The 230686-nt window shown below is 41.6% G+C and carries 196 protein-coding genes, 22 tRNA genes, 3 rRNA genes, 7 pseudogenes, 3 riboswitches and 2 other annotated features; of the genes and pseudogenes, 62 read left to right on the forward strand and 166 right to left on the reverse strand.

The genetic code is table 11. The features are described 5' to 3' along the window. Positions 1-4: 4 nt before the first annotated feature. Positions 5-112, forward strand: a pseudogene (locus tag ACQYAD_RS03280) (arsenic resistance protein); the annotation flags it as partial. 111 nt (positions 113-223) lie between these two features. On the opposite strand, the gene ACQYAD_RS03285 reads toward ACQYAD_RS03280, so the two are convergent. Continuing rightward, positions 224-682: a putative iron-sulfur cluster-binding metallochaperone gene (locus tag ACQYAD_RS03285; RefSeq protein ID WP_430235527.1), complete on the reverse strand. Its 459-nt coding sequence runs from the start codon at positions 680-682 to the stop codon at positions 224-226. Positions 683-725: 43 nt separating this feature from the next. Next, positions 726-1122 (reverse strand): annotated as a pseudogene (gene merR / locus ACQYAD_RS03290) (Hg(II)-responsive transcriptional regulator). Positions 1123-1313: 191 nt separating this feature from the next. Here merR and ACQYAD_RS03295 point away from each other — a divergent pair. Genes ACQYAD_RS03295 through ACQYAD_RS03305 form a run of 3 tightly spaced genes read left to right on the forward strand, consistent with a single transcriptional unit; the run spans position 1314 to position 2982 of the window. Further along, entirely contained in the window at positions 1314-1670 is a 357-nt protein-coding gene (locus ACQYAD_RS03295; protein WP_042354773.1) for an ArsR/SmtB family transcription factor, read from the forward strand. Positions 1671-1695: 25 nt separating this feature from the next. Further along, positions 1696-2703, forward strand: coding sequence for a permease (locus tag ACQYAD_RS03300; protein WP_031540531.1), 1008 nt, complete (start codon positions 1696-1698; stop codon positions 2701-2703). A 39-nt stretch (positions 2704-2742) separates the two neighbouring features. Further along, on the forward strand, positions 2743-2982 hold the full coding sequence (locus tag ACQYAD_RS03305) for a thioredoxin family protein (protein ID WP_311072218.1): 240 nt from the start codon (positions 2743-2745) through the stop codon (positions 2980-2982). A gap of 155 nt (positions 2983-3137) precedes the next feature. On the opposite strand, the gene ACQYAD_RS03310 is transcribed toward ACQYAD_RS03305, so the two are convergent. The 4 genes from ACQYAD_RS03310 to ACQYAD_RS03325 all read right to left on the reverse strand — a co-directional run bounded on the left by ACQYAD_RS03310 (position 3138) and on the right by ACQYAD_RS03325 (position 7438). Beyond that, positions 3138-3275: a hypothetical protein gene (locus ACQYAD_RS03310; protein WP_155986811.1), complete on the reverse strand. Its 138-nt coding sequence runs from the start codon at positions 3273-3275 to the stop codon at positions 3138-3140. A gap of 101 nt (positions 3276-3376) precedes the next feature. Then, a complete protein-coding gene (locus ACQYAD_RS03315; protein WP_031540529.1) occupies positions 3377-3745 on the reverse strand; it encodes a hypothetical protein in 369 nt (122 codons plus the stop codon). Between the two features lie 615 nt (positions 3746-4360). Further along, a complete protein-coding gene (locus tag ACQYAD_RS03320) occupies positions 4361-6865 on the reverse strand; it encodes a DUF927 domain-containing protein (protein ID WP_430235532.1) in 2505 nt (834 codons plus the stop codon). A gap of 300 nt (positions 6866-7165) precedes the next feature. Next, complete coding sequence (locus ACQYAD_RS03325; protein ID WP_031540527.1) at positions 7166-7438, reverse strand: hypothetical protein; 273 nt, start codon at positions 7436-7438, stop codon at positions 7166-7168. Positions 7439-7735: 297 nt separating this feature from the next. Between ACQYAD_RS03325 and ACQYAD_RS03330 the strand changes: the two genes are divergently transcribed. Together ACQYAD_RS03330 and ACQYAD_RS03335 are read left to right on the forward strand one after the other, a co-directional pair. After that, entirely contained in the window at positions 7736-8668 is a 933-nt protein-coding gene (locus ACQYAD_RS03330; RefSeq protein ID WP_065429129.1) for a hypothetical protein, read from the forward strand. Positions 8669-8749: 81 nt separating this feature from the next. Next, on the forward strand, positions 8750-9895 hold the full coding sequence (locus ACQYAD_RS03335) for a tyrosine-type recombinase/integrase (protein ID WP_031540525.1): 1146 nt from the start codon (positions 8750-8752) through the stop codon (positions 9893-9895). Between the two features lie 147 nt (positions 9896-10042). Here the strand turns inward: ACQYAD_RS03335 and ACQYAD_RS03340 are convergent, their stop codons facing one another. Next, positions 10043-10243: a hypothetical protein gene (locus tag ACQYAD_RS03340; protein WP_430235535.1), complete on the reverse strand. Its 201-nt coding sequence runs from the start codon at positions 10241-10243 to the stop codon at positions 10043-10045. Next, positions 10221-11993 carry a phosphomethylpyrimidine synthase ThiC gene (gene thiC / locus ACQYAD_RS03345; RefSeq protein WP_430235538.1) on the reverse strand — a complete coding sequence of 591 codons (1773 nt, stop codon included), beginning with the start codon at positions 11991-11993 and terminating at the stop codon, positions 10221-10223. Before thiC ends, ACQYAD_RS03340 begins: the two co-directional genes overlap by 23 nt. A gap of 158 nt (positions 11994-12151) precedes the next feature. Next, positions 12152-12266, reverse strand: a riboswitch (TPP riboswitch). 171 nt (positions 12267-12437) lie between these two features. Here thiC and ACQYAD_RS03350 point away from each other — a divergent pair. Continuing rightward, positions 12438-12620: an H-type small acid-soluble spore protein gene (locus tag ACQYAD_RS03350; RefSeq protein WP_430235540.1), complete on the forward strand. Its 183-nt coding sequence runs from the start codon at positions 12438-12440 to the stop codon at positions 12618-12620. Positions 12621-12715: 95 nt separating this feature from the next. Here ACQYAD_RS03350 and tyrS read toward each other — a convergent pair whose 3' ends face one another. Continuing rightward, positions 12716-13975, reverse strand: a complete 1260-nt coding sequence (tyrS, locus tag ACQYAD_RS03355; protein WP_430235542.1) for a tyrosine--tRNA ligase — start codon at positions 13973-13975, stop codon at positions 12716-12718. Positions 13976-14019: 44 nt separating this feature from the next. After that, positions 14020-14233 (reverse strand) — a binding site (T-box leader). A gap of 177 nt (positions 14234-14410) precedes the next feature. Between tyrS and ACQYAD_RS03360 the strand changes: the two are divergent. Continuing rightward, positions 14411-17121: pseudogene (locus ACQYAD_RS03360) on the forward strand (transglycosylase domain-containing protein). Positions 17122-17172: 51 nt separating this feature from the next. Here ACQYAD_RS03360 and acsA read toward each other — a convergent pair. Continuing rightward, entirely contained in the window at positions 17173-18891 is a 1719-nt protein-coding gene (acsA, locus tag ACQYAD_RS03365; RefSeq protein WP_430235544.1) for an acetate--CoA ligase, read from the reverse strand. A 217-nt stretch (positions 18892-19108) separates the two neighbouring features. Between acsA and ACQYAD_RS03370 the strand changes: the two genes are divergently transcribed. From ACQYAD_RS03370 to ACQYAD_RS03380, 3 genes are read left to right on the forward strand one after another with little or no spacing between them, the layout of a single operon-like run. Beyond that, entirely contained in the window at positions 19109-19741 is a 633-nt protein-coding gene (locus ACQYAD_RS03370) for a GNAT family N-acetyltransferase (RefSeq protein ID WP_430235546.1), read from the forward strand. 30 nt (positions 19742-19771) lie between these two features. After that, on the forward strand, positions 19772-20419 hold the full coding sequence (locus tag ACQYAD_RS03375; RefSeq protein ID WP_430235549.1) for an acetoin utilization AcuB family protein: 648 nt from the start codon (positions 19772-19774) through the stop codon (positions 20417-20419). Next, a complete protein-coding gene (locus ACQYAD_RS03380; RefSeq protein ID WP_430235551.1) occupies positions 20416-21594 on the forward strand; it encodes an acetoin utilization protein AcuC in 1179 nt (392 codons plus the stop codon). The genes ACQYAD_RS03375 and ACQYAD_RS03380 overlap by 4 nt, the downstream gene beginning before the upstream one ends. 103 nt (positions 21595-21697) lie before the next feature. Here ACQYAD_RS03380 and ccpA read toward each other — a convergent pair whose 3' ends face one another. After that, positions 21698-22696 (reverse strand): catabolite control protein A, encoded by a 999-nt coding sequence (gene ccpA / locus ACQYAD_RS03385; RefSeq protein ID WP_430235553.1) that lies wholly within the window; start codon positions 22694-22696, stop codon positions 21698-21700. Between the two features lie 320 nt (positions 22697-23016). After that, on the reverse strand, positions 23017-24093 hold the full coding sequence (locus tag ACQYAD_RS03390; protein WP_430235555.1) for a bifunctional 3-deoxy-7-phosphoheptulonate synthase/chorismate mutase: 1077 nt from the start codon (positions 24091-24093) through the stop codon (positions 23017-23019). Positions 24094-24344: 251 nt separating this feature from the next. On the opposite strand from ACQYAD_RS03390, the gene ACQYAD_RS03395 reads away from it, so the two are divergent. Further along, the gene (locus ACQYAD_RS03395) at positions 24345-26507 is read left to right on the forward strand and encodes a cell division protein FtsA (RefSeq protein ID WP_430235557.1); all 2163 of its coding nucleotides are present in this window, start codon (positions 24345-24347) and stop codon (positions 26505-26507) included. Between the two features lie 140 nt (positions 26508-26647). Here ACQYAD_RS03395 and ytxJ read toward each other — a convergent pair whose 3' ends face one another. The 10 genes from ytxJ to ACQYAD_RS03445 all read right to left on the reverse strand — a co-directional run bounded on the left by ytxJ (position 26648) and on the right by ACQYAD_RS03445 (position 35929). Next, positions 26648-26980, reverse strand: coding sequence for a bacillithiol system redox-active protein YtxJ (gene ytxJ / locus ACQYAD_RS03400; RefSeq protein ID WP_430235559.1), 333 nt, complete (start codon positions 26978-26980; stop codon positions 26648-26650). 85 nt (positions 26981-27065) lie between these two features. Next, positions 27066-27473 (reverse strand): YtxH domain-containing protein, encoded by a 408-nt coding sequence (locus ACQYAD_RS03405; protein ID WP_430235562.1) that lies wholly within the window; start codon positions 27471-27473, stop codon positions 27066-27068. A 23-nt stretch (positions 27474-27496) separates the two neighbouring features. After that, on the reverse strand, positions 27497-27970 hold the full coding sequence (locus ACQYAD_RS03410; RefSeq protein ID WP_430235565.1) for a DUF948 domain-containing protein: 474 nt from the start codon (positions 27968-27970) through the stop codon (positions 27497-27499). Positions 27971-28187: 217 nt separating this feature from the next. Continuing rightward, entirely contained in the window at positions 28188-29486 is a 1299-nt protein-coding gene (gene murC, locus ACQYAD_RS03415; protein WP_430235567.1) for a UDP-N-acetylmuramate--L-alanine ligase, read from the reverse strand. Between the two features lie 297 nt (positions 29487-29783). Beyond that, a complete protein-coding gene (locus ACQYAD_RS03420) occupies positions 29784-32063 on the reverse strand; it encodes a DNA translocase FtsK (RefSeq protein WP_430236092.1) in 2280 nt (759 codons plus the stop codon). Between the two features lie 290 nt (positions 32064-32353). After that, positions 32354-33145: a DUF1444 domain-containing protein gene (locus tag ACQYAD_RS03425; RefSeq protein WP_430236093.1), complete on the reverse strand. Its 792-nt coding sequence runs from the start codon at positions 33143-33145 to the stop codon at positions 32354-32356. Between the two features lie 75 nt (positions 33146-33220). Further along, a complete protein-coding gene (locus ACQYAD_RS03430) occupies positions 33221-33538 on the reverse strand; it encodes a thioredoxin family protein (protein ID WP_430235569.1) in 318 nt (105 codons plus the stop codon). Positions 33539-33625: 87 nt separating this feature from the next. Further along, positions 33626-34147, reverse strand: a complete 522-nt coding sequence (locus ACQYAD_RS03435) for a hypothetical protein (RefSeq protein WP_430235571.1) — start codon at positions 34145-34147, stop codon at positions 33626-33628. Positions 34148-34247: 100 nt separating this feature from the next. Further along, complete coding sequence (locus ACQYAD_RS03440; protein ID WP_430235573.1) at positions 34248-34772, reverse strand: DUF84 family protein; 525 nt, start codon at positions 34770-34772, stop codon at positions 34248-34250. Between the two features lie 89 nt (positions 34773-34861). Continuing rightward, positions 34862-35929, reverse strand: coding sequence for a M42 family metallopeptidase (locus ACQYAD_RS03445; protein WP_430235575.1), 1068 nt, complete (start codon positions 35927-35929; stop codon positions 34862-34864). Positions 35930-36182: 253 nt separating this feature from the next. Here ACQYAD_RS03445 and ACQYAD_RS03450 point away from each other — a divergent pair, with 253 nt between their 5' ends. Next, on the forward strand, positions 36183-36515 hold the full coding sequence (locus ACQYAD_RS03450; RefSeq protein ID WP_430235578.1) for a PepSY domain-containing protein: 333 nt from the start codon (positions 36183-36185) through the stop codon (positions 36513-36515). A 74-nt stretch (positions 36516-36589) separates the two neighbouring features. Here the strand turns inward: ACQYAD_RS03450 and ACQYAD_RS03455 are convergent, their stop codons facing one another. After that, the gene (locus ACQYAD_RS03455; RefSeq protein WP_430235581.1) at positions 36590-37435 is read right to left on the reverse strand and encodes a YtnP family quorum-quenching lactonase; all 846 of its coding nucleotides are present in this window, start codon (positions 37433-37435) and stop codon (positions 36590-36592) included. 98 nt (positions 37436-37533) lie between these two features. Next, complete coding sequence (gene trmB / locus ACQYAD_RS03460) at positions 37534-38172, reverse strand: tRNA (guanosine(46)-N7)-methyltransferase TrmB (protein ID WP_430235583.1); 639 nt, start codon at positions 38170-38172, stop codon at positions 37534-37536. 239 nt (positions 38173-38411) lie between these two features. Here trmB and ACQYAD_RS03465 point away from each other — a divergent pair, with 239 nt between their 5' ends. Continuing rightward, complete coding sequence (locus ACQYAD_RS03465) at positions 38412-38690, forward strand: YtzH-like family protein (RefSeq protein ID WP_430235585.1); 279 nt, start codon at positions 38412-38414, stop codon at positions 38688-38690. Here ACQYAD_RS03465 and ACQYAD_RS03470 read toward each other — a convergent pair. The 6 genes from ACQYAD_RS03470 to pepV form a co-directional block, all read right to left on the reverse strand. Beyond that, positions 38687-39460 (reverse strand): phosphotransferase, encoded by a 774-nt coding sequence (locus ACQYAD_RS03470; RefSeq protein WP_430235588.1) that lies wholly within the window; start codon positions 39458-39460, stop codon positions 38687-38689. The genes ACQYAD_RS03465 and ACQYAD_RS03470 overlap by 4 nt on opposite strands. Positions 39461-39692: 232 nt before the next feature. Further along, positions 39693-41828: a type I pullulanase gene (gene pulA, locus ACQYAD_RS03475; protein WP_430235591.1), complete on the reverse strand. Its 2136-nt coding sequence runs from the start codon at positions 41826-41828 to the stop codon at positions 39693-39695. A 140-nt stretch (positions 41829-41968) separates the two neighbouring features. Then, positions 41969-42934 (reverse strand): nuclease-related domain-containing protein, encoded by a 966-nt coding sequence (locus tag ACQYAD_RS03480; protein WP_430235593.1) that lies wholly within the window; start codon positions 42932-42934, stop codon positions 41969-41971. A gap of 37 nt (positions 42935-42971) precedes the next feature. Then, positions 42972-43532, reverse strand: a complete 561-nt coding sequence (gene thpR, locus ACQYAD_RS03485; RefSeq protein ID WP_430235596.1) for an RNA 2',3'-cyclic phosphodiesterase — start codon at positions 43530-43532, stop codon at positions 42972-42974. 110 nt (positions 43533-43642) lie between these two features. Beyond that, a complete protein-coding gene (gene dat / locus ACQYAD_RS03490; protein WP_430235599.1) occupies positions 43643-44515 on the reverse strand; it encodes a D-amino-acid transaminase in 873 nt (290 codons plus the stop codon). 76 nt (positions 44516-44591) lie between these two features. After that, complete coding sequence (gene pepV / locus ACQYAD_RS03495) at positions 44592-46007, reverse strand: dipeptidase PepV (RefSeq protein ID WP_430235602.1); 1416 nt, start codon at positions 46005-46007, stop codon at positions 44592-44594. Positions 46008-46735: 728 nt separating this feature from the next. Between pepV and ACQYAD_RS03500 the strand changes: the two genes are divergently transcribed. Then, the gene (locus ACQYAD_RS03500) at positions 46736-46957 is read left to right on the forward strand and encodes a DeoR family transcriptional regulator (protein WP_430235604.1); all 222 of its coding nucleotides are present in this window, start codon (positions 46736-46738) and stop codon (positions 46955-46957) included. Between the two features lie 1054 nt (positions 46958-48011). Here the strand turns inward: ACQYAD_RS03500 and ACQYAD_RS03505 are convergent. From ACQYAD_RS03505 to ACQYAD_RS03520, 4 genes are all read right to left on the reverse strand, one after another. Continuing rightward, positions 48012-48923 carry an NERD domain-containing protein gene (locus ACQYAD_RS03505; protein ID WP_430235607.1) on the reverse strand — a complete coding sequence of 304 codons (912 nt, stop codon included), beginning with the start codon at positions 48921-48923 and terminating at the stop codon, positions 48012-48014. 217 nt (positions 48924-49140) lie between these two features. Beyond that, positions 49141-50523, reverse strand: a complete 1383-nt coding sequence (locus tag ACQYAD_RS03510) for a chloride channel protein (protein WP_430235610.1) — start codon at positions 50521-50523, stop codon at positions 49141-49143. Positions 50524-50615: 92 nt separating this feature from the next. Continuing rightward, positions 50616-51062, reverse strand: a complete 447-nt coding sequence (locus ACQYAD_RS03515) for a DUF2935 domain-containing protein (protein WP_430236094.1) — start codon at positions 51060-51062, stop codon at positions 50616-50618. Positions 51063-51193: 131 nt separating this feature from the next. Then, a complete protein-coding gene (locus ACQYAD_RS03520) occupies positions 51194-52591 on the reverse strand; it encodes an amino acid permease (protein WP_430235612.1) in 1398 nt (465 codons plus the stop codon). A 420-nt stretch (positions 52592-53011) separates the two neighbouring features. Here ACQYAD_RS03520 and ACQYAD_RS03525 point away from each other — a divergent pair, with 420 nt between their 5' ends. Continuing rightward, complete coding sequence (locus ACQYAD_RS03525) at positions 53012-54250, forward strand: PucR family transcriptional regulator (RefSeq protein WP_430235615.1); 1239 nt, start codon at positions 53012-53014, stop codon at positions 54248-54250. Positions 54251-54380: 130 nt separating this feature from the next. Beyond that, positions 54381-55517, forward strand: coding sequence for an alanine dehydrogenase (gene ald / locus ACQYAD_RS03530; protein WP_430235617.1), 1137 nt, complete (start codon positions 54381-54383; stop codon positions 55515-55517). 255 nt (positions 55518-55772) lie between these two features. Here ald and speD read toward each other — a convergent pair whose 3' ends face one another. The 5 genes from speD to ACQYAD_RS03555 all read right to left on the reverse strand — a co-directional run bounded on the left by speD (position 55773) and on the right by ACQYAD_RS03555 (position 60498). Continuing rightward, positions 55773-56579 carry an adenosylmethionine decarboxylase gene (gene speD, locus ACQYAD_RS03535; protein WP_430235619.1) on the reverse strand — a complete coding sequence of 269 codons (807 nt, stop codon included), beginning with the start codon at positions 56577-56579 and terminating at the stop codon, positions 55773-55775. A 117-nt stretch (positions 56580-56696) separates the two neighbouring features. Further along, complete coding sequence (locus tag ACQYAD_RS03540; protein WP_430235622.1) at positions 56697-57371, reverse strand: Yip1 family protein; 675 nt, start codon at positions 57369-57371, stop codon at positions 56697-56699. A gap of 64 nt (positions 57372-57435) precedes the next feature. Continuing rightward, complete coding sequence (locus ACQYAD_RS03545) at positions 57436-58635, reverse strand: ABC transporter permease (protein WP_430235625.1); 1200 nt, start codon at positions 58633-58635, stop codon at positions 57436-57438. Beyond that, positions 58613-59314 carry an ABC transporter ATP-binding protein gene (locus tag ACQYAD_RS03550; RefSeq protein ID WP_430235628.1) on the reverse strand — a complete coding sequence of 234 codons (702 nt, stop codon included), beginning with the start codon at positions 59312-59314 and terminating at the stop codon, positions 58613-58615. The genes ACQYAD_RS03545 and ACQYAD_RS03550 overlap by 23 nt, the downstream gene beginning before the upstream one ends. Next, a complete protein-coding gene (locus tag ACQYAD_RS03555) occupies positions 59311-60498 on the reverse strand; it encodes an efflux RND transporter periplasmic adaptor subunit (protein WP_430235630.1) in 1188 nt (395 codons plus the stop codon). The genes ACQYAD_RS03550 and ACQYAD_RS03555 overlap by 4 nt, the downstream gene beginning before the upstream one ends. Before the next feature lie 262 nt (positions 60499-60760). Between ACQYAD_RS03555 and ACQYAD_RS03560 the strand changes: the two genes are divergently transcribed. Beyond that, positions 60761-62101: an amino acid permease gene (locus ACQYAD_RS03560; protein WP_430235632.1), complete on the forward strand. Its 1341-nt coding sequence runs from the start codon at positions 60761-60763 to the stop codon at positions 62099-62101. A gap of 63 nt (positions 62102-62164) precedes the next feature. Here the strand turns inward: ACQYAD_RS03560 and ACQYAD_RS03565 are convergent, their stop codons facing one another. From ACQYAD_RS03565 to ACQYAD_RS03575, 3 genes are all read right to left on the reverse strand, one after another. After that, positions 62165-62950, reverse strand: a complete 786-nt coding sequence (locus ACQYAD_RS03565; RefSeq protein ID WP_430235635.1) for a TerC family protein — start codon at positions 62948-62950, stop codon at positions 62165-62167. Positions 62951-63306: 356 nt separating this feature from the next. Continuing rightward, complete coding sequence (gene dcuS, locus ACQYAD_RS03570) at positions 63307-64932, reverse strand: DcuS/MalK family sensor histidine kinase (protein WP_430235638.1); 1626 nt, start codon at positions 64930-64932, stop codon at positions 63307-63309. A 58-nt stretch (positions 64933-64990) separates the two neighbouring features. After that, the gene (locus tag ACQYAD_RS03575) at positions 64991-65662 is read right to left on the reverse strand and encodes a response regulator (protein WP_430235640.1); all 672 of its coding nucleotides are present in this window, start codon (positions 65660-65662) and stop codon (positions 64991-64993) included. Between the two features lie 193 nt (positions 65663-65855). Here ACQYAD_RS03575 and ACQYAD_RS03580 point away from each other — a divergent pair, with 193 nt between their 5' ends. After that, positions 65856-67133 carry a dicarboxylate/amino acid:cation symporter gene (locus tag ACQYAD_RS03580; RefSeq protein WP_430235643.1) on the forward strand — a complete coding sequence of 426 codons (1278 nt, stop codon included), beginning with the start codon at positions 65856-65858 and terminating at the stop codon, positions 67131-67133. A gap of 241 nt (positions 67134-67374) precedes the next feature. On the opposite strand, the gene phnE (ACQYAD_RS03585) is transcribed toward ACQYAD_RS03580, so the two are convergent. The 4 genes from phnE (ACQYAD_RS03585) to ACQYAD_RS03600 all read right to left on the reverse strand — a co-directional run bounded on the left by phnE (ACQYAD_RS03585) (position 67375) and on the right by ACQYAD_RS03600 (position 70794). Next, the gene (phnE, locus tag ACQYAD_RS03585; protein ID WP_430235646.1) at positions 67375-68178 is read right to left on the reverse strand and encodes a phosphonate ABC transporter, permease protein PhnE; all 804 of its coding nucleotides are present in this window, start codon (positions 68176-68178) and stop codon (positions 67375-67377) included. Next, complete coding sequence (phnE, locus tag ACQYAD_RS03590; RefSeq protein ID WP_430235649.1) at positions 68175-68966, reverse strand: phosphonate ABC transporter, permease protein PhnE; 792 nt, start codon at positions 68964-68966, stop codon at positions 68175-68177. Before phnE (ACQYAD_RS03590) ends, phnE (ACQYAD_RS03585) begins: the two co-directional genes overlap by 4 nt. Next, positions 68966-69736, reverse strand: a complete 771-nt coding sequence (phnC, locus tag ACQYAD_RS03595; protein WP_430235651.1) for a phosphonate ABC transporter ATP-binding protein — start codon at positions 69734-69736, stop codon at positions 68966-68968. The genes phnE (ACQYAD_RS03590) and phnC overlap by 1 nt, the downstream gene beginning before the upstream one ends. 107 nt (positions 69737-69843) lie before the next feature. Next, entirely contained in the window at positions 69844-70794 is a 951-nt protein-coding gene (locus tag ACQYAD_RS03600) for a phosphate/phosphite/phosphonate ABC transporter substrate-binding protein (protein ID WP_430235654.1), read from the reverse strand. A gap of 172 nt (positions 70795-70966) precedes the next feature. Here ACQYAD_RS03600 and ACQYAD_RS03605 point away from each other — a divergent pair, with 172 nt between their 5' ends. Further along, entirely contained in the window at positions 70967-72538 is a 1572-nt protein-coding gene (locus tag ACQYAD_RS03605; RefSeq protein WP_430235656.1) for a bifunctional metallophosphatase/5'-nucleotidase, read from the forward strand. Between the two features lie 198 nt (positions 72539-72736). Continuing rightward, positions 72737-74923: a hypothetical protein gene (locus ACQYAD_RS03610; RefSeq protein ID WP_430236095.1), complete on the forward strand. Its 2187-nt coding sequence runs from the start codon at positions 72737-72739 to the stop codon at positions 74921-74923. 1049 nt (positions 74924-75972) lie between these two features. On the opposite strand, the gene ACQYAD_RS03615 is transcribed toward ACQYAD_RS03610, so the two are convergent. From ACQYAD_RS03615 to ACQYAD_RS03625, 3 genes are all read right to left on the reverse strand, one after another. Further along, complete coding sequence (locus tag ACQYAD_RS03615; RefSeq protein ID WP_430235659.1) at positions 75973-76503, reverse strand: chromate transporter; 531 nt, start codon at positions 76501-76503, stop codon at positions 75973-75975. Further along, positions 76500-77072, reverse strand: coding sequence for a chromate transporter (locus ACQYAD_RS03620; protein ID WP_430235661.1), 573 nt, complete (start codon positions 77070-77072; stop codon positions 76500-76502). Before ACQYAD_RS03620 ends, ACQYAD_RS03615 begins: the two co-directional genes overlap by 4 nt. 125 nt (positions 77073-77197) lie before the next feature. Beyond that, positions 77198-78808, reverse strand: a complete 1611-nt coding sequence (locus ACQYAD_RS03625; protein WP_430235664.1) for a gamma-glutamyltransferase family protein — start codon at positions 78806-78808, stop codon at positions 77198-77200. A 252-nt stretch (positions 78809-79060) separates the two neighbouring features. On the opposite strand from ACQYAD_RS03625, the gene ACQYAD_RS03630 reads away from it, so the two are divergent. Further along, on the forward strand, positions 79061-79510 hold the full coding sequence (locus ACQYAD_RS03630) for an Lrp/AsnC family transcriptional regulator (RefSeq protein WP_430235666.1): 450 nt from the start codon (positions 79061-79063) through the stop codon (positions 79508-79510). Positions 79511-79659: 149 nt separating this feature from the next. Here the strand turns inward: ACQYAD_RS03630 and ACQYAD_RS03635 are convergent, their stop codons facing one another. Both ACQYAD_RS03635 and ACQYAD_RS03640 read right to left on the reverse strand, forming a co-directional pair. Beyond that, positions 79660-80379 (reverse strand): pseudouridine synthase, encoded by a 720-nt coding sequence (locus ACQYAD_RS03635; RefSeq protein WP_430235669.1) that lies wholly within the window; start codon positions 80377-80379, stop codon positions 79660-79662. A gap of 24 nt (positions 80380-80403) precedes the next feature. Then, complete coding sequence (locus ACQYAD_RS03640; RefSeq protein ID WP_430235671.1) at positions 80404-82029, reverse strand: putative polysaccharide biosynthesis protein; 1626 nt, start codon at positions 82027-82029, stop codon at positions 80404-80406. 206 nt (positions 82030-82235) lie between these two features. Between ACQYAD_RS03640 and ACQYAD_RS03645 the strand changes: the two genes are divergently transcribed. Then, entirely contained in the window at positions 82236-83507 is a 1272-nt protein-coding gene (locus ACQYAD_RS03645) for an NAD(P)/FAD-dependent oxidoreductase (protein WP_430235673.1), read from the forward strand. Positions 83508-83515: 8 nt separating this feature from the next. On the opposite strand, the gene ACQYAD_RS03650 is transcribed toward ACQYAD_RS03645, so the two are convergent. Beyond that, the gene (locus ACQYAD_RS03650) at positions 83516-83701 is read right to left on the reverse strand and encodes a sporulation protein Cse60 (RefSeq protein ID WP_430235675.1); all 186 of its coding nucleotides are present in this window, start codon (positions 83699-83701) and stop codon (positions 83516-83518) included. A 149-nt stretch (positions 83702-83850) separates the two neighbouring features. Between ACQYAD_RS03650 and ACQYAD_RS03655 the strand changes: the two genes are divergently transcribed. After that, the gene (locus ACQYAD_RS03655) at positions 83851-84240 is read left to right on the forward strand and encodes a hypothetical protein (RefSeq protein ID WP_430235678.1); all 390 of its coding nucleotides are present in this window, start codon (positions 83851-83853) and stop codon (positions 84238-84240) included. Then, positions 84240-84713, forward strand: coding sequence for an FAD:protein FMN transferase (locus ACQYAD_RS03660; RefSeq protein WP_430235681.1), 474 nt, complete (start codon positions 84240-84242; stop codon positions 84711-84713). The genes ACQYAD_RS03655 and ACQYAD_RS03660 overlap by 1 nt, the downstream gene beginning before the upstream one ends. A 47-nt stretch (positions 84714-84760) precedes the next feature. On the opposite strand, the gene ACQYAD_RS03665 is transcribed toward ACQYAD_RS03660, so the two are convergent. The 5 genes from ACQYAD_RS03665 to ACQYAD_RS03685 all read right to left on the reverse strand — a co-directional run bounded on the left by ACQYAD_RS03665 (position 84761) and on the right by ACQYAD_RS03685 (position 89716). Continuing rightward, entirely contained in the window at positions 84761-85066 is a 306-nt protein-coding gene (locus ACQYAD_RS03665; protein WP_430235684.1) for a rhodanese-like domain-containing protein, read from the reverse strand. 54 nt (positions 85067-85120) lie between these two features. Further along, a complete protein-coding gene (gene leuS, locus ACQYAD_RS03670) occupies positions 85121-87538 on the reverse strand; it encodes a leucine--tRNA ligase (protein ID WP_430235688.1) in 2418 nt (805 codons plus the stop codon). A 60-nt stretch (positions 87539-87598) separates the two neighbouring features. Further along, positions 87599-87839: a binding site (T-box leader), on the reverse strand. Between the two features lie 73 nt (positions 87840-87912). Next, positions 87913-89088, reverse strand: coding sequence for an MDR family MFS transporter (locus ACQYAD_RS03675; RefSeq protein WP_430235691.1), 1176 nt, complete (start codon positions 89086-89088; stop codon positions 87913-87915). A gap of 170 nt (positions 89089-89258) precedes the next feature. Beyond that, positions 89259-89438, reverse strand: a complete 180-nt coding sequence (locus ACQYAD_RS03680; protein WP_430235695.1) for a glycogen biosynthesis protein GlgD — start codon at positions 89436-89438, stop codon at positions 89259-89261. Positions 89439-89452: 14 nt separating this feature from the next. Beyond that, positions 89453-89716: a YtzC family protein gene (locus ACQYAD_RS03685; protein ID WP_430235698.1), complete on the reverse strand. Its 264-nt coding sequence runs from the start codon at positions 89714-89716 to the stop codon at positions 89453-89455. Between the two features lie 193 nt (positions 89717-89909). Between ACQYAD_RS03685 and ACQYAD_RS03690 the strand changes: the two genes are divergently transcribed. After that, a complete protein-coding gene (locus tag ACQYAD_RS03690; protein WP_430235701.1) occupies positions 89910-90872 on the forward strand; it encodes a TIGR01212 family radical SAM protein in 963 nt (320 codons plus the stop codon). Beyond that, on the forward strand, positions 90869-91447 hold the full coding sequence (locus tag ACQYAD_RS03695; protein WP_430235704.1) for a tRNA (mnm(5)s(2)U34)-methyltransferase: 579 nt from the start codon (positions 90869-90871) through the stop codon (positions 91445-91447). Before ACQYAD_RS03690 ends, ACQYAD_RS03695 begins: the two co-directional genes overlap by 4 nt. A gap of 11 nt (positions 91448-91458) precedes the next feature. Here the strand turns inward: ACQYAD_RS03695 and ACQYAD_RS03700 are convergent, their stop codons facing one another. Then, positions 91459-92559: a tetraprenyl-beta-curcumene synthase family protein gene (locus ACQYAD_RS03700; protein ID WP_430235706.1), complete on the reverse strand. Its 1101-nt coding sequence runs from the start codon at positions 92557-92559 to the stop codon at positions 91459-91461. 12 nt (positions 92560-92571) lie between these two features. Next, the gene (locus ACQYAD_RS03705; protein WP_430235709.1) at positions 92572-93375 is read right to left on the reverse strand and encodes a lysophospholipase; all 804 of its coding nucleotides are present in this window, start codon (positions 93373-93375) and stop codon (positions 92572-92574) included. Between the two features lie 162 nt (positions 93376-93537). Between ACQYAD_RS03705 and ACQYAD_RS03710 the strand changes: the two genes are divergently transcribed. Together ACQYAD_RS03710 and ACQYAD_RS03715 are read left to right on the forward strand one after the other, a co-directional pair. After that, positions 93538-94068, forward strand: coding sequence for a gamma carbonic anhydrase (locus ACQYAD_RS03710; RefSeq protein ID WP_430235712.1), 531 nt, complete (start codon positions 93538-93540; stop codon positions 94066-94068). 44 nt (positions 94069-94112) lie between these two features. After that, positions 94113-94958: a C39 family peptidase gene (locus ACQYAD_RS03715; RefSeq protein ID WP_430235714.1), complete on the forward strand. Its 846-nt coding sequence runs from the start codon at positions 94113-94115 to the stop codon at positions 94956-94958. Positions 94959-95055: 97 nt separating this feature from the next. On the opposite strand, the gene asnB is transcribed toward ACQYAD_RS03715, so the two are convergent. Both asnB and metK read right to left on the reverse strand, forming a co-directional pair. Beyond that, on the reverse strand, positions 95056-96939 hold the full coding sequence (gene asnB / locus ACQYAD_RS03720; protein ID WP_430235716.1) for an asparagine synthase (glutamine-hydrolyzing): 1884 nt from the start codon (positions 96937-96939) through the stop codon (positions 95056-95058). A 238-nt stretch (positions 96940-97177) separates the two neighbouring features. Continuing rightward, complete coding sequence (metK, locus tag ACQYAD_RS03725; protein WP_430235718.1) at positions 97178-98377, reverse strand: methionine adenosyltransferase; 1200 nt, start codon at positions 98375-98377, stop codon at positions 97178-97180. A gap of 196 nt (positions 98378-98573) precedes the next feature. Continuing rightward, positions 98574-98708, reverse strand: a riboswitch (SAM riboswitch). A 255-nt stretch (positions 98709-98963) separates the two neighbouring features. Between metK and pckA the strand changes: the two genes are divergently transcribed. Beyond that, positions 98964-100550, forward strand: a complete 1587-nt coding sequence (pckA, locus tag ACQYAD_RS03730) for a phosphoenolpyruvate carboxykinase (ATP) (protein ID WP_430235721.1) — start codon at positions 98964-98966, stop codon at positions 100548-100550. A 117-nt stretch (positions 100551-100667) separates the two neighbouring features. On the opposite strand, the gene ACQYAD_RS03735 is transcribed toward pckA, so the two are convergent. Further along, the gene (locus ACQYAD_RS03735) at positions 100668-100910 is read right to left on the reverse strand and encodes a DUF2584 domain-containing protein (RefSeq protein WP_430235723.1); all 243 of its coding nucleotides are present in this window, start codon (positions 100908-100910) and stop codon (positions 100668-100670) included. Positions 100911-100949: 39 nt separating this feature from the next. Continuing rightward, positions 100950-101747 (reverse strand): alpha/beta hydrolase family protein, encoded by a 798-nt coding sequence (locus ACQYAD_RS03740; protein WP_430235726.1) that lies wholly within the window; start codon positions 101745-101747, stop codon positions 100950-100952. Between the two features lie 219 nt (positions 101748-101966). Between ACQYAD_RS03740 and ACQYAD_RS03745 the strand changes: the two genes are divergently transcribed. Genes ACQYAD_RS03745 through ACQYAD_RS03755 form a run of 3 tightly spaced genes read left to right on the forward strand, consistent with a single transcriptional unit; the run spans position 101967 to position 104571 of the window. Next, positions 101967-102986 carry an ABC transporter substrate-binding protein gene (locus ACQYAD_RS03745; RefSeq protein WP_430235729.1) on the forward strand — a complete coding sequence of 340 codons (1020 nt, stop codon included), beginning with the start codon at positions 101967-101969 and terminating at the stop codon, positions 102984-102986. A 21-nt stretch (positions 102987-103007) separates the two neighbouring features. Next, positions 103008-103784: an ABC transporter ATP-binding protein gene (locus ACQYAD_RS03750; RefSeq protein WP_430235731.1), complete on the forward strand. Its 777-nt coding sequence runs from the start codon at positions 103008-103010 to the stop codon at positions 103782-103784. Further along, the gene (locus tag ACQYAD_RS03755) at positions 103765-104571 is read left to right on the forward strand and encodes an ABC transporter permease (RefSeq protein WP_430235734.1); all 807 of its coding nucleotides are present in this window, start codon (positions 103765-103767) and stop codon (positions 104569-104571) included. Before ACQYAD_RS03750 ends, ACQYAD_RS03755 begins: the two co-directional genes overlap by 20 nt. A gap of 14 nt (positions 104572-104585) precedes the next feature. Here the strand turns inward: ACQYAD_RS03755 and ytkD are convergent, their stop codons facing one another. Continuing rightward, complete coding sequence (ytkD, locus tag ACQYAD_RS03760) at positions 104586-105056, reverse strand: RNA deprotection pyrophosphohydrolase (RefSeq protein WP_430235737.1); 471 nt, start codon at positions 105054-105056, stop codon at positions 104586-104588. A 1111-nt stretch (positions 105057-106167) separates the two neighbouring features. Here ytkD and ACQYAD_RS03765 point away from each other — a divergent pair. Beyond that, positions 106168-106425, forward strand: a complete 258-nt coding sequence (locus ACQYAD_RS03765) for a DUF6154 family protein (protein WP_430235740.1) — start codon at positions 106168-106170, stop codon at positions 106423-106425. A gap of 61 nt (positions 106426-106486) precedes the next feature. Here the strand turns inward: ACQYAD_RS03765 and ACQYAD_RS03770 are convergent, their stop codons facing one another. Next, the gene (locus ACQYAD_RS03770) at positions 106487-106927 is read right to left on the reverse strand and encodes a Dps family protein (protein WP_430235742.1); all 441 of its coding nucleotides are present in this window, start codon (positions 106925-106927) and stop codon (positions 106487-106489) included. 106 nt (positions 106928-107033) lie between these two features. Then, positions 107034-107507, reverse strand: a complete 474-nt coding sequence (locus ACQYAD_RS03775; RefSeq protein ID WP_430235744.1) for an S-ribosylhomocysteine lyase — start codon at positions 107505-107507, stop codon at positions 107034-107036. Between the two features lie 133 nt (positions 107508-107640). Between ACQYAD_RS03775 and yidD the strand changes: the two genes are divergently transcribed. Then, positions 107641-107880 carry a membrane protein insertion efficiency factor YidD gene (gene yidD / locus ACQYAD_RS03780; RefSeq protein WP_430235746.1) on the forward strand — a complete coding sequence of 80 codons (240 nt, stop codon included), beginning with the start codon at positions 107641-107643 and terminating at the stop codon, positions 107878-107880. Positions 107881-107898: 18 nt separating this feature from the next. On the opposite strand, the gene ACQYAD_RS03785 is transcribed toward yidD, so the two are convergent. Further along, entirely contained in the window at positions 107899-108498 is a 600-nt protein-coding gene (locus ACQYAD_RS03785; protein ID WP_430236096.1) for a beta-class carbonic anhydrase, read from the reverse strand. A gap of 240 nt (positions 108499-108738) precedes the next feature. Here ACQYAD_RS03785 and ACQYAD_RS03790 point away from each other — a divergent pair, with 240 nt between their 5' ends. Both ACQYAD_RS03790 and ACQYAD_RS03795 read left to right on the forward strand, forming a co-directional pair. Continuing rightward, positions 108739-110100 carry a cytochrome ubiquinol oxidase subunit I gene (locus tag ACQYAD_RS03790; protein ID WP_430235748.1) on the forward strand — a complete coding sequence of 454 codons (1362 nt, stop codon included), beginning with the start codon at positions 108739-108741 and terminating at the stop codon, positions 110098-110100. 56 nt (positions 110101-110156) lie between these two features. Continuing rightward, complete coding sequence (locus ACQYAD_RS03795) at positions 110157-111203, forward strand: cytochrome d ubiquinol oxidase subunit II (RefSeq protein WP_430235751.1); 1047 nt, start codon at positions 110157-110159, stop codon at positions 111201-111203. Positions 111204-111257: 54 nt separating this feature from the next. Here ACQYAD_RS03795 and menC read toward each other — a convergent pair whose 3' ends face one another. From menC to ACQYAD_RS03825, 6 genes are all read right to left on the reverse strand, one after another. After that, positions 111258-112364, reverse strand: a complete 1107-nt coding sequence (gene menC / locus ACQYAD_RS03800; protein ID WP_430235754.1) for an o-succinylbenzoate synthase — start codon at positions 112362-112364, stop codon at positions 111258-111260. After that, entirely contained in the window at positions 112361-113845 is a 1485-nt protein-coding gene (locus ACQYAD_RS03805; RefSeq protein ID WP_430235757.1) for an o-succinylbenzoate--CoA ligase, read from the reverse strand. Before ACQYAD_RS03805 ends, menC begins: the two co-directional genes overlap by 4 nt. Before the next feature lie 80 nt (positions 113846-113925). Continuing rightward, entirely contained in the window at positions 113926-114744 is an 819-nt protein-coding gene (gene menB, locus ACQYAD_RS03810; RefSeq protein ID WP_430235760.1) for a 1,4-dihydroxy-2-naphthoyl-CoA synthase, read from the reverse strand. Between the two features lie 34 nt (positions 114745-114778). After that, on the reverse strand, positions 114779-115591 hold the full coding sequence (menH, locus tag ACQYAD_RS03815; RefSeq protein WP_430235763.1) for a 2-succinyl-6-hydroxy-2,4-cyclohexadiene-1-carboxylate synthase: 813 nt from the start codon (positions 115589-115591) through the stop codon (positions 114779-114781). Continuing rightward, positions 115591-117342, reverse strand: coding sequence for a 2-succinyl-5-enolpyruvyl-6-hydroxy-3-cyclohexene-1-carboxylic-acid synthase (menD, locus tag ACQYAD_RS03820; protein ID WP_430235766.1), 1752 nt, complete (start codon positions 117340-117342; stop codon positions 115591-115593). The genes menH and menD overlap by 1 nt, the downstream gene beginning before the upstream one ends. A 1-nt stretch (position 117343) precedes the next feature. After that, a complete protein-coding gene (locus ACQYAD_RS03825) occupies positions 117344-118747 on the reverse strand; it encodes an isochorismate synthase (RefSeq protein WP_430235768.1) in 1404 nt (467 codons plus the stop codon). 326 nt (positions 118748-119073) lie between these two features. On the opposite strand from ACQYAD_RS03825, the gene ACQYAD_RS03830 reads away from it, so the two are divergent. Beyond that, positions 119074-120009 carry a 1,4-dihydroxy-2-naphthoate polyprenyltransferase gene (locus tag ACQYAD_RS03830; protein ID WP_430235770.1) on the forward strand — a complete coding sequence of 312 codons (936 nt, stop codon included), beginning with the start codon at positions 119074-119076 and terminating at the stop codon, positions 120007-120009. 170 nt (positions 120010-120179) lie between these two features. Here the strand turns inward: ACQYAD_RS03830 and ACQYAD_RS03835 are convergent, their stop codons facing one another. The 31 genes from ACQYAD_RS03835 to ACQYAD_RS03985 all read right to left on the reverse strand — a co-directional run bounded on the left by ACQYAD_RS03835 (position 120180) and on the right by ACQYAD_RS03985 (position 139304). Then, entirely contained in the window at positions 120180-122579 is a 2400-nt protein-coding gene (locus tag ACQYAD_RS03835; RefSeq protein ID WP_430235773.1) for a glycogen/starch/alpha-glucan phosphorylase, read from the reverse strand. After that, entirely contained in the window at positions 122569-124020 is a 1452-nt protein-coding gene (gene glgA, locus ACQYAD_RS03840) for a glycogen synthase GlgA (RefSeq protein ID WP_430235776.1), read from the reverse strand. Before glgA ends, ACQYAD_RS03835 begins: the two co-directional genes overlap by 11 nt. Next, on the reverse strand, positions 124017-125048 hold the full coding sequence (locus ACQYAD_RS03845) for a sugar phosphate nucleotidyltransferase (protein ID WP_430235779.1): 1032 nt from the start codon (positions 125046-125048) through the stop codon (positions 124017-124019). Before ACQYAD_RS03845 ends, glgA begins: the two co-directional genes overlap by 4 nt. Positions 125049-125133: 85 nt before the next feature. Then, positions 125134-126279: a glucose-1-phosphate adenylyltransferase gene (locus ACQYAD_RS03850; protein ID WP_430235782.1), complete on the reverse strand. Its 1146-nt coding sequence runs from the start codon at positions 126277-126279 to the stop codon at positions 125134-125136. Beyond that, entirely contained in the window at positions 126227-128167 is a 1941-nt protein-coding gene (gene glgB / locus ACQYAD_RS03855) for a 1,4-alpha-glucan branching protein GlgB (protein WP_430235784.1), read from the reverse strand. Before glgB ends, ACQYAD_RS03850 begins: the two co-directional genes overlap by 53 nt. A 1125-nt stretch (positions 128168-129292) precedes the next feature. After that, positions 129293-129364: transfer RNA gene (locus tag ACQYAD_RS03860), tRNA-Glu, on the reverse strand. A gap of 7 nt (positions 129365-129371) precedes the next feature. Then, positions 129372-129462: transfer RNA gene (locus ACQYAD_RS03865), tRNA-Ser, on the reverse strand. 3 nt (positions 129463-129465) lie between these two features. After that, positions 129466-129540: transfer RNA gene (locus tag ACQYAD_RS03870), tRNA-Asn, on the reverse strand. A 132-nt stretch (positions 129541-129672) separates the two neighbouring features. Then, a tRNA-Ile gene (locus ACQYAD_RS03875) sits at positions 129673-129749 on the reverse strand. A 4-nt stretch (positions 129750-129753) separates the two neighbouring features. After that, positions 129754-129827 (reverse strand) — tRNA-Gly (locus ACQYAD_RS03880). A gap of 13 nt (positions 129828-129840) precedes the next feature. Continuing rightward, positions 129841-129916: transfer RNA gene (locus ACQYAD_RS03885), tRNA-His, on the reverse strand. A 38-nt stretch (positions 129917-129954) separates the two neighbouring features. After that, positions 129955-130027 (reverse strand) — tRNA-Phe (locus ACQYAD_RS03890). A gap of 557 nt (positions 130028-130584) precedes the next feature. Beyond that, positions 130585-130661: transfer RNA gene (locus ACQYAD_RS03895), tRNA-Asp, on the reverse strand. A 3-nt stretch (positions 130662-130664) separates the two neighbouring features. Continuing rightward, a tRNA-Met gene (locus tag ACQYAD_RS03900) sits at positions 130665-130738 on the reverse strand. A gap of 306 nt (positions 130739-131044) precedes the next feature. After that, positions 131045-131137 (reverse strand) — tRNA-Ser (locus ACQYAD_RS03905). 17 nt (positions 131138-131154) lie between these two features. Continuing rightward, positions 131155-131231 (reverse strand) — tRNA-Ile (locus tag ACQYAD_RS03910). Between the two features lie 288 nt (positions 131232-131519). Further along, positions 131520-131596: transfer RNA gene (locus tag ACQYAD_RS03915), tRNA-Met, on the reverse strand. 25 nt (positions 131597-131621) lie between these two features. After that, positions 131622-131697 (reverse strand) — tRNA-Ala (locus tag ACQYAD_RS03920). Positions 131698-131710: 13 nt separating this feature from the next. Next, positions 131711-131787 (reverse strand) — tRNA-Pro (locus ACQYAD_RS03925). 7 nt (positions 131788-131794) lie between these two features. Further along, positions 131795-131868, reverse strand: a tRNA-Arg gene (locus ACQYAD_RS03930). Positions 131869-131875: 7 nt separating this feature from the next. Continuing rightward, positions 131876-131964 (reverse strand) — tRNA-Leu (locus ACQYAD_RS03935). Positions 131965-131969: 5 nt separating this feature from the next. Beyond that, positions 131970-132044, reverse strand: a tRNA-Gly gene (locus tag ACQYAD_RS03940). 9 nt (positions 132045-132053) lie between these two features. Beyond that, positions 132054-132138: transfer RNA gene (locus ACQYAD_RS03945), tRNA-Leu, on the reverse strand. Positions 132139-132152: 14 nt separating this feature from the next. Next, positions 132153-132228 (reverse strand) — tRNA-Lys (locus tag ACQYAD_RS03950). A 7-nt stretch (positions 132229-132235) separates the two neighbouring features. Beyond that, positions 132236-132311, reverse strand: a tRNA-Thr gene (locus tag ACQYAD_RS03955). A 15-nt stretch (positions 132312-132326) separates the two neighbouring features. Then, a tRNA-Val gene (locus tag ACQYAD_RS03960) sits at positions 132327-132402 on the reverse strand. 8 nt (positions 132403-132410) lie between these two features. Further along, a 5S ribosomal RNA gene (gene rrf / locus ACQYAD_RS03965) occupies positions 132411-132527 on the reverse strand. Positions 132528-132656: 129 nt separating this feature from the next. After that, positions 132657-135593 (reverse strand): 23S ribosomal RNA (locus tag ACQYAD_RS03970). Positions 135594-135809: 216 nt separating this feature from the next. Further along, positions 135810-137359, reverse strand: a 16S ribosomal RNA gene (locus ACQYAD_RS03975). The 16S, 23S and 5S rRNA genes sit together here with 14 tRNA genes alongside, the layout of an rRNA operon. A 524-nt stretch (positions 137360-137883) precedes the next feature. Then, positions 137884-138411, reverse strand: coding sequence for an N-acetyltransferase family protein (locus ACQYAD_RS03980; protein ID WP_430235787.1), 528 nt, complete (start codon positions 138409-138411; stop codon positions 137884-137886). After that, complete coding sequence (locus tag ACQYAD_RS03985; protein ID WP_430235790.1) at positions 138408-139304, reverse strand: DMT family transporter; 897 nt, start codon at positions 139302-139304, stop codon at positions 138408-138410. The genes ACQYAD_RS03980 and ACQYAD_RS03985 overlap by 4 nt, the downstream gene beginning before the upstream one ends. A gap of 106 nt (positions 139305-139410) precedes the next feature. On the opposite strand from ACQYAD_RS03985, the gene ACQYAD_RS03990 reads away from it, so the two are divergent. Both ACQYAD_RS03990 and ACQYAD_RS03995 read left to right on the forward strand, forming a co-directional pair. Beyond that, the gene (locus ACQYAD_RS03990) at positions 139411-140106 is read left to right on the forward strand and encodes an MgtC/SapB family protein (RefSeq protein WP_430235792.1); all 696 of its coding nucleotides are present in this window, start codon (positions 139411-139413) and stop codon (positions 140104-140106) included. A 73-nt stretch (positions 140107-140179) separates the two neighbouring features. After that, positions 140180-140252, forward strand: a tRNA-Ala gene (locus ACQYAD_RS03995). Positions 140253-140438: 186 nt separating this feature from the next. Here the strand turns inward: ACQYAD_RS03995 and ACQYAD_RS04000 are convergent. Further along, entirely contained in the window at positions 140439-140909 is a 471-nt protein-coding gene (locus tag ACQYAD_RS04000) for a GNAT family N-acetyltransferase (RefSeq protein ID WP_430236098.1), read from the reverse strand. Between the two features lie 292 nt (positions 140910-141201). Between ACQYAD_RS04000 and ACQYAD_RS04005 the strand changes: the two genes are divergently transcribed. Together ACQYAD_RS04005 and ACQYAD_RS04010 are read left to right on the forward strand one after the other, a co-directional pair. Continuing rightward, a complete protein-coding gene (locus tag ACQYAD_RS04005; protein WP_430235795.1) occupies positions 141202-141858 on the forward strand; it encodes a lysozyme family protein in 657 nt (218 codons plus the stop codon). Positions 141859-141926: 68 nt separating this feature from the next. Further along, positions 141927-142604: an NAD(P)H-dependent oxidoreductase gene (locus ACQYAD_RS04010; RefSeq protein ID WP_430235797.1), complete on the forward strand. Its 678-nt coding sequence runs from the start codon at positions 141927-141929 to the stop codon at positions 142602-142604. Between the two features lie 74 nt (positions 142605-142678). Here ACQYAD_RS04010 and ACQYAD_RS04015 read toward each other — a convergent pair whose 3' ends face one another. The 10 genes and pseudogenes from ACQYAD_RS04015 to gntK form a co-directional block, all read right to left on the reverse strand. Beyond that, positions 142679-143002, reverse strand: a complete 324-nt coding sequence (locus tag ACQYAD_RS04015; RefSeq protein ID WP_430236099.1) for a YdcF family protein — start codon at positions 143000-143002, stop codon at positions 142679-142681. Positions 143003-143061: 59 nt separating this feature from the next. Further along, positions 143062-143976, reverse strand: coding sequence for a tetratricopeptide repeat protein (locus tag ACQYAD_RS04020; RefSeq protein WP_430235799.1), 915 nt, complete (start codon positions 143974-143976; stop codon positions 143062-143064). Positions 143977-143979: 3 nt separating this feature from the next. Next, a complete protein-coding gene (locus ACQYAD_RS04025; RefSeq protein ID WP_430235801.1) occupies positions 143980-144705 on the reverse strand; it encodes a glycerophosphodiester phosphodiesterase in 726 nt (241 codons plus the stop codon). Continuing rightward, positions 144702-145532: an inositol monophosphatase family protein gene (locus ACQYAD_RS04030; RefSeq protein ID WP_430235804.1), complete on the reverse strand. Its 831-nt coding sequence runs from the start codon at positions 145530-145532 to the stop codon at positions 144702-144704. Before ACQYAD_RS04030 ends, ACQYAD_RS04025 begins: the two co-directional genes overlap by 4 nt. A gap of 14 nt (positions 145533-145546) precedes the next feature. Next, positions 145547-146647, reverse strand: a complete 1101-nt coding sequence (locus ACQYAD_RS04035) for an ABC transporter ATP-binding protein (RefSeq protein WP_430235806.1) — start codon at positions 146645-146647, stop codon at positions 145547-145549. Next, positions 146644-147543 carry a carbohydrate ABC transporter permease gene (locus ACQYAD_RS04040; protein ID WP_430235808.1) on the reverse strand — a complete coding sequence of 300 codons (900 nt, stop codon included), beginning with the start codon at positions 147541-147543 and terminating at the stop codon, positions 146644-146646. Before ACQYAD_RS04040 ends, ACQYAD_RS04035 begins: the two co-directional genes overlap by 4 nt. Positions 147544-147558: 15 nt before the next feature. Continuing rightward, positions 147559-148455: a carbohydrate ABC transporter permease gene (locus ACQYAD_RS04045; RefSeq protein WP_430235811.1), complete on the reverse strand. Its 897-nt coding sequence runs from the start codon at positions 148453-148455 to the stop codon at positions 147559-147561. A 61-nt stretch (positions 148456-148516) separates the two neighbouring features. Beyond that, the gene (locus ACQYAD_RS04050; protein ID WP_430235814.1) at positions 148517-149905 is read right to left on the reverse strand and encodes a sugar ABC transporter substrate-binding protein; all 1389 of its coding nucleotides are present in this window, start codon (positions 149903-149905) and stop codon (positions 148517-148519) included. Positions 149906-150163: 258 nt separating this feature from the next. Further along, on the reverse strand, positions 150164-151171 hold the full coding sequence (locus tag ACQYAD_RS04055) for a LacI family DNA-binding transcriptional regulator (RefSeq protein WP_430235816.1): 1008 nt from the start codon (positions 151169-151171) through the stop codon (positions 150164-150166). 200 nt (positions 151172-151371) lie between these two features. Next, a pseudogene (gntK, locus tag ACQYAD_RS04060) lies at positions 151372-152911 on the reverse strand (gluconokinase). Positions 152912-153106: 195 nt separating this feature from the next. Between gntK and ACQYAD_RS04065 the strand changes: the two are divergent. Then, entirely contained in the window at positions 153107-153946 is an 840-nt protein-coding gene (locus tag ACQYAD_RS04065) for a MurR/RpiR family transcriptional regulator (RefSeq protein WP_430235818.1), read from the forward strand. A 29-nt stretch (positions 153947-153975) separates the two neighbouring features. Here ACQYAD_RS04065 and ACQYAD_RS04070 read toward each other — a convergent pair whose 3' ends face one another. The 10 genes from ACQYAD_RS04070 to ACQYAD_RS04115 form a co-directional block, all read right to left on the reverse strand. Then, positions 153976-155295 carry a gluconate:H+ symporter gene (locus tag ACQYAD_RS04070; RefSeq protein WP_430235821.1) on the reverse strand — a complete coding sequence of 440 codons (1320 nt, stop codon included), beginning with the start codon at positions 155293-155295 and terminating at the stop codon, positions 153976-153978. Between the two features lie 376 nt (positions 155296-155671). Continuing rightward, the gene (locus ACQYAD_RS04075) at positions 155672-156322 is read right to left on the reverse strand and encodes an amino acid ABC transporter permease (RefSeq protein ID WP_430235823.1); all 651 of its coding nucleotides are present in this window, start codon (positions 156320-156322) and stop codon (positions 155672-155674) included. 13 nt (positions 156323-156335) lie between these two features. Next, positions 156336-156986 carry an amino acid ABC transporter permease gene (locus ACQYAD_RS04080; RefSeq protein WP_430235825.1) on the reverse strand — a complete coding sequence of 217 codons (651 nt, stop codon included), beginning with the start codon at positions 156984-156986 and terminating at the stop codon, positions 156336-156338. A gap of 65 nt (positions 156987-157051) precedes the next feature. Beyond that, entirely contained in the window at positions 157052-157864 is an 813-nt protein-coding gene (locus ACQYAD_RS04085; protein ID WP_430235828.1) for a glutamate ABC transporter substrate-binding protein, read from the reverse strand. A 67-nt stretch (positions 157865-157931) separates the two neighbouring features. Next, a complete protein-coding gene (locus ACQYAD_RS04090; RefSeq protein ID WP_430235831.1) occupies positions 157932-158660 on the reverse strand; it encodes an amino acid ABC transporter ATP-binding protein in 729 nt (242 codons plus the stop codon). A gap of 256 nt (positions 158661-158916) precedes the next feature. Next, on the reverse strand, positions 158917-159666 hold the full coding sequence (locus tag ACQYAD_RS04095; protein ID WP_430235833.1) for a glucose 1-dehydrogenase: 750 nt from the start codon (positions 159664-159666) through the stop codon (positions 158917-158919). 122 nt (positions 159667-159788) lie between these two features. Beyond that, on the reverse strand, positions 159789-160253 hold the full coding sequence (locus tag ACQYAD_RS04100; protein WP_430235835.1) for a CBS domain-containing protein: 465 nt from the start codon (positions 160251-160253) through the stop codon (positions 159789-159791). A gap of 97 nt (positions 160254-160350) precedes the next feature. Beyond that, positions 160351-160590 carry a hypothetical protein gene (locus ACQYAD_RS04105; protein ID WP_430235837.1) on the reverse strand — a complete coding sequence of 80 codons (240 nt, stop codon included), beginning with the start codon at positions 160588-160590 and terminating at the stop codon, positions 160351-160353. 10 nt (positions 160591-160600) lie between these two features. Beyond that, on the reverse strand, positions 160601-161275 hold the full coding sequence (locus ACQYAD_RS04110; RefSeq protein WP_430235839.1) for a response regulator transcription factor: 675 nt from the start codon (positions 161273-161275) through the stop codon (positions 160601-160603). Continuing rightward, entirely contained in the window at positions 161272-162681 is a 1410-nt protein-coding gene (locus tag ACQYAD_RS04115) for a sensor histidine kinase (RefSeq protein WP_430235841.1), read from the reverse strand. The genes ACQYAD_RS04110 and ACQYAD_RS04115 overlap by 4 nt, the downstream gene beginning before the upstream one ends. Positions 162682-163025: 344 nt before the next feature. Here ACQYAD_RS04115 and ACQYAD_RS04120 point away from each other — a divergent pair, with 344 nt between their 5' ends. Then, on the forward strand, positions 163026-163205 hold the full coding sequence (locus ACQYAD_RS04120; protein WP_430235843.1) for a DUF3896 family protein: 180 nt from the start codon (positions 163026-163028) through the stop codon (positions 163203-163205). Between the two features lie 157 nt (positions 163206-163362). Here ACQYAD_RS04120 and ACQYAD_RS04125 read toward each other — a convergent pair whose 3' ends face one another. From ACQYAD_RS04125 to ACQYAD_RS04140, 4 genes and pseudogenes are all read right to left on the reverse strand, one after another. Next, a complete protein-coding gene (locus ACQYAD_RS04125) occupies positions 163363-165777 on the reverse strand; it encodes a heavy metal translocating P-type ATPase (protein WP_430235846.1) in 2415 nt (804 codons plus the stop codon). Positions 165778-165877: 100 nt separating this feature from the next. Then, a complete protein-coding gene (gene copZ / locus ACQYAD_RS04130; protein WP_430235848.1) occupies positions 165878-166084 on the reverse strand; it encodes a copper chaperone CopZ in 207 nt (68 codons plus the stop codon). Between the two features lie 26 nt (positions 166085-166110). Further along, positions 166111-166449 (reverse strand): metal-sensitive transcriptional regulator, encoded by a 339-nt coding sequence (locus ACQYAD_RS04135; protein ID WP_430236100.1) that lies wholly within the window; start codon positions 166447-166449, stop codon positions 166111-166113. 309 nt (positions 166450-166758) lie between these two features. After that, positions 166759-166946, reverse strand: a pseudogene (locus ACQYAD_RS04140) (spore coat protein); the annotation flags it as partial. Positions 166947-167092: 146 nt separating this feature from the next. Here ACQYAD_RS04140 and ACQYAD_RS04145 point away from each other — a divergent pair. The 4 genes from ACQYAD_RS04145 (at position 167093) to ACQYAD_RS04160 (ending at position 169558) form a co-directional block, all read left to right on the forward strand. After that, on the forward strand, positions 167093-167299 hold the full coding sequence (locus ACQYAD_RS04145) for a hypothetical protein (RefSeq protein WP_430235851.1): 207 nt from the start codon (positions 167093-167095) through the stop codon (positions 167297-167299). Beyond that, positions 167296-167595, forward strand: a complete 300-nt coding sequence (locus tag ACQYAD_RS04150; protein WP_430235852.1) for a spore coat protein — start codon at positions 167296-167298, stop codon at positions 167593-167595. The genes ACQYAD_RS04145 and ACQYAD_RS04150 overlap by 4 nt, the downstream gene beginning before the upstream one ends. A 139-nt stretch (positions 167596-167734) precedes the next feature. After that, positions 167735-167812, forward strand: a riboswitch (glycine riboswitch). An 81-nt stretch (positions 167813-167893) separates the two neighbouring features. Continuing rightward, entirely contained in the window at positions 167894-168169 is a 276-nt protein-coding gene (locus ACQYAD_RS04155; protein ID WP_430235854.1) for an ACT domain-containing protein, read from the forward strand. A 27-nt stretch (positions 168170-168196) separates the two neighbouring features. Beyond that, on the forward strand, positions 168197-169558 hold the full coding sequence (locus ACQYAD_RS04160; RefSeq protein ID WP_430235856.1) for a PFL family protein: 1362 nt from the start codon (positions 168197-168199) through the stop codon (positions 169556-169558). 162 nt (positions 169559-169720) lie between these two features. Here ACQYAD_RS04160 and ACQYAD_RS04165 read toward each other — a convergent pair whose 3' ends face one another. The 5 genes from ACQYAD_RS04165 to ACQYAD_RS04185 form a co-directional block, all read right to left on the reverse strand. Continuing rightward, positions 169721-170161 carry a CoxG family protein gene (locus tag ACQYAD_RS04165; protein WP_430235858.1) on the reverse strand — a complete coding sequence of 147 codons (441 nt, stop codon included), beginning with the start codon at positions 170159-170161 and terminating at the stop codon, positions 169721-169723. Positions 170162-170254: 93 nt separating this feature from the next. Further along, on the reverse strand, positions 170255-171430 hold the full coding sequence (locus ACQYAD_RS04170) for an LL-diaminopimelate aminotransferase (RefSeq protein ID WP_430235860.1): 1176 nt from the start codon (positions 171428-171430) through the stop codon (positions 170255-170257). Between the two features lie 299 nt (positions 171431-171729). Further along, complete coding sequence (thrB, locus tag ACQYAD_RS04175) at positions 171730-172644, reverse strand: homoserine kinase (protein ID WP_430235861.1); 915 nt, start codon at positions 172642-172644, stop codon at positions 171730-171732. After that, positions 172641-173702: a threonine synthase gene (thrC, locus tag ACQYAD_RS04180; protein ID WP_430235863.1), complete on the reverse strand. Its 1062-nt coding sequence runs from the start codon at positions 173700-173702 to the stop codon at positions 172641-172643. The genes thrB and thrC overlap by 4 nt, the downstream gene beginning before the upstream one ends. After that, positions 173699-174994 carry a homoserine dehydrogenase gene (locus ACQYAD_RS04185; protein ID WP_430235865.1) on the reverse strand — a complete coding sequence of 432 codons (1296 nt, stop codon included), beginning with the start codon at positions 174992-174994 and terminating at the stop codon, positions 173699-173701. The genes thrC and ACQYAD_RS04185 overlap by 4 nt, the downstream gene beginning before the upstream one ends. A 662-nt stretch (positions 174995-175656) precedes the next feature. Between ACQYAD_RS04185 and ACQYAD_RS04190 the strand changes: the two genes are divergently transcribed. Further along, a complete protein-coding gene (locus ACQYAD_RS04190) occupies positions 175657-176814 on the forward strand; it encodes a pyridoxal-phosphate-dependent aminotransferase family protein (protein WP_430235867.1) in 1158 nt (385 codons plus the stop codon). Beyond that, positions 176807-178447: a phosphoglycerate dehydrogenase gene (gene serA / locus ACQYAD_RS04195; protein WP_430236101.1), complete on the forward strand. Its 1641-nt coding sequence runs from the start codon at positions 176807-176809 to the stop codon at positions 178445-178447. Before ACQYAD_RS04190 ends, serA begins: the two co-directional genes overlap by 8 nt. Positions 178448-178718: 271 nt before the next feature. Here serA and ACQYAD_RS04200 read toward each other — a convergent pair whose 3' ends face one another. Further along, on the reverse strand, positions 178719-179858 hold the full coding sequence (locus ACQYAD_RS04200) for an HAD family hydrolase (protein WP_430235869.1): 1140 nt from the start codon (positions 179856-179858) through the stop codon (positions 178719-178721). Between the two features lie 292 nt (positions 179859-180150). Beyond that, the gene (locus ACQYAD_RS04205; protein ID WP_430235871.1) at positions 180151-180750 is read right to left on the reverse strand and encodes a cell wall hydrolase; all 600 of its coding nucleotides are present in this window, start codon (positions 180748-180750) and stop codon (positions 180151-180153) included. Positions 180751-181025: 275 nt separating this feature from the next. Here ACQYAD_RS04205 and ACQYAD_RS04210 point away from each other — a divergent pair, with 275 nt between their 5' ends. Beyond that, a complete protein-coding gene (locus tag ACQYAD_RS04210) occupies positions 181026-182048 on the forward strand; it encodes a HoxN/HupN/NixA family nickel/cobalt transporter (RefSeq protein ID WP_430235873.1) in 1023 nt (340 codons plus the stop codon). Positions 182049-182140: 92 nt separating this feature from the next. Here the strand turns inward: ACQYAD_RS04210 and ACQYAD_RS04215 are convergent, their stop codons facing one another. The 3 genes from ACQYAD_RS04215 to ACQYAD_RS04225 are packed head-to-tail and all read right to left on the reverse strand — an operon-like array spanning position 182141 to position 184145. After that, on the reverse strand, positions 182141-182542 hold the full coding sequence (locus tag ACQYAD_RS04215) for a disulfide oxidoreductase (protein ID WP_430235875.1): 402 nt from the start codon (positions 182540-182542) through the stop codon (positions 182141-182143). Next, entirely contained in the window at positions 182535-183239 is a 705-nt protein-coding gene (locus ACQYAD_RS04220) for a DsbA family protein (protein WP_430235877.1), read from the reverse strand. Before ACQYAD_RS04220 ends, ACQYAD_RS04215 begins: the two co-directional genes overlap by 8 nt. Positions 183240-183251: 12 nt before the next feature. Beyond that, on the reverse strand, positions 183252-184145 hold the full coding sequence (locus ACQYAD_RS04225; protein WP_430235879.1) for a cation diffusion facilitator family transporter: 894 nt from the start codon (positions 184143-184145) through the stop codon (positions 183252-183254). Positions 184146-184302: 157 nt separating this feature from the next. On the opposite strand from ACQYAD_RS04225, the gene ACQYAD_RS04230 reads away from it, so the two are divergent. Further along, positions 184303-184440, forward strand: coding sequence for a hypothetical protein (locus ACQYAD_RS04230; RefSeq protein ID WP_430235880.1), 138 nt, complete (start codon positions 184303-184305; stop codon positions 184438-184440). Here ACQYAD_RS04230 and ACQYAD_RS04235 read toward each other — a convergent pair. Then, positions 184437-185198 carry a DODA-type extradiol aromatic ring-opening family dioxygenase gene (locus tag ACQYAD_RS04235; protein WP_430235882.1) on the reverse strand — a complete coding sequence of 254 codons (762 nt, stop codon included), beginning with the start codon at positions 185196-185198 and terminating at the stop codon, positions 184437-184439. The two genes, ACQYAD_RS04230 and ACQYAD_RS04235, sit on opposite strands and share 4 nt — an antisense overlap. A gap of 128 nt (positions 185199-185326) precedes the next feature. Between ACQYAD_RS04235 and ACQYAD_RS04240 the strand changes: the two genes are divergently transcribed. After that, a complete protein-coding gene (locus ACQYAD_RS04240; protein WP_430236103.1) occupies positions 185327-185647 on the forward strand; it encodes a winged helix-turn-helix transcriptional regulator in 321 nt (106 codons plus the stop codon). Between the two features lie 353 nt (positions 185648-186000). Here the strand turns inward: ACQYAD_RS04240 and ACQYAD_RS04245 are convergent, their stop codons facing one another. The 4 genes from ACQYAD_RS04245 to ACQYAD_RS04260 all read right to left on the reverse strand — a co-directional run bounded on the left by ACQYAD_RS04245 (position 186001) and on the right by ACQYAD_RS04260 (position 188280). After that, positions 186001-186360, reverse strand: a complete 360-nt coding sequence (locus ACQYAD_RS04245) for a PIN domain-containing protein (protein ID WP_430235884.1) — start codon at positions 186358-186360, stop codon at positions 186001-186003. Between the two features lie 20 nt (positions 186361-186380). Further along, the gene (locus ACQYAD_RS04250; RefSeq protein ID WP_430235886.1) at positions 186381-186686 is read right to left on the reverse strand and encodes an AbrB/MazE/SpoVT family DNA-binding domain-containing protein; all 306 of its coding nucleotides are present in this window, start codon (positions 186684-186686) and stop codon (positions 186381-186383) included. Between the two features lie 311 nt (positions 186687-186997). After that, the gene (gene clpP, locus ACQYAD_RS04255) at positions 186998-187597 is read right to left on the reverse strand and encodes an ATP-dependent Clp endopeptidase proteolytic subunit ClpP (protein ID WP_430235888.1); all 600 of its coding nucleotides are present in this window, start codon (positions 187595-187597) and stop codon (positions 186998-187000) included. An 11-nt stretch (positions 187598-187608) separates the two neighbouring features. Next, on the reverse strand, positions 187609-188280 hold the full coding sequence (locus ACQYAD_RS04260) for a sigma-70 family RNA polymerase sigma factor (protein WP_430235890.1): 672 nt from the start codon (positions 188278-188280) through the stop codon (positions 187609-187611). A 172-nt stretch (positions 188281-188452) separates the two neighbouring features. On the opposite strand from ACQYAD_RS04260, the gene ACQYAD_RS04265 reads away from it, so the two are divergent. Next, the gene (locus ACQYAD_RS04265; protein ID WP_430235892.1) at positions 188453-189508 is read left to right on the forward strand and encodes a lactonase family protein; all 1056 of its coding nucleotides are present in this window, start codon (positions 188453-188455) and stop codon (positions 189506-189508) included. 1107 nt (positions 189509-190615) lie between these two features. Here ACQYAD_RS04265 and ACQYAD_RS04270 read toward each other — a convergent pair. From ACQYAD_RS04270 to ACQYAD_RS04300, 7 genes are all read right to left on the reverse strand, one after another. Further along, a complete protein-coding gene (locus tag ACQYAD_RS04270; protein ID WP_430235894.1) occupies positions 190616-192397 on the reverse strand; it encodes an ABC transporter ATP-binding protein in 1782 nt (593 codons plus the stop codon). After that, complete coding sequence (locus tag ACQYAD_RS04275) at positions 192384-194153, reverse strand: ABC transporter ATP-binding protein (RefSeq protein ID WP_430235896.1); 1770 nt, start codon at positions 194151-194153, stop codon at positions 192384-192386. The genes ACQYAD_RS04270 and ACQYAD_RS04275 overlap by 14 nt, the downstream gene beginning before the upstream one ends. A 244-nt stretch (positions 194154-194397) precedes the next feature. Beyond that, positions 194398-196068, reverse strand: coding sequence for a glycoside hydrolase family 13 protein (locus tag ACQYAD_RS04280; protein ID WP_430235898.1), 1671 nt, complete (start codon positions 196066-196068; stop codon positions 194398-194400). Positions 196069-196131: 63 nt separating this feature from the next. Continuing rightward, positions 196132-197910 (reverse strand): alpha-glycosidase, encoded by a 1779-nt coding sequence (locus ACQYAD_RS04285; protein ID WP_430235900.1) that lies wholly within the window; start codon positions 197908-197910, stop codon positions 196132-196134. An 85-nt stretch (positions 197911-197995) separates the two neighbouring features. Further along, a complete protein-coding gene (locus tag ACQYAD_RS04290) occupies positions 197996-198844 on the reverse strand; it encodes a sugar ABC transporter permease (protein WP_430235902.1) in 849 nt (282 codons plus the stop codon). Beyond that, the gene (locus ACQYAD_RS04295) at positions 198844-199818 is read right to left on the reverse strand and encodes a carbohydrate ABC transporter permease (RefSeq protein ID WP_430235904.1); all 975 of its coding nucleotides are present in this window, start codon (positions 199816-199818) and stop codon (positions 198844-198846) included. Before ACQYAD_RS04295 ends, ACQYAD_RS04290 begins: the two co-directional genes overlap by 1 nt. A gap of 71 nt (positions 199819-199889) precedes the next feature. Next, positions 199890-201158 carry a maltose ABC transporter substrate-binding protein gene (locus tag ACQYAD_RS04300; RefSeq protein WP_430235906.1) on the reverse strand — a complete coding sequence of 423 codons (1269 nt, stop codon included), beginning with the start codon at positions 201156-201158 and terminating at the stop codon, positions 199890-199892. Positions 201159-201672: 514 nt separating this feature from the next. Between ACQYAD_RS04300 and ACQYAD_RS04305 the strand changes: the two genes are divergently transcribed. From ACQYAD_RS04305 to ACQYAD_RS04320, 4 genes and pseudogenes are all read left to right on the forward strand, one after another. Further along, positions 201673-202665, forward strand: a complete 993-nt coding sequence (locus ACQYAD_RS04305) for a LacI family DNA-binding transcriptional regulator (RefSeq protein ID WP_430235908.1) — start codon at positions 201673-201675, stop codon at positions 202663-202665. A 1523-nt stretch (positions 202666-204188) separates the two neighbouring features. Next, positions 204189-205049 (forward strand): annotated as a pseudogene (locus tag ACQYAD_RS04310) (alpha-amylase family glycosyl hydrolase); the annotation flags it as partial. Positions 205050-205724: 675 nt separating this feature from the next. After that, positions 205725-208562, forward strand: a pseudogene (pulA, locus tag ACQYAD_RS04315) (type I pullulanase); the annotation flags it as partial. Between the two features lie 381 nt (positions 208563-208943). Next, positions 208944-209471 (forward strand): LPXTG cell wall anchor domain-containing protein, encoded by a 528-nt coding sequence (locus tag ACQYAD_RS04320; RefSeq protein WP_430236104.1) that lies wholly within the window; start codon positions 208944-208946, stop codon positions 209469-209471. 139 nt (positions 209472-209610) lie between these two features. Here the strand turns inward: ACQYAD_RS04320 and ACQYAD_RS04325 are convergent, their stop codons facing one another. Together ACQYAD_RS04325 and ACQYAD_RS04330 are read right to left on the reverse strand one after the other, a co-directional pair. Continuing rightward, a complete protein-coding gene (locus ACQYAD_RS04325; protein ID WP_430235910.1) occupies positions 209611-209811 on the reverse strand; it encodes a cold-shock protein in 201 nt (66 codons plus the stop codon). A 251-nt stretch (positions 209812-210062) separates the two neighbouring features. Further along, on the reverse strand, positions 210063-210980 hold the full coding sequence (locus ACQYAD_RS04330) for a sigma 54-interacting transcriptional regulator (protein ID WP_430235912.1): 918 nt from the start codon (positions 210978-210980) through the stop codon (positions 210063-210065). A 218-nt stretch (positions 210981-211198) separates the two neighbouring features. Here ACQYAD_RS04330 and ACQYAD_RS04335 point away from each other — a divergent pair, with 218 nt between their 5' ends. Genes ACQYAD_RS04335 through ACQYAD_RS04345 form a run of 3 tightly spaced genes read left to right on the forward strand, consistent with a single transcriptional unit; the run spans position 211199 to position 214817 of the window. Continuing rightward, entirely contained in the window at positions 211199-212539 is a 1341-nt protein-coding gene (locus ACQYAD_RS04335) for a glutamine synthetase family protein (RefSeq protein ID WP_430235914.1), read from the forward strand. A gap of 17 nt (positions 212540-212556) precedes the next feature. Next, positions 212557-213456 carry an acetamidase/formamidase family protein gene (locus ACQYAD_RS04340; protein WP_430235916.1) on the forward strand — a complete coding sequence of 300 codons (900 nt, stop codon included), beginning with the start codon at positions 212557-212559 and terminating at the stop codon, positions 213454-213456. Positions 213457-213476: 20 nt separating this feature from the next. After that, the gene (locus tag ACQYAD_RS04345) at positions 213477-214817 is read left to right on the forward strand and encodes an APC family permease (protein ID WP_430235918.1); all 1341 of its coding nucleotides are present in this window, start codon (positions 213477-213479) and stop codon (positions 214815-214817) included. An 853-nt stretch (positions 214818-215670) separates the two neighbouring features. On the opposite strand, the gene ACQYAD_RS04350 is transcribed toward ACQYAD_RS04345, so the two are convergent. The 5 genes from ACQYAD_RS04350 to ACQYAD_RS04370 form a co-directional block, all read right to left on the reverse strand. Further along, positions 215671-215961: an MFS transporter gene (locus ACQYAD_RS04350; RefSeq protein WP_430235920.1), complete on the reverse strand. Its 291-nt coding sequence runs from the start codon at positions 215959-215961 to the stop codon at positions 215671-215673. Between the two features lie 483 nt (positions 215962-216444). Beyond that, entirely contained in the window at positions 216445-217839 is a 1395-nt protein-coding gene (locus ACQYAD_RS04355; RefSeq protein WP_430235922.1) for a sugar porter family MFS transporter, read from the reverse strand. A 289-nt stretch (positions 217840-218128) separates the two neighbouring features. After that, positions 218129-219553, reverse strand: a complete 1425-nt coding sequence (gene araA, locus ACQYAD_RS04360) for an L-arabinose isomerase (RefSeq protein ID WP_430235924.1) — start codon at positions 219551-219553, stop codon at positions 218129-218131. Positions 219554-219589: 36 nt separating this feature from the next. Further along, a complete protein-coding gene (locus ACQYAD_RS04365; RefSeq protein ID WP_430235926.1) occupies positions 219590-220285 on the reverse strand; it encodes an L-ribulose-5-phosphate 4-epimerase in 696 nt (231 codons plus the stop codon). A 22-nt stretch (positions 220286-220307) separates the two neighbouring features. After that, complete coding sequence (locus ACQYAD_RS04370) at positions 220308-221918, reverse strand: xylulokinase (RefSeq protein ID WP_430235928.1); 1611 nt, start codon at positions 221916-221918, stop codon at positions 220308-220310. Between the two features lie 356 nt (positions 221919-222274). Here ACQYAD_RS04370 and ACQYAD_RS04375 point away from each other — a divergent pair, with 356 nt between their 5' ends. After that, entirely contained in the window at positions 222275-223366 is a 1092-nt protein-coding gene (locus ACQYAD_RS04375) for a substrate-binding domain-containing protein (protein ID WP_430235930.1), read from the forward strand. 308 nt (positions 223367-223674) lie between these two features. On the opposite strand, the gene ACQYAD_RS04380 is transcribed toward ACQYAD_RS04375, so the two are convergent. The 8 genes from ACQYAD_RS04380 to ACQYAD_RS04415 all read right to left on the reverse strand — a co-directional run bounded on the left by ACQYAD_RS04380 (position 223675) and on the right by ACQYAD_RS04415 (position 230586). Next, complete coding sequence (locus ACQYAD_RS04380; protein WP_430235932.1) at positions 223675-223962, reverse strand: HAD-IA family hydrolase; 288 nt, start codon at positions 223960-223962, stop codon at positions 223675-223677. Positions 223963-224539: 577 nt separating this feature from the next. Further along, complete coding sequence (gene hxlB, locus ACQYAD_RS04385; protein ID WP_430235934.1) at positions 224540-225088, reverse strand: 6-phospho-3-hexuloisomerase; 549 nt, start codon at positions 225086-225088, stop codon at positions 224540-224542. After that, entirely contained in the window at positions 225070-225726 is a 657-nt protein-coding gene (gene hxlA, locus ACQYAD_RS04390; protein ID WP_430235936.1) for a 3-hexulose-6-phosphate synthase, read from the reverse strand. Before hxlA ends, hxlB begins: the two co-directional genes overlap by 19 nt. A gap of 83 nt (positions 225727-225809) precedes the next feature. Continuing rightward, the gene (locus ACQYAD_RS04395; protein ID WP_430235938.1) at positions 225810-226787 is read right to left on the reverse strand and encodes a LacI family DNA-binding transcriptional regulator; all 978 of its coding nucleotides are present in this window, start codon (positions 226785-226787) and stop codon (positions 225810-225812) included. Positions 226788-226878: 91 nt separating this feature from the next. Beyond that, complete coding sequence (locus ACQYAD_RS04400; RefSeq protein WP_430235940.1) at positions 226879-227514, reverse strand: bifunctional 4-hydroxy-2-oxoglutarate aldolase/2-dehydro-3-deoxy-phosphogluconate aldolase; 636 nt, start codon at positions 227512-227514, stop codon at positions 226879-226881. A 72-nt stretch (positions 227515-227586) separates the two neighbouring features. Beyond that, entirely contained in the window at positions 227587-228867 is a 1281-nt protein-coding gene (locus ACQYAD_RS04405) for an MFS transporter (RefSeq protein WP_430235942.1), read from the reverse strand. Between the two features lies 1 nt (position 228868). Further along, the gene (locus ACQYAD_RS04410) at positions 228869-229828 is read right to left on the reverse strand and encodes a sugar kinase (protein WP_430235944.1); all 960 of its coding nucleotides are present in this window, start codon (positions 229826-229828) and stop codon (positions 228869-228871) included. Further along, positions 229825-230586, reverse strand: coding sequence for a sugar phosphate isomerase/epimerase family protein (locus ACQYAD_RS04415; protein WP_430235946.1), 762 nt, complete (start codon positions 230584-230586; stop codon positions 229825-229827). Before ACQYAD_RS04415 ends, ACQYAD_RS04410 begins: the two co-directional genes overlap by 4 nt. Positions 230587-230686 lie beyond the last annotated feature (100 nt).

Below are 230686 nucleotides of genomic sequence, written 5' to 3' on the forward strand. Positions count from 1 at the left end.
ATAACCTTTAATTGCTTTAACACTCGTTATTGGTCCTCTGTTAGAGTTGCCTATTCTTGCTATTGTTACTCAGCTTTTACTATTTATTTCCAAAGATAAACAAACATCATAATCATAAAAGCACATATCATTTTAAATAGATGTGTGCTTTATGTTTTATTACTGCATCTTGTTTTATTTGTTGAAAACGAAAGCAGTGAAAATTTATATCTAGCTCTTTTTATTAAGATATGTTTTTGATATAGGTTGTAACATTTCCCAAACAACAACTACCTTGAGGATTATTCACATCACAACCACATCGGTTTTCCTTTATGTTCTCTCGAATATGTTCTACTGGTTTAGGAGTAAGGCCTTTTTCTACGTATTCCTTTATTTTCTCTTTTGTCCAATCAAAACAATAACAAATTGGTGTAGTTACTGAGGCATCTTTTTGATGAACGACCACCTTTATGTCAGATAAAAGGTACTCTTTATTATTCGTATCAAAATAGACTACATCACAATCTTTGGTTGAACAAAAATAGTGATTTTCTTTAGCATTTAATGTTTCTAATGCAGATGGTTTAAGCATTGATTTTAATGTTATCAACTTTACATTTTTAGATCTATTTTTACAAGATGGACACTTTACAACATTTTCATTTTTAATTTCTTTAGTGTTATTACAACAATCTGACATCATTCTCCCACCTTATTATGATACATATTTTGTGCTATCTTTTCTAATTCATCAAAGTTTCAATAATAGGACATTCATGTAGAGATTTTTCATCAGGACAACAATCTTTTAAATTAATTAGCATGTGTTCGATTCTTTTTAAATCCTTAATTTTCTTTTGAACTTCATCAATTTTATGAACAACAAAATCATACATGTCACGGCACATCGTTCTCGTCTTTATCAACAACTCCAAGTAGTTTATCGATCTCGGCTAAGGAAAAACCCAAATCTTGCATTCGTTTAATAAATTGTAGGCGATCAACAGCTTTGTGGAGATACATCCTATATCCAGCTTTTGTCCGATAAGGCTCTGGAAGGAGACCTAATCTTTCGTAATATCTTATAGTCTCTTTGTTAACACCACACTTTTCTGCTAGTCCACTAATACGATAATTCATTTCATTCACCTCAAATAAATTATAAACCCTGTACCATAGTACAGGGTCAAGGGAAGTTCTATTTACTATAGTATCGACCACTTCCAACTGCTATTTTTCAATAAACCTAATTATTGTTCACAAAAAGTTAATAATAAAAAACAACAAAACTATAAAACTAGTTTTATACTTATAGTAGGAGGTTGAAACATATGCATATGGAAATACCACTTTCAACAAAAACAACTGTAAAAGATAATCAAGAAACAAAAAACATTGTAAATCAATCTGAAGAAGAACTACCATTTTTAAAAGAAAATGATAAACGAATGGAAAAAGCAGAGTTTTTCAAAGCGTTGGGGGATGAGACGCGATTAAGAATTATTGGGATGTTAGCGATTGATGACTTATGTATGTGTGAAATAGTATCTGGTTTGGATATTCCAACCTCTACTGTTTCACATCATTTGAAACTCCTAGAAAGAGGAAATGTGATTAGGTCTCGGAAAGAAGGACGTTTCACCGTCTATCGTCTGCAAAGAGAAAAGGTTCTTCCTTATTTAAGGTAAGAACAATAGAAAGAAGGAAAATATTATGGAGATATTTTCGTGGCTGAATGACCAGCTTCTCAAAATGGAATGGCTTTCTGATCTAGTCAAATTGCTTGTGCAAAGAGTTTTTCAACTTCCTATTGAAGAAAGACTCGGAGGAAGTATACATTTTTTTATCTATGACACCATTAAAATTTTTATTTTAATGACTGTTTTAATCTTTTTCATATCCTATATCCAAAGTTATTTTCCACCTGAAAGGACAAAAAAACTTTTGGGCGGGATCAAAGGGATAAAAGGAAATATTCTCGGTGCATTACTTGGAACGATTACTCCCTTCTGTAGTTGTTCCAGTATACCCATCTTTATCGGTTTTACATCTGCAGGATTACCATTAGGTGTCACTTTTTCTTTTTTAATTTCTTCACCGATGGTAGACCTTGCTTCTTTTCTTTTATTAACGTCATTCTTCGGAGTGAAAATCGCTGCCATTTACGTAATTGTTGGTTTAATCCTTGCCGTAATTGGCGGTACACTTATTGATAAATTGAATTTAGGAAATCAGGTAGAATCCTTTGTAACATCAGGACACAGCAACATAGATGGACAAATAGAAGAGTTAACTTATAAGGACAGAATCAACTATTCTGTTGAACAGGTAAAGTCCATCTATAAAAAGGTTTGGTACGCCATTCTTATTGGTGTTGGAATTGGTGCATTGATTCATAATTGGATTCCACAATCGGTTATTGAAACAGTTATCGGAGAGAACAACCCATTTGCTGTTTTAATTGCAACCCTTGTTGGCATACCTATTTATGCTGATATTTTTGGAACTTTACCAATTGCAGAAGCTTTATTTGGAAAAGGTGTAGAAATAGGAACCATCCTTTCTTTTATGATGGCCGTTACAGCTTTATCCCTGCCTTCTCTAATTATGTTAAGTAAAGTAGTGAAGCCAAAATTATTAGCTACTTTTATCGCTATATGTGCTTTAGGAATTATTATTATTGGTTACACATTTAATTCGCTGGATTTCCTATTTTCATAGGGATTACCATATTTTTCACCATATTATATTGTTAAGGAGATGCTTAAATTGATTATTAAAGTATTAGGACCCGGTTGTGCAAATTGTAAAAGATTAGCAAACAATGTAGAAGTAGCAATTGAAGAACTTGGTATAGATGCTGCTATTGAAAAAGTAACAGATTTTAAGGAAATTGCAAAATATGGGGTTATGAGTACACCTGCACTCGTTGTTGACGAACAGTTAATAGTTTCAGGAAAAGTGCCTAAATCTGAGGAAATAAAAAAGTATCTACAATAGATTTAAATAAAAGGATCGGTTATTCGTAAAAATAAACAACCGATCCTTTTTTATCCTTCTAATGAGTAAATGGTCTGGGGGAGTAATTGTGATTCTGTAATGAGCTAAGCTTACACAAGGCATAATTAACCCCCTCTTATAATGAAATCCGTTAGTCAGACGTTATCATCTAATATTTCAATAACAAATTTTGTCTCAAGCTCTTCAACAACTTGCCAATCAGAAGCAGTTGTGTCTGGTCTGATTGGATCACATTCAGAACCAGTTCCAATTTTATCAACAATAACAATCATTTTAAAACAACTCCTTAATCATAAAGTTTTCAAAACGTGTCTCTAAATCTCGCTTACTTTTTATATAAAAAGCTTTATTAATATTCCTTGTTATAAAGTCATTATCGATACTTTCCTGCTCTAATACGTATAGCCTCAATACATACATCTACTAACTTTTCATCGTTCACAGCACAAATGATTTCCGCTACCGAAACCTTATAATCATTATAAAGAGACATTCCTAAATCAACCATTCTTATGGTTGAACCTGTCAACGCAGCAGCATTATGACCACGTTCATCGTCAAAAATATCAGCAAGGGGACCACAGCTTAGATCAATATTATCCTTACAAAAACATTTAAATACTTCGGGGTATGAAGCGATATAAATATTTGCTTCATACTCTAAATCTTTACCGTGGCTTAAAGCATATAATTGCATCAGCCATTTATAATTTTCTAAATGTTCATCGTTAGCAAAATACATATTATTCCCCTTCCTTTATTCAAAAATAAGATAACTACTACCGACAACAAAAATATCAATTCATTTCTTCTATATAAAAATGACTTTGCTACAATTCTATTAATTATCCACAAACTACCATTACACTTTCTCTGGGAATAATTAAAATTCACTATTGAGTACACAAAAGTACACAGTCATTTATTATTTTAGTATTATGAAACCCTTTTGTTACAGTCTTTCTTCGTCAAAGTACAGAAAGTACCCAGAGTACTCTAATTTAATTATCACTCTACTAAATAAAAAAATATTATTTTATTAGAACATTTTCCGGAGAATTACATGTACATTATTATTTAGAGTACTTTGAGTACTTTGAGTACCAATATGTTTAAATACTTTATTTATCAACATCTATTGCAGTACACAGAATCTAACTTTGTTGAATCATTTGCGTACTTTGGGTACTGCAAGGATTTTCAATTGTAAAATCAAACCCTAACTCCTTAATACAAGACGGATTCAAAACAACTGCAGTGAATTTATTATTACCATGCTTGATTTGTTTATAATCAACAACTTTTTCATTTCGTGTAAACTGTTGGGTATACCCTCTCTTTGCCCACTCACGCCTAATCATTTTTTCTTCATGCTAAGAAATTTCTTTAAGAAACTTGGCATCAAGCAAATCGTGTTGTGATGATAAACGGCCTTTATATCATTAGGTAGATTATCATAATAGATATCATTTCTTGTACTATCTAACTCATATAACATTTGTTCAAGTATCTCTTTAGGCTTATCCAGTGCATGATTTTCCTTTGCTATTTCATCAAAAAGGCAGACTAGTGTATTTAAATCTATATCAAAATTAAAACCTTTATTTAAAACTGAACCTGTAAAATGAACAGATGCATAGTATAGACTTAACCTTGTTAAAACTTCGTTATCCTTCGATTTTTTCATATATAATTCTTTGAATTTATAAAACTCGCGAATGAAAATGTTCCTTTTCTCCCGCCAATATTTTATAAATTCAACACCAATAGCCCCATGATTTTCGTTCATTGCCTTATATATATCCGAAAAAAATTGATGATCGACTTTAACAAACGGTTGATCTACAATTGAGATAATCCTTGCCGCCGCACCCCCCGCCTTTGCAGCGTAATCCGCTAAGGAAACTTCACCAGTACTTATCAAAATATTGTTCCAAGTCGCTTCTCTTTGTGATCCCTTTAGACTTCCTCTACCTTTAGAGCGACCACCGCTAAACATATAAATAACTGATTGTAATATTCGTTCATCAGCCTTTCGAGTATCGTCCATAAATAAAGGAAAACTATTTAAGAACCCAGCCTTACGCTCTATGGAAACTCTGGTTGCATTCCATTCGTTTATTAAGCTCTCACTGCCCCAAACACTTCTAGCAACCTGTAAGGATGTTGACTTCCCCTGTGAAGTTGGCCCGGATAGGTCTATAATAAAAGGACTTACTTCTAAATCGTGTAAAATAACTGATGCAAAAGAAGCCAAAACAATAAATAGCACTTTGGGGTACGCCTTAATTCGATCCAATACTTCATTTTTCCAAGTTTCTGGAGTCCCTTTTATTTCGAACCCTTCAAGTAACTGGCGTTCTCCAATGTCGTTAGGTACAATCTCCACACCACAAGACTCTAATGGATGAATAAAGTTATTCTTAATACGGCCTAACCTCTCAACCATATGGCAATGTTCCAACCCATTGAATGATAAATACTTATCAAAATAGTTAATCAAATCTTTGTAATTTATATCGTTTACAGAAAAACCTTTATCTGCTAATGTTAGTAGTTCTTTTCTAGTGGATAGAGTACTGGCCGGTACAATTTCATGTTTTTCTTGCCCCCGATTCATCCACGTTATCTCATAATGAACGCTGTTTCTTTCGATATTTGAAAACTCTTTTATTATCTTTGGAGCCATACGTGAAACTATTACCTCTTCTTCAACTTCCACCCCTTTTACTTTTCTGGTCACAGTCTTAAATAGCTTGTTACCAGCTATGAAATAAGGTAATGGGACCATTGTATTGGAAGAATGTGCATCAGCGATATTATTTTTCATTCCGATTGCGATAGGACTGTTAATGATATTAGAATATTTACAACCGTTACATACACCAAACTCTTCGTTAATTGAACTGCAGGTTCTTGGTTTCATTTTTGAGCGAATTTCTGTTATTTTTCGATTCGTTTCACTTTCTGTGTAACTTGGATGTCCCACACTCCATTCATGACAAATCTTTTCATAACTTTCACAATAAGCGCCGATTGAAAGTGCAGCCATCCATTCGGAATATGTAGCACTCTCTTTGTTATCTAAGTAAGATTGAATGAAATTACAACCTTCTATAATGGGTTTAACTTTTGCATCTGGCAGTTGAGGCTTTCTATCTTTTATCCCATGATTGTTATTTGAAGGGTTTTTTATTTCCAATTCTTCGATTGCATTGCGCAATTCCATTAATGAATAGCGGTGATCAGACATTTTCAAGGTGCTTACTAACTTCGGTTGTTCCTTACGATTATATGTACCCGGAACCCTCAAAACCCTTGCTAAGTCACTTGTATTATCAATGTGAAGTCCTTTTTCTTTTGCTAATCGAATGAATACTGATTGAAATCTCTTCAGCATTCTATCAGCACTTTCACGATCATTTTCCGTTAATATACGTACTGCTTCATCAAACAACCAATAACAATGCCATCCACCACCACTATTAATCATAATAGACGGCTCTAAAGGAAATGTATCTAATATAACTTTTGCTTCTTGTTCATTTGGAAGGTTCTTAGCTGCATGTTTTCCACCCTTTATATCAATTTCCACCCACACACCGGGTAAATATAAAATATCCGTGTTTCTACCTCTCTCATACTTACCAAGTCGTTCTTTTCGTAAACCCACACCAATATATACGTTATATTCCTTAGCTAACATCGTTGAATCAAAAGCAGCTGTTTCTATTTCCTTAACTTCATACCATTTAGTTTCTTTATTTTCAGAAGTCCACAAAGAAAGAAAACCATTATTAATTTTGCCATATAAAGCATTAAAAAAATCACTTGCTAGTTTTATGCTTTGGCTTTCATTCATAATATCACCATCATTTCGTACAGTATTAATTGTTAAAATCTACTTAAATTTTCTAGATCAAAATTATGGTCTTTTGATATATTGGTAGTGTATTAATTTTTAAAAATCAATGTTGGAGCATTGAATTCGACCTTTGTAATAATCTGTTGTTCTGCTTGATTACAATTAATTAAATTCGGTTAAAAACTTAGTTTATTTTTCAGTATAAATGGTTGAAACTAGCAAATAGATTAAGCGTCTGTCCACTACTATTTTTTTATTTATCTATTTACCTCTATAACTAGTTGTCTATACTTCTTTTTACCATTCGTTCATAATTTCTCTTATCACACGTTTCGATTCTTCATAAAACCAGTACCTCTTACCTTTTTCTTTTCTTCTTTCCAATAATTTCATTCGTGGATCACGTAAAAACTCAACTTCTAAGGTTGATCTACTCATACATGTTCGTTTAGACATTTGATCAACATCCCAAATAAATAACGCTTCTTCTATAGACTCTTCTAGTTTTTGATTAATATAATTTCTAACCTCATCTTGATTAACATCAACTTTTATCTGTGCCATTTGCATGTAATCTTCCTCCGCTTTTTGTTTTTTTGTTAAAACAAATTATTTCTCCATTTTCTCGTAAAACTTTAAATGGACTTAATTTGTTTCATATTCGTAAGTTAATATAGTTTGTTTAACATTCTGATTGATTTTTAATGCATTCGTTAATTATTAAACAAACAAATCAAACTTTTGTTAAACTTATAATAACAACACTTTGTTTTATCAGGCAAAAAATAACCCTCGGAAATTTTTCAAACATTTAAAGTTGCTATTTTTATATCAATATTAGATAATAATTATCAAAGAGGTGGGGATATGAATTATGCAGATTTATTAAGATGTTATATTAAAAAATCAAGATTAACTTTAGATGAAATATCATTAAAACTTAGACAACAAGGAATAGCAGCAACAAAACCTTATTTAAGTAAACTTCAAAATGGAAAAACCCCTCCAGCAAGTGATAAATTGAATCAGGCACTTGCAGAAATCACAGATGGAGATGCCAAAAAGTTACAGTGGGCCTCATTTGTTGAAAAGGCGCCAGAAGATGTTAAAAGGTTCTTTACTTTAGTAGAAAATCCATTAATGTTTTCTCTATTAAAAGTAGAAGAAAAATTCCCCGGATTTTTAGAGGGTAAATATAAAGGTAGTAATCTTACCAAAGAGATTATGTATTCCGAAGAGTTTAAGCAGTTTTACGATTTATTTGGAGCTTTTATTGAAGGCATAGAAAAAGAGAATCAAAACCCTATATCAAAAGAGGAATATGAGGAAATATATAAAGAAGAACCACCATTAGAAAAGGGAAAAGTTATTCAAATTAATCTATATGAGGCTTATCTAGATCATGCTAAGAAAACTATAAATAAAACTCCTGACCAACTACTAGATGATGTTACATTCTTTAATGTATATACAGAAGCCTTTCATGCCCTTGAATTAAGATTAGACCAAATAATAGCAAACTCTATAATAAGAAACGGTGCTGAACCTGAATGGGCTACAGAATACATTGAAGGTCTTTCATTAAGAGAAAAGCTTGAGTCTGATCTAAAAATACATTTAGGTTATGATATTACTGCTGAATCATTTTATACGGATTTAGTGAACATTATTAAACTAAGGAAGCAACCTGCTAACCCTTTAGCTAAAACAGAAAAAAAGACCGCAGAAAACATAATAAATATAATTGAAAATGCTATTAAAGCCATTAATCTAAAAGTTAATGAAAATGGTTTTGAATGACATTATTAAATTTTAGGAGGTGATGCCGTTTAATATCAATCCCCCATAAGCGTCTGTCCACGTTTGAAAGGGAAGATATTCATGAAAAAATACAAGTCCAAAAAAGATAATGATTTATACTATTACTTTAATGTTAAAAATGAAAAATTATGGGGATACCGTTATCGATATTATGATGCTCTCGGAAAAAGGAGAGAAAAGTCTCAACAGGGATTAAAGTCCGAAAAAGTTGCATACCGTGCCTTACTTGAAGTAAAGGCTAGTATTCTCAATGGTGAAGTAAAGCAAGTGGAGAATTCGAATTTAACAGTCTCAGAGTGGCTGGATATTTGGTTTGAAACTCATAAAAATGACTGGGAAATTACAACACAATTGCAACGAGAAAATGCTATTAAATATCAAATGAAGCCGATGCTTGGAAAATATAAGTTAGCCGAATTAGACAAGACCACCTATAAACGAGTATATATTAATAAACTTTTGGATTATTATGAACCTAGTACAGTACAATTATTTCATCGGCTCTTTAAGGTTGCGATTAACGCAGCAGTGGATGATGAAATTATTCCACGCAATCGTTTCAAGAAAATAACCATTCCAGTTGAAGAGGTAAACGATAACTTTCTCACAGCTAAGGAATTGAATGAATTTCTTAAAGCTGCTAAGGAATTAGAGAATATTACTAATTACACACTCATCTTACTTTTAGCATATACAGGTGTGAGGAAAGGTGAAGCTTTAGGGTTAAAGTGGAATAATATAGACTTAGAAAATAATAAAATTACCGTTGAACGTACTAGAGATAAAAAAGGGGCCCGTACTCCTAAAACGAAAAATAGTTACCGGACTATCAGAGTTGATAATATTTTAGTAAGCCAATTAAAACTGTACCGTACTTGGTGCAAGATGACAAAGCTATCATTCGGTAAACACATTTCAGACGATGACTTTGTTTTTATCTCATATCAATCTGGTACTCCAACCGGAGAAAACACATTAAAATATAGTTTTGACCGAATCATCAAAAAAACGAAGTTAAAACGAATTACTCCACATGGATTACGTCATACCCATGCAACTATTTTGATTAGCCAGAAACAACCTGTTAATGTTATTGCTGATCGGTTAGGTAATACACCCCAAATGATTTGGGATACTTACGGTCACATCTTTAAAGAGATGGAAGAAGAATCAGTTATTGCATTCAGCCAAGCATTACATTTCTAATATTGGGGGAGGTTTTGGGGGAGGTTTTCAATATAACCGCCTCAAGCCTTGAAAACACTAGGGTTTGTAGGACTATTGAGTTCTACTCTCGTTAAGAACCAACCAAAACCCCGCACCGCAAATGGTACGGGGTTTTTTTTTTTGGGATTAATAGTAGGTACTTTCGGATAAACCGCATTTTTGGCACACACGCATAACCGATGTTTCGACAAAAACATGCTTGCAGTTAGACTGGATCGTTTCGAGCTCCCCTTGCAATTGTTGGAGCTTTTTCTTTATTGCAAGGATTTCCTCTTTTAGTCTTTCGATTTCATTGGATTGCATTTTAGCGATAGATTCTTGATCCATCGTTAACAAACTCCTCTGCTTTTTGTTTCATTCCTTCTTGAATGGTTGCTTCATTTACCGGGTTCTCAACAGCCATCCCGCGAATATCGTGGGAAATTCGCATGGAACAAAATTTCGGACCGCACATGGAGCAAAAATGTGCTGTTTTGGCACCTTCAGCCGGCAAGGTTTCATCATGAAATTCTCTTGCCCGTTCAGGGTCAAGCGAAAGATTAAATTGATCATTCCATCTAAATTCAAATCGTGCTTTTGACAAAGCATTGTCCCTGATTTGGGCACCTGGATGACCTTTCGCCAAATCTGCAGCATGGGCAGCAATTTTATAGGTGATGACCCCTTCACGAACATCTTCTTTATTCGGCAAGCCAAGATGCTCTTTCGGGGTTACATAACAAAGCATTGCTGTTCCGAACCAGCCGATCATCGCCGCACCAATCGCTGATGTAATGTGGTCATAGCCTGGTGCGATATCGGTTGTTAAGGGCCCTAATGTATAAAACGGTGCTTCATCGCAAATTTCCATTTGCTTATCAACATTTTCTTTAATCATGTGCATTGGCACATGACCAGGACCTTCAATCATCACTTGAACATCCTGTTTCCAGGCGATTTTTGTTAATTCTCCCAATGTTTCAAGTTCGGCAAACTGCGCCTCATCATTAGCATCTGCAATACTGCCCGGGCGCAGACCATCACCGAGGGAAACTGAAATATCGTATTGCTTTAAAATTTCACAGATTTCTTCGAAGTGAGTATAGAGGAAATTTTCTTTATGATGGGCCAGGCACCATTGAGCCATGATGGAACCACCGCGCGAAACAATTCCCGTTGTCCTTGCAGCTGTTAATGGAATGTACCTTAGTAAAACACCGGCATGGATCGTAAAATAATCTACTCCTTGTTCCGCTTGTTCGATTAGCGTATCGCGATAAACTTCCCATGTTAAATCTTCTGCAATTCCATTGACTTTTTCAAGCGCCTGATAAATCGGCACCGTTCCGACCGGCACCGGGGAATTGCGAATAATCCATTCTCTTGTTGTGTGGATATTCTTTCCTGTCGATAAATCCATAATGGTATCAGCGCCCCAGCGGGTTGCCCAAGTCATTTTCTCGATTTCTTCATCAATAGAAGAACTGACAGCGGAGTTTCCGATGTTGGCATTGATTTTCACATGGAAATTTTTCCCTATAATCATTGGTTCGCTTTCCGGATGGTTAATATTTGCCGGAATAATCGCCCTGCCTCTGGCAACCTCCTTGCGGACAAATTCCGGATCCAAATTTTCCCGAATGGCGATAAACTCCATCTCTGGTGTAACTATTCCTTGTTTTGCATAATGCATTTGCGTAACATTGCGGCCAGGCTTTGCCCGTAAAGGTGTTTTATTGATCGTTGGAAATTGTTCGAGATTTGCTTTATTCTCACCTTCACGATATCCATTGTCACTCGCTTTGATTTCCCGTCCATGGTAGGCTTCAACATCACCGCGCTCTAAGATCCATTTTCCCCTTAATGCCGGCAGTCCTTGGCGAATATCAATGGTAAACTGCTCATCTGTGTAAGGCCCGCTTGTATCATACACACGTACTGGAGCATTTTCTTCTTCACCAAAAGAAGTGCGGGTTCGGCTAACGGAAATTTCTCTCATTGGCACTTGAATATCTTCTCTCGAACCTTGGATATACACCTTCTTACTCCCAGTAAATTGCGACTTCAATTCGATGTTCATTGCTTTTTCCTTTTGCATGTAACTTCCTCCTTAAAATATTGATTTGATCTGGAAGATACAGCATCGTTCATTCCGCGATAAACGAAAGAATTGAATGAAAACAAAAAAGGTTCTGTTTGCACAGAACCTGAGTCATCATCAAAAAAGTAGCAGCTTGCTGTAAAAGGCAACAGCCATTGCTTTAGTCACTACTTCCCTACGCTGGCATCATCCAGATCAGGTTCAAAGGGTCAAAGAATTTAGTGCCTTCTTTTCTCAGTCCGAGCATTACGGACTCCCCTAGTAGAAAGATAGAATAGTAATTTTGTTCTTTATTAAAATACCATACTTTTCAAAAAAATAAAAGGATTTCGTACTTGAATTGTACCCAACAGCGAATAATCTGCAAAAAAAATTAAATCCAGAATAGAGAAACATTTTGGAGCCATACTACTGATGGACAATAAAAAGGAGGAAAGAAATATGGACAAAAATCGGGCAAAACAGATTTTCGACTCCCCAAATATGATAAAAGTAACGTATGAAGGAAAACCGGTTTACATTCAGCATGTGAACGAAGATCATACAGCAAGGGTTTATCCCCTCGATCATCCAGACAAAGAACAAAACGTACCGGTTAGCAGTTTAGTTGAGCAAGGCCGTTAAAGAGCCATTGCAACGAACAATTTCATTTTAGCCATTAGAAAAGGCCATTTCGTGATGAATTTGGCCTTTTCTTTTTTACAAAAACGTATTCCTTTCTAATATTTAATTAGAAAATACTTCTTTTTCCCCCGGCGAATGATTGTAAATTGTCCTTCAATTCGGTCGCTTTCACCCAAAGTATAGGTCGGATCCGTTACCCGTTCCCCATTTACAGACACTGCTCCATTGCTAACATCTTCACGAGCCTGGCGCTTCGATGGAGAAATTTTGGCAGCTACCAGCACCTCAACAAGATTTACATCCATACCAGTCTTTACTTCAAATGAAGGCACATCCTTGAAACCTTGTTTAATCTCAGCAGCGGATAGCTCTTTTACATCACCACTGAACAGGGCGGCTGAAATTTTCATTGCTTGGTGAAGTGCTGCCTCGCCATGAATTTGCCGGGTCATTTCTTCTGCCAGCGTCTTTTGCGCTTTGCGAAGATGCGGCTCTTCTTGGACACTCTTTTCCAGTTGTTCAATCTCTTCATGGGAAAGGAACGTAAACAGCTTCAAATATTTCACCACATCAGCATCAGCGGTGTTGATCCAGAACTGATAAAACTCGTAAGGAGTCGTTTTTTCCGGATCAAGCCATACAGCTCCGCCCTCTGTTTTGCCAAATTTCGTTCCATCTGCTTTTGTGACAAGCGGAATGGTTAACCCATACGCTTTCGAACCTTCCGGATGCATTTTTCTGATCAGTTCCAGTCCGGATGTGATATTGCCCCATTGATCACTCCCGCCAATCTGGAGTTTACAATCATGATCCTCATACAAATGCAGAAAATCCATTGCCTGCAAAATGGTGTAGGTAAATTCCGTAAATGAAATCCCTGTTTCCAAACGCGATGCAATTGTGTCTTTCGCCAGCATATAATTGACCCCAATATGCTTGCCAATATCGCGTAAAAACGTAACGATATCCATGGAACCGGCCCAATCGTAATTATTCACCAGAATTGCGCCATTCTCGCCTTCAAACTCAAAAATGGCAGCAAGCTGTTTTTTAATTCCCTCAACATTTTGCTGAACCGTTTCCAGTGTTAACAGCTTTCGTTCTTCGCTTTTTCCACTCGGATCCCCAATCAGCCCGGTTGCCCCGCCGACAAGTACAATCGGACGGTGGCCATACATTTGAAACCTACGGAGTGTGAAAAAGGCAACTAAATGCCCGATATGCAAACTGTCGGCCGTTGGATCAACCCCACAATACAGCGAAATTTTTTCCTTTTTCAGGAGATCCTTCAAACTCTCCTCATCGGTTTGCTGATAAATAATCCCTCTCCATGCTAAATCCTGCAATAACTCCACGTCTGTCAACCTCCAATCAAAAATAAAACGTCCCTGCAACATTTTGCAGGGACGCTAAAAACGCGCGGTACCACCCGGCTTGAGGAAAATCCTCCACCTTGAAAAATAACGGTTATAACCGTTCACCGCTACTCTTACATTCACGGCAAAAGCTCCAGGATGTAATTCGTTCTTCTATTTGTACCAGCTTTCACCAGCCGCCGGTTCTCTAAAAACAGGGACAGAAGAACTACCGTTGATTCCCTTCACAGCATGATATTAAATTAACTATAGCATATTTTTTATCATATTTGTAATCCCCCTGTCAAATAAGACATGAAAGTTTCAGAATAATGCAGAAAGATGTCAAATTTTCTGTTTCGGGTATGCTATAATAATGATGATTTTAGGGGGTGCTGCTTAATCGAGACGATACATTTATGGGTAAAAAAAGCAATGGCGGCTATAAGCCGGCTGAACAGCCAAAAAATACAGAAAAATGCTCGGATAACGTATCAGGTCGTTTGGAATCTTATTCTACTTTTTCTTATTGTCCTAATTCTTGGCGGTTCTTTTGCCACAGGCGTTGGTGCAGGGTATTTTGCTTCCCTCGTTCAGAATGAACCGATCCACTCTTATGAAAGCATGAAAAAAGATATTTATAATTATACCGAAACATCTGATTTATATTTTGCCGATAACATGTATTTAGGAAAGCTCCGATCTGACCTTGAACGTGAAGAAGTAAAGCTTGATCAAGTATCCGATGATTTGATTCATGCCATTGTCGCCACAGAGGATGAATATTTTTATCAGCACAACGGAGTCGTTCCAAAGTCAATTTTCAGAGCGGTTGTACAAGAGATAACCAATTCTTCTGTTCAAACAGGCGGCAGTACATTAACACAGCAATTAATTAAAAATCAAATTTTATCAAATGAAGTGTCCTTTCAGCGGAAAGCAAATGAAATTCTGCTTGCCCTTCGGCTTGAGAAATTTTTTAGCAAAAAGCAAATTCTTGAAGCATATTTAAATGTTTCAACTTTTGGAAGAAATGCTTCTGGCCGAAATATTGCTGGCGTACAGGCAGCAGCAAAGGGGATTTTTGGCAAAAACGCGAAGGAGATCACTTTGCCGGAGGCTGCTTTTATTGCCGGACTGCCGCAAAGCCCATTCGGTTACACACCATTTACGCGGGACGGAAAAATAAAGAACAATCTCAAGCCCGGGATTGATAGAATGAAAACCGTATTGAAAAGAATGTACGACAGCGGTTACATCGATAAAAAGCAATACGCAGAAGCTGCTGCATACGATATTACAAAAGATTTCACAAAACCAGCAGAGAATCCGGTGGAGAAATATCCATGGTTGACATTCGAAATTGAAAAACGGGCCATTCAAGCTCTTGCTACGGTGCTGGCCCAGAAAGACGGTGTTTCAGAAGAAACAGTAAATAAAGATAAAGATATCCAAAACAAGTACCTTGCTTTAGCCAATCGGAATTTGCGGCAAAAAGGGTACGAAATTCATACAACAATCGATAAATCGATTTATGATGCAATGCAGCAAGCAAAAGACCAGTACAAATCATACGGTCCTGATAAACCGCAAACAGTGAAAGACTCGGAAACAGGCGAAAATAAAACGATCATGCAGCCTGTTGAAGTGGGCGCAATGTTGATTGAAAATAAAACGGGAAAAATTCTCAGTTTTGTCGGGGGAAGAGATTATAACCGGCAACAATTGAACCATGCAACAAGCTCCATCCGGCAAAATGGGTCAACGATGAAGCCGCTGCTCGTCTATGCACCGGCATTTGAACTGGGCAAAGCATCGCCGGGTTCTGTCCTCCCCGATGTTGCTTTAAAACTTAACCCAGGAAACCCAAATAGTCCTTGGCCGCATAACTATGATAAACGTTACAGCGGGTTGGTCTCAGCACGATACGCGTTGACAAAATCGTATAATGTCCCGGCCGTTAAGTTGTATAAAGACATCATTGATCAATCACCGGCAAAATACTTGGAAAAAATGGGATTTACCTCGCTTGCGAAAGATGATTTTACCAACCTTGCAGCTGCGATCGGTTCCATTAAAAATGGGGTGACCGTTGAAGAAAACACAAACGCCTTTACAACGTTTGCCAACGGCGGAAAATTTATCGATGCCTATTTAATCGATAAGATTATTGATAAACAGGGAAATGTGGTTTACCAGCATAAGGGAAAACCAGTTGATGTGTTCAGCCCACAAACAGCATTTTTGACCCTTGATATGATGCGGGATGTTGTCAAAAAAGGAACTGCAGCCGGAATTAATTCAAAAGTAAACTTTCAAGCCGATTGGGCAGGGAAAACAGGTACGGGGACAGATTATATTGATTCCTGGTTTGTCGCTACCAACCCCAATATTACATTTGGGATTTGGACAGGCTATGATACGCCAAAATCATTGCAAGCACATGGCAATTTAACTTACAGCCAACGAACGAATAATTTATGGGCAGCGCTGATCAACTCAGCATATGCCGCCAAGCCGGGAGTGATCGCACCGAAACAGCAGTCTAAAATGCCGGATGGGATCGTTAGAAATCTTATTGTGCTGTATCCGGGCTGCTTCCTTCAGAAGCCTGCTCCAGTGCAGGATTCGTTAGAAGTGACTATTTCAATGCAAAATTTGCACCAACAAAAGTGGACGACAGTTTAATCAATGGAAAATATGTAGAAATTGGCGGAAAAAAATATATAGCCAACAGCTCTACCCCAGATGATTTTGCCCAACAGGGAGTCATCCTCAATCCAGATTTTATCAAAAGGCTTGTTGGGCCTGATTTCAAAGATTACAGTCAACTGATTCCAAAAACGGGTGGGTGGGATAAAGTCCTTATCCCCGATGCGGAGCTGAAAGAAAATGGCAAAGCACCTGATCCGGTCAACTTAACTGCTACCGGTACCACGATTGCTTGGGCTCCAGTTGCGGATAGCGACATCATCGGGTACCGAGTGTACAAAATGGCTGCAATCCCCGAAAAAGTTGCCAGCATTAAAAATGGCACTCCCCTTTCTTTCACAGTAGCTGAAGGAGCCTACTATGTGACAGCGGTTGATATTACCGGTAATGAATCCGTTCCATCCAATGTCGTTCAAATCGGCATCGCTCCATAGTTTGACCAAAACAAAAAGACCGGCAACCCGGTCTTTTTGTTTTGGTCCGTTTTAATCTTCCATTGTCGACAAATCGCCAGTCGGCAAATCGAGTTCCCAAGCTTTTAGTACCCGTCTCATAATTTTCCCGCTTCGTGTTTTTGGAAGCTTATCGCGGAAGTCAATTTCCCTCGGAGCCGCATGGGCAGCCAAACCTTTTTTTACAAACTGTCTGATGTCTTCTTTCAGCTCATCAGAAGGCTCATAGCCATCCCTTAGGGAGACAAAAGCTTTAATAATTTCCCCGCGAACCGGATCTGGTTTTCCGATTACACCGGCTTCTGCAACTGCTGGATGTTCGACCAGCTTACTTTCGACTTCAAACGGACCTACCCGCTCACCGGAAGTCATGATCACATCGTCAATCCGACCCTGGAACCAGAAATAGCCGTCTTCATCCATGTATGCAGAGTCGCCGGATACATACCAGCCGCCAGGCATAAAGTAAGATTCATATTTTTCTTTGTTGTTCCATATCGTGTACATCATCGATGGCCAGCCTTTTTTAATGGCAAGGTTGCCCATGCGATAGGGCGGCAGCTCATTTCCTTGATCATCGACAATCGCTGCCTGAATGCCTGGAAGCGGCTTGCCCATGGATCCAGGTTTAATTGTCATGCACGGGTAATTGCAAATTAATTGGGCGCCTGTTTCGGTCATCCACCATGTATCGTGAATTCTCAAGTTAAAGACTTTCATCCCCCACTTGACTACTTCCGGATTCAGCGGCTCCCCTACGCTTAAAATATGGCGCAGACTGCTTAAATTATATTTTTTGACAACCTCATCGCCGGCTCCCATTAGCATCCGAAAGGCGGTAGGCGCACTATACCATACGGTTACACCAAAATCTTCAATCATTTTATACCAGATATCCGGACTGAAGCGGCCACCGACAATCACATTTGATGTACCCGTTAACCATGGGCCGAAAATTCCGTATGATGTTCCTGTCACCCATCCAGGATCAGCTGTACACCAATAGACATCTTCTTCTTTTAAATCAAGAACCCATTTTGCTGTTTGATAATGCTGAATCATCGCATTATGTACATGCAAAACGCCTTTTGGTTTTCCTGTTGAACCGGATGTGTAGTGTAAAATTAGTCCATCATGGCGGTCCACCCATTCAATTTCCAGATCCTTGCTTGCCACAAAAAATTTATTTAGAAAGTCAATCGTCTGCTCATTCTCTTGGACATTTTTTCCCACAACAAAAATGGTCTTTAACGAAGGAAGTTCGGCAACAGGAACACGCTCAAGCAATTCCGAAGTGGTTACAAGCACCTTTGCCTCACTGTCTAGAAGTCTGTCTCTAACCGCGCCTTCCATAAATGCTTCAAATAAAGGCCCGACAATGGCTCCAAGCTTAATTGCGCCCAATACCGTGAAATAAAGCTCTGGTGACCGAGGCATAAAGATGAAGACGCGGTCCCCTTTTTCCACATCTCCATATGTTTTTAACACATTCCCCGCTTGGTTTGAAAGCTCTTTCATTTCTTTGAACGTGTATTTCTCGTTGCGTGAGCCGTCTCGATAATATAAAGCGACTTTATTTTTGCGGAAATTTTCGGCATGGCGGTCAATCGCTTCATACGCCAAATTGACAAGACCTGTTTCATGCCAGGAAAATTCTTCTTCGGCATCTTTCCAATCAAATTGTTCGTACGTTTTTTCGTAATTCCCTAAATTATGCTCCCCTTGCAAGACCGGTAAAGCCTCCACTTTCATTCATACTCCCCCTTTGTTCGCGTTTGATATTATTATAGTACAAATAGAATATATTCTCAATTTTTAAAATTGTCTATTGAATAATTCTTATTAAAACCTTCTTTCAGAAATGTCATAAATCTTTTACAATTCCCCCTAAAAAATATGTGAAAACGCTTTTAATAGGAAGAATTTATGTATAATAGAAGTAATTATGCGATTTTTAGGCGGTGACAAAATGAAGCACAAAAAAACATACAATGCCAAAGAATTAAAAACGCCAAATGGAACCCTCATTATTGAGGGACCGATTTCCCCCGCAGAATTGGCTAGTTACGAATTTCATGAAGACTTGACAGCATTTCGCCCTCCTGCCCAACAGCACAAAGCGCTAATTGGCATAGCTGAGCTTGAAGAAGGAAGAATTCTGATTGCCCGTGACCGGCAAACAGTCGTTGGTTATGTTACCTATCTTTATCCCGATCCGCTTGAGCGATGGTCTGAAGGAAAAATGGAGGATTTAATTGAATTGGGGGCAATCGAAGTGATCCCTCGATTCCGAGGCTGCTCGGTCGGAAAAAACCTTCTGATTGTTTCCATGATGGACGATGCGATGGAAGACTATATCATTATTACAACAGAATATTATTGGCATTGGGATTTAAAAGGAACCGGATTAAATGTGTGGGAATATCGCAAGGTGATGGAAAAAATGATGAATGCTGGCGGACTTGTCTGGTATGCCACTGACGACCCGGAAATTTGTTCACATCCAGCAAACTGCCTGATGGCTAGAATTGGAAAAAGGGTCAGCAATGATTCCATTCAGCAATTTGACAGACTCCGTTTTATGAACCGATTTATGTATTAGATGATAGCGTACAAAGGGAGGAGAATTCGGATGATCGTGGAAGAAATTATGCGGACGAATGTTTCAACGCTGTTGCCTACCGATACGATTGAAGCAGGACTGCGTTTAATGGAACAGAAAAAAATTCGCCATATTCCGATTGTCAATGAAGAAAACCATCTAGTGGGCCTTGTAACCGCATCAAGAATACGGGAGGCCGGTCCTTCGATTTTCCATGCAGGAGAACACCTGGAAGACTTGCAAAAACCGTTGGAAACCATTATGAAAAAAGATGTTATCTTCGGACACCCGCTCGATTTTATCGAGGAAGTCGCCGGGCTTTTCTACGACCACCGGCTTACATGCCTGCCGATTACAAAAGACAAACAGCTTGTTGGAATTATCACGGAAACGGATTTACTTAGGACAATGGTTGAATTGACGGGTGCCCACCATCCAGGCTCACAAATTGAAGTAAGGGTACCGAACATTACAGGTGTCCTTTGTGATATTTCGGCAATCATCCGCAACCGTCATGCCAATATTTTAAGCATACTTGTCTATCCGGATAAAAAGGACAGCAATTACAAAATATTGGTTATTAGAGTAGGAATGATGAATCCAACCGGTTTAATCCATGATTTAAAATTGGCTGGACATCATGTGCTGTGGCCCAACCTGCCGGGGATTTCATTATGAAAGACCGCTGTTCCTTTGTGTTTTCGGAAGAGCTGTTAAACTATAAGTTTAATAGCCACCATCCTTTCAACCAGCACAGGCTAAAACTAACCGTTGATTTGTTAATGCGAATCAATGCTTTAGATCCAAAGAACATCATCGCACCAAGAAAAGCATCCGATGATGAACTTTTTCTTATTCATGATCCAGATTTTGTTCAAGCCGTTAAACTGGCTGGCCAAGGCAATCTATCAAAAGAAACGGCTGAAAGCTACGGACTTGGAACCGAGGATACACCGATTTTCCCGAATATGCACGAAGCAAGCGCCATGCTTGTGGGAGGAACGCTAACGGCAGTTGATCAAGTCATGACAGGCAAAGCTCTGCATGCTGTTCATCTTGGCGGCGGTCTTCATCACGGCTTTCGCGGAAAAGCTTCCGGATTTTGCGTATACAACGACAGTTCTGTGGCAATCAAGTATATCCAAGAAAAGTACAATAAACGTGTTCTTTATGTCGATACCGATGCCCATCACGGCGATGGAGTCCAATGGTCTTTTTATGACGATCCGAATGTTTGTACCCTTTCGATTCATGAGACTGGTCGGTATTTGTTTCCGGGTACTGGAAATGTTAATGAAAGAGGCCAAGGCAAAGGCTACGGCTTTTCTTTTAATATTCCCGTTGATGCCTTCACAGAGGATGATTCATGGTTGTTTTGCTATCGTAATGCAATCAAAGAAGTCGCTAAATTTTTTAAACCGGATGTGATTTTGACGCAAAATGGAGCAGACGCCCATTATGATGATCCTTTAACCCATTTATCAACAACCATGCGAAGTTATCGGGAAATTCCAAAACTCGCTCATGAAATTGCTCATCAATATTGCGAAGGGCGATGGATCGCAGTGGGCGGCGGTGGGTACGATATTTGGCGGGTAGTGCCGAGGGCATGGGCACTCATTTGGCTTGAAATGACTGAATACTCAAACTGCTACGGAAGTTTACCAGCCGATTGGCTTGAATTCTGGCAAAAACAGGCACCGATACAACTTCCAAACGAATGGGACGATCCCGCCGATTTATACCCGCCCATTCCGAGAAAAGCGGAAATCACGGAAAAAAACTTACGTACACTGGAAAAAGCGCTCTATCCGATCCGCAGCCAAACGCGAGAAAGTGAATCATCGATATAAAAACAGGCTGACCACGTGCCAGCCTGTTATTTAATGATTGAAGAAAGCTTCTTTGCTGTATCTTAAGCCGCTTACGAGTAGAGCATCCGTAGCTTGTCTTCCTTTATTTCGTCGATTTTCGCTCTTCAATACGGTGCGGGAGTACGACCGTGTTTTCTGAAACTTTCTCTTTATTCATTAGCTTTGTTAATAGACGCATGGAAACAGCGCCGATATCGTATAGCGGTTGAACAATCGTTGTCAGCTGAGGCCGAACCATCAATGAAAGCCGAGTATTATCAGAAGTAATCACTTCGAAATCATCGGGAATTTTAAATCCTTTATCTTCTGCACCGTGCACGACACCAAGTGCCATTTCATCCGAACCAACCAGGATTGCAGTAGGACGCTCGGCGGCTTCCATCAGCTTATCAAACGCTTCAAGACCGGAATCATACGTGTAATCCCCTTCAACGACCAGTTCCTCGTTGTACGGAATATTGTGTTCTGCAAGAGCGCGCTGATACCCTTTTAGCTTTTGAGCAGCGTTTTTCGGCTCATGAAGCGGACCGACTACAAAGGCAATCTGTTTGTGGCCTTTTTGAATAAATTCATTGACACAATCAAAAACAGCTTGTTCATAATCAATATTGACAGAAGGTATGGTCTTTGATTCCTCTATTGATCCGGCGAGCACAATTGGAACAGGCGATTTTTCAAATTCTGCCACATGTTCTTCGGTAATATTTCCACTCATAAAGACAATTCCGTCAACTTGTTTGCCGAGCATCGTGTTTAATAAATGCAATTCTTTTTCCTTGTTTTGGTCTGAATTGCTTAAAATAATATTGTATTTATACATGGTGGCAATATCTTCAATCCCGCGGGCTAATTCAGCATAAAAGATGCTGGAAATATCGGGGATGATCACGCCAACGGTAGTTGTTTTTTTGCTCGCTAATCCTCTTGCGACAGCATTCGGCCGATAGCCCAATCGTTCAATAACTTCTAATACTTTTTTACGGGTAACAGGTTTAACATTCGGATTTCCGTTGACTACACGCGAAACCGTTGCCATCGAGACATTGGCTTCCCTGGCAACATCATATATTGTGATGTTCAATTCTTGCACTCTCCTTCAAAACAAAACGTTTCTTTTCTTTAGTTTACAGCAGGATACATAAACCTAGTCATTTTCCCTAACAGAAAAACACCTTGAAAATTTTGGATATACCAATCTTGCTGATGGAAAAATTCCCCTTCCATCAAAACGAGGTTGTTCTTCTTTTATTGTGAGAAAATAAACAATCTGTATTATGTATTTAATCATACGATAAGAAGTTTAATGCCGCAATTACAATAGTCGACATTTTATGTCTATTTGCAAAAAAAATTGAAAAACCTCCTGCTAAAGAGCAGAAGGCTTATGTTCGTGAGGTAAATTTACACGCGAACGAGGTTGGAAGAAAGCAATTGCTGATAAAAATCATCAAATTGACCGAGATCCATTTGCTGCTGTGCATCCGAAAGGGCAACAGCAGGATCCGGATGAACTTCAGCCATTACGCCGTCTGCTCCAATTGCAATCGCAGCCTTAGCAGTTGGCAACAGCAAATCCCTTCTGCCTGTTGAATGAGTCACATCCACAAAAACTGGTAGATGCGTTTCCTGTTTCAAAATCGGAACTGCAGAAATGTCTAGAGTATTCCGCGTTGCCCGCTCGTAAGTACGAATTCCCCGCTCGCACAAAATGATTTGCCCATTTCCTTGGGACATAATGTATTCGGCTGCATTGATGAATTCTTCAATCGTTGCAGCAAGTCCTCTTTTTAATAGAACTGGCTTATTCACAGCTCCTGCTGCTTTTAGAAGTTCAAAGTTTTGCATATTGCGCGCACCAATTTGAATGACATCCAAATAATCAACCGCCATTTCAATATCGGCCGGATTAACAATTTCGCTGATCACAGCCATATCAAACTCATCCGCAACACGCTTTAGAATTTTCAAGCCTTCTACACCGAGACCTTGGAAATCATATGGCGAAGTTCTTGGTTTGTAGGCACCGCCGCGCAGCAATTTTAAACCTTTTTCTTTCATCGCTTTCGCAACAGTGGCAACCTGTTCATACGACTCGACGGCACATGGACCAAACACAAAATGCGTGTTTCCATCGCCAATCTGTTCCCCTTTTAGGGTAACGATCGTATCTTCAGATTTTTTCTTCCGGGAAACAAGCAATGCTTTGCTGTGGTCATCTTTTTGCAAATCCAAGCCGGCTTTAAAAATTTCCTTAAAGATATGATCGATCGTTGCATTATCAAACGGACCATCATTATTCGCTTTGATGATATCAAGCATTTTGCGTTCACGAACAGGATCGTAGCGGTAAACCCCCTGCCCTTCTTTTACTCGGCCAATCTCTTGTACAAGCTGCGCTCTCTCATTAATCAGTTTTAATAATTCCAAGTTCAGTTCATCGACGCGCGCTCTTAATTGATCCAATTCCTTATTGCCCATTTTCTTCCCGCCCCTTCAAATTAAAATGAATGTAAAAAATTCTGAAACGGATAACTGATTGTACCCTTGTTTCAGTGCCCCATTATGGGAATTATCTTTATTGCTCCATAAAAATATGTTACATTTTCTATATAATTAGGCTTTATTATAGCGGAAATATTATTCTTTGTCACGTATTTTTTCTTTATCAATTAAACGCTTTTAAGCGTTAAAGTATTATATGTCATTTTTAAAAGAAGGTGCACGAAAAATTGCAAAAAAATAAAAAAATCTTTGCACTCGATATCGGAACCCGCTCAGTAGTTGGAATTATTCTCGAAAAAATGGACGGAATTTTTCAAGTTGTTGATATCTTATCGAAAGAGCATGCAGAACGGGCCATGCTTGATGGTCAAATCCATGATGTTTTGGCCGTTTCAAAAGTAATTACCGGAATTAAGGAAGCATTAGAAGAAAAGCATGGTTCGCTACACAATGTTTGCGTTGCAGCAGCGGGCAGATCATTAAAAACAGAACGAGCTAAAGCAGTCGTTTCCATTCAGGGCAAACCGATGATGCTCAAACAGGATATCCTTCATTTGGAGTTAACTGCTGTCCAGTCAGCTCAAGCAAAAGTGGCCGAAAAACAGTCTTCTACTCAAAGTCATACATACTACTGCGTCGGCTATTCCGTTCTTTACTACCATCTTGATGGAGAAGAAATTGGCAACTTAATTGATCAACAAGGAACGGAAGCATCTGCGGAAATCATCGCTACCTTTCTCCCAAAAGTTGTCGTCGAGTCATTAATGGCTGCTCTCCATCGTTCGGGATTGGAGATGGAGGCTTTAACACTTGAACCAATCGCAGCGATTAACGTCCTCATCCCTCCTTCCATGCGCCGTTTAAATGTTGCCTTGGTGGACATTGGTGCAGGGACTTCCGATATTGCGATTACGGACTCCGGTACCGTTGTGGCATATGGAATGGTACCAGTTGCCGGGGATGAAATCACCGAAGCCATTAGCGATCAGTTTTTATTGGACTTTCCGCTTGCAGAACAAGCAAAAAGGGAGCTGAACACTAAGGAACAAATCACCATTACCGATATCCTTGGTTTTGAGACAACTATAGAAAGCCCTGAGGTAATCAGCCAAATCAACCCGGCCTTGGATCATCTTGCTGCAGCAATCTGCCAGGAAATTAGCCGGCTAAATAACAATAAACCGCCAAAAGCGGTTATGCTTGTTGGCGGTGGCAGTTTAACCCCGAAGCTACCGGAAAAAATGGCAGCCATTTTGCAACTCCCGGCGAATCGTGTTGCCATTAGGGGAATTGATGCGATCTCCTCGTTAACCATTGCCGAGCACATCCAAAGAGGCCCTGAGCTTGTCACGCCGATCGGAATTGCAATTGCTGCACAAAGCACCCCTGTGCAATATGTTTCAATAAATGTAAATGGGAATCCAGTACGCCTTTTTGATATCAAAGAAGTAACGGTAGGAGATAGCCTTATCACTGCGGGAATAAAGATGAGCAAACTATACGGAAAGCCGGGGCTTGCAAAAATCGTCACGCTTAACAATCAAATGGTAACAATTCCCGGAAAGCTCGGGGAAGCTCCAATTCTATTACTGAATGACAAGTCTTGTTCGCTTGACGATCCCGTCCAAAATGGCGATCAAATCATTGTTGAAAAAGGAGCAGATGGACAGCCAACCGCTTTGCAAATTAAAGATTTAATTGATCATATTCCCAATAGTAATTTAACAGTAAATGGAGAGGCATTGGAAATTTCGCCAGTTGTTATCTGCAATGGGGTAGTAACAACAAACACCAAAATGGTCGAAGATCGCGACGAAATTATTTATAGGCACCCCGAAACGATTGAAGAGCTGCTTGAACATATTGACCGGGCAGATGATTTTACAGCTCTTGAACCATTTTATCTGACGGTGAATGGAATAGAAATGGAAGTTCCCTTTGCGAGCGGTAAACTTTTGCTTAATGGAGCTGAAACAACAAAAAATGCGCCAGTTCAAGACACGGATCGGATTGAAATGGTGAATGGAAAAAAAGTAACAGTAAAACGATTTGCCGAATGGAAAAACATTCAGCTTGAAAAAAGCATCCCCATTTTTTTTAATGGCAAACAAATGACCCTATCGAAAAAAGCGGCTGACGTTATTCGTGACGGTCATGCATTGAAAGAAAATGACGAGCTTTTTAGCGGTGACCACTTGACGATTGTTGATCATCCATCAGATCCGTTTATTTTCCAGGATCTCTTCCGCCAAGTTGAAATTGAAGTACCGGAAAAAACAACCGGGCCGTACATTTTATTAAAAAACAACCAGCCAACAACTTTTTATGATCAAGTTAATTCTGGGGATGATCTAAAAATCGTCTGGCCTCTTGCTGAGAAAGTTTATTAAGAAAAACCGGGCACAATCCGCCCGGTCCTTTTTAGTTTAGCGGATTAGGAAAGCCTCTAGTGACCGTTTTGACGCGAAAAACAGGTGATTCGGGCATTCGGGAAGCTCCTAGTGACCGTTTTACCCTGAATTCATTTTTTTTATTCATTTTCTTTCGCTGCATCTTCCAATGACTTTACTTTTATTTTCCAATGTGATGTGTTCCATACGGGCTTGCCGTTGACAAATAAAATCGCTTGCGGGCTTTCATGTTTGATTTGAAAACGATCCTCGATTTCACTTGATAGCGGTCTTGCGTCCTGGACAGCAAGAAAATAAGTTGGGATTTGCTGTTGTCCTTCAGCATATTTTTGATATTCCTGGTATGCCGCTCCACTAATCGGACATGTTAAGCTGTGCTTCATTAAGAAAAATCTTTCCTCTTTTTCTACAAGTTCATCAAACTGTTCAACCGAATCGAGTTTTTTTAGCATTGATCCAATCCCTCCAAAAATAAACGGTGAAGCCATTTTACCACTTCACCGTTCGGTAAACAAATCATTTTGATTAGCCAAAAAGTTATTTCACGCTAATCCGATTCTCTTCTTCCTCCAATGCCCGCTTGGCTTCTTCCAGCCTTCTTTGCACTTCTTCATCGCTATCCATCATTTCGTTGACGGCCGCTTCATGATCAGGCTTGACCGGTTCTAAAGAAATATAGGCTGTTGGTGCACTGTCTTCGGGTATATCCTGTTTCCCAGGAACAAAGGATCCCCGCAGCTGCAGTGATTGATCCATCAGTCTGTTCAACTGTTGATTTAATTTGCTCCGAAGCTCCTTTCCCGCTTTAGGGGCAAGCAGCATACCGGCAGCGGCACCGGCAATCCCGCCGATAAACGCGCCAAGCAAAAATTTGTTTCCACCCTTCTTTTCGTCGGCCGTTCTATTTTGATGATTTTCGCGCGTCTCATATTCCCTGCTGGCCATAAATCCAAATCCTCCTATAAAAATTAATTTGAACGAGCATTAACACGCTCACTTGCCATAATCTCATGTTCTGAAACAGTCGTTTTCTGCTTTCGTTCTTTCCACTTGTCCTTTAACTCCATTAAAACATTTCCCCACTGAATGACTTGCGAGAGTTTATCCTTATTTTGCTCTACTTGCTTGTCCACCTTGTAACTGATCGATTGCAATGTTTGATTAAAGTGGCTGACGGTTGCCCCCACATCTTTTACCGCATCCACAACGCTGTTTAAACTTTCCGATTTTTGCTGAATATCATCGGCAATGGCATTTGTTTTATGTAAAAGCACCGTTGTTTCATTTGTTACCCCGTTCAGCTGTTTTTCCAAACCATCTAATGTTTTTGAGACACTTTCTAACGTCAAGCTCAGCGATTGCAATGCCTTTGCTAAAAAAATCACTAGGACAAGGAACGCAATTGCAATCAAAGCAACACTTAAATACAAGATAATTTGCATACTTGGCACCTCCACGATAATCTAACTTTTATTATGTATTACCCAACCTGTTTTGATCTAAACAACAACAATAAGCCGTCATTACGGACCTAGTAATGGAATATACTTACAAATGCACATTTTTCCGGCTACTTCACTACAGAAGAATTGTATCATATATTTCGGCAAAGGCGTTACGGTAAATCAAAAACTCGCCAAGGAAATGGCGAGTTTTTCGTTACGATATTTGTTTTTCATATGCTTCTTGAAACTTCTGAATGTCTCCGGCTCCCATGAAAATAATGATACTGTTCTCATGTTTTTGGAGTAAAGCTGTGTTTTCCTCTGAAAGGATTTCCGCACCCGCAATTTTTTCCTGTAAATCTTTGATGGACAGCTTTCCGTGATTTTCACGGGCCGAACCAAATATTTCACATAAATAAACTTGATCCGCCATGCTTAAACTTTCGGCAAAATAACCTAAAAAAGCTTGCGTCCGCGAAAAAGTATGCGGCTGGAAGACTGCGACAATTTGCTGTTCAGGATATTTTTGCCTTGCTGCATTCAGCGTTGCTTTAATTTCAGTCGGATGGTGGGCATAATCATCAATTAAGATTTGCGAACCCATTTTCTTTTCAGAAAACCGTCTTTTTACCCCATGGAAAGTCAACAAGTTTTGCTTTACGACATCCGCATTGATTTCCTCGTAATGGCATACGGCAATAACGGCCAATGAATTTAACACATTGTGATCCCCAAAGGTCGGGATTGAGAAGGTATTGTAAAAATTGTTGCGAATAAACACATCGAAAGTTGTCCCTTCTGTTGTCTTCACCACATTTTTTGCCTGATAATCATTTTCTTCCCCGAAACCGTAGAAAAGCACAGGCACCTTCGCTTGAATCTTTTGCAGCTGTTCATCATCACCACAAGCAAAAATTCCTTTTTTAACTTGGAGAGCCATTTCTTGAAAAGCGGAAAAGACATCGTCAATATTGGCAAAATAATCAGGATGATCAAAATCTATATTCGTCATGATCGCATAGTCTGGAAAATAGGATAAGAAATGTCTTCTGTATTCACAGGCCTCAAATACAAAGTATTCGGCATTTTCCTCGCCTTTGCCTGTACCGTCGCCAATTAAAAAGGCAGTAGGCTTAGCCCCTTTCATCACATGTGCAAGCAACCCCGTTGTTGACGTCTTACCGTGAGCCCCCGCCACAGCGATGCTTGTGAAGTTTTGCATGAAATCTCCTAAAAAGCGATGGTAACGGACAATTGGAAGTCCCAGCTTCATAGCCTCTTGAATTTCTTCATGTGTATCAGGAAACGCATTTCCTGCAATAATGGTCATTCCCGGCTGAATATTTTCCTTTTGAAAGGGAAGGATCTTTATTCCTGATTGTTCAAGGGCTTGTTGCGTAAAAAATCGTTTTTCGACATCGGAACCCTGCACTTGAAAATTCATATCATGCAGTACTTGTGCCAGAGCACTCATTCCGGACCCCTTTATACCTACAAAATGGTAAATAGTCATATAAGAACCTCCAACCAACGTCTATCTCTAGAACAGTATATGACATCTGTCTGTATTTGCTAATTGTACCATGAAAAGCGATGGGCGGTTTACCGCATGATTTTTTTACAGATTTATGTACCCCCTAAAGCTCTTTCGATGCACATTAGCCTGCCCCTAAAATAGAAAACTTTTGAGTATGTCAATCACATTTAACTATTATAGCACTGTTCCTTCGTAAAAACTATTTGGTTTTTACTGTTTGAATTCAATCTTCCACTTGTTTTATTTCCGCCTTTTTGCTCTCGTAACTACGGGTTAATTCGCTTCCTGGATCGATTCAAGATCAGACGGGGTAATGTAAACTTCCCGCGGTTTGCTTCCATTTGCCCCAGAGATAAATCCTTGCTGCTCCATTAAATCCATTAATCTTGCGGCACGGTTGTAACCGATTTTAAAGCGGCGCTGCAGGCTGGATGTTGACGCTCCTCCCTGTTCCACCACAAATTCACATGCTTCATAGAAAAGCTCATCTTCTTCATCGGAAATTCGCGCTTTTTTTAAAAGCTCTTCTTGTTCGAATAAATAGTCCGGTTCCTGCTGCTCACGAACATGCGCAACAACTGTATCAATTTCTTCATCAGAAACAAATGTCCCTTGTAAGCGAACAGGCTTGGAAGATCCGTTCTCTAAGAAAAGCATATCCCCGCGCCCAAGAAGTTTTTCCGCACCGCCAATATCAATGATCGTTCGGGAATCGATTTGCGACGAAACAGAAAACGCAATCCGGGTCGGAACATTTGCTTTGATGAGCCCAGTAATGACATCGACGGAAGGCCTTTGAGTCGCGATGATCAAATGAATGCCGCAAGCCCTTGCTTTTTGGGCGATTCGGCAAATCGCTTCTTCAACATCTGCAGGCGACATCATCATTAAATCCGCCAATTCATCGATAACAATCACAATAAACGGTAGCTTGTCCGCATATCTTTTGTGTTCTTGTGCCAGTTCATTAAAGCGGTTGATGTCGCGGACACCCGTATGAGCGAACAACTCGTACCGGCGCTCCATTTCATCTACTGCCCACTTCAGTGCAGCCGTCGCTGCTTTAACGTCCGTGATCACGGGACTGACAAGATGCGGGATGCGGTTATACGGTGCCAGCTCGACCATTTTTGGATCAATTAATAAAAGTTTTACATCATTGGGACTTGCTTTAAACATCAAACTGGTGAGAATCGAATTAATGCAGACACTTTTTCCCGATCCAGTTGCACCAGCAATCAGACCGTGCGGCATTTTTTTCAAGTCAGTGACAATCGGTTTTCCCGAAATATCAAGACCTAAAACAGCCGTTAAAGGCGATGAAGATTGCCTGAAGATTTCGCTTTGAATGATTTCACGAATCAATACCGGTCTGGACTTCTGGTTTGGAACCTCAATCCCAATCGTATGTTTTCCCGGGATTGGCGCCTCAATCCGAATATCGCGGGCGGCAAGGCTCAATTTAATATCATCGGTCAAGTTTGTTACTTTATTTACTTTTACACCCGGCTCCGGCTGAACTTCAAACCTGGTTACGGACGGGCCTTGCGTGACATTGACAACATTTGCCCCAACATTAAAATTTTGCAACGTCCTGTTTAGCAAATCCGTTTGTCCATCTACCCATTCAAAATCCATTGTTTCCGCAACGGGCGGATGAAGGAGGTTAACTGCGGGAAATTGATACGAGCCTTTGACTTCTTCCGACTGGATCATTTGTTCTGAAACTGGTCTAGTAAACTGATTCTCTTGTTGCAAAAGGTTTGAACGTAAAGGATTGCTTGCTTCCTTTTTTTCAATGATTTGCGCAGGCTTTGATGTTGTTTCTGCTTGACAATGTTCCTCCGTTGCTGCGGCAGTTTGGTGGGCAGCTATTTTTTCGGAAAGCCATGGGTGTTTCTTTTTTTCATCCCATTTTTTCTTATCTGACTTGAGCATCATGACATTGAATGGAAGATGCTGCCTTCTCTGTTTTTTCGGTTCCAACGACTCTTCTGATTCTTTCGGTTCGTTCCCCGCAGAAACTGAAACGAAGGTCTCTTCTCCCGGCTGCAGTACTTCATTTTCAACTATTTCTTCAACCAATGCTGAACTTTCATTTACATGGCCGTGATCTTGCCTTTTTGCCGGGAAAACATCTGTGTTTGTTTGACTGATTTTTTCTTCCGTTCTTTCCCTTTCTTCTTCCTCCCACTGTGCCATCTGCGGAACTTGGCTTTCAAGGGGCGGTGAAAAATCGCTCAGCACATGTTCGATTGGCTCGCTGCTATTTTTGGGCCGCTGAAACCCAAAAATGGGTGAAGGGATTTCAGTTGGCCGAAACGGAGCAGTACTAAACACTCTCGGACTTGGCTGTTTTTTCAATGGCGGATCGTTTTCTTTTCTTTTCTCTTGATTTACCGGCGGCTGCACCTGCTTTGGCTTTCTTTTCTCCTGATTTACCAAAGGCTGCGTCTGCTTTGGCTTTCTTTTCTCATGCCCAATTGCTTCGTCCGGAATGATCGGAAAGCGAAATTTCCCCTTCGGGTATTGGTACGCGATCCGGGCATCCATTTCTTTTGTCTGATGTTGCCGATTTACCAACTCGTCCTCATGTGGTTCCGGATAAAATTCATCTTCCCCTGGATTATTTTCGTGTTCATTTTTTTTGAACAGTTGAAAAAACGTTTGGATCCAACTCAAAAACTATCACTCTTTCTACCATCATCTATCATTCTATTTTAGCAGTATTTGCGAAAAATTCGACAGAAAATCGAAGAATAGGACATTTTATATACAATTTGGTTGAAAATTCCTTTTTAAAAGCCAAGAGACCGTTTTAGACGGTCTCTTGGTGGAAACGTTTAGTTTCGCCTTTTTCCTAAAATAAAAATAGGCTCCAATTCGCCGTTTTCATATACGAACGATAAGGCGGTAATGGGCACATGTCCGCTTGCAAAGAAGCTCATTGTCATCTGTGCCAGCACATCATACCCGGTTTGATTACGGATATCCGCAATAATCAGCACATCTTGATGGGGGACCGCAAGCAGCATTTCCCCGGTGATCTTTTTTTCAAAATCATTTAAGAAACCTTTGTTTAAAATCCGGCTTGCATCATACCCGTCATTCGTATTGAGAAAATAAAACAGATTCCCGGCAACATGGTCCTCTTTTAAGGGCGTCGGCAACGATCTGGCATTAAATAAGGCTATTTCTTTCACCCTGTTCGCTGCCCATCCCTCTCGTTCAAGCATAGTTAAATCAAGTAACCGGTAGGTCTTACCCATGTCCAAGGCATAGAAAATTCTTGTTTCCGCTGTATGTTCATCAAAAAGGAACGCCACGCCTTCGTTTGTTTCTGTCGGAAAAGAGGTAGACCGGATAACCGGATAAATCGTTTTTTCATGCCCTGGAAACTGGATTTGACTATCCATGGCACGAAGCCCTTCTTCAACGTAATACACGACTTCGTTAATGGCTTTTTCTTTTTCAGTATGCCATTTTGCCGCAATGTCGGCCACAGAAATGGTAATTCCTTTGCCGTTTGATTTATTTTCAATACGTAGTTGTTCTTTTTCCCTGTCGTATCGGATGGTTCGTTCAGCAGATGCCAAGCGTCTCTCGAGTTCCTTTTTCATTTTCAAACTATCCATCTTCACATTCTTCCCTCCTCGTTTCAATGTAAACAAAATCTCCACCTCATGATGAGATGGAGAGGTTATGGTCCGTTATTTTTTTAAGCCGGAAATAAAGTTTTCAACTTCTTCCTGTGTTTTCCGGTCTTTGCTAACAAAACGGCCAAGCTCTTTCCCGTTTTCATAGCCAATAAAGCTTGGTATACCGTACACATCCAGTTGCTGGCATAGGTCAATATAGTCATCACGATCGACGTGAACAAAAGTAAATTCAGGGAATTTTGCTTCAATTTCCGGCATAAACGGTTCAATAAAGCGGCAATCCGGACACCATGCTGCCGAAAACATAAAAATCGTTTTTCCCCCATTGTGTAAATCTTCAAACTGCTCAACTGATTCTAAATGTTTCATCTATAAAAGCCCCCAATATCGTATTAAACCCGTACTTCCATCAAAATGATAACAAGGGATGCCCTCATTCGTCCAATCATTTGCAATCTATTTCTGTCCTGTCACTTTTAGTGAGTGGATGATCCGCATCATCGTTCTTGCCTCTTCTTTCAAATTTGCATTGTTTGTTTCGGTCGTTAGTTTGGACCCGCCAATTCCGACGGTCAGTTCATTGAGATCGTCTTTAATTGGCGCAATTAACACATAGCCAAGCTTGTTTTGACTTGTGAATTTTTCGTTTGCAGCAAGCTTTTTGTACTGGGCGCCAGAAGCTTTGTACATTACATCACTCAGCGCTTTTTCTTTCGGATTGACAAACAGAATATACGTTTTTGAGCCCTTTTTTAAAATAAGATTGTTCGGTGATTTCGACACTATTTTAAAGCCAAATGGAAGGTAAAACTCCATTCCGCCACTGTTTTGATTTGGCTTCCGCGGTTGTTCTGCTAAAATGGTTCTTGCTTCTTTTACGGCCTCCGCGCTTTCTTTCTTAACAGATGGACTGGAACAGGCTCCGAGCGCCAGCATCAGGATCAGCGCAAGAAACACCAGTTTGAATGGTTTTCTCATGGTCTCCTCCTTGATAGTTCGTAACTCCTATGTCTATCATACCTTTTTTCCCGAATAGCTGACAACTCCACTTGTCGAATGTTCGTGTCGAATAATGAACTCAATGCTTTTTCATCATGGTTAATTTGTATTCGTATTGGCCGACAAGCATGCCCATGATGTGGGTAAACATTTCGGCCCGGCTGATTTTTCCATTTGTAAAAATGCCAATCGCTCCCTCTGTTTTGCGGACATTTTGCTTTTTCGCATAATCGTCCATAACCGGTCCAAGCTCTTCGCCCGCTCTTAGGCGATTGGCAATCTCGATAGGGAGAAGCACCCGCGCTCCCCCGGCAATAAAGGGATCAAACTCTGTTGTCGCAAGGGCGCCCCAATTGCATAAGATTAAGCCTTGGCTTGTTTCTTGCACGCCACCCTCAAGACCGATCCCGATGTCCCCTTCTCCGCTCTTTAATGCATTTTTTGCCCGATTAATCGCACCTTGAATCGTTTCTTCATCGGAAAAGGGCTGCTCGCTGACCCCCGATGGGATATCGAGTGAAATAAATTCAGCCTCGGCTGCTTGAAAGACATTTTGAACGGCTTGAATTTTTGCCGGATTTTTTGAACCAATTACAATTTTCATTGTCATCATCACTCCTATTTTTTCCATAATGAAAAGGAGGCATACCCTAAAGCCGCCTCCTTTTTCTGAATCTTTATCGGTTTTTAACCTTAGCTGTTTGCTTTAATGGTATCGACTGTTGTTTGATCACAAGCTTTCACAAGATTAATGAGCAATTCTTTTGCTGCGACATAGTCATCGACATGGACGATGGAAGCATGTGTATGGATATAGCGAGAACAAATTCCAATTACTGCACTCGGAACGCCTTCATTTGACAGATGAACCCTGCCTGCATCAGTGCCTCCTGGTGAAACAAAGTATTGATAGGGGATTTTATTCGTTTCAGCCGTGTCCAGAACAAATTCCCGCATGCCGCGATGCGTGACCATCGAACGATCCAAGATTCGCAATAGTACCCCTTTTCCGAGCTGGCCAAACTCGGTTTTTTTCCCGGACATATCATTGGCAGGACTCGCATCGAGCGCAAAGAAAATATCAGGTTTGATCAAATTTGCTGCTGTTTGTGCGCCACGCAAGCCTACTTCTTCCTGTACCGTTGCACCGGAATAAAGGGTATTCGGCAGTGTCTCATCTTTTACTTCCTGCAAAAGCTCAATTGCAAGGCCGCAACCGTAGCGGTTATCCCATGCTTTTGCCATGATTTTCTTCCCGTTTGCCATCGGGGTGAACGGACAGATTGGCAAAACCGGCTGTCCTGGCTTAATGCCGATCCGTTCAGCATCAGCTCGGTCATCAGCACCAATATCGATCAGCATATTCTTGATCTCCATTGGTTTATTTCGCTTCGCCTCATCCAATAAATGCGGAGGAATCGAAGCAATGACACCGATGACGGGTCCGTTTTTGGTGATAATTTGTACGCGCTGGGCAAGCAATACTTGACTCCACCAGCCACCCAATGGCTGAAACCGCAGCATGCCATTATCAGTGATGGAGGTGACCATAAAACCGACCTCGTCCATATGTCCTGCGACCATGACAGTCGGGCCATTGCCTTTCTTCACCCCAAAAACACTTCCAAGTTTGTCTTGAACCAGTTCATCTGCATACAGTGACAGCTGCTCTTTCATAAAGCTTCTGACAGAATGCTCATTACCCGGTGCACCGTTTAATTCTGTTAATGTTTTAAAAAGCTTTACTGTTTGGTCATTCATGAAAACAGCTCCCTTTTTTGCTAATCACCAGAATTTATATGGATAAATTCTGAACGCATAAATTCAACTACGCCTCTACCTTCGTCCAAAGGACTCGCCAGTCGGCGAGTTTTCATTTAATGTATAGGTTCATTTTACAGAAAGTTCATACCGCTTGCCACCATTTCAATCAGATGATGGTTTTAGTATGTTCTGCTCGCAGAATAAGCTATACTAAAGTAAAAAGCAGGAAATGTTTGGAGGTACAAAAAAAGTGAACTGGAAATCATTTGTTTATGGGGTTGCCATTGGATTGGCGGGTGGATATGCTGTTAAAGAAATGATCCGTCAAAAAAGAAATGCGGTTCCTGAAAAAGTGCTGGAACATGTAAAAAATGAGTTTAAAAAAAGCGGATCAATCAGCGGATCGTGGATCCAAATGGAAGCGGAGCCCTACGAAAAAGGAATGATCCATTATCAAGTATATAGAGGCGGTATCACCAAACAAGAAAACGGATCAAATGAGCAATACGAATTTGTTGCAGATGCCGCAACCGGAACGATCCTTGAGGTTCAGCGAATTTCAACTCTCAACCCGGTTTCATGAGGAAAACCGGGTTTTTTCCTTACCAATCGTTCTCTCGGACATTTCAATCATCCATTGCATTTCTCGATCGAGTCTTATCGCTCCCTCTTAATGCTATCTTCGATTATTTTCCCGTCCTCACTCCATTTTACTGCCCGGTAATACGCATCATGGTAAAAAATGAACCAGGCGTTTTTCTTCAAACCGAACGACAGCCATTTTTGCTTTGCTGCAATCGAATCCATCGGATAATCATCATAGGCTAGAACCCAAAGAACATTTTGATGGGCATGTGTTGGCATAATATCCGCCATATGAAGGGCAATCTCATCACCGTCTTCAATGACTAAAATGCTATGGCCATTGCTGTGACCGCCCGTATGAACCAATTTTAGCGGTCCAAACGTCCATTCCCTTTCAAACGTTATAACCTGGCCGGCAATTGCTTCCCAATTTTCTTGCCAATATGTATTTTGGGAGCGAATATTCGGTTCACGCATCTCGTCCCATTCGATGTTTGAGGTGATAATCTTGGCATTGGGAAAGACCGATGAATAACTGCCATCTGCTTCACGTTTTGTCAACCCGCACGCATGGTCGAAATGAAGATGTGTCATCAATACATAATCAATGTTTTCCACAGTCAAACCAAGCTGTGTCAATGACGCCTCGATTTCTGCTTCCTTTGTAACCCCATAGTTTCGCTTTTGCTTTTCGGTTAATTTCCCCTTGCCAATTCCCGATTCCAATAAAAAATTTTTGCCAGCCGTTTGAATCAAAATCGGATCTGTTGGCAGCTCAATTTGATTTTTCTCATTGCACGGATACTTTTTCTCCCATAGCGGCTTTGGAACAACGCCAAACATCGCACCGCCGTCCAGATTTGTCACCCCGCCAGACAGCCATGTCAACGAAACTCCCCCAATTTTAAGCGCTTCCATCTTTTCTTCCTCCCCCTTGTACTTTTTTTCATTTTACCATCGGAGCATCTAAAAAGAAAAGACCAGCCCCTTATTTGGAACCAGCCTTTTTGGATCGATTATTGGAACTGCACTTCACAGCGGTAAATTCGATTGCCTTTTTCGGAAAATTTCTGTTCGTACTCGGTCATAATATTGCCTTCAAAATGACTAGTGTGGAGATCAAGGCTAATGTACTTCAGCAGTAAGCCATATGCAGAAAAACTCATTAACGAATATTCAAACAAGCCTTGATTATCGGTTTTAAAGTGAATTTCACCGCCACTTTTTAAAATATTCTCGTACATTTTTAAATACGTTTTATACGTCAGCCGTCTTTTCTCATGCCGGGACTTTGGCCACGGATCGGAAAAGTTTAAATAAATGCGATCGACTTCCTTTTTTTCAAAAAACGTTTCCAACTCATTCGCATTCACGTTTAACAGCTTTACATTTGGCAGGTTGGCTTCAATAACCCGATCCAGCGCGGCAACAAGCACACTTTTAGACAGTTCAATGCCAATATAATTGATCTCGGGATGGGCCTTAGCCATTTCGGTAATAAACCGGCCTTTTCCGCTGCCAATTTCAATCTGAAGGGGCTGCTGTTTTTCAAAAACCTCCTGCCATTTCCCTTTCAGTGTTTCTGGATTCGGGATCACAAATTGTGGGTGTTGGTCTATTTTATCTTGTGCCCAAGGTTTGTTTCTAAGTCGCATGCTGACACTCCTAAATTTTTTACTTGTTACAAACATTATCATTACACTGATCGTCTTGCAATAGCATTTTTCCCTGTTCCCACCGTAAGTTGGAATCGGCAGTACAGAAGCCATCGATGTATAAATAAAAAAAGAATTCACATCCTATCGGTGAATTCCCTTTTATTATGGCTATGCTAAAGAGTACTGTTGATTCCACACAGTATAGCCTTTATTTTAAGCAGAAAGGATGTGGTTCTATGCCACTTCGTTATCAAGATCAAGTGACATTGCTAAAAGATATATTAAGCAACCATCAAACAGATTGCTGTGGGTCGGTAGCCGAATGTGAACAATTGGAACGGTTGGTAAAATCTCTTATGGTCAACGGGCAGGTTGATGAAAATACGAAAAACATCCTGCAGGAAGTGTATCAATACAGCCAAAACGGCGCATATTCAGCTGATTTGAATGAGCATATCCAATCGAACCAGGAAAACTTGGCAAATTGGGTCAATACCATTGGATCCTTCAGCTAAGCAACGTTTACCAAAAAATCAATCCATTTATTCATTTCTTCAAAACGCTCTTTATCCTTATGCCATTGGATGGACGATAATGTTTGCAGCAGCACATACCATTTCATTCTGATTTTCAAATGGGGCGTCAGCTTTTTTCCATACATGGCAAGCCATTGCTCCCAGTTGTTTTCCGGTATATACCAATACAACAATAATCCCAGATCAATGGCTGGATCAGCGATCATCGCCCCGTCCCAATCAATTAGATACAACTGGTTGTCTTGAGAAAGCAGCCAGTTGTTATGATTTACATCACCATGGCAAACAACTTTTTCCTCACAATAAACAGCGGAAGTCTCCGCTTGCAAGAAAGAAATGGTGTTCTGAACTTCCGGCAGCTGGAGAACGTCTTCATCCAATTGTTCCGTTACGATTCGAAAAAGGGCATCAGGCAATAAAGGTGATTTTTCGAGCCTGCTAAGCATGCCCAGCATTGGTTTTGACCGATGAATTTTATTCAACAGCCTTGCGACTCGTTCCTGATTCATTTCATCCGGTTTTAATTCCCGGCCTACCAGCCATTGCTGAGCAGTAATCACATCGCCATTTTCGAGCCTTTTCGTCCAAACAAGTTTTGGGACGATTCCCTCTGCTGATAATACTGCAAGAAATGGTGAGGAATTGCGCTTCAGAAAAAGTCTTTGATCTTCAAACTTTGCAAAAAAGGCCTCTCCAGTCGCGCCCCCTGCAGGGACAATCTCCCAGCCTTGTCCTAATAGATGTTCCAAAATTGTTCACCTTCAATTTATCCCGTTCTAATGGGTGATCCCCCATAAGTATCTCGAGGCAAAAATCCATGTTGTCGGAAGGTTTCCTGCCGTGCAAAAAAAATAAAAAAACAGCTATTGATACCATTCCACACAATAGCCATCTTACTAAATTTTATCTCGTTCGGCCATTTTTCGTCAAGCCTTCTTGTAAAATAATGAACGCGTCTGAAAGCAAGGGAAAATCGATTCTCTATTTCTTTTTCAATAATACAAGCAAGCTGGCGGGCGCCAGTTCTGCTTCTTGCTGAGTAATTTGGCAAAGCGGGGTGACTCCGGATTTTTTGTCGTCCGCTAAAACATTCCACTCCCCGGCAGGCAGGGAAATTCGCTGTAAAGCTGCCGTTGGATTGATGAATAACAGGATTGGCTGCGGGAAATTATGATACAAAAGTCCTATTAATGGCGGAGAAAGCGGCAACAACGTCAGTTTTTTCTTAATATCTGCTGCTGTGCGCAGGCGAAAGCAAGGAAACGTTTTGCGGATAGCGATGATCCCTTTTATATAATCAATCGTATCCGAAAATTGCTGGGCCCGATCCCAATCGAGCTGATTAATCCGATCAGGGGAACGATAGCTATTGCCAACACCGTATTTCGTCCGATAAAACTCTTGGCCGCTGTGAAGAAACGGAATCCCTTGAGACAGGAGTACAAGGCTTGTTGCCAGCCGATGATAACTTTTTTTCAAATGCTCACCTTCATTTTTAAAGCATGCTTCAAGCTTATCCCAGAGGGTGTGGTTATCATGGCATTCGACATAATTCACTGTTTGATGCGGCTCTGCAAATAGGGGATTACCTGTTTTTGTAAACCCAATACTGCCGGTAATGACTTCTTTTGCTTCCTCGAAAAAATGCTCATTGCCAAGCGCAAAACCTTTTTCATACAAATTAAACGTGCTTCCTTTAATTGAATCTCGAAAGCGGTCATTGAACTGGGCGATCTTTGGAATCCGCGACTGATTCAAAATCGTTGCTTTTTCTTCCGCTTTTAATGGGGTATTTAAATTCCATCCTTCTCCTAAAATCAAGATGTCATCAGCCAGACTGTCCGCCGTTTTTCGTACCTCATTCATTGTTTCAACATCCAAAATTCCCATCAAATCAAAACGAAAGCCGTCAATATGGTATTCTTCAATCCAAAATCGAACGGAATCAACAATAAACTTTCGAACCATCAGCCGCTCTGACGCAAGATCATTGCCAACACCCGTTCCATTCGAAGGAAGGCCAAATTCATCATGCCGAAAATAATAGCCGGGAACAATTTTTTCAAAAGAAGATTGTTCACGAATATAAACATGATTGTACACAACATCCATGACCACACGCAGCCCTTGGCTATGAATTTGCTCAATCATCTGCTTTAACTCGTAAATTCTTGAATATGGATATGCAGGGTCTGATGCATAGCTCCCATCCGGAACATTATAATGAAGCGGGTTATACCCCCAGTTGTATTCTTGATTGCGTTTACCCTCATCAACGCCCAAAAAATCATTAAATGGCAAAAATTCAATATGGGTTACCCCAAGATCTTTTACATAAGAGAGACCTGTTAGCTGGTTGCATTTCCCCCTCGTACCAAGCTCTCCGGCTCCAAGATAAAGGCCTTTATGATGAACCCCGCTATGGGGATGAATCGTAAAATCGCGAAGATGGGTTTCGTACATGATGGCGTCAACCGGATGATCAAACCGCGGCAAAACAGGTTTCGGATTACGGGTTTGTTCCAATTTTACAATGACGCCAAGTTCACCGTTTAAGGTTACGGCATGGGCATATGGATCAACTGCTTCCCTCCATTCGAGATTTACACACACAAGAAAGGAATAGTGATAAAGTTCCAAATCCTGGTGAACCTTGACCGTCCACACTCCTTTATCTTCTCGTTTCATTTTGATTATTTCAGCATATTGTTCGTTAGGAGAGCGCAATTTCAACTTTACTTGTGTTGCGGTCGGTGCCCAAACTTTGAATTGTGTTTCGCCCCCGATCACCGTTGCGCCAAGGTCATTTCCCTGATAAAAAAACGTGCTATCAAACTCATTTGTTCGTATAACCGCACCGATCTGAAGATCTGTCTCGGTTCCTTTGCTATCAACGACCCAATACGTACTTCCAAACGTTACTTCTTCATGTAGGTGGCAAATGTATTTTTGGAAATGGTCAAGCGGCTGGACATCGATTATTTCCATGGGGGTCTTCGTACCTTCGTTTCTTAAAGAAAAAGAAGCATGTTCCAGTTTAGCAGATTGGGGATAAAGGATGGTGATACTCTTCATTTCATCCAGAAACGCTAAAAATTTACGCTCATGAGTGTTCATACTATTTCTCTCCCTTCTGCTTCCGTTTTTCATATCGTTAATGGTTCTCCATTTGCCTGCGTTTGAATTGATTTATCCAGTAAATCATTTCCCATTCCACCAGGAATAAAACCAGTAGTCAAGCCCGTTTTGAGCATCGATTATTCTGCTTCTGGAGGAGCTTCCCATTCTGCCCTTTTTATGCTGGATGTTTGGCAATGCTGCAATAAAGCCTGTGCGCCTTTTAATTGCATGTGTTTAAGTGGTGATTTGAATCCCCTCATTTTTTGAAACCATTGTTCGAAATTGCGCGCCTCAGCCAATTGAACGCCATAAGGGGCATTGGGGAAGTCAATATAACCATTGCGGCTTATGACTAATTTATGAATCGGAAGCTCGATTTTGTACAATTTATAAATATTTTGAACAATTCTTTCGGTCCGATTTAGCGAAAGCAGCGGGTTCAGCACTTTCTGCTCGCCTGTTTTGTTGCGCTTAAGCCAAAACCTGTCGTTGGAACCAATGAAAACAGCAGAATTTTCTTCTTCTATAAAGGTAATGCACCAAGTGTCCGCGGGGGTCAGCAAAATGACCTCTGCCTCAACCGGCGCTTTTTTCAATAGGAACACCGGCTTGTACAAAAGCAAAAATGTATCAGGAAATCGCTGCAGGAAAAATTTCAGCTTTTCTTCGAAATAGTATTTGGAAGAAAAATAAGACTTTTCAATAATGGTTGAACTGGCCCATTTCAGTTGAAAACGGTACAACTGATCCAAATACTGCTGTTTCAACTCATCCACCGTTGCCGGCTTATGCTGAATCGCGGCAGAAAACTCAAGTGGATCTTCTTCAACTGCCTGCTCTTGCGGTTCCACTGTTTCTTTTTGCTTTGTTTTCAACATTTCCGAAAGTTTGCCGAAGAAGGAGCGTTTGCTGCTGTTATTTGTATCCCATTCGTCCGCTGTGGCTGAAAATGACAAATTCGTAGCATCCATTCCATTGTTTTCCCAATTTTCTTTTGTCTGCTTCCATTGTTGGTTTTTTATACGGACAAATCGGGAGGGATAGGTAAAAATATCTTGTTCATATCGAGAAATATAATCTTGTAACTTAATTAACTGTGCCATCAAACTTGCTCCTGCCTTTTCGGAAAAAAATCATCATTTATGTAAACATTTGGACCGCTTCATACTTTGGCAGTTTGTTCAAATGGGTTTCATATAAAGCAATTTGCTGTACGTTGAATTCAAGCGGTTCAGGCTGAATTTCCGCCCATTTTTCTAAAAACTGTCGTTGAAACGGCTCTTCGCCAATCCATTTCCTTGCAATCGTCAGATGTGGGCGAAACGGTCTTGTTTCCAATTCAAATCCGGCATCCAAGCAGCTGGAATACACGTTTGTTTGAATGGACTGAAGCGCGGAGCTTTCCTTCATTCCCGCCCAAAGGACTCGCGGTTCGTCTTTTTTTCCAAAAATCCCAAGATTCGTGATCTGCAATGGAAACGGCTCAAAGTTTTTCACAGCTGTTGCAACATTGTCCATTGCTTTTTGTAACCGATCGCTTGAGGCCCCTCCTAAAAAGGTGAGGGTAATATGGAAATCTTCATAATAAACCCAGCTCCTGAAAGGCAATACTTCTTTTAATTGCTCGCAATGCGCCTTCATCGCCTTTTTCATTTCATCAGGAATGACGGCTGCGAAGAAAAAATGTCTTTGTTGTTCCACCGGCTAATCATTTCCTTTCATTCGATATCATTTTAACATATTAATGGATAGGAAAAAGACGTGCTTTTCACTTTCACTTGCACGTCTTTCAATTTTTACTGATTGAAGTTTCACTTTATTGTCTGCTTCGTGATAGCTCCGCATTCTTTTTCAATTGCCTCTATAAACAGTTCCTGCAGTTTTTTTGTAATTGGACCCGGTGCACCGTTGTGAACCGCTTTTCCTTCGATTTCAATTATCGGCATTACTTCAGCTGTTGTACTTGAGAGAAAGACTTCATCTGCATCATACAGGTCTTTTATAGTAAAAACTCTCTCCTCGACTGCTATGCCATTTTCCTTGCAAAGTGTGAGAATAACCTCTTTGGTAATCCCTTTTAAAATAAAATTGTCAGATGGATGGGTTACAACCACCCCATTTTGAGCAATAAACACATTTGAAGAGCTGCCTTCGGTGACATTTTCGCCGCGATGCTGAATTGCTTCAAAGCAGCCGACCTCTGAAGCCTTTTGCTTTGCAAGAATATTTCCAAGCAAATTTAGGCTTTTAATATCACAGCGCAGCCAGCGAATATCTTCCGTAAGAATCGTTCGAACACCTGATTCCAAATTTTCAGCAGGGCGCCCGACTTCCTTTGTATAAGCGCTAAGAGCAGGCAGAACATCTTGAGCGGGAAACGCATGATTCCTTGGTGCGGCCCCTCTTGTGATTTGCATATAAATGATTCCGAGACCAAGATTATTTTTAGCGACCAACTCATTCAACATTCCCGTTAACAGTTCCTTCGTATACGGAATGACAATCCCGATACTTTCCGCACTGCGGTAAAAACGATCTAAATGTTGTTTTGCGGTAAACATTTTGCCATTATAGATACGAATGACTTCATAAACCCCGTCGCCAAATTGATAGCCTCGATCTTCAATATCTACTTTTGCTTCCGAACGCTCAATGATCTTCCCATCCAAAATTGCAAAATTCATGCTTTCATTTCCCCTTTTTTGGCTTTTTTAAAGGTTTCTCCGCTTTAACATTGTTTTTTTAGCGAAAGCTGCGATTCTATTTTCTTGCCAATTCATAAATCGCCTGGGCGTAAATAGCCGTTGCTTTCACCAAATCTTCAATAAAAATGTATTCATCTTTTTGGTGGGCAATATCGGGTCTTCCTGGAAACAGCGGACCAAAGGCGACACCGGAGGTAAGCGAGCGTGCGTATGTACCGCCTCCAATCGCAAGCAATTCTGCCTTTTCCCCGGTCTGTTCTTCATACACTTTCCTTAGCGTTTGAACCAAAAAATTGCTTTCCTCCACATAATGCGGTTTGGAATCAGTGAAATTTTCGATTGAAAACTTCTCTTCGACAAGCAGCTGTTCCAGCCTTTCTTTCGTCTCTTCCATCTTATTCGTAACCGGATAGCGCAAATTCAGCCCAAGTCTGCCGCCCGCCTCCTTTGTATACGAAAGTTTCCCGACATTAATCGTCAGATCACCGGTTATTTCATCCGAATAGGAAACCCCTAGGCTGACGCCTCTTGAATCCCGGTAAAAATAGCGGGTGACAAATTGAAAAAATGCTCTAGCCTTTGCGTTTAACTCTTGTTCTGCCAAAAATGCTGCCAGAAATAAGCCGGCATTTTTTCCGTTGTTCGGCTCCATGCCGTGTGCGGAAATTCCTTTTACCTCTAATAAGAGTTTTTCTCCGTCCAATTTGTGCTGGCCTTGAAGTTCATTCTGCTTTAAAAATTCTGCAAATGCGTTGGCGAGTTTCTCTTGGTTTTTTGTTCGCAAAACGGCTTTGGCATCATCTGGGACCATATTGTACCTTCTTCCGGCTATGAAGCTTTCGACCTCTATTCGTCCGTTTGCTTCCCCTTTTTCGTCCCATTTTTGGACAAGGTCAAAATCGGAAATTCCTTTCTCGGCATTGATAATCGGAAAATCGGCATCCGGGGCAAATCCTAGATCCGGCATTTCTTCATGCTCGAAATAATGGTCGACACAGCGCCAATTACTTTCTTCATCTGTGCCAATGATCATTCGCACACGTTTTTTAAGCGGCAAATCAAGCTCTTTGACGATTTTCATTGCATAATAGGCAGCCATTGTCGGGCCTTTATCATCCAGTGCACCCCGGGCATAGATTTTCCCATTGCGGATCTCTGCCGCAAACGGGTCACTTGTCCAGCCATCCCCTTCCGGCACAACATCGACATGGCATAAAATCCCGAGCAATTCATCTCCTTGGCCAAATTCAAGGTGGCCGGCTAAATTTCCAACATTTTTTGGAACAAACCCATCCCGTTCACCGAGTTTCAGCATGAATGCAAGGGCTTCTTTTACGCCGGGTCCTAACGGGGCATCCGGAGCCATATGTTCTTCATCCAAGACGCTTTTAATCTGTAGCAGTGCTTGCGCGTCCGCGATCAGGTTTTCTTTCCGTTTTTCAACTTCTTTCATCCAATCTATTTTCGTCAATTCAAAAGCCTCCCGTAAAAAATATCCTTATTCCGACAATATCACTTTGGCAAAGGACATTGCAATTTTCGATTGAAAATAAAACGCTAAACATTTTAAGCTACACATACTTTATACCCATAAATCTGAACGCACGATCGGCAGGATAAGGAATTCTTCGGTAGCTTAATCATCTTACAAAGAAAAAGTGACAGCTATTTCGATGATGCCCCTAGTTAGGCGAAAGGCATAGGACGTGCCGTTTCGAGCGTGACGACGGGCAAGGATGCCCTAGTCAGGCGATGGCACAGGACGTGCCGTTTCGAGCGTGACGACGGGCAAGGATGCCCTAGTCAGGCGATGGCACAGGACGTGCCGTTTCGAGCGTGACGATGGGCAACTATCCCTCATGAACCGCCAATGGCTCGCCAATCGGCAAGTTTTCTTTAAAAAAATTTTAAAAATTCCTCATATTCTAGGTACATTCCTCCATATTTTATAGTATTAGCAAGTGAAAAGGGAAAAAATTGTTTAATTTATGTTAAGTTTCGTTCCAAAGGTGGAAATCTTCTGAATTTACTTGTACAATAAAGTAAGAGGTATGACATCTTTGGAAACACTGCAACGATCCATGTAAAGGAGTTGTCTGTGGAAAAGAAAATTACATACTGTTGAAGACTTTTCTCTTCAAAGACGTGTCGGTAGCAGGAATTCGCCATAGGTTTGAAAAAAGGATAGGGAGTGGTTCTTTGAAACCTTCAACTAACCGGATGTTAAACCGTATTAAATGCATCTACATGTTTATCCACAAAAAAGGTACTGTGACAACACAGGAACTTGTAGAGGAATTTGGTATCACTCCTCGCACCGTCCAACGAGATTTGAATGTCCTGGCGTACAATGACCTCGTCATCAGTCCAAGTCGCGGCAAGTGGACGATTACGAAGAAAAAAGTGAAAATATCATCTTAAAAAAATACATGGAACTGGCACACGACACAAAACGTGTGCCAGTTTCTTTCTTTTGCAGGATTGCTGTCCGCTTTTTGCGAGTGATTCTCAGCTTGCGGTCATTACTCCGTCTCCTAATGACCGATTCTCAGCTTTGCTACCCCTTCGCGGGCATTACTCCGTCTCCTAATGACCGATTCCCTGCTTTTTCTCCCCTTTGCGGGCATTACTCCGGTTCCTAATGACCGATTCCCTGCTTTTTCACCCTTTCGCGGGCATTACTCCGTCTACTAATGACCGATTCTCGGCTTTGCAACCCCTTCACGGGCATTACTCCGCCTCCTAATGACCGATTCCCTGCTTTTTCACCCTTTCGCGGGCATTACTCCGTCTACTAATGACCGGTTCTCGGCTTTTTCTCCCCTTCACGGGCATTACTCCGTCTACTAATGACCGATTCTCGGCTTTTTCACCCCTTTGCGGGCATTACTACGCCTCCTAATGACCGATTCTCGGCTTTTTCACCCCTTTGCGGGCATTACTACGCCTCCTAATGACCGATTCCCTGCTTTTTCTCCCCTTTGCGGGCATTACTCCGTCTACTAATGACCGATTCTCGGCTTTGCAACCCCTTTGCGGGCATTACTCCGTCTCCTAATGACCAGTTCTCAGGATTTTTACCCCTTTGCGGGCATTACTCCGCCTCCTAATGACCGGTTCTCGGCTTTTTCATCCCTTGACGGGCATTACTCCGGTTCCTAATGACCGATTCCCTGCTTTTTCACCCCTTTGCGGGCATTACTCCGTCTACTAATGACCGATTCTCGGCTTTGCAACCCCTTCACGGGCATTACTCCGTCTCCTAATGACCGGTTCTCGGCTTTTTCTCCCCTTCACGGGCATTACTCCGTCTCCTAATGACCGATTCTCGGCTTTTTCACCCCTTCACGGGCATTACTCCGCCTCCTAGTGACCGGTTCTCAGTTTTTATCCCACTTAGCAGGCATCTCACATCCTTGCTATCTTTTTCACCAAAATTTCAGCAATGACCATTCGCCATACGATTTTGAACTTTTTACTTCTCCTGATAACAGGCATAGGTACCACGTCCCACAACAACATAAGTACTTTTTAAAATTCTTCGCAATGTTTTCGCAGATAAAGTAAATTCACACCAATCGGAAATTTCAGCCATAGTAGTTTTGCGTTCTGGAAAGAGAATACGGTATTCCATAACACTACGTAACACTGCTGATTCCAAGCTTTCTATCGTTCCACAATGAAGGCAAACCGCCTCTTTTTCATTCATCACAACAAATCTACCACATTTTAAACACGTCATCCCTTTTCTTAGTCCGTTATAAGTATAGGCCGGTACTTGTGTAAATGGAGAATCTTCAATGTGAAGTGAAAGGAGTTGATTTGCAATTTGCAAATATTCGTTCTTCCCGTTAGCCGGTTGCAGATTTAAACTTTTAAAAAAGCGGTTGATTTGTGTCGGGAAAATAAATGGATGGTTCAATGGAGCATTATATAAATAAAAATCGGGGTTTACAAAAATCAAATAGGACTGAATCGGTGGACTGTACCCATAGTTTCGGAGCAGTCTTCGAAGGAGAGCTTCTGCGCGCTGTAACTGATGATAAGGATTCTTAACCACATCACCAACAATCGAATACCATTTATCACCTTCAATAAAAAAATCACCTTCGAAATTTTTTACATCGAAAAGATAAATTGGCTCGTGGGAAAAGATTAGTGAATCAATTTGAAAATGCGTATGATTTGTTGCCAATAATAAATCATTCGCAACAGGCCAACTTTTTTGCAATCTCTCCCTTAGCAATTTATCAAAAATCAGTTCACCTTGATACCCTTTTTCAAGATTCAAATAATGCCTTTCATCTTGAACGGACAGCTTCATGCGCGCCCTTAACGATCGCATCTTTCGTAATTCCAATGATTCTTTGCGTTCTTTTAAAATCATTTCACACATCCTTTCTTATGATAAATTTACCATATGACATATCTGCTATCACTACAAGGATTTGGATAAAATATTCACAAATATTTTAAAATTAACTGCATCATGATAGTAGTCCTTGGAGCAAATATTTTAAAATTAACTGCATCATGATAGTAGTCCTTGAAGACAAAAAAAGAATCTAAGTTTTAGCCTCCTTAGATTCCGACAATAAAATGAATTATTTGTTCCTGAGCGTTCTTTCTCCCTTTTTAACAAAATACCCACCATGTATCTGTAATCGTTTCATTTTTCTTAACAAACTATAGGAGATATGAATCTTTTCCTTTTCCAGCGAAATTCCCGGCTTCAATCGCATCCATAAGGATTTTGGATAGGCAACAAGCTGGTCCGGATAAACACTTCGATGGCCAATTATAATATAAGCAATAATACAGGCGCCCACAATATAGATGCCTGTAATATGTCCGAATAATTCAAAGCCCATAAAAATAGCAGCGATTGGCGTATTGGAGGCAGATGCCACAACAGACACCATTCCGGCCGCTGCCCCTAATGCAGGATTAAGATGGAAAAGATGTGCCAGTACATTTCCTGCAGCAGCTCCAATGACGAACTGCGGTGTGACAATTCCCCCATAAAAACCCGAACCAAGCGTAATTGCTACAAACAACGCTTTCCAAGCAAAAGCAAAATAAGGTATTTCACTACCTGCCAAAGCCTGATCCATTATAGGAAGGCTTAAGCCGAGATAGTCAGTGGGAAGAAAGAATAGTAAAATAGCTAAAATCATACCGCCCAATAACGGCATGAATGGCGGCCAAATTTGCCACCGCCGTTGAACAAAGCTAAACATCATCTTTATTTTTTCAAACAGCTCAATAAACCACCATGAGATTAATCCGCAAATCAGTCCAATGACAATAAATTTAATAAAAAGGCCTTCGGAAAAACCTGGAAAATTCATGAAGGGATAATAAGTATAGGTGAGTCCCCATCTTTTGCTTGACTCAAAAGAGGTAATTCCAGCAATCACTGCTGGAAAAAGGAAGTCGTAGCGAAGACGGCCAATTGTAAGGACTTCCACTCCATAAATCGCTCCAGCAACAGGTGTTCCAAAGACACTGGCAAATCCAGCGCTAACGCCGCATGCAACCATTCGTTTTTGCAGCTCGGGATTTAAATGCAGCAAGTGGCCAAACCAGGAGGCAAGGGTTCCGCCAATATGGGAGCAAGGGCCTTCTTTTCCAGCCGAACCGCCTGAACCTAAAGTGATAATAGCTGCAAGCGGCTTTAAAGGAAGCGTCTTATATGGCATGATCCCAGACTGCTCATGAACGGCAGCAATGGTTGAATCCTTTAAATTTCTTGTTGAATTGCGATACCCGTAATAAATAATGAGCCCATTTAGAAAACCACCTACGGGCAAAAGCAACATTTGAAACCAAAGAGGGATTTCCGCGGTTTGATCCGTTGAAAAATAGAGGATATGTAAAAACCAGCTTGTTCCAGTACCAACAATCAATCCTGTCAGTGAGGCTAAAATAAACCATCTCAACAACGTAGCTAGCATAACAAGCGGCTCAATATAATTCCGAAACACAGCAGTCATCTCCTAAGAAAAGTCCCATCTTCAACGATAACATGTCTTCGTTCCATTGTCTATGTGACTGCTGTGCTGCTTCGCATTGTGTTTTATCGCTGATGAGGGGGATCTTGCTGCTGGTATAGCAAGGTTTGGCCAATTCCGATAAAGTATTCCGATTCGCGAATAATATGGGTCAACACAACCTTTGCCGTCGGATTGGATGCCACAACGGCACTTGATGTTTTGATTTGCTCACAGAGCTGGATAAACAGTAAACTTTGTTCGAGACAATAGGCGATAAGCTGAAGAACTTGTTGGTGCAATTGGTCAGCTACGTAAGTACCAGAGCGAACGACCGATTCAATGTAACGGATGACTTGCTGGTGTGTTTGTGCAAGGGCTGCTTCCCATTGCCTCAAGGCATCAACAAATTCCGCTTCAAGCCCTGAAACGAGCTCACGAATTACTACCGTATGTTCTTCCTCTTGATGTTTCCAGAACTCCGCTTCATCTAAAATTCTTAGCGGCATTTGCGGCCCATAGTAAAATTGCATCACTCTCATCCCCCATCAGTTATCTTCAGTTCAATGTATGGGGAAACAAGCAAACATATTCTTTTATAAAAATCGGGATTCTCCCATGCACCACAAAACCAAGGCCCAATCGTTTTGGGCCTTGGTTTGTATTAGATGACTTGTTTTTTATTTGATGCTTGAGCCAAGTTTCTTTTATGAAATCCTTTCATGTAATAAAAGGCGACTAAAAACACCAGCCATAATGGTCCGATTACTAGAGCAATTCTTGTTTCTGAGCTGTAAGCCATCAGGGCGAGGACAAATGCCAAAAAGGCGAGAGATACATAAGAAGAATAAGGGAACAAAGGAAGTTTATAGTTTAAACGTTTCTTCTCCTCTGGATTCAAACTTTTACGATAGCGAATTTGCGATAATAGAATTACTGCCCATGTCCAAATGGCCCCAAATGTAGCAATACTTGTAACCCAAGTAAATACTTTGGCTGGTACAATATAATTTAATACCACTCCGATCAATAATGCAGCGGCGGAAACAAAAACCGCAGCACCCGGAACGCCGTTTTTTGTCACCTTTGCAAATCTCTCAGGAGCTTCACCATGCTGCGCAAGGTTGAATAACATCCGCGCCGTGCTAAAAATTCCGCTATTCGCTGATGAAAGTGCAGCCGTTAGAACAACAAAATTAATGATGCCTGCTGCTTGCGAAATTCCAATTTGTTTAAACGTTAAAACAAACGGGCTTCCTTTCGTTCCAATTTCTTGCCATGGATAAATAGACATAATGACAAACAGCGCCCCTACATAAAAGATAAGAATGCGCCAAAAAACAGAATCGATCGCTCTAGAAAGAGACTTCTCCGGATTTTTCACTTCACCGGCTGTAACTCCGATCATTTCAATTCCTAGGTATGCAAACATAACCATTTGCAATGACATGAGAACGCCTTTAACACCATTCGAAAGAAAACCGCCATTTTTCCATAAATTTTCGATTCCTGTGGCAGCACCGTTACCCAACCCGAAGAAAATAATCCCTGCTCCAACAATAATCATTGAAAGAATCGTAACAATTTTAATAAGAGCAAACCAGAATTCCAATTCACCATACGCTTTTACGGCAAGGAGATTTACAGTTGACATTGCGATTAATGCGGCAAGGGCCCAAATCCAGCGCGGAGTATTTGGAAGCCAATATTCCATGTAAATCCCTACAGCCGTAATTTCTGCCATAACGGTTACAATCCACAAAAACCAATAATTCCAGCCTGTAATATAGCCTGCAAGCGGGCCTAAATAATCCCGTGCATATTTACTGAACGATCCGGCCACAGGTTTCTGAATCGCCATTTCGCCAAGCGCCCTCATTATAAAAAACATAATGAGTCCCGCAAATGCGTATCCAAGTAAAATGCCGGGTCCCGCCATTTTGATTGCAGTTGCGGAACCTAGAAACAGACCTACCCCAATCGCGGCTCCCAAAGACATCAACGTAATATGTCTTTCTTCCAAACCACGGTGAAGCTCTTTTTCAGGAGTATTTTTGCGCATATTATTTCTCCCCTTATCTTGAGATTCTTTCTCATCCCATTGACTTCGTATTTAGTGCAGTTCCCCTACAATGTTAGCCAAATAAAATTTTGTTACTATACGAATTTCGATTTGATCACTTAATTTCCCTGCAATATTGTAATCGCTTTAAATTTTTCTTAAAATAATACTGAAGCAATCCCGATACAAGCTGATCCATGAAGGTCGGAAACTTTTTTTATCCCAATCTCTTTCACCCCCCTTGCTATTGGTAACGCTTTCAAAAGTTCAATTTTTATATCCAGACATGATCTGAATATATTCTATCATTTTTGTGAATTCGGTTGTTTATAAGAATTCGAGAAAATAATGGTAGCCATTTGTACATTTATACAAATCAATTTGCCCTAAATTCTATTTCACGATCCGGAGGAATACATCATGAACTCTTTACTAGATAATCCTTTTATCGCAACATTTGATCGTCTTGAGGAATTTGCCGACCTCATCAGTCAAGTTTTACACTGTCCCATTACGATTGAAGACGCCAACCACCGCTTGCTTGCCTACAGTACACATGATGAAAGAACAGATCCTGCAAGAATTTCGACAATTATCAGCCGCCGGGTTCCCGAAAAAGTAATCAATCAATTATGGAAAGAAGGGATCATCCCTGCATTAAACCAATCGAAGAAACCGATTCGAATTAAAAATATGAATGAGATTGGTCTTGGCAGGCGGGTCGCAATCTCCATTTGGCTGCAAGATGAAGTGATTGGTTACATCTGGGCGTTAGAAATTGACAAAATTTTAACAGAACAAGAACTAGGCCTTTTGATAAAAGCCGCAGATTCTGTGAAAAATAAACTTTTACAACTACAGACTCATAAAAAGAAAAAGGAAGAGAGATTCCAAGAATTCTTTTGGCAGCTATTAACCGGCCATGTAAAAAGAAAAGAAGAAATGATCGAACACTTTCAACTATTACAAATAACTCCACAAAATTACTTTTCGATTCTTGTTTTTCATTTTCAACAAACGATTTCAAGCAAACAAGAGCAAAATTTATCGTATTTCTTCAAAACAAGTAGTCGCCTCGAGATTTTGCTTTATACAATAGACCATGACAAGCTCATTTTACTTGTATCCGCCTCGAGTAAAGATAAATTGCTGGCTGCTTTAGATCAGTTTATTAAAAAATTCAAATGTCAGATGAAAGAACGTTTTGGTATTTCGAAGTTGGAACCGGCATACAGCAACATTTATGAGGATTATCAAAAAATTAAAAAGGCCTATCAGGAAGCATTGACTGTTTTAACGATTAAGGGAAAATTCCCTTTCGAAACGGTGAGTATTGATAGTTACCAAAAACTTGGTATTTATCAATATTTCGATCTTCTATTAGAAAAAAGAAAAAGGGAAAATTATGAGAATGTCTCGATAAAAATGCTTCATGAATATGACAAAAAGCATCAAAGCAATCTCGTCGAAACACTGGAAGTCTTTCTAACCAACGATACCAATATGAATGATACAGCAAAAGAATTAAACGTCCATACGAACACATTAATTTATCGTTTAAAGCGAATCAGTGAAATTGCCGGTATCAATTTAAAGAATCCGAATGAAAAAATGATGCTCTTCCTTGATTTGAAACTTGAAAAATATCAGCAAAATTGAACGTTTTGTAAAAATCACCAAAAAGCATGCATGCTTTTCTCCTTTCTTAACAAAGAAAATGCAGGATCCTCACTTTATACTTTAGTCATAAGATACATTCACTTATTTGTTTAAGGGAGGAAATACAAGTATGATTATTGGTCTGCCAAAAGAAGTTAAAAACAATGAAAATAGAGTCGCCCTCACCCCGGCAGGAGTTGTCTCCTTTGCAAACGCAGGACATACTGTTTTAGTTGAAAACAATGCTGGTGTTGGCAGCGGTTTTACAAATACAGAGTATGAAAAAGCTGGTGCCAAAATCGTTGAAAGCGCTTCAATTGTTTGGTCAAAAGCCGATATGATTTTAAAAGTGAAAGAGCCGCTTCCGAGCGAATATGGTTACTTTCGTCCGGGGTTGATTTTATTTACCTATTTGCATTTAGCTGCTGAACCTGCTTTGGCACAGGCGCTAAAAGAAAGTGGAGTCATTGCGATTGCTTACGAAACGGTTACTGCAAACCGTTCCCTTCCGTTGCTTACGCCAATGAGCGAAGTGGCCGGAAGAATGTCTGTTCAAATCGGTGCCCAGTTTTTGCAAAAAAACAATGGCGGCCAGGGTATTCTTCTTTCCGGAGTTCCCGGCGTAAATCGGGGCAAGGTAACGATTATCGGCGGCGGCACCGTTGGAACCAATGCAGCAAAAATGGCAATCGGTCTTGGTGCTGATGTCACAATCATTGACTTAAGTGCAGATCGCTTACGCCAGCTTGATGATATTTTTGGAACGCAAATCAAAACATTAATGTCAAATCCGATGAATATTGCTGAAGCGGTAGCGGAAGCAGACCTACTGATCGGTGCTGTCCTAATTCCAGGGGCAAAGGCTCCAAAACTTGTTACCGAAGAGATGGTTAAAACGATGAAGCCAGGTTCTGTTATTGTCGATGTTGCAATCGACCAAGGAGGCATTGTCGAAACGATCGATCATGTGACAACACATGATGATCCAACATTTGAAAAATATGGAGTCATTCACTACTCAGTTGCAAACATGCCAGGAGCAGTTCCAAGGACATCAACCATTGCTTTAACAAATGTCACTGTTCCATATGCGCTTGAAATCGCCAATAAAGGAGTTGCCAAAGCGATTAGCAAAAACGTCTCCTTAAAACAAGGTGTTAACGTAGCAAACGGTGAAATCACCTATGAAGCCGTTGCACACGATCTTGGCTACGAATATATCACCGTTGAAGATGCACTAGAAAAAGAACTAGCTGCTGTAAAATAAAACTTTCTGCATCTACTTACTCCCTCAAGACTGATAGATGCATATCATGAAGATATATATGGGAATGTTTAAAAAGGGACACCAGTTCCAACTGGCGTCCCTAATATACAGCACCTGCAAGAAGTGCAGTGGCTCATTATGGAGAGAAAGAAAATAACCTAACCCTACAACATGGCCAAGCGCGGGTGGGTTATTTCTTTTTTGATTTCCATTAAATAAAGCAACCCCCTAGTTGTATATTAAGGGGGCACTTAGCTAAACAATATTCTTCCCATAAAAAATCTCATCCATTTCCAATTTTAGCCGTTCGGTGATTTCCTCGACTTCGTCCGGATGGAGTTTCTCTTTTGTATAGCCAAAAAGATAATTGTTCAAATCAAACTCGCGCAGCTTGCATTTTGTATGAAAAATGTTTTCCTGATAGACATTGACATCAATCATATCAAATAATTCGATAATATCATCCGGGATGTAATTTTGAATGGAGCTGATTTCATGGTCAATAAACAGCTTATGACCATTCTTGTCCCTTGTGAAGCCGCGCACGCGATAATCGATCGTCATTATATCCGTATCAAAAGAACGGATTAAATAATTTAATGCTTTTAACGGTGAAATTTCCCCGCAGGTCGAAACATCAATATCGGCGCGAAACGTACTGATCCCTTCATCTGGATGGTATTCGGGGTACGTATGGACGGTGATGTGGCTCTTGTCCAGTTGCATCACAACCGACTCCGGCAGCGGCCCGGGTGATTCTTCAAACGACTCATCTGGCACACCTTCTACCGGACCTTCGGATACAAGCAACGTAACACTCGCCCCCTGCGGTACAAAATCCTGGCTCGCCACGTTCAGCACATGGGCTCCGATAATCTCGGAGACATGCTTGAGGATTTTCGTAAGGCGATCTGCGTTATACTGCTCGTCAATATATTCCAAGTAGGCTTCCCGTTCTTCTTTTGTTTTCGTAAAACAAATATCGTACATATTAAAACTGAGCGATTTCGTTAAATTATTGAAACCATGCAACTCGATCCGCTGCTTTGGTGATAAGTTCACCCCAACATCCCCCATTTCCGCAAAGATTCTTCTTTTATCGTACCCATCTTTGCAAAAAATTAAGCCGGAAAAGCACAGATTGCGAAATGCAAACGGCCTCTTCCGGCTTTAAATCGCCTACTTTCCTGGAACGGCTATCAACCCGCTCAACGAACTGAACCCTATGCTGAGCAAGAAAACAATGACAACGATAAGAATGGCTTTATTTTTGCTCAACCCTGCAACAATCCTAAAGCCAAGAGCCAACACAACATAATACCAAATTGTAAAAATATCAAAGTTTTTAAAAATGGCACTTAAGAGCTTATTCTCTCCAGCGAGCGGTGCCAAACTCGTATAAATTGGCTCATAGCCGCCGACAGCAAGGGCAATCAACCCATTGACCAAAAGCCCCAGTGAAGAAATAATACTAGAAAAAACGACAAGAGCGAACAGCTTTTTATAGGATGTGTCATTCCCGAAAATCACCATAAACAATTTGTAAATGCCGGCAGCAATCAAGTACACAATCGCACCGCCAAAGATGGAGCCAAATGCGCCGGCGCCAATGGTTAAACCAACCGGCATTTGAACCCCGCTCGCCGCTGTTGCCTCTTTTAACAGCGGATTTCCTAAACTTATATAGGAAACAAGCGCACCAGTCACCGCCGTAATGATTAGCATAATAATCAGCGGAAAAGCAACCGGCGTCTTCGTCTTCATGCGCTCAAATTGGACGCTTGGTGATGAAATCATTCCTAGCAATGACGGCTTTTTTCCATTTCCTTCTTCGATTACCGTTTTCATTTCCATTTACACTCACTCCCATTAATAGAATTTGACCCCTCTAGCGGTTGATTAACGCCCTTCATTTTTCCTATTCATATCGCAACGCTTCGATTGGATCAAGCTTTGCGGCTTTATTCGCAGGCATTAAGCCAAAAACAATTCCAAGTGTCATCGAGAACAAGACGCCGCCGACAACGACCTGCCATGAAACAAGTGGCGGCCATTTTGCAAACGTCGAAACTAAATATGCACCGCCAACCCCGATGCCGATTCCGACAATCCCGCCTAAAAGGGTCAGCATCATCGCTTCAATCAAAAATTGCAGCAAGATTTTCCCCCGGGTCGCACCAAGTGCTTTGCGAATTCCGATTTCCCTTGTCCGCTCTGTCACCGAAACAAGCATAATATTCATGACCCCAATTCCGCCAACAAGCAAAGAAATACTGGCAATCCCGCCAATAATCATCGTCATAATGTTTGTTACCTGCGAAATGCTTTTTTGGATTTCCTCCAAATTAAATACTTCATATTTCCCTTTTAAATCAGCCGACTTCGTGTCATTAAGGAGATTTACCGCTTTTTGGCCGGCTGCCTCAAGCTTGCTGACATCCTTCGCCTGCAGGGTGACCGATTGAATCTCGTCCGTGCCATACAGGACAGGCCAAAGCGACAGCGGCATGAGCAGCTCCGGAATTCCTAAGTCGAAAAGACCGTTTTGCGCTTTGTAAACGCCAATGACTTGAAACGGTTGTCCCTTCAATTCAATGATTTGCCCAATTGCACTCCGATCTTTGAAAAAATCTTTTGCTGCTTTTTCATTGATCATAATCAAATTGTTTGACTGGGAAAAATCAGCTTTCGTTAACTTTCTCCCTGCCACCATTTTTATGGAATTTACCGAAAAATATTCGTCCGTTATTCCGTATATTTGCGTTCCAATGTTTTTTTCATTTATTGCTAATGTTTCCATCGTATTATTCGTTGTAATCACATGGGAAATTTCAGGGATATTTTCCAGTTGAAGCAGATTTTCCTGGGTAAACGTCGGCGGCTGATCGAACGGCATCGCAAAAGGGTCCTCGCTATCCGGTTTAAAGTTAATTTGAATCGTATTGTTGCCCGCGCCGGCAAACTGCGATTTTAGTGCCGCCTCTCCGCCTTTCCCGATTGCAACAACGGTAATGATTGAGCCTACCCCAATGATGATCCCCAGCATGGTCAAAATCGAACGCAATTTGTGGGCAAGGATGGAAGAGAAAGCAATCTTAATACTGTCTACTAAACTCACCTGTATCGCCTCGCTCATCCTGCAAAATTTGACCATCCCTTAACGAAATCCGCCGCTTGCTGTATGCGGCAACCTCATCTTCGTGGGTAACCATAATGATCGTTGTTCCTTCATTGTTTAACTGTGTAAAAATCTCCATTACCTGCTCTCCGGACTTTGTGTCAAGCGCTCCAGTCGGTTCATCGGCTAAAATAAAGACCGGATTGTTGGCAATGGCTCGCGCGATCGCAACCCTTTGTTTCTGGCCGCCGGAAAGCTGGTTTGGCAAATGGTCAACACGATCTGCTAATCCGACCTTCGCCAACGCTTCCAACGCTCGCTCATGACGCTCTTTGCGATTGACTCCAGCGTAAATCAGGGGGAGTTCGACATTGGCTGTTGCCGTCAGACGGGGCAAAAGGTGAAATTGCTGAAACACAAAGCCGATCGACTGATTGCGGATCAGCGCAAGTTTTGTTTCGTCGGCCTGAAGGACATTCGTATCATCCAGGATGTACTCCCCTTCTGTCGGGCGGTCAAGGCAGCCGATAATATTCATCAACGTCGATTTCCCCGAACCGGACGGCCCCATTATCGAAACAAATTCTCCGTCCTCAATCTCAATGTTGATATCATGGAGGACCGGAACTTCAAGTGCCCCTTGTTTATACGTTTTAAAAATATGCTGCAAACGGATCATTTGCCGTTCACATCCATTCCATCTTTTAGACTCGCTGATGGATTTTTGACAATTTTCTCACCCGCTTTTAAACCTTCTAGCACTTCTGTCCATTCTCCGTCACCCATTCCCATTGTGATCGTTTGCTTATGAAGTTTGTTCTTTTTCACAACAAACACATACGGAGAATTTCCTTTTTCAATAATGCTGCTGCGCGGGATGGCAAGCAATTTTTTCGACGTCAGTTTGACTTGAATGGAAACATGATACCCCGGCGCCAACCCATCCTGTGAATCAAGCGATGCGGTAAAAGGATAATAGGATATGTTTTGCGCGGTCTGCCCCGCAGCGATGGCCGCGCCCTGCCCCGTTTGATCTGCCGTTGGATATTGACTGACTTCGGTTATTTTCCCGCTCCATTTTTTATCTTGGATCGCTTTTGCTGTAATCGTAATAGGTTGGTTCGGCTGAATTTGTGCTTTTTGCAGTTCTGATAGAGTCCCTTCCACTTTGAAAGGATCTTTTGAAGCAATCTGAATCAGCGGCGCAGCTTGGATGGCGGCCGCCTGTGAGGTGCTTTGACCGCCTGCTTCTTTATTTACTTTTTGCAACATGCCATCTGTGGTACTATAAACCGTCAAATCATTTTGTTTCCGCTGCAGGTCTTCAGATTGCAACTGGAGCTTCTCGATTTCCAGCTCGGTTGTTTTTTGCTGCAATTCCAAATCTTGCAGCTGCGACTCAAGCGGGTCTGTAACCTCTTTTGCCGCACCGGCATCCTTCGCCTTTTGAATTTGATCCTTTAATGAAGCCATTTTGTTCTTTCCCTGGTCATATCGCATCGATGCACTTTGCTTGTCAAGCGCAAGCTGTTTGATTTGGCTAGAAAGCTCAGTGTTTTCATAGGAAAATAGCTTTTGTCCCTTTTTCACTTCCTGCCCTTCGTTAACAAAAAACTCTTTCACCTTCCCAAGTGTCGGATCGGCATAAATCGTTTCTTGTTTTCCCGGCACGACCTGCCCCGCTATCAACTTCGTGCTACTCAATTCTCTCTCTGTTACACTAGTAAACTTTAAATCTGCCGCACTGCCATTCTGTTTTCTTTGCAAAAGATACACGTTCAGCGCGACCACCAGGATAATTAAAAAGATAACTCCGGCAACAATCACTTTCTTTTTCTTCGACTTGACTTGAGTAACTTCCATTTTACAAATACACCTCGTCTATGTTCCATCCTTTGACAATACAGATTAAGTATACTAATAAGCGTTTCGATTCACAATCACAAAAATGTAAAAATTGTAAAATTAGAAGATTATTTGTATATTTAACAGCTTCCTTTTGATTGTCCCTTTTTGTACATTGACATCCTATTAAAAAATGATATAGTAAGATAGTTGCTTTAACACATAAAAGCGTTTAAGTAAAAAAGGTTCTTATTAGAAACTCAAGAAAGGTTTTGACATCATGGAGAAAAATCCTCAAGAGTTAAAGCGAGGCTTGTTGCCAAGACATGTCCAATTTATTGCATTGGCCGGAATGATTGGAACCGGAATTTTCAAAGGGAGTGCCGATACGCTACATCTTGCCGGGCCAAGCGTAGTGTTTGCCTATTTAATTGGCGGGCTGCTGCTGTTTATTGTCATGACCGCTTTAGGTGAAATGGCGATTGCCTTTCCCGGTTTAAATGTCCAGCATTTAATTAAAAAAGCCTTTGGCTACAGGGCTTCCTTCATTGTCGGCTGGCTTTACTGGGTGAATTGGGTGCTAGTCACCGTTGTTGAACTGCTGGCTGCTGGAAGTTTTCTGAAATTTTGGTTTCCGCCTGCACCGTTATGGCTGTTAAGTTTCATTTGTGCCGTTTTTATTATTGGAATCAATTTGTTTCAAGTAAAATATTACGGTGAACTTGAATTTTGGTTCGCCGGGGTCAAAATTATTGCCTTAATTGCCTTTATTGTTTTAGGTTTTCTTCTTGTCATTGGGGTGATTCCAAGCCCCATTGAGAACCCGCTCTTCAATTACACAGGCTATGGCGGTTTTTTCCCAAATGGACTAAAGGGAACGTTTAGCGCCTTTTTGATTGTCATGTTTTCATATGGCGGTGCAGAGCTGATTGGCGTAGCCGTTACGGAAACAAAGGATTCAGAACGAGTATTGCCGCAAGTCATTAAAAGTACGATAAGCCGGGTGATTCTTTTTTATATTTTTCCGATTTTAATTATTGTTGGTCTTGTTCCTTGGAATCAAGTTTCAGGAGTCGACAGCCCCTTCGTGCAAGTTTTTAGTTTGGCAGGCTTGCCCGGCGCGGCTCATGTGATGAATTTTGTATTGCTCACAGCCGTTCTCTCAGCGGCCAACTCTGGAATATATGCCACATCGCGTACACTTTTTTCGATGGCCCAGAGCGGCGAAGCACCAAAAAGGTTTTTGCAAACATCGAAGAAAGGAATTCCACTGCAAGGGATTTTCATCACCGCGACGGCCATTTTATTCGGCATCTTTTTAGCTTATTTAACGCCAGACCGTGTCATTGGCTATTTAATGTCGATCCCAGGATTTACCGTCATGCTGATATGGATCAGCATCTGCTTTGCCCAATTAAAATTGCGCCCGCAGTATGAACGCCAGCCGCAATTTCGGTTAAAGGGTTTCCCCTATACAACACTATTGGCGATTGCCGCACTGTTGACCATTTTTGTTTCATTTCTTTTCAACAGCCAAAACAGCGTCGGCTCTATTGTCTCGATCACTACGGTTCTGGTCATTACCGTCCTCTCCTTTATAGGTAAAAAGCTTAGTATGTAAAAAGCCAGCGAACTCGCTGGCTTTTTTTAATCGTAAATCCAGACTGTTTAGTTGCGAATCCTGCTACGAAACGGCCTTTTCTTTTTCTCCAGATTCCGGCTTTTCCTTGGATAAAAACCAACCGATCACAGCAATTGCCACTAAGACAACATAGAAGATTGCCTTCCACTGCGGTGAATGAGCAAAATCTTCATTAAGTATTGCTAAAGCAGGGTGTGAAAGCGTATAGACGGCTAACTTCACCCCGACCCAGCCAACGATTAGATAGGCGGCAACTTCAAGCCCCGGCTTTTTTTCCAAAAGCTGAACAAATAGATCTGCCGCAAAACGCATCAACACAAGCCCGATAAATCCGCCGGCAAAGATGACTAAAAATTTGCCCCCATCCAAACCGCCGATAGTTGGAAGCGGCGTTTCCGGCAGGACAACAGCCATCGCTACTGCCGCTAAAATCGAATCAACCGCAAATGCGATATCAGCAATTTCAACTTTTAAAACAGTCATCCAAAAACCGCTCTTCTTGCCTTCTTGAGTTTTCTCCTCTTCTTCCCCAACATTCCGCTTCACTACTTTCCGGAAAATATGATTTACCGCTAAGAATAACAAATAAATCGCCCCAATTGCTTGAACTTGCCATACATCTACAAGGAATGAAATGGCAAACAGCGAAGCAAAGCGAATGACGAAGGCACCAGCTAATCCATAAAACAACGCTTTTCTGCGCTTTTCTTCCGGAAGATGTTTCACCATTATTGCCAGAACAAGTGCATTATCTGCTGCTAAAAGTCCTTCCAAAGCAATCAAAACCAGCAACACCCAGCCATACTCAAGTACTAAAGAAACGTCCATCAACATCCTCCTCAAGGATCAAATTTTTCTAAACTATTTCCTTGTGTCAAAAGAAAAAGGCCTTTACCGTTTGCGGTAAAGGCCCAGGAAATACAAAAGACCTTTACCGTTACAGTAAAGGTCTTGCTAACAACGTCCAAGTTGCCAATAAAGCCGGAGAAAAATTTCTCGTAATGACGACTTTATTGTATAGCTACTCCCCTTTAAAAAGGAAATATTTTATTACTTACAATATAATCGTTGACGAATAGGTTTGTCAAGAACAAATTCAGGCTGGCCTTCTCCTTATAAATCGGGGTTTTCCTGAATAATATGTAACGATCCCACTAGTTTACAAAGAAAACCATATTTGATTCTTAAATGGCGGAAGATTCGTCCCTGCCTAGATAGGGTATCGACACAATAAAGGTTGTTCCTTTGCCTTTTTGTGAATGAACCTCGATTTCTCCTTTTATTTTTTCCAGGCTTTGCATGACTAAAAACAAACCATAGCCGCGATTTTCACCCTTGGTAGAAAAGCCTTTTAAAAAAACGTGCCGCCTAAGCACCTCTTCGATCCCCTTGCCGGAATCGTGAACCTCAACATTTAAGAGATTTTCAAAGTAATCAAACCGAACGGAAACGTTCTTAGTTGGAGTGTCTGCTACCGCTTCCAGGGCATTATCGATTAAGTTCCCGAGAATCGTGATCACCTCGTGAACCGTCTCCTGATCGGCGGGTTCGGGCAAAATACCGTCACCGCTGATGGACAATTCCACTCCCGATTCTCTGGCAAAGCTTAGCTTTCCTAGTAAAAAGCCGGCCAAAATCGGATCCTTGAACCGGCTGGCGACAAAGCCAACCTCTGTCTGCTGATGATTGAGTATTTTTGCGATATAGGCTGAGAGCATTTGCTGATCGCCAATGTCGATTAACCCGGCGATGGCATGGAGCTTGTTCATAAATTCATGCGTCTGGGCCCTTAACGCTTCCGCATACAGCTTCGTCCCCGCCAACTGATCAGCAAGGAGCTTGATTTCTGTTTTATCGCGAAACGTCAGGATGGCTCCGACAGTCTTGCCATTTACGACTACTGGTACTTTATTGGCTAAAATCGTGACCCCATTTAGATCGAGTTCCACATCTACTTCCGGAATTCCCGAACGAAGCACAGCCGAGATTTTGGCGTTTGGCAAGTATTCATCCAACCGATTCCCAATTGGCGGTTCGTGTAACCCGCCTTTTTGAAAAAGCCGGATGCCTTCCTGGTTCACAAGTGTGATGAAGCCGTCTGCATCAACCGCGACCATTCCTTCCCTAACTGACTCCAGCATCGCACTTCGTTCTTCCAGCACTTTTGCAATTTCGTTCGGCTCAAGCCCCAGCAAAATCCCTTTTATTTTTCTTGCCAAAACTAATGCACCAATGATTCCAACCAACAAGCCAAATCCAACCGCTAAGTAAATAATTTTTCGACTCTCAGCAATGGCTTGATTGACTTTTTTCAACGAAATGCCAACCGCAACCGCTCCGATCTGCTTGCCGCTATTATCAAAAACAGGAGTAAATGAACGGAGTGACAACCCCAATGTTCCCTTTGCAACCGAGACGGATTCTATTCCGTGCAAAACTGGGCCTTCATCACCGCCAACAAAGCGTTTTCCAACTTTGTCTGGCACGGGATGGGTTTTGCGGATTCCCTTCATATCCATCACAACAACAAACTCCACATTTGTTTTCCGCTTGATCTCATTGGCGAATGCTTGAAGCTCTTCCTGTTTTCCCTGCTCAGTGAGTGCTTCCTTTACAAGACTTGTGCTGGCAACCATTCTGGCAACATCGGTGGCTTTTTCGGCAAGATTCCCCTCTACATCCTTTGAGGTTTGCCCAGTTATTAGGAGGTCGGTTACCAGCAGCGATAAAACGACTACTGAACATACAAGCAGGATAATCCTTGTCTGCAATGTGAATCTTCTTTTTCCCAAAATTCGCTTCCTTTGCACTCCTGAGATCCCCCTTTAAAAAATTAAAACCGGCATTGCGGCAGTTAGTTGGTGCACCTTACATTCCGTACCGATTAACCGGACGTCCGACTCCTCCGTATTGGACATGAATTTTTACCTTTCCCTCTTTTTCTAAATAATCCAAATATCTCCTCGCAGTCACTCTGGCGATCCCGATATTTTCCGCTACTTCTTCAGCTGAAACCGGACTGCTGGCATTTGAAATAAACTCTAGTATTTTTGTTAAGGTCGGCATTGTCAGCCCTTTTGGTAATAGCTCTTCTTCTTTTTCTTCCATATTGTTCATAAACAATAATTGATCAAGTTCAGGCTGGGAAAAGGATTTCTTTTCCTTGAGTTTAAGGCGAAAAAATCGATAGTTTTCAAGCGATTTTTTAATCCTTTCAAATGTAAAGGGTTTCATAATATAGTCGACTGCGCCCTGCTGGAGCACACGATGAACAGTCTCAATATCCTGAGCAGCGGTGATCGCAATAACATCGACGAGGAAACCTTCCGCCCGAACTTCTCGCAGCATTTCAAGCCCGCCCATATAAGGCATATACATATCGATTATCGCGAGATCAGGTTGAGTCTGCCGAATAAGCTGGAGTCCTTCATGGCCGTTTGCAGCAATTCCAATAATCTTAAATCCGTCAATCCGTTCAATAAATTGCCTATGAACCTCGCGAACCATGGGATCGTCTTCAACTAAAATCACTGAAATCATCCCAGTTTCCCCCCTTTTTGTTCCGTAACAGGATTCCTATTTTATTAGAAGTATAACACTTATCGAAAGTCAATTTAAAAGGATTCAATAACAAAAAGAACTTTATGACCAATATGATCAAAACCTTATTATTTTCTGAATTTTCTATTACGATATATCCATGAAAGCGTTAACAAACAAAGGGGTGTTGTAAATGAAACTAAATTTTAAAAATCTTACCGTTCAAGTGTTGATGGGAATTGTCGTCGGTATTGCGATTGGCTTTCTTTTTCCAAAGTTCGGCGCTGAATTAAAAGTCTTGGCCGATATCTTTATTAAGCTGATCAAATTGTTGATTGCACCAATTGTCTTCTTCACCATTGTCATTGGAATTGGGAACATGGGGGATGTAAAAAAAGTCGGCCGAATCGGCGGAAAAGCTTTGCTGTATTTTGAAATTATTTCAACGTTTGCTTTAGCAATCGGGCTTGTGGTCGTAAACATTATCAAACCGGGCTCAGGCTTCAATACCCAAGCTGCAAAAGGCGGGGATGTTTCGCAATTTACTGAGCAGGCAAAAGAAACGAGCCACGGCTTTATTGACTTTATTGTTGGCATCATTCCGGACAATTTTGTCGGCTCATTAGCGAAAGGCGATTTGCTGCCAATTTTGTTTGTAGCCGTATTATTTGGAATTGCCACGGCTTCATTAGGCGACAAAGGCAAGCCGGTTATTAAAATATTTGAGCAATTCACTGACGTATTCTTCAAAATTGTCAACATCATCATGAAGTTTTCACCATATGCGGCATCCGGCGCAATGGCTTATACGATTGGGAAATTTGGAATTGGCTCACTTTTCTCCCTTGGAAAATTAATGGGCAGCGTCTATTTGACCATGTTTATTTTCATCGTTGGAATCCTTGGAATTGTCGGCAAACTCTATGGTTTCAATGTTTTAAAATTTATTGCATACATTAAAGAGGAAATCTTGCTTGTGCTTGGGACGTCTTCTTCGGAATCGGCTCTGCCAAGAATGATGGAAAGGCTCGAAAAATTTGGCTGTTCCAAATCGGTTGTTGGTCTTGTTGTTCCCACTGGCTATTCGTTCAACTTGGATGGAACGGCGATTTACCTTTCAATGGCCGCGATCTTTATCGCCCAAGCCTATAATGTCGATCTGACCATCTGGCATCAAATTACGCTGCTTGGCATTTTGATGCTAACATCAAAAGGAGCTGCAGGCGTAACAGGTTCTGGCTTTATTACGCTGGCGGCCACACTTTCAGCGTTCCCAACCATTCCTGTAGAAGGTATTGCCCTTCTGCTTGGCGTTGACCGCTTTATGTCCGAAGCTCGTGCGATCACCAACTTAATCGGAAACGGCGTTGCTACCGTTGTTGTTTCCAAAATGGAAAATGAGTTCCATCCTTCCGTAACGGAGATGGACACACGATTGTCAACCATCCCTGTTAACGCAGAAAAAATATAAAACCTGGATTTTTAAAACCCGCTAATCCAAATGGATCGAGCGGGTTTTTTGTGAAAACAAGTCATTTTTCTTTGATCGGCTTCTCCTAGACCTCATTCCGCCGATTTCTACCTTTTTTCCGCCATTTTTATACGAAATTTCGCCTTCCATTTGAGGAATTCCGTGTAAATTTCTTGTACTTCTTGAAATTCCGCCTTCCAAATCAAGTGCACAATCAAAGCCCGGCATGGACAGACTTCGGTTAAATAATTCTTTTCCGCAAATAGCCTGAGATCAGATCGATAATTGTGACCATAACGATGATTCCCAAGAGTATAATCCCGACGCGGTTCCAGTCCCGTGAAGTCAAGGCAAAAATGAGCGGGGTTCCAATTCCGCCCGCACCGATGACACCGAGAATCGCAGCAGAACGCACATTGATTTCAAATCGATAAAGCGTGTATGAAAGAAATCCGGGAATTACCTGCGGAATGATTGCAAACCAGAGGATTTGAAAACGATTTGCTCCGGTAGCCATTAATGCTTCCGTAGGACCTAAATCCATATTTTCAATTTCCTCGGAAAACAGTTTACCCAGCATCCCGATCGAATGCAGGCCCAATGCTAGTACACCGGCAAACGAGCCAGGACCGACTGCTTTAATAAACATAATCGCCATCACCAGCTCGGGGAATGTACGGATAAAACTGAGTACAAACTTACCGGAGCCAGACACTGTTCGTCCTTTACTCCTATTGTTTGCCGCCCAAAAAGCAAACGGAATACATAAAAATGCAGAAATAAATGTACCGAGCACAGCGATCGCCAACGTGTCAAGCAGGCCATGCAGCAAATCTTCCCCGCCTGGCTCAGAGACATAGCCCCAATCCGGGTGAAAGATTCCGCCAAAAATAGCTTTGGAAATTTGGCCGGCTGTTTGTTTTACCTCAGGAACCCCCATACCAGCAAATGCCCAAACATATATGAGAATTAAGATCAGATAAATACTCCAGAGTTTAAGCCGACTTCTTTTTGGCTTTTCGATTCTTTTCGCTGCTTCCATCATAATAACTTCTCCCGTAATTTCGTACTGATGTAGTCGATTATTAACACGACAACTAATGTATAGACGATAATCGAACTGGCTTTATCGTATTCAAGAAATCCAAGGGTTTTATTATAAAAGAGACCAATGCCACCAGCCCCGACCAATCCGAGTACGGCAGCGGCGCGGACATTAATTTCAAATGTGTAAAGGACATAGGAGATGAAATAAGCCAATACTTGGGGAATGACGCCAAAAACAATCAGCTGAATCTTGTTGGCTCCCACGGAAACCATTGCCTCAAGCGGGCCGGGATCAATTGATTCCATCGCCTCATACGTTAATTTCGCAATTAATCCAATCGAAAAAACAGTTAACGCCAAAATACCTGGCAATGCCCCCAAACCAAAAATTGCCACAAAGATCGAGGCCAATAAGAGATCGGGAATAGTTCGAATTAAGTTTAAAATAAACCTCGCCGGATAAAAGAGCCAAAAACTTTGAAAAACATTGCTTGCCGAAAAAAGAGCAACAGGAATTGAAAGGATTGCTCCAACAGTCGTGCCAATAACAGCCATGCGGATCGTTTCCAACATTGCCCCGGTAATATTATCAAAATAAGCCCAATTCGGGGGAATCATTTGAGTCAATAAGTCCATTACATTGGGAAGCCCTATAGCCAACTCAGTTAATGAAGATCCCGTTTGCAGTGAGCTTCCCCAAAGAAGCAAGATAACAACCAAAATAGTTACATAGGTTTTAATTTTCGTTGGAGGTTTAGGCATAACTTTTGTTTGATTTTGATTCATCAGGCGTTCTCTCCCAATAATTCATCCTTCTTAATTGGCCGTCCGTAAATTTCTGCAAACGTTTCGTCGGAAGCCGCTTCTACTGGTCCGTCAAAAACCACTTCCCCGGCGCGCATACCAATAATTCTTGTCGCATATTCTCGTGCCAAATCCACATGGTGCAGGTTGACGATCATCGTGATCCCTAATTCCTTATTGATTCGTTTTAAGTCATCCATTACTTGCTTTGTTGTCAGCGGGTCAAGCGATGCGACAGGTTCATCCGCTAAAATAATTTTAGCCTGCTGCGTCAATGCCCGTGCAATCGAAACCCGCTGCTGCTGACCCCCCGAGAGTTGATCGGCTCGCGTATACGCTTTTTCCAAAATATTGACCCGGTCTAACGCATCAAATGCAAGATTTTCATCGTCTTTTGGAAAAAGCCCAAAAATGGTCCGCCATGTGGAATGATAACCAACCCTTCCTGACAAAACATTACGCAGGACGGTTGAACGTTTGACCAAGTTGAAGCTCTGGAAAATCATCCCGATATCGCGGCGGATTTTTCGAAGGGAAGAGCCTTTTGCTCTTGTAATCGAGCTACCATCAATTAAAATCTCGCCTTCTGAAATTTCATTTAATCTATTGATAGAGCGCAGCAATGTTGACTTACCTGCACCGGACAAACCAACAATCACAACAAACTCTCCTTGTTCAATTTTCAGGTTAATATTTTTCAAACCTTTGACTCCATTTGGATAAGTCTTGGAGACATGTTTAAATTCGATCACTTCTATACCAACTTTCTGGATTTGATCTATAATGGGACACCAATAAGCAAAAAAAGCCTAGCCAGTAAATGAAACATTACTGGCTGGCACCTTGTTTTGCTGTGTTGCTACTCCGTTTTTACTTTCTTCGCATAATCGCGGACAATATCAAACACTTTATCGTTTGATGGCGTATATCCTTCGTGAGAATAAATATCTTTGATAATTTTATGTCCTTCTTTATCTTTGCCGATTGCAACAAAGGCGTCTTGAATTTTCTTTACCCAATCCTTGTTCATATCAGAACGTACGGAAATGGTGTCGTTTGGAATTTTTTCCGTAAATTTAATCACTTTTGTATCATCAAAAACTTTCGGATAATCTTTTTTAACAATATTCCGTGCATCCTGGAAAACAACAGCAGCGTCTACATCGCCATTTAATACCGAAATTACCGCTTGGTCATGCCCTTTAACGGTGACACCTTGTACATCTTTCGTTGGGTCAATGCCAGCATCCATTAACGAAGCAGCCGGCCATACATATCCAGCTGAAGAAGTTACATCTTGGAAGGCAATCTTCTTCCCTTTTAAATCTTTGATGTCATTAATTTTCGAATCTTTTTTCACAATAAACATTGATTTATAGAAATCAACAAGATCTGTCGTAGGTTGTCCTGTTTGATCATCTACTCCATAACGCTGCGCTTGGAGCAGTACATTTGCTGCGCCTTTATCATGTGCCATAACATAAGCAGTTGGCGGCAAGAAGCCGATATCCACTTTCTTAGAAGCCATTGCTTCAATAATCGTATTGTAGTCGGTAGATACACTTACCTTAACAGGAATACCCAGTTTGTCGCTTAATAATTTTTCTAATGGTTTCGCTTTTGCTTCCAATGTACCTGCATTTTGCGATGGAACAAACTGAACCGTAAGAGTCTTTGGAACATATCCATCCCCGCCATTACTTTTCGTTCCCGCATTGTTTGTGTCTTTGTTCGTTCCGCAAGCGCTAAGAACTCCAACAGCCAATGCAAGAGACATCCCGATTGCAGCCAATTTCTTAAGCTTGAACATTTGCTACCTCCGTTTTAAATAATTTTTTCCTTACCTGTAAAGTGTAGCATAATTCTGAAATACTTTCGTAAAGATTTTGTAAAATTTGTTCATAATTTAGCATTTCTTGTCTTTTTAATTTTTATCCATTTATAATACAATTTATAAGAAAAAGTGAGGATGTGGGTTAAATATGGACTGCGAGTTGATTATTCTTGAAACTAGCGATATTCACGGCACGATTTTTCCAATAAATTATGGAACAAATCAGGAAATCAATGCTGGTTTTGCAAAAATCGCTACAATTATTAGCCAGGAAAAGCAAAAACATGATCATACATTGCTAATCGATAACGGGGACGTCATTCAAGGTACACCCCTGACCTATCATTATGCGAAGTTCCTTTATGATAAAAAGAACCCAATTATCCGCATCATGAATGAGTTACATTATGATGCGGCGATTATCGGAAATCATGAATTCAATTATGGACTGGAGCTATTGAACCGATCCGTTGACGCGTCAAATTTCCCATGGCTTTCAGCAAATAGTCTAAATCAACATCGTGCTGAACCCTACTTCAGCAAACCTTACTTGATCAAGGAATTCGAAAATGGTTTGCGTATCGCTGTATTGGGTGTGACCACTCATTACATACCCAATTGGGAGAATCCAAATCATATTAAGGCATTAGAATTTGCAGACGCCTTTGAAACAACGAAAAAATGGGTAGATTATTTGCAGAAAAATGAACAATACGACCTGCTTGTTGTTTCATACCATGGCGGCTTTGAACGCGATCTTGTCACAGGGGAGCCGACAGAATCGCTGACTGGTGAAAATCAAGGTTACCGGATTTGCCAGGAAATCGATGGCATTGACGTTTTATTAACAGGCCATCAGCATAGACGGCTCACCGGTGAATTGCATGGAAAAACAATCCTGCAGCCTGGATTTAACGGCCAGGCGCTTGGCAAGGTAACCATTCCGTTTTCTTTTCAAAATGGAAACTGGCAGGTTGAACAAAAGACTTCTGAGATCATCGAAGTTACGGATTCAATTGCAACGGACAATAACCTGCTGAAACTCGCAGCCGATTTTGAAAACCAAACCCAAGAATGGCTTGACCAGCCAATCGGCGAAATTGTCGGCGATATGACGATTTCAGATCCATTTGAGGTTCGATTAAAGGATCATCCGCTCATTGAATTTATTAATCAAGTGCAAATGGATGCGGCTGGAGTTGCGATATCGAACACTGCTTTGTTCCATAATGAATCCCCCGGTTTCTCCAGCAACGTAACGATGCGGGACATTGTTTCGAATTACATTTATCCAAATACCCTGAAAGTCATCCGGATTTCCGGACAGGATATAAAAGACGCATTGGAAAAATGTGCTACCTACTTTGTTCTAGACGAGAACAAAAAGCCGCAAGTGAACCCATCATTTGTTGAACCAAAGCCCCAGCACTACAATTACGATATGTGGGAGGGCATCGAATACGAATTAAATATCGCCAAGCCGGTCGGCTACCGTGTCGTGAAGTTGAACTTTAAGAGTCAACCTATGGATCTTTCAGGCCAGTATGAGGTTGTGATGAACAACTATCGTGCTGGCGGCGGCGGAGATTATGAAATGTTCAAGGATAAACCTGTCATAAAAGAAATTCAGACAGACATGACCGAGCTTCTGGCCGATTATTTTCTAAAAAGAAAAACCGTTTACGCAACCTGCAATGAAAATTGGAAAGTTACCTACTAAACGTTTAGCGTCCTCAAATCGTCTTTGATTTGGGGACTTTTTATTAAAATTATTATACGAATGTAAAAATTGTAAATTTTTATAAAATGTATGGTCAAATCCTCCATTTTATTGGTAGTTTTAAAGTGTCAATTGACGAAAAAGATTGTGGGGGTGTGAGAATTGAGGTTTACAAAACTAGTAAAACTGTTTTTAGCCATCCTGCTTGTCATCCCTGTTCCAACAGTGATGACTTTCGGAAACAAGGTAAACGCTGAAACAGCAGCGGATCCTGCTCCAACCATTACACACAAAGGAACGACACTAAAAGGAAAAATTCTTTTTGACAATACCCATGGGGAGACAGCAGGAGCTGCGGATTGGGTTATCGATGGCGCTTTCTCAGACTTTGCCAATGCGATCGCCGGGCAAGGTTATGAAGTGAAAGAATTACGGCAAACGACTCCGATCACTCTCGATAGCTTAAAAAATTACGATGTTTTTGTTTTAGGAGAAGCCAATATTCCATTTAAAGCTTCTGAGCAGCAAGCGATGCTTGATTACGTTAAAGGCGGTGGAAGCATCTTCTTTATCGGTGATCATTACAATTCCGACCGCAACCTAAATCGCTGGGATTCTGGGGAAATTTTTAACGGATACCGCCGAGGCGCATGGGATAATCCAGCTAAAGGCATGAGCACTGAGGAAGCAAATTCACAGGCGATGCAGGGTGTCATCAGCTCGGATTGGCTCGGTGAAAACTTTGGCGTCCGTTTCCGAAGCAATGCTTTAGGGGACATTCCTTCAGGGGAAACAGTCGTCGCTCCGGAACAATCATTTGGGATAACTCAAGGCGTTACAACCGTTGAAATGCATGCAGGTTCCACACTTGCGATTCTTGATCCAACGAAAGCCAAGGGCTTAATTTATTTACCGGAAAATCCGCCAAAATGGGGGCCTGCCGTCGATCAAGGCGTCTATAACAACGGTGGTATTGCAGAAGGCGCATTTGCAGCAATCGCCAAAGTTGACAAAGGAAAGGCAGCCTTTTTAGGCGATTCCTCACCCGTTGAAGATTCAACTCCAAAATACCTTCGTGAAGATAATGGCAAAGCAAAAACAACATATGACGGATTTTCAACGGAAGGGCAGGATCGTGTTTATTTGATTAATACGATCAACTGGCTTGCGAAACAGGAAGATTACACCAGTCTTGACCAAATCAATGGTTTGCAGCTGAGCGAGAAAACAGTGCTGCACGATTTTGAAATCCCGCAACATACAACAGAACCACAGCCTGAACCATGGGCGGCTCCGAGCGGCGGGTATAAATGGTATGATCCAACTACCTTTGCTGCCGGGTCATATGGTTCAAATAAAACGGTTCAAGCACAGCCAATCTATACTTTCCAACATCAAGCAACACTTCCAAATCAACAGGAATTCCAGATCCGTTTAAATGGTAGTGATTTAGCAGCCGGTCAGACCGTTTCGAATTTACAGGTTGGCATTTATGCCCCGGGCGGCAAACAATTGGCCACTTTTCAGAACAGCAGCGGATGGGCAACAACTGCCGGCTATAGCGAAAAATTTGCGATTACTGCCGATGCAACTGGTCAAGCCCATCAAGACCTTACATTAAAATTAGACCCTTCTTACAGTGGATCGGCCAATCTTCGGTTAAAAATAAACGGTTCAACCCGTACAACGGTTGCGGTTACCATTGGCAACGTGCCTGCTGAACCGCTGCCAGGCTATGAAACTCCAGTACCGGCTGCGGTTTCCATTGACAAGGCTCGACAAGCTGCCGATGGTACGAATGTTACCGAAGAAGGGGTCATTACGACAACGCCCGGTTCCTGGGGCGGGGGCGGCTTTTACCTTCAGGATGATTCGGGTGGAATCTCATTTGAATTTGATGCCGTAAACGGCACGACAACCACAAGAGTGCGAGTTGATAGCCGAACTGGCGTCACATACGACCAATTCACATCCCAATATAAAGAAAATAATGTCCTTAACATTACTGGCATTGCATCAATTTTTAAAGGGATCTATCAATTGAAACCACGGATGGCAGCAGATTTTGCCGATACCCCTCAACAGAAAGATCCTGTCAATGTCCAATTGTTAGGGATCAATGACCTGCATGGAAAAATGGATCCGCATTATTCGGTTGATATTGATGGCGATGGAAAGACTGATGGCACATACGGCGGGGCTGAGTACCTTGCCACCTATATCCGGCAAAAGCAAGCAGCCAAGCCAGGCCGCACTCTGTTTGTGGGTGCGGGTGATTTCACCATAAAAGCGAAGAGACTGATGGGAACTCAGCTAAAGCATGCAGCAACGCACTCCCGGATACCGCAACAAAGATATTTAATTACTTATTTGCTAGGCTTCTAATGATTGCATTTTTATCAAACAAAAAAGAACCATTTAATAGATTCACCTATGCAGTCTTTGGGGCTGCAACCAATAAAAATAAAGCCCGGTGAAAGAGCGTAATCACGTCCTTCACCGGGTTTTTCTTTTAAACTTGTTAATTAAATTGAAAACATTCACAAAACAGGGAGTTTTTTAGCAGTTTTTGAGGAAGATCTCGCCCTTTTGACTCTTGAAACTTTTTCTCATTGACCGTTCGATGCCTTTTTTGCCTTTCACGGGTCTTGAAGCACTCTCTCATCGACCCTTCGATGCCTTTTTTGCCTCTCACGGGCGTTGACTCTCCCTCTCATTGACCGTTCGATGCCTTTTTTGCCTTTCACGGGTCTTGAAGCACTCTCTCATCGACCCTTCGAAGCCTTTTTTGCCTCTCACGGGTCTTGAAGCACTCTCTCATCGACCCTTCGATGCCTTTTTTGCCTCTCACGGGCGTTGACTCTCCCTCTCATCGACCGTTCGATGCCTTTTTTGCCTTTCACGGGTCTTGAAGCACTCTCTCATCGACCCTTCGATGCCTTTTTTGCCTCTCACGGGTCTTGAAGCACTCTCTCATCGACCCTTCGATGCCTTTTTTGCCTCTCACGGGCGTTGACTCTCCCTCTCATCGATCGTTCGATGCCTTTTTTGGCTTTCACGGGTCTTGAAGCACTCTCTCATCGACCCTTCGAAGCCTTTTTTGCCTCTCACGGGTCTTGAAGCACTCTCTCATCGACCCTTCGATGCCTTTTTTGGCTTTCAAAGGCGTTGACTCTCCCTCTCATCGACCGTTCGATGCCTTTTTTGGCTTTCAAGGGCGTTGAAGCACTCTATCATTGACCGTTCGATGCCTTTTTTGCCTCTCACGGGTCTTGAAGCACTCTCTCATCGACCCTTCGATGCCTTTTTTGCCTCTCACGGGCGTTGACTCTCCCTCTCATTGACCGTTCGATGCTATTTTTTGACTTTCATAGTCGTTGAAGAATGGATTTCTTACACGATTTTCGGCAAAGTAAAACCTTATTATAAAATCATTACGCTAAAACGATCCCCCCATATACAAGTGAAGCTACGATTACATATGCGGGGTGTACTTTCCATTTTTCCATCAATAGAAAACTGGCCAGCATTAGGAATATCGTTTGCCATGACCCAATTCCTTTAAAGGATTCTGCAAAAAATGAATAGGCCATGATTCCGAGTAAAACGGCAATGGTAGGTCGAATGTAGAGCGTCATCCGCTTGACCTTTGGCGAATCTTTGAATTTATACAATAAGCCAAGCAGTCCTAACATCAGAATCAACGAAGGTGCAACCGAGGCAAACTCGGCGACCAGCACACCTGGTATCCCCGCCTGTTGGTAACCGACATACCCCGCCAATTTCGTAGCGATTGGCCCAGGGAGTGCATTGGCTAACGCAAGGACTTCACTAAATTCACTAACAGTCATCCACCCATAATGTTGAACGACTTCATTTTCAACAAGCGGAATCGATGCTGGTCCCCCTCCGTAACCAACTAAACCAGGTATAAGGAAAGCCAAAAATAATTTCCAGTAAATCACGCCGATATACTCCCTTCCTTCTCTTTTTTCTTAGATCTATCTCCTTTTTGCAAAAGAGCGATAGCGATCAATATTGCTATGAGAATACCGGGGTTTATATTTAAAAACTGTAATAATAGTAAACTGACAGCAGAAAAAATGATCGTTTTAATCCAGCCCAATCCTTTTTTAGCATTCACTAGGAATTCCCACGTTAACACAGCAAGCATTACACCTACAACAGGCACCACCGCTTTCGTCATTCCCGAAACCCACTGCAAATGCTTAAATGTTGTAATGGATTTTAAAAGCACAATCATGAGCAGAATCGTCGGGATAATGGTAGAAAGAATGGCGTTTACCATGCCAAAAATACCGCCAACCCGATAACCAATATACCCTCCAAGTTTCGTAGCAATCGGCCCAGGAAGGGTATTTGCCAATGCTAATACATCGGAAAACTCATCATCATCCATCCATTTATAATGATCGACCACTTCCTTGTGAACAAGTGGAATGGATGAGGGGCCGCCCCCGTATCCAAGCATACCAACTTTAAAAAAAGCATAGAAAAGATGTAATTGTTTCATCAGAACTCCTTTCGGTGAAAGTGCCAGGTAACCTGTTAACAATCAAACAGCGACCATACCTTTCACAAAAATGATTTACCTCGCACGCTTGTTGCTCAGAACTGCTTACCCTTTTCGAAATTCGATTACCATGCTGCAATCGCCCCATCCGTCCGATGCTCTGTCCCTCCGGAAAGAACACCCGTTTGCGGATCTCGCCAAATAATTTGACCGCGTCCGAAACTTCCAGAATCTAAGGCAACCTGAATTTCATGTCCCCTTCTCGCAAGTTCTTGGGCAATATGCTGGGGAAAATGATGTTCAACCAGCACTTTCTTCCCCTCAATCCATTGCCATCTAGCAGCATCCAATGCCGCCTGTGGATTCAGGTGAAAGTCAATCGTGTTCATCACCACTTGGACATGCCCTTGGGGCTGCATATAGCCGCCCATCACGCCAAACGGTCCAATCGCCTCCCCATCTTTTGTTAAAAAGCCCGGAATGATCGTGTGGTATGTTCTTTTTCCAGGTTTCAGGGCATTTTCACTCGTTGGATCCATTGAGAAATCATATCCGCGATTTTGCAGGGCAATCCCTGTTCCAGGAACAACAATCCCTGACCCAAATCCCATGTAGTTGCTTTGAATATAAGACACCATGTTTCCTTCATCATCAGCTGTTGCCAAATACACTGTACCTCCGCTTGGCGGAGTTCCAGGCTCTGGATGAATGGCTTCCTCGCTGATTAGATTGCGCCGTGCTGCAGCAAAATTGTCAGATAACAGCGCATTGACAGTAATGGACATGTCGGATGGATCTGTAATGTATTTTTTTCCATCTGCAAACGCCAGTTTCATTGCTTCAATCTGTTTATGATAGGTATTTGCTGACTCTTTTTCAGTAAATTGAAAACCCCTCAATGTATTTAATGCCAACAAGGCTACTAACCCTTGGCCATTTGGCGGAATCTCCCACACATCATACCCGCGATAATTTACCGATATCGGCTGTACCCATTCAGGCATGTATTCAGCCAAATCCTCAGCAGATAGAAAGCCATTATACTTTTTCGAAAATTCAGCAATAGCTGAAGCTAATTCTCCGCGATAAAAGCTTTCTGCATTTGATTCCGCAATCAATCTTAATGTCTTGGCATGACCTGGCGAACTCCACATCTCACCAATTTTTGGTGCACGGCCATTTGGAGCGAATGTATCAAACCAACCCTGAAATTCTTCTCCGGTAAAAGTTTTTTTAAAAATGGTATACGCCAAATTCCAATACTTCCCCAATATCGGCGTTAATGGAAAACCATTTTCCGCATAATCAATCGCTGGTTTTAATACTTCAGTCAGTGGAAGCTTACCAAAGCGTTTGGATAATGCCGCCCATGCTGAGGGAACTCCCGGAACGGTTACCGGGATAAGGCCATGCTTTGGCAGTTCGTTAAGTCCTCTTGCTTTGACCGCATCAATTGACATGCTTTTCGGCGACGGACCGCTTGCATTTAATCCATATAAACTTTTATTCATCCAGACAAGCGCAAACGCATCTCCGCCAATTCCATTGGATGTCGGCTCAACAACTGTTAAGCATGCAGCTGTTGCAATCGCTGCATCAACTGCATTTCCACCCTTTTTTAAAATATCCAGTCCCGCATTTGCCGCAAGCGGCTGGGACGTGGCTACCATTCCTTTTTTTGCAAAAACAGCCATGCGCTGTGATGCATAGGGATAATTCAAATAATTTACTGTCATACAACGCCCACCCTCTCAAACCTTCCTTCAAAAAGTTCATTAAATTTACTAAATGATTTCAAATGTAAACCGAAATTTAAAAAATAATTAACAAATGATTTTATCCTTTTTATGAGTATAAACCAATTAAATGAAAAATTCCATAACTTTTAATAATTCTGAAATTTATTTTTTCGGAGAATAAAGACATTGATCTTTTAAGAATTCATACGTTATGATGGTGTTACAAAAACGATGAAATGGGGATTGTGAATGAAACTGGATGAAATAGATAAGAAGATTTTAGAATTACTAAGCGAGCATGGGCGAATGTCCTATGTCGATATAGGGAAAGAATTGAATTTATCGAGGGTTGCGATACGAGAGAGAGTGAATCAGCTTTGGGATAATGGAGTAATCGAAAAGTTTTCTGTGGTAATCAACTCTGAACGAGTTGGAAAAAATGTATCTGCTTTTTTTGAGGTGGATTGCGAGCCGGCTTCCCTTGTCAGAGTGGCGGAAACACTGGCAAACAATCCGGTTGTCGCCAGCTGTTATCAAATGACTGGGCCAAGCACCCTTCATATGCATGTACTCGTCGAAGACTTTGCCAGACTTGAACAATTCATAAACGAAGAACTATACAGCTTGAATGGAATTACGAGAGTAGAAAGTCATATTTTGCTGCGCCGGTTTAAGAGCCGGACAGGGTTAAAGCTGTGACACGGTCCTCCTCTCCTTTTTTCTGCATTTTAAACTTCTTTTCAAAAATGAGCTGAACGATCCTCAAAGAAACAATATTATTTCTCAGCTTTCATTGAAAAAAGCAACCCATCCTGCGCTGTGGTCGGTTGCTTTTTAAAGGTGCTGGACTATTTTACTTCATAATCCTTCAAAATTTGAATTTCTTCTTCCGTCAGTTCCCGGTACTCTCCGAGTTCTAATGTTTCATCTAATTCAAGCGGCCCCATTGTAATCCGCTTCAAGTAAACGACCTTTTTGCCGACCGCTTCAAACATTCGTTTTACCTGATGAAACTTTCCTTCAGTGATCGTTAGTTCGATATCCGATCGAATGCCGGATTTTAAAATCACTAGCTCGCCCGGCTTTGTACTATAGCCGTCATCAAGGGTAACGCCTTCTTGAAAAGCACGAACATCTTCTTCGGTCACCTCACCATCAATCACTGCAAAGTACGTTTTGGGCACATGCTTTTTCGGTGAAAGCAGGCGGTGGGCAAGCTTTCCATCATTCGTTATCAACAGCAGTCCTTCAGTATCTTTATCCAATCTTCCAACAGGAAACGGCTCATACACCTGGTCTTCAATCTCCAGCAAATCAATCACCGTCTCACTCCGGTTGTCTTCTGTCGCTGACAGCACTCCTGGCGGCTTATTCATCATCAAATAGATGAACTCCTTGTATTCGATTACTTCGCCATGAAGGGTGACGCTGTCTTTGTTCGGATCGACGTGTTCCTTCGCATCCTTTACAACGGCACCGTTGATTTTCACTTGGCCGCTTTTCAAAAGTTGTTTCACTTCTTTTCTGCTTCCATAGCCAAGATTGGCCAGAAGTTTATCCACTCGCACCTTTATTCACCCCCTAAGAAACAGTTAAACTGGCAGGCGCAGCTTCCGCTTAATGCTGTCAACCCTTGAACCAAATAAGCGGTATGCCAGCTTTGATTTTAAACTTAAGTAAAAATAAATTCCCGCACCGACTGCTCCACAAACCAAAATAATGATAAGTGATTGGATCTTAGAAGAAGCTGGGGACATGAACAGCAACAAAAGTTTATACGTTACTTCCGTTCCAATCCACATCAATCCCGCAAAAATAACAATCAGCAAACTTCTGCGATAAACCAACCGAAATGGATAGCGTGAAAACACTTTAATCACAATCAGATTAATTAGAATAGCTGCGGAATAGCCGATGGCAGTGGCTAATACAGCTCCCTTCGTTTCCATCATCCGAATGAGCGGAATATTCAAGCTTAACTTTAATAATAAGCCGACAAGCAGGCTTAAAATGGTAAAACGCTGCTCATTGATCCCTTGTAAAATAGCGGCCGTTACGGAATAGAGTGAAAATAAAATCGCTACTGGCGCATACGCTCCCAGCACACCGATACCAAGCGGATCATGCTCATAAAAGACCGTATAGACAGGCTCGGCTAACAGCGACAGGCCAATCGCTGCAGGCAATGTTAAAAACAGCAATACTTGAAATGCCTGGTTGAGCTGGTAATTCATACTTTGGCGGTCGTGCTCAACAAATGCTTTTGTGATGCTTGGCACAAGTGTCAGCGAAAAAGCGGTCGCAAGGGAAACAGGAATAATGACGATTTTATGCGACTCGAAATTCAAAATCGAAAATGCCGTCTCCGCTACCTTTATCGGTACAATTCCGGCCATTGCCCGACTAAACGTAAACTGGTCAATTAATTGAAACAATGGATTGGCAATGCCGACAAACACAAATGGCGCAGCATACACAAGAATCTCTTTATAAATCTGCCCCAAGGAGATTTGTACTGTCCCCTTGTCTTCTTTAAGCAGTTCATCTAAATAAGGTTTACGTTTATACCAGTACCAGAAGAGCACAAAGAGACTCCCAATCGCACCAATAAAAGCGGCAAACGTTGCCACACTCACCGCCCTAACCATACCGGATCTCATCCAGTTTAACACTACATACGCACCAATGAGCGTGAAACCAATCCGGACAATTTGCTCAACCACTTGAGAAACAGCTGAAGGCCCCATCGATTGGTGCCCTTGAAAATAACCTCTGATCAAGCTCATAAACGGTACAACAATCAGTGCGAAACTGACCGCACGAATAACGGTCGCTACTTCATTTACAGAAAATGATTGCTCTTTGTCGTTCGAATTTATACTCATCTCCGCAACAGCCGGCGCACTGAGATAGAGGATTAAAAACGCAACAATCCCGGTTGACATCATAATCAGTAAACCGGATTTAAACAGCTTCCTGCCAACAGCGTATTCTTCAAGCGCATTGTATTTTGATATAAATTTTGAAACCGCAAGCGGAACTCCTGCCGTTGCGATGCTGATAAAAATGGTATATGGAACATAAGAAAACTGATAAAGCTGGGTCCCATGTTTTCCAACAATTTGGTAAAATGGAATCACATAAAACAAACCTAGAACCTTGGAAAGAATCGTACCAATCGTTAAAATGAACGTCCCTCTTAAAAGCTTTGATGACATAAAAATCCTTCTCCTTACATAAAAAAAGAAGTGCAAGTTCGACTTTTTTTGCACGATACTAGTAGTGTACAACTTCTCAACCCACAACGCTACACTCGTATAAGGCAATTTTATAAAAAATCTTTTAAAACGAGATTTCCGAAAAGGTATGATATGATCAATTCTAGTTTACCCTTAATGGAGAATCTGCAAAAGTTGGTGAAATAATGAAATACGATGTTATTGTGGTAGGCGGCGGCCCTTCCGGTTTAATGGCGGCAATCGCTGCCGGTGAGCATGGAGCAAAGGTGCTGTTGATTGATAAAGGAGACAAGCTTGGCAGGAAACTTGCCATCTCGGGCGGTGGACGCTGCAATGTCACCAATCGCATGCCCATTGATGACTTGATAAAACACCTTCCTGGAAATGGAAAGTTTTTATACAGCGCTTTTTCGATTTTTACTAATGAAGACATTATTGCTTTTTTTGAAAAAATGGGCATTGAGCTGAAAGAAGAGGATCATGGCAGAATGTTTCCGGTCACCGATAAAGCGCAATCCGTTGTCGATGCCCTTTTGGAAAAATTATCATCTTTCCATGTGGCCATTATGGAAAATTCCCCTGTTTCCGATGTGATATACGAAAATGGCGAAACGGCTGGGGTACGTCTAAAAGACGGACGGAAAATCGCAGCCAAATCGATTGTCATTGCCGTTGGCGGCAAATCCGTTCCCCACACCGGATCTACCGGGGATGGCTATGCCTGGGCTGAAAATGCCGGCCATACAATCACCGAGCTGTTCCCTACAGAAGTGCCGGTTACTTCAAATGAACCATTCATTAAAAACAAAACGCTTCAAGGTCTGTCACTTAGGGATATTTCGTTGAGCGTACTGAATCCGAAAGGAAAGCCAATCATTTCCCACCGGATGGACATGATTTTTACCCATTTTGGGATCAGCGGGCCGGCCGTTCTGCGCTGCAGCCAGTTCGTCGTGAAAGCGATGAAGAAATGGAAGCTTCATGAAGTAACGATGAGCTTAGACACCCTTCCGGATCAAACGGAAACGGCTATTTTTGAAGAAATCAGCCACTTGCTGAAAAACGAGCCCAAAAAGAGCATAAAAAATACGCTGAAAGGGCTGCTGCCCGAGCGATATCTCCTTTTTCTCCTTGAAAGAAGCGAAATCGATGCGAATGCTCAAGGTGGAACGAGTTCAAACGAAAAAGTGCGGGCCTTTGCAAAAAACTGCAAGCATTTTACCTTTACTGTAAATGGAACGCTGCCGCTTGAAAAAGCGTTTGTGACCGGCGGCGGAGTATCTGTGAAAGAAATTGAGCCGCAGACAATGGCTTCAAAGAAGATGGCCGGCCTTTATTTTTGTGGAGAAATTCTTGACATTCATGGCTACACAGGCGGTTACAACATTACGGCAGCGCTTGTGACAGGAAGAATTGCTGGAACAAATGCGGCAATTACAGGAAAAAATCGGTCCTGAGCTTGTTTTCAGGACCGATAAATAATCATAGCCGTAAAACAATAGATTTGTTCTTCCTCTTCATCCTCTGGAAGGGCGGCAACATTGTATTTAATATCAATGAGTTTCTTTTCATCGATTTCTTTTAAAAACCGATTCATTTCCCACTCCAAATCTTTTTCATGTTCGCGGTCAAATAATTTCACCTTAATCACGATCCAGTCTCCTTCCCTTTTTTCTTTTATTCTGTCCACTTTTCTAAATTTTTAAAATATTATTTTGTGAAGATTTTAAGAAAATTTTAAGATAAACCTTGTATAGTTTTTGTAGTCAATCGATTTACCATTTGAGGGGAGCCAGAAAATTGAACCAAAAACAATACACTTCCTGGGGAGTCAGTTTCGGCAGTCTTGCATTAGTAGCCGGAATGGTATCGTACTTAGGAATAACAAACGGCGTAAAACCGAATAAATCAAATCGATCCAATCAGGTGCCAGCGACCAGCCAGCAGCAAACATCACCAAGCCAAAGCAACGGGGGTAATTCGAGTGATGGCAAAGCCCTTAATCCGTCAATTGATCAAAGCCAGCCATCATCCTTTTTCTCAGATGGGAGCAATTCCTCAACCAGCGATAGCAGTACATCATTTGACAATGGGTCACAGTCGCTTGATGAGCGCAATAACTCATTTTCAAATGATGGCACCTACAGTCGCCGCTATGGAAGATTTGACACAACAACGGGCGGTTCCTGATGAACGAATATCGTTTCAATTCGATGAGCACCATGGTGCATATTTCGATTACAAGGGAACTTTTTGCAAATGATCTCATGCCAGTTTATAAAAAGTTTGAACAAATTGAAGATCTTTGCAGCCGATTTCGTCCTGATAGCGAACTTTCAAGGATAAACCGTCAAATTGGCAAAGAGATCCCCGTTTCAGAGGAGCTTTATACCATTTTTGAGGCGGCGCTTCGCTTTTATGAGGAAACCGATTTCTTGATTCTCACCATCGTAACGTCAAAGGCCCGTAAAAAAATCGGCTATCAAAGATGGCGAAAGTTGCATGCCCTTAACCCGTTTCTCTATATTTTTGTCACCGTGCACGGCCTGTTAAGCGGCACTGATTTTCAAGGAACAATTCTTTCAGTCGTCAATTTGGCGCCACTCTTGATGATGGGAATGATGATGCTGGAGAAAAAAGAAAAAGCGACTGCAGCGAATTAAAAAGCCGGACTCATTACAGAATCCGGCTTTTTGTCTTTTGAGCAAGTTTATTTCGTTTCTCCCGTCCAGTTCATCATCCCGCCAACCATGTTGACGACATTGTAGCCCTGGTTGTGAAGATAGTGACAAACGTTTCCACTCCGTGCACTTGAACGGCAGATAAAAATATATTCTTTGTTTTTATCAAACTGATCCAGTTTTGCCGGGATATCTCCCATTGGAATATGCTTTGCTCCAGGAATCATCCCTTGCTCAACTTCATCGTATTCCCTGACATCAACAAGCTCAAGCTTCTCTCCTGCTTCTAGCTTTTTCCTCAATTCCTCTGGTGTGATTGTTTTGATTTCGCTCATTTTCATACCCTTTCATTTGGGAATATCCCTCGATGCGCGAAAGGGATATTCAGATTAATTGGCGACGATGTTCACTAATTTCCCCGGAACGGTAATCACTTTGCGAACCGTTTTTCCTTCAATCTGCTCTTTTACTTTTTCATCATCCATTGCCAATTGTTCCAACGTTTCCTTTGTAGCATCTGTCGGAACGGTAAGCTTATGCTTCACTTTTCCATTTACTTGAATAACGATTTCGACTTCTTGATCCACAAGTTTGGATTCATCATAGGCAGGCCATGCTTCATAGGAAATCGTTTCACTATGGCCGAGTTTTTCCCAAAGTTCTTCCGCAAGATGAGGGCAAATCGGCGAAAGCATTTTGACAAAACCCTCCATATAATTCTTTGCTAGAACAGTGGATTTATACGCCTCATTAATAAACACCATCAATTGCGAAATCGCCGTATTAAAACGCAAGCCCTCCAAGTCTTCCGTCACTTTTTTCACCGTTTGATGATAAACTTTTTCAAGACTTGCCGACTCTTCACCCTCTTGAATTTTTGGATTTACGCTTCCATCTTCTTCAACGAACAAGCGCCAAATCCGGTCAAGGAAGCGGCGTGCTCCGTCAAGACCGTTGGTTGACCAGGCGATTGAAGCGTCAAGCGGCCCCATAAACATTTCGTATAACCGCAGTGTATCGGCACCATGGCTTTCGACAATCGCATCCGGATTGACAACATTCCCTTTCGACTTACTCATTTTTTCATTGTTTTCGCCTAAAATCATGCCCTGGTTGAATAGTTTCTGGAATGGTTCTTTTGTTGGAACAACGCCAAGATCATACAAGAATTTATGCCAGAAACGGGCGTAGAGCAAATGAAGAACCGCATGCTCGGCGCCGCCAATGTATACATCGACCGGAAGCCATTCATCCAGTTTTTCACGGGAAGCAAGCTCCAGACTATTTTTCGGATCAATATAGCGCAAATAATACCAGCAGCTTCCCGCCCATTGCGGCATCGTATTCGTTTCACGGCGCCCTTTTTTGCCTGTTTCAGGATCAACAACAGTTACCCACTCCGAGATGTTGGCAAGCGGCGATTCCCCAGTTCCTGATGGCCTGATTTCTGTTGTTTTTGGCAGCATGAGTGGCAACTGGTCTTCAGAAACAGCCGTCATCGTTCCATCTTCCCAATGAATAATCGGAATTGGTTCACCCCAATAGCGCTGACGGCTAAACAGCCAGTCGCGCAGGCGGTAGGTCACCTTCTTTGTTCCAATCCCTTTTTCCTCCAGCCAGGAAATCATTTTCTGAATGGCATCTGTCTTATTTAAGCCATCCAAAAATTCTGAATGAATATGCTCACCATCACCGGTATAGGCTTCTTTATCAATATCACCGCCAGCTACTACTTGCTTGATCGGGAGTTCAAATTGTTTGGCAAACTCGTAGTCCCGCTCATCATGGGCAGGAACCGCCATAATCGCACCCGTTCCGTAACTGACTAATACATAATCGGCAATCCAAATCGGCATTTTTTCATTATTGGCCGGGTTGATCGCATAGGCTCCGGTAAACACGCCTGTCTTTTCTTTCGCCAAATCTGTCCGTTCCAAATCGCTTTTGCTTTTAATTTTTTCCAAATAAGTATCCACTGCCAGCTGCCGTTCTGGAGTCGTGATTTTGCTTACAAGGGCATGTTCTGGCGCCAACACCGCGTAAGTTGCTCCAAAAAGAGTATCCGGTCGGGTGGTGAACACAGTAAAGGATTCATCATGATCGGCAATCTTAAACGTGACCTCAGCACCCGCTGAACGGCCGATCCAATTGCGCTGCATATCTTTAATGCTTTCAGGCCAATCCAATTCTTCCAAATCTTCAAGAAGGCGGTCGGCGTAAGCAGTGATTTTCAGCATCCATTGTTTCATTGGCCGGCGTTCGACCGGATGGCCGCCGCGTTCGCTTTTTCCATCAATGACTTCTTCATTTGCCAAAACCGTGCCAAGAGCGGGACACCAGTTTACTGCTACTTCATCAATATAGGCGAGTCCTTTTTTAAAAAGCTGCAGGAAAATCCATTGGGTCCATTTGTAGTACTCCGGATCGGTTGTATTCACTTCCCGGTCCCAGTCATATGAAAACCCAAGCGACTTAATTTGCCGGCGGAAATTATCAATATTTTTCTTTGTAAATTCAGCCGGGTCATTCCCTGTATCCAATGCATATTGCTCTGCTGGCAAACCAAAGGCATCCCAGCCCATCGGATGAAGGACATTATAGCCCTGCATTCGCTTTAAGCGGGAAAGGATGTCTGTCGCTGTATAGCCTTCAGGGTGGCCTACATGTAATCCGGCTCCGGAAGGATAGGGAAACATATCAAGCGCATAGAATTTCCGCTTGCCTTTTTCTTCATTTGTTTTGAACGTTTTTGCTTCTTCCCATTTTTTCTGCCATTTCGATTCGATTTGCTGATGATTGAAGCTCATGGACTTTTCCTCCTAATTTCTCCAGCCTGGCTGGGCAAAAATAAAAAACCTCCCATCCCCAAACGGGACGAGAGGATTATGTAACAATCTCCCGCGGTACCACCCACATTAGTGCCAAACAACACTCGCTTTACTCAACCTTAACGCGGCAAACGGCAAACATTACTTTTCGGTAGCACCGAAAACTTTCATGTGTGCAACTCCTAAGGCGAGTTCATGAACTTCCCGGTTGGCTTGCACCTGCCGCCAACTCTCTACCATTCGGGAATGCATCATTACTACTCCTCGTCATTGTTATTGTCAATATGAAAAGTATACGGTTATTTTAATAAACTTTCGGGTTGGATGCAAGTTTTGGCAAAAACAGCTTGATTTTAAGCTTCATTTTCCCCCTCCGTTAAACCTCGATCATACGAAACCGTCGTGAAAAGTGAAAGGATAAATAAACCAATCAACACAAGAAACAGCATTGACATTCCATACAGGTCAACGAGCATTCCGCCGAGAAGCGGTCCCACCATCCGGCCGCCTGTTGCAGTGCTGTTCACAATGCCCTGGTAAAATCCTTCCCTCCCTTTTGGCGACAAATCAAATGCCACAGTCGGTACGGCGGGCCAAACAAACATTTCCCCAATCGTTAAAATCACCATTCCGGCCACAAAACCGGCAAACGCATCAGCAAAACTCGCCACTAAAAAAGAAAGAATAAAAATAAAAATTCCAGCCATCATTTGGATTTTTAATGTTTTTGCAAAGTGTTTTATAAACAGTTGAATCACCGGCTGACCGAGGACAATGAAAGCGCCGTTTAGGGTCCAAAGCAGACTGTATTGTGTAAGCGAAATATTGATTTGCTGTGTGTAAGCTGCGATCGTGGTTGACCACTGGACATAGGCAACCCAGCATAACAAATAGCCTATACTGAGAATGATTAATGCGCGCAGATTCCGATTGTTTTTAAATGACAATTTCGCAGGCTTGGAGGCGGTTCTTTTGCCAGCCTGAACAGACATGCCTTTATAGCCGAAAACGGCAATCAATAAAAAGACAATATAAAGAAGGGTATTTGACAGAAAAATGTACTGAAAAGAATAATCTGCAACAATCCCGCCTAGCGACGAGCCGATTGCGACACCGAGGTTTTGGGCTACATAGATTGCATTAAAAGCTTTTCGCCCGCCTTCTTCCCAGACAGATCCTGCCATCGCATACATAGCCGGAAAAATTATACCGGTTCCAAATCCGATAATGATAAGGAAAACAACATATTGCGGCCAACCATGCCAAAGTGTTAATCCAATGAGTGCAAGCAAGGCGATGCCAATTCCCAAGAGGATGGAACGGTATCCGCCAATTCGATCGAACAAACTCCCGCCAACCAGATTGCCGAGCACACTGGCTGCCGAGTTGAGCATGAGAACGATACCTGCAACAGAGAGCGATTTCCCTAAAGAATCGTGAATATAGATTGTATTTAACGGCCATAGAAATGAATTGCCGGTGACATTCACAGCCATTCCAATCACTAAAAGCCATACCGCACGGGGCATAAAAAGAGCTCCTTTTATTTTCAATTTCAAAACAAATGCTATTGTAGACTTTTTTCAAAGGAGGTGCAATCATTTTTTCGGAATCGCTACTTCGTTTTTAAGCCAAATGGTCCCTTTTTTATGCGAAATGAAAATAAACACCCTTAACATTGCTGTTAAGGGCAAATTTTTTAGGATGATTGTTCCGGTTCTGGGTGGAATTTTGATTTTACAGGCTGGCCGCCGGATTTTTCATATTTCTTTTTTGCTGTTTTGACTAGGTCGTAATCCTGGCCCAGCTCCAGATCTTGATTGTTTTGACCGTTTCGCGTTTTTTGTTCAGGGTTTTGTTGCTTTGACCGCTTTTTCAATTTCTTATCCCCCTTTATTGATCTTGGAGAATCAATGTATTTTGCAGCTGCTGAATTTGCAGCCTCATGCGGTGAAGCTGCTCACGCTGTTGGGCGTTTGCACTGTGAGCCATTTTTGCCAAATCATGATAGGCCTCTTCAAGCTGTTGCAAAGCAGCCGTGTAATTGTCATTGTTGTAATGCTCTTGAAGGCTGCTTTCCTTGAATTGATCTTCGGCATAAGCAATCGCATCTTCGCATTGTTGCAGTAAATTTTCGACTGATTCACGAGTAGCCATCTAAAAACCCCTTTCAAACTGCATTGAAGCATCTTGCTTCTTTTCTTATTGTGTTCACAATCATCTTTCCTATCACGCAGTGAAACAAATAAATTCTGGTAAGCCTTTTGGAAAAAATCTTCCCATTGGCGATGCCAATCACTTCATGTTACAATTTTTCGTATGACTTATTTTTTAAAAAGGAGGGTCTGGAATGATTCAGGCGAAACCCTTTCCATATACAGCAGATACTAAACGATACCATACTTGGAATTATCATCTTCGCCAACAGTTTGGCCATAAAGTATTTAAAATTGCTCTGGACGGCGGCTTTGATTGTCCAAACCGCGATGGCACGGTTGCTCATGGCGGCTGTACATTTTGCAGCGCCTCAGGATCCGGCGATTTTGCTGGCAATCGTGCCGATGATCTTGAAAAGCAATTCCGTGAGATAAAAGAAAAAATGCATACAAAATGGAAAGATGGCAAATACATGGCCTATTTTCAGGCGTTCACCAATACGCATGCTCCCGTTGATGTACTAAGGGAAAAATATGAAACCGTATTAAAACAAGATGGCGTTGTCGGCCTTTCGATTGCTACCCGACCTGATTGCCTTCCCGATGACGTTGTGGACTATTTAGCGGAGCTGAACGAACGGACGTATTTGTGGGTCGAACTTGGCTTGCAAACCATCCATGAGCGGACAGCAGTATTGATTAACCGCGCTCATGATTATCAATGTTATGCAGACGGCGTCAAGAAATTACGAAAGCATGGCATTCGTGTATGTTCCCATATCATTAACGGCCTCCCGCTTGAGTCAAAAGAGATGATGATGGAAACAGCACGTGAAGTGGCCAAGCTGGACGTCCAGGGGATCAAAATTCACTTGCTGCATCTTCTAAAAGGAACGCCATTGGTTAAACAGTACGAAAAGGGGATGCTTGAATTCCTCTCGAAAGAAGACTATGTAAACTTAGTATGCGACCAATTGGAAATTTTACCGCCGGAAATGATTGTTCACCGCATTACTGGAGATGGGCCGATTGATCTGATGGTCGGTCCAATGTGGAGCGTTAACAAATGGGAAGTATTAAATGCGATTGATGCAGAACTGAAGCGGCGCGACAGCTGGCAGGGTAAATCTTATCAAGCAGCGGGGAATGCACGATGAAGCTTGAACGCGTTCTCCCCTTTGCGAAAAAATTGCTCGAAAACGCAGCCGGGTTCGGCGATATCGTGGTAGACGGGACAATTGGAAACGGGCATGATACCCTCTTTTTAGCAGAGCTTGTCGGCGAGAACGGTATCGTTTATGGTTTTGATATCCAGAAGGCAGCCCTGGTGGTGACAGAAGAACGGCTTCGGGAGCATAACATGCTTGAACGTGCGGTTCTAATTCAAAAAGGACATGAAACGGTAAGCACCAGTATTCCTGAAGAACATCACGGAAAAATCAAAGGAGCAATCTTTAATCTCGGGTATTTGCCCGGCAGCGACAAAACGATCACCACCAAAGCCAATACAACAATTGCTGCTGTCGAACAGCTGCTCGACATCATGGCACCTGAAGGCATCATCGTGCTCGTGATCTACCACGGCCATCCAGAAGGTGCAAAAGAACGTGACGCGCTTTTAAACTTTTGTTGCCAAATCGATCAAAAAAAGGCCCATATTCTTCAGTACCAATTTATCAACCAAAAAAACAACCCGCCGTTTATCATTGCAATTGAAAAAAGCCAGGCATAGCGCCTGGCTTTTTATTTAAAGATCAGACGGGTCAATCCGGCCGGGACCCATTTTTGTAGCGAGCGATAGGCTCGTCCATTTAGATAGAAAAAATAACTGATCCTTCCCCCTGTTTTAATCATTTCTTTTGCCAGCTTGCGAACATTCTTTTGCCGCTGAACCTTTTGATCGGAAAGGTACACTCCGAGCAAACCGCGGTTGATCAGCTGATGAAATTTTTTATCAGGAAGCTTTTCGGTATGGCGATCCGCTTCTGTTAAAAAATGCTTCAGCCGTTTAAACAGCTCGTCTTCACTCGAATAATAAAAACAAAAATTCAAATCCCCTCCTGTCCGATCTTCTTCCTGATCAATAAAATAATCAAGCAAAATATGCAAACCTTGGATATAAGGAAAATAGCCGCTGCGAATCTTTTCGGCATCTTCTTTTTGAAAATCATCCCTTAGGGCATAGGAAACCAAGCTGAAAATCCCAAGCGTTGAGCCGGAACAAGCGGAAAATTCGTACCATTCCATTTCTGGCAATTGCTGGCGGTATTCCTCATGCCAGTGTTGCAGGCGAGGTACGCGCTCCTTCGGGATCACATGTTTATGAACTTGCAAATCACAATAATAAAGGCAAAGTTCATCCAAATACGTTTTTATGTAAGCGAAATGAACAGGCTCAAGTTCCCGTAACACGGTTCGGCACGTTTCCGCCAATTCATTTAAATAATTGCCATCATTTTGATCATTCCGAAGCCGGTAATAATTTTTCCAATCCGCTTCGAGCGACAAAGCATCAGCCATTGAATGATGAAGCACCGCAAAATCATCCGGGTCAAGCGAAGTGGAGCGGTCGCAAAGATTATCCAAATAATCGCTGATTGTTTGATAGGCAACAATAAATTTAACCGCAGTCCTGTACTTTTCACCAGCCATCAAAGCGAGTATGGCTCCCCCTTCACAATGAAATGTTTTGCCGCCAATACTTGCCAATGCCTGTTTGCGCAGCTCAGGATTGGGAATCTGCTGCGCCCGGCTTTTCCAATAATCCAATTCCCGATGAACAGCCGGGAAAATTTTCCGATACACTTGCACCATTAGATTAATTGGTGCCATCGTCAATGACATCCTTCTACACCTCTAAACAATATAGCCAATCGATTTTAGCTGACTGATGACAAAATCCTTTGCGTATTCAAACACTTCATCCCGCTCCGGTTCATTAAAAATTTCATGATAGCATTTTTGCCATTCCTTAAACCGTTTTTCCGACAGCGGTGCTTGATTAAACCATTCCCTGACAACCTGTTTGTTGACAATTTTGTCATCGCCTCCCTGCATGACAAGCATTGGCACATCTTGAATTTTCTCAAGGTTTTCAAAGGCATTCTTCATTGCTACTACAAGCTCGCGATACCAGCGGATCGATACTTTTGTGACATACAAGGTATCATTCAAATCTGCTTCGCGAACATCCTCGTTTCTTGTTGCCATCTCGACGGTTAAACCTGAATTCATTTTCAGTTTTGGGTAAATGACATTTAACCCAAGCGAGAGAATATTTAAAAAATTGGATGGCGTTTGAACCAATCCTAAACATGGAGAGGATAAAATCACGCCAGCAAGATTAAGATGCTCTTCCTGCAGCAAACGAATAGCAATCAGCCCGCCCATACTGTGTCCAAGCAAAAAGACCGGCAGATCATACGTATAGGCCGCCTGGATCCAATCTTTCACTTCAAAAATGTATTCATCAAAGGAATCAATATGGCCCCGGCGCGACCTTGTTGTCATACCTTGGCCCGGAAGATCGCCCATAATAATATGAAAGCCTGATGTCCGCCACATTTCGATCAGCCAGCCATAGCGCCGATGATGTTCCATTGCGCCATGAACCATCACGATCACCGCTTTTGCTTCGCCTTCCGCTTCCCACTTCCACATATTTCTTCCTCCTACAATCCGCAAAAATAAAGTACTATTAGATATAGAAAAGATCTCCGATATTCTTATAATAAAAGTACTATACCATAAATACATAAAAAACTTGATACAAAAGGTCTTTCAAAACGAACACTGTAACTTTTTAAAAAGGGGAGAACGATCATGATATATCCATACAAAGGTAAAACACCGAAAATTGCCGATTCCGCCTATATTGCCGACTATGTCACGATTACCGGTGATGTTGCAATCGGGGAAGAGTCAAGCATTTGGTTTAATACTGTGATCCGCGGTGATGTGGCACCAACGATCATTGGACGCAAAGTGAATGTCCAGGACAATTCCGTTTTGCATCAAAGCCCAAACAACCCGCTTATTTTAGAAGATGAGGTTACGATCGGCCATCAAGTGCTCCTGCACAGCTGTATAATCAAGAAAAAAGCGCTTGTCGGCATGGGTTCCATTGTGCTGGATCAGGCTGTAATCGGCGAAGGCGCATTTATTGGAGCAGGAAGCCTCGTCCCTCAAGGCAAAGTCATTCCTCCGAACACGTTGGCCTTTGGCCGCCCTGCGAAAGTCATTCGTGAACTGACTGCCGAGGACATTGCCGATATGGAACGGATTACAAGAGAGTACGCCGAGAAAGCCGCTTACTATAAAAGCATTCAAGCGAGCAGCCATACATCTAAATAGTATTCTCCAATAGACGATTAAAATGATTAGGTGGTCTCATTATTTTGATTTCAATTGCACTATTTATTCTGTCAGCTATTCTTCTATTGCTTTTAATCCGAAAAAGCAGCTATTTTTTAAAATTTTTCATGTTTTCACTACTTGTGGCTGCTTTCTTATTTGTGAATGTAAAAAATGGACATGTCGCCATGGCATTTTCCTCGTTAAAAAACTGGATTCAGGCGACTAACCTAAAAGAAGGCGACCTTTCGGAAGCGCAGGATCCATTTCCGATTGTCAAAATTAAAGATCGGGTATTGCTGAATGCCCCAGCTGTTTCACAGTTTCCCGAACTGCCGCGCGGCTGCGAAGTGACCAGCCTTGCGATGATGCTCAATCAAGCCGGGATTCAAACAAACAAAATGGAACTGGCTGAAAAAATAAAAAAAGATCCGACCCCATTGAAAATTGACAATGGGCAAATTTTTTACGGAAACCCGAATGATGGTTTTGTCGGTAATATGTATGATTTGAATCAGGCAGGGTTCGGCGTGTACCATAAGCCCATTGCTGAACTTGCCAATTCGTTTCTGCCTGGAAAAATAAAGGACTTAACCGGAGCCAGTTTTGAAGAACTAACAACCCATTTATCCGACGGTCGATCTGTATGGGTGATCATCAATACAAGCTTTAAAAAACTGGATGACAATCAGTTTCAAACGTGGGATACCCCAACAGGGAAAGTAAAAATCACCTACAAAGAACACTCTGTCCTGTTAACTGGATATGACAAACAGTTTGTCTACTTCAATGATCCATTGTCAGGCGAAAAAAATAAAAAAGCTCCCTTAAAGGAGTTCGCAGATGCGTGGGTGCAAATGGGCAGTCAGGCAATTACCTATTTTCGTTAAAAGGAATGGGCACCTGTCCGATCATATCAGAAGGGAATCCCTTGGATCATTCAGCAAAAGCGGACCGATGCAATAATTGCATCGGTCCGCTTCCTTTTTACGCTTGGAATGCTTTTTCTTTTGCAAAGGAATACTTTTCTTCGACATACACTTGATGCCATACCATAAACATCAGTACCGTCCAAATCTTCCGGCTGTTATCCGCCCTGTCTTGGCAATGATCGTCAAGCAATTTCAACACATACGATTTATTGATCAAATGCTCCGTATTGCTTTCACGGATGATCGTCTTTGCCCAATCGTTCATTTCATTCTTAAGCCAGTGGCGGATTGGCACAGGGAAACCTAACTTTTTCCGGTTCAGCACATGGTCCGGAACGACGCCTTCGGCAGCTTTGCGCAACACATACTTTGTTGTCCCATTCGCCGTTTTCAGGCTCGTTGGAATTTTTGATGCCACTTCAAAAACCGCTTTATCCAAGAACGGAACCCGCAGCTCAAGCGAGTGCGCCATCGTCATTTTATCCGCTTTTAAAAGGATATCGCCGCGCATCCATGTATGAATGTCAATATATTGCATCCGGTCAACCGGATCATAGCCCCTGCTTTCCTCATAAAGCGGCTTTGTGATATCTGTGTATTCCAGACCGGTCCGATAAACGTTTAAGAGATCGCGTTTCTCTTCTTCCGTGAACATTTTCGCATTGCCGATGTAACGTTCCTCCATTGGCGTTACTCCACGCTCGATAAAGCTTTTGCCTCTCATTCCCTCGGGCATAATGTTGGCAATTCCTTTCAACAACACTTTACCAACCCGTGGAATTTTGTTAAAAACCTCCAACGATTGCGGTTCACGGTAAATATTATAGCCGCCGAACAGTTCATCTGCTCCTTCGCCTGAAAGCACGACTGTGACATGCTTCCGCGCTTCGCGAGCAACAAAATACAATGGTACACAGGCTGGGTCAGCAAGTGGATCATCCATATGCCACATAATTTTTGGCACTTCTTCCATATACTCTTCAGGAGTGATCACATAGCTGATGTTTTCCACCCCCAGTTTCTCAGCTGTTTCTTTCGCAACGTCAATTTCGCTGAAACCATTGCGTTCAAAACCGACAGAGAATGTCTTGATCGCCGGATGAAACTCTTTGGCAATTGACGCGATAATGGATGAATCAATCCCGCCGGAAAGGAATGAGCCGACCGGAACATCGCTGCGCATATGCATTTTCACCGAATCAAACAGAACATCCCTGATTTCTTTGATAAAATCGTCCTCCGATTGATGAACGGGTTTAAACTGCGCTTTCCAGTAGCGTTTGATTTCCAGCAGCCCGCCCATTTTTTTCGTAAAATAATGGCCGGGCTCAAGTTTTTTAATGCCGGTGGACAGGGTATCCGGTTCGGGAACGAATTGATAGGTTAAATAGTGCTGAAGGGCGTCATAGTTTAGCACATCGTTTTCAAGTGCAAGCAAAATGCTCTTTTTTTCCGATGCAAAAAACGTGCGCTCCCCGTCTTCCATATAGAAAAACGGTTTGATCCCAAACGGGTCGCGGGCTCCATACACCAGTTGCTCCTGCTTATCCCAGATGACAAATGAGAACATCCCGCGCAGCTTTTCAACCGCTTTTTCTTTCAAATGGCTGAACAGTGCAATAATGACTTCTGTGTCGGAGTTCGTTGCAAAAGTCAATCCTTCATTGAGAAGCTCTTCACGCAATTCAACATAGTTATAAACTTCGCCGTTGAAGATAATCCAATAGCGTTCATTTTCATACGTCAGTGGCTGGTGGCCGGCTTCGATGTCGATAATGCTCAAGCGGCGAAAACCAAATTGGATATGGTCATCATAATAGAATCCCTCATCATCCGGGCCGCGATGGGTAATCAAGTCATTCATATTTTTAAAAAGCTGTTTTTGCTCATCTGTATAAATTTGGGTTTTGTCGTGTACACAACCAATAAAACCGCACATTATGTACTCACCTACTCCGTTTCTAAAACTTCATCATTAATGTTTTTGAATACATCTCTCTAATACTACCACTAAACACGATCAAATTGCACCTGCAAAGAAAGGAAATTTGCCGTAGACATGCACAATTTACACGATTGTAACCGAACAAACATGAAAATGAAATAGAGAAGAAAAATTCGTATAAAGCTCCACTAAAAAAGAGAACTGTCATCACTGTGACAGCTCTCTAAAAATCTTACCTATTTGCTTGTTCTTTTAGTGCAGCAGCTTTATCTGTGCGCTCCCATGGCAAATCCAGATCGTTGCGTCCGAAATGGCCATATGCTGCTGTTTGTTTGTAAATCGGGCGACGAAGATCCAGCATCTTAATAATGCCTGCAGGACGAAGATCAAAGTTTTTGCCGACAAGGTCAACTAAAAGATCTTCGCTAACTTTTCCCGTTCCGAATGTATCAATCGAGATGGAAACCGGCTTGGCAACACCAATCGCATAGGCAAGCTGCACTTCCACTTTATCAGCAAGGCCAGCTGCAACAATATTTTTGGCAACATAGCGAGCCGCATATGCCGCAGAACGGTCGACTTTTGTCGGATCCTTACCAGAGAATGCACCGCCGCCATGACGAGCATAACCGCCATACGTATCAACGATGATTTTCCGACCAGTCAGACCTGCATCTCCTTGTGGCCCGCCGATCACGAAACGGCCAGTCGGATTGATAAAATACTTTGTATTTTCGTCAATCAATTCTTCGGGAACAACCGGATTGATGACATATTCCTTGATATTGCGCTGAATCTGCTCCAGTTCAATTTCAGGATGATGCTGCGTTGAAATTACGATTGTATCAATCCGAACCGGCTTATCATTTTCATCATACTCAACCGTTACTTGCGTTTTTCCGTCTGGGCGTAAATAGGGAAGGATTTCTTCCTTGCGCACTTCTGTTAACCGGCGGGACAGCTTATGGGCTAACGAAATTGGAAGCGGCATAAGCTCTTTTGTTTCATTGCAGGCAAAACCAAACATTAACCCTTGGTCTCCGGCACCGATTGCCTCAATTTCTTCGTCCGTCATTTGGCCTTCACGGGCCTCAAGCGCCTTGTCCACACCCATAGCAATATCTGGGGACTGTTCGTCGATTGAAGTTAACACGGCACATGTCTCAGAATCAAAACCATACTTTGCGCGATTGTAGCCAATGCCCTTAATCGTTTCCCGAACAATTTTTGGAATATCGACGTAAGTAGAGGTTGTAATTTCTCCTGCGACTAAAACTAAACCAGTTGTCACTGAAGTTTCGGCTGCAACCCGTGCATTCGGATCTTTTGCTAAAATGGCATCTAAAATGGAATCAGAAATTTGGTCGCAGATTTTATCCGGATGACCTTCAGTTACTGATTCAGAAGTAAACAAACGACGTTTTGTTGACATCTGAATTCCTCCTCTATTTCAAAATAAGGCGAGGCTCTACATACCGTTTCACCTCTATTTGATACGGAACTCATCCCTACTAGTATGAAATAAACATAGGTTTTTTATGAAATCTCTCGATGACGTGTTTTGAGATAAACAAAAAACCTTTCCAATGTGAGGAAAGGTTGAAAGCTTGCTGTTTCCACGCCTTTCACTCTTATCGTTCAAGGTCAAGCCTTGCATCAGGTTAAGCACCTTTGCTCGGAAAATTGCTTTTTTCAGCTGCATTCCGCGTTAGCAGGTTGCTGGGTTTCATTGGGCCTGTCCCTCCACCAGCTCGGGATAAGAGAGTATCCGTTCAAGGTAACATCATAACGTACGATGTCGAACAGTGTCAATGATTTTCAAACAATTTTTCACGAAAAAATCAATCCATCAAAATCAGGTTTCTCCTATTATCATGCAGGAATCTTCAAGGAGAATCACGAATCATACAAACAATAATTTTATAAATCCTTTAATTAGTATAGACTATTCCAGTGAAAGTGTTATACTAATTTTAACAAACTACATCAAAACTATTGTAAAGGAAGGTTTTTCGTCGATGAATTCTGTTCACATTCCAAATGGGCACGTTAAATTGGTAAAGAAGGACAATGTTCATGTCCAGCTATCTATTCCGCAATTAGTGGAAAAAGTGTTAAGCCGTGGAGAAGGATTGCTGACTTCAACTGGAGCTGTGAGTGTGTCGACCGGTAAATATACAGGGCGATCCCCTAAAGATAAATTTATTGTCCAAGAACGCTCGGTAAAAGAAAAAATAGCTTGGGGACCGACAAACCAGCCAATATCGGAAGAAGCCTTCTCCAGACTTTATGATAAAATGATCAACTACCTGGATCAGCAAGAGGAACTTTTTGTGTTTAACGGTTTCGCTGGCGCGGACAAAAAACATCAGCTTCCCATTCAAGTCATCAATGAATTCGCCTGGCATAATTTGTTTGCCCAACAGCTTTTTATCCGTCCAACAGTGGAAGAGATGCATACCCATGAATCAGAATTCACGATTCTTTCGGCACCAAATTTTAAAGCAGATCCCACTCTTGATGAGACGAATTCCGAAACATTCATTATTATTTCTTTTGAGCGCAGAGTCATTTTAATCGGCGGAACGGAATATGCCGGAGAAATGAAAAAATCGATTTTCTCGGTAATGAACTACTTGCTGCCTGAAGCCAATGTATTGTCGATGCACTGCTCAGCGAATGTCGGTCTAGAAGGCGATGTTGCTCTATTCTTCGGTTTATCCGGCACGGGAAAAACAACACTGTCAGCCGATCCGAATCGGCGCTTAATCGGTGATGATGAACACGGCTGGTCATCAAATGGGGTGTTTAATATTGAAGGAGGCTGCTACGCTAAAACGATCAGCCTATCACGGGAAAAAGAACCGCAAATTTTTGACGCAATCCAATTTGGCGCAGTTTTGGAAAATGTCATGATTAACCCTAATTCCCGAATTGCCGACTATGATGACAGCACATTAACGGAAAATACTCGTGCTGCTTATCCGCTTGAAGCTCTTGACAATATTGTGAAGCCTAGCGTTGCCGGCCATCCTCACACGATTGTCTTTTTGACGGCGGATGCCTTCGGCGTATTGCCGCCAATTGCCAAACTGACAAAAGAGCAAGCGATGTACCATTTCCTAAGCGGCTATACATCCAAGCTTGCGGGCACCGAGCGCGGGGTGACTTCTCCTGAAGCAACATTCTCGACTTGCTTTGGCGCGCCATTCCTGCCTCTTCCGGCAACGCGCTATGCGGAAATGCTAGGGGAAAAAATACTGGAGCACAATGCCAATGTCTTTATAGTGAATACGGGCTGGACCGGCGGTGAATATGGCAGCGGCAGCCGCATGAAACTGTCGTATACTCGCGCTATGGTTCAAGCAGCACTTGAGGGTGAACTCAATAGCGTTGAAACCGTGCAGGATGCCGTTTTCGGCTTAAATATTCCTGTTCATGTCGCCGGCGTTCCCGATGAAGTACTGCAACCGCAAAAAACATGGGCGGATCCGCAAAGGTATGAGCAAAAATCTAAAGAGCTGGCCGCAAAATTCCGTGAGAATTTCAAAAAATTCACAGATGTCGCAATGGAAATTTCCAGAAAAGGTGGCCCACTTCAGTAAAACGGTGGGAATTTCGGAAAAAACAGACACCTCAGTAGAGCGGTCGGAATTTCGGAAAAGGAAGGCCCATTTCAGTAAAAATGTTCACAACCAAAAACCCCTTTTAAGGGGTTTTTTTCAGTTGGTTGTATTAAGCGAAACCAGTTCATAGGTTACAAAGGTTTTTCCTTCCTGCCAGGTAACTTTTTTAATCAGCCCTGTTCCACTTGAGTCGCTCTCAATTGTTTTTCGCACATCGATCGGAATATCAATCGGATACAGCCGGTAACCAGCCTTCTCCACCAAAAAAAGATTTTCCTCAATCCGCTGTTCCCTTCCTTTTGTCACGATCATCGTATTCAATTCAAGGGGCATACCCATGGCGTCCGCTCCTTTATTTCGTCATTTTCTTTTATTGTATCACCATTTTGGAATAGTTTTCATCCACATTGTTAAATCTTCAACAACTTTGCGATTCACCTTTGGCGGAAAATAATGCGTAAATTCGGAAAAGTACCAGGCTTCAACTGGCTTGTCCAGTGCCTGTAGGCGCCGTTCCAGCCGATAAGCATGCTCAACGGAGACATTCTGATCAAGAACACCATGGATAATGAGAACAGGCGATTGAATTCTTTCTATTTCGTATAACGGCGTACGTTTTTTGTAACGTTCAGGATATTTTCCGGGCGTACCGCCAATTACCCGTTTCATCATCCGCCGCAAATCTTGCCGCTCCAAATAAGTCAACTCCATATCGCTTACGCCACCCCAAGTAACCACTGAAGCACATTCGGGAAAGTGGATTCCAGTCATCAATGCCATCACGCCGCCTCTTGAAAATCCAAACACATGCACTCGCTTGATTCCCGGCAATGATTTTAGTAATAAAAAACCGGAAAATGCATCCTCTCTATCATCGCCAGCGAAATCTTCATATCCCTCGCCCCCCTCGTTGCCGCGATAAAATGGCGCAAACACGGTAAAACCTTCGGCCGCAAATTGAGCAATCCTTGCCGGACGAACCTTGCCAACCCCTTTAATTCCGCCCCGCAAATACAAAAACCCCTCATCCGTTTGGATATTTTTTGGAATAGCCAGCATCCCCTTCACCCTCAGACCCTCCGAAAAATAAGTAATCAGATTAAGCTCCACCTGCGGATTGGGTGAAGGGAAACGTTGCACTGAAACAATCCGCCCGTTCATTTCTTCTATTTCCATACCATCAGTCCTTTTTAACAATCAGTAAAAAACCTCTCCTGCGTGATGAACGATTCATACAAAAGATAATTCCCACTATCCCCTTTAACGTTTCCACCATTTCTATTCTAAACGACAAATCGATTCTCAAAAAATTTTTCACACCTCACTCACATCTTTCCGCCCAGTTCATACGATATTCTAGGCGCAAGTACTGCCCAGAATAAGGAGGTTTATTGAATGAACAAATGGCTGCGAGTTAGTCTGATGATCTTTTTAGCTGCCCTGCTTATTTTTCCTTTAGCTGCCTGTAATAGCAACCAAAGTCAAACACCAACAAGAAAACTCGAAAAAGTCCGGGTTGCCGAAGTCACCCGCTCGATCTTCTACGCTCCGGAATATGTTGCTTTAGCAAAGGGCTTTTTTAAACAAGAAGGACTTGATGTTACCCTTACTACCACGTGGGGCGGCGATAAAACAATGACAGCCCTGCTCTCTGGCGGCACGGACATTGCCCTTGTCGGCTCCGAAACATCCATTTATGTCTATGCCCAAGGCTCCAATGATCCGGTCATCAATTTTGCACAGCTCACTCAAACAGATGGCACCTTCCTCGTTTCCCGTGAAAAAATCGACAAATTCTCATGGGATCAATTAAAAGGAAAAACGTTTTTAGGCCAACGAAAAGGCGGCATGCCGCAAATGGTCGGTGAATTTGTCCTGAAAAAGAACGGCATTGACCCCCATAAGGATTTGAAACTGATTCAAAACATTGATTTTGCAAACATTGCCAACGCCTTTGCCTCCGGTACCGGAGATTTCGTGCAGTTGTTTGAGCCGACTGCGAGCATTTTTGAAAAAGAAGGAAAAGGTCATATTGTTGCCTCTTTTGGAACCGAATCCGGCCATGTGCCTTACACGGTTTTCATGGCAAAACAAAGCTATATGAAGAAAAATCCGAAACAGATTGAAAGTTTTACTCGGGCCATTTATAAAGCCCAGCAGTGGGTAGATTCGCATAGCGTTCAGGAAATTGCCAAAGCCATCCAGCCATATTTCAAAGATACTAACCTTTCCATCATAGAAACGGTTGTAGATCGCTATAAGAGCCAAGGAACATATGCCACCAATCCGATTCTCGATGATAAAGAGTGGAACAATCTGCAAAACATTATGAAGGAAGCTGGAGAATTGCCAAAAGCAATTGACTATAAAACGCTTGTTAATACCGATATCGCTAACAAAGTCATGCAAAAATAAACTGAAAAGGAAGGCCGGAATATGAGTTTCTTAACAATCGAAGACGTCCATCATACGTATTTTTCCAAAGCCAATGCCACCACGGCCCTCTCCGATATCAATCTTTCTGTTGAGGAAGGAGAATTTGTCTCCTTTCTCGGCCCAAGTGGCTGCGGCAAAACGACGCTGCTTTCGATCATCGCCGGACTGATTCGCCCGACAAACGGCACCGTTTTATTAGAAAACAAGCCTGTATCAACGGTAAAAAATCAAATCGGCTACATGCTGCAGCAAGACTATTTATTTCCATGGAAGACGATCGAGGAAAATGTTCTATTGGGGTTAAAATTATCGAAGCTTCTTACAGAGGAATCAAAAATGGCTGCCCTGAACCTTTTAGCTCAAATGGGGTTAGCCGGTGTTGAAAAACAGCTGCCAAAGCAATTATCCGGCGGGATGCGGCAGCGGGTCGCACTTGTCCGTACGCTGGCAACAGAACCAAAACTGCTGATGCTTGATGAACCATTCTCTGCGCTTGATTATCAAACAAAGCTCAAGCTGGAAGACCTCGTTTCAAAAACGCTTAAAGAATTCAAAAAAACAGCGATTCTTGTAACCCATGATATCGGTGAAGCCATTGCGATGAGCGACCGGGTGTTTTTGTTTTCCCCTCGTCCCGGCAAACTGCACCGAGTCTTTCATGTACCGGAAGAATTAAGGAGACTCTCTCCTTTTGAAGCAAGGGGACATGAAACCTATTCCGAGCTCTTTCAAACCATCTGGAAGGAGTTGGATAGCCTTGAAACCATCAAACCATGATGTCCAAAGGTTGCATAAAAATTTTCTTCATTCCCTGGAAATTGAAAAGCGATGGGTTCGCTTTTATCAAGCGATTATTTTCATTGCCTTTTTTGGCAGCTGGGAACTTGCCAGCCGTCAACAGTGGATCGATCCGCTGATTTTCAGCTCACCATCGAAAATTTGGCAGTTATTGTTGGCAAAAATCCAGGACGGCACGCTTGCTGCCAATCTTGGCATCACCTTAACGGAAACGGTGTTTGGCTTTATCCTTGGAACATTGCTCGGAACCATCTTGGCAGCGATCCTTTGGTGGTCGCCGATGGTGTCGAAAATTCTTGATCCATATCTCGTCATTTTAAACGCGATGCCAAAAGTTGCTCTAGGTCCAATTTTAATTGTTGCCATGGGTCCCGGACTTTCCTCGATCATTGCAATGGGTGCCATAATCTCCGTTATTATCACAACGATCGTCGTGTATACATCGTTCAGGGAAGTCGATCCGAATTATTTAAGAGTGTTGCAAACCTTTGGGGCAACAAGGCTGCAATCCTTTAAAGAAGCGATTTTACCAGCTTGCTTCCCGACCATCATCTCCACCCTGAAAGTCAATGTCGGCTTATCATGGGTCGGCGTGATTGTCGGCGAATTTCTCGTTTCTTCGAAAGGGCTTGGCTACATGATCATTTATGGTTTCCAAGTTTTTAATTTTACGTTAGTGCTTTTATCCTTGCTTGTCATCGCTGTTTTTGCAACGATTATGTACCAGCTAGTTGCGTTATTGGAAAGAAAATTAATCAAAGAATAGCGAACCGCCAATCGCTATTCTTTGATTTGGTTAATCCGTTTCACACATTCCTCAATTACCTTGTCTTTCATAATAAAACTGTATTCATCACGGTCGCGAAGCTTTAAGATGTCTTCTTTGACAATGACTGGGCCTCTTGTTTCCAAATAATCGTTTTTAGCGTCAATTGTTTTTACTTTTCCCAAAAAAACCGCCTTAACAAATGGGGATTCGGGATCGTTTACCCGGTACTCAGCAACCCATTTCAGTTCACCAATTACTCCGCCAGTCTCTTCATAAACTTCTCTTCGTGCTGCTGCTTCCAGCGTCTCACCTTTTTCTGCTTTTCCCCCTGGAAACTCCAGGCCTCGCATTTTATGATTGGTTAGCAGCCAGCCAGCGTCTGTTTCCGTAATGACAAGCACATGCCTTGCCTCTTGATGAAACTGGTTATGTTCAAAAGACAATTCGACTTCATTCCCGGTATGATCAATAAATTTTTCCATTCCTCGTTCGCCCCATTAAATTAAGTATATTTTTATTATAAAATAAAATTGGATTTTTTGTACTTTTTCATTTTGTTTGGGTTTTATTAACTTGCCTAATGACCATTTCTCATGTTCTTTTCGACTATACGGGCGTTAGTCCCCCTGCCTAATGACCATTTCTCAGGTTCTTTTCGACAAAACGGGCGTTAGTCCCCTGCCTAATGACCATTTCTCAGGTTCTTTCCGACAAAACGGGCGTTAGTCCCCTGCCTAATGACCATTTCTCAGGTTCTTTTCGACAATACGGGCGTTAGCCCCCTTCCTAATGACCATTTCTCAGGTTCTTTCGACAAAACGGGCGTTAGCCCCCTGCCTAATGACCATTTCTCAGGTTCTTTTCGACAAAACGGGCGTTAACCCACCGCCTAGTGACCATTTCTCAGGTTCTTTTCGACAAAACGGGCGTTAGCCCTCCTTCCTAATGACCATTTCTCAGGTTCTTTTCGACAAAACGGGCGTTAGCCCTCCTTCCTAATGACCATTTCTCAGGTTCTTTTCGACAAAACGGGCGTTAGCCCTCCTTCCTAATGACCATTTCTCAGGTTCTTTTCGACAAAACGGGCGTTAACCCCCCTTCCTAATGACCATTTCTCAGGTTCTTTTCGACAAAACGGGCGTTAACCCCCCTTCCTAATGACCATTTCTCAGGTTCTTTTCGACTATACGGGCGTTAACCCCCCTTCCTTATGACCATTTCTCAGGTTCTTTTCGACAATACGGGCGTTAGCCCCCTTCCTAATGACCATTTCTCAGGTTCTTTTCGACTATACGGGCGTTAGCCCCCTACCTAATGACCATTTCTCAGGTTCTTTTCGACAAAACGGGCGTTAGCCACTTTCCTAACGACCCTTTCTCAGCTTTCCTCCCCTATTTTGCCATAAAATAACACTGAACATTGTACTTTTTCAATTTGCCAATCATTTTCAATAAAACCTCACATAAAATGAAGGAAATACCGCTTTCGTAACGAATTGTTTATTTTATTTACAATGACGGATTGTAGGATATTTTTCAACTTTTAGGGTATTGAATAAGTAAAGATCTTTTTCTATCAAAGGAGGTGCGGAAAATGAGACTTGTTGATGAACTTTATGATTTATACAGAAATAAGCTGACGGGTGATGAGGAAGATATTGATATGCTGACTTTTGCCTTTCTTGAAGAAATGTCGCGGGAAGATTTATTGGGGATTATTCATGATATGGACACACAGGAATTGTATGATTTAATGGGGTTGTACTTGATTGAAAGCCTTAAAGGCAAGTTTGCCCAAGAAGAGTACGGACAACGGCGCACACCAACATTTTACCCACGAAATATTCACTAATGTACATACCATAACAAAAGAAAAAACATGTACCTTTCGATGTACATGTTTTTTCTTTTTCCTATCCTAAAAATGCTTTCAGCATCCAAACATGTTTGCCAAGGCTTTCGGAAATGCTAATAAACATGTCAGCTGTTACATGGTCATCGGCCTCTTCTGCCAATTTAATCGCTTCTTTCATTTCGGTGATCATTTTGGAAAAATCATCAATGACCGCTTGAACCATTTCCTGCTCTGTTTGCTCACTTGTTGCTGCTTCCGTGATGGAAGCCGTTTCTAAACATTGCTTAAGAGTTGACAGCGGTTTTTCACCGATTATTAACAGCCGCTCGGCAATCGCATCAAGATGTTCGGTTACTTCGTTGTAAAGCTCTTCAAATTTCACATGCAGGGTAAAAAAATGATGTCCTTTTAAAAACCAATGATAATGATGCAGCTTTTCATATAAGACGGTAAAATTGGCTACTTGTAGATTGACTGCTTCAATGTATTGTTTTGACATGTTCATCCCTCCGGGTACTATTTTCCCCAGTGGGCACAAAATGAAACATCTCTTGCTCGAAAGAAAAAACTCCCTATCGTCGTGAATAGGAAGTTTTTTGCCCCGTTTAAGCGAAAATTTGCTTTAAGTCGGTTTTGCTGTGTTTTAGCCAGCCATGCATTAATTCTTTTGCCCCGGCTAAATCGTGCAGGGCGGCTTGACCGCATTGCACCTCATTCGCTGCCGGCACTTCATTCATTTCCAGTGCATCTTTCATTGTGTTCTCAAGCAACTCAATGATTTCATCGACTGTTGGTTCACCACTAACCACAAGGTAAAAACCGGTTTGGCATCCCATTGGCGAAATATCAATAATATCAAAATGATCATATTGATCAGCATGCTTGCGAATCGTATAAGCCAATAGATGTTCGAGCGCATGCAGTGCAGCGGGCTCCATCGCCTCTTTATTTGGCTGGCAAAAGCGAAGATCAAACTTGTTCACAACCCCATCGCTTCCTACTTTATGAACACCGCAATGTCTCACATAGGGAGCTTTTACAGCATTATGATCCAATTCGAAACTTTCTACTGACGGCATATAGCACCTCTCCTTTTCCTAAACTTCTTCCATCATACCGCAAATTTCTGCGATTTTCATTAAGCAAAATTTAGACGGGCAAAATGAGTTTGTGGTATTTTGGAGATAGATATTTAGACAAGGAGCCAAAATTATGTTAAAAACTCTGCTTATTTATCTCATCCGCTTTTACCAAAAAGTTATATCGCCTTTAAAACCGCCAACTTGTCGCTTTTACCCAACTTGTTCGCATTATGGTGTCGAAGCGATCCAGCGCTTTGGTGCCTTAAAAGGGGGGTGGCTTACGATTAAACGGATTTTCCGTTGCCATCCATTCCACCCGGGAGGAGTTGATCCTGTTCCAAAAGAGTGGTCGAAGAAAAAGCAAGAGTAACAGCCATTATTCCAGTTCTCATTCGCCCGCTATTTTGGCCGTACCCGCTTCCGTTTTCGTCTGATATCCGTCAACAACGAGATCAAGCTTCCCTGTTGCCGGATCAATCACCAATCCATGCACTGGGATTCCTGCAGGCATTAAAGGATGATGGTTGATGACGCTGACACTTTGCTCCACACTTTCAAACACATTATCAAAGCCGTGCAGCCATTTTTCAAAGTCAACCCCTGAATAGGAAAGGGTGTTAAGCGTATCCTCGGAAATCCCCCGCTCTTTCATTCGCTCAATCATTTCTCCCGCCTTCAACGCACTCATGCCGCAATCATGGTGACCGATGACAAAAACTTCGTCGGCTTGCAGCTCATAGACAGCGACAAGAATACTCCTCATAATGCTGCCAAACGGATGGCTGACGATTGCCCCAGCGTTTTTTACAAGTTTCACATCCCCATTGCTAAGATTCATTGCCTTTGGCAATAACTCAAGCAGCCTTGTATCCATGCATGTTAGCACAACCATCCGTTTTTTCGGAAACTTGTTCGTTGCGTATTTTTTGTATTCTTCTCTTTCAACAAAATGTTGATTGTAGTCCAAAATTTCCTTTAATAAGGTCACACTTGCCACATCCTTCTTGGTATTCCTGTTTAATGGCATCATACTAAACTCCCTGATGATACGCTCTTGCGCTCATTTTATCCAATACCGATAGAATAAACAATAAAAAAAGCAAATCTTCCTTTTGATTTACTTTTTACATTCGAAAAGCTCTTTTTCATTATCAACTTTAGGGAAATTTTACATATCTTCTCAGAGTTTGTGAATAATAAAAAAAGTTGATTGGAAAGGAAGATGGGGATGAGTGATTTACTTCTAGCACGCAGCTTGTTTGGTACAACAATGGGGTTTCATATTATTTTCGCGACAATTGGAGTTGGCCTTCCGATGATGATGCTGACTGCCGAGCTGCTTTATCAAAAAACAAAGGATTTGGATTATGTTGTCATGGCAAAAAGATGGACAAAAGCATTTGGGGTGCAGTTGGGCGTCGGCATTCCAACCGGTACGATTGCCGGAATGCAGCTTTCGCTTTTGTGGCCTGGGTTTATGGAGGTCATTGGAAAAGTAATGGCCTTGCCGTTTCAAATCGAGATCTATGCTTTTTTTGTTGAAGCCCTGTTCATGTCGATCTATGTATATGCAGCAGAACGAATCAAACCATGGGCAAGAATAGGAAGCTTGGTATTGGTAACACTTGGTGCATTAGGCTCGGCCGTTCTCATTACAAATGTCCATGCATTCGAAGGAACTCCGGCCGGTTTTAAAGTCGTTAATGGAAAAATTGTCGATATCCATCCATGGCAAGCCTTTTTTAATCCAAGTTTTTTTGTGACATCCGGCCATGTGGCCTTATCAGCCTACACAACCGGTGCTTTTATTATTGCCTCCGTCTCCGCTTTTAAAATGCTAAAAGCTGGCTTTGGTACAAGAATTTATCAATTTCATAAAAAGGCTTTAATAGTTGGCCTTGTTGTCGGGTTTGTGTTCTCCTTATTGACGGCCGTTAATGGACACGATTCCGCGCAATATCTTCACAAGTATCAACCGGAAAAGCTGGCTGCCGCGGAAGGATTATTTGAAACCCAGTCCCACGCGCCACTAGCAATTGGCGGTTTTACCGATCGAAAGACTGAAACAGTCAAATGGGCAATAGAAGTTCCTTGGGCACTCAGTTTTTTAGCCGGTAACAGCTTCGATACAGTGGTGAAAGGGCTGCATGATTTCCCGAAAGAATTTTGGCCGCCGCTGTTTGTCCACACACTATTTAATGCAATGGTTGGCGTTGGAACATTGTTAATCATTATTTCACTCATTGGGCTTGTTTGGCACAGAATTCTCAAGAAAGATCGCTTTCCAAAATGGCTGATGTGGCTGTTTGCCGTTTCAGGCCCGCTTGCCATGCTTGGAATTGAATTTGGCTGGATTTTTGCCGAAACCGGCCGTCAGCCATGGACCATCTATCATGTGTTGGCAACGAAAGATTCGGTGACAACTGCAAATAATCTTGGCATATTGTTTATTTTATTTGTGCTTGTCTACCTTGTGCTGGCATCATCCGTTTTGTTTGTGCTTCGCTATTACTTTAAAAGGAATACCGTAATGGATGATTTAAAACGGGCAGAGCAAACAGGAGTGCCGCTGTTTGGCTCAAATTCATAATTTTTTCCATGCTGAAATAGAAAATGATGCTTTGATTTCCTGAGGAGGTGTTTCCCATGGTCGATCCTTATAAAGCGGTAACCGTGTTGTGGGGATTTGTGTTTATTTATGCTGTCATGGCGACAATGGATTTTGGCGCCGGCTTTTGGTCGATGTTTTATTTTAACCGAGAAAAAACAAAGGCAACAAATATCGCAAACCGCTATTTATCACCAACATGGGAGGTAACAAATACATTTGTTGTCGCGCTGGTAGTAGCCGTTTACAGTCTTTTTCCAAGAGGCGCCTACACCTTAGGCACCATTCTGCTCATTCCCGGCAGTTTGATTTTATTATTGCTTTCCATTCGCAGTGCCTTTCTTGTGTTTTCTCATATTGCGGATGAATACGAAAAAGTACTAACCTATATTTCCGGTATTTGCGGAATTCTAATTCCGGGTCTATTGATTAGTGTTTTACCGGTAACCCACGGGAACTATGTCGATTTTTCCGCCCAGCGGCAAACATTGGATTTAGCCGGGTTGTTCACCAGCCCGAATGAATATGCGTTTTTCGGTTTTGCAATCACTAGCACACTGTTTCTTTCATCGCTTTTGCTGGCCGACTATTCAAAGGTCTCAGAGGAATTTGAGGCATATTCTGTTTATCGAAAAGATGCGCTGCTGATTGGCCCAATTTCTCTAATCATGGCGTTATTAATTGTCTATACGTTGCGCAGCGAAGCTTCATGGCTTTACGATAAAATGATGAACGATTTCGCACTGCTCGTTCTTTCCCTTGTTTTTTTCATTATTGGCTATGCCGGCCTTTTTCTGCCGTCAAAAAAAGGCCGAATAGGAATGCCGCGGCTTGCTGTCGTTGCCGTTACCCTTCAGTATTTGATCGGTAGCTACGTGTATGGAAAAGCGCATTTGCCGTATATGGTTTACCCTCATGTGACGATCCAGTCTGCTTTTACTGACCCAAGCTCGTTTCGTGCCGTCTTTATCACATACATTGTCGGCTTCGCTATTCTTTTCCCCGGCTTCATCTATTTCTGGAGCCTGTTTATGAATGACAAACGATATTTGCGGCGCGAAAAGGCAAACCCGGCGCGGAAATAACAATCTAAAGGCCAAGCATTGCTGCTCGGCCTTTTCTTATGTTCAGGAATTCCCTTAAAAAACCAATTCCTTTTTGGCTATCATCACTTCTTTTAGCCGTTTTACATTGAGCGAAAAGCCAATCCCCGGCTCATCTGGTACATACACCATGCCGTTTTTCACTGTCACTTCTGGCAAAATAATGTCTTCGTCCCAAAACCGGTTTGATCCAGAAATATCGCCGGGTATGGAAAAGCCGGGAAGTGCTGCAAGAGCAAGATTATGGGCACGGGAAACGCCAAATTCAATCATCCCGCCGCACCAGACAGGAACATTACGCTCATAACAATAATCATGAATCCGCTTCGCTTCACTCAAACCGCCAACCCGGCCAATTTTAAGATTAATGACTTTGCAGCTCCCAAATTCTACCGCTTTTCTTGCATCCTCGAATGTGATAATGCTTTCATCAAGGCAAATCGGAGTTTTGATTTCGCGCTGCAGTTCGGCATGCTCGATCAAATCATCATAGGCGAGTGGCTGCTCGATTAACAGCAAATTGAACTCGTCTAGCGCTTTTAATCGGTCTTTGTCTTTTAACGTATAAGCTGAATTCGCATCAGCCATCATCGGCAGATCGGGATAATGACGGCGGATTTCTTTTAAAAAAGCAATGTCCTGCCCGGGATGAATTTTTACCTTTATCCGCTGATAGCCTTCCTGCAAATAGGTTTCAATTTGCGCGAGAGCCTTTGCAGTTGTATCTGTTGCGACCACGACACCGGAGGGAATGCTAGATCGGGTTGCGCCAAGTAGTTTTGCGAGCGGTTGCTGCTTCCTTTTTGCATACAAATCCCAAAGAGCTGTTTCAATCGCGGCCTTTGCCATATTGTTTCTGCGGATCGCTTTGAACTGTTCTGCAACCTGTGAAGGATGTTCAATTGGCTGTTTTTTTAAAAGCGGGATTAATAGGTCAGCGAGCATATGCATGCTCGTTTGCACTGTTTCTTCCGTGTACCATGGGGTTGAAAAAGCGACTCCTTCGCCGTAACCGGAAACCCCATCCCGATCCCTTACTTCAACGATGATGCCTTCCCGCTCGGAAACCGTTCCTAAATGGGTTAAAAATGGCGATTTAAGCGGCATTTTAATTACATAAAGCTGAACAGATGCGATCTTCATGATCGCGTACCACCTTTTTCCCAATCCTCTTGAAGCTTGCGGCGCAAAAGCTTTTTGGCAGCGTTCCGCGGCAGTTTTTCAACAAAAACGAATTCTTTTGGAATTTTGTATTTTGCAAGCCGCTCTGAGCAAAACTGGCTTAGTTCTTCAGCAGTTACTGCACACCCATTTTTTGTGACGACGAATGCGGCCGGAACCTGTCCCCATACTTCATCGGCAATGCCAATGACCCCCGCATCCACGATTTTTTCATACCCAAGCAATGCTGCTTCAATCTCTGCTGGATAAATATTTTCACCGCCAGAAATAATCAAATCCGCCCGGCGGTCGAGCACAAATAAAAATCCATCTTCCTCCACATAGCCGACATCACCCGTATAAAGCCAGCCATCCTTCAGTTTTTCCTTTGTTGCATCCGGACGGAATAAGTACCCTGCAGTCACATTTGGCCCTTTCACCACGATTTCACCTGCTTCCCCAGCGATCGCTTCCCTGCCATCCTCGAGAACAATTTTCAATTGAGAAGGAAACAGCGGCTTTCCGGCTGAACCGAGTCTGCTTAAGCTGTACTCTGGTGAAAGGGTGACAATTTGCGAAGCGGTTTCCGTCATCCCGTATGATTGAAATACGGGGATATTTTTTCCCACACATGCTTCAAGCAATGGCCGTGGTGCAGGCCCCCCGCCGAGAAGCATGCAGCGAAAATGCTGCGGCAGGCTGGTATGGTCTAGATGATCAACGATTTTTGATAGCATCGTGCTTACAACGGACATGATCGTTACCTTCTTCGCTTGGATATCTTCTATCGTTTTGTTGACATCAAAGCGTTCATGCAAAACAATCGGCATGCCGTAAATCACGCTGCGCATCAGGATCGAGTAGCCGCTAATGTGAAAAAGCGGAACCGTGCACAGCCAGCAATCCTTTTCCATGAATCCAAGATTTAAAGCGGAACCGATCGAGCTCCACCAATGATTCCCGTACGTTTGCAACACCCCTTTTGGATTGCCGGTTGTCCCTGAAGTATACATAATCGTACAAACACCGTTTAAATCGATTTCAGCTTGAATGGCAGGTTCGGCGATCGGTGCAGCGAACAATTTTTCTTTTGTAATGGTTTTGATCGATTGCGGTATTTCGTTTAAAACTGCTTCAAAATCAGATTCCAGCACGAGAAAAGCCGAGTGGGAATCCTTCAGCTGCCAGCTTAGTTCTGCCGGAGTCAGCCTGTTATTTAATATGACGGCTTTTGCTCCCAATAACTGCAAAGCAAACAATATGACGACGGTATCAAGATGGTTTTTGAGCAAAACTGCAGCGAAATCGGCTTTCTTTAATCCAAATTGCTGAAACTGCCCAGCTGTTTTCCGTGCACATTCGTACAGCTCTTTGAATGACAATTCCTCGTTGTTAAAATAAACTGCCGTTCGATCAGGAGTCAAAAAAGCCCTTTTGATCAAAAAATTAGGCATCACTTGCATCCTTTTCACCTCTTTCATTAACGCAGCAGATTGGTAAAAAAACAGCCTGATGGAACTCCATCAAGCTGCCGTTTAATGTATTAAGGAAAACGAGGGAACTGGCCGAAGTCTGGCTTGCGCTTTTCTTTAAATGCGTCACGACCCTCTTTTGCTTCATCCGTAGTGTAATAAAGCAATGTTGCATCCCCGGCAAACTGCTGAATACCTGCAAGACCATCTGTATCGGCATTAAACGCGGCTTTTAAAAACCGGATTGCCGTTGGGCTCTTCTCAAGAATTTCTTCGCACCATTTAATCGTCTCTTCCTCAACTTGATCGAGCGGAACAACGGTGTTAACCAAACCCATGTCAAGCGCTTCCTGCGCATTGTACTGGCGGCATAAATACCAGATTTCCCGTGCCTTCTTATGTCCGACAATACGGGCAAGATAGCCGGAACCATAGCCTGCATCAAAGCTGCCGACTTTCGGGCCGGTTTGTCCAAAAATGGCATTCTCCGCCGCAATCGTCAAATCGCAAACAATGTGAAGAACGTGACCGCCGCCAATTGCATACCCTTTTACCATCGCAATGACCGGCTTTGGAATGACTCTGATTAAGCGCTGAAGATCAAGCACATTTAGCCGGGGAATTTGATCCTCTCCAACATAGCCGCCGTGGCCGCGCACTTTTTGGTCGCCGCCGGAACAAAACGCCTTGTCTCCTGCTCCAGTTAAAATAATAACGCCAATATCGGAATCATCGCGGGCATACGCAAACGCATCAATCAATTCCATCACTGTCTTTGGTGTGAAGGCATTGTGAACATGTGGGCGATTGATGGTGATTTTTGCAATCCCCTTATAGGTTTCGTAAATAATTTCATCATATTTACGGCCTGCAACCCATTCTACTGTCAAACTGATTTCCTCCTTTAATATGTATTATAAACAGCTACATTAACTGAGTTAAAAACCCACTTACTATTGTACCAAACTTTTCTGGTTCTTCCACATGTATTGCATGTCCACTATTTTTTATCATAGCCCAGCGGCTTTTTTTCAATTCAGCGGACATCTTTTCAGCAATTCGGCAAAATTTCTTGTCTTTTTCACCCGTCACAAGCAAGGTTTCATTCTCGATAAGATGAAGTTTGTCCCACCATGACGGCTGGGAGCCTGTTCCCATACCAAGAAGACTATTGGCTAGTCCATCGGGATTTTGCGAAAGTCGCTGTTGTCGTATCGCTTCTTTTACATCACCTGGAGCCTCTTTTACAGTCGAAAACAACGGGATATTTTCCCAGTAATCAACAAAATCCCCAATTCCTTTTTCAAGAATTGTTAAAGCCAACTTTTGATCCTGCTTACGGCGCTGAGAACGATCTTCTTCTGTTAACAATCCGGGCGAACTGCTTTCCAAAATGAGTTTGCGTACCCGCTCAGGAAAAAGTAGCGAAAACGTCAGTCCAAGCCGGCCGCCCATCGAGTATCCAAGTAAATCCACTTGATCGACCCCGATTTCATCGAGCAGGAGCCGTAAATCATTGGCAGCAGACTCAATTGCATAACGCTTCAAATCTTGAAGTGATTCCGTTTTTCCGTGACCGATCAGATCGGGAATAATCAGCCGCGAGTGTCGACCCCATTTTGAACAAAATGGCAGCCAAGTCGAGGAGTCTCCTGTAAAACCATGGAGTAGCAACAGCGGATATCCTTCGCCACAAGTTTCGACATAATAGCGGACATCGTCGATAAAATACTCCATCAAGCGTCACCTTTGACAAAATTTGATATTTCCCGGGAAACGAGCGACCAGATTTCGCGATGTTCTGCAGTGCTTTTCTCCCGATCTGTCACAACTTCGATAACATTTAAGCTGCTTGTTGTTCTTGATGCCGCCATTGCCGCTTGAAAACCTTGCAAATCGGTAACAGTAGTGAATTTTCCACCATACATCCGGACTACATGTTCAAATTCCAAATTGAGCGGTGTTCCAAATAATTGTTCAAAATTCTTCGGATGCTCTGCTTGCGGCAGAAACGAAAAAATCCCGCCGCCATTGTTATTGACAAGAATAATCGTAATATCCAAATGGTATAGCTTAGCTGGCAATAATCCGTTTAAATCATGGAAAAACGTTAAATCGCCAATTAACAGATAAAGCGGCTTCGAATAAAGCGATGCACCAAGGGCTGTTGAAATTGTGCCGTCAATCCCATTGACACCACGGTTTGCCAGAATTTTAATCGATTTCGGATTCGTAAAGAAAAAGCTGTCCACATCGCGAATCGGCATGCTGTTGCCGACAAAAAGGGTCGCTTCATCCGGAAGCAGTCGGGCAAGCTCATAAAACATACGGCTTTCATTAAAATCGTGAAATTCACGAATCTTAGTCATATTCTCTTTTGTTAAGTGGTTTGCCGCCTGCCACTTTTCAAAAAAGTCTTTCTTTTTCTTCGGCTCAACGTACTCTGCCATTTTTTTGCAAAATACCGTTTCATTGCAATAAACCATATCAGTTGACAATACAGCTGGATCACGCCAGCCGCCACCACCATCGACAACATATTGCACAGCCTGGTAGTTTTCTTTTAAAAAGATTGTTAACGCTTTAGAAACCGGCATTGCCCCGAATCTTAGCACGACATCCGGTTTTAAATAATCCTTTGCCTCGTTATTCCGTAAAAATGTATCGTATGTTTCAACGATCATATCCTGGGGATGGGTTCCGCTTCTCAATTGGGACAACGGGTCAGCAATAATCGGATACTGCAATTTTGCTGCAAGAGCCGTAACGGCATGGGCAAATGCCTCATCGGCAAGCTGACCGCAAACAATGATTCCTTTGTCAACATCATTTACTGTTTGCGCAATTGCCCTTAGTTCCTGTTCGTCAATTGTTAATTCGCCAGTATGGATTTTCACATAGCGGTTCGGCCGTTCTGTAAGCGCAAACAGATTTTCCCCTAAGAAAGGGACTAATGGTTCGCGAAACGGAAAATTCAAATGAACCGGACCGGCTGGAGCCTGGCTTGCAACTGCTGCAGCCCGGGCACAGACCGTTCGCACATAGCGGAGCATCTCGCTGCTTTTTTCCGGTAAAGCCATTTCCACAAACCACTTCACATGCTGGCCGTAAAGCTGAATTTGATCGATTGCTTGCGGTGCCCCGACATCCCGAAGTTCATGAGGCCGATCAGCAGTCAGTACTAGCAGCGGAACGCGCGAGTAATACGCCTCGACAATTGCCGGGTAATAATTAGCTGCCGCCGTTCCGGATGTGCAAAGCATGGCAACGGGTCTCTCTGATGCTTTTGCCAAACCGAGGGCAAAAAACGCCGCTGAGCGTTCATCCACATGGATATGAAGATGCAAATCCGGATGTTCAGCCATTACCATTGCCATTGGGGTGGATCTGGAACCGGGACTGATCACTACATCGGTAACCCCCGTCTGCACTAATTCAGCGACAAACGCCGCTGTATAAGCGGTTAAAGCTTCTTGATGATCATTCATGTCAATTTCCTCCAAGTGCTCGAAGCATTGGTCTAAACTTCAAACTTGTTTCTGAATACTCACTTTCTGAATTAGAATTGGCGACAACCCCGCAGCCGGCAAAAAGGGAAGCTTCTTGTCCTTGGATCAGCCCTGATCGTATCGAAACGGCAAACTCACCATTTCCTTTATAATCAACCCAACCGAGTGGAGCTGCGTAAAACCCGCGATCCAATTGTTCAACTTGGCGAATTTTGTCAACCGCTTCCTTTTTGGGCAGTCCGCCGAGTGCAGGTGTTGGGTGAAGGCTTTCAACAAAATGAAGCAGTGAGATCCCTTGCTTGCTTTTTCCGATAACCGGTGTATAAAGATGCTGAATATCGCGCATTTTCATTAACTGCGGCTTGTCCGGCAGAACCACCCGTTCGCACGACTTCTCCAACGCTTCCTTAATCATTTCAACAACATAATGGTGTTCAATCAAATTTTTATGATCGTTCAGCAGTTCATTCCCGAATGCTTCATCCTCCGCAACTGTGCTGCCTCGCGAAATCGAGCCGGCAAGGCAGGTTGAAAAAACATCGTTTCCCTGCTTTTTTACAAGCCGCTCCGGAGATGCACCGAGAAAGCAGTCGCCGTTTGCTTCAAAGGCAAAAATAAAGCTTTCATGCTGCTCTTTTAGCAAGCGGGACAAAACGGTTCCTGCTTCAACAGCATCGTCAAAATAAAGCCGTAATTCCCTTGCAAGAACGACTTTTTTCAATACCCCGTCTGCTTTTAAATCGGTAACAATTTCATCGACGGAAGCCTTCCATTGATCAGGTGAAATTTCTTTTGTTTTTACGATAGTAGGGTTTTCTGCTTTCAGATCCTTTTGCAGCATAGGGAATAGCTGATTTCTTTCCTTTGTGATGTTGTTTAGTAGTTCAAGATCATCATGCTGGGTACAGACAATATTGGTAGTTAAATAAGCTTTTCCTTTAATAACACTAAGCATATATTTAGGGATATGGAACAGTGAATCAGCAAATTTTGACCATAACGCTGTCTTTGGTTTATACGGATCAAACGAGAAACCGCCAAACATTAGGGGTCCAATGGCATTTTCCGCAAACGGATTAAGAACGATGCTTTCTTTCAAAAAACCCTTCCAATTTTTCTCAACATGAAAAAAGCGGTCAGCAGCCTGATCCGATTGGATTTGTTTCGCGATTCCGATACCGGCCAGAATGATCTCATCCAAAGGATCTTTCCAAAAAAACCGTTCGCCAAAATACTTTTCTTTCCCTATTTGAAAAAAGAATAAGGGATCTGCCGGCTCCACACGATGAACTTCACTCAGCAAAACTGGCCGTCCCAGTTGCTTAGCCCGATTGATCGCCGTAAGCCCCTTTTCGATTAACTCCGATTCTTGAATGGTAACCAAAAAAATCCCTCCAAAACAGCCATTTACGACTGTAATCCATTCATCTACAGCTTATTTTAAGATACTACTCCAATTGGAACAATGTCAACAACCCGATATTCGTGGACGTGTACATTCCTTATTATATATGAAAACTTCTTTGCTGAGCGAAACGAATGTTGTTGAATGATTTCCTCAATTATCCAGATGAGGATAGCCTTTGTTATTTAGCTAACAGAAAGTCATTGACACTCGGAGATGGATTCCATAAACTTAGTTTTGGGAAAATAGGTTTCAAATTGAACGAAATTAATAGAGAGATTTATTTTTAAAGGGGAGAGGAAATTATGCAGCCGCATGTAAGGTCGAATTCCAAACCAGCTGTGGAGGCGAATCGGGGCTTTCAAGTATGGTGGCAAATGACGCGCCCGCACACCTTAACCGCTTCATTTGTTCCTGTATTGCTTGGCACTGCTCTTGCATTACGATATGGAAAAATCAACTTCAGTCTTTTTTTCGCTATGTTGTTTGCGAGTCTCTTGATTCAAGCAGCGACAAATATGTTTAACGAGTACTATGATTTCAAGCGCGGGCTTGATACAGAGCATTCAGTCGGAATCGGCGGTTCGATCGTCCGCGATGGCATCAAACCGGTAACTGTTATGAAAATAGCACTAAGTTTTTATGGTATTGCCTTGTTGTTAGGAATCTATATTTCTGCAAACAGTAGCTGGTGGCTTGCGGTAATCGGTGCATTCAGCATGGCGGTCGGTTATTTTTACACGGGAGGGCCGGTTCCGATTGCCTATACGCCCTTTGGCGAGCTTGTAGCTGGATTTTTTATGGGGATGCTGATTGTGTTAATTGCGTTCTTTATCCAGACGGGAACTGTTGATGCAACAAGCGTGCTTGTTTCAATTCCGATTATGATTCTTGTCGGCGAAATCCTGTTATCGAACAATATTCGCGACCTTGATGGTGATAAAGAAAACGGGCGCAAGACGCTTGCAATTCTGTTAGGAAAAAGAAGAGCCATCTATTTGTTAGCTGGTCTGTTCACTTTATCTTATCTTTGGGCATTCTTGCTCATCATCACCGGGGTCGCTCCTGCATGGATCGCAATTGTGATTTTAAGCGTACCGAAAGCGATCAAGGCGACGCAAGGATTTATTAAAAACAACCTGCCGATCCATATGGCACCAGCCATGAAAGCAACCGCGCAAACCAATACTTTCTTTGGCTTCTTGCTTGCGATTGGCCTGTTTATAGGACATTATTTTTAAACGAAAGAGCTCCCGCCGTTTCAGGCAATGGAGCTCTTTTTTTACAAGTTTTTTTTACGAATATAAGAGAAATTCGACGATATTTGTCTTGAATTCGACGTTTTCGGGATTAATTCAACGCCATTTCCAAGGAATTCTGCAGCTTCATAGCTTATCTCAAAACAGCAGCTTCAATGACGTACCTGTCTTATGTTCCAAATCCCATCTGCATATTCCTGAATCGTCCGGTCACTCGAAAAATAACCGGCATTCGCGATATTGATCAGGCTCTTTTGATACCAGTCGGATCGTTTTTTATACGCTTGCTCCACCTGCTTTTGTGTTTCGGTGTAAGATGCGAAATCCCTTAAGACAAAAAATTGATCATTTTCGGCCAACAGCGAATCAAAGATTGGCTCAAATTCATTATGAACATTCGGGAAAAACCCATTCACCAGCTGATCAACAACCTGCTTGATCCGATGATCATGATGGTAATATTCAATCGACTGATAGCCTCCATGCTGCAAGTAATGCAGTACTTCGTCCGCAGTCAGACCAAATGTAAAAATGTTTTCATCCCCTACAAGCTCGCGAATTTCAATATTTGCCCCGTCCAATGTGCCAACAGTCAAGGCACCGTTGAGCATAAACTTCATATTACCAGTGCCGGAAGCTTCCTTTGAAGCAGTCGAAATTTGCTCGCTGATATCAGCTGCCGGGAAAACTTTTTCTGCCAGTGACACACGGTAATTTTCCAAAAAAATGACTTTCATCCGCTCAGCAATCTGCGGATCATTGTTTACTTTTTGGGCAACCGTGTTAATCAGCTTGATTATTTTTTTCGCATAATAATAACCAGGAGAAGCTTTGGCTCCAAAAATAAATACCCTTGGTTCCATCTCAAAACTTGAATCTTCTCTCATCCGGTTGTATAAGTGCATAATGTGCAAAATATTTAACAACTGTCTTTTATAAGCATGAAGCCTTTTGACTTGTACGTCAAAAATCGCTGCTGAATCCACCTGCATCCCTGTTTGTTTAAAAATCAGATTGGCAAGCCGCTGTTTATTCGCGATTTTGATCGAATGCAATTGTTCCAGAAGCGCAGGATCGGTCTTCATTTCCAACAAGCGGATTAACTCGCTTGGCGATTGTGTCCATGACGAGCCGATGGAATCATTGATCAGCTCCGACAATAGCGGATTTGCTTTCAACAGCCAGCGGCGATGGGCGATTCCATTCGTCTTATTATTAAATTTTTCAGGAAACAGCTGGTAAAACCCCTTCATTTCCCGCTGTTTTAAAATTTCCGTATGAAGCTTGGCAACACCATTGACGCTAAAGCTGCCAACAATAGCCAAATGCGCCATTTTTACTTGGTCATGTGCGATAATGGCCAAGTTTTCAATCCGTTTCCAATCTCCTGGATACCGCTCCCACAAATCTCTGCAAAAGCGCTCGTTTATTTCATTGACAATTTGATAAATTCGAGGCAGCAGTGGTTGAAAAATCCGGATTGGCCATTTTTCCAACGCCTCTGTTAAGGTCGTATGGTTTGTGTACGATATCGTCTTCGTCGTAATCTTCCAGGCTTCCTCCCAGCCTATCCCTTCTTCATCAAGCAAAATTCGCATTAATTCTGGGATTGCAAGCACTGGATGTGTATCGTTGATATGGATACATACATATTCATTGAGTTTGCGCAAATGCCCGTGCTGTTTCCGGTGATCCTGCAAAATGGTTTGCAAACTGGCTGAAACTAAGAAATATTGCTGCTTTAGCCGCAAGATTTTGCCTTCATCATGCGTATCATCCGGATACAGAAGCTCCGAGACAGATTCTGTTTCACGCTTATAGCGCAAAATATCTCTGTTAACAGGGAACTGGGAAGGTTCGGCACTCCACAACCTCAACGTATTGACCGTCTTTGATTGATACCCAATGACCGGGATGTCATGGGGAACCGCTGTGATCGTCTCGGCATGAATATGTTCAAACGTGAGCCGGCCAGTGACTTCTTTCATTTCAACTTCGCCCCAAAAGGAAACTTTAACAGAGAGATCTGGTTTGCGGACTTCCCATACATTGCCGCCGCGAAGCCATTGTTCCGGCAATTCTACTTGATACCCATCAACAAACTTTTGTTCAAACAGGCCATGCTTGTAGCGGATGCCATATCCATGGCCAGGCAAATTCAGAGAAGCGAGAGAATCTAGGAAACAGGCAGCAAGGCGGCCCAAACCGCCGTTCCCTAAACCGGCATCTGCTTCCATCTCTTCAATCTCACCCAACTCAATCCCTAGCTGTAGCAAGCCTTCCTCAACCGTCGCTTCAATGCCAAGATTGATTAAATTTTGCCGCAGCAGCTTGCCTAATAAATACTCAATCGACAAATAGTATACTTGTTTTTCGTTCGTATTGCGATTTTGCTCATTTGTCCGGATCCAATCGTTGCTGACGTATTCACGGATCATCTGGCCGAGCGTCTGATATTGATCCGCTGCCGTGCTTTCCGCAAAACTTTTCCCGCATAACATTTCCAGTCTTTTTAAAAAAGTCGTCTTAAACTCCGTTATGCTAGAAAACATGCGTTTCACTCCTCGATACTAAATCTGCGTACAATTGATTGTACTGAAACGCGGATTGCGCCCAGCTATAGTCCAGTCGCATCGCATTTTTTACGATCTCCGGCCAATCCTCCTGATTTTGATAAAAGCTGACAGCTCTCCGAATCGTATAAAGCATATCGTGGGCATTAAAATTGGAGAAGGTAAATCCGTTCCCTTCTTTTGTATATTCATTCCAAGCCGTCACGGTATCATTTAATCCACCGATTTCCCGGACAATCGGTACTGCACCGTATTTCATGGCAATGAGCTGCCCAAGCCCGCAAGGTTCAAACAGTGATGGCATTAAAAATAAATCTGCAGCCGCATAGAGCCGGTGAGCCAATTCCTCATTAAAACCAAGATATACATCCATCTTCTCCGGAAATTGCTGTGCTGTGTGCCAAAGAAAATGCTCAAACTCATAATCACCAGACCCGAGAATCACAACTTGGACATCATCCTGAAGGATTTCGTGCAACACACGCTGGATGAGATCCAGTCCTTTTTGTTTCGTCAGCCGGGAGACCATTACAATCAATGGAGTATCTTCCTTTTCCGGCAATTGAAACAGCTGTTGAATCGCCGTTTTATTTGCGGCTTTCCCGGAAAAATCGTGGTAATCGTATGGCTGATCGATCAGCAAATCGTTTTTTGGGTCGTAAAAATCTTCATCAATTCCATTTAAAATGCCAATAAGGTCTTCCCCTCTTGCCCTTAGTAATCCGTCCAATTTTTCACCAAATGTAGGTGTTTGGATTTCATTCTTGTACGATGGGCTGACAGTCGTAATCTTATCAGCGGCCACAAGCGCACCTTTCATGAAATTGATATTTCCGTAAAACTCGAGCTGATCCGGACGGAAAAATTCATCGCCAAGCCCAAGCAGATCCCGCAGTGTTTCTTTTGGAAAAATCCCTTGGAATTGCAGATTATGAATTGTGAATACAGTCTTGATTAGCCCGAAGTTTTTCCGCTTGTAATATTCTACCCGCAGTAAATATGGGATCATGGCTGTATGCCAATCATGACAATGGAGAACGTCCGGAAAAAAGTCCAAATGGGTCAATGCTTCCAAAACGGCCCGATTGAAATAAGCAAACCGTTCGCCATCATCGAAATAGCCATACAAACGATCTCGGTTAAAATAATATTCATTGTCGATAAAATAATAGGTTATACCTTGGTACTCAAGCTCTTCAATACCGCAATACTGATTTCTCCAGCCAACGGAAACGGTGAACTCTTTCACTTTTTTCATTTCCGATTTAAACTTTTGCGCAATTGTCCCGTATTTCGGAAGCATGATCCGCACATCGGTGCCAAGCATTTTTAATTCTTTTGGAAGAGAACCGGCAACATCGGCCAGTCCCCCCGTTTTTACAAATGGTCCACATTCTGAAACAGCAAACAAAACTTTCACGAATTCATCAACGCTCCTTGAACCGTACTTTTTGGAATGACATAAGGACTTTGGGCAGTGCCTGTTAGCACTGTACCGTCCTCAATTTTTACATCTTTATCGAGAATGACGGAATCAAGGTAGCAATTCTCGCCAATTTGACATTTTTGCATAATTATGCAATTTTTCAAAACGGCTCCTTTGCCGATTTTCACTCCTCTTGAGACAATGCTATTCTCTACTTTTCCGCGAATTAAACAGCCATTGGCAACCATCGAATTCTTAACCTCAGCACCTTTTAGGTAACGAGTCGGCGGTTCATCTTTTACTTTTGTTAAAATCGGCTGTTCTTTCACGAAAACCCTTCTCCATACTTCCGGATTCAATAATTCCATATTAGTCGAATAATAACTTTGAATCGAGTCAACCATTGCAGTATAACCATGGTATTGATAGTGACAAATAGCGTATGAATGATAAAGATCTTCAACTACATCTTTCATACAGGAATATCCGGTTTCATTTCTTGTCTCAATTAAGTTGATTAATAGTGAAGTTTTGATCAAATACATTTCCAACGATTGACCCTGTTCGTTTACAACTTCCGTCACATCGCACTCCGAAGCAATATGCCACTTTACCAAAGAGGTAAAATTCAGATTAAAAACAGTATAGCAATTGGTAATTAACGAATATTCTTGGGTACTTCTATAGAAATAATCCAAATTGGCGGCAAAATGGTGAAATGAACCAATCCGATTGTCTTCATACTCCACAAGGGGTGATGGGAAAAAGAACAACCCATCCCGTTTTCGATTCAAATCCCAATTCTTTCCCGATTCAAGATGATCCATTAATGCACGATATTGCATTTTTGGAAAAATCGCTACGCTTCTGATGCCTGAATTAACCATATTCGAGAGTACAAAATCGATAATGCGATACCTCCCTGCAAACGGCAAGGCAGCAAGCGATCGATGGTCAATCAGATCTTTTAAATCTTCATGATAAGTAGTTGCATCTATAACCCCTAACAGCTTTTTCTTCAACTAGAGTCCCTCCTGATATGATTAAAGCTCATAGTAAATGTGGTAATGCATAAGCGCAGCAATTAATTGTGTCACAGCAATCCCTTTAATAAGCAGAATACAAGCCCGTGACCATTTCTTCTGTTACAAGGATGATTTCGCCAACATCTGAGCGGATGACCATACCATCGGGAATCGTTAAATCGCAAGGAACAATTGCTTTTCCCAAATAAACGTTCTCCCCAATTTTCGCATCCGGCATGACAACTGATTCCCGGATCACGCTCCCTTTCCCCACGCTGACTCCTTGAAACAGTACCGAGTTCTCAATTTCCCCTTCGATCACGCAGCCTTCATTGACAAAGGATTCCTTCACCGTTGCTTCTGGTGAAATATACTGTGGCGGCTGATTCGGATTAACCGTGTAAATTTTCCAGTCAGCATCAAACAAATCCAATTCACTATCCTCATTTAGAAGATCCATATTGGCTTCCCATAGGCTTCGGACCGTTCCTACGTCTTTCCAATACCCTTTAAACGGATAAGCATAGAGCTTTTTCTGTTCTTCCAGCAACAGCGGAATTACATCTTTTCCAAAATCATGGGTCGAATTTGGATTTCGTTCATCCATTTCTAAAAACTCTTTTAAAATAGTCCAATTAAAAATATAAATTCCCATTGAGGCCAAATTGTTTTTCGGTTCTGCCGGTTTTTCCTCAAAATCAATGATTCTCTTTTCATCATTCGTATCCATAATTCCGAATCGGCTCGCTTCTCCCCATGGAACCTCGATAACGGAAATCGTTACATCCGCACCGCGGTCAATATGGTACTCCAGCATATTTTCATAGTTCATTTTATAAATATGGTCGCCGGAAAGAATCAGGACATACTCAGGCTGGTACTGTTTTAAATAATTTAAATTTTGATAGATTGCGCTCGCTGTTCCGGTATACCATTTCACCTCGGATGACTCGCTATATGGCGGAAGAACGGTCACCCCTCCATCTTTCCGATCCAAATCCCACGCACTGCCGATGCCGATATAGGAGTTTAATAGAAGCGGCTGGTATTGCGTTAAAACTCCAACTGTTTCAATTCCCGAGTTTGTGCAATTGCTTAAAGTAAAATCAATGATTCGATATTTCCCGCCAAACGGTACCGCAGGCTTTGCTAAATTCTTTGTGAGCGAATTAAGCCTACTTCCTTTCCCGCCTGCCAGTAACATGGCCACGCACTTCTTCTTTGCCATTTCCTTTTCTCTCCTTTCTCTTCTTAACTGGTCTTAACATGACGATGCCAAACGGCGGAATCGTTAGTTTCAAAGAATACGGCTTGCCATGGAACGGAATCTCTTCCGCTTTGATTACCTTCTTATTGACAGCTCCTGTTCCACCAAATTCCTCTTTATCACTATTGAAAATTTCGCGGTATTCGCCTGATTCGGGGATGCCGATGCGATAGTCTTGATAGTTAACCGCAGTAAAATTGCAAACAACCGCAATAAATTCTTTTTCATTTTTTCCTTTGCGAATAAAGGAAAAGATTGACTGCTCGCTATTATTCACATCGATCCATTCAAATCCTTCGTGCAGATGATCCATTTCATATAAAGCTTTTGTACGTTTATATACTTTTGTTAACTCTTTAACATATTCATTTACACTGCGGTGCATGTCATAATCTAACAAATTCCAATCCAGCTGTTCTTTATCTTTCCATTCCGAAAATTGTCCAAGTTCAAAACCCATGAACAGGAGTTTTTTTCCAGGGTGAGCAAACATGTAGCCTAGTAATAATCGCAGCTGCGCAAATTTTTCCCAATAATGTCCAGGCATTTTATCAAGCAACGATTTTTTTCCGTGAACCACTTCATCGTGGGAAAAAGGTAAGACGAAGTTTTCCGAAAAGGCGTACAACAAAGAAAAGGTTACATTTTGATGTTTCGGAGTGCGAGAAAACGGGGGCGTCTCCATATATTCGAGCATGTCGTTCATCCAGCCCATATTCCATTTATAATCAAACCCCAAACCTCCGTAGTGCACTGGCGCTGTCACGTTCTGAAAATCTGTTGAATCTTCCCCCATCATTAAAAAGGATGGATCATGCTCATGGACAGTTTGATTTAATTTTTTCAAAAAGCTGATACCAAATGGATTTTCATGTTTCCCAGGCGAATTCGGCCAATAAATAATATTAGCAACCGCATCGACTCGAAAACCGTCGATATGATAATTCTCCATCCAAAATAGCGCGTTGGAGATGAGAAAACTTTGCACCTCAGATTTCCCTAAATCAAAATTGGCCGTTCCCCATACAGGATTTTCACGGTCAATCTCTTCACGGTAGGAAAAAATATGGCCTCCATCAAACTGGTACAATCCATGAGCATCTTTGCAAAAATGACCAGGAACCCAGTCAAGAATCACACCAATTCCATTTTGATGACATTGATCGATAAAAAACATTAACTCTTCGGGTGTGCCGTACCGTGAAGTGGGAGAGAAATAACCCGTTCCCTGGTATCCCCATGAAACGTCGAGCGGGTGCTCAACAAGAGGCAGCAGTTCAATATGGGTGAATCCATGCTCTTTGACATATGGAATCAATTCATCCGCCATTTCCCGATAAGTGAAAAATTCACCATCTTCTTTCTTTTTCCACGAACCGAAATGTACTTCATAAATAAGGATCGGTTCCGTTAAAGCGTTTTTCTTTTCTTTTTTGGCATTCCATTGAGAATCCTTCCAGTCATAGGTCTTGATGTTGTAGACAATGGAGGCCGTGTTTGGTCTGAGCTCTGAATAAAATGCAAATGGATCAGATTTAAGCTGGACACCGCCGTGTTCTGTAAAAATTTCATATTTATACAAGCTTCCTTCAAGGTCTTCATCAACGAAGAGGATCCAAATTCCTTGATCATTTATCTTTTCAAGTTCGTATCCTTCCCCGCACCACTGATTAAAATCGCCAGCCAATCGTACTTTTTGCGCATTGGGCGCCCATACGATAAAACGCGTACAAACCGAATTGGATTGTTTCAAAACATGCGCGCCGAAAAGCTGATGACTCTGAAAAAGATTTCCTTCATGGAACAAATGAATCTGATAATCTGTTGGATAGTAAGTATTCACTGCCATTCGATCCCTCATCCCTACTTAAAAAATATATTTCCGCATTATTATATTAATTCTCCAGATAAGTCAAAATTCCTTGAGATAATTTATTTATTTTTCTGACATATTAATCTATAAATCGATATAGTTTAATCGATTTGCGCTAGAATTATGTCGAATTTAAAGTTTTTGCGTCACAAATCGACACAATCCTGCATTATTTCACAAAATTCTTCACTTCATAAAAATTTTTCTTGTTTAGAGGGAGACTGCTTATTTGTTTCGGTTGTCTACTTTTGTGGAATTTTTTTCGGAACGGTTTATTAAAAACAAAGAGAATATTATTGTATGTATAATAATTTTCTGGTCTAAGGGATTTAAAAAAGAGTATACATTTTATTCAAAAAGGAAGAAATAAGGAGAAAGCGGCTGTCGAGGTACTCGTGTTTCTTTGAATTTATATTTCCATGAAAAAGTAGAAATGGAAGCCTGTTACCCGCTCTTTTCAGTTCACGAATCGACCTCGAAACAGGGAGCCCAACAACGGCAAAGTAATCACCGTGTAGTTATATGTTAAAATTAGAAATAATTCTTTGAAGTTTGCAACTAATCTTTTTGTAAATCCAAACATCCGGCTGCCAAGCCTCATATGATCCCATTAATACTTATTGGCGAATACCCTTTCATCGTGCATCATACGCCTGCTTTGATTCCCTTTTTCGCTGGACTTCACCCTTTTCGGGAATCATACACCCGCTTTGATTCCCATTTTTGCAGAGCTTCATCCTTTTTGGGAATCATACACCCGCTTTGATTCCCGTTTTTGCGAATCTTCACCCTTTTTGGGAATCATACACCCGCTTTGATTCCCATTTTTGCAGAACTTCATCCTTTTTGGGCATCATACGCCTGCTTTGAATCCCGTTTTTGCGGAGCTTCATCCTTTTTGGGAATCATAGGCTCCAATCAATCATGATTGAGAAGCAGTCTTTTTGTCTATTGTAAAACCTGAGAATTGGGCATTAGGAAAACTAAAAAAAGATTTTGAGTCATTCTATCTGATAGACATCTTTTTAATATAAAAAGGGGCGACATATAAATTTTGATATACGAAAAAAGCTGATAACGTTTGTTATCAGCTTTTGCAAATGACCCCTACGGGATTCGAACCCGTGTTACCGCCGTGAAAGGGCGGTGTCTTAACCGCTTGACCAAGGGGCCAAAGTTCTGGCGGAGAAGGAGGGATTTGAACCCTCGCGCCGGTTACCCGACCTACACCCTTAGCAGGGGCGCCTCTTCAGCCACTTGAGTACTTCTCCATATGGCTCCGCAGGTAGGATTCGAACCTACGACCGATCGGTTAACAGCCGATAGCTCTACCACTGAGCTACTGCGGAATAATTATATTTGATTCATAAACCCATGTTCCCACCTCATTTTGTTGAGCCAAAATAAGGTTCGATGGGTATAACTCGAAACATATACATTACGTTTTGTTCGTTTCTGCCACGAAACTGATGAAAAAATAATGGTGGGCCTAAATGGACTTGAACCATCGACCTCACGCTTATCAGGCGTGCGCTCTAACCAGCTGAGCTATAGGCCCATTATGGAGCGGGTGATGGGAATCGAACCCACGACATCAGCTTGGAAGGCTGGAGTTTTACCATTAAACTACACCCGCATAGATTTTTAAATGGGGCGACTGATGGGAATCGAACCCACGAATGCCAGAGCCACAATCTGGTGCGTTAACCACTTCGCCACAGCCGCCATCATAAAATGATTGTAGTTAACGACAACAAGTAAGGTGGCTCGGGACGGAATCGAACCGCCGACACAAGGATTTTCAGTCCTTTGCTCTACCGACTGAGCTACCGAGCCATATTATTAAAGAACCCTAAAATTATTTCACAATCGTCCTTTGTTCGAAAGAATCTCTCGATCTTTCTCACATGTTGCACCGGAAGCTTATTCACAGATGCAAGCAACATGCTCTACCGACTGAGCTACCGAGCCATATTATTAAAGAACCCTAAAATTATTTCACAATCGTCCTTTGTTCGAAAGAATCTCTCGATCTTTCTCACATGTTGCACCGGAAGCTTATTCACAGATGCAAGCAACATGCTCTACCGACTGAGCTACCGAGCCATATTATTAAAGAACCCTAAAATTATTTCACAATCGTCCTTTGTTCGAAAGAATCTTACGATCTTTCTCACATGTTGCACCGGGAGCTTATTCACAGATGTGAGCAACATGCTCTACCGACTGAGCTACCGAGCCATTTTATTTTAATAACCTAAACTATTTCCCAATTGTCCTTTGTTCGAAAGAATCTCTCGATCTTTCTCACATGTTGCACCGGAAGCTTATTCACAGATGCAAGTAACATGCTCTACTGACTGAGCTACCGAGCCGTATTATTTTAATTATAGTGGCGGTCTGGACGGGACTCGAACCCGCGACCTCCTGCGTGACAGGCAGGCATTCTAACCAACTGAACTACCAGACCAGATTGCGGGGGCAGGATTTGAACCTGCGACCTTCGGGTTATGAGCCCGACGAGCTACCGGACTGCTCCACCCCGCGATAATAAAAAAGTATTTATTTTTTCCATGCCCTTAGATAGCATTGGACTGTCCTCAACTCAAAAGGCTTATTCAAGATGCTGTTCGTTGAGTACAACTCGCAGATAATTCAACGATGCTTTGCTCGTTGCTCCACCCCGCGATAATAAAAAAGTATTTATTTTTTCCATGCCCTTAGATAGCATTGGACTGTCCTCAACTCAAAAGGCTTATTCAAGATGCTGTTCGTTGAGTACAACTCGCAGATAATTCAACGATGCTTTGCTCGTTGCTCCACCCCGCGATAATAAAAAGTACTACATTTAAATGGCGGAGGAAGAGGGATTCGAACCCCCGCGCGGTTTAACCCGCCTGTCGGTTTTCAAGACCGATCCCTTCAGCCAGACTTGGGTATTCCTCCATAAATATAAGTATTAATGGTGGACCTTGTAGGACTCGAACCTACGACCGGACGGTTATGAGCCGTCTGCTCTAACCAGCTGAGCTAAAGGTCCAAATATAGTTCTCTTTACTTTTTTATGTCTGTCCCCATCTCAGTAAGACTATTCATGTTGTGGCTCGATGGGTACAACTCGTAGAGTATTCTTAGAAGCCCGGCTCGTTGCTCTAACCAGCTGAGCTAAAGGTCCAAATATAGTTCTCTTTACCTTTTTATGTCTGTCCCCATCTCAGTAAGACTATTCATGTTGTGGCTCGATGGGTACAACTCGTAGAGTATTCTTAGAAGCTCGGCTCGTTGCTCTAACCAGCTGAGCTAATGATCCTTAAGGTAATATATATATTGGTAGCGGCGGAGGGGATCGAACCCCCGACCTTACGGGTATGAACCGTACGCTCTAGCCAGCTGAGCTACACCGCCAAATAAATGAATTATATGTTGATTTTGGTGGAGGATAGCGGGATCGAACCGCTGACCTCCTGCGTGCAAAGCAGGCGCTCTCCCAGCTGAGCTAATCCCCCAAAAAAAACTTGATGGTCGGGAAGACAGGATTCGAACCTGCGACCCCTTGGTCCCAAACCAAGTGCTCTACCAAGCTGAGCTACTTCCCGATACAAGCGCGCCCGAAAGGAGTCGAACCCATAACCTTCTGATCCGTAGTCAGACGCTCTATCCAATTGAGCTACGGGCGCATTTAAATGGTGCCGAGGACCGGAATCGAACCGGTACGGTAGTCACCTACCGCAGGATTTTAAGTCCTGTGCGTCTGCCAGTTCCGCCACCCCGGCAATAATGGAGCGGAAGACGGGATTCGAACCCGCGACCCCCACCTTGGCAAGGTGGTGTTCTACCACTGAACTACTTCCGCATTTTAAAATGGTGCGGGTGAAGGGAGTCGAACCCCCACGCCTTACGGCGCCAGATCCTAAGTCTGGTGCGTCTGCCAATTCCGCCACACCCGCATGTTCATTAAAAATGGTGAGCCATGAAGGACTCGAACCTTCGACCCTCTGATTAAAAGTCAGATGCTCTACCGACTGAGCTAATGGCTCGTACACATGGTGCCGGCCAGAGGACTTGAACCCCCAACCTACTGATTACAAGTCAGTTGCTCTACCAATTGAGCTAGACCGGCAAACAAAAAATTATATGGTGGAGGATGACGGGATCGAACCGCCGACCCTCTGCTTGTAAGGCAGATGCTCTCCCAGCTGAGCTAATCCTCCATACAATCGCCTGGCAGCGTCCTACTCTCGCAGGAACTTGCGTTCCAACTACCATCGGCGCTAAGAAGCTTAACTTCCGTGTTCGGTATGGGAACGGGTGTGACCTTCTCGCCATTGCCGCCAGACTATGGGCAAGACATGTTTTATTATAATGCCTTTTTCAATTTTTTCAAGAGAAAATTGAAAATTCATTCCCTCAAAACTAGGTAATCAAGAAGAAGTAAAGGAAGAACGAGTTCGCACATCAAATGATATTGGTTAAGTCCTCGATCGATTAGTATCAGTCAGCTCCACACGTCACCGCGCTTCCACCTCTGACCTATCAACCTGATCGTCTTTCAGGGATCTTACTAGCTTGACGCTATGGGAAATCTCATCTTGAGGGGGGCTTCATGCTTAGATGCTTTCAGCACTTATCCCGTCCGCACATAGCTACCCAGCGATGCCTTTGGCAAGACAACTGGTACACCAGCGGTGCGTCCATCCCGGTCCTCTCGTACTAAGGACAGCTCCTCTCAAATTTCCTGCGCCCACGACGGATAGGGACCGAACTGTCTCACGACGTTCTGAACCCAGCTCGCGTACCGCTTTAATGGGCGAACAGCCCAACCCTTGGGACCGACTACAGCCCCAGGATGCGATGAGCCGACATCGAGGTGCCAAACCTCCCCGTCGATGTGGACTCTTGGGGGAGATAAGCCTGTTATCCCCGGGGTAGCTTTTATCCGTTGAGCGATGGCCCTTCCATGCGGAACCACCGGATCACTAAGCCCGACTTTCGTCCCTGCTCGACTTGTAGGTCTCGCAGTCAAGCTCCCTTGTGCCTTTACACTCTACGAATGATTTCCAACCATTCTGAGGGAACCTTTGGGCGCCTCCGTTACTCTTTAGGAGGCGACCGCCCCAGTCAAACTGCCCACCTGACACTGTCTCCCACCCCGAGTGAGGGGTGCGGGTTAGAATTTCAATACAGCCAGGGTAGTATCCCACCGACGCCTCCACCGAAGCTGGCGCTCCGGTTTCTACGGCTCCTACCTATCCTGTACAAGCTGTACCGAAATTCAATATCAGGCTACAGTAAAGCTCCACGGGGTCTTTCCGTCCTGTCGCGGGTAACCTGCATCTTCACAGGTACTATAATTTCACCGAGTCTCTCGTTGAGACAGTGCCCAGATCGTTACGCCTTTCGTGCGGGTCGGAACTTACCCGACAAGGAATTTCGCTACCTTAGGACCGTTATAGTTACGGCCGCCGTTTACTGGGGCTTCAATTCAGAGCTTCGCTTTGCAGCTAACCCCTCCTCTTAACCTTCCAGCACCGGGCAGGCGTCAGCCCCTATACTTCGCCTTGCGGCTTCGCAGAGACCTGTGTTTTTGCTAAACAGTCGCCTGGGCCTATTCACTGCGGCTCTTCGGGGCGTAAACCCCAAAGAGCACCCCTTCTCCCGAAGTTACGGGGTCATTTTGCCGAGTTCCTTAACGAGAGTTCTCTCGCTCACCTTAGGATTCTCTCCTCGCCTACCTGTGTCGGTTTGCGGTACGGGCACCTTTTATCTCACTAGAGGCTTTTCTTGGCAGTGTGGAATCAGGAACTTCGGTACTCTATTTCCCTCGGCATCACAGCTCGAGCCTATTGCCAGCGGGATTTGCCTCGCTGACAGCCTAACTGCTTACACGCACATATCCAGCAGTGCGCTTACCCTATCCTCCTGCGTCCCCCCATCGCTCAAACAATAAAGAGGTGGTACAGGAATATCAACCTGTTGTCCATCGCCTACGCCTTTCGGCCTCGGCTTAGGTCCCGACTAACCCTGAGCGGACGAGCCTTCCTCAGGAAACCTTAGGCATTCGGTGGATGAGATTCTCACTCATCTTTCGCTACTCATACCGGCATTCTCACTTCTAAGCGCTCCACGGGTCCTTCCGATCCCGCTTCAACGCCCTTAGAACGCTCTCCTACCGCGGACACCATCGGTGTCCACCCACAGCTTCGGTGATACGTTTAGCCCCGGTACATTTTCGGCGCAGAGTCACTCGACCAGTGAGCTATTACGCACTCTTTAAATGGTGGCTGCTTCTAAGCCAACATCCTGGTTGTCTAAGCAACTCCACATCCTTTTCCACTTAACGTATACTTTGGGACCTTAGCTGGTGGTCTGGGCTGTTTCCCTTTTGACTACGGATCTTATCACTCGCAGTCTGACTCCCACGGATAAGTCTTTGGCATTCGGAGTTTGTCTGAATTCGGTAACCCGATGAGGGCCCCTAGTCCAAACAGTGCTCTACCTCCAAGACTCTTGCACGTGAGGCTAGCCCTAAAGCTATTTCGGAGAGAACCAGCTATCTCCAAGTTCGATTGGAATTTCTCCGCTACCCACACCTCATCCGCGCACTTTTCAACGTGCGTCGGTTCGGGCCTCCAGTAGGTGTTACCCTACCTTCACCCTGGACATGGGTAGATCACCTGGTTTCGGGTCTACGACCACATACTCTTACGCCCTAATTAAGACTCGCTTTCGCTGCGGCTCCGTCTCTTCAACTTAACCTTGCATGTAATCGTAACTCGCCGGTTCATTCTACAAAAGGCACGCCATTACGCAAAAACGCGCTTTGACTACTTGTAGGCACACGGTTTCAGGAACTGTTTCACTCCCCTTCCGGGGTGCTTTTCACCTTTCCCTCACGGTACTGGTTCACTATCGGTCACTAGGGAGTATTTAGCCTTGGGAGATGGTCGTCCCAGCTTCCGACCGGATTTCACGTGTCCGGCCGTACTCAGGATCCACTCAGGAGGGAACGAAGTTTCAACTACAGGGCTTTTACCTTCTACGGCAGACCTTTCCAGATCGCTTCATTTACCCCGTTCCTTTGTAACTCCATATTGAGTGTCCTACAACCCCGAAAGGCAAGCCTTTCGGTTTGGGCTGTTCCCGTTTCGCTCGCCGCTACTTGGGGAATCGCGTTTGCTTTCTCTTCCTCCGGGTACTTAGATGTTTCAGTTCCCCGGGTCTGCCTTCATTACCCTATGGATTCAGGTAAAGATACTGTTCCATTACGAACAGCGGGTTTCCCCATTCGGAAATCTCCGGATCAAAGCTTACTTACAGCTCCCCGAAGCATATCGGTGTTAGTCCCGTCCTTCATCGGCTCCTAGTGCCAAGGCATCCACCGTGCGCCCTTTCTAACTTAACCTACGGCTCATATAAGCTGTGCTTCTATTTCGCCTTGAAAAAGGTTGAAAATCTAAAATGGCGATCACTCGGTTCTTACTTGGTTACTTCTTCTATACGATTATCTAGTTTTCAAAGAACGAATGGAAAAAAAGAGAGATTGTTCTCTCAAAACTAAACACCCAACACGCCAACAAAAAACCAACTCATTGATGTTCAAAAAGAACATTTCCCTTAGAAAGGAGGTGATCCAGCCGCACCTTCCGATACGGCTACCTTGTTACGACTTCACCCCAATCATCTGTCCCACCTTAGGCGGCTGGCTCCTTACGGTTACCCCACCGACTTCGGGTGTTACAAACTCTCGTGGTGTGACGGGCGGTGTGTACAAGGCCCGGGAACGTATTCACCGCGGCATGCTGATCCGCGATTACTAGCGATTCCGGCTTCATGCAGGCGAGTTGCAGCCTGCAATCCGAACTGAGAATGGTTTTATGGGATTGGCTAAACCTCGCGGTCTTGCTGCCCTTTGTACCATCCATTGTAGCACGTGTGTAGCCCAGGTCATAAGGGGCATGATGATTTGACGTCATCCCCACCTTCCTCCGGTTTGTCACCGGCAGTCACCTTAGAGTGCCCAACTAAATGCTGGCAACTAAGATCAAGGGTTGCGCTCGTTGCGGGACTTAACCCAACATCTCACGACACGAGCTGACGACAACCATGCACCACCTGTCACTCTGTCCCCCGAAGGGGAAAGTCCTATCTCTAGGAGTGTCAGAGGATGTCAAGACCTGGTAAGGTTCTTCGCGTTGCTTCGAATTAAACCACATGCTCCACCGCTTGTGCGGGCCCCCGTCAATTCCTTTGAGTTTCAGCCTTGCGGCCGTACTCCCCAGGCGGAGTGCTTAATGCGTTAGCTGCAGCACTAAAGGGCGGAAACCCTCTAACACTTAGCACTCATCGTTTACGGCGTGGACTACCAGGGTATCTAATCCTGTTTGCTCCCCACGCTTTCGCGCCTCAGCGTCAGTTACAGACCAGAAAGCCGCCTTCGCCACTGGTGTTCCTCCACATCTCTACGCATTTCACCGCTACACGTGGAATTCCGCTTTCCTCTTCTGCACTCAAGTTCCCCAGTTTCCAATGACCCTCCCCGGTTGAGCCGGGGGCTTTCACATCAGACTTAAAGAACCGCCTGCGCGCGCTTTACGCCCAATAATTCCGGACAACGCTTGCCACCTACGTATTACCGCGGCTGCTGGCACGTAGTTAGCCGTGGCTTTCTGGTTAGGTACCGTCAAGGTACCGGCAGTTACTCCGATACTTGTTCTTCCCTAACAACAGAGTTTTACGACCCGAAGGCCTTCATCACTCACGCGGCGTTGCTCCGTCAGACTTTCGTCCATTGCGGAAGATTCCCTACTGCTGCCTCCCGTAGGAGTCTGGGCCGTGTCTCAGTCCCAGTGTGGCCGATCACCCTCTCAGGTCGGCTACGCATCGTTGCCTTGGTGAGCCGTTACCTCACCAACTAGCTAATGCGCCGCGGGCCCATCTGTAAGTGACAGCAAAAGCCGTCTTTCAGCTTTCCTTCATGCGAAAGAAAGAGTTACCCGGTATTAGCACCGGTTTCCCGGTGTTATCCCAGTCTTACAGGCAGGTTGCCCACGTGTTACTCACCCGTCCGCCGCTAACCATCGGGAGCAAGCTCCCGATGATCCGCTCGACTTGCATGTATTAGGCACGCCGCCAGCGTTCGTCCTGAGCCAGGATCAAACTCTCCGAAGAATTTGATATAGCTCACTTGTGCAAGGATGCGTTGACGCCGATGTTGCCACAGGACGTGGCGTTCTTAGTCGACGATCCTTACTTGATTAACGTTGGCTGATGCTGCTTAATTAAACAGACATCATGATTATTTGTTGACGTAATTGTTTGTTTAGTTTTCAAAGAACAATGCTACTCATTTCGATCACATCATGACTCTGCTTCACGTTGCCTTTCAACGAGCTGAAGGTTACATCTTAAAATACTCTACAGCGCAGGGGCAATGTTTTAATCTGCAAACCATGTAATGACCTTATTTTTTCTAAGTTTGATTTAGCCTGTCGCTCAGAAGCGACTTTTTTAATTTACCATATCTCTTCATTTAATGTCAACAACTTTTTTTGAAATCTCATTTCGTCGTTTCCATCTCTCGAAGATGACAAGAAATAATATAACACGGACAAATTATAATTGCAATATAATTTTTTGAAAAACTTTTGATCCAATAAATCTGCTTTAACGAGAATTCACTACTGACGCGTCCGTTACGTTTTTAGTAAACACAATAACTGTTGTAGGTCATGCCAGCAATACAACACCTCTTCATAAAAATCATCACCAAGGGAAACAGTTTCAGTCATTACCTTTACTGGTGCAAATAATTGATAGAATGCACGGCTCGGATTAGCAGCCAGCACCCAAACAGACATTGTTGAAAATCCCGAAGCTATTAAATCCTTCAACCCCGCTTCCAATAATAACTTTCCGATCCCTTTCCGTTTGTATTCTTCCAATAAGTAGATTGCATAAAGCTCTCCATCATTCGTGTTGGTTTCCGGACGTTTAGCTCCAAATGAGGCAAAGCCGATAATCTCGTCATTACGGTTCACTGCCACATACACAATAGCATCTGCATTCGAAAGTATTTCATTCCATAAAGCAAGCCTTTTCTCTACTGACAATTTCTCCAAAAAATCTTGATTGATCATTCCTTTATACGTTTCTTTCCAGCTTACTGTATGAACGCAGGCAATCCCCGTCGCATCTTTTATATTTGCCTTACGAATCTTCATTCAATTCTCTCCTTCAAACTTTTCTTTTTTTCATCTAAAGCAAATAGGGTAATTCCGCTAATAACGATGACCCCGCCAACTATTTGCGTCCAAATCGTCCTTTCATTGAGAAAAAAATAAGCTAGAATAGTTGCTCCGACAGGCTCGAATAAAATTGCCACAGAGATGATGGACGTGCTTAGCCATTTCAAAGACCAATTAAACAAGGTATGTCCCATTAAATTAGGAACAATCGCCAATAAAATAAAAAAGAGCCAGTCGCTCGCTTTATAAGGAAAGAGCGGCTGTTTTTCAAGTAAAACATATAGAAAAAGTGCAACAGAACTCATAAAATATACAACAAATGTATAGGTAACAAGCGAAATTCTTTTTCGAACATTTTGCCCGAGCAATAAATAAAATGTAATCAAAGCGCAGGCAACAAGCGCAAGAAAGTCACCATAAAGAGCTGTACCGCTCATGCGAAAATCGCCCCAGCTGATCATGATGCTTCCTCCAACTGCCGCCAGCCCGCTTAAAACAGCTTTCCACGAAATTCTCTCCTTAAAGAAAAAATAGGTACCGACAAAGGCAAAAAGGGGCTGCAAGGTAACAAGAACCGTTGAACTGGCAACCGATGTATAGTTTAATGATTCAAACCATAGGATAAAGTGAAATGCTAGGAAAATGCCGGCTAACGCAGAGAAGAGCCAGTCTTTCTTCGTTAATAATCGGAGTTCGAAAAGATAATTTGTTAAAAATACCGGAACCATCAAAAGTACTGAAAAAAATAACCGGTAGAAGGCAATGATCCCTGTTGGTGCGGAAGTCAGTTTGACAAAGATGGCAGATGCCGATACAGAGATAACCCCGATAATAACGGGGATATAGGGATTTATTTTTGGTTCTTCCATTTCATACTCCTTTAAAAACATGCTATTCGTGTGTATACATAATTTTATTCCTATCTTATACTATTTTCTATCCTAAATTTTTTTCAATGGAACGGATGTGATTTTGATGGAGAATATTGATCTTGAAATTTTACTTAAATTAGGGATTTCAGCCGTATTGGGACTTGTGATCGGTCTTGAACGTGAATTAAAACGAAAACCAGTTGGTCTAAAAACCAGCCTTGTCATTTCGATTGTTAGCTGCTTATTAACGATTGTTTCGATTGAATCGGCCTATTTGTTCCCGAATTCTGACAAGGTTCGCATCACAATGGATCCATTGCGTCTTGCAGCACAGATTGTCTCTGGAATCGGTTTTCTTGGTGCTGGGGTAATTTTGCGAAGGGGAAATGATAGTATCTCAGGCTTAACGACAGCCGCGATGATTTGGGGAGCAGCAGGAATTGGGATCGCTGTCGGTGCCGGGTTTTATATCGAGGCATTTGCTGGAGTAGCATTGTTGATCATTAGTGTGGAATTTATCCCATTCTTAATGAAGTTAATCGGGCCAAAGCAATTACGTGAAAAGGAGATAATGTTACAGCTTCACATTCTCGATAAGGCGGATGTTGACAAAGTAATGACTTTTTTGATAGCAGAAAAGTACACGATTCGCCGGATTCGTATTAAGGATTTAAGCGATGGCGACCATCTTGTTCAAATTTTACTTGCAATGGATATGCGAAAAAAAATTACGGATGTCTATTATTCGGCATCTCAAATGGAGGGTGTTGAAAGAGTGGAGATCGAAAGTATTAGCTGAGTTAAAATTTTTTTCATTTTCCTCTTGCGCGAAAGCATGGATGCCGCTATAATCATTCATGTACCATTCATACGGGGGATTAGCTCAGCTGGGAGAGCGCTTGCATGGCATGCAAGAGGTCAGGGGTTCGAGCCCCCTATTCTCCATACCGAAAAACGCCTATGTATCAAGGGATACAGGCGTTTTTTTTATGTAATAATGATTATAAAATTACCCGTTTTGTTGTCCAATTGTTGACCATTTCTAAAACTAAGGGGGCGAATTAGGCAAAAAAGATGATTAGTGCCCTATGAATGTACCATCTCTACTATCTTTTTTAATAAATGCGGATTTTATTGGGGAATTTCACCTGACATTCTAATTACTTTACCATCCATTTCATACTTTATCTTTTTCATTCCGTTTTTCATATAGAATGCTAATGCAACTCGATTGCTTGGGGAAACTCGCAGATGATACTCTGTAAGGCTACTTGCTTTAAAGAAATTAAGGGCATACTCATGAAGTTCTGAGCCTAATCCCATCCCCCGTTTTTCAGGAATAAGGTAATATAAATTAACATATCCAATGTCTTTTCCCTCATATTGTTTCACTGTCAGTTCAAGCTGTCCAATTGGTTTATCGTTTTCAAATACCAAAACAAAACCTTGCGGGTATTTGTCTGACTGTTGTTTTAACCAGTTTAAATATTCTTGTTCCTCGCCAAAGTCCTTATCAGTCCCGAAGCTAACAATAAATGAGTCTCTTCGAAAACGAATGACATACTTTTGATGCTGGTGTATATCAATGGGTATGAATTCCATAATCTCCACTCTTCTTCATCGTGATACATTTATTATTCGCTATGAACAAAACCATTCCTTCCTTAACAGAACTGCCCCCGATAGTTAAGTGAAATTCCAAAATAACCATTCTATATTTCAATATTGATATCCTAGTATGCAGTAGCAAATTCTCTGCATTCAGTGGTAAAAGCTGTGTCAAGATTGATACATCTCTTTCCAGTAAATTTTCCAAAGCTTTCAGCAAAGACATTTGCCTTTTCCTTTCGTATAATAGGTATCAGTATAGAATTCAACATCAGAGGAGAAAGGTATGAAAAAACGAAGACGCAAAAAGTCGAATGCATTGTTCATCTTGCTGCTACTTGTTTTCGTTTTGATTGTGGCTAATTTGATAAAACAATCATCACAATGGGGCCTACCCGAACTATCGTTTGATCCATTTGCAAATTCTAAAAAATATAAACCGTTAATCGAGACTGAATTAGCAAAATACCATTTGGAAAATTATACAACTGTTGTGATTGCTTTAATGCAGCAGGAAAGCCGCGGAAAAGGCGGGGATCCGATGCAGGCTTCGGAATCATTAGGGCTGCCCCCCAATTCTATTAAAGATCCAAAGCAAAGTATCGAAGCAGGGGTCAAGCATTTTCAAAGAGCGCTTGTTTATGGAAAAAGTAAGAATGTCGATTTTCCGACAATTATTCAAGCCTATAATATGGGAATTGGCTATATTGACTATGTGGCCCAGAATGGGGGCAAACATAGCGAGGAATTGGCCAAGCAGTTTTCACTCAAACAAGTGAAAGCAAAGCCTGAGATTTACAGATGCAGTGGAGATCAGAACAACTTCCGCTATCCGTACTGCTATGGAGATTTCACGTATAGTACAAAAGTTAGTAAAAATATTCAGTCTTTAACAGACACTGTTCCTGTCGTGAAAAATAAATCAACTGCAGACGCTTTTTAATTTTTTTCAAAAATAGAATTTTAAGGCTAGGGAAATACTAGAAAGAAATGAAAAGGGAGGAAAATCAGATGCGCGATAAAGAGCAAGTAAAAAAGGAAATCATCGAGGCATTTCGGTTTCGCCACGCAACAAAGGAGTTCGATCCCGATAAAAAAATTTCGGAGGATGATTTTCGTTTTATCCTTGAGACGGCTCGTTTTTCTCCGAGTTCATTTGGTTTTGAACCTTGGAGGTTCATCGTTGTTCAAAAACCGGAGTTTCGTGAGAAAATTAAACATGCATCATGGGGCGCTTTTGGAAAATTACCGGAAGCCAGTCATTTTGTCATTCTGCTGGCGAGAACGAGGATTGATACACAGTATGACTCAGACTATTTAATGAATCACTTTACCCAATTTAAAAAACTATCTGGAGATCATTTGAGGAATTATTTGAAAAGAATCGAAGAATTTCAAAAGGATGATTTCCAACTGCTTGACGGCGACCGGCCACTTTTTGACTGGGCTTCAAAACAAACCTATATCGCCCTGGCCAATATGATGACAGCAGCTGCGCAAATTGGCATCGATTCCTGCCCGATTGAAGGCTTCAATGTTGAAAAAATGAACCAATTGCTGCAGGAAGAAAGACTTTTGGATGATGGACATTTCGGTATTTCCGTTATGGCCGCCTTCGGATATCGTGTAAAAGATCCAGCAGCTAAAACGCGCAGACCATATGAAGATGTGGTGAAATGGATAGAATGATTAATAGGAAGAGATTGAATATCTCTTCCTATTTTAGCTATTCAGACATACATGCAACGCAAGCAAATTTTTCTTCACTTCAGCTTCGAAGGAATACTGCATTCTTTATTTGCCCAAAAAATTTTCATAAATATTCTTAGTTCATTAATTGTATGAAACGTCTGTCTAAAAATTGTTTTAGTATTACGTGAACAATAAAAGTCCACATGAAAACCTATTGATTTCGCAATGTACCAAATCCTCCTGAGATGGAAGGAATTAGAAATCAGTATACTTCTTCTGATTCCGTGCCCTTTCATAATATTCCTACAATAAATGAGATTTTCTACCGTGTCTTTTGCTTGATTTTCTATAATTTTCTTATTTTCACCAATTCCAGCCTTCAGCAAATAGTCCATCTTTATACATATAACTTGATGATTTTCAATCACCTTTTGCTCATTCAATGATCGGATTGTTATCCCATTGACCGAAAGAAACGTTCAGGCCATTCCATTTTAGGATGGAAATTGTACAACAATGCATTCGTAAAGATAACCGCATTCACCCATTCGGATTTAAACATTAACGGCTTTTTCTTAAGCAAATCTAACGGATCAACTTCTACGGAAAAATTCGTATATTCTTCAATACTGCCATCAAATCTTTTAGGCCAAAATTTCTTTAACGGATGGGAAGGTACACGTCCTCCACTTTTCACATGGTCATAGGTTTCCTTTAACCATTGCGGCAATGAAACACCTGTTAGTGGTTCTTTCATATTTTCCCAGCCACAAAGCAGAGAGCCATGTTTCCCCCATTCAATTCGAATAATCGCCCTCTGCTGATGATGATGTGCTTCTTTTACTGCGAGTTCTGAATCGAGAACACGTGCATGAAACCAACACATGACATTTTTAACAACTTCCGCTTCCGGATCATATTCAATCCAGACTTCTTCATGATCACATGGCTCGTAATCATCTGGGAAATCATAATCATCCTCCCAAAATAAATGATAACCGATGATCGGTTTAGATGGATGATGGATAGCAACAATATCTTTTAACGGAAAACACTCTTTTGGGGTTACCATCAGAATAGGACAAAATTTCTGAATGAAACGTTCTTCCTTATCAGTTAACGGAAGTAACGGATCCATTTCCAATACTTTTCGGTACAATTCTCCCGCTTTACGTAAATACCCGTCTAAATGATAAAGTTCACCTTGTTGCGACACATAGCTCACATCTTGGGGATCCATTTTTTTTAAAAGTTCTAACTGAGCAATTGCGGCCTGATTAAAGTCAAGTGCCGTGATCATCTTTTCCTTCATTAACTGATAGATGTCTCTGTTTCTCTTTTCCCATTCAAATAAAAATGTGTCTAACATTCTTTATCGCCACTCTCCTGATTTATCCCTTAAATCGCACAGGGTGTTCACTTCATGACTCGTGATCGATTGTACATTCAAATTTAAAAACTTTTTCATTTGATCTGCATCATCCACCGTCCACACCAATACCGGCAAACATCTGAGCGAAGCATACTCGACAAGTTTGTCTTTACAGTAGTGATAGTTAATGTTAATTCCACAGCACGAAGCAGCAATCGCATCATCACATGTTTCTTTTATAAAAAGTTCTTCATTTCCAGTGTCGCTTCTTTTTACACTTGCATTCAGGAGAACCTGATACGAGCGATATCTTTCCTTAAGATAAAAAGCTCTGTCTTTTTCACAGCCACTAATCAATGACTGATCTCTCATATGATAGCGTTCAACTGCTTGAATCATTGGATCAATCGCATGGTCTTCTTTAAGGTCTAAGTTGATAATCCTATGGTTTTCACGAATAATCGGTAACACTTCTTCTAATCGAACAATTTCTTTATCTGCTGCAATCTGATTTAATTCTTCCAATGTTAATTCCTGTATCCGTTTCTTCCCTATTACTGTATCTACCACTTCATCATGAAACAAGACAGCAGTCCCGTCTTTCGTACTGCGAACATCCACTTCAATAATTTCTGCTCCGGCATGAATTCCTTCTAACACGGATTGAATTGAATTGGGCCGGGTATTTTCACAACCTGTATGGGCAGTAATGAACGGACGTCTCAACTTTCTCCCACCTTTAGTAGTTTAATAGCAGTCAAAAATTCATCATGAACGATACGATTCGATGCAACTAGAGAATCATGAAAGAGTCGATAAGGTTTACCGTCCTTGTCCGAAACTATCCCCCCGGCCTCAGTTAAAATCAAAACCCCAGCAGCCGTATCCCAAGGATTAAGACCTTCATGCCAAAAGCCTGTCAACTTCCCTGATGCAATCAAACATAAATCCAAACTTGATGCACCAAACATACGAACATTGCGGCTTTTGCCTGCAAGTTGATCGATTTGCTTGAGCACCCGTGATCCTTGATGCCATTCATTCGCTTGAAATCCTGTTGCTAACACAGCTTCCGCTAATGTTGCCTCCTTGCCAACATAGATTGGTTGACCATTCCAATAAGCTCCTTTTGATTTTCTTGCTGTAAATAATTCGGCTGTCATTGGATTAAAGACAACGCCAATAACTGGTTCACCATCTTTTACGATGCCAATCGAAACTGCAAAATGCGGTATCCCGTGAACAAAATTAGTCGTTCCATCGATTGGATCGATAATCCACCCGTATCCGGAATCAGTTTTTAAAAAAGCTTGATAAGCATTCTCCTGGCCACAATCTTCCTCCGATAAAATCCAATGCCCAGGATAGTCCCTCTGAATGTGAGAACGAATCAGTTCCTCGCTTAATTTATCCACTTCTGTTACTAAGTCCGAACCATTTTTTTTATAATCAATGACTCCCTTGTTTTCCATTCTCTCCATAATCAGCCGACCCGCTTGATTTGCATATTTAATAGCAAAATCATACATCGATTGCTCTAAGTTGTGTTCCATATTTGCGTCCCCTATCAAATATAAATAAGTTCCTTTTCTTCACTTTCTATTTTCAGGCTTTCCCCTGTTTCTGTATTAAACAAATGAATGGATGAAATTTTGGCAGACAACTCGATTTCTTGTCCCATTTGCAATAATGTGGTTGGTTCTGCAAAAAAGCGAACCTGTTCTTGACCTATACTTACATTTACAATTTTTGAATGTCCAATTGGTTCGATAAGATTCACAACGCCTTTAAATGAAAGATCTCCTTCGTTTCCTTGCTTTAAATCATAAGGACGGATACCGACTCTTACTTCCAATTGATCTGCTACTTTATTTAAGATTGTACTGTCTAACACAACTGATTTGTTTTGTAACTGAAGCACATTGCCGTTAAGTGTTCCTTTTAGAAAATTCATAGGTGGAGTGCCGATAAACTGTGCTACAAAGTAATCCTTTGGCTGATTATATAATTCCATCGGAGTACTGTACTGGATAATTTGCCCTTCTTTCATTACCGCAATCCGATCAGCCATCGTCATCGCTTCTTCTTGATCATGAGTTACTAGTATCGTTGTGATTCCGAGTTCTCTATGAATACGGGCAATTTCTTCCCTCATTTCAATTTTTAGCCGTGCATCAAGATTGGAAAGCGGCTCATCTAACAAAAGTACTTTCGGTTGCTTAACGATTGCACGGGCAAGGGCAACCCGCTGTTGCTGTCCTCCGGATAGTTGACTCGGTTGACGATCGAGTAAATGTCCGAGCTGAACCATTTCAGCCGCTTGTTTTGCTCTTTCATAGCGCATTTCTTTTGATACTTTTTGTTGCTTTAACGGAAACGAAATATTATCAAGAACAGTCATGTGCGGGTATAAAGCATAGCTTTGGAAGACCATCCCAATACTTCGGTCTTTCGGTTCCAAATCATTAACTAGCTGATCTCCAAAGTACAATTCGCCGCTATTTGGCTTGTAAATTCCTGCAATCATCAGCATCGTCGTTGATTTTCCGCATCCGCTTGGTCCAAGTAAAGCAATGAATTCGCCATCTTCAATCGTCAAATTCATATTTTCAATTGTATTTGCTGCTTTGTTAAACGATTTACTAATGTTTTTCAATTGAATTCTCATACACGTTTTCCTCCTCCGGCACTTACTTGCATTAATGAGTTTTGAGTAAAGATGAAAAAGATCAATACCGGTACCATGTAAAATAAGGAAACAGCACTCAGAAGCCCATAATGAACCATATTCGGGTCACTAATCAGCTTTTGCAGATAGGATGATAAGGTTACGTTACTGTCACTTAAAATAAACGAGTAAATAAGCAAAAACTCAGACCAGCCTGACAGAAAAGAAAAAATGCTCACAGCGGCAATTCCAGGCTTAATTAATGGAAGTACAATCGTATACCAGACCTTAAATCGGCTGCAGCCGTCAATCATTCCAGCCCACTCGACATCCCATGGTACCTCATCAAAAAATCCTTTAATAATCCAGGCTGTCATCGGAATTTGTAGGGCTGTTTTAACCAAAACCACTCCCCAAAGAGAATCATAAAGTCCTAAAAAATTCAGTATATAAAATACAGCAATCAGCAATGCTACACTAGGAAATGCATGCAAAAGCAAGGTAGTTTTCATTAATGTTTGGCGGCCTGGAAATTCAATCCGCGCTAATGCGTAACCTGCCATCACGCCAATAAGCACTTCCAGTACGGTTAATGAACCCGAAAACAGAAAGGAATTCCATGTTGCCGTCCAAATACTTGGAAGAGTACTTCCGCCAAATTTGACATCAGACCATAAAAATTGCCAATTTTCCAATGTGAATTTCACTGGAATAAAACCGTATTTCATTTGCTCCGAGAATGAACTTACCAATAACCATAAATACATTAGAATAATCGGTAAAGTCGTGATCGCTAACATCCCAAATGAAAGAATATAGGGCATCTTTTTTCTCCATTGGCTAGCAGATTTTTGCGCCAATGTAGTTGGTGTGGTTTGATAACTTGTAACGTCCAATTTGATAACTCCTTTCTACTCAATTCTTGATGTGCCAAGCATTTTTTTCATACCAAAAAAGTTCCACATCAAAAATGAAAATATCAATGCAATTAAAACCAGAACAAGCGACAATGCGGCACCATAGCCAAATTCAAAATTTTGAAAGGCTTTGTGAAACGAGTAAAGAGCCAATACTTCACTTCCGAATAGCGGTCCGCCCTTTGTTAGCAAGAGAATATATTCATACGAAGTAAGAAGGGACAAAAATTGCCACAACGCTACAAACATAATCGGCCAGCGCAATGCCGGCAAAACAATATCTAAAATGGTTGACCAATGTGAAGCCCCATCCACTTTTGCAGCTTGAAACAAATCTTGTGGGATTGATTTAATTGCTGATGAAAAAATGATCATTCCATAAGATACACCGATTAAACCATTTGCGAAAATAATGGCTGTCATCGGATGCGTACTAAGCCATTTGTCTGACGGCATTTCAAATAGAGCACGGAAGCTATTTAATACCCCATATTGGCTTGGATCAAAAAACCATAGCCAAAGAAGCGTATAGACTACTGGAGGCGAAATACGGGGCAACATCCATATGGTTCTGAAAATTAAACTAAGTGATTCTTTTTGAATGAAGTATGTGGTAAGGATCGCCAAAACCAATCCGAAGACGACATTTATAATCAAAGTGGAACCGACATACATAATCGTATTTTTTAAAATCAGCCATATATTTGGATCCAAAACGATTTTTTTAAAGTTTGCTATCCCTGTGAATTCCCACCTCATTGAAGAGTCCATACCTGTAAACGCTAAGACAGCGATTAGAATGACTGGAAGAAAAAAGAACAGAGAAATCAAAATCATGAACGGTCCTAACATGAGGGCGGGCAATTTCCACTTTTTCATCATAACTCCCATTATGTTTACCTCCCTTTTAAAAAAGTTGCCTAGCACCTTGGCACCAGGCAACCACAGCTTTTTATTTTACAATTAACTTGTCACCAAGATCGTTCTTTAACTGGACTTCCAAGTCTTTTAAGGCATCTTTTGGCGTTTTCTTGCCTAGTTCCACAGCTTGAATTGCGTTAAATACAGCTGCTGAATACTTAGGGAAACCTTCGTTATTTGGCAGGAATGTCGTGTAATCTGTCATATACGTAACTTTTCCTAAAGTTACATCTGCTTTAAATTCAGGTACTTCTGCTGCACTTTTTGTAACAGGAAGATGTGCTGTTTTAATGTCGTGTTCAGCTTGAAGATTTGGATCCGCCACAAGTTCCAACAAACGTTCCACTAACTGAGGATACTTTGTTTGCGAAGAAACAGTATATACAAACGGATGTGAGAGAGTAACCGGTTTTCCTCCTTTTGATGTTGCTGGAATCAACATCATCCCAAAATGTTCATTTACCCATTTGGCATCAACCTTACCAAGTTTGTCATGATAATTCCCCTGGCTCCAATTGAATACATTCCAAACTCCGCCATAATAGAACAAGGTTTTACCATTTACAACCGCTTTATGAATACTGTCCCATTGCATTGAACTTAAGTTATCTGGAATTAATTTTTTTTGTGCAATTTCATAATAGTAGTTTAATTGTTTTTCAACAGCTTTCTTATCTAAAACAATCTTATTTTCCTTAGAGTCATAAACTTTTCCGCCAAAATCATAAGCTAAAGCTTGGAAATCAGGGCCATCAACTGGACGATGGATAATTCCATACTCAGCTAATCCCTTTACTTTTGCTTCCTCTGCCAGTTTTGTCATATCATCCAGAGTGAACTCACCTTTTTTCACCAGTTCAGGGAGGTTATTAATCTGTTCATCTGTCCAACCCAATTTCTTTAAAATGTCTTTATTGTAAAATACAGGACGTGCTTCAGTATCTTGAGGAGCTCCCCAAATTTTATCTTTATACGTTACTGCTTGCCATAAAGATGGATATACATCAGCATATTCCTTCGATTTCTTGAGATTATCTAACGGAAGAATGTAGTTCCCATCTTCTAACCATCCGATGTTTTCATGGCCAGTTGCGTATATATCCGGGGCTTTTTTTGCTTTGAAAGCTAGCATAAATTGTTTTGCGTAATCATCCCAGCTGCCATTAAAATCGTTCGTTTCAATTTTTACTTTTGTCTTTTTTCCCTGTTTCTTTAATTCTTCATTTAGTTTATCTGCCGCTTTTACAAGATTGTCAACACGAGTTACTTCTGCTCCAGCTGTCTGCGCTTTAATCGTAACGACTGCCGGCAATTTTGTGTCTGCTGCTGCACTACCCGTTTGTTGACCCTGTGCGCATCCAGATAGAATACCTACTCCAAGAACGAATGATGATAAAAGACCTACTGCAGTTTTTTTCACTATTTTCACCTCATAGCTTTTATTATTATAATGTGGGAAGGTTCCCATATTCTAAAAAAATATAAATCCTAAATAGTAGAATATTCAGGTGGGAACGTTCCCACCTTTTGAAACTCCCTCTCACAAATATAACTATAAGGGGGAAATGTTTAGAAAATATAGTGAAAATGTAAAGAATATATTAATTCATTTTAAGAGGGCGTTAACTGTTTACTAGATTTATCGATTTTTACCCTATGCGGTCTATTTGCCAAACTTTTAAACTGTCGATTTCCTAATCACAAGTTTTGGTTCATACTCTGCAAAATTTTTCTGCACTTTCTCTTTTTTTATCAATTTGTCCAAGAGAACAACCGCATCCTCTCCCATTCTTTCTTTTTCAACGTGAACTGTCGTTAACGGGGGAAAGGACATTTTTGAATAATCAATGTTATCAAAACCTGCTATTGCAAGATCGTTCGGAATAATTAATCCTTTTTCCAATAATAGCTGCATCGCTCCTATTGCCAGCATGTCATTAGTGGCGAAAATAGCCGTTGGTTTTCTGCTTGAAAATTGATTCCAATTATTTTTTATTATTTGATAGCCATCTTCAAAGGTAGAAGTTGGTGAATAATAGATATCACTTTTCTGAATTTGACCTCCTAATTCTGTTAGGCGCTCGCAAAATCCAGTGAATCGTAATTTATGACTTCTATGATTTTGCGGCCCAGCAATTACATTTATTACCCGGTGTCCCAATTGATATAAATGATCTGCTACCAATCTTCCACCTTGACGATCATTGTTAATAATTTGGATCACATCATTTTTCTCAGTTGTACCGTTTACGCTCAAATAGGGGACATTAAATGTATCGATATGACCGATGACTTGTTGACTAAGACGACTTATTAGGATTAAACCATCCACTCGTTTTTCTAGCATAAAATCTGCTGATTTCATTGACATTTCCTTATCCGTTGTAACAAATACGGAGTACCCTAAACTTTCTGATTTAATTAGGATGGCATCAAGAATTTTTCCGTAAAACGGATGGGAAGCAATCGGATGGTGCTGCCGGTAAATGATCACTCCAATATTGTTTGTCCGCTGCGAAACCATGGCTCTTGCTACTCCATTTGGTTTATATTGCAGTTCTTCAATTGCATTCAAAACCTTCTTTCTAGCTTCTTCACTTGTATATCCCTTTCCAGAAATCACTCTTGAAACTGTTGATTTGGAAACTCCCGCCAGCAAGGCGATATCAATGATTGTATGGCTCAATACTACTCACTCCATGATTAAAAAATATTCGCATGTAACAGCATAGCGTACTTTTATTACATTCATTTTAATTTATTATTAATTTTGCATACAAGTTCCACGATGAACTTAAATTGAAAGAGCCTATTAGTAGTTTTCAGAAAAATAAAGAACCTGTGGGAATTGATTATCCACAGGCCTATTTTGTTGCTTTACGAAAATCACACCCATTTCTTTTGAAAGGCAGCAATGCTTTCATACTCATCCTGAAGAATTCTTGAAACTCGAATGTAAATCGGGAGCAAATCCTCGTAAATGGCGACATTTTCATCAATTGGAACATGTTGATGAGTGGCGCCGACCATTTCCGAAACAACGTTCAGCGACTCTACTTCACCTAAACTATATAGTCCGAGAATAGCAGCACCAAGGCAAGAGCTTCTCAAAGCTTTCAGGAATAATGACTTCATGGTTAAAAATATCCGCCATCATCTGCCTCCAAAGTCCCGACCTAGCAAAGCCACCCGTCGCATGAATTTTCTTCGGTTCACCAATTAATTCACTCAAAGCTAACAAAACTGTGTATAAATTATAAATGACACCTTCCAGCACAGCGCGAATCAAATGTTCCTTTCGATGATGCATGCCCAAGCCGAAAAAAGAACCGCGCGCATTGGAATTCCACAGCGGAGCGCGCTCTCCGGCTAAATACGGATGGAACAGCAAACCGTCAGAACCAGGAGTTACCCGATCGGCGATTTCAGTCAACACCTCATATGGGTCTTTGCCTAGCCGTTTAGCCGCCGCTACCTCTGAATCGCCCAGCTGATCGCGAGCCCAGCGAAAAATCATCCCGCCATTGTTAACAGCCCCACCAATCACCCAGTGCTTTTCCGTTAAGGCATAGCAGAAAATCCGTCCCTTTGGATCGCTGATCGGATGATCGGTAACCGCGCGAATCGCCCCGCTTGTACCGATCGTTACCGCCACAACACCTGGTTCAATCGCGTTTACGCCAAGGTTGGATAAGACACCATCTCCAGCCCCCACAACAAATGGAGTTGAAGGCAGCAAATTCATTTCTCTGGCAAACGACTCGTCCATCCCCGTTAGACTGTAAGTAGTTGGAACCGGTTCAGAAAGCTGCTCAGGGGTTACACCGGCAATTTCTAATGCTTCTTTATCCCATGCCAATGTGTAAATATTAAACAATCCGGTCGAAGAAGCGATTGAATAGTCCACCACGTATTTTTTAAAAAGTTTATAAAAAATGTATTCCTTAATCGAGATAAATTTGTAGCTTTTCGAAAACAATTCAGAATAATCGTTTCGTAACCATACCAGTTTCGATAAAGGCGACATCGGGTGAATCGGCGTGCCGGTCCGCAAATAGATTTCATGCCCATTCATTTCCGTTTTGATTTTTTCCGTCCAATCGGAACTGCGGTTATCAGCCCAGGTAATACATTCTGTCAGCGGCTTTCCTTCCTGGTCAACTGCAATCACGCTGTGCATTGCCGAGCTAAAGGACACGCAAAGAACATCTTTAGGGTGAACATTGCTTGCCTGCATTGAATTTTTCACTGTTTGAACAACCGCACGAAAAATTTCTTCTGGATTCTGTTCTGCTGTTTCCGGTGTTGGAGAATGCAGCGGGTATTCAATTTGATCACTCGACACGACCGTTCCATCTTTTCTAAATAGAACTGATTTTGCACTCGTTGTCCCTATATCAACACCAATTACATATTTTGCTTCCATCTTTATATCCTCCTCAAGAATCTATGAAATTTTTTTTCAAACCTTTTCGATAACATTTCACTTTAATTGAAAAATTTTTTCACCTTATGTTTATTATACGAAATTATTTTCCTGAAGGAAACGGTTACATTAAAATTTTTTTCACGACCCACTTATGCTATACTGCAATTAGGATCTAATAAAGGGGAAATTGGTATGCCGCAGAATTGTTTAGGAACCATTCGTTCCTATTACCCTAAATTCAGTGAGAAAGAGAAAAAAATAGCAGACTATATTTTAGAGAATCCGGAAGTGATCATCCACCGAACCATCAATGAGGTAGCGGATGATTTAAATGTCGCCGATGCCACTGTTTTCCGCTTTTCCAAACGGATTGGCTTTAAAGGATTTCAAGCAATGAAAATTGCGCTAGCCTCCGAAACGATGACTTCCACCCAATCAGCACTTGTGGAAAAGGTGGAAAAGTTGCATAAAATGAACCTAACGGAAAAAATATTTAACGCCAATATCCAGGCACTGCAAAAAACATTCGAAAATATTGAAAGCCGTTTTATCGAAGAAGCCATTGCACATATTTTGGAGGCTAAGCGAATTGAAGTATACGGAACTGGCGCCTCTGCAGTATCAGCTTTGATCGCTGCCCAAAAATTATTGCAATCCGGGTTCCCTGCTTGCGCTTCCTTGGACGCCCATAGCCAATTGTTGTCTGCCTCCCTCCTAACCAAAAAGGATGCAGCTATTTTCATTTCTCACACTGGTACAAGCGAGGAAACTTTTTCCCTTTTGAAAACAATAAAGAAATCGGAAGCAAAGACGATTGTCATCACTTCCGACCCACATTCAGCCTTGAGCATAAATGCCGATATAACTCTGCCGGTAAGTATCGATGAGACCGATAATCAAACGGCTTTTTTCACCTTTTCCATTGCCCAGCAAGGGATTATCGATGCGCTTTGTGTTAACATCCTTCATCAACATGAAAAAGATGATCGATTCCCATCAGAATCTCCAACTCATTCATCCATAAAAGGATAAAGCTCCCTCAAACGATGAGGGAGCTTTTTTTATATAAATAAATCAAGCACTAACGTAACACCAAAGGCAACGAAAGAAAGAATGGTTTCCAGCACGGTCCATGTTTTAAATGTTTCTTTAACAGTTAAACCTAAATATTCTTTTACCATCCAGAATCCAGCGTCGTTTACATGTGAAAACATTAATGACCCTGCACCTGTTGCGATCACAAGCAATTCAAGGTTAACGCCTGTCATGTGCTGAACAATTGGTGCCACAATCCCCGCAGCTGTTGTTAAAGCAACTGTCGCCGATCCAGTTGCAATCCGAATCAATCCGGCTATGAAAAACGCTAAAACAAGCGGGGAAAGGGATAGGTTTTGCGACATGTCGGCAATCGTATTGCCAACCCCACTATCAATCAAAATTTGTTTAAAGCCGCCGCCTGCACCAATGATCGCAATAATCGAACCAATTGGAAGAAAACACTCTTCAGTCAGCTTTTTCAGTCCATTTTTATCCATTCCTTGACGAATACCAAAAAAGTAGAATGCTGCAAACACCGCTATCAATAGAGCAATCAGTGGATTTCCGATAAAGACAAGGAACTTCTCAATTCCTTTCGAAAAGCCCATATATGGAGCGAAAGCTGAGAAAATCATTAAAATGACAGGTAACAAAATAACAAAGAATGAAACCCCTGTTCCCGGTAATTTTTGAGAGACCGTATTAATTTTAATTAACTCCGGTTCTCCTTCAGGTGTGACATATTTGCGAATCCATTTCGCATATACGGGTCCAGCTAGAATGGCCGGAATAATCGCAACAATGAGTGAATACACAAGAACTTTGCCCAGATTTGCATTATAGATGCTAATCGCTGCCACAGCCCCAGGATGCGGCGGAACTAAACCGTGAACAATTGACAACCCTGTAATCGCTGGAAGGGCGATCAGCAAGAGATTTTGTTTTGATGTTTTATAAATCGAGATAATCAACGGCAAGATGATTAAAATACCAACTTCAAAAAATACTGGAATACCGATGATAAAACCTGCTAACAGCATAGCCCACGGCAGTTTTTTTACGCCGAATTTCTGAACAAAGTAATTGGCAATTTGTACTCCCGCCCCTGAGTCTGCCATCATTTTGCCTAAAATAGTACCTAAAGCAAGAATTCCGACTAAGTGACCTAATGCACCACCAACACCAGTTTCATAGGCACCTACGATTTTATCCATTGATAAACCTGAAAAAATGGCGAGGAACAAACTGGCAATCGTTAAACTAATAAAAGCATGCCACTTAAACCATGAAACTCCTATTATAACAATAATAATAGCTACAAACGTGATTAATAAGTTATACATATTCTCTTCACCGTCCCCTTTAAATGTAAACCCTTTCTTCTTTTTACAAAAAATTGATTCCTTTTATCCTTGTCGTTTCAATCAGATTATTTTGGCCAAATAATAGATGAAAGCACTTTCAGTTTCTAGTTTGATTATATGAAAAAAAATTTCTTTTATCAAGAGATATTTTCGAAAAAATTTTTTTCGGTTTTTTTCAACAGAATGCCATAAACCAAATCAACCCCAGTTTACCTAATATTCCAGATTTTATTGGTATCTATTTGGCGATAGACTTTTCTATCAACCGGCTTTTTCCCTTTTACTATTCTAGATGGTAAGTTAGGATATAAATTCTTGTCTTAAAATAAAAAAAGCCCGACCCATTTTCTGTGAGTCAAGCTTTCTTTGTTTCTAATTTTCTTGCTACAAGTGACAATCCATAGTTGACTATAAAATACATAAAGGCAAGGATCAGGATCATCGGAATGACGTAGCTGTTTTTTTGCCCGTAAATAATCTGCGCGTTGTGGGTTAATTCCGGAAGGGCGATGACGACGGCTAATGAAGTATCTTTCAGCAAGGAAATAAACTGGCTGACGATCGGCGGCACCATCCGGCGGAGTGCCTGCGGCAAGATAATCGATCTTAGCGTCTGGACATAGGTCAACCCAGAAGAACGTGCCGCTTCAATTTGACCCTTTTCAACCGAATTTAACCCGCTGCGAATAATTTCCGCCAGCATCGCCGACTCAAACATCGTTAACGAAACGATAGCCGCTGCGGTGATTGGCAGCTTTAGGCCGACTTCCGGAAGCGCGAAATAGGTGAAGAAAATAATCAGCAAAAGCGGGAGGTTGCGGATTGTTTCAACCACCACTGTCAGCAATTTTGATACGAATGGAATTTTTGCATAACGAAGCGTTCCAATCAACCCGCCGAGCAGGAAGCTTAAAACAATCGAAATAAAAGCGACCTCAAGGGTGACAGCAAAGCCTTGCAGTAAAAATTTAAGATGGTTCAAGGAATAAGCACCGGCAAAATCCATCACTTTACCTCCATCAACGAGTCTTCGCTAGGCGTCTTTCAAGATAACCAACGCCAAGGCTTAAAGGGATTGTTAAGAGCAAATAGAAAAGAGCAACAAAGATGTACACATCAAACGTAACAAAGGTACGGGATGAGATCAGATCTGCCTGATACATCAAATCGAGACCTGCAACCACTCCTAAGATCGAAGAGTTTTTCACAAGATTGATAAATTGGTTGCCAAGCGGGGGAATGACAATTTTTATCGCCTGGGGTAAAATAATCAGCCGCATTGCTTGATTGTAAGTTAAACCCGAGGAACGTGCCGCCTCCATCTGCCCTTTTGGAACCGCCATAATTCCGGCGCGGATCGCTTCGGCAATAAACGCCGCCGTGTAAATCGAAAGCGCGATGGTACCTGCTGTCAATCCCTCAAACGTGATGCCAATTGATGCCAAACCGAAATAAAAAAAGAATGTAATAATAAGAACTGGAATATTGCGGATAAACTCAACATAGATCGTGCCAAGCCAATTAAATGCCTTAATTGGAGCAATTCTCATTACAGCAATGAGGGTTCCTAGAAAAAAGCTGCACACAAGCGCAATCACGCTCGCAATAATCGTATATTTAAAACCCTGTAAATACAGATCCAGGTTATCCGTTAAAATGGAAAAATTCATACACCTGCCACCCTTCTTAACTAAGCAGGATGAGAAGTTTTCCCATCCTGCCCTGAAGCTACAAATTATTGCTGTTTAATCCATTTGTTCTTAATTTCGTCATACTTGCCTGAGTCCTTAACTGCCTTCAAAGCCTCATTTAATTTTTTCACAAAATCCTGATTGCCTTTTTTCACAGCAATTCCATATGGCTCTTCTGTGAAAGTGCCGCCGACTAAATGGTAGTTCGGATCTTCATCTGCCATTCCGTAAAGGATGGCGTCATCGGTTGTCAGCGCATCCCCTTTACCGGCTTTCAGAGCCGTGAAAGCTTCAGCATAGTTTTCGAATTCAAGCACTTGGGTTTCCGGAGCTTTTTTCCGAATATTGATAGCTGAAGTTGAGCCTTTTGCAGTCAATACCTTTGTCCCTTTCTTTAAATCCTCAATTCCTTTGATTTTACTGCCCTTTTTCACAAGCAAAGACTGTCCTGCTTTGAAATACACATCCGTAAAATCAACTTCTTTCTTGCGCTCTTCCGAAATGGTCATCGTGGCAACAACGGCATCGACATCCCCGTTATTAAGCATCGGGATTCTTGTTTTTGAGGTAACTTCTTTAAACTCGACTTTATTTTCATCACCCAAAATTTGCTTGGCCAACTGCTTGGCAATGTCAATATCAAAGCCTTCTACTTTTCCAGTGTTCGGATTTTTCAAACCAAACAGGCGCGTATCATTTTTCACGCCAAAAACAATCTTATCTCTTTTTTTAATTTGGGCAAGCACATCGCCGCCATCTTTGCTGCTGCCGCTTGTTTTTTCTGCTTTTCCACCGCAAGCAGCCAATAGAAATACAGCAAGCACAGACATCAGTGTCAGTTTAAAGATTCTCTTCATTCTTTTTCCTCCCCTTTTAAATAGATAATCTATGTGAGTATAGGAACTCCATATCACAGAACCATGCTTAATGGTTTAAAATCCTGCTGAGGAACAATTGAGCCCGTTCCTCATGCGGATGTGCGAAAAATTCCTCTGGCACAGCCTCTTCAAGAATCATCCCTTGATCCATAAACACAATCCGATCCGCCACTTCTCGGGCAAATCCCATTTCGTGTGTGACAACGACCATTGTCATGCCTTCTTTCGCGAGCGTTTTCATGACTTCTAAAACTTCTCCGATCATTTCGGGGTCGAGTGCGGATGTTGGCTCATCAAAGAGCATGATTTCCGGTTTCATTGCCAGCCCGCGCGCGATGGCAACACGTTGCTGCTGGCCGCCTGACAACTGAGTCGGGTACGCATTTGCCTTTTCTGGAATTCCGACTTTTTGCAAATAAAACTCGGCTGTTTCCCTTGCTTCTTTTTCTGATTTTCCGAGTACCTTCATTGGTGCCAGCGTGATATTTTCCAAAACAGTCTTGTGAGGATACAAGTGGAAGTGTTGGAAAACCATTCCGATATTGCGCCTCAATTTGTTCACATCGGTTTTTTTATCATGGACAGCAAAACCATTTACCATTAAGGTTCCGTCCGTAATCGTTTCTAGCTGGTTGATGCAGCGGAGCATTGTGCTTTTTCCTGAGCCCGATGGCCCGATGACAACGACCACTTCCCCTTGATTGATTGTAAGATTAATATTTTTTAACACATGAAAATCACCGAAATACTTATTAACTTGATTAAAAACAATCATGTTAAGCCCCCTATCTATATAAAAACACTTATGTATATAGTAGCATAATTATATTATACAATTATCAATTTTCTGAAATATATCACAATTGATTATAAACGATATCAACATCATCGGTCAAACCAGTCGAATTTCTATTTTACAAAAATACAAAAAATATCCTGCTTACGCTTCTCTTTCTTTAAAGAACAAAATAAAAAACCGCTCAGCTTGTTGATTCCAGCTGAACAGTTTCATTGGTGTATCGATCATCCATTTATTCGACATAAATCATTTTCTTCGTCATTCCGCCATCAATGGTTAGGTTTGTTCCTGTTACAAAGTTATTTTCTGTAGCAGTTAAAAACAGGCATGCCTGGGCAATATCCTCCGGTTTGCCAACCCGTTTAGATGGATGCTGCTCGTGATCTGCTTTCGTCAGTTTGGAATAATCGCCCGTTTCAATCCACCCCGGCGAAATCGAATTAACGGTAATGCGGTCATCGCTTAAGGAAACCGCCAGCGCATGAGTCAATGCCACAATCCCGCCCTTTGTTGCGGAGTAAGACTCGGTATTCGGCTCAGACATAAAAGCCCTTGTCGAAGCAATATTGACAATCGCACCCCCGGTTTCATTTTCACGCATGTATTTCGCTGCTTCGCGGGAACTAAGAAACACACTGCGCAAATTCGTGTTGATCACGTCATCCCATTCTGCCAAAGACAATTCGTACGGCGATTTCCGAATCATTTTTCCGGCATTATTGATCAAAATATCAATTCGGCCATACGTTGTTTTCGCCTGTTTCATCAAGGCAATGATGTCTTCCTCCGAACGGACGTCGGTTTTATTAAACAACGCCTCACCACCCGCTTCCTTGATGGAGCTGACGCTATTTCTTCCAGCAGTTTCATCCATATCTGCGGCTACAACCTTTGCGCCCGTATTGGCAAAGGCGCTGGCAACCGCTTTGCCAATTCCGCTTGCTGCTCCTGTTACAATCACTACTTTGTTTGAAAAGTCCAATTTTCCGCCTCCTTTCTTCCAAAAAAATCATTTACTGTCCGCATGACAAATCGATTGCTACTTTCGCCCAAAGGAAATAGAAGGAGCCTCAACAGTTTCCTGAGGCGGGTTCCTGCCTTTTCTTACAATTGTTTCAAAATCTTCGTCTGAATATTGCGGATCACGTCACCTCTGCTGATAACTCCAACAACCCGGCGATCTTGATCGATAACAGGGAGTTTTTTGAAATGATGTTTTGCCAATATCGTCATGACTTGTTCCATATCATCATCAGGGGACACGGTAACAATCCCGCTTCGTTTTGCGATTTTCGAAACTTCTAATTCAACCATTTCATTTAATAAATTTTCCAATTCTTGTTTTTCTACATACATAATAAATGCAAAGAAATCATAGATTTGCAAGTCACGGGGCTTGATCGCCCGCAATACATCTCCGTCGGTGACCATTCCAAGCAATTTGCCTGTTTCATCTACAACAGGCAATCCGCCAATTTTCTTTTCGACAAACGTATTCATCACGTCTTTTATAGGATCGTTTGGCCGAGCGGAAATTACATCTTTGATCATAAACTCTCTTACTTTCATGTCTGTCGCCTCTTTCGCAGAATTTTCTACTCTGTCCTTATTATATCGAAAAAAAGTCCCATTCTTTTTACAATTTGGTGTATTTTCGTCTAATCGTTTACTTTTTCCTTTTCCATTCCTTTATAACCCAAATCAAAAGAATGATGCCAACAATCATAATCGCAATCCAAAATGTCTGATTTAACCAAAAGAACATATGGTGAAACATCGTTTGTCTCCCCATCATCATTCCCATTGAGCTTGGGGGAAACCACATCATCCTTAGCACGAACAGCAATGAAGAAACACCGAGAACCATTAACAAAATGAAAAAAATACTGAACAGCAATCGTTTCATCGTTCTCACCTTATTCTACTTTATAGCCAATGCCCCAGACGGTTTTCACAAACGATTTATCAATTCCGAAGGCATGGAGCTTTTCTCTGAGATTTTTGATATGCGAGTCCACTGTCCGATCATCGCCGGTAAATTCCATCCCCCAAATCAGTTCAACCAACTGTTCCCGGGAAAAAACTTTCCCCCGGTGGCTGAGGAACATTTCCAACAGGTCGAACTCTGTTTGTGTTAAATTGATCATCTGTCCCTCGTACATCACCGATCGCTCCGCTAAATTCAAAGTAATCCCTTTATATTTCAACCACTCATCTGAATCATTTGCTTTTTTCGCCCTTCTTAACAGCGCCTTGACTCGAACGATTAACTCCGCCGCGTCAAACGGCTTGACAAGATAATCATCTGCACCAGTTGACAAACCTTGCACCTTGTCTTCAATTGCCCCTTTTGCTGTCAGCAAAATAATCGGAAGATCGGAGACTTTTCGCACTTGCTCAATCGTTTCCCAGCCATCCATTAACGGCATCATGACATCTAAAATCATCAAATCATAATCATTCTTTAAAATTTTCTGATAGGCCTCGCTCCCATCAGCCGCTTCCTCGACTTGGTAATTCTCCTGCTGGAGATAGATCTTTAGCAGCTGCCGCATCTCTTTTTCATCATCGACAACAAGAATTTTCATCATTTTGTTTTCCTCCCCTGGTGGGCGACTTTCCGCGATTTTTGTAAAAAAAGCGTAAAGGTTGTTCCCGTATTTTCCGTGCTGCGAACTTCGATTCGGCCATTGTGCGCTTCGATGATTTGTTTAACAATATACAATCCAAGCCCTGTTCCTCCGGTTTTGCGTGTTCGAGATTTATCAACCCGATAAAAGCGATCCCAAATTTTTGATAAATCTTGACTTGGAATCCCAATGCCCGTATCGCTGATTTCAATCCCGATCCATTCTTTTTGGGTAGACGTTCGGATCGTTACCGCACCATGTTCGGTATATTTTACGGCATTTTCAATCAGGTTATATAATACCTGCTCCATCCGATGGGCATCAATGATCAACTTCGGAATCTTTTCTTTCAAACGGGCATTGAGCTTAAGCCCTTTTTCAGCAGCAGCAGGTTTAAATATTTCAATGACTTTTTCTAGCAGGGATTGTACGTCTGTATCCTCTTTATGCAACGTAAACTCACCGACTTGAAGCTTGCTCATTTCGAACAAATCATCCACAAGAAAGGCAACCCGTTTTGCTTCATTATGAATAATTTGCAAATATTCCTTTTGTTCTGTTTCACTTTTAATGATTCCCTTGTTCAGAATATCACTGTATCCCTTAATATACGTCAGCGGCGTGCGCAGTTCATGGGACACCGCGTTTAAGAATTCATTTCTCGTGTCCTCGTATGACTGCAATTTTTCTCCCAATTGCTGAATGGAATTGGCAAGCTGGGCGATCTCATCGTTCCCTTTTGCCGGTATTTGCTGCTGATACTTTCCGAGAGCCATACGGTTCGTGGCATCTTTCATAATTAACAACGGATTTGTCAATCTTCGTGAGAGAATGCCAATTAAGCCTAACGCAATAAAAATGGTTCCGAAGCTTGCCGCAAGAATCAAGATTTTTAAAACCAAATCCATTTCACGCAAAACATTGGACGGATAAAACATATAAACATACCCTTTGTTTTTTTCAATTGTTGAAATGGTGACCATGTACTGATGATTTTTCCAATCCTTGTCGATAATTTTATTGAGTGTTTGATTTTTGAGTTTCAGGAGATGGTTTTGCATATCCGCATCCATTGGCTCAGAAGACCCAATAAGCTTCTGATTTGCGTCGGTTATCACCACTCGGGCTGTGCTTCCTTTTTCCATTGAAAGAACATGACGGATCGTCTCCTGGCTGAAGTCGCTTGCTAACGCTTTTGCATGGTTGCCGCCACGGACAAGCAAATCCTTCGTGACAAAATCGACAAACAAATTGGTAAACACTCCATATAAAATCGCGCCAAGGATCAGCAGCAAGGATAGAAAAATGCTGCTGAACAAAAGACCCAGCTTAATTGAAACACTGTTAAAAATTGAATTTTTTTTCATGACGGACTCCATCCATAATCATTCATCAAGTTACTGCTCTCAAACACATTTTCATTCTTGCCTTCATCGCTGAAGTGGAAACCTTTTACTTGCTTTGATTATAGCGCAAAACTGTCAAAAAAGTTTGCAGAAAATCTCCGACGATTGGCTGTTCATGCCGCACATTCAGCCAGTGAAACATGTCTCAACTGAATGATCCTCAAAATAAATTGAATTCTTCGGAATTGTACTAACTTTGTAACAGCAACGTCACTTTTTCGCAACAACTGCCTCCTTCTGCAAGCGCTTTTTCCGTCTTAAAATAAGATTAGCATATAGTTTATCTATTTAAAGGAGTGTTGACCATGGACTATTTGGATGTGAAAGAGCAATTGGAACTCCAGAAAATGAACGTGCTAAAGAAACTTGACAACCCTGAATTGACAAAAGAAGAACATGAAAACCTAAAAAATTTAATCAATAACTACGACTATATGATTGAACTGACGGAAATGAACCACTTTGAACGGGGCATCATCCACTAAAAAAACAGGGAGCGCAAACGAAGCTCCCTGTTTTTTAGTGATTCATTTTTGCTGCTCACTCATCCTGCTATCGCCACATACAGACTGTATCCAGCCATGACGATCATCAAATACACAACCGCAGCAATTGCCCATTTTTTTATCATGGCAAACACCTCTACAATTTGACTTTTTGTAATCTTAAGGCATTGAGAACAACGGAAACCGAACTGAACGCCATTGCTGCACCTGCAAGCCATGGCGCCAAAAAGCCCATTGCGGCAACCGGAATACCAAGGGAATTGTAGCCAAGAGCCCAGAAAAGATTCTGCTTTATATTGCTGATCGTTTTTTTACTCATAAAAATCGCGTCGGCAATACTGTTCAAATCGCCGCGGATCAGCGTAATATCGGCTGCTTCCATGGCCACATCCGCGCCGGTGCCGATCGCCATGCCAATATCTGCTGTTGCAAGGGCAGGCGCGTCGTTAATTCCATCGCCGACCATCGCAACTTTCTTGCCCTGTGCCTGCAGTTTCTTGATTTCATCTGCTTTGCCTTCTGGCAGCACTTCGGCGATGACATGGTCAATCCCAACTTGGGATGCAATCGCTTTTGCGGTTTGTTGATTGTCGCCAGTGATCATGTACACTTCAAGTTTCATGTCTTTCAGGCGTTGGATTGCTCTTTTTGACGTTTCTTTAATCGTATCGGCAACCGCGACAATCCCGGCATAGTCGCCATCGATCGCGGCAATCATAGCGGTTTTTCCGTTCTTTTCGAGTTTTTCCATCATTTCATTGGCATTTTCAATGGCGATATCGTACTTCTCCATTAATTTCCGAGTCCCGACCAACAACTCTTTTCCTTCAACCACGGCCTTTATTCCAAATCCCGGAATCGCTTCAAAATGGCTTGTGTCTTTAAAGGCAATACCTCTTTCCTTAATTCCTTGAACAATCGCTTGTGCAAGCGGGTGTTCCGACTGTTTTTCAGCAGAACCGATAAGGGCAAGGAATGACTCTTCTGTTTGCGAAGACGCCGGAAAAACATCTGTTAACACAGGGGTACCGTTTGTTACTGTCCCCGTTTTATCAAGCACAACCGCCGAAATGCGGTGGGTCATTTCAAGATGTTCACCGCCTTTAAACAGAATTCCATATTCGGCAGCCCTCCCTGATCCGGCCATAATAGAAGTCGGCGTCGCTAATCCTAATGCACAAGGACACGCAATCACAAGGACAGCGATCATTTTTTGCAACGATTCGGCAAAATCGCCCGGTGTTACCCACAAATACCAAATAAAGAAGGTGATAACAGCTAAACCAACAACGATCGGAACAAATACACCGGAAATTTTGTCAGCAAGACGCTGAATCGGCGCTTTCGATCCTTGCGCTTCTTCGACCACTTTTATAATTTGCGCGAGTGCGGTATCGCGGCCGACTTTTGTTGCCTTCATTTTTAAGAAGCCGTTTTTATTCAGCGTTGCACCAATGACTTCATCGCCCGCTTCCTTGTCAACCGGAACACTTTCCCCTGTCAGCATGGACTCATCAATCGCTGAGCGGCCATCAATAATTTTTCCGTCAACCGGAATTTTTTCACCTGGTTTGATGTGGAGAGTATCGCCAACAACCACTTGTTCGAGTGGTATTTCCACCTCAGCGCCGTCCCGTTCCACAGTAGCAGTTTTCGCCTGAAGGCCCATCAATTTCTTGATCGCTTCAGATGAACGGCCTTTTGCTTTTGCTTCAAACAATTTTCCTAAAATAATCAATGTAATTAAAAGTGCACTTGTTTCATAATAAAGTTCGACTGTATGGGCATTTTGGCCAATGGATACCAATGATAAATACAGGCTGTAAAAATAGGCTGCCGATGTGCCGAGCGCAACCAATACATCCATATTGGCGCTGCCATTTTTCAATGATTTATACGCACCGACATAAAACTGCTTGCCGATGAAAAATTGTACGGGTGTTGCCAATGCCAATTGAACCCATGGATTCATAAACATTTTTGGAACCCAAATAAATGAAGTGAACGAGAAATGGCCGACCATTGCCCATACAAGCGGCAGCGACAAAATCGCCGAAAACACAAATTTGCTCGTTTGCTTTTCAATTTCCTGCTGGCGATGGTCTGCAGTATGTTGCGCATCTTCTTTAATTGCTGCTCCATACCCTAAGCTTTCGACTTTTTTGATAATGTCGCTTGGCGACAAAATCGCCGTATTGAATTCGACTGATGCTTTTTCTAATGCCAGATTGACAGTGGCTTTTACGACACCGTCCAGTTTGTTTAAACCTTTTTCAATCCTTGCCGAGCAGGCTGCACAAGTCATCCCTGTTATCTCAAAATCCGCTTTTTCGGTAACCACGCCATAGCCAAGGTCTTCAATCTTTTTTTGAATAGCTTCCAACTTTATTTTTGCCGGATCATATTTTATTGCAGATTTCTCCAATGCTAGATTAACGCTGGCAATTTCTACACCTTCCAGCTTGTTTAGTCCTTTTTCAATTCGAAGTGCACATGCCGCACACGTCATGCCCGAGATTTGCAAATTGGTTTCTTTTAGATTCTCACTCATTAAAACCAGCTCCTTATACCTGTATAGGTATACTTTTCAAAAGAAAAGAACGTGCTATTGCCTAGCACGTCTTTTTTGATTGTTGAGCGCCAAAAGCCTCTTATTGAACTTCGTAACCCTGATCATCAATCGTTTCTTTGATCTTGTCGAGGGAGACTTCTTGTGGATTGAATTCAACATCAACAGTGGCCGCATCTAAGTTTACCTTAACAGAGCTGACGCCGCTTAGGGTACCTACACTGCCTTCTACTGCTTTAACGCAGTGGCCGCAAGACATTCCTTGAACGTTTAATGTGATTTTTTCCATGTGAAAAACTCCTTTCGAATAGTGGCTTATTTTTTCATAAGCCGTTGTATTGTGGTAAGCAACTCGTCGACAACTTCGCGATCGCCTTCTTGAATCCGTTCCACTACACAGCTTTTCATGTGGCCTTCAAGGAGGATTTTCGCGACGCTGTTTAAAGCTGCTTGTGTTGCAGCAATTTGTGTAATGACATCATCGCAATACGTGTCTTTTTCAATCAATCCTTTAATGCCGCGAATCTGACCCTCGATACGGTTTAAGCGGGTAATCAGATTTTTTTTTGTATTTTCTGAATGATGGCTTTTCCGGACTGTTGAAGATGTATGGCATTCACCATTGCACTGGGGAGCATCATTGAGCGGATCCATTTGATTCATCCTCTAACACCCTCCTTTACGGATTTTATTTTACTATACCCCCCTACCCTATGTAAAGTCTTTCTTTTATTTATTCACAAAAAGTTCAAACTTTCCATGAGCAGATTTTTTTGAATTCGTTCATTCCCTTTTATTTTACCGAACCCCTGTCCATTTGTCTGCTATTTTGCTAAAAACAAACCGAGTCCTTACCACTCTTGATAAGGACTTTATTTTCATGGTTTTAAGACAACTTTTATGCATTGATCCGTTCTGGTGTCGAATACTTCGTAGCCATGCTTTGCTTCCCTCATTGGTTGTTTTATAAAAATGAAGCAATTCATTTAGATCACGGATTGATTGCTGTACATCTTTTTCCATCAATGCCTTTAATTCATTGTCAAAGCATAATCCCTGCAGCAATTTTGACCGAGCAAACAAACGGTTTTAAAGTTCAGAATTTCATGTGTTTCCATTGTTTCATGGAGCGCCAGACTTTCCTGTTCCATAAAATCACCTCCAATGATCTATTTTTCCAAATGTACTTTTTCCCTATTCATGGGAGAATCTTTCAGGTGGAAAACCGATGCATAATTGTTCTTTTTCCCAGAAAACATAAAACGAGCAAAATGATGTTAGTGAGGGGGATAACTTTATGGCAAAATTTCTGGGATTGCACGAAACCCTTGAACTTCATGAACTGTTAACGTTTAAAAGTCTATGTTTGACGAAAGCAACAACGATGGGCGCATTGGCGCAAGACGAAGAGCTGAAAGCACTTTTAGCCAATGATGCAGCATCCGGATCGAGACATATACAGCAATTGCAAAATTTTTTAACCAATCGGGAGGAAGTTCAATGAATCAATTTTTACAAAACATGATGGGAATGGGCGGATTGACAGATCAAGTCATTGCGACTGATTTCTTACTTTCGGCAAAATCTGGCGTGCAAAACTACACCATTGCCCTTACTGAAGCGGCTACTCCCGAGTTAAAAGCGGTTTTAAGAGAGCAATTACGAGAGGCAATTGAAACGCATGAGAAGATCAGCGCTTACATGGTCTCCAGAGGATTTTATCATCCATATGATTTGACTGAACAACTGCAAGTCGATTTAACGACTTCCGATACGGCAGTAACTTTAGCAAATGACTAGGAGAGCGAGGGAGAATGGATCGTTCCTTTTCCCTTCGCTTTAAAGTGTTAAACAATTTTTTATTGACTTCTCTGCCGGGAATTGATACGATTTCTTTAATTTCAATAAAGCGACGAAGGTTATGGATCACACTATAACTGGAGCAGCTTCTGGAGAGACCGCCAATTTGCGGCGCCGAAGGATTCACAATCTCAGGCAAAAGGACAGAAGAGTGATGGCAAGCAAAATTGCATACTCTTCATTTCTTGAGATTGGAGCAAATCCAATCTTTTTTTATTTTCTAAATGAGGTGGCATATATGGAGAAAAGACGTGCAGTAGTTAGTGTCATTGGGAAAGACCAGGTTGGGATTATTTCAAGGGTAACAACTATTTTAGCGAACAATCAGATGAACATCTTGGATATCAGTCAGACGATTCTTCAAGATTTTTTCACCATGATGATGATCATTGATGTTTCCGCCAATGAAAATTTGTCAAAGCTGCGTGAGGAACTTTCCGCCGCTGCAGATGAAATGGGATTAAAAATCAATATTCAGCTTGAAGAAATTTTTCAAGCGATGCACCGGATCTAATTTTAACCGCAAGAGAGGATGGGACAAATGACAATAGCGATGGATGAAATCATCCAAACGATTCGCATGGTACAAATGGAAAACCTTGATATCCGCACGGTAACAATGGGGATCAATCTTCGTGATTGCAGTGATTCCGATTTTGCCAAAATGAATAAACGGGTTTATGAAAAAATTATGCAGTATGCTAAAAATTTAAAGCAAACTGCAGAAGACGTCGAAAAAGAATTCGGCATTCCCATTATTAACAAGCGCATTTCGATTACACCGATTGCCGAAATTCTTGGTTCAGCAACGGTAGAGCAGGCGATTGAACTTGCCAAAACCCTCGACCGTGCCGCAAAGGAACTGGGGGTTGATTTTATCGGCGGTTTTTCAGCACTTGTCCACAAAGGAATTTCCAAAGGAGACGAAACATTGCTTGCTTCCTTGCCAAGAGCGCTCAGCGAGACAGAACGCGTTTGCGGCTCAGTTTCCGTTGGAACAACAAGGGCTGGAATTAATATGGATGCTGTTCGCCAGCTTGGCTTTATTTTAAAAGAAGCAGCGGAATTAACAAAAGACCAAAACGGAATCGGCTGCGCCAAGCTTGTCGTTTTCTGCAATCCGGTTGAAGACAATCCGTTTATGGCCGGGGCTTTTCATGGTGCTGGTGAAGGGGAAGCGGTTATCAATGTTGGCGTCAGCGGACCGGGTGTTGTTTTAAATGCTTTGAAACGCCACCCTGATGCCGATCTTGGCGAAGCGGCCGATATTATTAAAAAAACTGCCTTTAAAATTACGCGTGCTGGCGAGCTGATAGGACGAATTGTTGCCAAAAGGCTTGGCGTTCCGTTTGGAATTATGGATTTGTCCCTTGCACCGACAAATGCCATTCATGACAGCGTCGCAGATATTCTGGAGGAGATTGGTCTGGAACGGGTTGGAACCCATGGAACAATTGCCGCTTTGGCGCTGATGAACGATGCGGTCAAAAAAGGTGGGGCAATGGCAAGCTCTTATGTTGGCGGCTTGAGCGGGGCATTTATTCCTGTCAGTGAGGATAATGGAATGATTCGCGGTGTTGTCGATGGCGCGCTCAGTTTGGCGAAACTTGAGGCAATGACATGTGTGTGCTCGGTCGGACTGGATATGATCGCGGTGTCTGGCGATGTTCCTGCTGCGACTCTTTCAGCCATGATCGCTGACGAGGCCGCGATCGGGATGATCAACAAAAAAACGACTGCGGTACGGGTGATTCCCGTTCCAGGAAAAAAAGAGGGTGAAATGATCGAGTTTGGCGGACTGCTTGGACGTGCTCCCGTCATGGGCGTGAACCCATATCATTCGGAAAAAATGATCAATCGCGGTGGAAGAATTCCCGCACCGCTTCAGGCGCTGATTAACTAAGATTCGCTGGATTGGCGGCGAACCGTTTGATTGTTTATTGGGAAAATGGCAGCAGTCGACTTGCTCTTTCCCCTGTTTTTCGCGCCCTGTTTCCTTCTTTTTTAAGAGAATAGGGCGCGATTATCATTTTTTGGGATTGAGTTTTCTATAAACTGGAAGATTCTACTTCATTTTCGCTGCAATGGCATCTGTTAGTTCTTCTGCCATGGATGGAATCGACGTTTTTAGCACACTGTTGACCATTTTGGCCATTATTCCTTCGGCTTCAATATTGAGAAACCCCGTCATCCTTGTACGGCTTTCCCCCATTTTCTCCGCCTCAAAATATCCATTCCCGGCAAAATTTTCGTTCAATCCCTTCAAATCAAACGTAACCTTTGTCGGCTCAATCCATTCTTTTATGGTCACCATCAGACGCACTTTCTTTTTCATAAACCCCAAATCCCCATAAAACTCCCAGGTCGATTGGCGCTCACTGATTTTTTCATGCTGGATATAGCCCGGAACGAGCGGCGCCCAATGATCCATATCTTTCACAAAATTCCAAACCGCTTCAATCGGAAGATCCAATACAACTTGGTGCAGCCCACTTGGCAAATTCACTACCTTCTTTCATATCCAAATTGAAAAGACCTTCCTGGAAGGTCTTTTTTATTGTTATATGTTCATACCTGTTTTTTTAGAAGGTTAACCTGCTTATTCGGAATATTGAAAAAGAAATTCGTGAATGCGGCTGCAAGCTTCTTCAAGTCGTTCTTTCGGCTGCACCAGCGCAATTCGAACATAGCCTTCCCCAAGTTTTCCAAACGCATCACCAGGAACAACTGCCACCCCAGCCTTGTCAATTAATTCAAAAGCAAACTGACGCGATGTCCAGCCTGACGGGATCTTTGCCCACACAAACATCGTTGCCGGCGATTTGACCACTTGCCAACCGCTTTTTGCCAAACCCGAAATTAACGCATCACGGCGAACCTCATACTCTTTCACTTGTGTTTGAAGAGCAGAAAAGTCAGAAGTTAGCGCGACCGTTGCTGCTTTTTGAATCGGGAAAAAGACGCCATAATCCACATGCCCCTTTAACGAACTTAAAACCCCCAATGCCTGGGCATTGCCAACAACATAACCGATGCGGCATCCCGCCATGTTAAACGTCTTCGATAAGGAATTAAATTCAATTCCCACCTCTTTTGCACCCGGAATCGACATAAAGCTAATTTGCGGATTTCCGTCAAAAATCAACTCAGAATAGGCAAAATCGTGGACAACCAAAATAGTATGTTTTTTTGCAAAGGCCACTACCTTTTCAAAAAAAGCGCGGTCAGCCAAAGCCGTTACCGGATTCCCTGGATAGCTGAGAATCATCATTTTCGTTTTTGCTAAAATGTCTTCAGGGATTTCATCCAATTTTGGCAAAAATTGATTTTCCTCTACTAGTGGCATCGAATAAAGATTTCCGCCAGCTAAAATGACATTTTCTTCATAAATGGGATATCCCGGATCCGGAACGAGTACATAGTCGCCAGGATTGATAAATGCTGTTGCCAAATGCGAAAGACCATCCTGCGACCCCATGAGCTGGAGCACTTCCTCCTCCGGCTCCAAATCAACCCCATAGCGCTGTTTGTAAAAATAACAAACTGCCTCATGAAATTCGGCTGTTCCTCGAAGAGTATACCCATACTTTGTTGGATCCATCGCATACTTTACGAGTGTGTCAACCACATAGGAAGGTGGGGGAAAATCCGGGCTCCCTACACTTAAATCAATGACGTTCATACCCCTTTTGATCGCTTCAAGTTTTCGGTCAGCCACCTCTTGAAAAATACTGGCTGTCATGCTTTGCACTTTGTTGGATGCAACAACATTCATGGTAATCCCCTCCACTTGCCTTTTCATATTTCTACTAGTAAAAATATAGACCTTTCATGAATGAAAGTAAAACCATTTTTGAGTATACTTTTTTGAAAAAGTAAAGAGGAGCCGCTTCCTATCCGCGCAATTGCCATGGAAGCTGCGTATCGATCGCAACCATTTCCCGCGTTCTAAACAACCCATATGTAAGCGAACGAAAATCGGACGTATGAAACCCCTTGTATATATTGTCTACCATTTATCAAGCCGAATGGCCAAAGGCCCGCCATAAATGACGGACCTTTAGACTCGCATGTTTACACTGCTTCTTCTAATTTGCAAACAACACTGCCATGATTTTCAATTTGCAAAAGCTTCGCTTGCATTTGCGGAAACTCACCTTGCAGCTGTCTTGCCAACCGCTTTCCTTGACCCTTTTCTGTAAAACAAAGCAGCGTGGGTCCCGCGCCGCTTAACGCGACCCCAAAGGCTCCTTCGCAGAGCGCCCTTTTTTCCGTTTCTCCATAAAAAGGAATCAATGGTTTCCGGTACGGCTGATGAAAATGATCCAGCCGCATCATTTTCCCGGCAGTCTCCCAATTTTCCGACAGCAATGCCGCAACAAGCAAATTGGCCGTCGCGGAAGCTTGCACCGCTTTACCGTATGAAAAAATATCCGGCAGCACTTTGCGTGACTCTTTTGTCAGCAAAATTTCCCGCGGAATCAGCGCCACCATCTCAAATTGCAAATTTGAAAACGCGAGAAGGTCAACTTGCTCCTGCTGATAGCAGCCGACAACAAGGCCGCCATACAAAGATGCGCCAACATTGTCCGGATGCCCTTCCATGTCGGTGGCAATCTCCAGTTTTTCCTGCTTCGTTAAACCGAGGCCGGCCGCCAGATCAGCGAGCTCAATCCCAGCAATAATTGCTGCTGCACTGGAGCCAAGTCCCCTGGCAAGCGGAATATCGCTTTCCATTTTGACTTTACAAGGATGCAGGTTCCCCCCGAATTTCCCCGCTGTTTTTTGTGCAACCTGACAAATGAAATGGTCTTCACCCCTTGGAAATTGGCTTAACTCTTCATTTTCCGTGAAAAACCTCCATTCCACCGCCTTCTCTACCTCTAATGTTAAAAATAAATCCACCGCGATGCCAATGGAATCAAATCCCGGTCCAAGATTGGCGCTGCTTGCCGGAACTTTGATTATATAGCGCTCATTTAGGATCATTGACTGACAACTCCCCTGATATGCTTTGCTACTGCCTCCTCATCATTTGGCAGCTGCACCGGTTTAATCAAACTCGTACTGATGGCGGTGTCAGGATCTTTTAAGCCGTTTCCAGTGAGAACAGCAACAATTCTAGTGCCTTTTGCAATTTTTCCTTTTTGCAGACTTTTAAAAACGCCAGCAAGCGACGCGCAAGAAGCCGGTTCCGCAAATACGCCTTCTTCGGAAGCCAATTTTTTATAAGCTGCTAAAATTTCTTCATCACTGACTTCGTCAAACAAGCCTTCCGATTCGTTCACCGCATTGACAGCGAGACTCCAGCTGGCCGGATTGCCTATACGGATCGCGGTTGCAATCGTTTCCGGATTTTCAAAAACACGATTGTGAACCAAGGCAGCTGCACCAGAAGCTTCGAAGCCATACATTTTCGGAAGCCCCGTGCCTTTTTTCTGCGCGTATTCTTTGAACCCTTTCCAATAGGCACTGATATTGCCGGCATTACCAACCGGAATGGCCAGTATATCCGGCGCGTCTCCTAATTGATCGCAAACCTCAAAGGCCGCTGTTTTTTGTCCTTCGAGCCGGAATGGATTAACTGAATTGACTAATGTGACCGGCTCTTCTTCACTTATTTTCCGCACCATTTTTAGCGCCTGGTCGAAATTACCGTCGATCGAAATAATTTCAGCGCCGTACATCATCGCCTGTGCCAACTTTCCAAGGGCGATTTTTCCATTCGGAATGACAATGATGCAGTTTAAGCCAGCACGGGCTGCATAAGCGGCAGCCGATGCGCTTGTGTTGCCGGTTGAGGCACAAATAACCGTATTGCTGCCTTCTTCAGCAGCTTTCGCAACAGCCATTACCATGCCGCGGTCTTTAAACGAACCGGTTGGATTGGCCCCTTCTACTTTCACAAACAGCTCGACACCCCACTGTTTTGAAATATGTTCCAGCTTAACAAGCGGTGTATTTCCTTCATTTAAAGTCAGCTTTGGTGTTTGATTGGTTACCGGCAAAAATTCTTCATATGCTTCAATTAATCCTGGCCATCTCATAGTGAATTCCCCTCAACTCGATATGAACTTTTAATTTGTTTGACTGCTTGCATATCATTTAAATGCTGTAAAATATGTTCGTAGTTTGTGAGTGATGCGTGATGCGTGACAAGTACAATTTCGGCTACCTCGTTTTTCTTCACCGGAAGCTGCAAGATTTTTTCAAAACTAACGCCAAACTCGGCAAATACTGCGGTAATATCAGCAAACACCCCGACTTCATCTTGCACATGGAGGCGAATAAAATACTTGGCAAATCGTTCAGACGGATCCTTTAAATGTTTGGGAAATTGCGGTGTCACTGCACTGCGTCCGTTTACACCGAGGCGTAAATTTTTCATGATTCCAACCAAATCCGAAACAACAGCGGTTGCCGTTGGCAGACTGCCGGCGCCCGGCCCGTAGAACATCGTCTCTCCGACGGCCTCTCCGTAAACATAAACGGCATTGTACTCATTTTGCACGGAGGCAAGCGGATGCGTGTCAGGTAAAAATGTTGGCTGGACACTTACTTCCACTTTTTCGCCTTCACGGTGTGCGTAGCCGATCAACTTCATTGTATAGCCGAGCTGCCGGCCATAGCGCAAGTCTTCTTCCGTAATTTGGGAAATACCGCTAACACCGACATCATCGAGGTCAATTTTCATCGAAAATCCAAGCGTTGCGAGGATCGCCATTTTTCTTGCGGCATCCAGTCCTTCGACATCCGCTGTTGGGTCTGCTTCCGCAAAGCCAAGCTCCTGCGCTTCTTTCAACACCTCCAGATAGGCACGCCCTTCCGTGTTCATTTTTGTTAAAATATAATTGGTTGTGCCGTTGACAATCCCCATCATTTTTGTGATCCGGTCGGATGCCAGACCATCTGCAAGCCCTCGTAAAATCGGAATCCCGCCGGCAACGCTTGCTTCATAAAACAAATCGCAGCCGTTTTCAGATGCCGCAGTCAGCAGCTCTGAACCATGAAGAGCCATTAAATCCTTATTCGCGGTAACGATGTGTTTTCCTTCTTTTAATGCTTTTAACAGCAAATCCTTCGTTTCAGCGACTCCGCCCATTACCTCAATGACAACATCGATTTCCGGATCGTACAAAATCTCTTCCGGATTCGTTGTCAGCAAATCTTGATCAAGATCGACCGAGCGTGGTTTTGCTACATCTTTTACAAGGATTTTTTTGATCACAACCGGGCAGCCAACCTGGTGCATTAATTTATCTTGATGGCTTTCGATAATGCGTACGACTCCAGTTCCAACTGTACCTAAGCCGAATAATCCAATGGAAATTGCCTCCATACTACCCCTCCTCACAATTGTCTATTTTGTGCGAACAATTGTATTTTCATAGTAGACATTATAAAACGGTCAATCATTTTTTACAATAGTTAAAAATTACATAAAAACCGCTGTAATCGCTTACCCGCTTGCCGCTCTTGAGTTCACTTTTTTTGAAAAATTTTGCTAAAAAAAATATTTATTTTTAGCCCTTTACAACAATAAAGAAGTGGTTGTAGAATATTCTGTATATTCCACCAGAGTTGCAAGGCGCCGGCCGCGCCGGCAATTTTGGGGATCCCAATTATTTTAAAAGTAATGATGAAGACGGCAGTAGGAGATTGCGAACAGAGAGCCGGTGGAAGCTGCAAACCGGTGCCTTTTCTTACACATGCCCAGCCCTTCTGAACTGGCACGCTGAAACGTTTGTAGGCTTGCCCGGCTTTAGCCGTTAACCTTTAGAGGCTGCATTTTGCAGTGAACGAGGGTGGCACCACGGATAAGTACGTCCCTCATAACAAGGCACTTCTGTCTGTTATGAGGGACGTTTTTATTTAGAATCAGAATTTTCCTTGCTAAATTCTAAAGACACATTCATGATCAATGCAACTATGGCTCTGCTTCCACTAGGCTTAGCAGCCGCCGAGCTTGCTTTATAAAATTTTTTAGGAGGATGGTTTTTAATGTTAATTGATCAGCAATATTTGTTTGCCCCTGGACCAACACCTGTTCCTGAACGAGTGAAGCACGCGATGAACCTGCCAATGATTGCCCACCGTGGCCAGGAATTTCCTGTACTGCTTGAGGAGGTAGCAACAAGGTTGATGCCTGTTTTTGGCTCAAAGAATCCCGTCACTATCCTTGCCAGCAGCGGTACTTCTGCCTTGGAAGCAGCTGCCGCAAACGTGATCACAGAGGGGGACGATGTCGTTGTCATTGTTGCCGGTGCCTTTGGCGACCGCTTTGCATCCATTTGTGAGACATTCGGCGCAAACGTCCACCGCTTGGAAGTCGAGTGGGGAAAAGCTTGCAGACCAGAACAGCTAGAGGACTTTTTAAAATCGCTTGACAAAGATGTTAAAGCTGTATTTGCTACCTATTGTGAAACTTCCACAGGCGTGATGCAACCGATTAAGGATCTTGGGAGTGTCACAAAGCGCGTCACAAACGCTCTCTTTATTGTTGATGGGGTCAGCAATATTGGCGCCGTTCCCGTTGATATGGAAGCTTGGCAGATTGATATACTTGTCTCCGGCTCACAAAAAGCATTGATGCTGCCGCCGGGACTAGCGTTTGTCGCTGTGGCTGACACTGCAAAAGAAGTCATTCGCCAATCTAAGTCAAAACGCTTTTACCTTGATTTGAACCGCTATCTGGCATCCTATGAAAGTGATCGCTCAACACCATTCACCCCGGCTGTTTCGCTTATCTATGGGGCGAGGGAAGTTTGCAATATGTTCGACGAGGAAGGCTTTGAAAATGTCATCAAGCGCCATGAACTGCTAAAAACGATGATGCGTGAAGGATTAAAAGCTGTCGAGCTGCCGCTGTTGACATCTGATGAAGATGCCTCTTCAACCGTCACAGCCGTAAGAACCGTCAACGACCAAACAAAACAGCTTAAGAAAGTGTTAAAAGATCAATTTGCGATCACTCTTGGCGGCGGTCAAAAAAAATTAAAAGGCGAAATTTTCCGGATCGGCCATATGGGGTATTGCACACCGTTTGATGTTTTAAAAGTATTGAGCAGCATCGAAATGGCCATTCATTCATTGGAAGGAAGAAATGTACTTGGAGCAGGAGTAAAACGAGCACAGGAGGTATGGATTGACAATGTATAAAGTTTTAGTAACAGATGGAATTAGTGATTCAGGGTTAAAAAGCTTGTATGATCATCCAAACTTTTTAATTGATCGGCAGCCGACATTGCCGCTTGACGAATTGGCTAAAATCATCGGCGAATATGATGCATTGATCGTCCGCAGCCAAACGAAAGTGACGGAAGAACTACTGAAACACGCTGACCGTCTCCATGTGATTGCCAGAGCAGGTGTCGGCGTTGACAACATTGATGTCAACGCGGCAACAAAGAAAGGGATTATCGTGATTAATGCTCCAGGCGCCAATACGATCGCCGCGACAGAGCATACATTGGCAATGATGCTTGCACTTGCCCGGAAAATCCCGCAAGCGTACCAAGTAACAGTCAGCGGGAAATGGGATCGGAACTCCTTTAAAGGCGTGGAATTGTACAAAAAGACCCTTGGTGTCCTCGGCATGGGAAAGATCGGTACAGAGGTTGCCAAACGTGCAAAAGCATTTGGCATGACGATTTTAGGATTCGATCCTTATTTATCAGAGGATCGGGCTGAAAAACTTGGGGTAACGAAAGCAACCGTCGAAATGATTGCGCGCGAGTCGGATTTCATAACGATCCATACTCCACTTACCAATGAAACAAGATCATTGATTAATGAAGAATTTTTACAAAAAACGAAAAAAGGTGTCCGCTTCGTCAACTGCGCCCGCGGCGGTATTATTGACGAAAAAGCACTCCTTGCTGCCATTCAGTCCGGGCATGTCGCCGGTGCCGCCCTTGATGTTTTTGCGAAAGAGCCGGTTGCCGATCCAGAACTGCTGGATAATCCAAACATTATTGTAACACCGCATCTTGGGGCATCAACAGTTGAAGCCCAGGAAAAAGTTGCCCAGGAAGTCAGCGCGGAGATCATCGAAATTTTCGAATCCCATTCAATTCGCAATGCAGTCAATATGCCGCAAATGTCCGGTGAAACCCAGCAAAAAATGAAGCCATACTTGCTGTTGTGCGAGCAGGCCGGATTGCTGGCAATGCAATTGCTAAAAAAAGCACCCGTTAAAATTAACATTAATTATTTCGGTGATCTAATTGAAGAGGATACAGATCTGCTAACAAGAACGATGATCAAAGGAATTTTATCCTATCATTTAAGTGATTCTGTCAACTTGATCAATTCGCTTCATCTTTTAAAAGAGCAGGGTGTATCCTACAATGTTCAGCATAATGCATCCAATAAAGGATTTTCCAATTATTTGGAGCTGACCGTTTCGCATGGCGATCAAACAGCGACTATTGGCGCGACTGTCTTAAACGGCTATGGTGCAAGGATTGTCAAAATCAATGAATATCGCATCGATGTCCGCCCGGAAAAATATTTGCTTTATATCAAACACCACGACATCCCTGGTATGATCGGAAAAGTTGGATCCCTGCTTGGAAACTACGCTATCAACATTGGAACCATGCAGGTTGGCCGGGCAAATGTCGGCGGCGAGGCCATCATGGTCTTGACGCTTGATAAAGCAATTGGAACTGAAATTGTTGCGGATTTAACATCGATTGAAGGTATTGCAGAAGCACAGCTGCTGGAGCTTGAGAATGTGGACTCCGTTTATCCGGGACAGCTGGAGCCTGAAAAGGTGGAAAGTGTTTAGGCTTTTTATAAAATTGCATAGCAAAAAGGGATAGCCTGCCAGTGGCTATCCCTTTTTGTTTGTTTGTTTAGGATTTTTGTAAATATATGGGGGGTGAAGGAGGAGGCTATTAATGTGAGAGTTTGAGGCGCTCTCCCAACGACCTTTTCCCCACTTTTTTCGCTCCAAAGGGCTTTGAGGCACTCTCTCAGCGACACGATAAATGCTAGCACCATGCATCCTTCGTCAACGATTTGTTCAACCGCCCCTATTAGCGAAAACCTATGAAAGCTTAGCTTATCGATTCAATTAGCTCTTTTACATCCAATACTGAATCAAAAATAGAATCTGCTTGATGTTTTTCAAACTCGCTGCGGGCATCTTTACCGGATAAACCAGTTAAGACAGCGGCAAATTGACAGCCCATTTGTCTTGCTGCCAGTAAGTCTGCCAGCGAATCACCCACAATTAAAATTTCATCGCCATTTTCAAGCGGCAGCGGCTGTTTCAAGCATTCTGCCGCATCTTGATTTTTACCCGCCAACGCCAGCAAATACGTAAATGGATGCGGCTTTGATAATGAGATACTACCAGAAACCTCTTTCTGAGCCTTCAACACTTCGTCAGCTGTCACGATATGATTCGTATCAAAATATTGCAACCACTCTAGATGCTCGAAAGGCTGGATCGTTTCCAATTCTGGTCTACCAGTGCCAATTCCAATCGAAACCCCTTTTTCGATAAAAAATTGGAAGAACTCCGAAATTTCTTCAGCGGGAGCCAAAGTTGTTTCATTTGCTAAAAATCCTTGCTTACCAAGCTGAACCGATGGACGGCCAGTTGAAGAAAGAACATTTTTGTCGCCAACATACCACTCTTGGGACACATGTTCACAGACCGACCAAAGAGAGCCCTTTCCTTTAAAAATAGATGTCTCTACTCCCAATTTTTCCTTCGCCAAGACATCAAGATGGTTCATTAGCCCCTGCTTTGTTTCTGTTGTTGCTTCAAAATCAGTGATAAAACGGTCAAAATCAAATTCTACTTCATAGTTGTTCAGCACTTGTGCCACTTCCAGCAATGTCGAGCGATCCATTTCCTGGGAAAGCCATTGTTCAATCCGTTCCTGCTCTGTTTCTTTGATTTGTGCCAAAAGATGAATCAATTGATAGCTGAAGGTTAAATAAATCATATCCCAGTTTGCATTCAATCCGCGCGATTTTAAAAATTTTAGGACCTTGTCATTTTTAAAAACTCTTGCACGAATTTCAGCAATTTCACTTTCGGTAAAATCCGTTTTGTATTGCTCCGGAGACAGTGCAAGATAATTAGTGCTGATCAACATTTCCCAAACCGTTAACGCCGAAGCATCAAAATAATGTTCTTCACTCAGAAGAACACCGTCTACATCAAACAAAACCGTCTTAATCATCGCTACCTTCCTCTCATTCCCCTAGTTGCTTTTACGCTTTACCATAATGCAGTTATTACTTAATACTATAAAGCAAAACCGAACAGATAGGAAGAGTGAATTGCGTTTTTTATCAATCGTGATTTTTGCAATTAAGGGGGGAAATAACATCTTTTTATGAGAGACACATCTATCGATACAATTTCCCCTTTTATTGGTATTATATAGGTCTTAGGCACTAGTTTCTACCTTACATATAAATACTACCAAAAGAAAAACGCCTGAATCCACATGATCCAGGCATTTTTTAAAATTATTTTGCAAATCGATGATTGCCGATTGTTACGGTTACTTCGCGAGAGTATACCCATTTGCTGACAGCTGTTTTCGGGTTATAGAAGAATAGGGAACCGTTTCCTTGTCCTCTATAGGCCAGTGCTTCATTTACCGCTGCTCTTGATGCTGCGTCTGGAGCCTCATTGATTGCACCATTTTGAACCGGGGTAAATGCATAATGACCGCCCGCTTTTTGGTAAATAACTTCCCTGACTGTATTCGGGAAATCAGGGCTTGCTACACGGTTTAAAACGACCGTTGCAACGGCCACTTTGCCCGCATATGGCTCCCCTTTTGCTTCAGCATGAACAAGTTTTGCAAGTAGTTCTTTATCAGCTAATGAAAGAGTCGTATTCGGAATAACAAGATTTTGGCCAGCAAACAACATATTTGAAGTCGCATTATTTGCCTTTTTTAGCCCAACCACAGAAACGCCAAATCTGCTTGCTACTTTCCAATAGGTGTCACCTGATTTTACTGTGTAATTTGTTGCTGCTTCCGATTGAGTTGTTAATACTCCAACAGACATTGTTAACATGAATCCAGTCGCAATTACTAGTTTTTTAAGTTTCTTCATGTAAGCCTCCTAGTAGTTGTTTTTTTGTCTCTACTACTAGGCTACCAGTTGTAATATTTCTTTTCATTGTCCAAAAAATGGCATTATATGAAATCATTCTACTTTCATTGCTACTAAGCTATTTAGCTAGCATATGGAATGTTTGTCCATTTTATTTATATTTCCAAGATTGTCTCCACAAGGTAAAATTATCTTATATTATTACATGATGTTACAGTCCTGTATCATTGAAAAGTTTTCGAAAACTTCACTGTTGAAAGACTGGAGGAAAGGTTGTGCAGCAAATTTTTAACAAAAGCTGGATCCCTTACAGTATTATTGTTCTCTTATTACATATTTTCGGCATTGGATTTTTGGCGATTGGTGCAAATGAGAATCCTTTCTTACTCGGGTTAGCCTTTGTTTCCTACACACTTGGGTTGCGTCATGCTTTCGATGCAGATCATATTGCTTCCATTGATAACACCGTGAGAAAATTGGTTCAACAAAAGCAAAACCCTGTCGGTGTGGGCTTCTTTTTTTCCATGGGTCATTCCACCGTTGTATTCCTCATGACCATCGTGCTGGCAGTATCCGTCCAGTGGGCGCAAAAAGGGCTGCCGCAGTGGCAAGAAGTGGGCAGTGTGATCGGAACCATTGTATCCGGATCCTTTCTCTTGTTCATTGGCCTGTTAAATGCAGTTATTTTGATGGATTTGCGAAAAGTTTTTTTCAGCATGCGCGAAGGTACATACAATGAGGAGGAAGTCGAAGAACTTCTGTTAAATCGCGGTTTTCTTGCCCGTTTTACCGGCCCTTTATTCCGATTCATCAGTAAAAGCTGGCATGTTTACCCGCTTGGCTTCTTATTTGGATTGGGATTCGATACTGCCAGCGAGATCGCTCTGTTGGCTATTTCGGCTGGGGCGGCAAAAGACGCTTTACCGCTTGTAGGGATACTGGCTCTGCCAATTCTTTTTGCAGCTGGAATGAGCCTGATGGATACAGCAGATGGAATTTTTATGGTAAATGCTTACAAATGGGCGTTTTCAACTCCACTAAGAAAAGTGTATTACAACTTGACGATCACAGCATTATCCGTCGCCGCCGCATTATTGATTGGTATTATCGAACTCGCCCAAGTTTTTTCAAAAAAAGCAGGCCTGACAGACGGTTTCTGGCATTTTATCCAAAAGCTTGATATAAGCTGGCTTGGTTATTTGCTTGTCATTCTATTTGTACTCTCATGGGGAATTTCCTTTACCATTTGGAAGGTTTGCAAAATCGAGGAACGCTGGGGACGGACTGCAAAAATGTAAATAAAAACGACTGCCGCGAAGACAGTCGCTTTTTTATGTTCCAGGGTTGCCGTTCACCACAAGGCATAACGATTCTTAGAGGTCAATCCGCTTTAGTTTTTCCGTGCAAGAATAACGAGGCTGATTGTAATCATCGTAAATGCAACGAACGCCATCATCGGAATCGTAATAAACCCGAACCAGTTTAAGTAGTCTTTGGAACATGGAATTCCCGTTTGGCATTTTTCAAATTGCTGTAAATAGGGGATTTTTTGCAATGCCGTATGATAGCCTGATACGATGATCCCCAAAATCGACAGCGGCAGCGCATAAATATAAATCTTCCAGTCATTTCGATAAAAGGCAATTCCTAAAATCACAGCCAAAGGGTACATCAGAATCCGCTGGTACCAGCATAATGTGCATGGAGCATAGTGCAACACCTCAATAAAATATAGGCTGCCAAGCGTGGAAATTAGGGCAACCAACCAAGAAAAAAGCAGCGGTTTATTCATTGCCTTTCTCCTTAGCTGCAGCATCCACCATTTTCTTTAAATCATCGATTGTTTGGCCGTCAAATAATTTCCCATTAACAAATAAAGTCGGCGTGCCGGTAACGTTTAGCTTTTTCGCCAAATCCATATCCTTCTGAAAAGCCGCATCGGATTTTTTGGCGCGGAAATGGCCAACAACCTTTTTTACATCTGCATCACGGGCAACTTCCTTTAACGTATCCGTTAGAAATTTTTCATCATAAAGATCAATCTTTTCATATTTACCGTCTTCCGGCTGTTTTTTATACAAAAGGTCATGAAACTTCCAAAACGTGTCATTGCCCAGTACGGCATATACAGATTCGGCAAATTTTGCGGCGCGAATCGAATCAACATTAATAAACGCATCGTTTAAAAAGTACAGCTTCGCCTTGCCAGTGTCCACGAACTCTTGCTGAATCACCGGGATCACATTTTTGCCAAACTGTTTGCAACTCGGGCATTTATAATCACCAAACTCAATGATCGAAACCGGTGCGGATTTTCCCCCTATGTACGGCTGTCCAGAATAATCAATTGTCTGCTTCTTGGTTGTTTTTGAAGGATTGCTTAAAAAAATAAAAGCGATCAAGGCCACAGCAACGAAACCAATTACCCAGAAAATAAACTTTGAAGATGAGTTTGCTGTTTTCTTCGTCCCTTTTTTGCCTTTTGCCATCCGAATGACCACCTACCTATTATGAATATATGGATTCAAATGTATCAGTACTTCCTCAATATTAGTATACTTTTCCATCAGTGTAAATTTAATTTCTTTGGCAATATCGTGTCCTTCTTTAATCGTCTTTTCGGAATCAATTGAAATCCGCACATCGACCATAATGTAATGTCCATGATCGCGGGCGCGGATCCGGTCAATCCTCTTTACTTCGTGGAATTCGGAGATCATTTGCTGAAGATCGTTCAAAAATTCGCCATCAATATTCCGTTCAAGCAAAATATTGAATGCTTCTGTTAACAATTCAATCGCAATTTTTAAAATCAGAATGGAAACGATGATGCTGGCCATTTTGTCGCTGTATTGTAAAAAAGGAATGTTTGCAGCTGTCCCAATATAGGTGAGTGAAACGCCAATTGCCGCCGTAAACGATGCGGCAATATCAGCTTTATGGTCAATCGCAATGGCTTCAATTGCTTTGCTTTTATACTGCAAGGCTTTTTTCAGCGAATAGCGGTAGAGGAACTGTTTGATTGCAAAAGATAAAACAGCGACGTAAATAGCTAAAATACTTGGAAGAGTGAACGGTTCGATCAATCCTGATATTCCTTGGTAGCCAAGGTAAAAAGATATGAGAATAAGGAGAACGCCAACAATTGCCGACGAGATGATTTCCGCTTTGCCATGGCCATATGGATGGTCATCGTCTGCCGGTTTATTCGATATTCGGACAATCAAAAGTGCAATCACTGCGGCGAACACGTCAGTCCCCGAATGAATTCCATCTGCGAATACTGCGTTGCTGCCGCCAAACCAGCCAATGCTCATTTTGCCCACTGCCAACACTGCATTGCTCCATATACTAATCAGTAAAACCATTCTTGAAACCGATTCCCTTGTTTGCAATTCTACCACTCCATCAAAAAGCCGCTATATGAAAATTGTTAGTAAGATCGTATCAAACACCTTTTAGGCGAGTCCAGAAAATTATCTTTTAGCCAAGATTACCGGCTATACATATACCCTCTCTAGTCTTTACCCAAGTTCAGGATGTAAAATACTTATGAAAAAAAGAAAAAAAGCGAATAAACGCTCTCTAAAACATCGTATTCGTAAACCTGTGCTTCGTGAAGAAGCATGGAACGGAAAGTTTGAGGATTTGGTAAAATTTTTTCTGGAATTTTTCCAAAGAACACCTTAGAACGCGAGACAAAGGTAGCTTAATGTCCCATATTCATAGCTGCGATAAAGGACTGCAGGTTTGCTTTGTCCGCTGCCCATCGCAATAAAAAGGGGAACAAAGTGCTCAGGTCTTGGAACGGCGGCTTTCGCATTTGGTGCTTTTGTTTCATACTGAAAAAGATTTTCGCGATTGCTTTTCTCCATTTGCTCGATCAGCCAGTCATCAAATTGAAGAGCCCATTCCTCAGGCTCCGTCTGTCCCCAGTTTACCATTCGCAAATTGTGCACCGTGACACCGCTGCCAATCACAAGGATATTTTCCTGTCCCAACCCTTGCAGTGCTTCGCCAATTTGGTATTGTTTTTCCGGGGGAAGAAATGGATTGACCGAAACTTGCACAACAGGAAGATCTGCGTTTGGATACATTCTCGATAGCAGTGTCCATGAACCGTGATCAAGACCTCTTTTTGCATCAAATTGAGCAAGAATTCCCGCTTGGTCAAACAAATTTTGCAGCCTACCGGCAAGTTCAGGTGAACCTTTAGCCGGATAACTCACTTGATATAACTCGTCTGGAAAACCGTAAAAATCGTAAATCGTTTCATAGGTTCCTTCCACTGAGGAAATCGTAACTTGCTCTTCTTCCCAGTGCGCTGTAAAAATAACAATGGCTTTCGGCTGAAGTTTTCTTCCTAAATTTCCAAGAAAATCGGTATACTCCGAATTCTCAATTGCCAGCATCGGCGAGCCATGTGCTAAAAATAAAGATGGCATCATCTTGTAAACTTCCCTTCTTTTTAAAAAAATCACTTACTTTATGTAACTAACTATAAATTCATAATAAATGTATGTCAAGTAACCATTTTGCGTTATAATAAAGGCAACAGAGGTGATTGCACGTGAACATGAATTCGAATTCATTATGCCCGAAATTTGAAAAAGCCATGAAACTCTTAAGTCAGCGCTGGTCCGGTCTCATCATTTACCAGCTTTTGTCTGGCCCGCAGCGTTTTGGTACGATCGAGGCTTCTCTGCCGATTAGTGGCCGGCTGCTATCTGAGCGTTTAAAGGATCTAGAGCGCGAGGGAATCGTTACGCGGGAAGTCTTTCCTGAAACCCCAGTGCGGATTGAATACTCCCTTACCGAAAAAGGAAAAGCCCTCGAACCCGCATTAAAAGAAATGGAGAAGTGGTCACAGAAATACGTTGAAGTGAAAAAATTATAAGTAAAAAGGTGCCTAAACCCCAATGCAATCAAGTATCAAAAGATATTAATTGCTTCTTATGAATAATTTATTTTATAATAGAGATAAATAAAAAAGATCAGATGCGTTAACATCTGATCACGCAACTACATGCCGCAAAGTGAGCGGCTAACCAAAGTATGTTTAATTACAAAAAGGAGTAACTACCCATTTGACCTTTGGGGAGGCAGGGCGGTTACTTCTTTTTGTTTTGAATAAACATGATGACCAACTTAAACATTAGGAGAAGCGGTTCCTTTTGGCTACTCCATCTCGATAATTATATCCTCTGGTGCATAATACTCTGTAGATAACCGTCTAAAATCTTTGCAATTTCAAGTAATTGTTGCACTTAATTCGGCATTTTGATTGACACTTACCGCCAAAAAGGCGTCAGTGAAATCCACATTTTGCTTGCAATATTCTACTAATGCTCCTAGGACTATATCCATTTCCAATGTTTTAATATTAGCTGATGCTATCAATTGACTTAAATTCTCTGCTATTTCTTTTTTCGAATGGCTGTATCTTTTAGATTCTAGAACATAACAACACTCCGCTATCACTAATGGATGTAACATAAATGTTAAATTTTTTTCGATAGCTTTCTTAAATAATTGAAATGCTGCCGGTGATTGAACTGGATCATCATTTGTTAAAAATCTTACTATAACATTCGCATCTAATAGATACATTGAAACCACCCCACCTTCTCCTATTTTTCATCTTCATTAGGAGAAACCATTTCCTCTCTTGCTAATTTCCTAATCTTTTCCCATTCCATTGGCTCATCATTCCCTTTTGGAGGCATACTGCCATATAAATCTAAAAGGGATTCTTTTTTCTTAACTTTTACCGTTACTTCCTGATTCTCACCAAAAACAAACAGGATCTTATCTCCTGGTTGAGCGCCAATCGTTTCTCGAACTTCTAAAGGGACAGTAATTTGGTTCTGGGAGGAAAGTTTTGCAGGAACCGCTTTTGAGTAGATGGATACTCCTTTACTTTTTGCTTTTGCCATGTGTTTCGCCTCCGCCATTTTTTTGTATATGTTTTGGTTTATTTTATTTCGCTTTCCATATTTTCTTGTTGTCTATGTCAATTGCGGATTACTTTAATACCATTTTACCTTTAATTTAAATTAAAGTAAATTTGATAATATTTATTTCATTTTTAAATTTCCTTTATTTAAATAAATTCCTTTATAGTTTCTAAAAACTTTTGGTGTTGCAAATCAAATCATTTATTTTCCGATAAAGATTTCATTTTATTTAAGGCTAAAACTTTTCTATTCAAAAAGAGCCGGGCAAACGCCGGCTCTTCTTTTCATAGTTAACTTGCACGAATGATTTCATCAATGATCCCGTATTCTTTTGCTTCTTCTGCGCTCATGAAATAATCCCGCTCCGTGTCCCGCGCAACTTTTTCAACTGGCTGCCCAGTGCGTTCGGAGATGATTTTGTTCACATGATCTTTAAGTTTTAAGATTCTCCGCGCTGAAATTTCAATTTCTGTTGCTTGCCCTCTGGCACCGCCCAACGGCTGGTGGATCATAATTTCCGCATTTGGCAAAGCAAACCGTTTGCCTTTCGTTCCAGCTAAAAGAAGCATGGCTCCGAAAGAAGCCGCCATCCCTGTACAAATTGTCCGGATATCCGGCTTTATATACAGCATCGTGTCAAAAATGGCAAATCCCGCAGACGTAGACCCGCCCGGACTATTAATATAAAGGGAAATATCTTTCTCCTCATTGTCAGCAGCCAAAAACAACAGCTGGGCAACAATACTATTAGCAACGTGATCGTTAATTTCATCCCCGATCATAACGATCCGATCCTTTAACAGGCGGGAATAAATATCGTACGACCGCTCACCGCGAGATGATTGCTCAATAACATATGGCACAGTATTCATGTGATTTTCCTCCTTCAATCGTTTTGATCCTAAGCCGCTAAAAGAACAGGAGAGGAGGAGTGCCGCATCCACGTTGCAGGCTGGACTTCCCGTGCGAGTGAACGAATCGTTGGTACTGCTTCAATCAAAACAGTCGGATCTTGATAAAAAAAAGATTGATAAAACAAGCTCGTTAACAGCGACTCTTCCGTTTCCTCCCATTTGGTGGGAAACTGGATGTCACTGCACCTCATTTTTGCCAATTGCTTTTTTGACCGGAGAAGTGCGGCCTTTACAGCCATTTCTGTTGTGTTTAATATCTCGGCAATCTCGGCTGTTTGGTACTGAAAGCCTTCTTTCAAGGCAAAAATAACCGCCTGTTTTGGAGTGAGTTTTTTCAAAAAAGATTCGACCAGTTCCATTTGCACATCGGTGGCTGCCTTCTTTTCCAGCATCGCTCCCTCCGGTATTTCTTCAACAAGCGTTTCGCGCGCTCGTTGGCGAATGACATCAATCCAGTGATGGTAAGCAATTTTATGAAGCAGCGCAGTACTCAGCGTGGAATAATGCACACAAGCTTTGATCACCGCTTCTTGGGCAATATCTTCCCCATCCCATTTATTTTGTGCCAGAAAACGGCTGTATTGTTGAAGACGCGGATACCATTCAATGATCTTTACTGACTCTTCCTGTTCACTTACTTTTTGCATGCGGTTGTTCACTCCTTTAACACCTCTCTGCTATAAAAACGATTAAAGGGGGTAAAAAAGATACGGGTTCGGAATTTTTTCTTTCATTATATCCAATATGATTGATTTCAGGCACCGCTTTCAACCTTTCTACTTATTTGTGCTAAAATAAACATAGTAAATTTGATCATAAGGAGATTTGACAATGAGCAATAAACGATTTAAGGGGTATGTTGGAACGTATACGAAGGGCGACAGCAAAGGGATTTATTCGTTTACCCTTGATACTGATGCAAAAAAAATTACCAATGTGCAAGTTGCCGCCGAATTGGACAATCCTACATATTTAAACATCAGTGAAGACAACCAGTATCTTTACGCAGTTGTAAAAAAAGGAGAATCGGGCGGTGTTGCCGGTTATAGAATTAGTGAATCCGGCGAACTTACCCCAATTAATACACAAGTGCTGGCTGGTTCACCGCCATGCCATGTCAGTCTTGACCACCACCGTCAATTTTTGTTCAGTGCCAATTATCATAAAGGGACAGTCGAATCGTACACCTTAAACCGCGAAAACGGGATGATCTCGCCGCCAGTGTCGATCATTCAGCATGAGGGCAACGGTCCTGATCCAAGGCAGGAAAAAGCACATACTCACTTTGCGGGATTGACACCGGATGAAAAGTATCTCGCTGCTGTCGAGCTCGGCATTGACAAGCTTTTTACATACAAAGTTGGCGATGATGGAAAATTGACCGAAGTAAGCAGTTTGTCTGTCAAACCAGGCAGCGGACCGCGCCACCTTGCTTTTCACCCAAATAAGAAATTTGCTTACATTATGACCGAGTTCAGTTCAGAAGTAATTGCCTTAGCCTATCATGCTGAAGACGGAAGCTTTCGTGAACTGCAAGCAATTAAAACGATTCCAGACGACTTTACGGATAACAACCAGGGTAGCGCGATTCACATCTCCTCTGACGGCCGCTTTGTCTATGCCGGCAACCGCGGACATAACAGCATTGCCATTTTTTCTGTAAAGGAAGAAACAGGAGAAGTAACTTTCGTTGATCGGGTTTCTACTGAAGGCGATTGGCCGCGCGATTTTGTACTTGACCCAACGGAAGAATTTTTGATTGCTTCCAATCAAAATTCCGGAAACCTCGTATTGTATGCCCGTGATCAAGAATCTGGAAAACTGAGACTTTTACAGGCAGATGTAGCTGTGCCCGATCCGGTTTGTGTGAAGTTTTTGCATTATTAAGTATCGGTAGAAGACAGTGCCCCTGAAGCTTATGCTTAAGGGGCACCTTTTTAAAATTTCCACTGATCAGCGCGGTTATTGAGAACCCTTCTTATTGACCGTTTGCACCATTTTTCCGCTCCAACGGACATTGAGAACCTCTCTTATCGACCATCAACCCAGGATTTCCTCTTTCACGGGCATTCTAAACCTCTCTTATCGACCATCAACCCAGGATTTCCTCTTTCACGGGCATTCTAAACCTCTCTTATTGACCATCAACCCAGGATTTCCTCTCCAACGGACATTGAGAACCTTTCTTATCGACCATCAACCCAGGATTTCTGCTCCAACGGACATTGAGAACCTTTCTTATTGACCATCAACCCAGGATTTCCTCTTTCACGGGCATTATAAACCTCTCTTATCGACCATCAACCCAGGATTTCCTCTTTCACGGGCATTCTAAACCTCTCTTATCGACCATCAACCCAAGATTTCTGCTCCAAAGGGCATTATAAACCTTTCTTATCGACCATCAACCCAGGATTTCTGCTTTCACGGGCATTATAAACTTCTCTTATCGACCATCAACCCAGGATTTCTGCTCCAAAGGGCATTATAAACCTTTCTTATCGACCATCAACCCAGGATTTCCGCTTCCACGGGCATTATAAACCTCTCTTATCGACCATCAACCCAGGATTCTCGCTCCAACGGACATTGAGAACCTTTCTTATCGACCATCAACCCAGGATTTCCGCTCCAAAGGGCATTATAAACCTCTCTTATCGACCATCAACCCAGGATTTCTGCTCCAAAGGGCATTATAAACCTCTCTTATCGACCATCAACCCAGGATTTCCTCTTTCACGGGCATTATAAACCTCTCTTATCGACCATCAACCCAGGATTTCTGCTCCAAAGGGCATTATAAACCTCTCTTATCGACCATAAACCCAGGATTCTCGCTCCAACGGACATTGAGAACCTTTCTTATTGACCATCAACCCAGGATTTCCGCTTCCACGGGCATTATAAACCTCTCTTATTGACCGATAACCAAGGCTGCTCCCCTTTACCAACACTAAAAACCTGCTGCTGAAACAAAAGTGTGACTTTTCTAACTTATCCCACTTGAATCGATTGATGCTGTGACCGATGCAGTCGCCAGTAATAGCTTTTTCTGTGCATTAATTCCTCATGGGTGCCTTCTTCGATTATTCTTCCTTTATCAATCACAAGAATTCGAGAGGCGTTTTGAATCGTGGATAGCCGATGGGCAATAATAAAGGATGTTCGGCCCACAAGCAGCGTTTCCAAACCTTTCTGCAAGGCAAGCTCGGTTTCTGTATCAATAGCCGAAGTTGCCTCATCAAGGATTAATATCTTTGGATCGGCCAACAATGCCCTGGCAAACGAAATTAACTGCCGCTGTCCAGTGGAAAGCCTCGATCCTCTTTCGTTCACCTCTGTATAATATCCATCTTGCAAACGGCTAATAAACGCATGAGCCTGCACTGCTTTAGCCGCCTCAATCACTACTTCATCGGTTGCATCCAAGCGGCCATAGCGGATATTATCCATAATCGTGCCAGAGAAAATAAACGGATCCTGCAGCATCACCCCCATTTGCTTACGGAGAGACGAAAGGGTTACCGTCGCGATGTCAACGCCGTCTATTTCAATTTTTCCACTGTTTAAATTATAAAAACGGCTAATCAAACTGATAATGGTCGTCTTTCCCGAACCGGTCGCTCCTACAAGGGCAATGGTTTCACCCGGATTAACGCAAAAATTCAAGTCATGGAGAATTTTTTCCTCACCCTCATAGCCAAACTCAACATGTTTAAATTCAACCTTCCCTTTAATGGCTGGCAATTCGCTTGCATGTGGAGCATCCAAAACTGTCGGCCTCTCATCCATCATTTCAAAAATGCGCTCCAAATAGGCCGTTGCATTGATAATGGCATTATAAAAGTTTCCGATATTCGTTAAAGGAGTCCAAAACATCCAAATATAGCCGATAAATGCAATTAATGCTCCTACCGTCACCCCTTGATTGATTTGCGAAATCCCAACCATATAAATGAAGGAAACGGTTAAAGTTGAAAGATTTTCAATTGAAGGCCAAAGTAAAAATTGAATTTTTACCGCCTTCATCCACGAGGTCCGATAACTTTCGGATACATCGTGAAAAATACGTTTGTTTTCTGCTTCCCGTGAAAAAGCCTGCGTTACTTTTATTCCATTAATGCTTTCATGAATATAAGCATTCATGTTGGATTGTTTATTGCTTAGCGTTTGCCAAGCCCGACGCTGGGCATTTTTGATAAAAAAGATCACGATGGCCAAAATCGGAAAACCAACCATGGACAAGAGCGTCAGTTTGACATTAATCGAGAACATAAAAGCTAAAATCACCACAAGACTAAAAAGATCGGTTATTAAATTGATTAGTCCATTTGAAAGCAAGTCGCTCAAGGAATTAACGTAATTGACCACCCGCACAAGAATTTTCCCATGCGGCCGGTTATCGTAGAAAGAGAAAGATAATTTTTGCAGGTGTGTAAACAAATCGGTTCGTATATTTTGGATGACACTTTGGCCAATATCTGTCATCATGCGAATCTTATACTTCAAACTTACCCCTGTAATGACTAACGAAAGCAGGTAAATACCCGCAAGCAGCCACAGGCCTCCGATGTCCTTCTGGGGAATTTTCTCATCAATTGCCTGTTTAATTAGATACGGTCCAATCAAATTTGCCGCACTGGCAACGAGCATAATGAAAACGGTTAAACTTAATTTCTTTTTATATGGGGTTAAATAACCAAACAGTCGCTTTAGATGAATGAAACGAAAAGGAGATTCCAATTCTTCATCGACATCAAATTTATTGCGCGCCATGGACAGAAATCACTTCCTCACCTTGAAACATTTCGTCAAAATCACCAAATTGATTTTTATACACATGATAGTAGTAACCTTTTTTCTTCAAAAGTTCTTCGTGCTTCCCTCTTTCAATAATGTTCCCGTTGTTCATGACAAGGATTAAATCCGCTTCTTTGACAGATGAAATACGGTGGGCAATAATAAAGCACGTTTTTTCTTGGAGTACAGAATTGAGCGTTTGCTGGATTTTCAATTCCGTTTCCATATCGACTGCTGAAGTTGTATCATCCAGAATCAGGATCGCTGGATCTTTCAAAATGGCTCTTGCTAACGCAATCCGCTGCCTTTGTCCACCGGAAAGGCCAACACCACGTTCGCCAACAATCGTATCGTATCCATCCGGAAGCTCGGAAATAAACTCATGAGCCTCCGCCGCTTTTGCCGCTGCATGAACGGTTTCAATTGAAGCTTGCGGATTGCCGTATGCAATATTTCCTTCAATAGTATCGGAAAATAGAAAAATATCCTGCATGACCATCGCGATATTCCCTCTTAATTTATGAATATCCCAATCTCGTACATTCACTCCATCTACTCGAACTTCTCCACGATCCGGATCATAAAATCTGCTTAACAGATTCACCAATGTCGATTTTCCCGCCCCTGTCGGCCCGATAATCCCGACTGTTTGCCCCGGAGTGACTTTAAAGTTGATATTTTCTAAAACAGCTCCATCTCCATAGCTAAAAAAGACATGGTCAAACTCCACGATCCCTCTGAAGTTTTTAACATTGGACGGCATCTCGCGATTGGTTATTTTCGATTGTGCATTTAACAAATCTTCCACTTTCTCCGCAGATGCAATGAACCGCTGAACATCATTAATCAGCCAGCCGGCCATCCGCATCGGATTATTCAATGCCCAAAGCAATGAGTTAAATGTAACCAACTGGCCCAGTGTAAGGGAACCGTTAATCACCATGATTCCTCCCACGACAATCATTACGACAGATAAGACCCCGGCAAGGGAATCCAGAATAGGCAAAAACCGTTCCCATACATGGGCCGAAAGAATATTTTTTTCCTTGAAAGCTTCGTTCTCAGCTGAAAATTTTTCAATTTCATAGTCTTCTTTGGCAAAAGCCTTCACAACTCGATTCCCACTAATATTTTCCTGTACCACTGAATTTAATCGTGCAAACTGTCCCCTAATTTCGGAAAATGTCGGTTTAACCGTATAGGCTAACCGGTAAGCGAAAAAGCCAATGAGCGGTGTAATCGCCAGCATCGCCAAAGCTAACGGCGGATGAATATAAAACATGAACCCAAGCGCAAACAGCAGGATTGTCAGATTTTCAAAAATCATATAGATAACCCAAGCAGTAAAATGCCGGACGGCTTCCAAATCACCCGTCATTCGGGCCATGATGTCCCCTGTCTTCGTCCGATCATAAAAACTAAAATCAAGCTGATGAAGCCGATCATACAACTGTTCCCTTACCGTAAAAATAACGCTCTGCGATATCCGTTCAAACATTAATTGATAATTGTAGCGGATTACCGTCTTGACCACGGTGACGCCAACCATCAGTCCAAGAAAAGGAACCAACAAGCCACTTTGGCCGCCCAAAATGACCTTATCAACAATCTTTCCGGCAAAATACGGATTCACCATATTTAACGCCGAAACCACTAACGACAAAAAAAGACCAAGGAATAGCCTTGCCCGGTATTTACGTATATAGCCCCAAGCCCAATGTATGCTTTGCACAATCAACTTCCTCCTTTCGATTGGCGATAAACATAAATATATAATATTAACCTTCGTGCACTGATATGAATGGACAAAACGAAATAAACTTCCAAGAATTAGAATCGCCAGAACACAAATAGCCTATAGAAAAGATCAATTTACCTGACGACTGTTCCATTAGTCGTTTTCGCATTGATTTCCTTTCAATCCTACCCACTAAATTCTCTCTATACAGAAGGAAAAAAGGGGAAAATTCCCCTTTTCACCTTAATATATAGACTCTGGTTTCGAAAGGTTTTAATGTAAACTCTTTTCGCAGCCTGTCATCCGCTCCATCATAATTATGGAGGACAAGTTCAGATTTCGAATACTTCAGGCTAGACGGAACACGAAATCTCGTTGGGTTAGGACTAAAATTGTTGATCACAATCGCCTTTTTGCTTCCCAACCTCCTTGTATAGACAAATAGTCTTGGATGGTTTGGCAATAATAACTCGTACGTTCCGTATACGAACAACGGATGCTCTTTTCGAAGTCTGATCAATTGTTTATAAAAATGCAAAATGGAATCAGAATCCTTCAATTGTTCCTCTACATTAATATTGACGTAGTTTGGGTTTACTCCAAACCATGTTTCATCCGCAGTCGTAAAGCCTGCCATATTTGTTGAATCCCACTGCATTGGGGTACGCGAATTATCACGGCCGTGCTTCCAAATAATGTGCATGATCTCATCATGCGAACGGCCTTTTTTTGTTTCAATATTGTAATAGTTAATCATGCCTACATCATTGTAATCATGAATGGATGGAAATTTAACATTTGTCATGCCAATTTCCTGGCCTTGATAAATAAAGGGAGTACCTTTCATAAAGAAATATAAAGTTCCAAGCATTTTTGCGCTTTCTTTCCAATACTTTTCGTCATTCCCCCAAGTTGAAACCCTGCGCGGCTGATCGTGATTCTCAATAAATAAGGCGTTCCACCCCTTGCCTTCCAACCCTTTTTGCCATTTGGTCAAGGACTTTTTTAATCCACGGACATCTACAGTCCCTTTTAAATCCTTATCCCAAAGGCCTAAAAACTCAAATTGGAAAATCATATTGAAGTAGCCGTTTTCCTCTCCTACCCACTTATCCGCATCCTCTAAACCAACGCCATTAGCTTCTCCGACTGTCATAACATCATAGTTTTTAATCGTATTTTGAGTGAATTCAGAAAGAAGCTCATCAATACCATCCACATTCATCATGTAAGGAAAGCATGGGACATAGTCTAATTTTTTGGGATTGGGCATATCCGGAAATCCCGGTTCTTTTTTAATATGCGAAATTGCATCTACCCGGAAACCGTCGATTCCTTTTTCCAGCCACCAATTAACCATCTCTTCTAAAGCCTTTCTTACCTCTGGATTTTCCCAATTCAGATCCGGTTGACGTTCCGAGAAAATATGCATAAAATATTGATCTGTTTCTTTATCATATTTCCAAGCAGAGCCGCTAAAAATGGATTCCCAGTTGTTTGGTTCCTTTCCGTCTTTTCCATCCCGCCAAATATACCAATCGCGTTTCGGATTCTCTTTCGATGAACGGGATTCAATAAACCAAGGATGTTCATCACTCGTATGGTTGATAACCAAATCCAATATTAGTTTCATATCCCGCTTATGTACTTCTTCAAGCAGTTCATCAAAATCTGCCATTGTACCAAATTCATCCATAATATCCTGATAATCAGATATATCATAGCCATTGTCATCATTAGGAGATTTATACATTGGACAAATCCAGATCACATCAATGCCTAAATCCTTAAGGTAATCCAATTTGGTAGTTACACCTTTTAAATCGCCAATACCATCACCATTGGAGTCCATAAAACTCCGAGGATATACTTGGTATACAACACTTTCTTTCCACCATATTCTATTCATTTTGTCTAATTCCTCACTTGGTTAATGATTTAAATGCAGAAATCCCTAACTGCCCTTCTTTAGTTAAAACGCCAATATGGTAAGGTCAAAAGGAGGGAGAACAACATTTAGTTCACCTTTTTTATGAATAAAAGATTCCTCAGTCAGCAAATTTGTAATTTTTTTACCTTTTAAACTGAACGGCACTTCCACCGTAATCTTTTTATTGGAATTGTTGAACACAAATATAATCGTTTGCTCCTGATATGTCTTCGTGTAAATAACATGATTTGTCTTATTGCTTGCGGAAATAAATCGAAAAATTCCCTTGTTGCCGAATGCCATGTTTTCTTTCCGTAACCGGATTAAACGGGAAATGAACTTATGCAAATCTTGATCTTGTTCATCCTCTTCCCAAATCATACATTTACGGCATCCAGGATCCATATCGCCTGTCATTCCGATTTCGTCTCCATAATAAATACATGGAGATCCTGGTGAAGAAAGCAAAAACGCAAACAGCTGTTTTACTTTCATGGTATTTTCCTTACAGACCGTTGCAATTCTTGGTGTATCATGACTACCAAGCAAATTAAATGCGATTTCTGTTACATGTTCCGGATACATTAGCAAGGCGTCTGTTGTCATATTCACAAAGTCCTTGGCATTTATCTTTTCTTTGGCGAAAAATTGTATCGCAGCATTTGTATATGGGTAATTCATAACAGCATCAAATTGATCTCCTTGAAGCCATGGCATGGCATCATGCCAAATTTCACCTAGTATATAAAGATCTGGCTTAATTGCTTTTACTTCCTTTCTAAATTCCCGCCAAAAATCATGTGACACTTCATTTGCCACATCAAGACGCCAACCGTCAATATCAAATTCTCTCACCCAATAGCGGGCTACTTCGAGCAAATATGCCCGAACTTCAGGATGACCTGTATTTAACTTCGGCATTGCATGAGTGAAAGAGAACGTATCGTAGTTTGGGTTCGGCTTTATTTGAACAGGAAAATCGTGTATGTAAAACCAATCTTTATACTTAGATTCTTCTCCATTCTCTAGTACGTCTTGAAATTGCGGAAAATAAAAACCACTATGGTTAAACACTGCATCAAGCATGACCCTGATTCCCTTTTTGTGACACTCTTGCACAAGTCGTTTAAATGTTTCTTTATCACCGAATTGAGGGTCAATCTCCATATAATCAATTGTGTCGTACTTATGATTGGAGTGTGCTTTAAAAATAGGTGTAAAATAGATCCCTGTAACTCCCAATTCCAGCAAATAATCTAGATGATGGATAACTCCTTCAAAATCGCCTCCGAAGAAATTGGTTGGAGTCGGATCCGTACTTCCCCATGGCAATGTTCCTTTGGGGTCAACATTCGCATTTCCATTTGCAAAACGCTCCGGAAAAATTTGATACCATACTGTATCTTTTACCCAAGAAGGAATTTGAAATACGTCCTCTTCATTAAGAAACGGGAACGTAAAGTACGCGGAGTTATCATCCAATGGTGCTTCTTTAAAAAACCCCTTTTCCGTGTATACAAGCTTATCTTTTCTTGATACTATTTCGAATCCGTATTTTAAACGCCTATATTGAGGTTGAATAGCCGCTTCCCAGTAATCAAATAGATCTGTACTTCCTTTTTTGAGCATTCTTGTTTTTTCCCATGGTTTCCAGCGATGGGTTCCGGCTTTTGTTTCCTCCCATGAATACGGATCACCAGAAATTAAAAAAACAGAGTCCACATCATTTTTCTTCGTTCGTAAACGCAAATGCAAGGTTTTGTTATCATATGCGTAAGCAAAATTATTTTTAGGCCGATGATATATCGCTTCTTTTAGCATACTTGAATCCTCCTTTACAATCCGTTAAGCACTAAACAAAATATCCATTCACACGATGTTGCGTGTAAATGGACTTGAATTGTTTTTATCCTTTGACTGAACCAGCAACGAGCCCTGAAGCAATATACTTTTGTAATAAACCAAAGATGATGGTCAATGGCAATGCAGAAAGTAGTGCGGCTGCAGCAAACTGGCCCCAGCTTTGTGCAAATTTTCCGCTGATCATCTGATACATTCCTACACCCAAGGTATAATTTTGCGGAGATTGAATAATTGTTCCAGCTAAAACGTATTCGCCAAAAGCTCCCATTAAGGTGAATAAGAAGATAACGACCAACATCGGCAGCGATAAAGGAAGCAAGATCTTTATAAACCTTTGCCAAGCATTTGCACCATCAATAATGGCTGATTCGTCCAGTTCTTTTGGAACCGTATCAAAATAATTTTTTAAAAGCCAAATATTATAAGCGCTTCCGCCAAGCATAACTAAAATATACGAAGCAATGCTGTCGATCATGCCATACTTAGCTAAAACTCCGTAAATAGCAGCGATTGCTAAAAAGTTCGGGAACATTTGCAAAATTAAGAGAGTCATTAATCCATACTTTCGTCCGTAAAACCGCAGCCTGGAAAAAGCAAAAGCAGAAGTAGCAGTAAAGAAAACTTGGCCAATCGCTACGCTCAGACCAACAATCAAACTATTTCTTACCCAAATTACAAATTGCCCATCTTGAAATAGCTTAATATAGTTGATTAAGGATGGGTTTTTAGGTATAAGAGATGCCGAGAAATAAGTATTCGTTGGATTGAATGAAGCCGTGACAACAAAAAGCATCGGAATAATCGAAATTAAAATAACACACCAAATAAAAATACGTGAAATCCAAAGAACGATCCCTTCACCAGGCTTTAATTTTTTCCGTGTCTCTCTCATTAGTTGTCACTCTCCTCAAACGCACGTGTGTACTTCATCTGGATTAAGGTCAAAACACCCACAAATATAAATAATATGATTGAAATCGTTGCAGATAAATCAAATCGGTTAAAAGTCAAGGTCATCTTATAAGCTGCAGATGCCAAGTTGTCCGTATATCCCACAAACTGATTATCAGAACGAGCAGGATTGCCTTGTGTCAACAAATATACCGCATTAAAATTATTAAAGTTAAAAGCAAAACTAGGGATAATTAACGGGAGGCTGATTTTCCAAATCACTGGCAACGTAATTAAACGAAACTGTTGGAACCATTTCGCTCCATCCATTGCACTCGCTTCATAAAGTTCATTTGGAACGGCCTGTAATGCACCTAAACAAACTGTCATCATATATGGGAAACCCGCCCACAAGTTTACCATTATAATGGAAACTTTGGCCCAAGTCGGATCGTTTAACCAAGGAATTCGTGGAAGTCCAATTGATTGTATGAGAGCATTAATTTGTCCATACGTATCATTCAAAAGCCCTTGCCACGCAAGCAAACTAATCAATGCAGGAACTGCCCAAGGTATAATCAAAATGGAACGATAAAGTGCTGCCTCTTTCATATTTTTGTTATTAAGGATAACAGCTAGTGTTAATCCTACGAAGTAGTTGAGAAGGGTTGAGACGACTGCGAAAAACAAACTCCATATTAGAGTCGGTATAAATAGGGTAGATAATGGATTATTTGGATTTAAAATGGCTTCGAAATTTTTTAATCCTACCCATTGATAGCTTAAAAAATGAGCAGAGTTGAAATTAGTAAAGGCAATATACATTGTATATAAAATAGGAGCAATACTTAATACTGAAATGGAGATAAGAGCTGGTGATAAGAAACCGTATGCTGACCATTGTATTTTTCGGCGCTTTAGACCATTTGATTTCCCTTTTTTCATCTGCTTATTTGCATGAATGGTATTTTCCATGTTAATCCCACCTTTATAGTAAAGAAGTGAGAAGGGGACGAATTGCCACCTTCTCCTGACAAATTCTGTTTTTAAGAACCTTGAACTTGGATACCTTTTTTGACGTTATTTTCAAAATCTTTCGCGCCTTGTTCTGGAGAGACTTTACCACCGACAATATTTTTCATCACACTCATAGCACCCCAAACAGCTTGCATTTGCGGTATATTCGGCATCGGTACAGCCGTTTTTATTTGGTCAGCAAAAGGTTTAATATTCGGATCATTTTGAATAATTGAATCATTTTGTAATTTTACAAGAGTTGGGATTGCTTGGCTTGCCTTAAAAAGTTCTTCCTGCATAGTAGCATCTGTAATTGCTTTTAGTAAGCTCCATTCAGCTGTTCGCAAGTTTTGTGGGCTCCGTGCATTCACAAAAGCTGTCTTTACACCCATAAACGGTGTTGCAGGTTGTCCGTTTGACAATGTTGGCAGTGGAGTGATAGCATACTTCACACCTGACTTTTTAATATCAGGAACACCCCAAGGACCGCTGATATACATTCCAATTTTCCCAGTAGTGAACTGAGCTTTTGCGATCGCATCTGTTACATCCGCAGTCATCCATTTATATTTTGCATTCATATCACGCAGCAGACTGTAGGCTTGAATGGCCCCTTCGTTAGCTAGACCAATATCTTTCGGATCAAGTGTTCCATTGTTGTTTTTAAACACATATCCACCAAGTCCACCGATAAAAGCGTAGTTGTAGTAAATATTCGTAAATTCAAATCCGAACCCACTTTGATTAGCATCTTGTACAAACTCATCCCAGGTCTTTGGAGCTGTTTTTACTTTGTCTGTGTTATAAAATAAAGCTGTTGTTTCAGCAGATACAGGAGCTGAATAGATTTTTCCGTTTACCGTAACAGCATCAATTTCTGATTTAGTATAATCATCTGGATTGATAAGCCCTTTAGGAAGAGGCTCAATTAAACCTTGTTGAGCAAATAGTCCGTTGTTATCATGCGGCATACCAAAAACAATATCAGGCCCTTTTCCTGTTCTGGCAGACGTTGCATAGAATTGAAATCCATTTGAATTCCCAGACTGATCGATTACCTTAACCGTATTACCATATTTTTTTGCCCATTCAGCTGCAGTCTTTTTAAGGATATCAACTTTTGGCTTTCCATCCCATGACCAAATCGTAATGGTTTGACCACTCGGAACTTTATCCGAAGCCCCACCAGTTGCTTTATTCGTGGCTGCATTATTATTGCCTGAACTGCAACCTGCCAACAATCCACCTATCAAGCCAAGCGATACAACACCTGAAATTACTTTAGACCAAATTTTCATTTGTTTTCCCCCATTTTACTATAAAGCTTTTCCAGTTTTGAGTTACTTCTTAAGTAAATTTCAATGCCCCATTACAATTAAATTTCCTATTTTCCTAATTTACTAGAAGAGTATGTAATGATCCGCCTCCCGAAAGGAATATTTTCCTTTGATATCGTTTTCAAAAACCGACAAAAAAGAATTTTCCAATGATAAAAAGTATGAGTAGAATCGTTCATTATGGCTTTTCATCAGGAAAATATTTTCTTGATGAACTAAGTATAAGGCACATCATTTTCCCCGTCAACGAGTTATTGGATTTTTTTTTAAACCATGTTATTATTAATTCATTACAAATGATATCATAAATGAAAATGTTTTCATTCCCTAAACATCAAGGTTTACAAAAATATGTATCTTCACTTTGACTGATTAGTGAAACTTCCTTTTACTCAAGTATAAAAAAGGAAAATGTATAGTTATCTTAGGAAAATATTTTCCTAACTAATCTATTTTATTAGAAATGGTGATTCTTTTGAAAATAACAATTAATGATATTGCAAAAATGGCGGGAGTCTCAATCTCTACCGTTTCAAGAGTTATTAATGACAGCAAGCCGGTAAAGGATGATGTTAGACAACGTGTCCTGAACGCGATCAAACAAACGAACTACCGGCCAAATTCCTTAAATAACAATCTATCAAAAAATGATTCTACACTAATTGGGGTAATTACACCTGAGTACTCTAATACGATCCTTCCGAACTTTATGGATGGTATCAGTAAAATTTTAAAATTGTATGATTATGATATTATGATTGGCTTAACGGACAGTACGCACGCAAATGAAATCCATTATTTGAATCTTTTCCAAGAAAAACAAACACAAGGGATTATTTTTGTTGGATCACCTTTTAATAATCATCATGTTGAAGTTTTGAAAGAAATCCCTTGTGTGGTGGCTGGCCAAATTTCGCCTATATCCTCCATCCCTTCTGTTCACGTGGATAATATTACAGCATCATATGAGGCAGTAACGTATCTAATTCAAAAAGGGCATCGCAAAATTGCCATGATCAGGGCTATTGATGATAATAACGCTGTCGGCGGTGATCGTTTTACCGGGTTCAAACAAGCCCTTTTAGATGCAGGAATACCGATTACAAACGAATGGGTTGTAGAAAGTGATTTTTCGGTGGAAGATGGTATGGAAGCCATGCGGAGAATTTCAGAATCAGGTTCAATGCCTTCCGCTGTCTTTTGTGCATCGGATTCGATGGCAATCGGGGCAATGAATTATTTACTTGACAATGGGGTTCGTATCCCTGAGGACATTTCCGTTTTTGGCTTTGACGGCAGTTTAATGTCATCAATTGTAAGACCAAAGCTCTCAACTGTTGCTTACTCTGCAAAGGAAATGGGAATGACAGCTGCGAGAAATTTAGTAAAAATCATAAAGGGAGAAACTGTAAGCCCCCACCATTACAATGTGACCCATCATTTAGAGATTCGCGAGAGTACAAGATGATAATGTACTATTATTTTCCGCAGTGATCGCACCATTTTATTAAATAAATGACTGTACTAGGACGGGCTTTGGACGATCTATTTGAAGCCCTTCCTAAAGGTTTTTCCACCATCTTACACTTGATACTTAGAAATAGGATTTCACCAGTACTATTTGAAAGCCTTTTGATAATACGCGGTGGAATCAACTTCATTTATCAATGTTTCTTATTTAGAATCTTCCAATGAGTTGTTTTGTTCTGCAAATCTTGTATTGAAAATTCAAATAATAAACAGTAGTTTTAACTTGCAAATGGAAACGTTTGCAAGTTATTTTATAAATTATTTTAAAAAAAGAGGGGGAAAGGTATGAAACGTTTTAACAAAATTTTCTTAGTATTGATACTTCTTTTTAGTACTTTTGTCTTGCCGTTTGTACAAACAGCTAAAGCCTATGAAAAAACCTTTGATACAGTCGTTCTTCGTGGGAATGCTTCTACGTTGGATTGGTCATCGAATAATAATTCGTTAACATTTGATGAAGTGACTGGATTATGGCAGAGTCAGCCAATTAATCTTCAAGGCGGCAAAGAAATAGAGTATAAGTTTGTTATGAATGGCAACTGGATGAGCGGTGATAATCTTAAATTTACACCGCCGCAAACGGGTGATTATATTTTTGTTTTTCATCCCGACCAAGAAAGAAATGTCGATGTAAGAATTGATTTTTCCAAATTCACAGGGAAACTTACCTTAAACGTCCACTTGCCCGCAAATACGCCTAATTGGGCTACACCAACAATTGGTTCAACGTTAAATGGATTTAATTATACTGTAACCCCGCTGACCAAGAATGCGGATGGAACTTGGACCGTAACCCTTGCTGGAAATGCAGGAGATGAAATTGAGTATTTATATTCTTTGGGGGACCAAAAGCTGGGAGAGAATTCTGCAACAAAACGAAAAGCCGTTTTCTCGGCTGACGGAAAGCTTTATGACGATACTGTTTCTGGATGGAAGTCTGTCCCAGTAGCAAAGGATGTTAACAACCATTACGCCTTTACACCAAAAATGCCTTCGAGCAATGATGATGTAAACGTAAATGTTACCGTTCAACATTACGGAAATGTTGACTCTGGTGCAATCTATTATTCCACAGATGGAGTTTTTCCAAGTGGGCAAAGAGGAACAGCGACTGTTGGACATGTCGTAAAGCTGGAAAAGGATTCTGAAAGTACGTCAGGAGGGTTGACGACCACTGTATTTAAAGGCACTATTCCAAAACAGCCGGATGGAACCGATGTCAAATACATAACGGATGTTTGGGACTCTCATGGTGTTGGTTCACAGTACGCAGATTCCAATAGTTTAGACCCAAAAGGGGCTACTCCATTTGGGTATTATGTAGATCATTTTAAGACCCCTCAATGGGCAAAGGATGCCGTTATTTACCAGGTTTTTGTTGATCGTTTTAACAATGGGGATAAGAGCAATGATGATCCAACAAATGCAAGTTTACCATATGATGAACAGTTAAAAGGCTGGATGGGCGGTGATTTGCAAGGGGTTTACGATAAGCTGGATTATATTAAAAGCTTAGGCGTGAACACAATCTGGATCTCACCTGTGTTTAAAGGCCCTTATTCCCACGGTTATCATCCAGCTGATTACAAGGAAATTGATCAGCATTTTGGGGATAAGTCGATCATGAAAAAGGTGGTCGATGCAGCACATGCCAAAGGAATGAAGGTAGTTTATGATTTTGTTGCAAACCACACTTCATCACAGCATCCATTCTTCCAAGATGCGAAAGCAAAAGGAGAAGGAAGCCCATATTATAACTGGTATACCTTTACAGACTGGCCCGATAAATATAAAACCTTTTATGGAATAACCGAGGTTCCGGAACTGAACAACGATAACCCGGAAGTAAGAAATTACATTCTGAATGATGTAGTGCCTTACTGGTTAAAAGATTTAGACTTTGATGGATTCCGTTTAGATTATGCAAAAGGTCCAAGTTATGGTTATTGGGCAGATTTTCGTCAGAAAGTAAAACAATTAAAACCGAATGCGTATATTTTTGGAGAAGTTTGGGATACCCGGGAGAAAATCAATTCTTATGCCGGTGATTTAGATGGGGCTTTGGACTTTGGCATGAATGATGCTCTTGTTAATACGTTTGCCAAAGATCAATCAATGGTGGATTTAAGCAACACAGTAAAAACAAATCTAGACACGTATCCTTCTGAATATGTCGTTTCATCATTTTTGGATAGCCATGACAAGCCGCGATTTATTTATGAAGCCGGCGGCGATGTGTCGAAGATGGAATTGGCTGTAGCAACGCAATTTACACTTCCGGATCCGCCGATTATTTACTATGGTGATGAAGTGGGCCTTTCCATGAGCAAAGATCCCTCTTCGGTTAAAGAATGGCAAGATCGCTATTATCGTGAAATGATGCCATGGGATCAGGCACATCAAAATATTGAACTTGAAAACTATTATAAAAAGATGATTGAACTGCGCAACTCAATTCCCGCCTTGCGAACAGGTTCATTCAAGTCTTTGATGGCGGATCAAAACCTATTTGCCTATGAAAGAGCAGATAAAGATGGTCAGTACCTCATCGTCGTTAACAAAGGAACCGATGATCAGCAAATTGACGTTAATAAGTTGTATAACCAGTTAAAAATAACGGATGTAACGTTAAAAAGCCAATTAGATGATCAAATAATTCATAATGATGGGAATGGGAATCTTTCCTTTACGAGCAAAGGAAAATCTTTCACTATTTTTAAAGTCAGCGGATCTTTAACATATAGTGATGTACCGCTAGACCGCAATAAAGTATATAGTGAAGTAGTATTGCGGGGATCAACGCCTTTGGCTTGGAGTGGAGCTGATCAAAAATTAACTTATGATAATCAGGAAAAGGTTTGGAAAAGTGAACCGATTTCTCTTGCAAAAGGCGAAAAAATTGAATTTAAGTATGTTACAGATGGTAAATGGATAGCAGATCCTAATCTATCATTTACTCCAGAAACAACAGACAAGTATGTTTTTGTTTTTCATGCCCTGGATCAGCGCAAAGTTGATATTCGTCTCGCTCAGCAAAAAATAACGACAAAGGTAAAAATCCATTATCAGCCAAAAGCTGGTGACACAAAAAATTGGAACCTTTGGGTTTGGGGCGACGGTAAAGAAGGAAAAGTGTATTCATTTACCGATGAAGATCAATTTGGAAAAGTTGCAGAGGTTGAATTAGACGGTGACTTTAATAAGGTCGGTTTTATCGTTCGTACTGACAGTTGGGAAAAAGATGGCGGAGACCGGATCATTGATAATGTGTGGTATGGGAATGACGAGGTCTGGATTAAATCAGGAGATGATCAAGTATATACCAGCCCGCCTGATGGTGATTATCGAAATTTGCCAACCTATAATCAATTAGAAGTTACCTTTAACTACTATCGTTATGATTTGGATTATAAGGATTGGGATATTTGGGTTTGGACAGACAAAACAGACGGTCAGCCTCTAGACTTAACGAATGAAACATCTTATGGCAAGCAAGGAACCATTAAATTATCCAATTTAAACGGCGCGACAAAAGTCGGCTTTATCGTTCGAAAAAAGGATTGGTCAAAGAAAGATATTGAGGAAAACCGTTTCATTACAAAATTTACGGCTGATGGCAAAGCAGAAGTGTGGCTTGCTCAAGGGCAGAAACGGATTTTTGATAATCCGGCAAAAGTAGATCGCACTCCTCGGATTGTGAAAGCGACTATTGATGAGTTAAATCAGATCACCTTTGAAACGAACTTCCCGTTTGCTTTATCTGACACTAATGCAGGTATTACACTTGATGGTGCAGAAATTGCAAAGGTTGAACCGATTGACGACGTAACCAATAGATTAACGAATAAAGTAATGATTACGACAAAAGATGATCTTGACTTGGCAAAAGTATATAAAGTAAGCAAAGATGGTTTTGGAACGGCACCGGTCCAAATGGGAAAAGTGATCGGAAGCAAATCTTTTGAAGATCATTTCTATTATGATGGAAATGATTTGGGGAATACGTATACGAAAGAAAAAACAAGTTTCCGACTATGGGCACCAACTGCAAGTGAAGCAAAGCTAGTAACCTACGAAAAGTGGGATTCGAAAACAGGTACAGAAGTACCAATGATCCACGGCGAAAAAGGAACCTGGACGGCAGAATTGACGGGGGATCAAAAGGGCTTGCTTTATACGTATAAAGTAAAAATTGGCGATACTTGGAATGAAGCGGTGGATCCATATGCTCGTGCTGCTACAGTGAATGGAGATAAGGGTGCTGTAGTTGATTTAAATGCCACCAATCCGGATGATTGGAATAATACGAAACCGTCATTTAAGAACCCGGAGGATGCAGTTATCTATGAAGCGCATATTCGTGATCTTACGATTTCTCCGGAAAGCGGAGTAAGCAAACAATACAAAGGGAAGTTTCTTGGCGTTGCAGAAACGGGGACAAAAGGACCTAACGGAGTAAAAACAGGCTTGAGCTATATGAAAGATTTGGGAGTGACTCATGTTGAGTTGTTGCCGATGTTTGACTTCAATAGTGTAGACGAAACAAAACAGGATCAAGCGCAATACAATTGGGGATATGATCCTAAGAATTACAATGTTCCAGATGGATCTTATTCAACAGATCCTTATACCCCTACTGTAAGAATCAATGAAATGAAAAAAATGGTTCAATCACTCCACGATAATAACATCCGTGTCATTATGGATGTGGTGTATAACCATATGTTTAATGCAGCTGAGTCGAATTTTCAAAAACTTGTGCCTGGCTATTACTTCCGATACAATGCAGACGGAACACTGGCTAACGGAACAGGTGTTGGCAATGATATAGCATCTGAACACAAAATGATGCAGAAGTTTATCGTTGATTCGGTTACGTATTGGGCAAAAGAGTACCATATTGATGGTTTCCGTTTTGATTTAATGGGGATTCTCGATGTTGATACGATGAATCAGGTCCGCGCTGCTTTAGACAAAATTGATCCTTCCATTATCGTTCTTGGTGAAGGATGGGATTTAAATACACCACTTGATGCAGCGTTAAAAGCCAATCAAAAGAATGCTGAAAAGATGCCAAAAATTGCTCATTTTAATGATAGTATTCGCGATGGGTTAAAAGGCAGTGTTTTTGACGAAAAGGATAAAGGGTTTGTGAACGGAAAACCAGGCATGGAAAATCAAATTAAAAAAGGTGTCGTTGGCGGAATTCAATACAGTAACGCCATTAAAACCTTTGCAACTGAACCTGACCAAACGATTACCTATGTTGAAGCTCATGATAATTTAACGCTATGGGATAAGTTGAAAAAGACTAATCCAAATGACAGCGATGCTATTCTTAAGCAAATGGATAAATTGGCAACATCCATTGTTTTAACATCTCAAGGAATCCCATTTATTCAAGCTGGTCAAGAATTTATGAGGACAAAAGGCGGAAACGATAACAGCTACAATGCTCCTGATTCCGTAAACCAGTTGGATTGGTCTCGGCAAAGTGAGTTTGCTGCTGAAGTAGATTATTTCAAAGGGTTAGTAAAAGTAAGAGAAAATCACCCTGCCTTTCGAATGACAACAGCCGCTGACATTAAAGAGCACTTGAAATTTATCGAAGCACCAGCAAATTCCGTTGCATTTTATATTGACGGCAATGCAAACGGTGATTCTGCTAACAAGATTGCTGTAGCCTATAATGCCAATCGGACTCCAATAACTGTGAAGTTGCCTGATAGTGGCAATTGGAAACTGATTGTGAATGGAATACAGGCCGGTACAGCAACGCTTGATACGATTAAGGGAGATACAATGACTGTTCCTGCATTAAGTACCTATGTTTTAACCTTAGACGATGATAAGAACAATAACGGTGATTCTAGTGAAAAACCTGGCAATACACCCAATCAAAATCAAGATAATCAACCAGGAGATACTACCAGTGACCAAGGCAGTCAACCAGGAGATCAACCCAATCAGTCTGAAAAACCAAAGACGACTGGAGATTCAGGGGCAATCAATAATGATCAAATCGGCAACAAAGCACCACTCCAAAGCAACACGCCGGTAATTATTACGCCATCTATAAACAATGGAAATGCTGAGTTTAGTGAAGGTGAATTTAGAAAAGCTTTTGATAGAGCTAGCAGTACTGATAGCAGCCTTGTTTTTGATCTTGGCAAGAACTACTCGGTATCACTTGATTTAAGCAAAGAGGAAGTTCAAATGTTAAAAGAGAAAAATGTTCCGATTGTTATCCAAAATGACAATGTTCAAGCGATTGTCCCGTTAGGCATACTAACTAATGGCAAGTCCTTTACATTTAAACTAGATCGGAGAAAGGATATCGACAGTGCCAAAAGTCCAGTTTACAATTTTACAATAGTAGTAGATGGTAAATCGATTCATCAATTTTCTGTACCTATTACATTGAATTTTGATGTGGATTTAAGCAAAGTAAAAGAACCTAAGAATCTTAAAGTCTTCTACTATAATGAAAATACAAAAGAATGGGATCTGGTTCCGGGCGCAGTATTTAATAATGGCAAGGTCACTGTCAATACTCCACATTTTAGTACATTTACCGTATTTGAAGTTTCAGGAAATTCACAACATGTTCAAACAGCTAGTGCACCAAGTACTGAGTATGGGCTTCCAGACACCGGAACATCAATCTATAACTATTTATTAGCAGGAATACTATTGGTTATCATCGGTGCCACATTATTGGTTTATAGAAGGAAAATGAGTTAATCCACCATCGTATGCTATACTTTAGTTACCATTTGATTTACTGTTTTCAGATTCCCTGCTCATTTATGAGTGGGGTTTTTTGTTTTTTTTGCATAAAAAAACAAACTCTAGAAGTAGAGTCTGTTTTTTGGTTTTTTTATTAAGCTTTGCGAACGTTAGCTGCTTGTGGTCCGCGGTTTCCTTGCTCAACGTCAAAAGTCACTGATTGACCTTCATCTAATGTTTTGAAGCCTTCGCCTTGGATAGCTGAGAAATGAACGAATACGTCTTCTCCACCTTCACGTTCGATGAATCCAAATCCTTTTTCGCCATTGAACCATTTTACTTTACCTTTTTCCATTTGTGTTGCCTCCCAGTGTGTCCATACACACAATGTAATACTATCCTTGCTCTCAGTGATTATCAAGACGAAATGCTCTACAAGTACTATCCTATACACCGAACAAAAATAATTCTTTTAAATAATAACATTTTTTCAATACGTTTGCAAGGTTAGGAATGGTTTGGTACTCCTACATTTTACTATTAATTTATTTTTAGTCGAAAAAACTGCGTTTATTCACCTGAACAAGGAGCCATGATTTCCATAATTTACTTTTCAATCCCCCATTTTTGCATTTTTCGCAGTAAGGTTGCATGGCTTATTTGTAAGCGAGTGGCCGCTTTGCGAATGCTCCCTTCCATTTCAAGCGCTTGTCTGATTAACCGACTTTCGAACTCCCCCACCCGGGATTCCAATGATCCAACTGATACAGGGTTCGGCACGATATATTCTGGAAGATCAGCTGGCAGAATATCCTCTGCAGCGGTATTGACACAAAGCATTTCAACCAAATTCCTAAGTTCTAAACTATTCCCAGGGAAGGGATAATTTTTTAAAATCTCTAACGTCTCATTTTTGAACCATTTCTTTATTTTGTATTCCTTGCAGAAAAAAAGTAGATAATGGTTGATTAATGGTAAGATTTCTTCCGGGCGAGCGCGCAAAGGAGGAACAGCAATAGAAGCAACGTTCAGGCGGTAATACAAATCTTCCCGAAATTTCTTTTCCTTAACAAGTTGGATCAGTGGGGTAGTTGAGCTTGCGATAATCCGTATATTTAATTTTTTAGACCAGCTTCCCCCTCCCCTGTCATTTTCACGATCTTGCAAAAACTTAAGCAATTTGACTTGTACGATTGCACTTAGTTCCCCAACTTCATCAAGAAAGAGGGTTCCATGATCCGCTGCCTCTATTAAACCCGAGGCTCTCTTTCCAGTTGGGATTGCGATGCGCTCCGTTCCAAATAACTCCATGTCGCATTCACGTTCCATAATAGAACCACAGTTTATTTTGACAAACGGCATATTCGATCGATTGCTTAAACTATGGATTTTTTCCGCAATCATCTTCTTTCCTGAACCTATTTCACCTTCAATTAAAACAGTTGTTGGAAAATTGGCCAGCCGTTTGACCGTTTCAAACAACGCAATACTTAAAGGACTTTTTACAATATAAGGGATATTCATACTCGTTCCACCTCACTATCGGTTCATAATCAAAATATTCAATCAAAAATGAACCATTACCAATTCTGATAAAATAACACCTTTTCTCTCATTATGGTTCATTAATATACCATCGTCAATCATTAAATAGAAAAATAGTTGAAAAAATTTAAAATTTACTGTATATTTCAATCAAAACTACTATATAGTGGTTCAAAAATAAAAGGAGGGAGCAGACTTTGCTGGAATCCGATTGGCAGATTCATATCCAACAAATCGTTCGCGATCACCAAATCCATACCGTACGAATGTCGCTAAATGATAACTCTAATATCGCTCGAGCCCGGTATATTCCAGCGCAAAGATTCTTGGAGATAGGGACAAGTGGGAATATTTCCTTCCCATCAGTCCTTTTCTCAATGGATACCTCACAAAGTGTACAAACAAAGGTTGGTTCTGGATTTCACGGAGGATTTCCAAGTTGGGAAATCCAGCCCGATTACTCGACATTTGGCCCACTCCCCTATAAACCGGGAATAGCACGGCTGATTGGGGATCTTTACAACGGGGACGGCACACCCGTTGAAACAGCTCCACGCTATGTGTTAAAGCGGGTTCTTGAGGAATATAAAAAAGCTGGCTATCTAGTTTATGGAGCATTTGAGTACGAATTTTACGCATTTAAAGAAACCGAAAATGGGCTGGAACCGTCGTGGAAGGGTCTACACTGTTTTTCTGAAACGAAACAATCTCAAGTAGAAGAAATTTTTGTGTCCTTGCTAAAAGGACTTGCTGAAATGGGAGCTGGTCCTGAAGTGGCCAATACAGAGTATGGTTCTGGGCAATTCGAAGTAACCCATTCTCCATTTTGGAATTTAGAAATTGCCGACATGGCTTTTTACTATCGAACCAGCATAAAAGAAATTCTTCATGATATAGACTATAAAGCAACTTTCATGAGCAAACCCGTCAACGATATGAGCGGAAGCGGTGCACATATAAATTTATCCCTTCATGATGAAAATGCACAAAATTTATTTTCGGATCCATCTACACTGGATGGCTTGTCTGATTTGTGCCGCTGGTTTATCGGCGGACAGCAGCTGCATGCCCGAACCTTATGCGCACTCGTGAGTCCAACTGTAAATAGTTACAAACGGCTTAAACCGTATTCTTTTGCCCCCTCAACAAACACTTGGGGATATGAACACCGCGGTGCCATGATCCGCATTCCTAAAAGCCGGGGAGTGAATACCCGGTTGGAACATCGACTGCCCGGGGCAGATACGAACCCCTATATCTCACTGGCGGCTATTTTAGCAGCGGGATTAGATGGGATTCGCAGAAAGATTGAACCGGCTCCCCCACTGCAAAATCAAGATGCCTATACATCTGACTTTGAACCGCTCCCATTCTCATTAGGGGAGGCTCTACACGATTTGAAAGAAGATACTTTTTTTAAAGAAATGCTTGGAGTTCCATTTTTGAATGACCATCTTACATTACGGCAGGCAGAATGGGATCGTTACAGATCGCATGTAACCGATTGGGAAGTAAAGGAATACCTAGATATTTTCTAAACACGAGGAGGATTATGATGTACCGAGTAGAGAAAAAAAATTTAATCTATGCAATGTCAGATCAAAACAAACCAGTTCTTTCTGTACCAGATGGTTCAACAGTTGTGTTTGAAACCTGTGATTGTTTTGAAGATCAGATTACTTCATCTGATACGCCTTTTAATGAATTAGACTGGAACCGCATCAATCCAGCGACAGGACCTGTTTTTGTAGAAGGAGCAGAGCCAGGAGATATCCTCAAGGTAAAAATTGAAAAAATGCAATTAGCTGACCAAGGTGTGATGATGACCGGCCCAGGACTTGGGGTTCTTGGAACGGAATTAAGCGAAAATGTAATTCAAATGGTTCCCATTCGGGAAGGAAAGGCAATTTTATTAAACAAAATTGAAGTACCGTTAAATCCGATGATTGGCGTAATTGGTACGGCACCTGCGAATGGGGAAGCTATTTCGTGCGGAACCCCTAATAAACACGGCGGAAATATGGATTCAAAGGTTATTACAGAGGGATCCACGCTTTATTTACCTGTTAATGCCCCCGGAGCGCTTTTAGCAATGGGTGATCTTCATGCAGCAATGGGAGATGGCGAAGTATCCGTTTGCGGTGTAGAAATTGCTGGGGAAGTGACCGTTACGGTTCATGTTATCAAAGGGAAGCAATGGAAGGTGCCAATGGTCAAAACAGAACATGCACTCTATACCATTGCTTCAGAAGAAAGTCTTGATGATGCAACTACTGTTGCAACAAAAAATATGGTGAATTTTTTAGAAGCCGAAGCAGGGATTACCAAACATGATGCGATTTTCTTGTTAAGCATTGGCGGGAACCTACAGATTTCCCAGATAGTCGATCCCTTGAAAACCGCACGCTTTGAATTACCGATGTCCATTGTTCGCCAGTTAGATATAACAATCTAAATAAAAATGGGGGAAACCGCATGTCATTAGAAAACTTTGGCTACAAACAGGAGTTAAAAAGAGCCCTTACATTTTGGGATTTATTGATTTATGGGATGATTTTTATGGTTCCCATTGCTCCTTTTGGTGTCTACGGTTATATTACCGATGCATCTAAGGGAATGGTCGCGTTAGCTTACATGATTGGGATGGCTGGAATGATTTTCACCGCATTGAGTTATGCAAGGATGTCCGAGGCATTCCCAATTGCCGGATCCGTTTATGCTTATGCCCAACGAGGAATCAATGACAAAGTCGGCTTTCTTGCCGGATGGGCAATTTTGCTTGATTATATCCTGGTTCCTGCTCTTTTGTATCTCGTCAGTGCAGCAGCGCTAACTGCATTAATCCCGTCTATCCCCATGTGGGTCTGGCTGATTTTGTTTATCGCAGTGAACACAGTTATTAATGTTTTTGGCGTGGAATTTACCGCAAAAGCTAACAAAATGATCTTAATCTTGGAGTTTATCGTGCTAGGAATCTTTATTGTTGTCGGCCTCGTTGCTCTCTCGAACGGAATGGGAAATGGACATTTAACAACAAAACCAATTTATAATCCAGGTGAGTTCAACCTATCGCTTGTGATGGGGGCGGTTTCGATAGCTGTATTGTCCTTTCTCGGGTTTGATGGAATCTCCACCTTGTCAGAGGAAGTAAAAGGCGGAAGCAAAATGGTAGGAAAAGCAACAATTACTGCATTGCTCGTTGTGGGTGTATTATTTATTTTACAGACCTGGGTTGCCAGCGATCTTGGTGCAGGAATGCGTTTAACCAATCTGGACACAGCATTCTATGAAATTGCCGGAAAAGCCGGCGGTACTTGGTTAAAGAATTTAACGATTATTGCGACAGCCTTCTCTTGGGGAATTGCAAACGCGCTTGCCGCTCAAGCTGCGATTTCAAGAATTTTGTATTCCATGGCTCGTGACCGCAAATTGCCGGCTGTCCTTGCAAAGGTTCACCCAACATTCAAAACCCCGTATATAAGCACAATTCTCGTGGCGGTCGTATCGTTAGCAGTTGGCTTATTCTTTCAAAGCAAAATTGGTGTTCTTACCAATATTGTTAACTTCGGAGCACTTACTGGATTCCTTGTCCTGCATGTTTCCGTTATTTATCATTATATCATTCGACAAAAATCAAAAGATTATGTCAGACATCTGATTCTTCCACTTATTGGATTCCTTGTGATTGGATATGTCATAAAAGGAATGGATATGACCGCCATTAAACTTGGAGTGACATGGATCATCCTAGGTGCCGTTTATTTAGTCGTCATAACCAAAGTATTTAAGCAATCAGCAACATCGCTGGATATTTAATTTTGGTTAATAAGGGCTGCCCTAGATGATTTTTAGGAAGCCCCTTTTTCTTATCTTTTTCGGTCTTTTCGGATTTAAAGCCTTCATTTTGTAATAGCAGGATTCTATGCTGATAAAAAATCATCGCCCCCATGACAAAGTCATTCTTTCTTTAAGGATTCTTTATCTTCATTTCTTCATGATGTCATTAAAATCCAATAGCAAGGAATCATTATTTTTCTAGTGCGTTTACTCTAACGACTTTTTTAATAAAGACCCGTTATTTTAGAGTAAGTTTGTCACCTCATTTAAATTATGTTTACTCATTGTATAAACATCTTCTAAAGCTCCTATTATTGCTAAATTATACGAATTGCCTTTTTGCCCGTTTTTCGACTTATCCTCTGGCCAATCTGTTCAAGGGGATTAATAAATATTCCATGCTCAATTCCTATGTGCCCGCTATTTTTTTAAGGATATATGAATAATATATATTAAGTCGAAATTAACCTATATTTATGCATTTAATGCATCTTATTGAATCACATCCATAAATTCAGCGATTGTTTTGGTTTTCAATACACCATCAATTAAGAAACTTCAAAAAACGAAAGCTCCTTGCCAAGATTCTTTTATAATCAAAAAAAACTGGACCTTCTCTTCCTAAATAAAAGTCTAAAAATTGAAAAATGGCCGAAGTAACAACTTCGGCCTCAAGAATGGAATTGTGCGAGCGATTCAACATGCTCATGATTTATATATGATGAATACATAAGTATCATCACTGATGAATTACCCTGACTCAATGTACACTTTATCTACATTTATTATGACTCCGATTGCCTTTTCTCATTTTTTGAGCAAACGATTTCTGTTAAATTTGTTCTAAGCCGCAACCTTTCGTTTCTAAAACTACAAAACTCATGAAGAGTAACCCTAGGATACAAATAATACCCAAAGCTAAGAAGATGACTTCAGAAAAGAACTTAGCAGTATTAATCGAGAAAACAATGCCAACCGCTAGTGAACCTATCCTGTTGAAACAATGAAATCCCAGCACTATTCCACGTACAGAATGCGTAAAGATTTCCCCAACGATAATCCGAGAGAGTGCTACCCAAGAAAACGCATAGCAGGGAATGAAGCAGCAAAGCGCAAAAAGCATTACTCAGGTGAGTACACCATCATTAAGCCCCAACGCCTCAGGAATGTTCGGTGCAAAGAAGAAAAGAGCTATACCTATGCCGCCAACAGTAAAGAGTGTGCGACGGTTCAATTTATAAACAAATTTTAAAAATAAGTGTTGTTACCACGAAGATCACACCGACAAAACCATAAATCCAGCAGCTACCTAAAGTGCTAAACTAACTGTTAGCGTAATATTTGTAGCGTGATATAAAAAGGCCTCTCCCCCACACCGATAATAAAACCAGCGGAATTAATTAACCAAGACATGATTCTACTACATCTTTCGGCAACATTTTTAATCTCTCTAAAATTCCAAAATTTACTTCTGCTTTTGATTTACAAAGGGATGTTAATACTTCACGGTCTTTATCTCCTATACCATTTTTAATTAAGTAACAAAATAGCAACGATGAATTGCGGGAAACTTTCGGGCTTAAACCAACAAAACTCATAAGTCTATTTACGCACTTTTTCCTTCTAATAGTCTGTTTTCTCCAATTTTTTCTATTTCCTCCAAAGTACGACCGCGAGTTTCAGGAACGCATGTCCGGATAAATAAAACACCTAGTATACAAATAACACCGAAGATTGCAAAAACAGCTTCTTGAGACATTGAAGCAGTCATAATTGGAAATAGCAGTCCAACCAAGAAAGAACCAATCCAGTTAAATGATGAAGCCAATCCTGACGAACGACCGCGAATTACCAGCGGGAAAATTTCTCCAACTATGACCCAAGTTAAAGGAGCCCACGTGAATGAATAAAGTGCTACATAGACACTTAAAAAAGCAACGATCATCATTGGGCTTGCATGAGGAATTAATAAATTCAATATTGCCGGTAAAATAAAGGATAGTCCCATAATAGTTCCGCCTACTGTTAATAAAGTACGGCGATTAAATTTATCAGCAATCAACAGGAACACTAATGAACCTACTACGAGAATAACCCCTTGAATAATTGGCCACATCAACGCTGAACTAGCTGCATGTCCTGTAGCTTTTTGCACGATCAAAGGAATGTAATAGAAAATTGCGTTTGCGCCTTGGAATTGCTGAAATGCGGCAACACCCACTCCTGCAAGTACTAAATAACGGTATTTATTACTAAATAATGTACCATAAGATGCTTTTTGATTTGCCTTTATTTCCTCTCTGGCAGTTTCTTGAATTTGTCTTATTTCTGAATCAATTTCTTCTTTTTTAGAGCGAATATAGCTCAGCACCTTACGAGCTTCATCAAGTTTATTGTTCATTATTAAGAAACGTGGTGATTCAGGCAACCTTAACATTCCAATATATAAGATCAATGCAGGTACGGCAGCCAAACCAAGCATCAACCGCCACGCCGTTGTTTCTGGTAAATCTTTCAATAAATAATCCACAATGTACGAAAGCAACATTCCAGAAACAATCATTGTTTGATTAATTCCCGACAGACGTCCTCGTAAACGTGCGGGTGCCATTTCCGACATATAGGCTGGGACCAACGCAGAAGCAGCACCAACTGCCAATCCCAAGAAAACCCGAACAACAATCAAATAAAGTTGCCCATTATGAGGGGCTATTCCTGACAAAATGGATCCAACAACAAAAATTAAAGCAGATATTAAAATCATTTTGCGCCGTCCTAAACGATCAGAAAGTTGTCCGGCAAGGGCACCTCCGAAAATAGCTCCAAACATCACCGAAGAGGTAATCCAACCAATGGTGCCAGCACGATTTTGAAGGTTCCAATCATTTTCTAGAAAAGGCAGAGCACCCGTCATAACGCCGATATCATAACCGAAGAGAATGCCGGCAAAAGCCCCAAAAAAATAAATGAAACCACTCGAGATTTTCTTTTCACCAACCATTAATGTTCCCTCCTTAAAGGCTTAAAAATTATATTATTTAAAAATCCCACTACTAAAAATTATATTTGGATATTTTTACTATAAAATACATATTTACTTTATTTTATGCGCTTTCATTTTTTAATAAAACTACGGTCACTTTGACGAGTATGGAGATCATAATTTGATTATATCGCATATGATTCCTCTTTCATTCTCCAATTATCGGAATATACAAGCTGTTTTTACAGATAATGTAATCTACTTCCCCTCCAAGGAAGCTAAACCTCCCTGGAGGGCGGCAATGGCATTACTTAATAATGACATATTCTAAGTCTACAAGTTTTGCAAATGTTACAATTTGGTCTGTTGTTAAATTTAATGAAACAACTGTATGGTGACCGCCGCCATTTTCAATCCAAGCTTTAACTCCGTCTTGGAAGTTCGGCTTAATTTCCCAAAGCACGCGGGCAACCGGAAGTTTTGGAGCTGAAACTGTTGGTTCAAATGCAGAAACTTCGTTGATTAATAGTTTGTAATTAGTTCCAAAGTCAGCCATTGATACAACCACACCATCTCCTGCTTTACCGTCAAATACTAAACGTGCGGGATCTTCACGATTGCCAATTCCTAATGGAGAAACGATAATTTTGGGTTTATTGCTTGCTAGAGATGGGTCGACTTCAAGCATATGGGATTGAAGAGCGGATTCTTGACCTAAAGCTAATTCATAGGTGTAGTCTTCCATGAAACCAGTTGATTGGTTACGGCTCATGACTTTAAGCAAACGATCGAGTGCCGCAGTCTTCCAATCTCCTTCACCAGCAAAGCCATACCCTTGTGCCATCAAACGTTGAACCGCAAGGCCAGGAAGCTGTTTCATACCATATAAATCTTCAAAGTTAGTTGTGAAGGCATTATAACCACCATCATCAAGAAAACGTTTAATGGCGATTTCATAACTTGCTTGCACTTTCACACTAGCTTCCCAATCTTCCCTGCTGTAAGTGCCATAATCAAATTCATAAAGGTTTTCATATTCTGCGAATAAAGCATCAATTTCTTCGTCCGTGACATCATTCACGTATTGAACCAGGTCTCCAATGCCAAAGTAGTCCACTGTCCAGCCAAATTGAATTTGTGCTTCCACTTTATCTCCTTCAGTAACACCAACGTTTCGCATGTTGTCACCAAAGCGGGCAACTTTGATGTTGAAAGACTCGTTATAAGCAACCGCTACGTCCATCCATTCAGCAATTTGCTTTTGCACATCAGGACGTTGCCAGTAACCGACAACTACTTTATTTTGTTTTTTTAAACGGGCATTGATAAAACCATACTCACGGTCACCATGAGCGGATTGGTTTAGGTTCATGAAGTCCATATCAATCGTTGCCCAAGGAATGTTTTCATTAAATTGTGTTGCTAGGTGAAGCAATGGTTTCTGCAGTAATTTTGTACCGCGAATCCACATTTTTGCAGGTGAGAAAGTATGCATCCAAGTGATCACACCGGCAACCTCATCACGATAGTTGATTTCTTTCATAATACTGGTGATTTTATCTGCACTGACAGCTAAATCCTGCAATACAATCATATATGGTAAAACACCGCTTTTATTTAAGGCATCGGTCATTGTTTGTGCATGAGCTTTGACCTCAGCTAACGCTTCTTCCCCATAAAGATGCTGTGAACCTACAACAAACCAAAATTCTTTTTTACCTGTCGCTGTCATAATGGATCCTCTTTTCTTAGATTAATAGTTTATTAGTTATTTTTGCCCGTAATAGGCATGCTTCCCATGTTTTCTTAGATAGTGCTTGTCTAAAATACTTTGCGGTAGTAATTCAGAAAAACTGTTTAATTGTCGGGCAAATAAATTCATTTTTGAAACTTCCTCAAGCACTACACTATTCATTACCGCTGTTTTTACATCTTTGCCCCAAGTAAACGGTGCATGACCACGCAGCAGGACACCGGGAACTGCTAAAATATCCAGCCCACGCTCTTCAAAGGTTTCGATGATGACTTTACCGGTTTCCTCTTCATAACCGCGAGCAATCTCCTCTTGTGTCAAAAAGCGGGCACATGGGATGGAGCCATAGAATGTGTCTGCATGAGTCGTTCCCATTGCTGGAACATCCAGACCGGCTTGAGCCCAAACAGTCGCCCAGGTTGAATGAGTGTGCACGATGCCGCCGATTTCCGGATAATGTTTATACAGCACAGTGTGAGTAGCTGTATCTGATGAAGGGTTCATCTCACCTTCCACAACATTTCCATCTAAATCAACAACCACCATGTCACTCGGTTTCAATTTTTCATAATCAACACCGCTTGGTTTGATGACAAATAAACCGCTTTCACGATCAATACCACTTGCATTTCCCCATGTGTATTTCACTAGTCCATACTTAGATAAGTCCAAATTTGCTTCATATACTTCTTCTTTCAGCTGTTCTAACACATCAATTCCCCCAGTTTTCCACTCATACTTTCAAAGCTTCTGCTGCAGCCTGTTCAATCATTAAACCTTTTAAGTATCGTTCGATAAATGCCTCATAACCTTTAACGTCAATTTCATCTGGATAAATCTCCAGCCTATCAACCTCTTTAAAGACATTTTTGTCGAGGAAATCTTCTAAGCTTTCTTTTTGATCTTTATTCATCATGTAAGAAGCAAGAATTGCCATTCCCCACGCACCGCCTTCCCCGGCGGTTGCCATAACTGAAACTGGAGCATTCATCGCAGCAGCTACAATTTTTTGCCCAACAACAGGGGTTTTAAATAAACCGCCATGAGCTAGAATGCCATCAATAGCGACGCTTTCATTCTTTGTTAAAATATCCATTCCAATTTTCAGAGCACCAAAAGCACTGAAAAGATGAGTCCGAATGAAGTTTGCTAAATTGAAATTACTCTCAGGTGTGCGTACAAATAATGGTCGACCCTTTGTTAATCCTGTAATATTTTCACCCGAGAAGTAACCGTAGCTTAGCAAACCGCCACAATCTGAGTCGGCTTCCAACGCTTTATTCAACATCACTTCGAATAACTTATTGGTTTCAATTTTTTGCCCTATCGCTTCAGAAAATTCACGGAACAGTCCCAGCCAAGCATTGAGATCACTTGAACAGTTATTCGCATGAACCATTGCCACCGGACTGCCGTTTGGTGTCGTTACCAAATCTATTTCCGGGTAAACTCTTGAAAGTTCTTTTTCTAATACCATCATTGCAAAAACTGAAGTACCGACTGAGATGTTTCCAGTACGTTTTCTCACACTATTTGTAGCAACCATCCCTGTTCCAGCATCACCTTCCGGTGGACAAAGTGGAATGCCAGATTGTAAATTTTGCGATTTATCCAGGATCTTTGCTCCGACTTCTGTTAATGTACCTGCTTGTTGACCAGAGATACAGACCTCCGGAAGAATATCCTTTAATCTCCAGGAGTATCCTCTTTGTGCGATTAGTTCATCGAACTGTTTGATCATTGATTCATGGTAACTTAGCGTCGATTCATCTATCGGGAACATGCCCGAAGCATCACCAATACCAATCACCTTCTTACCTGTTAGTAACCAGTGAATGTACCCAGCTAAAGTGGTAATGAAATCAATCCGAGTTAAATGTTTTTCCTCATTTAATATGGCTTGATAAAGGTGGGCAATACTCCACCGTTCAGGGATATTAAATTGGAATAGATCCGTTAATTTTTTCGCTGCAGCCCCGGTTGTTGCATTGCGCCAAGTCCGAAACGGAGTAAGTAGCTCACCAGTTTGATCAAAAGCCATATAACCGTGCATCATGGCAGAAAATCCAATAGTACCAATTGTTCGAATGGTAATCCCATAAATTCTTTCAACTTCTTGCTTCATTTCACTATAAGCTGTTTGCAAACCAGTGATAATATCGACTAAGTTATACGTCCAAAACCCATTTTCCAAACGGTTTTCCCACTCATAACTTCCTGATGCGATTGTCTCAAAACTATTATCAATCAACACCGCTTTGATACGCGTGGATCCGAATTCGATTCCAAGTGAAGTTTCTCCCTTGGTAATCGCTTGTCTAATGATTGCTCGATTCGTTTTCACGTTAATCTCCTCTCTGATAACGTTTTCAATATCATCTGTACTTATTTAAAATCGTAAGGAGGCGTTTTCTTTTTGCTTATTAACAACTTCAGTATATTTTATGTACGTACATTTGTCAATGTTAAATATTCAATGTGCATACAAATAATACAAAATGATACTACTTTATTCTTATTAATACTTAAAATTTAAGATATTTGTAATTTTTTAGAGGTGGGAATATTTTTAATTATTTGATGTTTTTACAAAAATAAAGACCGTATTTTTCTTTTTTTAAAACTATAGTAAAATATGTCCATACAAATATTCCAAGGTAATCAATCAGCATGCGAATAAATATGAAAGAAGTGAATTAAATGAAAACAAAATATCAGATCATCATTGATGATATTAAAAGTAAAATTCTTTCAGGGGAATATAGCATAGGCGAACAAATTCCAACTGAATCTGTTCTGCAAGAAAAGTACAATGTTAGCAGACACACGGTTCGAAAGGCCATTTTAGAACTGGCGAATGGGGGATTCCTAAGAAGTGAAAAAGGATCTGGCACATATGTTAGTAACAAATATCAATCAAAGTTCGGTGGGAATTCAACGAAAAAAACAATTGGTGTAATCACTACTTACATTTCTGATTACATTTTCCCTTCTATTATTCGCGGAATTGAAAGAAGATTGAATGAGGATAATTATTCGTTGTTGTTAGCCAGTACAAATAACGATGTAGAACAAGAAAAAAAGGCTTTGGAAATGATGCTGTCGTATGGAGTAGATGGCTTAATCATTGAACCAACAAAAAGCAATCTATACAATCCCAATATTGCATATTACCTTTCGTTCAAGGAACAAGATGTTCCCTTCATCATGATCAATGCTTATTATGAGGAATTGGATGTTCCCTTTTTGTGCCTTGATGATGTACAATCTAGCTATCTCTCTACAAAAGAATTGATTATAAAAGGGCACACACAAATTGGACTTATATCAAAAGTCGATGATTTACAAGGTAAGTTTCGAATGAAGGGATATATAAAAGCTCTTGGAGAAGCCAAATTACGATTTCAACCAGAGCTTGTGCTGTCGTACAATACAGAAACAAAGCTGGATCTATACACTGACTTGAAGAAGTTTCTAACCAAAAATAGAGACGTATTGACTGCAATTGTATGCTATAACGATGAGGTAGGTTTGGAAGTTGTAAATGTATGCAGACAACTTGATATTTCCGTTCCAGAGAAATTATCAATTATTGGCCAGGATAATTCTTATATTGCCCAAAATGCTAATATCAAACTAACGACACTGACACACCCACAAGAACAAATGGGACGGGATGCTGCTGATTGGGTCATTAAGAAATTACAAGGAAAGAAGGATTTACCAAACGAAACCTATTATCAACCGGTGTTAATTGAAGGTGAAACTGTAAAAGAATTAGAAATACAATAATCTTGGTGTGTCAATACTAAATAAAACTCAATTCAATCTGATAAATGCTTTTCTTTATTGCCGATAAAAATTCTTATTTTAAAGAAATATAAATGGAATTAAAGGTTTTTAAGGAAATTTGTCTAATTCTTACTTATTAGAATATAGATTTTTTTGTTCCATATATATAATTAGCTTTTTCTTTTTTAATAGGAAATATTTTGTTTTTAATCGAATATTTCCTACTTTTTGATACATCCATAACAAAGGATAAGTTTCTTACTTCTGAAAGTGGTCTGTTGTTCGTGCCGGGATCTCTTTTTCGGTGATTACACCAAATTGACCACCATCCTGCCGTTATTAGATCCAATATTATCATTTGTCCACGAATCGCCAATATAAAGGAGTTCTTTCAGGGAATATCCTACTCTAATTGGAGCATGATGGAATATTTTCGGGCCTGGGTTTGCCGCTCGAACCTCATCTGAAACAAACATTAACTCTCTCGAAATATATTTCCTTATTCCTAGGGATTTTATTTTCTGCATTTGATGTTCAGTTGGACCATTCGTAATAATCCCCAACTCATAGCCTTCATCTTTTAAATGTTTTAGCAATTCAGGTATTTCTTAAAATAACTGTAAATGCTTCAATTCAAACTCGTGTTGATCTTGATATTGATATTGATTAGCTTCATCACTTGATATTGAATATCGAAACTTTTTACCCAAGGGTAATTCTTTATATACGAAGCTCTTGTAAAGAAAATTCTTTTTAAATATAGTTCTCCCAAATTTATATCATTAATTAAAAGATTATGTCAGACATCTGATTCTTCCGCTTATTGGATTCTTTGTGATTGTATATGTCATTAAAGGAATGGACATGACCGCCATTAAACTTGGAGTGACATGGATAATCCTAGGTGCCGTTTATATAGTCGTCATAACCAAAGTATTTAAGCAATCAGCAACATCGCTGGATATTTAATTTTAGTTAACAAGGGCTGCCTAAATCTAAATTAGTTTTAGGCAGCCTTTTTTTCATACAATTGTTGAGAATACCTCACCGTCTATTTTAGAAAAAACTCATTTACTTATGGTACCGGTTCATCGCAATATATACTAGCCTTTCCAATCCTCATCTTACTACCGTAGACCAGTTTCAAAGCTCGCCTCATCCCACCCTTGTTTATTATTCTAAATTACTATGTCTGCCAAACGCTTGGGTATGATTAACTTCATTTAACTTTCCATATTGCAAGCAGATCGTATCAAACAGAATATGAACACTTTGGTCAAAGAGAGATCCAAGAGGCTGAACGGTTTTTAACTCATTTTCGCGCCGATACTTCGTAGCTGCTGGTACATATAAAAGATGGGTGGAGGCCAATGCCAGTGATGACTTCGGATTTGTGGTAACTCCGATAACGGAGCAACCGAGTGATTGTGTTTTTTCTGATGTCCAAACAACACTCTTCGTAGTTCCAGAGCCAGAAACCGCTACCAGAAGATCCCCTTGTTCAATAGATGGTGAAATAGTTTCCCCTACTACATACACCGTAGCCCCTAAATGCATCAATCTCATTGCGAAAGATTTCGCCATTAAACCGGAACGGCCTTCGCCAATAGTAAAAATCCGCTTTGCTTTTTGCAATTCAGACGCTAATGCTTGCAGTTGCTCCTCTTGCACTTGGTTAACTACCATTTGGACTTCTTTTAAAATCATTTGGATGACTGACATACTCTATTCCCCTTGTGAACAACTTGTTTAAATTTCGCCGCAACATCTGATGGATTATTTGCCTTTGTTATAGCCGAGCCCACAATCACAACGGATGGATTTAATGTCTTTCTTAGGCTTTCCAAAGAGTCAATCGTAATTCCACCCGCTACTGCCTGTTTAAGAGAAGAATCAATAAGAAGTCCGCCGCTCCTGCTTCCCAAGTTTTGTGCCCTGAATTCCTCTTGTTCATCCTTACTCACATGAACACAAAAAATAGCATCCTTATATTTCAATAATTCCTGCAATTGTTCTTTTGAAGTATTCAGTAAATCAAGCATAACTAATTTGTTAGAACGTTCAGCAACTTCCATGCATGCATTTATTGTCACAATCGGAGAAACCCCCATGACAGTCACGACATCTGCCCCGGCTTGAAAGGCCATCTCAAATTCATAGCGGGCATTATCAATCGTTTTCATATCAGCGACAATCACCTTATTTGGAAAAGCTTGCTTTATTTCTTTAACACTTCTCATACCAAATTCTTTTATTAAAGAAGTTCCCACTTCTACCCAATCAATAAAATCCTCTACTTTCTTAGTTAATTGAATAGCCTCGGCAACTTCCAGCCGATCCAAAGCAAGTTGTAATTTCATGATTAAAACTCCTTATCACCATATAAATGGATTCGCTAAATCGATTTACTAAAAATCATTTTTAGATGGTGTCAGGCACTTGCCTACACCATCTGACTTGGAAACACAAACTCTTCTGGCTCCCGCTCTACTTTGTTGATTTGGTCATACAACAATTCTGCTGCCTTTCTTCCCATTTCAGAGGCCGGCTGAACAATAAAGGAAATCGGTGTTTCTACTAAATGGGCAAACGGAATATTGTCAAAAACGATCAGCTCAACATCTTTTCCAAGTTTTAGTCCTTTTTCTTTTAAAAATTCCACAACCGTAAGAAAAACCCGGTCATTTCCGGCAAACAATGCAGTCGGTCTCGCATCTGAAGAAAAAAGTTTATCCAGTTTGCTTTTCATCTCATCAATGCTGGATTCAATAATATAATCATCTTCCACTTTCAAACCAGCATCGATCATAGCTTTTTTATAGCCTTTTAATCGATCACGCCGCGTACTGACCGTTAGAGGCTGTACAGCGAAAGAAATGTTTTGATGACCCTTTTCAATTAAAGATTGAATAGCCCTATAAGTTGACATAAAGTTATCGGTTAATACTGAAAAAGCATTAAGGTTTTCTACCTTTCGATCGACAAACACTACCGGATAGCCTTCCTTAATCATACTCTCGTATAAATCATTATTTTGCCCAGTTGGAAAAATAATCAGACCATCGACCTGCTTAGCTCGCAGCATCTCAATATATCTCTTTTCTTTTTCTGGATTATCATCGGCGTTACACACGATGGCATGTAAATCATATTCTTGGCAGAAGTCCTCAATCGCACGACTAATCTCCGTTGATAAATAGTGCAAAATATTAGCAACGATGATGCCAACCATAGAGGTTCGCTTTTGTTTTAAACTCCTGGCAATATAATTGGGTTGATAACCAAGCCGTTCAATTGCTTCTTCAATCTTTTGCTTTGTATTTTCACCCATGTACTCAAATCGTTTATTTAGAAATTGCGAAACGGTGCTTTTAGAGACACCTGCTTCTTTCGCTACATCGGCCATTGTTACTTTTTCCATATGATCTTCCTCTTTTAATCTGCATCAATGACTTCATTTTAGCGATAAATCCCCTGTTTTTCCAGTATAAAAAAAGAAATAGAGGATTTGCTCATCCACGTGCTGACTGAATCTCTTCCATCAATTTTTTTGCATTTTTTGTTACTTCAAATAAATAGTCTTCCGTTATAGACCTTGTGGGATTCACCAAAGACTTGCCTACCCCTATAGCAACAGCTCCAGCCTGAATATACTCCTTTGCATTTTGGAAGTTAATGCCCCCTGTTGGCATGAGCGGAATGTGGGGAAGCGGACCAGATATGTTTTTAAAGTACCCTGGACCGACACTACCTGCCGGGAAAACTTTAATCACATCCGCACCATGTTCATAGGCGTTTAAGATTTCGGTTGGAGTAAATGCCCCCGGTACACAAAGAACTCCATACCGTTTTGTCATTTGAATGGTTTCCAAGTTGACGGTTGGTGAAAAAATAAATTTTGCCCCAGCCATAATAGCTGCTCTTGCAGTCTCTGGATCTAGAACGGTCCCAACTCCGACGAACAGTTCATCACCAAACACATCAGCTGTCTTTTCAATAATCGCTAATGCCTTCGGGGTTTCCATTGTAATTTCAAGAGCTGTGACACCGCCTTCTTTTAGGGCATTTGCAATTGGAATAATAGACTCAAGTGTGGCTCCCCGAATAACGGCAACCACCGATCGAGTTTTTATTTCCTCCATACTCATAAAAAAATCTCTCCTTTAATGGTTAACAATGGTTAGTAGCTTTAGAGTAACCTCTAAAGCCGTTGCTTGATTTTATGCACCTAATGTGACATTTTCGGATTCCATTTGCTTTTTAGATGACTTGACTGCCCAAACGGTTAAAATGGCTGAAAGAAATAGAGAACCAGCCATGAAGATATACGATGCACCAAAGCCTCCTGTTGCTCCATTCAAATAACCTACTACATAGGAGCCAACAAACGAGCCTAAGGCACCCATACTATTAATAAGAGCGATCGCTCCACCGGCAACATTTCGCGGAAGAATTTCCGGAATAATGGCAAAGAACGGACCATATGGAGCATACATTGCACCGCCGGCTAGGATTAATAAAATATAGGAAATCCAAAAATGATTGGTTCCAAGTGCATAAGAAATATAAAAGGCTACTGCTCCAAGTAATAGAAACGGCCAGACAAATGCATTGCGGTTTAATGTTTTATCAGAGAAGTAGGAAGCAACTAACATTAAGATGACAGCCAAAATATATGGAACCGATGACAACCAGCCCGTTTCGACAATCCCCATGTTTGGCGCTGCTTTAATAATAGAAGGAAGCCACATAACAAATCCATAAACCCCAATGCTCCATAGCGCATATTGAATACTTAACAAAATAACTGGCTTGGATTTAAACGCTTCCCGATAATTCTTTACAGGCTTTAAGCCCTGTTGCTCTTTTTCTAACTGTTGTTCTAAATCACTTTTTTCTTGGCTTGTTAACCATTTTGCTTGTTTTGGTTTATCATCAACTAACTTCCACCAGAAAAACGCCCAAACAATCGCAGGGATACCTTCGAAAATAAACATCCATCTCCACCCTACTGAATTAACTAAATAACCAGAAACGATAGACATCCATAAAACCGTTGCTGGGTTTCCTAAAATCAAGAATGTATTCGCACGTGAACGCTCTGCTTTCGTGAACCAGTGACTTAAGAAGATGAGCATGGCAGGCATAACGGCACTTTCGACAACGCCAAGGGAAAAGCGAACGAAGAATAATAATTTTATATTTGTGATAAGACCCGTTACAGAAGCTAATGCCCCCCATAAAATCAAAGACCAAAAAATCAGCTTTTTTGCACTCTTTTTTTCCGCATAATGGGCACCAGGAACTTGGAAAAAGAAATAGCCTAAGAAGAAAAGCGAACCTAGTAATGAGGATGTGCCTGGTGTAATATTTAAATCTTTCGCCATCCCCGCTGCAGCACCGAAACCATAGTTGGCCCTGTCAAGATAAGCAAGGCTGTATGTGATAAACGCAATGGGAATTAAGCGCAGCCATCTTTGTCGAGCAATCGTTTGTTTCATGTTAATTCACTCCCTTTAAGTTTTCTTCTATATATTTGTGCAGCTGAATGTAAGTCGGGTACCCATCGTTGTCTCCCGGTGATTGAACAGCTAAAGAGCCAATCGCATTTCCCCTTATAACAGCATCTTTTATCGAAAGGTTCTCCAACAATCCACTGATGACACCAACAGCGAAGCCGTCGCCGGCTCCAACCGTATCCAGCACTTCTTTCACTTTAAACCCTTGAACCACTCCTTCTGCTAAAGTCGTTTTATAAAATGCTCCTTCTTCACCTAGTTTAATCACTACAAGCTCCACACCCTTTTCTAAGTAAAAAGAAGCAATATCACGTGGATCACTAAAACCAGTCAACACCTCTCCCTCAGCAATTCCCGGTAGCACGTAGTTCGCTCGAAAGGCAACAGCATTTATTTGCTCCACCATTTCCTCTTTTGATGACCAAAGAGATGGTCTTAAATTTGGATCAAATGAGACGGTTCGTCCGTTATTTTTCATAAAAGCCAAGGTGTATTTGGCATAGGATCTTGCCTGTTCTGAAATGGCTAGTGGAATTCCTGTCATATGCAGGTGTTTAGCAGATAAAAAATACATTGCATTAAAATCGGAAATTTGAAGGTGACTTGCTGCCGAACCTTTTCGGAAATATTGAACCTCTGGGTCACCCTTCACCACTTTTGATTTCAGTTGAAATCCAGTCGGATGATGGTCATCAATTGATACCTGTTCAATATCAACGTTTTCATTTTTAAGCCGTTCCATAATAAATTTTCCAAGAGCATCATTTCCTACTTTACTCACCCAACCAACCCGAAGGCCGATCCTAGCAAGGCCAATGGCAACATTGGTTTCCGCACCAGCAAGCTCAAGGGTAAATTGTTTGTTTTCGTGCAGGAAACCAGGCTGATTGGCCATAAACATCGCCATCGCTTCGCCAAAAGTAATCACATCTAGCTGTTTCATTTGATCGCCTCGCTTTCACTTGCTAATTCTGAGATGAGTTCGATGTAGTCTTTTGTTTTCTCTTTCTGCTCAATTGGAAATTCAAGCGCTTTCAACATCGTATGCGGGAAATTCCTCATGACCGTTTTCCAGCTATGGTTGCCTTCCTTTTGAATTGGTACGGTGACCAGTCCATCCACCACTTGTTTTAAATGAAGATAAAGAACGTAGGGGGAGAGTTTATCGAGAGCATCCTCTACACTTTGGCCAGAATAATACCAATTACCAGCATCAAAGGTCATTTTAATGGGAACATGATCTTCGGTAACGGTTTCAAAAAACGATTTCAATTGGATAACACTACCGCCAAAAGATGTTTGGTCATTTTCAACCAACAACTGAAGTTCATTATGTTGGTTTAAAAAGTTTGTAAGATCAATGATGTTTGAAGCATCTTTCTTAAAGTGTCCAAGTGAAACCTTAACCCACTTTGCCCCCAGCATCCTCGCTTCTTGAAAGACTTCTGTCAGTTTTTTTGCATTTAATTGATAATTCTTTTCCCATAATTCAATAGGAGCAGAGTATACGGTAAAAAGTCCATGGTTGATAATTTCATTCTTGATCCTTTCAAGTGATGGATCTTGAACCGGCAATAGCTCACGCCGAATTTCTACTCCAAAAGCTCCTGATCGTGCAATGAGCTCAATAAAGGATTCTTGCCCCTTCTCTAACACTTCTAATCTGTCAAAAGCATTCAACGGAACAATCACATTTTGCATGAAAAAGATCCTTTCTACGTTTTAAATTCGATAAATCGATTTACTAAACCGGTTTAGTAAATCGATTTATTTTTATTATAAAGATTATGTAAGCGCTTTT

The sequence above is a fragment of the Neobacillus sp. SM06 genome (assembly GCF_050496765.1).
Lineage (GTDB): Bacteria > Bacillota > Bacilli > Bacillales > Cytobacillaceae > JAEVLT01.

What these genes read in the sequence shown, in the direction of transcription:
- ACQYAD_RS03285 (WP_430235527.1), bottom strand. Translation starts at nt 682, where the DNA reads ATGTCAGATTGTTGTAATAACACTAAAGAAATTAAAAATGAAAATGTT.
- ACQYAD_RS03295 (WP_042354773.1), top strand. Translation starts at nt 1,314, where the DNA reads ATGCATATGGAAATACCACTTTCAACAAAAACAACTGTAAAAGATAAT.
- ACQYAD_RS03300 (WP_031540531.1), top strand. Translation starts at nt 1,696, where the DNA reads ATGGAGATATTTTCGTGGCTGAATGACCAGCTTCTCAAAATGGAATGG.
- ACQYAD_RS03305 (WP_311072218.1), top strand. Translation starts at nt 2,743, where the DNA reads ATGCTTAAATTGATTATTAAAGTATTAGGACCCGGTTGTGCAAATTGT.
- ACQYAD_RS03310 (WP_155986811.1), bottom strand. Translation starts at nt 3,275, where the DNA reads ATGATTGTTATTGTTGATAAAATTGGAACTGGTTCTGAATGTGATCCA.
- ACQYAD_RS03315 (WP_031540529.1), bottom strand. Translation starts at nt 3,745, where the DNA reads ATGTATTTTGCTAACGATGAACATTTAGAAAATTATAAATGGCTGATG.
- ACQYAD_RS03320 (WP_430235532.1), bottom strand. Translation starts at nt 6,865, where the DNA reads ATGAATGAAAGCCAAAGCATAAAACTAGCAAGTGATTTTTTTAATGCT.
- ACQYAD_RS03325 (WP_031540527.1), bottom strand. Translation starts at nt 7,438, where the DNA reads ATGCAAATGGCACAGATAAAAGTTGATGTTAATCAAGATGAGGTTAGA.
- ACQYAD_RS03330 (WP_065429129.1), top strand. Translation starts at nt 7,736, where the DNA reads ATGAATTATGCAGATTTATTAAGATGTTATATTAAAAAATCAAGATTA.
- ACQYAD_RS03335 (WP_031540525.1), top strand. Translation starts at nt 8,750, where the DNA reads ATGAAAAAATACAAGTCCAAAAAAGATAATGATTTATACTATTACTTT.
- ACQYAD_RS03340 (WP_430235535.1), bottom strand. Translation starts at nt 10,243, where the DNA reads ATGGATCAAGAATCTATCGCTAAAATGCAATCCAATGAAATCGAAAGA.
- thiC (WP_430235538.1), bottom strand. Translation starts at nt 11,993, where the DNA reads ATGCAAAAGGAAAAAGCAATGAACATCGAATTGAAGTCGCAATTTACT.
- ACQYAD_RS03350 (WP_430235540.1), top strand. Translation starts at nt 12,438, where the DNA reads ATGGACAAAAATCGGGCAAAACAGATTTTCGACTCCCCAAATATGATA.
- acsA (WP_430235544.1), bottom strand. Translation starts at nt 18,891, where the DNA reads ATGAAAGTGGAGGCTTTACCGGTCTTGCAAGGGGAGCATAATTTAGGG.
- ACQYAD_RS03370 (WP_430235546.1), top strand. Translation starts at nt 19,109, where the DNA reads ATGAAGCACAAAAAAACATACAATGCCAAAGAATTAAAAACGCCAAAT.
- ACQYAD_RS03375 (WP_430235549.1), top strand. Translation starts at nt 19,772, where the DNA reads ATGATCGTGGAAGAAATTATGCGGACGAATGTTTCAACGCTGTTGCCT.
- ACQYAD_RS03380 (WP_430235551.1), top strand. Translation starts at nt 20,416, where the DNA reads ATGAAAGACCGCTGTTCCTTTGTGTTTTCGGAAGAGCTGTTAAACTAT.
- ACQYAD_RS03390 (WP_430235555.1), bottom strand. Translation starts at nt 24,093, where the DNA reads ATGGGCAATAAGGAATTGGATCAATTAAGAGCGCGCGTCGATGAACTG.
- ytxJ (WP_430235559.1), bottom strand. Translation starts at nt 26,980, where the DNA reads ATGCTAAAAAAACTCGATTCGGTTGAACAGTTTGATGAACTTGTAGAA.
- ACQYAD_RS03405 (WP_430235562.1), bottom strand. Translation starts at nt 27,473, where the DNA reads ATGGCCAGCAGGGAATATGAGACGCGCGAAAATCATCAAAATAGAACG.
- ACQYAD_RS03410 (WP_430235565.1), bottom strand. Translation starts at nt 27,970, where the DNA reads ATGCAAATTATCTTGTATTTAAGTGTTGCTTTGATTGCAATTGCGTTC.
- murC (WP_430235567.1), bottom strand. Translation starts at nt 29,486, where the DNA reads ATGACTATTTACCATTTTGTAGGTATAAAGGGGTCCGGAATGAGTGCT.
- ACQYAD_RS03420 (WP_430236092.1), bottom strand. Translation starts at nt 32,063, where the DNA reads ATGGATGCCCGGATCGCGTACCAATACCCGAAGGGGAAATTTCGCTTT.
- ACQYAD_RS03425 (WP_430236093.1), bottom strand. Translation starts at nt 33,145, where the DNA reads ATGGATAGTTTGAAAATGAAAAAGGAACTCGAGAGACGCTTGGCATCT.
- ACQYAD_RS03430 (WP_430235569.1), bottom strand. Translation starts at nt 33,538, where the DNA reads ATGAAACATTTAGAATCAGTTGAGCAGTTTGAAGATTTACACAATGGG.
- ACQYAD_RS03435 (WP_430235571.1), bottom strand. Translation starts at nt 34,147, where the DNA reads ATGAGAAAACCATTCAAACTGGTGTTTCTTGCGCTGATCCTGATGCTG.
- ACQYAD_RS03440 (WP_430235573.1), bottom strand. Translation starts at nt 34,772, where the DNA reads ATGAAAATTGTAATTGGTTCAAAAAATCCGGCAAAAATTCAAGCCGTT.
- ACQYAD_RS03445 (WP_430235575.1), bottom strand. Translation starts at nt 35,929, where the DNA reads ATGAATGACCAAACAGTAAAGCTTTTTAAAACATTAACAGAATTAAAC.
- ACQYAD_RS03455 (WP_430235581.1), bottom strand. Translation starts at nt 37,435, where the DNA reads ATGGAAGCGCTTAAAATTGGGGGAGTTTCGTTGACATGGCTGTCTGGC.
- trmB (WP_430235583.1), bottom strand. Translation starts at nt 38,172, where the DNA reads ATGCGACTTAGAAACAAACCTTGGGCACAAGATAAAATAGACCAACAC.
- ACQYAD_RS03465 (WP_430235585.1), top strand. Translation starts at nt 38,412, where the DNA reads ATGCCACTTCGTTATCAAGATCAAGTGACATTGCTAAAAGATATATTA.
- pulA (WP_430235591.1), bottom strand. Translation starts at nt 41,828, where the DNA reads ATGAACACTCATGAGCGTAAATTTTTAGCGTTTCTGGATGAAATGAAG.
- ACQYAD_RS03480 (WP_430235593.1), bottom strand. Translation starts at nt 42,934, where the DNA reads ATGGCACAGTTAATTAAGTTACAAGATTATATTTCTCGATATGAACAA.
- dat (WP_430235599.1), bottom strand. Translation starts at nt 44,515, where the DNA reads ATGAATTTTGCAATTTTGGATGGGAAGATCATTGAGCGTTCGGAAGCA.
- ACQYAD_RS03505 (WP_430235607.1), bottom strand. Translation starts at nt 48,923, where the DNA reads ATGATTTTAAAAGAACGCAAAGAATCATTGGAATTACGAAAGATGCGA.
- ACQYAD_RS03515 (WP_430236094.1), bottom strand. Translation starts at nt 51,062, where the DNA reads ATGCAATTTTACTATGGGCCGCAAATGCCGCTAAGAATTTTAGATGAA.
- ACQYAD_RS03520 (WP_430235612.1), bottom strand. Translation starts at nt 52,591, where the DNA reads ATGCGCAAAAATACTCCTGAAAAAGAGCTTCACCGTGGTTTGGAAGAA.
- ACQYAD_RS03525 (WP_430235615.1), top strand. Translation starts at nt 53,012, where the DNA reads ATGAACTCTTTACTAGATAATCCTTTTATCGCAACATTTGATCGTCTT.
- ald (WP_430235617.1), top strand. Translation starts at nt 54,381, where the DNA reads ATGATTATTGGTCTGCCAAAAGAAGTTAAAAACAATGAAAATAGAGTC.
- ACQYAD_RS03540 (WP_430235622.1), bottom strand. Translation starts at nt 57,371, where the DNA reads ATGGAAATGAAAACGGTAATCGAAGAAGGAAATGGAAAAAAGCCGTCA.
- ACQYAD_RS03550 (WP_430235628.1), bottom strand. Translation starts at nt 59,314, where the DNA reads ATGATCCGTTTGCAGCATATTTTTAAAACGTATAAACAAGGGGCACTT.
- ACQYAD_RS03555 (WP_430235630.1), bottom strand. Translation starts at nt 60,498, where the DNA reads ATGGAAGTTACTCAAGTCAAGTCGAAGAAAAAGAAAGTGATTGTTGCC.
- ACQYAD_RS03560 (WP_430235632.1), top strand. Translation starts at nt 60,761, where the DNA reads ATGGAGAAAAATCCTCAAGAGTTAAAGCGAGGCTTGTTGCCAAGACAT.
- ACQYAD_RS03565 (WP_430235635.1), bottom strand. Translation starts at nt 62,950, where the DNA reads ATGGACGTTTCTTTAGTACTTGAGTATGGCTGGGTGTTGCTGGTTTTG.
- ACQYAD_RS03575 (WP_430235640.1), bottom strand. Translation starts at nt 65,662, where the DNA reads ATGATTTCAGTGATTTTAGTTGAAGACGATCCCATGGTTCGCGAGGTT.
- ACQYAD_RS03580 (WP_430235643.1), top strand. Translation starts at nt 65,856, where the DNA reads ATGAAACTAAATTTTAAAAATCTTACCGTTCAAGTGTTGATGGGAATT.
- phnE (WP_430235646.1), bottom strand. Translation starts at nt 68,178, where the DNA reads ATGATGGAAGCAGCGAAAAGAATCGAAAAGCCAAAAAGAAGTCGGCTT.
- phnE (WP_430235649.1), bottom strand. Translation starts at nt 68,966, where the DNA reads ATGAATCAAAATCAAACAAAAGTTATGCCTAAACCTCCAACGAAAATT.
- ACQYAD_RS03600 (WP_430235654.1), bottom strand. Translation starts at nt 70,794, where the DNA reads ATGTTCAAGCTTAAGAAATTGGCTGCAATCGGGATGTCTCTTGCATTG.
- ACQYAD_RS03605 (WP_430235656.1), top strand. Translation starts at nt 70,967, where the DNA reads ATGGACTGCGAGTTGATTATTCTTGAAACTAGCGATATTCACGGCACG.
- ACQYAD_RS03620 (WP_430235661.1), bottom strand. Translation starts at nt 77,072, where the DNA reads ATGAAACAATTACATCTTTTCTATGCTTTTTTTAAAGTTGGTATGCTT.
- ACQYAD_RS03625 (WP_430235664.1), bottom strand. Translation starts at nt 78,808, where the DNA reads ATGACAGTAAATTATTTGAATTATCCCTATGCATCACAGCGCATGGCT.
- ACQYAD_RS03630 (WP_430235666.1), top strand. Translation starts at nt 79,061, where the DNA reads ATGAAACTGGATGAAATAGATAAGAAGATTTTAGAATTACTAAGCGAG.
- ACQYAD_RS03640 (WP_430235671.1), bottom strand. Translation starts at nt 82,029, where the DNA reads ATGTCATCAAAGCTTTTAAGAGGGACGTTCATTTTAACGATTGGTACG.
- ACQYAD_RS03645 (WP_430235673.1), top strand. Translation starts at nt 82,236, where the DNA reads ATGAAATACGATGTTATTGTGGTAGGCGGCGGCCCTTCCGGTTTAATG.
- ACQYAD_RS03660 (WP_430235681.1), top strand. Translation starts at nt 84,240, where the DNA reads ATGAACGAATATCGTTTCAATTCGATGAGCACCATGGTGCATATTTCG.
- ACQYAD_RS03665 (WP_430235684.1), bottom strand. Translation starts at nt 85,066, where the DNA reads ATGAGCGAAATCAAAACAATCACACCAGAGGAATTGAGGAAAAAGCTA.
- leuS (WP_430235688.1), bottom strand. Translation starts at nt 87,538, where the DNA reads ATGAGCTTCAATCATCAGCAAATCGAATCGAAATGGCAGAAAAAATGG.
- ACQYAD_RS03675 (WP_430235691.1), bottom strand. Translation starts at nt 89,088, where the DNA reads ATGCCCCGTGCGGTATGGCTTTTAGTGATTGGAATGGCTGTGAATGTC.
- ACQYAD_RS03685 (WP_430235698.1), bottom strand. Translation starts at nt 89,716, where the DNA reads ATGGCTACTCGTGAATCAGTCGAAAATTTACTGCAACAATGCGAAGAT.
- ACQYAD_RS03690 (WP_430235701.1), top strand. Translation starts at nt 89,910, where the DNA reads ATGATTCAGGCGAAACCCTTTCCATATACAGCAGATACTAAACGATAC.
- ACQYAD_RS03695 (WP_430235704.1), top strand. Translation starts at nt 90,869, where the DNA reads ATGAAGCTTGAACGCGTTCTCCCCTTTGCGAAAAAATTGCTCGAAAAC.
- ACQYAD_RS03700 (WP_430235706.1), bottom strand. Translation starts at nt 92,559, where the DNA reads ATGTCATTGACGATGGCACCAATTAATCTAATGGTGCAAGTGTATCGG.
- ACQYAD_RS03705 (WP_430235709.1), bottom strand. Translation starts at nt 93,375, where the DNA reads ATGTGGAAGTGGGAAGCGGAAGGCGAAGCAAAAGCGGTGATCGTGATG.
- ACQYAD_RS03710 (WP_430235712.1), top strand. Translation starts at nt 93,538, where the DNA reads ATGATATATCCATACAAAGGTAAAACACCGAAAATTGCCGATTCCGCC.
- asnB (WP_430235716.1), bottom strand. Translation starts at nt 96,939, where the DNA reads ATGTGCGGTTTTATTGGTTGTGTACACGACAAAACCCAAATTTATACA.
- metK (WP_430235718.1), bottom strand. Translation starts at nt 98,377, where the DNA reads ATGTCAACAAAACGTCGTTTGTTTACTTCTGAATCAGTAACTGAAGGT.
- pckA (WP_430235721.1), top strand. Translation starts at nt 98,964, where the DNA reads ATGAATTCTGTTCACATTCCAAATGGGCACGTTAAATTGGTAAAGAAG.
- ACQYAD_RS03735 (WP_430235723.1), bottom strand. Translation starts at nt 100,910, where the DNA reads ATGGGTATGCCCCTTGAATTGAATACGATGATCGTGACAAAAGGAAGG.
- ACQYAD_RS03740 (WP_430235726.1), bottom strand. Translation starts at nt 101,747, where the DNA reads ATGGAAATAGAAGAAATGAACGGGCGGATTGTTTCAGTGCAACGTTTC.
- ACQYAD_RS03745 (WP_430235729.1), top strand. Translation starts at nt 101,967, where the DNA reads ATGAACAAATGGCTGCGAGTTAGTCTGATGATCTTTTTAGCTGCCCTG.
- ACQYAD_RS03750 (WP_430235731.1), top strand. Translation starts at nt 103,008, where the DNA reads ATGAGTTTCTTAACAATCGAAGACGTCCATCATACGTATTTTTCCAAA.
- ytkD (WP_430235737.1), bottom strand. Translation starts at nt 105,056, where the DNA reads ATGGAAAAATTTATTGATCATACCGGGAATGAAGTCGAATTGTCTTTT.
- ACQYAD_RS03765 (WP_430235740.1), top strand. Translation starts at nt 106,168, where the DNA reads ATGAGACTTGTTGATGAACTTTATGATTTATACAGAAATAAGCTGACG.
- ACQYAD_RS03770 (WP_430235742.1), bottom strand. Translation starts at nt 106,927, where the DNA reads ATGTCAAAACAATACATTGAAGCAGTCAATCTACAAGTAGCCAATTTT.
- ACQYAD_RS03775 (WP_430235744.1), bottom strand. Translation starts at nt 107,507, where the DNA reads ATGCCGTCAGTAGAAAGTTTCGAATTGGATCATAATGCTGTAAAAGCT.
- yidD (WP_430235746.1), top strand. Translation starts at nt 107,641, where the DNA reads ATGTTAAAAACTCTGCTTATTTATCTCATCCGCTTTTACCAAAAAGTT.
- ACQYAD_RS03790 (WP_430235748.1), top strand. Translation starts at nt 108,739, where the DNA reads ATGAGTGATTTACTTCTAGCACGCAGCTTGTTTGGTACAACAATGGGG.
- ACQYAD_RS03795 (WP_430235751.1), top strand. Translation starts at nt 110,157, where the DNA reads ATGGTCGATCCTTATAAAGCGGTAACCGTGTTGTGGGGATTTGTGTTT.
- menC (WP_430235754.1), bottom strand. Translation starts at nt 112,364, where the DNA reads ATGAAGATCGCATCTGTTCAGCTTTATGTAATTAAAATGCCGCTTAAA.
- ACQYAD_RS03805 (WP_430235757.1), bottom strand. Translation starts at nt 113,845, where the DNA reads ATGCAAGTGATGCCTAATTTTTTGATCAAAAGGGCTTTTTTGACTCCT.
- menH (WP_430235763.1), bottom strand. Translation starts at nt 115,591, where the DNA reads ATGGAGTATTTTATCGACGATGTCCGCTATTATGTCGAAACTTGTGGC.
- menD (WP_430235766.1), bottom strand. Translation starts at nt 117,342, where the DNA reads ATGAATGATCATCAAGAAGCTTTAACCGCTTATACAGCGGCGTTTGTC.
- ACQYAD_RS03830 (WP_430235770.1), top strand. Translation starts at nt 119,074, where the DNA reads ATGCAGCCGCATGTAAGGTCGAATTCCAAACCAGCTGTGGAGGCGAAT.
- ACQYAD_RS03835 (WP_430235773.1), bottom strand. Translation starts at nt 122,579, where the DNA reads ATGTTTTCTAGCATAACGGAGTTTAAGACGACTTTTTTAAAAAGACTG.
- ACQYAD_RS03850 (WP_430235782.1), bottom strand. Translation starts at nt 126,279, where the DNA reads ATGGCAAAGAAGAAGTGCGTGGCCATGTTACTGGCAGGCGGGAAAGGA.
- glgB (WP_430235784.1), bottom strand. Translation starts at nt 128,167, where the DNA reads ATGGCAGTGAATACTTACTATCCAACAGATTATCAGATTCATTTGTTC.
- ACQYAD_RS03980 (WP_430235787.1), bottom strand. Translation starts at nt 138,411, where the DNA reads ATGAAGATTCGTAAGGCAAATATAAAAGATGCGACGGGGATTGCCTGC.
- ACQYAD_RS03985 (WP_430235790.1), bottom strand. Translation starts at nt 139,304, where the DNA reads ATGGAAGAACCAAAAATAAATCCCTATATCCCCGTTATTATCGGGGTT.
- ACQYAD_RS03990 (WP_430235792.1), top strand. Translation starts at nt 139,411, where the DNA reads ATGGAGAATATTGATCTTGAAATTTTACTTAAATTAGGGATTTCAGCC.
- ACQYAD_RS04000 (WP_430236098.1), bottom strand. Translation starts at nt 140,909, where the DNA reads ATGGAATTCATACCCATTGATATACACCAGCATCAAAAGTATGTCATT.
- ACQYAD_RS04005 (WP_430235795.1), top strand. Translation starts at nt 141,202, where the DNA reads ATGAAAAAACGAAGACGCAAAAAGTCGAATGCATTGTTCATCTTGCTG.
- ACQYAD_RS04010 (WP_430235797.1), top strand. Translation starts at nt 141,927, where the DNA reads ATGCGCGATAAAGAGCAAGTAAAAAAGGAAATCATCGAGGCATTTCGG.
- ACQYAD_RS04015 (WP_430236099.1), bottom strand. Translation starts at nt 143,002, where the DNA reads ATGGACTATTTGCTGAAGGCTGGAATTGGTGAAAATAAGAAAATTATA.
- ACQYAD_RS04020 (WP_430235799.1), bottom strand. Translation starts at nt 143,976, where the DNA reads ATGTTAGACACATTTTTATTTGAATGGGAAAAGAGAAACAGAGACATC.
- ACQYAD_RS04030 (WP_430235804.1), bottom strand. Translation starts at nt 145,532, where the DNA reads ATGGAACACAACTTAGAGCAATCGATGTATGATTTTGCTATTAAATAT.
- ACQYAD_RS04035 (WP_430235806.1), bottom strand. Translation starts at nt 146,647, where the DNA reads ATGAGAATTCAATTGAAAAACATTAGTAAATCGTTTAACAAAGCAGCA.
- ACQYAD_RS04045 (WP_430235811.1), bottom strand. Translation starts at nt 148,455, where the DNA reads ATGGGAGTTATGATGAAAAAGTGGAAATTGCCCGCCCTCATGTTAGGA.
- ACQYAD_RS04065 (WP_430235818.1), top strand. Translation starts at nt 153,107, where the DNA reads ATGCCGCAGAATTGTTTAGGAACCATTCGTTCCTATTACCCTAAATTC.
- ACQYAD_RS04070 (WP_430235821.1), bottom strand. Translation starts at nt 155,295, where the DNA reads ATGTATAACTTATTAATCACGTTTGTAGCTATTATTATTGTTATAATA.
- ACQYAD_RS04075 (WP_430235823.1), bottom strand. Translation starts at nt 156,322, where the DNA reads ATGGATTTTGCCGGTGCTTATTCCTTGAACCATCTTAAATTTTTACTG.
- ACQYAD_RS04080 (WP_430235825.1), bottom strand. Translation starts at nt 156,986, where the DNA reads ATGAATTTTTCCATTTTAACGGATAACCTGGATCTGTATTTACAGGGT.
- ACQYAD_RS04085 (WP_430235828.1), bottom strand. Translation starts at nt 157,864, where the DNA reads ATGAAGAGAATCTTTAAACTGACACTGATGTCTGTGCTTGCTGTATTT.
- ACQYAD_RS04090 (WP_430235831.1), bottom strand. Translation starts at nt 158,660, where the DNA reads ATGATTGTTTTTAATCAAGTTAATAAGTATTTCGGTGATTTTCATGTG.
- ACQYAD_RS04100 (WP_430235835.1), bottom strand. Translation starts at nt 160,253, where the DNA reads ATGAAAGTAAGAGAGTTTATGATCAAAGATGTAATTTCCGCTCGGCCA.
- ACQYAD_RS04105 (WP_430235837.1), bottom strand. Translation starts at nt 160,590, where the DNA reads ATGAAACGATTGCTGTTCAGTATTTTTTTCATTTTGTTAATGGTTCTC.
- ACQYAD_RS04110 (WP_430235839.1), bottom strand. Translation starts at nt 161,275, where the DNA reads ATGATGAAAATTCTTGTTGTCGATGATGAAAAAGAGATGCGGCAGCTG.
- ACQYAD_RS04115 (WP_430235841.1), bottom strand. Translation starts at nt 162,681, where the DNA reads ATGAAAAAAAATTCAATTTTTAACAGTGTTTCAATTAAGCTGGGTCTT.
- ACQYAD_RS04120 (WP_430235843.1), top strand. Translation starts at nt 163,026, where the DNA reads ATGGACTATTTGGATGTGAAAGAGCAATTGGAACTCCAGAAAATGAAC.
- ACQYAD_RS04125 (WP_430235846.1), bottom strand. Translation starts at nt 165,777, where the DNA reads ATGAGTGAGAATCTAAAAGAAACCAATTTGCAAATCTCGGGCATGACG.
- copZ (WP_430235848.1), bottom strand. Translation starts at nt 166,084, where the DNA reads ATGGAAAAAATCACATTAAACGTTCAAGGAATGTCTTGCGGCCACTGC.
- ACQYAD_RS04135 (WP_430236100.1), bottom strand. Translation starts at nt 166,449, where the DNA reads ATGGATCCGCTCAATGATGCTCCCCAGTGCAATGGTGAATGCCATACA.
- ACQYAD_RS04145 (WP_430235851.1), top strand. Translation starts at nt 167,093, where the DNA reads ATGGCAAAATTTCTGGGATTGCACGAAACCCTTGAACTTCATGAACTG.
- ACQYAD_RS04150 (WP_430235852.1), top strand. Translation starts at nt 167,296, where the DNA reads ATGAATCAATTTTTACAAAACATGATGGGAATGGGCGGATTGACAGAT.
- ACQYAD_RS04155 (WP_430235854.1), top strand. Translation starts at nt 167,894, where the DNA reads ATGGAGAAAAGACGTGCAGTAGTTAGTGTCATTGGGAAAGACCAGGTT.
- ACQYAD_RS04160 (WP_430235856.1), top strand. Translation starts at nt 168,197, where the DNA reads ATGACAATAGCGATGGATGAAATCATCCAAACGATTCGCATGGTACAA.
- ACQYAD_RS04170 (WP_430235860.1), bottom strand. Translation starts at nt 171,430, where the DNA reads ATGAATGTTGTTGCATCCAACAAAGTGCAAAGCATGACAGCCAGTATT.
- thrB (WP_430235861.1), bottom strand. Translation starts at nt 172,644, where the DNA reads ATGATCCTAAATGAGCGCTATATAATCAAAGTTCCGGCAAGCAGCGCC.
- thrC (WP_430235863.1), bottom strand. Translation starts at nt 173,702, where the DNA reads ATGAGATGGCCAGGATTAATTGAAGCATATGAAGAATTTTTGCCGGTA.
- ACQYAD_RS04185 (WP_430235865.1), bottom strand. Translation starts at nt 174,994, where the DNA reads ATGGAGGCAATTTCCATTGGATTATTCGGCTTAGGTACAGTTGGAACT.
- ACQYAD_RS04190 (WP_430235867.1), top strand. Translation starts at nt 175,657, where the DNA reads ATGTTAATTGATCAGCAATATTTGTTTGCCCCTGGACCAACACCTGTT.
- serA (WP_430236101.1), top strand. Translation starts at nt 176,807, where the DNA reads ATGTATAAAGTTTTAGTAACAGATGGAATTAGTGATTCAGGGTTAAAA.
- ACQYAD_RS04200 (WP_430235869.1), bottom strand. Translation starts at nt 179,858, where the DNA reads ATGATTAAGACGGTTTTGTTTGATGTAGACGGTGTTCTTCTGAGTGAA.
- ACQYAD_RS04205 (WP_430235871.1), bottom strand. Translation starts at nt 180,750, where the DNA reads ATGAAGAAACTTAAAAAACTAGTAATTGCGACTGGATTCATGTTAACA.
- ACQYAD_RS04215 (WP_430235875.1), bottom strand. Translation starts at nt 182,542, where the DNA reads ATGAATAAACCGCTGCTTTTTTCTTGGTTGGTTGCCCTAATTTCCACG.
- ACQYAD_RS04220 (WP_430235877.1), bottom strand. Translation starts at nt 183,239, where the DNA reads ATGGCAAAAGGCAAAAAAGGGACGAAGAAAACAGCAAACTCATCTTCA.
- ACQYAD_RS04230 (WP_430235880.1), top strand. Translation starts at nt 184,303, where the DNA reads ATGAAAAAAAGAAAAAAAGCGAATAAACGCTCTCTAAAACATCGTATT.
- ACQYAD_RS04235 (WP_430235882.1), bottom strand. Translation starts at nt 185,198, where the DNA reads ATGATGCCATCTTTATTTTTAGCACATGGCTCGCCGATGCTGGCAATT.
- ACQYAD_RS04240 (WP_430236103.1), top strand. Translation starts at nt 185,327, where the DNA reads ATGAATTCGAATTCATTATGCCCGAAATTTGAAAAAGCCATGAAACTC.
- ACQYAD_RS04245 (WP_430235884.1), bottom strand. Translation starts at nt 186,360, where the DNA reads ATGTATCTATTAGATGCGAATGTTATAGTAAGATTTTTAACAAATGAT.
- ACQYAD_RS04250 (WP_430235886.1), bottom strand. Translation starts at nt 186,686, where the DNA reads ATGGCAAAAGCAAAAAGTAAAGGAGTATCCATCTACTCAAAAGCGGTT.
- ACQYAD_RS04265 (WP_430235892.1), top strand. Translation starts at nt 188,453, where the DNA reads ATGAGCAATAAACGATTTAAGGGGTATGTTGGAACGTATACGAAGGGC.
- ACQYAD_RS04270 (WP_430235894.1), bottom strand. Translation starts at nt 192,397, where the DNA reads ATGGCGCGCAATAAATTTGATGTCGATGAAGAATTGGAATCTCCTTTT.
- ACQYAD_RS04280 (WP_430235898.1), bottom strand. Translation starts at nt 196,068, where the DNA reads ATGAATAGAATATGGTGGAAAGAAAGTGTTGTATACCAAGTATATCCT.
- ACQYAD_RS04285 (WP_430235900.1), bottom strand. Translation starts at nt 197,910, where the DNA reads ATGCTAAAAGAAGCGATATATCATCGGCCTAAAAATAATTTTGCTTAC.
- ACQYAD_RS04290 (WP_430235902.1), bottom strand. Translation starts at nt 198,844, where the DNA reads ATGAGAGAGACACGGAAAAAATTAAAGCCTGGTGAAGGGATCGTTCTT.
- ACQYAD_RS04295 (WP_430235904.1), bottom strand. Translation starts at nt 199,818, where the DNA reads ATGGAAAATACCATTCATGCAAATAAGCAGATGAAAAAAGGGAAATCA.
- ACQYAD_RS04300 (WP_430235906.1), bottom strand. Translation starts at nt 201,158, where the DNA reads ATGAAAATTTGGTCTAAAGTAATTTCAGGTGTTGTATCGCTTGGCTTG.
- ACQYAD_RS04320 (WP_430236104.1), top strand. Translation starts at nt 208,944, where the DNA reads ATGTTAAAAGAGAAAAATGTTCCGATTGTTATCCAAAATGACAATGTT.
- ACQYAD_RS04325 (WP_430235910.1), bottom strand. Translation starts at nt 209,811, where the DNA reads ATGGAAAAAGGTAAAGTAAAATGGTTCAATGGCGAAAAAGGATTTGGA.
- ACQYAD_RS04330 (WP_430235912.1), bottom strand. Translation starts at nt 210,980, where the DNA reads ATGAATATCCCTTATATTGTAAAAAGTCCTTTAAGTATTGCGTTGTTT.
- ACQYAD_RS04340 (WP_430235916.1), top strand. Translation starts at nt 212,557, where the DNA reads ATGTACCGAGTAGAGAAAAAAAATTTAATCTATGCAATGTCAGATCAA.
- ACQYAD_RS04345 (WP_430235918.1), top strand. Translation starts at nt 213,477, where the DNA reads ATGTCATTAGAAAACTTTGGCTACAAACAGGAGTTAAAAAGAGCCCTT.
- ACQYAD_RS04350 (WP_430235920.1), bottom strand. Translation starts at nt 215,961, where the DNA reads ATGCTTTTTGCGCTTTGCTGCTTCATTCCCTGCTATGCGTTTTCTTGG.
- ACQYAD_RS04355 (WP_430235922.1), bottom strand. Translation starts at nt 217,839, where the DNA reads ATGGTTGGTGAAAAGAAAATCTCGAGTGGTTTCATTTATTTTTTTGGG.
- araA (WP_430235924.1), bottom strand. Translation starts at nt 219,553, where the DNA reads ATGACAGCGACAGGTAAAAAAGAATTTTGGTTTGTTGTAGGTTCACAG.
- ACQYAD_RS04375 (WP_430235930.1), top strand. Translation starts at nt 222,275, where the DNA reads ATGAAAACAAAATATCAGATCATCATTGATGATATTAAAAGTAAAATT.
- hxlB (WP_430235934.1), bottom strand. Translation starts at nt 225,088, where the DNA reads ATGTCAGTCATCCAAATGATTTTAAAAGAAGTCCAAATGGTAGTTAAC.
- hxlA (WP_430235936.1), bottom strand. Translation starts at nt 225,726, where the DNA reads ATGAAATTACAACTTGCTTTGGATCGGCTGGAAGTTGCCGAGGCTATT.
- ACQYAD_RS04395 (WP_430235938.1), bottom strand. Translation starts at nt 226,787, where the DNA reads ATGGAAAAAGTAACAATGGCCGATGTAGCGAAAGAAGCAGGTGTCTCT.
- ACQYAD_RS04400 (WP_430235940.1), bottom strand. Translation starts at nt 227,514, where the DNA reads ATGAGTATGGAGGAAATAAAAACTCGATCGGTGGTTGCCGTTATTCGG.
- ACQYAD_RS04405 (WP_430235942.1), bottom strand. Translation starts at nt 228,867, where the DNA reads ATGAAACAAACGATTGCTCGACAAAGATGGCTGCGCTTAATTCCCATT.
- ACQYAD_RS04410 (WP_430235944.1), bottom strand. Translation starts at nt 229,828, where the DNA reads ATGAAACAGCTAGATGTGATTACTTTTGGCGAAGCGATGGCGATGTTT.
- ACQYAD_RS04415 (WP_430235946.1), bottom strand. Translation starts at nt 230,586, where the DNA reads ATGCAAAATGTGATTGTTCCGTTGAATGCTTTTGACAGATTAGAAGTG.